195 protein-coding genes, 2 tRNA genes and 1 rRNA gene (1 of these 198 only partly in view) are annotated in these 221,195 nt (G+C 72.8%); 101 read left to right on the top strand and 97 right to left on the bottom strand.

The annotated features are described in order from the left end of the window. Positions 1 to 92, top strand: a 5S ribosomal RNA gene (rrf, locus tag ACIQVZ_RS06790); the annotation flags it as partial. Positions 93 to 177: 85 nt separating this feature from the next. Here the strand turns inward: rrf and ACIQVZ_RS06785 are convergent. Both ACIQVZ_RS06785 and ACIQVZ_RS06780 read right to left on the bottom strand, forming a co-directional pair. Beyond that, positions 178 to 630 carry a GNAT family N-acetyltransferase gene (locus tag ACIQVZ_RS06785; protein ID WP_402447703.1) on the bottom strand — a complete coding sequence of 151 codons (453 nt, stop codon included), beginning with the start codon at positions 628 to 630 and terminating at the stop codon, positions 178 to 180. A 100-nt stretch (positions 631 to 730) separates the two neighbouring features. After that, positions 731 to 1,522 carry a VOC family protein gene (locus ACIQVZ_RS06780; RefSeq protein WP_350885413.1) on the bottom strand — a complete coding sequence of 264 codons (792 nt, stop codon included), beginning with the start codon at positions 1,520 to 1,522 and terminating at the stop codon, positions 731 to 733. 206 nt (positions 1,523 to 1,728) lie between these two features. Here ACIQVZ_RS06780 and ACIQVZ_RS06775 point away from each other — a divergent pair, with 206 nt between their 5' ends. The 3 genes from ACIQVZ_RS06775 (at position 1,729) to ACIQVZ_RS06765 (ending at position 6,734) form a co-directional block, all read left to right on the top strand. After that, positions 1,729 to 3,963, top strand: a complete 2,235-nt coding sequence (locus ACIQVZ_RS06775; RefSeq protein WP_350885415.1) for an ATP-dependent RecD-like DNA helicase — start codon at positions 1,729 to 1,731, stop codon at positions 3,961 to 3,963. Positions 3,964 to 4,188: 225 nt separating this feature from the next. Continuing rightward, positions 4,189 to 5,478: a citrate synthase gene (locus ACIQVZ_RS06770; protein WP_350885417.1), complete on the top strand. Its 1,290-nt coding sequence runs from the start codon at positions 4,189 to 4,191 to the stop codon at positions 5,476 to 5,478. Between the two features lie 536 nt (positions 5,479 to 6,014). After that, the gene (locus ACIQVZ_RS06765) at positions 6,015 to 6,734 is read left to right on the top strand and encodes an SDR family oxidoreductase (protein ID WP_350885419.1); all 720 of its coding nucleotides are present in this window, start codon (positions 6,015 to 6,017) and stop codon (positions 6,732 to 6,734) included. Between the two features lie 103 nt (positions 6,735 to 6,837). On the opposite strand, the gene ACIQVZ_RS06760 is transcribed toward ACIQVZ_RS06765, so the two are convergent. The 3 genes from ACIQVZ_RS06760 to ACIQVZ_RS06750 all read right to left on the bottom strand — a co-directional run bounded on the left by ACIQVZ_RS06760 (position 6,838) and on the right by ACIQVZ_RS06750 (position 10,535). Then, positions 6,838 to 9,054 carry a heavy metal translocating P-type ATPase gene (locus tag ACIQVZ_RS06760; RefSeq protein ID WP_402447718.1) on the bottom strand — a complete coding sequence of 739 codons (2,217 nt, stop codon included), beginning with the start codon at positions 9,052 to 9,054 and terminating at the stop codon, positions 6,838 to 6,840. A 176-nt stretch (positions 9,055 to 9,230) separates the two neighbouring features. Continuing rightward, positions 9,231 to 9,560, bottom strand: coding sequence for a heavy-metal-associated domain-containing protein (locus ACIQVZ_RS06755; RefSeq protein WP_402447702.1), 330 nt, complete (start codon positions 9,558 to 9,560; stop codon positions 9,231 to 9,233). A 36-nt stretch (positions 9,561 to 9,596) separates the two neighbouring features. Next, positions 9,597 to 10,535: a PrsW family intramembrane metalloprotease gene (locus ACIQVZ_RS06750; RefSeq protein WP_402447700.1), complete on the bottom strand. Its 939-nt coding sequence runs from the start codon at positions 10,533 to 10,535 to the stop codon at positions 9,597 to 9,599. 160 nt (positions 10,536 to 10,695) lie between these two features. On the opposite strand from ACIQVZ_RS06750, the gene ACIQVZ_RS06745 reads away from it, so the two are divergent. Continuing rightward, complete coding sequence (locus tag ACIQVZ_RS06745; protein ID WP_350885427.1) at positions 10,696 to 11,868, top strand: PP2C family protein-serine/threonine phosphatase; 1,173 nt, start codon at positions 10,696 to 10,698, stop codon at positions 11,866 to 11,868. Positions 11,869 to 11,941: 73 nt separating this feature from the next. On the opposite strand, the gene dhaL is transcribed toward ACIQVZ_RS06745, so the two are convergent. Together dhaL and dhaK are read right to left on the bottom strand one after the other, a co-directional pair. After that, positions 11,942 to 12,592: a dihydroxyacetone kinase subunit DhaL gene (dhaL, locus tag ACIQVZ_RS06740; protein ID WP_402447698.1), complete on the bottom strand. Its 651-nt coding sequence runs from the start codon at positions 12,590 to 12,592 to the stop codon at positions 11,942 to 11,944. A gap of 13 nt (positions 12,593 to 12,605) precedes the next feature. Then, positions 12,606 to 13,601, bottom strand: coding sequence for a dihydroxyacetone kinase subunit DhaK (gene dhaK, locus ACIQVZ_RS06735; protein ID WP_402447697.1), 996 nt, complete (start codon positions 13,599 to 13,601; stop codon positions 12,606 to 12,608). A gap of 157 nt (positions 13,602 to 13,758) precedes the next feature. Between dhaK and dhaM the strand changes: the two genes are divergently transcribed. Further along, a complete protein-coding gene (dhaM, locus tag ACIQVZ_RS06730; RefSeq protein WP_402447695.1) occupies positions 13,759 to 14,151 on the top strand; it encodes a dihydroxyacetone kinase phosphoryl donor subunit DhaM in 393 nt (130 codons plus the stop codon). 122 nt (positions 14,152 to 14,273) lie between these two features. On the opposite strand, the gene ACIQVZ_RS06725 is transcribed toward dhaM, so the two are convergent. Further along, complete coding sequence (locus tag ACIQVZ_RS06725; RefSeq protein ID WP_402447693.1) at positions 14,274 to 15,989, bottom strand: bifunctional 3'-5' exonuclease/DNA polymerase; 1,716 nt, start codon at positions 15,987 to 15,989, stop codon at positions 14,274 to 14,276. Between the two features lie 155 nt (positions 15,990 to 16,144). Here ACIQVZ_RS06725 and ACIQVZ_RS06720 point away from each other — a divergent pair, with 155 nt between their 5' ends. Next, complete coding sequence (locus ACIQVZ_RS06720) at positions 16,145 to 18,169, top strand: M3 family metallopeptidase (protein WP_402447691.1); 2,025 nt, start codon at positions 16,145 to 16,147, stop codon at positions 18,167 to 18,169. A 27-nt stretch (positions 18,170 to 18,196) separates the two neighbouring features. On the opposite strand, the gene ACIQVZ_RS06715 is transcribed toward ACIQVZ_RS06720, so the two are convergent. Next, positions 18,197 to 19,645 carry a cellulase family glycosylhydrolase gene (locus ACIQVZ_RS06715; RefSeq protein ID WP_402447690.1) on the bottom strand — a complete coding sequence of 483 codons (1,449 nt, stop codon included), beginning with the start codon at positions 19,643 to 19,645 and terminating at the stop codon, positions 18,197 to 18,199. A gap of 85 nt (positions 19,646 to 19,730) precedes the next feature. Beyond that, the gene (locus tag ACIQVZ_RS06710) at positions 19,731 to 20,351 is read right to left on the bottom strand and encodes a TetR family transcriptional regulator (RefSeq protein WP_402447688.1); all 621 of its coding nucleotides are present in this window, start codon (positions 20,349 to 20,351) and stop codon (positions 19,731 to 19,733) included. A gap of 127 nt (positions 20,352 to 20,478) precedes the next feature. On the opposite strand from ACIQVZ_RS06710, the gene ACIQVZ_RS06705 reads away from it, so the two are divergent. Then, the gene (locus tag ACIQVZ_RS06705) at positions 20,479 to 21,705 is read left to right on the top strand and encodes an acyl-CoA dehydrogenase family protein (RefSeq protein ID WP_402447687.1); all 1,227 of its coding nucleotides are present in this window, start codon (positions 20,479 to 20,481) and stop codon (positions 21,703 to 21,705) included. Positions 21,706 to 21,739: 34 nt separating this feature from the next. Here ACIQVZ_RS06705 and ACIQVZ_RS06700 read toward each other — a convergent pair whose 3' ends face one another. The 3 genes from ACIQVZ_RS06700 to ACIQVZ_RS06690 all read right to left on the bottom strand — a co-directional run bounded on the left by ACIQVZ_RS06700 (position 21,740) and on the right by ACIQVZ_RS06690 (position 24,052). Next, the gene (locus ACIQVZ_RS06700) at positions 21,740 to 22,342 is read right to left on the bottom strand and encodes a hypothetical protein (protein ID WP_402447685.1); all 603 of its coding nucleotides are present in this window, start codon (positions 22,340 to 22,342) and stop codon (positions 21,740 to 21,742) included. 175 nt (positions 22,343 to 22,517) lie between these two features. Then, complete coding sequence (locus tag ACIQVZ_RS06695) at positions 22,518 to 23,327, bottom strand: enoyl-CoA hydratase/isomerase family protein (protein WP_079135891.1); 810 nt, start codon at positions 23,325 to 23,327, stop codon at positions 22,518 to 22,520. 35 nt (positions 23,328 to 23,362) lie between these two features. Beyond that, positions 23,363 to 24,052, bottom strand: a complete 690-nt coding sequence (locus ACIQVZ_RS06690; protein WP_402447683.1) for a TetR/AcrR family transcriptional regulator — start codon at positions 24,050 to 24,052, stop codon at positions 23,363 to 23,365. A gap of 151 nt (positions 24,053 to 24,203) precedes the next feature. On the opposite strand from ACIQVZ_RS06690, the gene ACIQVZ_RS06685 reads away from it, so the two are divergent. Then, the gene (locus tag ACIQVZ_RS06685) at positions 24,204 to 25,688 is read left to right on the top strand and encodes an MFS transporter (RefSeq protein WP_402447681.1); all 1,485 of its coding nucleotides are present in this window, start codon (positions 24,204 to 24,206) and stop codon (positions 25,686 to 25,688) included. Positions 25,689 to 25,772: 84 nt separating this feature from the next. Here ACIQVZ_RS06685 and ACIQVZ_RS06680 read toward each other — a convergent pair whose 3' ends face one another. Then, the gene (locus ACIQVZ_RS06680; RefSeq protein ID WP_402447679.1) at positions 25,773 to 26,321 is read right to left on the bottom strand and encodes a GNAT family N-acetyltransferase; all 549 of its coding nucleotides are present in this window, start codon (positions 26,319 to 26,321) and stop codon (positions 25,773 to 25,775) included. A 119-nt stretch (positions 26,322 to 26,440) separates the two neighbouring features. Between ACIQVZ_RS06680 and ACIQVZ_RS06675 the strand changes: the two genes are divergently transcribed. Continuing rightward, on the top strand, positions 26,441 to 27,058 hold the full coding sequence (locus tag ACIQVZ_RS06675; protein WP_402447677.1) for a TetR/AcrR family transcriptional regulator: 618 nt from the start codon (positions 26,441 to 26,443) through the stop codon (positions 27,056 to 27,058). Positions 27,059 to 27,336: 278 nt separating this feature from the next. Here ACIQVZ_RS06675 and ACIQVZ_RS06670 read toward each other — a convergent pair. After that, positions 27,337 to 27,412, bottom strand: a tRNA-Arg gene (locus ACIQVZ_RS06670). Positions 27,413 to 28,054: 642 nt separating this feature from the next. On the opposite strand from ACIQVZ_RS06670, the gene ACIQVZ_RS06665 reads away from it, so the two are divergent. The 5 genes from ACIQVZ_RS06665 (at position 28,055) to ACIQVZ_RS06645 (ending at position 33,658) form a co-directional block, all read left to right on the top strand. Continuing rightward, on the top strand, positions 28,055 to 28,654 hold the full coding sequence (locus tag ACIQVZ_RS06665) for a single-stranded DNA-binding protein (RefSeq protein ID WP_402447716.1): 600 nt from the start codon (positions 28,055 to 28,057) through the stop codon (positions 28,652 to 28,654). 353 nt (positions 28,655 to 29,007) lie between these two features. Then, entirely contained in the window at positions 29,008 to 30,501 is a 1,494-nt protein-coding gene (locus ACIQVZ_RS06660) for a Cys-Gln thioester bond-forming surface protein (protein ID WP_402447675.1), read from the top strand. Between the two features lie 213 nt (positions 30,502 to 30,714). Continuing rightward, positions 30,715 to 32,379 carry an energy-dependent translational throttle protein EttA gene (ettA, locus tag ACIQVZ_RS06655; RefSeq protein ID WP_079135893.1) on the top strand — a complete coding sequence of 555 codons (1,665 nt, stop codon included), beginning with the start codon at positions 30,715 to 30,717 and terminating at the stop codon, positions 32,377 to 32,379. A 109-nt stretch (positions 32,380 to 32,488) separates the two neighbouring features. Next, a complete protein-coding gene (locus ACIQVZ_RS06650; RefSeq protein ID WP_063349408.1) occupies positions 32,489 to 32,932 on the top strand; it encodes a thioesterase family protein in 444 nt (147 codons plus the stop codon). A 33-nt stretch (positions 32,933 to 32,965) separates the two neighbouring features. Further along, on the top strand, positions 32,966 to 33,658 hold the full coding sequence (locus tag ACIQVZ_RS06645) for a hypothetical protein (RefSeq protein ID WP_350885458.1): 693 nt from the start codon (positions 32,966 to 32,968) through the stop codon (positions 33,656 to 33,658). 24 nt (positions 33,659 to 33,682) lie between these two features. Here the strand turns inward: ACIQVZ_RS06645 and ACIQVZ_RS06640 are convergent, their stop codons facing one another. The 10 genes from ACIQVZ_RS06640 to ACIQVZ_RS06595 form a co-directional block, all read right to left on the bottom strand. Beyond that, a complete protein-coding gene (locus ACIQVZ_RS06640; protein WP_063351424.1) occupies positions 33,683 to 34,087 on the bottom strand; it encodes a globin in 405 nt (134 codons plus the stop codon). Positions 34,088 to 34,185: 98 nt separating this feature from the next. After that, positions 34,186 to 35,334 carry an ABC transporter permease gene (locus tag ACIQVZ_RS06635; protein ID WP_402447672.1) on the bottom strand — a complete coding sequence of 383 codons (1,149 nt, stop codon included), beginning with the start codon at positions 35,332 to 35,334 and terminating at the stop codon, positions 34,186 to 34,188. Next, positions 35,331 to 36,248 carry an ABC transporter ATP-binding protein gene (locus ACIQVZ_RS06630; RefSeq protein WP_402447670.1) on the bottom strand — a complete coding sequence of 306 codons (918 nt, stop codon included), beginning with the start codon at positions 36,246 to 36,248 and terminating at the stop codon, positions 35,331 to 35,333. Before ACIQVZ_RS06630 ends, ACIQVZ_RS06635 begins: the two co-directional genes overlap by 4 nt. 143 nt (positions 36,249 to 36,391) lie before the next feature. Beyond that, a complete protein-coding gene (locus ACIQVZ_RS06625) occupies positions 36,392 to 37,633 on the bottom strand; it encodes an FHA domain-containing protein (protein WP_402447669.1) in 1,242 nt (413 codons plus the stop codon). Positions 37,634 to 37,706: 73 nt separating this feature from the next. Next, on the bottom strand, positions 37,707 to 39,065 hold the full coding sequence (locus ACIQVZ_RS06620) for a VWA domain-containing protein (protein ID WP_350885466.1): 1,359 nt from the start codon (positions 39,063 to 39,065) through the stop codon (positions 37,707 to 37,709). 121 nt (positions 39,066 to 39,186) lie between these two features. Next, on the bottom strand, positions 39,187 to 40,500 hold the full coding sequence (locus tag ACIQVZ_RS06615) for a protein phosphatase 2C domain-containing protein (protein ID WP_402447668.1): 1,314 nt from the start codon (positions 40,498 to 40,500) through the stop codon (positions 39,187 to 39,189). Positions 40,501 to 40,503: 3 nt separating this feature from the next. Further along, positions 40,504 to 43,119, bottom strand: a complete 2,616-nt coding sequence (locus ACIQVZ_RS06610; RefSeq protein ID WP_402447666.1) for a tetratricopeptide repeat protein — start codon at positions 43,117 to 43,119, stop codon at positions 40,504 to 40,506. Positions 43,120 to 43,124: 5 nt separating this feature from the next. After that, the gene (locus ACIQVZ_RS06605) at positions 43,125 to 44,480 is read right to left on the bottom strand and encodes a hypothetical protein (RefSeq protein WP_350885472.1); all 1,356 of its coding nucleotides are present in this window, start codon (positions 44,478 to 44,480) and stop codon (positions 43,125 to 43,127) included. A 192-nt stretch (positions 44,481 to 44,672) separates the two neighbouring features. After that, a complete protein-coding gene (locus ACIQVZ_RS06600) occupies positions 44,673 to 45,641 on the bottom strand; it encodes a transporter substrate-binding domain-containing protein (RefSeq protein ID WP_402447664.1) in 969 nt (322 codons plus the stop codon). Positions 45,642 to 45,655: 14 nt separating this feature from the next. Continuing rightward, positions 45,656 to 47,140: a hypothetical protein gene (locus ACIQVZ_RS06595; RefSeq protein WP_402447662.1), complete on the bottom strand. Its 1,485-nt coding sequence runs from the start codon at positions 47,138 to 47,140 to the stop codon at positions 45,656 to 45,658. A 372-nt stretch (positions 47,141 to 47,512) separates the two neighbouring features. Between ACIQVZ_RS06595 and ACIQVZ_RS06590 the strand changes: the two genes are divergently transcribed. Beyond that, on the top strand, positions 47,513 to 48,088 hold the full coding sequence (locus ACIQVZ_RS06590; protein WP_350885479.1) for a nucleosidase: 576 nt from the start codon (positions 47,513 to 47,515) through the stop codon (positions 48,086 to 48,088). A gap of 125 nt (positions 48,089 to 48,213) precedes the next feature. Here the strand turns inward: ACIQVZ_RS06590 and ACIQVZ_RS06585 are convergent, their stop codons facing one another. Next, a complete protein-coding gene (locus ACIQVZ_RS06585; protein WP_402447661.1) occupies positions 48,214 to 49,134 on the bottom strand; it encodes a sigma-70 family RNA polymerase sigma factor in 921 nt (306 codons plus the stop codon). A 170-nt stretch (positions 49,135 to 49,304) separates the two neighbouring features. Here ACIQVZ_RS06585 and ACIQVZ_RS06580 point away from each other — a divergent pair, with 170 nt between their 5' ends. The 3 genes from ACIQVZ_RS06580 (at position 49,305) to ACIQVZ_RS06570 (ending at position 51,778) form a co-directional block, all read left to right on the top strand. Beyond that, positions 49,305 to 49,835, top strand: coding sequence for a hypothetical protein (locus tag ACIQVZ_RS06580; protein WP_402447659.1), 531 nt, complete (start codon positions 49,305 to 49,307; stop codon positions 49,833 to 49,835). A 147-nt stretch (positions 49,836 to 49,982) separates the two neighbouring features. Next, positions 49,983 to 50,780, top strand: coding sequence for an SDR family NAD(P)-dependent oxidoreductase (locus tag ACIQVZ_RS06575; RefSeq protein WP_402447657.1), 798 nt, complete (start codon positions 49,983 to 49,985; stop codon positions 50,778 to 50,780). Positions 50,781 to 51,316: 536 nt separating this feature from the next. After that, complete coding sequence (locus tag ACIQVZ_RS06570; protein ID WP_402447655.1) at positions 51,317 to 51,778, top strand: nuclear transport factor 2 family protein; 462 nt, start codon at positions 51,317 to 51,319, stop codon at positions 51,776 to 51,778. A 151-nt stretch (positions 51,779 to 51,929) separates the two neighbouring features. On the opposite strand, the gene ACIQVZ_RS06565 is transcribed toward ACIQVZ_RS06570, so the two are convergent. Both ACIQVZ_RS06565 and ACIQVZ_RS06560 read right to left on the bottom strand, forming a co-directional pair. Continuing rightward, complete coding sequence (locus ACIQVZ_RS06565) at positions 51,930 to 52,502, bottom strand: hypothetical protein (protein ID WP_402447653.1); 573 nt, start codon at positions 52,500 to 52,502, stop codon at positions 51,930 to 51,932. Between the two features lie 13 nt (positions 52,503 to 52,515). Next, entirely contained in the window at positions 52,516 to 52,968 is a 453-nt protein-coding gene (locus ACIQVZ_RS06560) for an ATP-binding protein (protein ID WP_402447652.1), read from the bottom strand. Positions 52,969 to 53,130: 162 nt separating this feature from the next. Here ACIQVZ_RS06560 and ACIQVZ_RS06555 point away from each other — a divergent pair, with 162 nt between their 5' ends. The 7 genes from ACIQVZ_RS06555 to ACIQVZ_RS06525 all read left to right on the top strand — a co-directional run bounded on the left by ACIQVZ_RS06555 (position 53,131) and on the right by ACIQVZ_RS06525 (position 56,840). After that, complete coding sequence (locus ACIQVZ_RS06555) at positions 53,131 to 54,078, top strand: helix-turn-helix domain-containing protein (protein ID WP_402447650.1); 948 nt, start codon at positions 53,131 to 53,133, stop codon at positions 54,076 to 54,078. Continuing rightward, the gene (locus ACIQVZ_RS06550; RefSeq protein ID WP_402447648.1) at positions 54,041 to 54,172 is read left to right on the top strand and encodes a DUF397 domain-containing protein; all 132 of its coding nucleotides are present in this window, start codon (positions 54,041 to 54,043) and stop codon (positions 54,170 to 54,172) included. Before ACIQVZ_RS06555 ends, ACIQVZ_RS06550 begins: the two co-directional genes overlap by 38 nt. Before the next feature lie 12 nt (positions 54,173 to 54,184). Beyond that, entirely contained in the window at positions 54,185 to 54,448 is a 264-nt protein-coding gene (locus ACIQVZ_RS06545; RefSeq protein ID WP_402447646.1) for a DUF397 domain-containing protein, read from the top strand. A 95-nt stretch (positions 54,449 to 54,543) separates the two neighbouring features. Continuing rightward, positions 54,544 to 54,741, top strand: coding sequence for a hypothetical protein (locus ACIQVZ_RS06540; protein ID WP_387816175.1), 198 nt, complete (start codon positions 54,544 to 54,546; stop codon positions 54,739 to 54,741). 6 nt (positions 54,742 to 54,747) lie between these two features. Further along, the gene (locus ACIQVZ_RS06535) at positions 54,748 to 55,155 is read left to right on the top strand and encodes a type II toxin-antitoxin system VapC family toxin (RefSeq protein ID WP_402447644.1); all 408 of its coding nucleotides are present in this window, start codon (positions 54,748 to 54,750) and stop codon (positions 55,153 to 55,155) included. 201 nt (positions 55,156 to 55,356) lie between these two features. Next, entirely contained in the window at positions 55,357 to 56,685 is a 1,329-nt protein-coding gene (locus tag ACIQVZ_RS06530; RefSeq protein ID WP_402447642.1) for a hypothetical protein, read from the top strand. Between the two features lie 71 nt (positions 56,686 to 56,756). Beyond that, positions 56,757 to 56,840: transfer RNA gene (locus ACIQVZ_RS06525), tRNA-Leu, on the top strand. A 430-nt stretch (positions 56,841 to 57,270) separates the two neighbouring features. Here the strand turns inward: ACIQVZ_RS06525 and ACIQVZ_RS06520 are convergent. Continuing rightward, on the bottom strand, positions 57,271 to 57,552 hold the full coding sequence (locus ACIQVZ_RS06520) for a hypothetical protein (protein WP_402447640.1): 282 nt from the start codon (positions 57,550 to 57,552) through the stop codon (positions 57,271 to 57,273). A gap of 369 nt (positions 57,553 to 57,921) precedes the next feature. Between ACIQVZ_RS06520 and ACIQVZ_RS06515 the strand changes: the two genes are divergently transcribed. Then, entirely contained in the window at positions 57,922 to 58,749 is an 828-nt protein-coding gene (locus ACIQVZ_RS06515; RefSeq protein WP_402447638.1) for a glycosyl hydrolase family 18 protein, read from the top strand. A gap of 513 nt (positions 58,750 to 59,262) precedes the next feature. Continuing rightward, positions 59,263 to 60,336 (top strand): hypothetical protein, encoded by a 1,074-nt coding sequence (locus ACIQVZ_RS06510; protein ID WP_402447636.1) that lies wholly within the window; start codon positions 59,263 to 59,265, stop codon positions 60,334 to 60,336. A 234-nt stretch (positions 60,337 to 60,570) separates the two neighbouring features. Here the strand turns inward: ACIQVZ_RS06510 and ACIQVZ_RS06505 are convergent, their stop codons facing one another. After that, on the bottom strand, positions 60,571 to 61,632 hold the full coding sequence (locus tag ACIQVZ_RS06505; RefSeq protein WP_402447634.1) for a CU044_5270 family protein: 1,062 nt from the start codon (positions 61,630 to 61,632) through the stop codon (positions 60,571 to 60,573). A 5-nt stretch (positions 61,633 to 61,637) separates the two neighbouring features. Then, positions 61,638 to 62,270 (bottom strand): RNA polymerase sigma factor, encoded by a 633-nt coding sequence (locus tag ACIQVZ_RS06500; protein WP_402447632.1) that lies wholly within the window; start codon positions 62,268 to 62,270, stop codon positions 61,638 to 61,640. Between the two features lie 393 nt (positions 62,271 to 62,663). Between ACIQVZ_RS06500 and ACIQVZ_RS06495 the strand changes: the two genes are divergently transcribed. After that, complete coding sequence (locus ACIQVZ_RS06495) at positions 62,664 to 63,011, top strand: hypothetical protein (protein WP_402447631.1); 348 nt, start codon at positions 62,664 to 62,666, stop codon at positions 63,009 to 63,011. Between the two features lie 244 nt (positions 63,012 to 63,255). Here ACIQVZ_RS06495 and ACIQVZ_RS06490 read toward each other — a convergent pair whose 3' ends face one another. Then, complete coding sequence (locus tag ACIQVZ_RS06490) at positions 63,256 to 63,855, bottom strand: TetR/AcrR family transcriptional regulator (RefSeq protein ID WP_402447629.1); 600 nt, start codon at positions 63,853 to 63,855, stop codon at positions 63,256 to 63,258. Positions 63,856 to 63,969: 114 nt separating this feature from the next. Here ACIQVZ_RS06490 and ACIQVZ_RS06485 point away from each other — a divergent pair, with 114 nt between their 5' ends. Continuing rightward, complete coding sequence (locus ACIQVZ_RS06485) at positions 63,970 to 65,022, top strand: alpha/beta hydrolase (protein WP_402447628.1); 1,053 nt, start codon at positions 63,970 to 63,972, stop codon at positions 65,020 to 65,022. Between the two features lie 176 nt (positions 65,023 to 65,198). Here the strand turns inward: ACIQVZ_RS06485 and ACIQVZ_RS06480 are convergent, their stop codons facing one another. The 3 genes from ACIQVZ_RS06480 to ACIQVZ_RS06470 all read right to left on the bottom strand — a co-directional run bounded on the left by ACIQVZ_RS06480 (position 65,199) and on the right by ACIQVZ_RS06470 (position 67,386). Further along, entirely contained in the window at positions 65,199 to 65,513 is a 315-nt protein-coding gene (locus ACIQVZ_RS06480) for a hypothetical protein (protein ID WP_402447626.1), read from the bottom strand. A gap of 188 nt (positions 65,514 to 65,701) precedes the next feature. Beyond that, the gene (locus tag ACIQVZ_RS06475; RefSeq protein WP_402447624.1) at positions 65,702 to 65,992 is read right to left on the bottom strand and encodes a hypothetical protein; all 291 of its coding nucleotides are present in this window, start codon (positions 65,990 to 65,992) and stop codon (positions 65,702 to 65,704) included. A gap of 203 nt (positions 65,993 to 66,195) precedes the next feature. Then, positions 66,196 to 67,386 (bottom strand): alpha/beta hydrolase family protein, encoded by a 1,191-nt coding sequence (locus ACIQVZ_RS06470; RefSeq protein ID WP_402447622.1) that lies wholly within the window; start codon positions 67,384 to 67,386, stop codon positions 66,196 to 66,198. A 394-nt stretch (positions 67,387 to 67,780) separates the two neighbouring features. Here ACIQVZ_RS06470 and ACIQVZ_RS06465 point away from each other — a divergent pair, with 394 nt between their 5' ends. The 4 genes from ACIQVZ_RS06465 to ACIQVZ_RS06450 all read left to right on the top strand — a co-directional run bounded on the left by ACIQVZ_RS06465 (position 67,781) and on the right by ACIQVZ_RS06450 (position 71,334). Then, positions 67,781 to 68,254 carry a hypothetical protein gene (locus tag ACIQVZ_RS06465; protein WP_402447620.1) on the top strand — a complete coding sequence of 158 codons (474 nt, stop codon included), beginning with the start codon at positions 67,781 to 67,783 and terminating at the stop codon, positions 68,252 to 68,254. Then, entirely contained in the window at positions 68,251 to 68,604 is a 354-nt protein-coding gene (locus tag ACIQVZ_RS06460) for a hypothetical protein (RefSeq protein ID WP_402447618.1), read from the top strand. The genes ACIQVZ_RS06465 and ACIQVZ_RS06460 overlap by 4 nt, the downstream gene beginning before the upstream one ends. A gap of 242 nt (positions 68,605 to 68,846) precedes the next feature. Then, positions 68,847 to 69,902: an RNA ligase family protein gene (locus ACIQVZ_RS06455; protein ID WP_402447616.1), complete on the top strand. Its 1,056-nt coding sequence runs from the start codon at positions 68,847 to 68,849 to the stop codon at positions 69,900 to 69,902. Positions 69,903 to 70,281: 379 nt separating this feature from the next. Next, the gene (locus ACIQVZ_RS06450) at positions 70,282 to 71,334 is read left to right on the top strand and encodes an alpha/beta hydrolase (protein WP_402447614.1); all 1,053 of its coding nucleotides are present in this window, start codon (positions 70,282 to 70,284) and stop codon (positions 71,332 to 71,334) included. 95 nt (positions 71,335 to 71,429) lie between these two features. On the opposite strand, the gene ACIQVZ_RS06445 is transcribed toward ACIQVZ_RS06450, so the two are convergent. Continuing rightward, on the bottom strand, positions 71,430 to 72,125 hold the full coding sequence (locus ACIQVZ_RS06445) for a tyrosine-protein phosphatase (protein WP_402447611.1): 696 nt from the start codon (positions 72,123 to 72,125) through the stop codon (positions 71,430 to 71,432). Between the two features lie 201 nt (positions 72,126 to 72,326). Here ACIQVZ_RS06445 and ACIQVZ_RS06440 point away from each other — a divergent pair, with 201 nt between their 5' ends. The 3 genes from ACIQVZ_RS06440 (at position 72,327) to ACIQVZ_RS06430 (ending at position 76,258) form a co-directional block, all read left to right on the top strand. Beyond that, entirely contained in the window at positions 72,327 to 73,256 is a 930-nt protein-coding gene (locus ACIQVZ_RS06440) for a diiron oxygenase (RefSeq protein ID WP_402447609.1), read from the top strand. A 94-nt stretch (positions 73,257 to 73,350) separates the two neighbouring features. Beyond that, complete coding sequence (locus tag ACIQVZ_RS06435; RefSeq protein WP_402447607.1) at positions 73,351 to 75,072, top strand: FAD-dependent oxidoreductase; 1,722 nt, start codon at positions 73,351 to 73,353, stop codon at positions 75,070 to 75,072. Between the two features lie 118 nt (positions 75,073 to 75,190). Further along, positions 75,191 to 76,258, top strand: coding sequence for a restriction endonuclease (locus ACIQVZ_RS06430; RefSeq protein ID WP_402447606.1), 1,068 nt, complete (start codon positions 75,191 to 75,193; stop codon positions 76,256 to 76,258). 81 nt (positions 76,259 to 76,339) lie between these two features. On the opposite strand, the gene ACIQVZ_RS06425 is transcribed toward ACIQVZ_RS06430, so the two are convergent. From ACIQVZ_RS06425 to ACIQVZ_RS06405, 5 genes are all read right to left on the bottom strand, one after another. After that, positions 76,340 to 81,181, bottom strand: coding sequence for a DNA repair ATPase (locus ACIQVZ_RS06425; RefSeq protein ID WP_402447604.1), 4,842 nt, complete (start codon positions 81,179 to 81,181; stop codon positions 76,340 to 76,342). A gap of 91 nt (positions 81,182 to 81,272) precedes the next feature. Then, complete coding sequence (locus ACIQVZ_RS06420; protein ID WP_402447602.1) at positions 81,273 to 83,291, bottom strand: flotillin family protein; 2,019 nt, start codon at positions 83,289 to 83,291, stop codon at positions 81,273 to 81,275. Between the two features lie 153 nt (positions 83,292 to 83,444). Continuing rightward, positions 83,445 to 84,173 (bottom strand): hypothetical protein, encoded by a 729-nt coding sequence (locus ACIQVZ_RS06415; protein ID WP_402447600.1) that lies wholly within the window; start codon positions 84,171 to 84,173, stop codon positions 83,445 to 83,447. 155 nt (positions 84,174 to 84,328) lie between these two features. Next, positions 84,329 to 85,444: a helix-turn-helix domain-containing protein gene (locus tag ACIQVZ_RS06410; protein ID WP_350884785.1), complete on the bottom strand. Its 1,116-nt coding sequence runs from the start codon at positions 85,442 to 85,444 to the stop codon at positions 84,329 to 84,331. 99 nt (positions 85,445 to 85,543) lie between these two features. Continuing rightward, positions 85,544 to 86,347, bottom strand: a complete 804-nt coding sequence (locus tag ACIQVZ_RS06405; protein ID WP_402447598.1) for a GntR family transcriptional regulator — start codon at positions 86,345 to 86,347, stop codon at positions 85,544 to 85,546. 242 nt (positions 86,348 to 86,589) lie between these two features. Between ACIQVZ_RS06405 and ACIQVZ_RS06400 the strand changes: the two genes are divergently transcribed. After that, entirely contained in the window at positions 86,590 to 87,357 is a 768-nt protein-coding gene (locus ACIQVZ_RS06400) for a tyrosine-protein phosphatase (protein WP_402447596.1), read from the top strand. 19 nt (positions 87,358 to 87,376) lie between these two features. Here ACIQVZ_RS06400 and ACIQVZ_RS06395 read toward each other — a convergent pair whose 3' ends face one another. After that, positions 87,377 to 88,240 (bottom strand): ABC transporter permease, encoded by an 864-nt coding sequence (locus tag ACIQVZ_RS06395; protein WP_402447594.1) that lies wholly within the window; start codon positions 88,238 to 88,240, stop codon positions 87,377 to 87,379. Next, positions 88,237 to 89,145 carry an ABC transporter ATP-binding protein gene (locus ACIQVZ_RS06390; RefSeq protein ID WP_402447592.1) on the bottom strand — a complete coding sequence of 303 codons (909 nt, stop codon included), beginning with the start codon at positions 89,143 to 89,145 and terminating at the stop codon, positions 88,237 to 88,239. Before ACIQVZ_RS06390 ends, ACIQVZ_RS06395 begins: the two co-directional genes overlap by 4 nt. A gap of 134 nt (positions 89,146 to 89,279) precedes the next feature. Here ACIQVZ_RS06390 and ACIQVZ_RS06385 point away from each other — a divergent pair, with 134 nt between their 5' ends. Further along, complete coding sequence (locus ACIQVZ_RS06385; protein ID WP_402447590.1) at positions 89,280 to 90,455, top strand: sensor histidine kinase; 1,176 nt, start codon at positions 89,280 to 89,282, stop codon at positions 90,453 to 90,455. Beyond that, positions 90,452 to 91,114: a response regulator transcription factor gene (locus ACIQVZ_RS06380; protein WP_350884773.1), complete on the top strand. Its 663-nt coding sequence runs from the start codon at positions 90,452 to 90,454 to the stop codon at positions 91,112 to 91,114. The genes ACIQVZ_RS06385 and ACIQVZ_RS06380 overlap by 4 nt, the downstream gene beginning before the upstream one ends. A gap of 66 nt (positions 91,115 to 91,180) precedes the next feature. Here ACIQVZ_RS06380 and ACIQVZ_RS06375 read toward each other — a convergent pair whose 3' ends face one another. The 8 genes from ACIQVZ_RS06375 to ACIQVZ_RS06340 all read right to left on the bottom strand — a co-directional run bounded on the left by ACIQVZ_RS06375 (position 91,181) and on the right by ACIQVZ_RS06340 (position 100,472). Next, complete coding sequence (locus ACIQVZ_RS06375) at positions 91,181 to 91,756, bottom strand: hypothetical protein (RefSeq protein ID WP_402447588.1); 576 nt, start codon at positions 91,754 to 91,756, stop codon at positions 91,181 to 91,183. 129 nt (positions 91,757 to 91,885) lie between these two features. Next, entirely contained in the window at positions 91,886 to 92,905 is a 1,020-nt protein-coding gene (locus ACIQVZ_RS06370) for a BadF/BadG/BcrA/BcrD ATPase family protein (protein ID WP_350884769.1), read from the bottom strand. Positions 92,906 to 93,058: 153 nt separating this feature from the next. Next, the gene (locus ACIQVZ_RS06365) at positions 93,059 to 94,339 is read right to left on the bottom strand and encodes a 6-phospho-beta-glucosidase (protein WP_350884827.1); all 1,281 of its coding nucleotides are present in this window, start codon (positions 94,337 to 94,339) and stop codon (positions 93,059 to 93,061) included. A gap of 8 nt (positions 94,340 to 94,347) precedes the next feature. Continuing rightward, entirely contained in the window at positions 94,348 to 95,256 is a 909-nt protein-coding gene (locus tag ACIQVZ_RS06360; RefSeq protein ID WP_350884767.1) for a carbohydrate ABC transporter permease, read from the bottom strand. Positions 95,257 to 95,297: 41 nt separating this feature from the next. Continuing rightward, positions 95,298 to 96,296: a sugar ABC transporter permease gene (locus tag ACIQVZ_RS06355; protein ID WP_350884764.1), complete on the bottom strand. Its 999-nt coding sequence runs from the start codon at positions 96,294 to 96,296 to the stop codon at positions 95,298 to 95,300. 23 nt (positions 96,297 to 96,319) lie between these two features. Beyond that, a complete protein-coding gene (locus tag ACIQVZ_RS06350) occupies positions 96,320 to 97,672 on the bottom strand; it encodes an ABC transporter substrate-binding protein (RefSeq protein WP_350884762.1) in 1,353 nt (450 codons plus the stop codon). 195 nt (positions 97,673 to 97,867) lie between these two features. After that, complete coding sequence (locus tag ACIQVZ_RS06345) at positions 97,868 to 99,058, bottom strand: ROK family transcriptional regulator (protein WP_402447585.1); 1,191 nt, start codon at positions 99,056 to 99,058, stop codon at positions 97,868 to 97,870. Between the two features lie 232 nt (positions 99,059 to 99,290). Next, positions 99,291 to 100,472 carry a mechanosensitive ion channel family protein gene (locus tag ACIQVZ_RS06340; protein ID WP_350884739.1) on the bottom strand — a complete coding sequence of 394 codons (1,182 nt, stop codon included), beginning with the start codon at positions 100,470 to 100,472 and terminating at the stop codon, positions 99,291 to 99,293. A gap of 437 nt (positions 100,473 to 100,909) precedes the next feature. On the opposite strand from ACIQVZ_RS06340, the gene ACIQVZ_RS06335 reads away from it, so the two are divergent. After that, positions 100,910 to 101,554 (top strand): HNH endonuclease, encoded by a 645-nt coding sequence (locus ACIQVZ_RS06335; protein WP_350884737.1) that lies wholly within the window; start codon positions 100,910 to 100,912, stop codon positions 101,552 to 101,554. A gap of 111 nt (positions 101,555 to 101,665) precedes the next feature. Here the strand turns inward: ACIQVZ_RS06335 and ACIQVZ_RS06330 are convergent, their stop codons facing one another. Beyond that, positions 101,666 to 105,706, bottom strand: a complete 4,041-nt coding sequence (locus ACIQVZ_RS06330) for a beta-N-acetylglucosaminidase domain-containing protein (RefSeq protein WP_402447582.1) — start codon at positions 105,704 to 105,706, stop codon at positions 101,666 to 101,668. 259 nt (positions 105,707 to 105,965) lie between these two features. Between ACIQVZ_RS06330 and malQ the strand changes: the two genes are divergently transcribed. Together malQ and ACIQVZ_RS06320 are read left to right on the top strand one after the other, a co-directional pair. After that, a complete protein-coding gene (malQ, locus tag ACIQVZ_RS06325; protein ID WP_402447580.1) occupies positions 105,966 to 108,101 on the top strand; it encodes a 4-alpha-glucanotransferase in 2,136 nt (711 codons plus the stop codon). A 106-nt stretch (positions 108,102 to 108,207) separates the two neighbouring features. Further along, complete coding sequence (locus tag ACIQVZ_RS06320; RefSeq protein WP_079135908.1) at positions 108,208 to 108,441, top strand: hypothetical protein; 234 nt, start codon at positions 108,208 to 108,210, stop codon at positions 108,439 to 108,441. A gap of 214 nt (positions 108,442 to 108,655) precedes the next feature. Here the strand turns inward: ACIQVZ_RS06320 and pepN are convergent, their stop codons facing one another. Together pepN and ACIQVZ_RS06310 are read right to left on the bottom strand one after the other, a co-directional pair. Next, positions 108,656 to 111,238 (bottom strand): aminopeptidase N, encoded by a 2,583-nt coding sequence (gene pepN / locus ACIQVZ_RS06315; RefSeq protein WP_350884727.1) that lies wholly within the window; start codon positions 111,236 to 111,238, stop codon positions 108,656 to 108,658. 165 nt (positions 111,239 to 111,403) lie between these two features. Further along, positions 111,404 to 113,143 carry a PQQ-binding-like beta-propeller repeat protein gene (locus tag ACIQVZ_RS06310; protein ID WP_402447578.1) on the bottom strand — a complete coding sequence of 580 codons (1,740 nt, stop codon included), beginning with the start codon at positions 113,141 to 113,143 and terminating at the stop codon, positions 111,404 to 111,406. 406 nt (positions 113,144 to 113,549) lie between these two features. On the opposite strand from ACIQVZ_RS06310, the gene ACIQVZ_RS06305 reads away from it, so the two are divergent. The 3 genes from ACIQVZ_RS06305 to ACIQVZ_RS06295 all read left to right on the top strand — a co-directional run bounded on the left by ACIQVZ_RS06305 (position 113,550) and on the right by ACIQVZ_RS06295 (position 118,548). Beyond that, entirely contained in the window at positions 113,550 to 114,728 is a 1,179-nt protein-coding gene (locus ACIQVZ_RS06305) for an ROK family transcriptional regulator (RefSeq protein ID WP_350884723.1), read from the top strand. 245 nt (positions 114,729 to 114,973) lie between these two features. Next, positions 114,974 to 116,881 carry a 1-deoxy-D-xylulose-5-phosphate synthase gene (dxs, locus tag ACIQVZ_RS06300; protein WP_402447575.1) on the top strand — a complete coding sequence of 636 codons (1,908 nt, stop codon included), beginning with the start codon at positions 114,974 to 114,976 and terminating at the stop codon, positions 116,879 to 116,881. Positions 116,882 to 117,018: 137 nt separating this feature from the next. Continuing rightward, on the top strand, positions 117,019 to 118,548 hold the full coding sequence (locus ACIQVZ_RS06295; RefSeq protein WP_350884718.1) for a glycosyltransferase family 39 protein: 1,530 nt from the start codon (positions 117,019 to 117,021) through the stop codon (positions 118,546 to 118,548). 71 nt (positions 118,549 to 118,619) lie between these two features. Here the strand turns inward: ACIQVZ_RS06295 and ACIQVZ_RS06290 are convergent, their stop codons facing one another. The 5 genes from ACIQVZ_RS06290 to ACIQVZ_RS06270 all read right to left on the bottom strand — a co-directional run bounded on the left by ACIQVZ_RS06290 (position 118,620) and on the right by ACIQVZ_RS06270 (position 125,349). Next, on the bottom strand, positions 118,620 to 120,749 hold the full coding sequence (locus ACIQVZ_RS06290) for a 3-hydroxyacyl-CoA dehydrogenase NAD-binding domain-containing protein (RefSeq protein ID WP_350885863.1): 2,130 nt from the start codon (positions 120,747 to 120,749) through the stop codon (positions 118,620 to 118,622). A gap of 2 nt (positions 120,750 to 120,751) precedes the next feature. Next, positions 120,752 to 121,996, bottom strand: a complete 1,245-nt coding sequence (locus ACIQVZ_RS06285; protein ID WP_350885861.1) for an acetyl-CoA C-acyltransferase — start codon at positions 121,994 to 121,996, stop codon at positions 120,752 to 120,754. A 227-nt stretch (positions 121,997 to 122,223) separates the two neighbouring features. Then, on the bottom strand, positions 122,224 to 123,468 hold the full coding sequence (locus ACIQVZ_RS06280) for a ribonuclease D (RefSeq protein WP_363618748.1): 1,245 nt from the start codon (positions 123,466 to 123,468) through the stop codon (positions 122,224 to 122,226). A 163-nt stretch (positions 123,469 to 123,631) separates the two neighbouring features. Beyond that, a complete protein-coding gene (locus ACIQVZ_RS06275; RefSeq protein WP_063349472.1) occupies positions 123,632 to 124,366 on the bottom strand; it encodes a response regulator transcription factor in 735 nt (244 codons plus the stop codon). Between the two features lie 320 nt (positions 124,367 to 124,686). Beyond that, the gene (locus ACIQVZ_RS06270; protein WP_350885856.1) at positions 124,687 to 125,349 is read right to left on the bottom strand and encodes a DUF3000 domain-containing protein; all 663 of its coding nucleotides are present in this window, start codon (positions 125,347 to 125,349) and stop codon (positions 124,687 to 124,689) included. 146 nt (positions 125,350 to 125,495) lie between these two features. On the opposite strand from ACIQVZ_RS06270, the gene hemE reads away from it, so the two are divergent. Then, the gene (hemE, locus tag ACIQVZ_RS06265) at positions 125,496 to 126,599 is read left to right on the top strand and encodes a uroporphyrinogen decarboxylase (RefSeq protein WP_402447571.1); all 1,104 of its coding nucleotides are present in this window, start codon (positions 125,496 to 125,498) and stop codon (positions 126,597 to 126,599) included. A gap of 55 nt (positions 126,600 to 126,654) precedes the next feature. Here hemE and ACIQVZ_RS06260 read toward each other — a convergent pair whose 3' ends face one another. Next, positions 126,655 to 127,617 (bottom strand): DUF4349 domain-containing protein, encoded by a 963-nt coding sequence (locus ACIQVZ_RS06260; RefSeq protein ID WP_402447569.1) that lies wholly within the window; start codon positions 127,615 to 127,617, stop codon positions 126,655 to 126,657. Between the two features lie 88 nt (positions 127,618 to 127,705). After that, on the bottom strand, positions 127,706 to 128,158 hold the full coding sequence (locus ACIQVZ_RS06255; protein ID WP_402447568.1) for a DUF523 domain-containing protein: 453 nt from the start codon (positions 128,156 to 128,158) through the stop codon (positions 127,706 to 127,708). A 55-nt stretch (positions 128,159 to 128,213) separates the two neighbouring features. Between ACIQVZ_RS06255 and ACIQVZ_RS06250 the strand changes: the two genes are divergently transcribed. The 3 genes from ACIQVZ_RS06250 to hemQ are packed head-to-tail and all read left to right on the top strand — an operon-like array spanning position 128,214 to position 130,976. Then, positions 128,214 to 128,786: a Uma2 family endonuclease gene (locus tag ACIQVZ_RS06250; protein ID WP_402447566.1), complete on the top strand. Its 573-nt coding sequence runs from the start codon at positions 128,214 to 128,216 to the stop codon at positions 128,784 to 128,786. A gap of 34 nt (positions 128,787 to 128,820) precedes the next feature. Then, the gene (hemG, locus tag ACIQVZ_RS06245) at positions 128,821 to 130,254 is read left to right on the top strand and encodes a protoporphyrinogen oxidase (protein WP_402447565.1); all 1,434 of its coding nucleotides are present in this window, start codon (positions 128,821 to 128,823) and stop codon (positions 130,252 to 130,254) included. After that, the gene (hemQ, locus tag ACIQVZ_RS06240; RefSeq protein ID WP_350885846.1) at positions 130,251 to 130,976 is read left to right on the top strand and encodes a hydrogen peroxide-dependent heme synthase; all 726 of its coding nucleotides are present in this window, start codon (positions 130,251 to 130,253) and stop codon (positions 130,974 to 130,976) included. The genes hemG and hemQ overlap by 4 nt, the downstream gene beginning before the upstream one ends. 52 nt (positions 130,977 to 131,028) lie before the next feature. On the opposite strand, the gene ACIQVZ_RS06235 is transcribed toward hemQ, so the two are convergent. The 3 genes from ACIQVZ_RS06235 to ACIQVZ_RS06225 form a co-directional block, all read right to left on the bottom strand. Further along, positions 131,029 to 131,811 carry a TIGR04222 domain-containing membrane protein gene (locus ACIQVZ_RS06235; RefSeq protein ID WP_350885844.1) on the bottom strand — a complete coding sequence of 261 codons (783 nt, stop codon included), beginning with the start codon at positions 131,809 to 131,811 and terminating at the stop codon, positions 131,029 to 131,031. Between the two features lie 69 nt (positions 131,812 to 131,880). Then, entirely contained in the window at positions 131,881 to 132,975 is a 1,095-nt protein-coding gene (locus tag ACIQVZ_RS06230) for a TIGR04222 domain-containing membrane protein (protein ID WP_402447563.1), read from the bottom strand. A 51-nt stretch (positions 132,976 to 133,026) separates the two neighbouring features. Continuing rightward, positions 133,027 to 134,340, bottom strand: coding sequence for a DUF692 domain-containing protein (locus ACIQVZ_RS06225; protein ID WP_402447561.1), 1,314 nt, complete (start codon positions 134,338 to 134,340; stop codon positions 133,027 to 133,029). Between the two features lie 268 nt (positions 134,341 to 134,608). Between ACIQVZ_RS06225 and ACIQVZ_RS06220 the strand changes: the two genes are divergently transcribed. From ACIQVZ_RS06220 to ACIQVZ_RS06185, 8 genes are all read left to right on the top strand, one after another. Next, positions 134,609 to 135,529: a GNAT family N-acetyltransferase gene (locus ACIQVZ_RS06220; RefSeq protein ID WP_350885838.1), complete on the top strand. Its 921-nt coding sequence runs from the start codon at positions 134,609 to 134,611 to the stop codon at positions 135,527 to 135,529. 116 nt (positions 135,530 to 135,645) lie between these two features. After that, the gene (locus tag ACIQVZ_RS06215; RefSeq protein WP_350885836.1) at positions 135,646 to 136,449 is read left to right on the top strand and encodes a hypothetical protein; all 804 of its coding nucleotides are present in this window, start codon (positions 135,646 to 135,648) and stop codon (positions 136,447 to 136,449) included. Between the two features lie 121 nt (positions 136,450 to 136,570). After that, on the top strand, positions 136,571 to 137,584 hold the full coding sequence (locus ACIQVZ_RS06210) for an MBL fold metallo-hydrolase (protein WP_350885834.1): 1,014 nt from the start codon (positions 136,571 to 136,573) through the stop codon (positions 137,582 to 137,584). A gap of 60 nt (positions 137,585 to 137,644) precedes the next feature. Then, positions 137,645 to 139,501 (top strand): ATP-binding protein, encoded by a 1,857-nt coding sequence (locus ACIQVZ_RS06205; RefSeq protein ID WP_402447558.1) that lies wholly within the window; start codon positions 137,645 to 137,647, stop codon positions 139,499 to 139,501. Further along, a complete protein-coding gene (locus tag ACIQVZ_RS06200; protein ID WP_063349487.1) occupies positions 139,498 to 139,929 on the top strand; it encodes a roadblock/LC7 domain-containing protein in 432 nt (143 codons plus the stop codon). Before ACIQVZ_RS06205 ends, ACIQVZ_RS06200 begins: the two co-directional genes overlap by 4 nt. Then, positions 139,926 to 140,279: a DUF742 domain-containing protein gene (locus ACIQVZ_RS06195; RefSeq protein WP_350885830.1), complete on the top strand. Its 354-nt coding sequence runs from the start codon at positions 139,926 to 139,928 to the stop codon at positions 140,277 to 140,279. The genes ACIQVZ_RS06200 and ACIQVZ_RS06195 overlap by 4 nt, the downstream gene beginning before the upstream one ends. 55 nt (positions 140,280 to 140,334) lie before the next feature. Further along, entirely contained in the window at positions 140,335 to 140,970 is a 636-nt protein-coding gene (locus ACIQVZ_RS06190; protein WP_402447715.1) for a GTP-binding protein, read from the top strand. Next, positions 140,967 to 142,157 carry a cytochrome P450 gene (locus ACIQVZ_RS06185; protein ID WP_350885828.1) on the top strand — a complete coding sequence of 397 codons (1,191 nt, stop codon included), beginning with the start codon at positions 140,967 to 140,969 and terminating at the stop codon, positions 142,155 to 142,157. The genes ACIQVZ_RS06190 and ACIQVZ_RS06185 overlap by 4 nt, the downstream gene beginning before the upstream one ends. 141 nt (positions 142,158 to 142,298) lie before the next feature. Here the strand turns inward: ACIQVZ_RS06185 and msrB are convergent, their stop codons facing one another. The 4 genes from msrB to ACIQVZ_RS06165 form a co-directional block, all read right to left on the bottom strand. Further along, on the bottom strand, positions 142,299 to 142,703 hold the full coding sequence (gene msrB / locus ACIQVZ_RS06180) for a peptide-methionine (R)-S-oxide reductase MsrB (RefSeq protein WP_063349491.1): 405 nt from the start codon (positions 142,701 to 142,703) through the stop codon (positions 142,299 to 142,301). Between the two features lie 22 nt (positions 142,704 to 142,725). Continuing rightward, positions 142,726 to 144,156 (bottom strand): UDP-N-acetylmuramate--L-alanine ligase, encoded by a 1,431-nt coding sequence (gene murC / locus ACIQVZ_RS06175; RefSeq protein WP_402447552.1) that lies wholly within the window; start codon positions 144,154 to 144,156, stop codon positions 142,726 to 142,728. A gap of 104 nt (positions 144,157 to 144,260) precedes the next feature. Further along, positions 144,261 to 144,722, bottom strand: a complete 462-nt coding sequence (locus ACIQVZ_RS06170) for an indole-3-glycerol phosphate synthase (protein WP_350885822.1) — start codon at positions 144,720 to 144,722, stop codon at positions 144,261 to 144,263. 66 nt (positions 144,723 to 144,788) lie between these two features. Beyond that, positions 144,789 to 145,556: a pyrimidine reductase family protein gene (locus ACIQVZ_RS06165; RefSeq protein WP_350885820.1), complete on the bottom strand. Its 768-nt coding sequence runs from the start codon at positions 145,554 to 145,556 to the stop codon at positions 144,789 to 144,791. A 102-nt stretch (positions 145,557 to 145,658) separates the two neighbouring features. Here ACIQVZ_RS06165 and zapE point away from each other — a divergent pair, with 102 nt between their 5' ends. The 5 genes from zapE to ACIQVZ_RS06140 all read left to right on the top strand — a co-directional run bounded on the left by zapE (position 145,659) and on the right by ACIQVZ_RS06140 (position 151,406). Further along, positions 145,659 to 146,705, top strand: coding sequence for a cell division protein ZapE (gene zapE, locus ACIQVZ_RS06160; RefSeq protein WP_350885869.1), 1,047 nt, complete (start codon positions 145,659 to 145,661; stop codon positions 146,703 to 146,705). A 159-nt stretch (positions 146,706 to 146,864) separates the two neighbouring features. Next, on the top strand, positions 146,865 to 147,143 hold the full coding sequence (locus ACIQVZ_RS06155; RefSeq protein ID WP_402447550.1) for a helix-turn-helix domain-containing protein: 279 nt from the start codon (positions 146,865 to 146,867) through the stop codon (positions 147,141 to 147,143). Positions 147,144 to 147,186: 43 nt separating this feature from the next. Beyond that, on the top strand, positions 147,187 to 149,280 hold the full coding sequence (gene uvrB / locus ACIQVZ_RS06150) for an excinuclease ABC subunit UvrB (protein WP_350885818.1): 2,094 nt from the start codon (positions 147,187 to 147,189) through the stop codon (positions 149,278 to 149,280). Positions 149,281 to 149,562: 282 nt separating this feature from the next. After that, complete coding sequence (locus ACIQVZ_RS06145; RefSeq protein WP_350885816.1) at positions 149,563 to 150,141, top strand: TerD family protein; 579 nt, start codon at positions 149,563 to 149,565, stop codon at positions 150,139 to 150,141. A 266-nt stretch (positions 150,142 to 150,407) separates the two neighbouring features. Continuing rightward, positions 150,408 to 151,406 (top strand): TerC family protein, encoded by a 999-nt coding sequence (locus tag ACIQVZ_RS06140; protein WP_402447548.1) that lies wholly within the window; start codon positions 150,408 to 150,410, stop codon positions 151,404 to 151,406. A gap of 107 nt (positions 151,407 to 151,513) precedes the next feature. On the opposite strand, the gene ACIQVZ_RS06135 is transcribed toward ACIQVZ_RS06140, so the two are convergent. Together ACIQVZ_RS06135 and ACIQVZ_RS06130 are read right to left on the bottom strand one after the other, a co-directional pair. After that, positions 151,514 to 152,167, bottom strand: a complete 654-nt coding sequence (locus ACIQVZ_RS06135) for an MBL fold metallo-hydrolase (RefSeq protein ID WP_402447547.1) — start codon at positions 152,165 to 152,167, stop codon at positions 151,514 to 151,516. A 48-nt stretch (positions 152,168 to 152,215) separates the two neighbouring features. Further along, positions 152,216 to 152,950, bottom strand: coding sequence for a maleylpyruvate isomerase family mycothiol-dependent enzyme (locus tag ACIQVZ_RS06130; RefSeq protein WP_402447545.1), 735 nt, complete (start codon positions 152,948 to 152,950; stop codon positions 152,216 to 152,218). Positions 152,951 to 153,218: 268 nt separating this feature from the next. Here ACIQVZ_RS06130 and uvrA point away from each other — a divergent pair, with 268 nt between their 5' ends. From uvrA to ACIQVZ_RS06075, 11 genes are all read left to right on the top strand, one after another. Beyond that, a complete protein-coding gene (gene uvrA, locus ACIQVZ_RS06125; protein ID WP_402447543.1) occupies positions 153,219 to 156,128 on the top strand; it encodes an excinuclease ABC subunit UvrA in 2,910 nt (969 codons plus the stop codon). Between the two features lie 111 nt (positions 156,129 to 156,239). Then, positions 156,240 to 156,692: a Rieske (2Fe-2S) protein gene (locus ACIQVZ_RS06120; protein ID WP_350885806.1), complete on the top strand. Its 453-nt coding sequence runs from the start codon at positions 156,240 to 156,242 to the stop codon at positions 156,690 to 156,692. 96 nt (positions 156,693 to 156,788) lie between these two features. Next, a complete protein-coding gene (gene uvrC / locus ACIQVZ_RS06115; RefSeq protein ID WP_402447542.1) occupies positions 156,789 to 158,870 on the top strand; it encodes an excinuclease ABC subunit UvrC in 2,082 nt (693 codons plus the stop codon). A 172-nt stretch (positions 158,871 to 159,042) separates the two neighbouring features. Next, on the top strand, positions 159,043 to 159,873 hold the full coding sequence (rapZ, locus tag ACIQVZ_RS06110) for an RNase adapter RapZ (protein WP_387816332.1): 831 nt from the start codon (positions 159,043 to 159,045) through the stop codon (positions 159,871 to 159,873). 63 nt (positions 159,874 to 159,936) lie between these two features. Beyond that, complete coding sequence (yvcK, locus tag ACIQVZ_RS06105; RefSeq protein WP_350885867.1) at positions 159,937 to 161,034, top strand: uridine diphosphate-N-acetylglucosamine-binding protein YvcK; 1,098 nt, start codon at positions 159,937 to 159,939, stop codon at positions 161,032 to 161,034. Next, positions 161,025 to 162,005, top strand: a complete 981-nt coding sequence (whiA, locus tag ACIQVZ_RS06100) for a DNA-binding protein WhiA (RefSeq protein ID WP_063349505.1) — start codon at positions 161,025 to 161,027, stop codon at positions 162,003 to 162,005. The genes yvcK and whiA overlap by 10 nt, the downstream gene beginning before the upstream one ends. A 300-nt stretch (positions 162,006 to 162,305) precedes the next feature. After that, entirely contained in the window at positions 162,306 to 163,313 is a 1,008-nt protein-coding gene (gene gap, locus ACIQVZ_RS06095; protein ID WP_063349506.1) for a type I glyceraldehyde-3-phosphate dehydrogenase, read from the top strand. 150 nt (positions 163,314 to 163,463) lie between these two features. Next, positions 163,464 to 164,666 (top strand): phosphoglycerate kinase, encoded by a 1,203-nt coding sequence (locus ACIQVZ_RS06090; RefSeq protein ID WP_402447539.1) that lies wholly within the window; start codon positions 163,464 to 163,466, stop codon positions 164,664 to 164,666. A 5-nt stretch (positions 164,667 to 164,671) separates the two neighbouring features. Next, a complete protein-coding gene (gene tpiA, locus ACIQVZ_RS06085) occupies positions 164,672 to 165,457 on the top strand; it encodes a triose-phosphate isomerase (protein ID WP_402447537.1) in 786 nt (261 codons plus the stop codon). Positions 165,458 to 165,543: 86 nt separating this feature from the next. Next, positions 165,544 to 165,780, top strand: coding sequence for a preprotein translocase subunit SecG (secG, locus tag ACIQVZ_RS06080; protein ID WP_063349509.1), 237 nt, complete (start codon positions 165,544 to 165,546; stop codon positions 165,778 to 165,780). Positions 165,781 to 165,985: 205 nt separating this feature from the next. Then, entirely contained in the window at positions 165,986 to 166,273 is a 288-nt protein-coding gene (locus tag ACIQVZ_RS06075) for an RNA polymerase-binding protein RbpA (RefSeq protein WP_063349510.1), read from the top strand. A 68-nt stretch (positions 166,274 to 166,341) separates the two neighbouring features. On the opposite strand, the gene pgl is transcribed toward ACIQVZ_RS06075, so the two are convergent. The 5 genes from pgl to tkt form a co-directional block, all read right to left on the bottom strand. Continuing rightward, entirely contained in the window at positions 166,342 to 167,130 is a 789-nt protein-coding gene (gene pgl / locus ACIQVZ_RS06070) for a 6-phosphogluconolactonase (RefSeq protein WP_402447535.1), read from the bottom strand. Next, positions 167,127 to 168,239 (bottom strand): glucose-6-phosphate dehydrogenase assembly protein OpcA, encoded by a 1,113-nt coding sequence (gene opcA, locus ACIQVZ_RS06065; RefSeq protein ID WP_350885793.1) that lies wholly within the window; start codon positions 168,237 to 168,239, stop codon positions 167,127 to 167,129. The genes pgl and opcA overlap by 4 nt, the downstream gene beginning before the upstream one ends. Continuing rightward, on the bottom strand, positions 168,236 to 169,792 hold the full coding sequence (gene zwf / locus ACIQVZ_RS06060) for a glucose-6-phosphate dehydrogenase (protein ID WP_350885865.1): 1,557 nt from the start codon (positions 169,790 to 169,792) through the stop codon (positions 168,236 to 168,238). Before zwf ends, opcA begins: the two co-directional genes overlap by 4 nt. Positions 169,793 to 169,856: 64 nt before the next feature. Further along, a complete protein-coding gene (gene tal, locus ACIQVZ_RS06055; RefSeq protein ID WP_063349514.1) occupies positions 169,857 to 170,996 on the bottom strand; it encodes a transaldolase in 1,140 nt (379 codons plus the stop codon). Between the two features lie 89 nt (positions 170,997 to 171,085). Further along, positions 171,086 to 173,185, bottom strand: coding sequence for a transketolase (gene tkt, locus ACIQVZ_RS06050; RefSeq protein WP_402447532.1), 2,100 nt, complete (start codon positions 173,183 to 173,185; stop codon positions 171,086 to 171,088). Positions 173,186 to 173,648: 463 nt separating this feature from the next. On the opposite strand from tkt, the gene ACIQVZ_RS06045 reads away from it, so the two are divergent. Further along, positions 173,649 to 174,596, top strand: coding sequence for a heme o synthase (locus tag ACIQVZ_RS06045; RefSeq protein WP_402447530.1), 948 nt, complete (start codon positions 173,649 to 173,651; stop codon positions 174,594 to 174,596). Between the two features lie 54 nt (positions 174,597 to 174,650). On the opposite strand, the gene ACIQVZ_RS06040 is transcribed toward ACIQVZ_RS06045, so the two are convergent. Continuing rightward, the gene (locus ACIQVZ_RS06040) at positions 174,651 to 175,292 is read right to left on the bottom strand and encodes a DUF2461 domain-containing protein (RefSeq protein WP_402447528.1); all 642 of its coding nucleotides are present in this window, start codon (positions 175,290 to 175,292) and stop codon (positions 174,651 to 174,653) included. Positions 175,293 to 175,364: 72 nt separating this feature from the next. Here ACIQVZ_RS06040 and ACIQVZ_RS06035 point away from each other — a divergent pair, with 72 nt between their 5' ends. Beyond that, entirely contained in the window at positions 175,365 to 175,703 is a 339-nt protein-coding gene (locus tag ACIQVZ_RS06035) for a hypothetical protein (RefSeq protein WP_402447527.1), read from the top strand. A 61-nt stretch (positions 175,704 to 175,764) separates the two neighbouring features. On the opposite strand, the gene tgmC is transcribed toward ACIQVZ_RS06035, so the two are convergent. The 6 genes from tgmC to ACIQVZ_RS06005 form a co-directional block, all read right to left on the bottom strand. Beyond that, positions 175,765 to 176,907, bottom strand: coding sequence for an ATP-grasp peptide maturase system methyltransferase (tgmC, locus tag ACIQVZ_RS06030; RefSeq protein WP_402447525.1), 1,143 nt, complete (start codon positions 176,905 to 176,907; stop codon positions 175,765 to 175,767). Next, on the bottom strand, positions 176,904 to 177,878 hold the full coding sequence (tgmB, locus tag ACIQVZ_RS06025; RefSeq protein ID WP_402447524.1) for an ATP-grasp ribosomal peptide maturase: 975 nt from the start codon (positions 177,876 to 177,878) through the stop codon (positions 176,904 to 176,906). The genes tgmC and tgmB overlap by 4 nt, the downstream gene beginning before the upstream one ends. Before the next feature lies 1 nt (position 177,879). Next, positions 177,880 to 178,152 carry a putative ATP-grasp-modified RiPP gene (gene tgmA, locus ACIQVZ_RS06020; protein WP_402447522.1) on the bottom strand — a complete coding sequence of 91 codons (273 nt, stop codon included), beginning with the start codon at positions 178,150 to 178,152 and terminating at the stop codon, positions 177,880 to 177,882. A 115-nt stretch (positions 178,153 to 178,267) separates the two neighbouring features. After that, positions 178,268 to 178,429: a hypothetical protein gene (locus ACIQVZ_RS06015; protein ID WP_402447521.1), complete on the bottom strand. Its 162-nt coding sequence runs from the start codon at positions 178,427 to 178,429 to the stop codon at positions 178,268 to 178,270. After that, a complete protein-coding gene (locus ACIQVZ_RS06010; RefSeq protein WP_402447519.1) occupies positions 178,426 to 178,938 on the bottom strand; it encodes an ATP-binding protein in 513 nt (170 codons plus the stop codon). The genes ACIQVZ_RS06015 and ACIQVZ_RS06010 overlap by 4 nt, the downstream gene beginning before the upstream one ends. Before the next feature lie 105 nt (positions 178,939 to 179,043). After that, positions 179,044 to 179,823 (bottom strand): GntR family transcriptional regulator, encoded by a 780-nt coding sequence (locus tag ACIQVZ_RS06005; protein ID WP_402447518.1) that lies wholly within the window; start codon positions 179,821 to 179,823, stop codon positions 179,044 to 179,046. A 17-nt stretch (positions 179,824 to 179,840) separates the two neighbouring features. Here ACIQVZ_RS06005 and ACIQVZ_RS06000 point away from each other — a divergent pair, with 17 nt between their 5' ends. Further along, positions 179,841 to 180,302 (top strand): NUDIX hydrolase, encoded by a 462-nt coding sequence (locus ACIQVZ_RS06000; RefSeq protein ID WP_402447713.1) that lies wholly within the window; start codon positions 179,841 to 179,843, stop codon positions 180,300 to 180,302. Positions 180,303 to 180,344: 42 nt separating this feature from the next. Here the strand turns inward: ACIQVZ_RS06000 and ACIQVZ_RS05995 are convergent, their stop codons facing one another. Next, complete coding sequence (locus tag ACIQVZ_RS05995; RefSeq protein WP_402447516.1) at positions 180,345 to 181,316, bottom strand: heme A synthase; 972 nt, start codon at positions 181,314 to 181,316, stop codon at positions 180,345 to 180,347. 217 nt (positions 181,317 to 181,533) lie between these two features. Here ACIQVZ_RS05995 and ACIQVZ_RS05990 point away from each other — a divergent pair, with 217 nt between their 5' ends. Both ACIQVZ_RS05990 and ACIQVZ_RS05985 read left to right on the top strand, forming a co-directional pair. Next, positions 181,534 to 182,880: a choice-of-anchor A family protein gene (locus ACIQVZ_RS05990; RefSeq protein ID WP_402447514.1), complete on the top strand. Its 1,347-nt coding sequence runs from the start codon at positions 181,534 to 181,536 to the stop codon at positions 182,878 to 182,880. 301 nt (positions 182,881 to 183,181) lie between these two features. Further along, on the top strand, positions 183,182 to 183,886 hold the full coding sequence (locus tag ACIQVZ_RS05985; protein ID WP_350880463.1) for an LAETG motif-containing sortase-dependent surface protein: 705 nt from the start codon (positions 183,182 to 183,184) through the stop codon (positions 183,884 to 183,886). Positions 183,887 to 183,976: 90 nt separating this feature from the next. Here the strand turns inward: ACIQVZ_RS05985 and ACIQVZ_RS05980 are convergent, their stop codons facing one another. Both ACIQVZ_RS05980 and ACIQVZ_RS05975 read right to left on the bottom strand, forming a co-directional pair. After that, positions 183,977 to 184,696 (bottom strand): ABC transporter permease, encoded by a 720-nt coding sequence (locus ACIQVZ_RS05980; protein ID WP_350880483.1) that lies wholly within the window; start codon positions 184,694 to 184,696, stop codon positions 183,977 to 183,979. Between the two features lie 50 nt (positions 184,697 to 184,746). Then, positions 184,747 to 185,673 (bottom strand): ABC transporter ATP-binding protein, encoded by a 927-nt coding sequence (locus tag ACIQVZ_RS05975; protein WP_402447512.1) that lies wholly within the window; start codon positions 185,671 to 185,673, stop codon positions 184,747 to 184,749. A gap of 164 nt (positions 185,674 to 185,837) precedes the next feature. Here ACIQVZ_RS05975 and ACIQVZ_RS05970 point away from each other — a divergent pair, with 164 nt between their 5' ends. The 8 genes from ACIQVZ_RS05970 to ACIQVZ_RS05935 all read left to right on the top strand — a co-directional run bounded on the left by ACIQVZ_RS05970 (position 185,838) and on the right by ACIQVZ_RS05935 (position 192,622). Then, positions 185,838 to 186,680 carry a MarR family transcriptional regulator gene (locus ACIQVZ_RS05970; RefSeq protein WP_350880459.1) on the top strand — a complete coding sequence of 281 codons (843 nt, stop codon included), beginning with the start codon at positions 185,838 to 185,840 and terminating at the stop codon, positions 186,678 to 186,680. A 9-nt stretch (positions 186,681 to 186,689) separates the two neighbouring features. After that, on the top strand, positions 186,690 to 188,105 hold the full coding sequence (gene sufB, locus ACIQVZ_RS05965) for a Fe-S cluster assembly protein SufB (RefSeq protein ID WP_350880457.1): 1,416 nt from the start codon (positions 186,690 to 186,692) through the stop codon (positions 188,103 to 188,105). A 64-nt stretch (positions 188,106 to 188,169) separates the two neighbouring features. After that, positions 188,170 to 189,402 carry a Fe-S cluster assembly protein SufD gene (gene sufD, locus ACIQVZ_RS05960; RefSeq protein ID WP_387818672.1) on the top strand — a complete coding sequence of 411 codons (1,233 nt, stop codon included), beginning with the start codon at positions 188,170 to 188,172 and terminating at the stop codon, positions 189,400 to 189,402. A gap of 5 nt (positions 189,403 to 189,407) precedes the next feature. After that, positions 189,408 to 189,725, top strand: a complete 318-nt coding sequence (locus ACIQVZ_RS05955; RefSeq protein WP_063349526.1) for a bifunctional 3-phenylpropionate/cinnamic acid dioxygenase ferredoxin subunit — start codon at positions 189,408 to 189,410, stop codon at positions 189,723 to 189,725. 6 nt (positions 189,726 to 189,731) lie between these two features. Beyond that, a complete protein-coding gene (gene sufC / locus ACIQVZ_RS05950) occupies positions 189,732 to 190,496 on the top strand; it encodes a Fe-S cluster assembly ATPase SufC (RefSeq protein WP_402447509.1) in 765 nt (254 codons plus the stop codon). Continuing rightward, positions 190,493 to 191,752, top strand: a complete 1,260-nt coding sequence (locus tag ACIQVZ_RS05945; protein ID WP_350880453.1) for a cysteine desulfurase — start codon at positions 190,493 to 190,495, stop codon at positions 191,750 to 191,752. The genes sufC and ACIQVZ_RS05945 overlap by 4 nt, the downstream gene beginning before the upstream one ends. 16 nt (positions 191,753 to 191,768) lie before the next feature. Beyond that, entirely contained in the window at positions 191,769 to 192,221 is a 453-nt protein-coding gene (gene sufU / locus ACIQVZ_RS05940) for a Fe-S cluster assembly sulfur transfer protein SufU (RefSeq protein ID WP_063349529.1), read from the top strand. 20 nt (positions 192,222 to 192,241) lie between these two features. Next, entirely contained in the window at positions 192,242 to 192,622 is a 381-nt protein-coding gene (locus tag ACIQVZ_RS05935) for a metal-sulfur cluster assembly factor (protein ID WP_350880450.1), read from the top strand. A 345-nt stretch (positions 192,623 to 192,967) separates the two neighbouring features. Here the strand turns inward: ACIQVZ_RS05935 and ACIQVZ_RS05930 are convergent, their stop codons facing one another. Next, entirely contained in the window at positions 192,968 to 194,299 is a 1,332-nt protein-coding gene (locus tag ACIQVZ_RS05930) for an MFS transporter (RefSeq protein ID WP_402447506.1), read from the bottom strand. A 345-nt stretch (positions 194,300 to 194,644) separates the two neighbouring features. On the opposite strand from ACIQVZ_RS05930, the gene ACIQVZ_RS05925 reads away from it, so the two are divergent. Continuing rightward, positions 194,645 to 196,285, top strand: a complete 1,641-nt coding sequence (locus tag ACIQVZ_RS05925) for a hypothetical protein (RefSeq protein WP_402447504.1) — start codon at positions 194,645 to 194,647, stop codon at positions 196,283 to 196,285. A gap of 55 nt (positions 196,286 to 196,340) precedes the next feature. On the opposite strand, the gene ACIQVZ_RS05920 is transcribed toward ACIQVZ_RS05925, so the two are convergent. Then, positions 196,341 to 196,784, bottom strand: a complete 444-nt coding sequence (locus ACIQVZ_RS05920; RefSeq protein WP_063349531.1) for a VOC family protein — start codon at positions 196,782 to 196,784, stop codon at positions 196,341 to 196,343. Between the two features lie 206 nt (positions 196,785 to 196,990). On the opposite strand from ACIQVZ_RS05920, the gene ACIQVZ_RS05915 reads away from it, so the two are divergent. Both ACIQVZ_RS05915 and ACIQVZ_RS05910 read left to right on the top strand, forming a co-directional pair. Beyond that, a complete protein-coding gene (locus tag ACIQVZ_RS05915) occupies positions 196,991 to 198,193 on the top strand; it encodes a hypothetical protein (protein WP_402447502.1) in 1,203 nt (400 codons plus the stop codon). Positions 198,194 to 198,398: 205 nt separating this feature from the next. Next, the gene (locus tag ACIQVZ_RS05910) at positions 198,399 to 199,889 is read left to right on the top strand and encodes an alkaline phosphatase PhoX (RefSeq protein WP_402447500.1); all 1,491 of its coding nucleotides are present in this window, start codon (positions 198,399 to 198,401) and stop codon (positions 199,887 to 199,889) included. A gap of 30 nt (positions 199,890 to 199,919) precedes the next feature. Here ACIQVZ_RS05910 and ACIQVZ_RS05905 read toward each other — a convergent pair whose 3' ends face one another. Continuing rightward, a complete protein-coding gene (locus ACIQVZ_RS05905; protein WP_402447498.1) occupies positions 199,920 to 201,557 on the bottom strand; it encodes a PucR family transcriptional regulator in 1,638 nt (545 codons plus the stop codon). A 142-nt stretch (positions 201,558 to 201,699) separates the two neighbouring features. On the opposite strand from ACIQVZ_RS05905, the gene ACIQVZ_RS05900 reads away from it, so the two are divergent. The 4 genes from ACIQVZ_RS05900 (at position 201,700) to ACIQVZ_RS05885 (ending at position 206,440) form a co-directional block, all read left to right on the top strand. Then, a complete protein-coding gene (locus tag ACIQVZ_RS05900; protein ID WP_350880430.1) occupies positions 201,700 to 202,296 on the top strand; it encodes a PadR family transcriptional regulator in 597 nt (198 codons plus the stop codon). Beyond that, positions 202,293 to 203,558 (top strand): FAD-dependent oxidoreductase, encoded by a 1,266-nt coding sequence (locus ACIQVZ_RS05895; RefSeq protein WP_402447496.1) that lies wholly within the window; start codon positions 202,293 to 202,295, stop codon positions 203,556 to 203,558. Before ACIQVZ_RS05900 ends, ACIQVZ_RS05895 begins: the two co-directional genes overlap by 4 nt. Before the next feature lie 161 nt (positions 203,559 to 203,719). Continuing rightward, on the top strand, positions 203,720 to 205,348 hold the full coding sequence (pruA, locus tag ACIQVZ_RS05890) for an L-glutamate gamma-semialdehyde dehydrogenase (protein WP_350880426.1): 1,629 nt from the start codon (positions 203,720 to 203,722) through the stop codon (positions 205,346 to 205,348). 162 nt (positions 205,349 to 205,510) lie between these two features. After that, positions 205,511 to 206,440, top strand: a complete 930-nt coding sequence (locus ACIQVZ_RS05885; protein WP_350880424.1) for a proline dehydrogenase family protein — start codon at positions 205,511 to 205,513, stop codon at positions 206,438 to 206,440. 79 nt (positions 206,441 to 206,519) lie between these two features. On the opposite strand, the gene ACIQVZ_RS05880 is transcribed toward ACIQVZ_RS05885, so the two are convergent. Then, complete coding sequence (locus ACIQVZ_RS05880; protein ID WP_350880422.1) at positions 206,520 to 207,113, bottom strand: Uma2 family endonuclease; 594 nt, start codon at positions 207,111 to 207,113, stop codon at positions 206,520 to 206,522. Between the two features lie 149 nt (positions 207,114 to 207,262). Here ACIQVZ_RS05880 and ACIQVZ_RS05875 point away from each other — a divergent pair, with 149 nt between their 5' ends. Continuing rightward, entirely contained in the window at positions 207,263 to 207,955 is a 693-nt protein-coding gene (locus tag ACIQVZ_RS05875; RefSeq protein ID WP_350880420.1) for an RraA family protein, read from the top strand. A 9-nt stretch (positions 207,956 to 207,964) separates the two neighbouring features. Here ACIQVZ_RS05875 and ACIQVZ_RS05870 read toward each other — a convergent pair whose 3' ends face one another. The 4 genes from ACIQVZ_RS05870 to ACIQVZ_RS05855 all read right to left on the bottom strand — a co-directional run bounded on the left by ACIQVZ_RS05870 (position 207,965) and on the right by ACIQVZ_RS05855 (position 212,494). After that, positions 207,965 to 208,453 carry a GNAT family N-acetyltransferase gene (locus ACIQVZ_RS05870; protein ID WP_402447493.1) on the bottom strand — a complete coding sequence of 163 codons (489 nt, stop codon included), beginning with the start codon at positions 208,451 to 208,453 and terminating at the stop codon, positions 207,965 to 207,967. An 83-nt stretch (positions 208,454 to 208,536) separates the two neighbouring features. After that, positions 208,537 to 209,499 (bottom strand): SGNH/GDSL hydrolase family protein, encoded by a 963-nt coding sequence (locus ACIQVZ_RS05865; protein ID WP_350880416.1) that lies wholly within the window; start codon positions 209,497 to 209,499, stop codon positions 208,537 to 208,539. A gap of 167 nt (positions 209,500 to 209,666) precedes the next feature. After that, the gene (locus ACIQVZ_RS05860) at positions 209,667 to 210,929 is read right to left on the bottom strand and encodes a TerD family protein (RefSeq protein ID WP_402447712.1); all 1,263 of its coding nucleotides are present in this window, start codon (positions 210,927 to 210,929) and stop codon (positions 209,667 to 209,669) included. Between the two features lie 227 nt (positions 210,930 to 211,156). Beyond that, on the bottom strand, positions 211,157 to 212,494 hold the full coding sequence (locus ACIQVZ_RS05855) for a hypothetical protein (protein ID WP_402447491.1): 1,338 nt from the start codon (positions 212,492 to 212,494) through the stop codon (positions 211,157 to 211,159). A 350-nt stretch (positions 212,495 to 212,844) separates the two neighbouring features. Here ACIQVZ_RS05855 and ACIQVZ_RS05850 point away from each other — a divergent pair, with 350 nt between their 5' ends. Continuing rightward, entirely contained in the window at positions 212,845 to 213,345 is a 501-nt protein-coding gene (locus ACIQVZ_RS05850) for an SsgA family sporulation/cell division regulator (RefSeq protein WP_350880412.1), read from the top strand. Here ACIQVZ_RS05850 and ACIQVZ_RS05845 read toward each other — a convergent pair. The 3 genes from ACIQVZ_RS05845 to ACIQVZ_RS05835 form a co-directional block, all read right to left on the bottom strand. Then, entirely contained in the window at positions 213,264 to 214,787 is a 1,524-nt protein-coding gene (locus ACIQVZ_RS05845; protein ID WP_402447489.1) for a GAF domain-containing protein, read from the bottom strand. The two genes, ACIQVZ_RS05850 and ACIQVZ_RS05845, sit on opposite strands and share 82 nt — an antisense overlap. A gap of 245 nt (positions 214,788 to 215,032) precedes the next feature. Then, positions 215,033 to 216,127, bottom strand: coding sequence for a M56 family metallopeptidase (locus ACIQVZ_RS05840; RefSeq protein WP_402447710.1), 1,095 nt, complete (start codon positions 216,125 to 216,127; stop codon positions 215,033 to 215,035). Continuing rightward, complete coding sequence (locus ACIQVZ_RS05835; protein WP_402447487.1) at positions 216,127 to 216,570, bottom strand: BlaI/MecI/CopY family transcriptional regulator; 444 nt, start codon at positions 216,568 to 216,570, stop codon at positions 216,127 to 216,129. The genes ACIQVZ_RS05840 and ACIQVZ_RS05835 overlap by 1 nt, the downstream gene beginning before the upstream one ends. 115 nt (positions 216,571 to 216,685) lie before the next feature. Between ACIQVZ_RS05835 and ACIQVZ_RS05830 the strand changes: the two genes are divergently transcribed. The 5 genes from ACIQVZ_RS05830 to ACIQVZ_RS05810 all read left to right on the top strand — a co-directional run bounded on the left by ACIQVZ_RS05830 (position 216,686) and on the right by ACIQVZ_RS05810 (position 220,674). Then, positions 216,686 to 217,354: a DedA family protein gene (locus tag ACIQVZ_RS05830; protein ID WP_350880404.1), complete on the top strand. Its 669-nt coding sequence runs from the start codon at positions 216,686 to 216,688 to the stop codon at positions 217,352 to 217,354. Further along, positions 217,351 to 218,022 carry a phosphatase PAP2 family protein gene (locus tag ACIQVZ_RS05825; protein ID WP_350880402.1) on the top strand — a complete coding sequence of 224 codons (672 nt, stop codon included), beginning with the start codon at positions 217,351 to 217,353 and terminating at the stop codon, positions 218,020 to 218,022. Before ACIQVZ_RS05830 ends, ACIQVZ_RS05825 begins: the two co-directional genes overlap by 4 nt. 221 nt (positions 218,023 to 218,243) lie before the next feature. Beyond that, positions 218,244 to 218,759, top strand: a complete 516-nt coding sequence (locus tag ACIQVZ_RS05820) for a pyridoxamine 5'-phosphate oxidase family protein (RefSeq protein ID WP_350880400.1) — start codon at positions 218,244 to 218,246, stop codon at positions 218,757 to 218,759. Between the two features lie 104 nt (positions 218,760 to 218,863). After that, entirely contained in the window at positions 218,864 to 219,985 is a 1,122-nt protein-coding gene (locus tag ACIQVZ_RS05815; RefSeq protein WP_402447486.1) for a TIGR03364 family FAD-dependent oxidoreductase, read from the top strand. A gap of 11 nt (positions 219,986 to 219,996) precedes the next feature. Further along, positions 219,997 to 220,674, top strand: a complete 678-nt coding sequence (locus ACIQVZ_RS05810; protein ID WP_402447484.1) for a phosphonatase-like hydrolase — start codon at positions 219,997 to 219,999, stop codon at positions 220,672 to 220,674. Between the two features lie 87 nt (positions 220,675 to 220,761). On the opposite strand, the gene ACIQVZ_RS05805 is transcribed toward ACIQVZ_RS05810, so the two are convergent. Further along, positions 220,762 to 221,195, bottom strand: the 3' end of a protein-coding gene (locus ACIQVZ_RS05805; RefSeq protein WP_402447483.1) for a hypothetical protein. Its footprint extends 463 nt past the window's final position; 434 of the gene's 897 nt are visible here — the last part of the coding sequence; the start codon falls outside the window, past its right edge; it ends in the stop codon at positions 220,762 to 220,764.

The following is a 221,195-nucleotide window of genomic DNA, read 5'->3' as shown; positions in this document are numbered from 1 at the left end:
CGCCCGGTTACATTCCGAACCCGGAAGCTAAGCCTTACAGCGCCGATGGTACTGCAGGGGGGACCCTGTGGGAGAGTAGGACGCCGCCGAACAATCATTCACAGAGAACCCCCATCCGGGAGACCGGATGGGGGTTCTCTGCATTTCCGGGGTCCGGGGCCTTGGAACTCCGAGGCCTCAGAGTTGGAGCTTGAATCCGACGTGTGACGGGACGAAGCCGAGCTTCTCGTAGAAGCGGTGGGCGTCGGTGCGGGTCGCGTCGGAGGTGAGCTGGACGAGGTCGGCGCCGAGTTCGCGGGAGCGCTCGATCGCCCACTGGATCAGTTCGGTGCCGAGGCCGCTGCCCCGCTCGTCGGTGTGGATGCGGACGGCCTCGATGATCGTCCGGGTGGCGCCCTTCCGGGAGATGCCGGGGATCACGGTCAGCTGCAGGGTGCCGACGGTCCGGCCGGCGCGCTCGGCGGCGACCAGGTGTTGGTGCGGGTCGCCGTCGACGCGGGCGAAGGCGGCACGGTACGGCGTGAGGTCGTCGGGGCTCTCGCGGGTGGCGCCCAGGGCGTCGTCGGCGAGCATGGCCACTAGCGCCGGCAGGTCCTCCGCGGTGGCCCGGCGGATCGTCAGGTCAGTCATGATCAGAGGATAGGCACGCCCTTCGGGGTGGGTTTCCCCGCACCTCCGCCGCCACTGCCCGTAGCACCCCCTCAGGCCCCTTCTCGGGGGTGATTCGCTGTCACTCCCCGGGCTTGGCACTGGTGATGACGGCGAAGACGGCGCCGTGCGGGTCGTGGAACTGGGCGAGGCGGCCCACGCCGTGGACGTCCATGGCGGGGATCCGCACGGTGGCCCCGAGCTTGTCGGCGATGGCGAGGCTGGCGTCCACGTTGGGGACCTCGAAGTAGGGGAGCCAGTGCGAGGTGGTGCCGCGGGCGGTCTGTTCGGGGCCGAGCTGCATGATGCCGCCGTGGGCGTCGTCGCTGCCGGCGCCGGCGGGGGTGAGGACGGTGTAGGAGGTGCCTTCGAGTGGCACGTCCTGCTCCTGCCAGCTGAAGACGGCCTGGTAGAAGGTCTTGGCGCGTTCGGCGTCGACGCTGTAGCACTCGGTCCAGCAGAGGCTGCCCTCCTCGTTGACGACATCCAGGCCGCGGGTGTCGTGCGGCTGCCAGACGGCGAACTCGGCGCCGGTCGGGTCGGTGTAGCCGGCCATCCGGCCGGCGGTGAAGACGTCGAAGGGCGTGAACCGGACGTGCCCGCCGGCCTGTTCGACGAGTTCGGTGGTGCGGTCGGCGTCGAGGGTGGCGAAGTACAGCGTCCAGGCGGGCAGGGAGCCCTCCTCCGCGAGCGGGCCGAGGGCGGCGACCGTCCGGCCGTCGAGCTGGAAGAAGCCGTACCCGCCGGCTTCGGGGCCGGCCGGGTCGAAGGTCCAGCCGAACAGGGCGGTGTAGAAGTCGACGGAGGCCCGGGTGTCGGGACTGCCCAGGTCGAGCCAGTCGGGGGAGCCGGGGCGGAAGGCGGTGTTGAGCATGGGCACTGCTCCTCGGACGGGGCCCGTACGGGCGCGATCGTGCCCCCCTGCCCGTCCCAGCCTGGCACCTCGGCGGGGGCGCTGCACGGCAGGGGCCCGGAGGCGGTCCTGCCGCGGGGGTGGTTCGGTGCGGGTGCGGGCTTGTCGTGGCCGGGCGGTACGGTGCGTAACGGAAGGTCCACCCGTACTGGTCGAAGGGGGTTCCGGTGGCCAGGCAGGCGCAGTCGGGGCAGGAGGCGCCGCGCCAGCTCGCGCAGGTCGAGGGCGTGCTGGAGCGGATCACGTACGCCAACGAGGACACCGGTTACACGGTGGCCCGGGTGGACACCGGCCGGGGGGCGAACGACCTGCTGACGGTGGTGGGCGCGCTGCTGGGAGCGCAGGTGGGGGAGTCGCTGCGGCTGCACGGGCGGTGGGGCTCGCATCCGCAGTACGGGCGGCAGTTCACGGTGGAGAACTACACGACGGTGCTGCCGGCGACGGTGCAGGGCATCCAGCGGTACCTGGGTTCGGGGCTGATCAAGGGGATCGGGCCGCGGTTCGCCGAGCGGATCGTGGAGCGCTTCGGGGTGGACACCCTGGAGGTGATCGAGAACGAGCCGGGCCGGCTGATCGAGGTGCCGGGGCTGGGGCCGAAGCGGACGAAGAAGATCGCGGCGGCCTGGGAGGAGCAGAAGGCCATCAAGGAGGTGATGGTCTTCCTCCAGGGGGTCGGGGTGTCGACCTCGCTCGCGGTGCGGATCTACAAGCAGTACGGGGACGCCTCGATCGGGGTGGTGCGGAACGAGCCGTACCGGCTGGCGTCGGACGTGTGGGGGATCGGCTTCCTGACGGCGGACCGGATCGCCCAGGCGGTGGGGATCCCGCACGACAGCCCGGAGCGGGTGAAGGCGGGGCTGCAGTACGCACTGTCGCAGAGCAGCGACCAGGGGCACTGCTACCTGCCGGAGGAGCGGCTGATCGCCGACGGCGTGAAGCTGCTGCAGGTGGACGTGGGCCTGGTGATCGACTGCCTGGCGGAGCTGGTCGCGGCGGAGGGGGTGGTGCGGGAGTCGGTGCCGGGGGAGGCGGGCGAGGCGATCACCGCGGTGTACCTGGTGCCGTTCCACCGGGCGGAGATCTCGCTGGCCAACCAGCTGCTGCGGTTGCTGCGTTCGGATTCCGACCGGATGCCGTGGTTCGGCGGGGTGGACTGGCCGGTGGCGCTGGAGTGGCTGGCGAAGCGCACCGGGGCCGATCTCGCGCCGGAGCAGGAGCAGGCGGTGCGGCTGGCGCTGACCGAGCGGGTCGCGGTGCTGACGGGTGGTCCGGGCTGCGGTAAGTCGTTCACGGTGAAGTCGATCGTGACGCTGGCGCTGGCCAAGCGGGCGAAGGTGGTGCTGGCGGCGCCGACCGGGCGGGCGGCGAAGCGGCTGGCGGAGCTGACCGGGGCGGAGGCCTCGACGGTGCACCGGCTGCTGGAGCTGAAACCGGGCGGGGACGCCGCGTACGACCGGGACCGGCCGCTGGACGCCGATCTGGTGGTGGTGGACGAGGCCTCGATGCTGGATCTGATCCTGGCGAACAAGCTGGTCAAGGCGGTGCCGCCGGGGGCGCACCTGCTGTTCGTGGGGGACGTGGACCAGCTGCCGTCGGTGGGCGCCGGCGAGGTGTTGCGGGACCTGTTGGCGCAGGGCGGCCCGATCCCGTCGGTGCGGCTGACCAGGATCTTCCGGCAGGCCCAGCAGTCGGGGGTGGTGACGAACGCGCACCGGATCAACGAGGGGAGGCCGCCGCTGACGGACGGTCTGCCGGACTTCTTCCTGTTCGCGGAGGACGACGCGGAGCTGGCGGCCGGCCTGACGGTGGACGTGGTGGCGCGGCGGATCCCGCAGCGGTTCGGCTTCGACCCGCGGCGGGACGTCCAGGTGCTGGCGCCGATGCACCGGGGGCCGGCCGGAGCGGGGAACCTGAACACGTTGCTCCAGGGGGCGGTGACGCCGGCCCGGGAGGGGCTGGCGGAGCGGCGGTTCGGCGGGCGCACGTTCCGGGTGGGGGACAAGGTCACGCAGGTGCGCAACAACTACGACAAGGGGCGCAACGGGGTCTTCAACGGCACAGTGGGAGTGGTGACCGCCCTCAGCGTGGACGACCAGCGGTTGACGGTGCTCACCGACGAGGACGAGGAGGTGCCGTACGACTTCGACGAACTGGACGAGCTGGCCCACGCGTACGCGGTCACGATCCACCGCTCGCAGGGGAGCGAGTACCCAGTGGTGGTGATTCCGGTCACCATGTCCGCTTGGACGATGCTCCAGCGAAACCTGCTCTACACCGCTGTGACCAGGGCAAGGAAACTGGTGGTACTGGTGGGGTCACGGAAGGCGATCGCGCAGGCCGTGCGGACCGTCAGTGCAGGTCGACGGCATGCGGCGCTCGATCATCGACTGGCAACTGGATGATTATCCAACAGGATGGTTGCCTCTAATGTTCTCTTGACGTGAAGAGATTTACGGCAGAGCCTAGGGTGGTGCCGATCTTGTCCGGTTCGTACCGGCTGCGGCAGCAGGTTTTGTAGGGGCGGGCCCTTTCGGGCCACCCCGGGTGCGCGGCTGTCCTCCAGATGGGGGATGGTAGAGACAGTCAGGGCACCTTGGAAGAGGATTCATTTCGTCGGTGAGGAAGACGTGAGCGACAACTCGGTAGTACTGCGGTACCAGGACGGCGAGTACGAGTACCCCGTCGTCGAGAGCACTGCGGGCAACGCCGGCTTCGACATCTCGAAGCTGCTCCCGCAGACCGGCCTGGTCACCCTGGACAACGGCTTCGGTAACACCGCCGCGTACAAGTCCGCGATCACCTTCGTGGACGGTGACAACGGCATCCTGCGGTACCGCGGCTACCCGATCGAGCAGCTCGCAGGGCAGGGCGGCTTCATCGAGACCGCGTACCTCCTGATCAACGGTGAGCTGCCCAACGCGGACCAGCTGGCCGAGTTCAACCGCGAGATCACCCAGCACACCCTGCTGCACGAGGACGTCAAGCGCTTCTTCCAGGGCTTCCCGCGGGACGCCCACCCGATGGCCATGCTGTCCTCGGTGGTCGGCGCGCTCTCCACGTTCTACCCGGAGAGCCACAACCCGTTCGACGCCGGCCAGCGCCACCTGTCGACGGTCCGCCTGCTCGCCAAGCTGCCGACGATCGCCGCCTACGCGTACAAGAAGGCGATGGGCCAGCCCTTCGTCTACCCGCGCAACGACCTGAGCTACGTCGAGAACCTCCTGCGGATGACCTTCGCCGTCCCCGCCGAGGACTACGAGCTCAACCCGGTGATCGTCAACGCCCTGGACAAGCTGCTCATCCTGCACGCGGACCACGAGCAGAACTGCTCGACCTCCACCGTGCGCCTGGTCGGCTCCAGCCACGCCAACCTGTTCGCCTCGATCTCGGCGGGCATCTCGGCGCTCTGGGGCCCGCTGCACGGCGGCGCCAACCAGGCCGTGCTGGAGATGCTGGAGAGCATCCAGAAGGACGGCGGCGACGTCGACGCGTTCATCACGAAGGTGAAGAACAAGGAAGCCGGCGTCAAGCTGATGGGCTTCGGCCACCGCGTCTACAAGGCGTTCGACCCGCGCGCCGCGCAGGTCAAGCTGCTCGCGCACGAGGTCCTCGGCCAGCTCGGCAAGAACGACGAGCTGCTGAACATCGCGCTCAAGCTGGAGGAGCACGCCCTCAAGGACGACTTCTTCATCTCGCGCAGGCTCTACCCGAACGTGGACTTCTACACCGGCCTGATCTACCGCGCCATGGGCTTCCCGACCAGCATGTTCACCGTGCTGTTCGCCCTCGGCCGGCTGCCGGGCTGGATCGCCCACTGGCACGAGATGATCAACGACCCGACCAGCCGGATCGGCCGTCCGCGCCAGATCTACACCGGCGTCGAGATCCGCGACTACGTCGCCCTCGGCGACCGCTGACGCTGCACCCGGAAGGGCCCGGCCGCCAGGTGGCGGCCGGGCCCTTCCGCGTCCCCGTGCGGTCGGCCCGGGTGGGCGCCCGCGCGGGGACGGAACCGTACGGCGCACGACTCCGGGGCCGGGCCGAAGCCGGGGACGGCCGCTCAAAGCGTCCCTGACCCGCCGCAACCCCGGCGTCGTGCGCGAAGGCCGTCAAGGTCGACGACCGTCCCGGGGCCCGCCGGAGCCCCGTCGGCGGCAGTCGGTGGAAGCGCGGGGACGCATTGCCGTTCGTCGCGTCTCCGCCCCTCGGAAAACTGCCGCACTACCAACCTAAGACGTATCAGGGTGCGAGAAGTTACGCCCGGGGGGTGTGAGCTGCCTCTCGCCACGCTCCGTGTGCGCCTCGTGCCGAGCCCATATCACACGTTCCCGCGCGCGCGACGTCACCCTCCCCGCAGTCACGGCAACCGAGCGTGATAGGAATCGTGGCATTCCGGTACGGACCGTCCCGCACCCTCGCAGCGTGGCGGCGGAGCTGGGGAGGGAGTGCGCAGATGGCCAGGAACGTCGTTGTCACCGGCGGTGGCACGGGAATCGGGTACGAAGTCGCGCGGCGGTTCGCCGAGGCGGGCGAACGGGTCGTGATCGTGGGCCGCCGCCGCGCGGTCCTGGAGAAGGCCGCGGCGGACCTCGGGCCGAACGTCACCCCGCTGGTGTGCGACCTCGCCGACCCCGATGCCGTCGAGGCCGCGCTCGCCGAACTGCCCGAGCGGATCGACGTCCTGGTCAACAACGCCGGCAGCCGGGAGACCGTGATCGGCGCCGGGCCGCACGCCCTGCTGGCCCGCTGGCGCGGCGACTTCGAGCGCAACGTGCTGACCGTGGTGCTGCTCACCGAGTCGATCCGGGACCGGCTCACCCCCGGCGCCGGCCGGGTGGTCACCATCAGCTCGATCGCCGCCCTGCGCGGGGCCGGCTCGTTCGGCGCGGCGAAGGCCTCGCTGCACGCCTGGAACCACTTCCTGGCCGCCCAGTTGGGCACCTCCGGGATCACCGCCAACATCGTGGCGCCCGGGACGGTGGCCGGCACCGAGTTCTTCGGCCCCCGGCTGGACGAGGCCGAGGTCTCCCGCCGGGCGGCCCGCACCCTGCTGGGCCGGATCGGGGAGACCGGTGAGGTCGCGGCCGCGGTCCACTTCCTGGCCTCGCCCGAGGCCGGGTTCATCACCGGCGAGATCCTGCACTGCAATGGCGGCGAGCTGCTCGGGCGCTGACGAGCCGGCGCGGTGACGCCGTGACGCCGTGACGCCGTGACGCGTTGACGCGCGGAAGGGGCCGGACCGGGCGGTCCGGCCCCTTCCGCGTCGCGCGGGCGGGTCAGGCGGGCTGGAAGCGGCGCAGGCGCAGGCTGTTGGTGACCACGAAGACCGAGGAGAAGGCCATCGCGGCACCGGCGATCATCGGGTTGAGCAGCCCGGCGGCGGCCAGCGGGATCGCTGCCACGTTGTAGCCGAAGGCCCAGCACAGATTGCCCTTGATGGTGCCGAGCGTGCGGCGGGAGAGCCGGATGGCGTCGGCCGCCGAACGCAGGTCGCCGCGGACCAGGGTGAGGTCGCCGGCCTCGATCGCGGCGTCGGTGCCGGTGCCCATCGCCAGGCCCAGGTCGGCCTGGGCGAGGGCGGCCGCGTCGTTGACGCCGTCGCCGACCATCGCCACGACCCTGCCCTCGGCCTGGAGCCGCTTGACGGTGGCGACCTTGTCCTCGGGCAGGACCTCGGCGACCACGTCCGCGGGGGCGATGCCGACCTCGGCCGCGACGGCCTCGGCGACCGCCCGGTTGTCGCCGGTCAGCAGCACCGGACGCAGGCCCAGCGCGCGCAGCCGGGCGATCGCCTCGGCGCTGGTCGGCTTGACCGCGTCCGCGACCTCCAGGACGGCCCGGGCCTCGCCGTCCCAGCCCACCGCGATCGCGGTCCGCCCGGCCGCCTCGGCCGCGGCCTTGGCGCGGGCCAGGACGGGCGGCAGGTGTTGGGCCCGGTCGGCGAGCAGGGCCTCACGCCCGGCCACCACCGCCCGGCCCTCGACGACGCCCTGCACGCCCCTCCCGGGGAGGTTGCGGAAGTCCTCGACCGGCGGCAGCGCGCCGGTCCGCTCGGCGGCAGCCGTGGCGATGGCGGCGGCGATCGGGTGCTCGGAGGCGTGCTCCAGGGCGCCGGCCAGGCGTAGCGCCTCGGTCTCGTCGACGCCCTCGGCGGTGTGTACGGCGAGCAGGGTCATCCGGCCGGTGGTGACGGTGCCGGTCTTGTCCAGGACGACGGTGTCGACCTTGCGGGTGGTCTCCAGTACCTCGGGGCCCTTGATCAGGATGCCCAGCTGGGCGCCGCGGCCGGTGCCGACCATGAGCGCGGTCGGGGTGGCCAGGCCCAGGGCGCACGGGCAGGCGATGATCAGCACGGCCACGGCGGCGGTGAACGCCTCGGTGGGGCTGTCGGAGGCCAGGAGCCAGCCGACCAGGGTGGCGAGCGCGAGCAGGATGACGACCGGGACGAAGACGGCGGAGATCCGGTCGGCGAGGCGCTGGGCGGCGGCCTTGCCGTTCTGGGCCTCTTCGACCAGCCGGGCCATCCGGGACAGCTGGGTGTCCGCGCCGATCCGGGTGGCCTCGACGACCAGCCGGCCGCCGGCGTTGACGGTGGCGCCGGTGACCTGGTCGCCGACGCCGACCTCGACCGGTACGGACTCGCCGGTGAGCATCGAGGCGTCCACCGCCGATCCGCCCTCGACCACCGTGCCGTCGGTGGCGATCTTCTCGCCCGGCCGGACCACGAACCGGTCGCCCACGGCCAGGCCGCCGACCGGGATCCGGACCTCGGCCCCGCCGCGCAGCACGGTGACGTCCTTCGCGCCGAGGTCGAGCAGGGCGTGCAGGGCGGCCCCGGCCCGGCGCTTGGAGCGGGCCTCCAGGTGGCGGCCGAGCAGGATCAGCACGGTGACGGCGGCGGCCGTCTCCAGGTAGAGGGTGGACGAGGCGTCGGTGTCGCCGATCGCCAGCGAGAAGTCGTGGTGCATGCCGGGCAGGCCCGCGTGGCCCCAGAACAGTGCCCAGAACGACCAGCCGAAGGCGGCCAGGGTGCCGAGCGAGACCAGGGTGTCCATGGTCGCGGCGCCGTGCCTGAGGTTGGTCCAGGCGGCGCGGTGGAACGGCAGGCCGCCGTAGACCACGACCGGGCCGGTGAGGGCGAAGGCGAGCCACTGCCAGTTGGCGAACTGGAGGGCCGGGATCATCGACAGCATGACCACCGGGACGCTGAGGACGGCGCTGATCAGCAGTCGGTCGTACAGCGGGTCGGCGGTGTCGGTACCGGTACCGGCAGCGCTGCCGGCGTCGGCGCCGGTCGGGAGGGCGGGGGCCGGGGGCGGCGGGAGCTCGGCGGTGTAGCCGGTGCGCTCGACGGTGGCGATCAGGTCCTCGACCGTCACCCCGGGGCCGTAGTCGACCCGGGCCTTCTCGGTGGCGAGGTTGACGGTGGCTTCGACGCCGTCCATCCGGTTGAGCTTCTTCTCGATCCGGGTCGCGCAGGAGGCGCAGGTCATGCCGCCGATCGACAGCTCGACCCGGTCCCGGATCCCGGGGGTGCCCTGGACGCCGGGGGCGGTGGTGACCAGTTCGCTTCGCTCGCTCATGCGGATCGGCTCCTCGGCAGCTCCTCGGTGGGGGCGTACGGCGGGGTCCGCTGCCCGGGCCCCGCCGTACGGGCGTGCAGGGAGGCCTAGGCGCTGCGGCCGACCAGTTCGTAGCCGGCCTCGTCGACGGCGCTGCGGACCTGCTCGTCGTCCAGCGGGGCGAGGGAGGAGACCGTCACGGTGCCGGCCCCGGAGTCGGCGGCGACCTCGGTGACGCCGGTGAGGGCGGAGAGCTCCTCGCTGATCGCCTTCTCGCAGTGGCCGCAGCTCATGCCGGTCACGGTGTAGGTGGTGGTGCTGGACATCCGGGCCTCCGGGAGGTGTGGCGCCCCGGGCGTCGGCCCGGGCTCTACTCTGACAACACCATACCCCTCAGGGGTATTTCCGGGAGGGGTGGGTGACGTGGCACGCGTCACGGGCGCGCGCCGGTCGGGCGTATGTGCCGGATCGCCTCAGGCCGGGGAAGCCGGGAGCTGGGCCGGGATCGGCGCGCGCTCGCGCCGGATCAGCAGCCGCAGCCAGAGCAGCCCGCCCAAGGAGACCACGAGCAGCCCGGCCGTGTCGTAGAGGGTGTACAGGTGCACCTGCTCACTGTCGGGGTGGGGCATGTGGCCGAGCTCGAACAGTGCGCGCTGCCAGGAGCTCGCGGTGGTCTTGGCGACCAGCCAGACGGCGATGCCGCTCGTGCTGTCCCAGAGCGCGTGCAGCAGCGATACGCCCAGGTAGGTGACGACGACCGGGGTGGTGAAGCGGAACCGCCCGCCGCGGCGCTCGCTGAACAGCACCCCGCCGATGATCGCCGTCCACAGGATGTGGCCGACCGGTGCGAGCACCCCGCGCAGGATCTCCGTCTCGACCAGGTCCTCGAGCGAAAGCCCCTGGATGCTCAGCACGGCGTTGAACGCGTACCCGGCGCTCTCGAACGCGGCGAACCCCGCGCCGACGGTGGCGCCGAGCACCAGCCCGTGCCGCAGCCCGCTGACCCGCAGCCGGCGGCTCACCATGACCAGGGCGGCCAGCTTGGCCGCCTCCTCGATCAGGCCGACGGTGACGTACATCCAGGCCGAGGGCGAGACCAGGTAGCTCTCCAGCACCGAGGCGCCCAGGACGCCGATGATGCCGCCGATGCCGAAGCAGACGAAGATCCGGTCCGGGCCGAGGTCGCCGGCGTAGCGCTCGTAGGCCCAGATCACCAGGGTGGCCGGGACCAGGAAGCTGCCGAGCAGCACGATCGTCGGGACGAGGTTGCTGTTCCCGGTGAGGAACGTGACGACGACGGTGGCGCCCCAGAGCAGCAGGCCGACGGCGAAGACCTTCAGCCAGTGGTCGGACGTGGCCGTCGTGCGGGCCGGGGCGTCGGAGATGCGGGGGGTGTTGCGGTAGCCGGACACCGGACGGGGCCTCCTCGGGGTAGCCGCTTTGGTCGAACTGTATGACAAATAGGGCATTTGGGGGCGATCGGGGCGCTCGTGCGGCGGGCCGACGGACGCGGTGGACGGAAACGCGGTAGGCGGGCGGGTGGGCGCCGCGAACGTCCTTTATGTTCGGTATGTGTTTCCGACTCGCCGCGCCCAGTCCCCCTCGGCCCCCAGCGCCGCCGGGCTGCCGCCGGACCGGCGGCGTGGCGCCCTGCTGGCCGCCGACCTCCAGGACGTGCCGTTCTGGCGGCGCGCCAGCCCGGCGCTGCTCGCCGTGCTCCTGGTCGCACTCGCTGACCTCCTCTCCGGCAAGGACCGCTACCTGGCACCGTTGATGACCGTCGTCCCGGCCGCCGCCGCGCTCACCCTCAGGCCGGGCGAACTGCTCGCCGTCTGCGCGCTCGGCCTGCTCGCCGTCTTCGGGCTCAGCCACTACGACCAGGTCGACAACATCAACGACGCACGCTTCCTCTACGGTGCGATGGTCAGCTACGTCGTGCTGACGGTCTTCTCCGCCTGGGTCGCCAAGATCCGGATGCGGCGCGCGGCGGCCTTCGCGGCCGTCAGCTCCGTCGCCGAGGCCGCCCAACGGGCCCTGCTGCGGCTGCCCGGCCCGGCCGTCGGGCCGCTGCGGCTGGCCGTCCGGTACGTGTCGGCCGCCGACGCCTCACGGATCGGCGGGGACCTGTACTCGGTGCTGGAGACACCGCACGGCACCCGGGTCGCGGTCGGGGACGTCCGGGGCAAGGGGCTCTCCGCCGTGCAGACCGCGGCCGTGGTGCTGGGCGCGTTCCGGGAGGCCGCGTACGACGAGGCCGGGCTGCGGGGCGTCGCGGCGCGGATCGAGGCCAGCGTCGAGCGGCACGTCCCGGACGGGGAGTTCACCACCGCGCTGTTCGCGGAGTTCCGCACGCCCGGGGTGATGGAACTGCTGCAGTACGGGCACGTCCCGCCGATCCGGGTCGACGGCGACGGGCGGGCGCACGTGCTGGACGCCCCCGACCCCTGGGTGCCGCTCGGCCTCGGACGGCTGGCGACCGGCGAACCGGCCAGCTGGGACCAGCCGTTCGGGGCGGAGGACGTCCTGGTGCTCTGCACGGACGGGGTGGTCGAGGCGCGGCACCGCAAGAGCGGGGAGTTCTACCCGCTGGCGGAGCGGGTCGGGCCGCTGGTGCGGGGCGCCACGCGGTCGGAGGGGGATCTGGAGGCGGCGGTGGGGCGGGTGTACGCGGACCTGCTCGCGCACACGGGCGGGGAACTGCGGGACGACGCCCTGCTGCTGCTGATCGCCAGGACGGACGGCTGAGGGCCGGACGGCCGAGGGTCAGAGGACTCTCTCCTCGCGCGGGCGTCCGCGCGAGGAGAGAGAGGACGGCGTCTCAGGACGCGGTGACGTCGGCGAGGGCGCGGAAGAGCAGGGCGGTGGAGGTGGCGCCCGGGTCCTGGTGGCCGATGCTGCGCTCGCCGAGGTAGGAGGCGCGCCCCTTGCGGGCCTGGAGGGGGATGGTGTCGCGGGCGCCTTGGTCGGCGGCGTCGGCGGCCGCCGACGCCGCCTCGGGGAGGGCGGCCCCGGCGCCGGCCGCGGAGCGGAAGGCGGCGACGGCCGGGGTGTAGGCGTCGACGATGGTCTTGTCCCCGGGCACGGCCTTGCCGAGGGCGCGGACGGCGTCCAGGCCGGCCGCCAGTGCCTCGGCGACGGTGGCCGGGCCGACGGGTTCGGCGGAGCCTGGCGGGGCGGGATCGGGCAGGGCGGCGCCGATGGCGCGGAAGGCCTTGCCGTAGAGCGGGCCGGAGGCGCCGCCGACCTTGGAGATCAGCGTGCTGCCCACCTTGGTGAGCACGGCGCCCGGGCCGGCCGGCTGGAGGCCGTCGAGGGCGGCCAGGGCGGCGGAGAAGCCGCGCCGGAGGTTGCTGCCGTGGTCGCCGTCGCCGATCACCGAGTCCAGCTCGGTGAGCCGGTCCTGCTCCTTCTCGACGGCCGCGGCGATCGCGCGGATCCAGGCCTCGGCGAGGGGGGTGTCGAAGTCCATGGCGTCTCCCGGCTCAGGCCCGCTTGAGGGCGGGGGTGTCGACGGGCGCGTCCCACAGCTCCAGCAGTTGCGGGTCGGCCTTGGTGAGGGTGAGCGAGAAGCCCGCCATGTCCAGACTGGTGACGTAGTTGCCGACCAGGCTGCGGGCCACCGTGATGCCGCGCTCGGCGAGCCGGGCGGCGACCTCGCCGTAGGCGATGTACAGCTCCAGCAGGGGGGTCGCGCCGAGGCCGTTGAGCAGGGCGATCACCTCGTCGCCCGGGGCCAGGTGGTGGTCGGCGAGGACGGTGTCGACCACCTCGGCGGCCAGCGCGCGGGCCGGGCGCAGCTTCTCGCGGCGGCGGCCGGGCTCGCCGTGGATGCCGACGCCGACCTCGATCTCGTCCTCGGGCAGGTCGAAGCCGGGCTTGCCGGCGGCCGGGGTGGTGGCCGCGGTGAGCGCGATGGCGAAGGAGCGGGAGGCGGCGTTGACCCGTTCGCCCAGGGCGGCCACCTCGTCGAGCGGGGCGCCGCGTTCGGCCAGCGCTCCGGTGGCCTTCTCGACCAGGACGGTCGCCCCGGTGCCGCGGCGACCGGCCGTCCAGGTGGAGTCCTCGACCGCGACGTCGTCATCGACCAGGACGGTGCGGACCGCCAGGCCCTCCTCGGCGGCGAGTTCGGCGGCGAGCTCGAAGTTCATCACGTCGCCGGTGTAGTTCTTCACGATGAAGACGACGCCGGCGCCGCTCTCCACGGCCTTGGCGGCGGCCAGCATCTGGTCCGGCACCGGGGAGGTGAAGACCTCGCCGGGACAGGCGGCGTCCAGCATGTCGGGGCCGACGAAGCCGCCGTGCAGCGGCTCGTGGCCGGAGCCGCCGCCGGAGATCACCGCGACCTTGGGCCCGGCCGGGCGGGCGGCCCGGGTGATCACCCGGTTGGGGATGTCCACCGTCAGCTCGGGGTGGGCGGCGGCGACTCCGGCCAACGCGTCCTCCAGGACGCTCTCCGGGGTGTTGATCAGCTTCTTCAACGCTCTTCGCTCCCTTGTGCCGGTCGTCAGCCGTGGACGCTGCTGCCCCGACGCTACGCCAGACGGGGGTGACGGGCACGGGGTGCGACACGCGGGATTCGAGTCACTCTCCCGGAGTAGCGGCGTCGGCCGCGGGGTCGGTCGTAGGGTCGGTCGCATGAGCGAACACGTGGGTATCGTCCTGGTCTCGCACAGCGCCCGACTGGCCTCCGGGCTGCGCGAGCTGCTCGCCGAACTCGCCTCGGGCGGCGTGCGGGTGGTGTGCGCGGCGGGGACGGAGGACGGCGGGCTCGGCACCAGCTACGACCTGATCGCGCGGGCCGTCGCCGAGGCGGACGGCGGGGCGGGCGTGGTCGTGCTGCCGGACCTCGGCAGCTCGGTGCTCACCGCCGTCGCGGTGCTGGAGGACGAGCCGCGCCCGGGCGTGCGGCTGGTGGACGCGCCGTTCGTGGAGGGCGCGGTGGCGGCCGCCGTCACCGCCTCGACCGGGGCGGCGCTGGCGGAGGTGGTCGCGGCGGCCGAGGAGGCCCGCTCGTTCCGGAAGCTGTGAGACCGCGGCTGGGAAGCCGCAGCTGTGAGGTCGTCGTGCTGAGTTGTCGGGGCGAGGCCACAGCTGTGAGGCCACAGCGCCGAGGTCGCGGCGCCGAGGTCGCCGCCGTGACGCCGGGGCGGCTACTTGGCGTCGGCGTAGCAGTCCACCACCGCCGTGGTGAGCGGGAAGCGGACCGGGGTGTCGCCGAACACCAGGCGGCGGGCCTCGTCGGCCGCCTCGGCGACCACGGCGGCCACCTCGTCGGCGAGGTTGGCCGGGGTGTGCACGATCACCTCGTCGTGCTGGAAGAACACCAGGTGCGGGCGCTCCGCCGGGCCGGCCACCGGAAGCTCGCCCAGCCGGCGGCGCAGGGCGGCGAGCAGGGCGAGTGCCCAGTCGGCGGCGCTGGCCTGGATGACGAAGTTGCGGGTGAAGCGGCCGCGGGCGCGGGCCTGCCGGCCGCCGGCCTCGCCGGCCGTGTCGGTGGCCTCGGTGAGGTCGAGGAACTCGGCGGAGGCGGGCGGGCAGACCCGGCCCAGCCGGGAGGCGACCACCCCGCCGTCCTCGCCGGTGCGGGCGGCGGCCTCCACGTAGCCCATCGCGGCGGGGTAGCGGTGGCGCAGGGTGTTCAGCAGCGGGCCGATGTCGCCGCTGGTCTGCCCGTACATGGCGCCGAGCAGGCCGAGCTTGGCCTTGTCGCGGTCGCCCTGGAAGGCGTTGGCGGCCAGCGCTTCGTACAGGTCGCCGCCGGCGGCGGTGCGGGCCAGCCCGGCGTCCTGGGAGAGGGCGGCGAGCACCCGGGGCTCCAGTTGGGCGGCGTCGGCGACGACCAGCAGCCAGCCCGGGTCGGCGACGACGGCGCGGCGCAGGATGCGCGGGATCTGCAGCGCTCCGCCGCCGCGGCTGGCCCAGCGCCCGGAGACCACGCCGCCGACCACGTACTCGGGCCGGAACCGGCCGCCGCGGGCCCAGGCGTCCTGCCAGGCCCAGCCGTGCGCGGCGTGGATCCGGGACAGCTCCTTGTAGCGGATCAGCAGCGCGGCGGCCGGGTGGTCGACGCCCTTGAGCTCCCAGGAGCGGGTGGAGCCGAGCTGGATGCCGTGCTCGGCGAAGGCGCGCAGCACCTGGGTGTGCGAGTCGGGGTTGAACGGACGCCCGCCGAGGGCCCGTTGGAGTTCGGCGGCGAGGTCGGCGAGCAGTCTCGGCTGGGCGCCGGGGACGGTCGGGCGGGGGCCGAGGAGTTCGGTGAGCAGCTGGTCGTGGACGTCGGCGCGCCAGGGCAGCCCGTCGTGCGCCATCTCGGCGGCGACCAGCGCGCCGGCGGACTCGGCGGCGACCAGCAGCCGGAACCGGTGCCGGGCGGCCGGGTCGGCGATCGCGGCGATCCGGCGCTGCTGCTCGGCGTGGACGGCGACGACGGCGGTCAGCGCGTCGGCGCCGGGCGGCAGTTGCAGCCGGTCGGGCGCGAACAGGGTGTCCTGCCCGTCGTCGGCCTCGGCGGAGCCGGGCTCGGGCAGGTCGTCCGGGACGGGCAGGCCGCGCAGCCGGGACCAGGCGGCGCCGAGCGAGCGCGGCGCGCCGAACCGGCCCTCGTGCGCCAGCAGCAGGGCCTCGACCAGGCGCAGGTCGTGGCAGCGGCCGAGCCGGTCGGGCAGCCGGGGCAGCAGCGGCGCGTAGGCGCTGTCGGTGGCGGCCCACACCCAGCGAGGGTGCTCTGCGGCCTCCCGGGCGGCGACGGCGGCGGCGAGGTCGGGGACCTTCTCGGGCGGGCCGAGCGGGGTGCCGGCGTCGTCGAGCGGCTGGAGCCGGCCGCCGGGGCCGTGCGGGTCGGGGGCGAGGGCCGTCCTGGGTGCCACGGGGGCGTCTCCTCTCCGGCGCGCTGTTCTGGCGTGCGGGTACGGGCACGGGTGTGCGGTCGTTCGGGTGTCCGGGCTCGACGTTAACGGGTGGGTACGACAACGGGGGCGGGGGCGCATAGGCAGGGTGGGTGACACCGCGTATGGTCGGCGAAATGACCGAGAACCCGTTCCTCAAGCCCAGCCCCCTGGTCTACGAACTGCCGCCCTTCGCCGAGATCCGGCCGGAGCACTTCCTGCCCGCGTACGAGCGCGGGATGGCGGAGCAGCTGGCCGAGATCGCGGCGATCACCGCGGATCCGCGGCCGCCGACGCCGGACAACACGCTGGTCGCCCTGGAGCGTTCCGGGGAGCTGCTGCGCCGGGTGGACGCGGTGTTCCGCAACCAGTCGTCCTCGGACACCAGCGAGCCGGTCGACGAGGTGGAGACCGCGGTGAGCCCGCTGCTGGCCGCGCACCACGACGCGATCCACCTGGACCGCGCCCTGTTCGCGCGGATCGAGGAGCTGTACAGGCGCCGCGCCGAGCTGGGCCTGGACCCGGAGTCGCTGCGGCTGCTGGAGACCCGGCACACCCGTTTCGTCCGCTCCGGCGCCCGGCTGGGCGAGGCCGAGCAGGCCCGGCTGCGCGAGCTGAACGCCGAACTCGCCGCGCTCGGCACGACGTTCCAGCAGAACGTGAACGCCGCCACCAAGGCCGCCGCGCTGGTCGTGGACGCCGCCGAGGAGCTGGACGGGCTGTCGGCGGACGAGGTCGCCGCCGCTGCGGAGAACGCCCGGGTGCTCGGGTACGAGGGCCGGTTCGTACTGTCCCTGAAGAGCACCTCCGGTCAGCCCGAACTGGCCCGGCTGACCGACCGGTCGGTGCGCGAGCGGCTGCTGAAGGCTTCGCTCGACCGGGGCCTGGCGGACAACGGCCCGCTGGCGATCCGGATGGCCGGGCTGCGCGCCGAGCGGGCCGCGCTGCTGGGGCACCCGAGCCACGCCGCGTACGTGGTGGAGGACGAGACCGCGGGCACGGTGGAGGCGGTGTCCGGGCTGCTGGCCCGGCTGGTGGGTCCGGCGGTGGCCAATGCCCGCCGGGAGGCCGCCGAGCTGGCCAAGCCGGCGGCGGCGGACGGGATCGAGGAGATCGCCGCGCACGACTGGGCGTACTACTCGGAGAAGGTCCGGCAGAGCTCCTACCAGGTGGACGCGGCGGTGCTGCGCCCGTACTTCGAGTTGGAGCGGGTGCTCCGGGACGGCGTGTTCTTCGCGGCGGGGCTGGCGTACGGGCTGACCTTCACCGAGCGGCCGGACCTGACGGCCCACCACCCGGACGCGCGGGTCTTCGAGGTGTTCGAGGAGGACGGCCGTTCGCTGGGCCTGTTCATCGGCGACTTCCACGCCCGGGCGTCCAAGCGCGGCGGTGCCTGGATGGACGAGCTGGTGAGCCAGTCGGGGCTGACCGGCCGGCGGCCGGTGGTGGTCAACAACCTGAACATCGCCCGCCCGGCGCCGGGCGAGCCGGTGCTGCTGGCCTGGGACGAGGTGCGCACGCTCTTCCACGAGTTCGGGCACGCGCTGCACGGGCTGTTCTCGGACGTGCGGTACCCGCTGTTCGCGGGCACCTCGGTGCCCCGGGACTTCGTCGAGTTCCCCTCGCAGGTCAACGAGATGTGGATGGTCCGGCCGGAGGTGCTGGCCAACTACGCGCGCCACCACGTGACCGGGGAGCCGCTGCCGGCCGAGCTGGTCGAGCGGATGGTGGCGGCCGAGGGCTTCGGGGAGGGCTTCCGGACGGTGGAGTACCTCGCGGCGACGCTGCTGGACTGGGCCTGGCACACGGTGCCGCAGGGCCGGGAGATCGCGGACGCCGAGGAGTTCGAGGCACGGGCGCTGGCGGAGGCCGGGATCGCGGTGCCGGCGATCCCGCCGCGCTACCGGACGGCGTACTTCCAGCACGTCTTCGCCAGCGGCTACAGCGCCGGGTACTACGCGTACATCTGGTCGGAGGTGCTGGACGCCGACACCGTGCAGTGGTTCGAGGGCAACGGGCGCGCGGTGCGGGAGAGCGGCGAGCTGTTCCGGCGCGAGCTGCTGGCGCGCGGCTACGGCCGGGACCCGCTGGAGTCCTTCCGCGCGGTGGTCGGCCGGGCGCCGGAGACCGGTCCGCTGCTGGCGCGGCGGGGCCTGGTCTAGCCGTTTCCCGGGTGGCCCCGGTGGCGGTCAGCGCGGTGTGACCGTGACCGTCACCGGGGTGCCCGGGCGGGCGTGCGGGAGGCGGATCCGGACGGTGCCGGCCCGCCCGCCGGCCGGCTGTTCGACGTCGACGCGGGCGGCGGCGGGGGTGGCGGTGACCTCGGCGCCGTGCGGGAACGCCGCCGGGGGCAGGACGAGTTCGCTGTCGTGCCGGGTGCCGTCGGCGCTCCAGCGGACGATGGTGGCGCCGGTGCGCACGTCCGTCCCGGCGACGGCCGCCGGGTACGGGCCGAAGGCGGGCTCGTCGCCGGGGGCGGGGCGCCCGGACGGGTCGAGCGCGCAGTAGCCGCCGGTGCCGCGGCACCAGTACCACATGGTCCAGCCCTCGGCGAAGCCGTCCATCGCGGCGACCTGGCGGCGGACGAGCAGGGTGTTGCCGGGTCTGCGGGAGTCGGGCGGGCCCCATTCGGTGACCAGGACGGGCAGGCGGTGGGCGGCGGGGTAGGCGGTGATCGCGGCGGTGTATCGCTCGACGAAGCCGTCGGCCTGGCCCCAGTCGGCGCCGTTCTCGACCGCGGTGTCGTAGAAGTGCGGTGCGTAGCCGAGCCGGGGCGGGCCGGGGCGCGGGTCGTCGAAGCCGGGCAGCCGGGTGGGCACGCCCTGGCCGACCAGGACGGTGGGTTCGACGAACAGCCAGGCGCGGTGGTCGACCAGGCGCACGGCGGCGATCAGGCGGCGGTACATGTCGGCGAGCCGGCCCTGTTCGAGGGCGGCGGAGGCGGCGGCGAGCACGGCCGGGTCGGTCGGGTCGCCGTCCACGGGGCCGAACGGCTCGTTGAACAGGTCGTAGCCCAGCAGTGAGGGGTGGCCGCGCAGTTCGAGGGCGAGCCGGGTGTAGAAGTCGGCCTGCCAGGCGCGCAGGTCGGGGTCGTCGTAGAGGTGGCGGAAGGCGGCCTGGACGGCGGGCTGGAAGTAGCCGGCGAACCAGTCGTTCGGGTCGGGGGTGAACGGCAGGCCGTCGTCCCGGGTGGCCCAGCGCGGGATGCCGCGGTCGCCGCCGCCGAACGCCGGCCCGTAGACGTCCTGGTGCAGGTCGATCAGGGCGAGCAGGCCGTACCGGTCGGCCCAGCCGAGGAGTCGGCGCAGCCGGTGCAGTTCGGCCTGGTCGAGGCGGCCGCGGACGGGCTCCAGCCTGTTCCAGGAGACCGCGACCCGGATCAGGGTGAAGCCCTGCGCGGCCAGGGACTTGAGGTCGGCCTCGGTGGTCTCGGCGTACTTGTCGAGGTTGAAGCCGCGCAGGTGGAGGCGGCGGCCCTGGGGGTCGGTGAAGGCGGTGCGGCCGTCGGGGCCGGTGGCCGTCGCGGCGGGGAACCGCGCGGGCGGGCCGGTGTGCGCGGCGGCGGGGGTGGCGGGGGCCGCGGTGAGGGCCGTGGCGGCGGCGAGCAGCAGGGCGGCGGCGGTGCGGCGCAGGCGCATCGGGACCTCGTACGGCGCGGGGGTGGGGGCCCGATGATGCCCGCGGTGCCGGGTGTCGCACAAGGGCCTTGCGCGGAAGGGCAGTTCAGTCGGCGTCCGGGGCCGGGGCCGGGGTGGCGGGGGTGGGCCGGTCCGCGGCGGCGGCCAGGCGGCCCCAGAGCAGGTCGGCGAGCGCCTGCACCATGCGGGTGCGTGAGCAGGGTCTGGTCTCCAGCCACCAGTCGCCGGCCGCCAGCACCATGCCGGTGATGCCCCGACCCCAGGCCTCGGCGAGCAGCTCGCGGTCGGCGCCGAGGTCGACCTGGCTCTGCACGGCCCGGGTGATCTCCGCGGCGATCTGCCGCAGCGCGGGGGCGAGCGCGGTGCCGGCGCCGCTCGGGTCGCCCGGTTCGGGGTGGGTGAGCAGCCGGTAGACCTGCGGGCGGGCCTCGATCCCGGCCAGGTAGGTGTCCAGGACGTGTTCGACCCGGTCGCGGCGCTCCAGCGGTTCGGCGAGGGCGGCCCGGACGGCGGCCAGCAGGCCGCTGGTGTGGCGCTCGGTGAGGGCGGTGATCAGGCCGTTCCGGTCGCCGAAGTGGCGGTAGAGGATCGGTTTGGTGATGCCGGCCTCGGCGGCGATGGCGTTCATGCTGGCGGTCGGACCGTCCCGCTGGATGACCCGGTCGGCGGCGTTGAGCAGCTGCTCACGGCGGGGCTCTCGGGACATGTGCTGCTCCTCGGGGTCGGGGTCTGACCGGGCGTTGACACCAGTTACCAATCAGTAGCAGACTCCGACGATGTTACCCGAGGTAACCCCCCTGGTCGGCCGTACCCCTTCTTCGGAGGCAAGCACCATGAGCAGCACGTTCTCGCTGGACCCGGGCGCGGACCAGCTCGCCGTACGCGACTGGCTGCACGGCTTCGCCGCCGACGTCGTCCGCCCCGCCGCGGCCGAGTGGGACGAGCGCGAGGAGACCCCATGGCCGATCATCCAGGAGGCCGCCAAGCTGGGCATCTACTCGCTGGACTTCTACGCCCAGCAGTACTTCGACCCCTCCGGCGTCGGCATCCCGATCGCCATGGAGGAGCTGTTCTGGGGCGACGCGGGCATCGGGCTGTCCATCGTCGGCACCACGCTGGCCGCCGTCGCGGTGCTCGCCAACGGCACCGACGAGCAGATCGGCACCTGGACCCCGCAGATGTTCGGCACCCCGGACGACCTCAAGGTGGCCGCGTTCTGCTCCTCCGAGCCCGACGCCGGCTCCGACGTCTCCGCGCTGCGCACCCGGGCGGTGTACGACGGGGCCAAGGACGAGTGGGTGCTCAACGGCACCAAGACCTGGGCCACCAACGGTGGGATAGCCGCCGTCCACGTCGTCGTCGCCACCGTCGACCCGGAGCTGGGGGCGAAGGGCCAGGCCTCCTTCGTCGTCCCGCCGGGCACCCCCGGACTGAGCCAGGGCCAGAAGTTCAAGAAGCACGGCATCCGTGCCTCGCACACCGCGGAGGTGGTGCTGGACGACGCCCGGGTGCCCGGCAGCTGCCTGCTCGGCGGCAAGGAGAAGCTGGACGAGCGGCTGGCCCGCGCCCGCGAGGGGGTCAAGCGCCCGGGGGGCAGGGGCAACGCGGCGATGGCCACCTTCGAGGCCTCCCGGCCGGCCGTCGGCGCGCAGGCGATCGGCATCGCCCGGGCCGCGTACGAGGTGGCGCTGGACTATGCGAGGACCCGCGAGCAGTTCGGCCGCCCGATCATCGACAACCAGGGCGTGGCCTTCCAGCTCGCCGACATGAAGACCCGGATCGACGCCTCCCGCCTGCTGGTGTGGCGGGCCTCCTGGATGGCCGCCAACAACCAGCCGTTCACCGCGGCCGAGGGCTCGATGTCCAAGCTGTACGCGGGCGAGACGGCCAAGTGGGTCACCGCGCAGGCGATGCAGATCCTCGGCGGCAACGGCTTCACCCGGGAGTACCCGGTGGAGCGGATGCACCGGGACAGCGCGATCTACTCGATCTTCGAGGGGACCAGCGAGATCCAGCGGCTGGTGATCGCGCGGGCGATCTCGGGGATGCCGATCCGCTGAGTCCGCCGAGTCACCGGGTTGGTGGCCGACTGGGCTACCGGGCCGCCCAGAAGGCGAGTCCGGCGGTGAGCGCGCCCACCGCCGCGCCGACGATGGTCTGCGCGGTGGTGTGGTCCCGCAGCACCACCCGGGACCAGCCGATCGCCGCGACCAGCGGGGCGAGCAGCAGCCACAGCGGGCCGAGCGCGATCCCGAGGCAGACCACCGCGCCGGCGGCGACGGCGGTGTGCACGGAGACCTTCCACCAGACGGTGATCACCAGGATCGGGACCAGCGAGGCGAACATCGCCAGCACCATCGCGGTCAGGTCGGCCGGGGCGTCCAGCCAGAGCATCACGGCGAAGCTGGTCGCGACCGAGCCCATGATGAACGGGATGACGGTCAGCCGGCGCTGCCGGTGGCCGACGTGGCGGTCCTCCAGGGTGCCCTTGCGGATGCCGCGCTGGATGAACATGGTCGGGATGACGGCCGCGAACAGGGCCGCGAAGGCCGCCCAGCCGAGGCCCGTCCAGCCGTAGCGGACGACGCCCATCAGCGGGAGCATCGCGATGATGACGTTCTTCGGCTCGACGCCGTCGGTGACCCGGCGGGCCCAGATCGTCCGGCTGGTGGGGGCGGTCGTGGCCTCGGTCGTCATCGGGGTGTGTGCTCCGGGTGCGCGAAGGGGTCGGCGTGAAGGGGGCGTCGGGGCGGGGCGTCGGGGCGTCGGGCGGGAGGCAGGACGGGGGCGTCGGGGCGGCCCGGCGTCAATCGGATGATCGTACGCGAGCCCGTCCGCGCGGACGGGCCCCGGACCTCGGGCCCGGCCCCGGTCAGAACCGCGCCGGACGGCCCTCCAGGAACGCGGCCAGCCCCTCGGGCACGTCCGAGGTCTCCCGGGAGCGGCGCTCCCAGGGCGCCAGCGCCTGCGCCGCCCGCTCCGCCGGGACGGCCAGCGCGGCCTTCACCGCGCCGATGGTCTGGGCCGAACGCCGGGTCAGCAGTCGGGCGAACTCCAGCGCGGCGGCGTCCAGTTCGGCGCCCGGCAGGACACGCTCCGCCAGGCCCAGCGGCAGCGCGTCGCGGCCCGTCACCAACTCGCCGGAGAACAGCAGGTACTTGGCGCGGGCCGGGCCGACCAGCCGGGCCAGCCGTACGGTCGGTACCGCCGGGTAGACCACGCCGAGCTTGGCCGGGGTGATCCCCAGCCGGGCGTCCTCGGCGACGAACCGCAGGTCGCACGCGACGGCCAGCTGGCAGCCGCCGCCCACGCAGGCGCCCTGCACCACGGCGACGGTCGGGTGCGGGAAGGCCGCCAGCGCCTCCTCGGCGGCGACGTTGACCGCGTGGTAGGCGTCCGCGCGCTCCGGATCGCCGTACACCTCGGCGAGTTCGGCGATGTCCGCGCCCGCGCTGAAGGTGCCGCCGGCGCCGGTGACCAGCAGGGCGCGCACCCCCGGCTGCTCGGCGAGGCGCAGTAGCACCTTCGGCAGCGCCTGCCAGATCTCCAGGGTCACCGCGTTGCGCCGGTGCGGTCGGGCGAACTCCAGGACGGCGACGCCGTCCTCGCCGACGTACGCGTGCAGGCCCTCGGCGTGGGCGGGCAGGGCGGAGCGGTCCCGCGTGAGCAGCGGCTGGTCCATGCGCACCTCCGGGCGGTCGTGGTGCGCCCACTCTCTCAGGAGGCGACGGCGCAGTAGTCGCCGAGGCCGCCCTCGACCAGGGCGAAGGCGCGCGCGGCCCGGTCGAGGGCGGCGGGCAGGGCGGCCGCGGCGCGTTCGCCGGCCAGTATCCGGCGCTGGTTCTCGGTGGTCAGGGCCAGTCGGGCGGCGAGCAGTTGGGCGGCGGCGATCTGTGCGGTGAGCTCGTCGTGGGCCGGGTCCTGGGCGAGGAGTTCGGTGGTCAGCAGGCCCTGCGCGTGTCGGCCGAAGCCGGCGGTGGCGCGCACCGCCAGGGCCGGGGTGCGGTGGATCAGCCGGACCACGTCGAGCACGAGCGGTTCGTCGCTCAGCCCGGTGGCCGGGTCGTACTGCTCCAGTGCGGCGAGGTACTGCTCGCGCATCGCCGCCACTGCCGAGACGCCGGGGGCGCGCTCGCGGACCACCCGGGCCGGCTCGTCGAGGTGCTGCTCCATGGGGGCCATGACCAGGTCTTCCTTGGTGGGGAAGTAGTTGAAGACGGTCATCTTGGACACCTCGGCGGCGGCCGCGATCTCGGCCACCGAGACCTGGTCGAAGTCCCGCTCGGCGAACAGCCCGATGGCGGTGCGCCAGATCCGGATGCCGGTCTGGATCTTCTTGCGCTCGCGCAGTGGAAGGGCGTCGAGGTCGCGGTCGTCGTCGGGGCTGAAGCCGGTGTGCGTCGCCATGGTTCGACTGTACCAGGATCAAAGATCGACCAGGATGAAGATTGAGCTCAGCTTAAGAATTGACCAGGTATAAAAAAACTGCCATGGTGAGGACGTGCCGCCGGCCGCACCGGCCCGGCCCGAACTCCACCGACCCTGGGGGGACTTACCGATGGCACCCGCTGCCCTGATGACACCGGCCCAGCGCAACCTGGGCATGCTGCTCTGCCTGGTCACGATCGTGCTGGCCGTGCTCGACATGAACATCGTGTCCGCGGCCACCGTGCCGATCGTCCGGGAGCTCGACCCCGTCCACGGCGTCGACCGACTGCCCTGGCTGGTCAGCTCGTTCGCCCTCGCCGCGACCGCGCTGCTGCCGCTCTACGGCAAGCTCTGCGACCTGTACGGCGCCAAGCGCGTGCTGCTCGGCGCGGTCGCCACCTTCCTGGTCGGCTCGGCGCTCTGCGGGTTCGCGCAGTCGATGGGCCAGCTGATCGCCTTCCGGGCCGTCCAGGGCATCGGCGGCGGCGGGCTGATGAGCGTCACCATGGTGGTCGTCGCCCACCTCAAGGACCCGGCCGAGCGCGGCAGCGGCAAGGGCGGCGCGATGGGCGGGGTCGTCGCGGGCATCGGCATGGCGGTCGGCCCGCTGATCGGGGCGCTGCTCACCGACCACCTCAGCTGGCGCTGGATCTTCTACGTCAACCTGCCGCTCGGCCTGCTCGTCCTGGTCGGCACCGCCCTGGTGATCAAGCTGCCGCCGGCCGTCGGCCGCCGCAGCCTGGACTTCCTCGGTGCCGCCCTCGCCGCCGCCTTCGCGACCGGGCTGCTGCTGGTCACCGAGTGGGGCGGCAAGGACCACGCCTGGACCTCCCCGGTGATCCTCGGGCTCGTCGCCGCCACCCTGGCCGCGCTCGGCCTCTTCGTGTGGCGCCAGGCCACCGCCGCCGAGCCGGTGCTGCCGCTGTCGCTGTTCCGGATCAGCGTGGTGCGCCTCGGCTTCGCGATCCAGGGCCTGGTCGGGATGGCCCTGACCGGCTCGATCGTCTACGTGATGCTCTACCTGCAGATCGCCCGCGGCATCGACCCCACCTCGGCCAGCCTCTATCTGACCCCGATGGCGGGCGGGATGACGGCGGTCGGCCTGCTGGCCGGCCGGCTCACCGCCCGCGGCCACGCGGAGCGCACCTTCCTGGTGGCCGGTGCGGGCTGTGCGGCGATCGCCCTGCTCCTGCTCGGCCTCAGCGGCCCGACCACCGGGCTGTGGGCGGTCTGCGGCGAACTCGTCCTGCTGGGCTTCGGGATGGGTCAGCTGATCGGCCAGCTGGTCACGGTGGTGCAGGAGTCCGTCCCCCGGCACCAGCTCGGCGTCGCGACCACCGGGATCCGCTTCTTCCAGACCCTCGGCAGCGCGCTCGGCGCGGCGCTCTTCGGCACCGTGCTGGCCCGGGCCTTCGCGGACGGCGAGCCCGGACTGCCGCTCGGCGCCGTCCGGACGCTCGGCGGCGCGGCCCGCGAGCACGCGCTGCGCAGCTTCACGGACGCGGTCGACGTGGTGTTCCTGTCGGCCGGCGGTCTGCTGGTGCTGGTCCTGCTGCTCGCGCTGCGGGTGCCCAGGACGGTGGCGGCGGCGGAGCCGCCGGTGCTGGCGGCCTGAGGGCCCGGGGCCCGGGGCGACGGCCCGGGGAGCGGCGGGGTCCGGTGGGACACGGGGGTGTCCACCGGGCCCCGCCGCGTCCGGTCAGGCCCCGGGCGTCCACTCCGGGGCCAGGATCGACCAGATCTGCTTGTCGTGGCGGACCCCGTTGTGCGGGTACCACTCGCGCAGGGTGCCGTCCAGGGTCATGCCGATCCGCTCGGCGACGGCCCGGCTGCGGGCGTTGCCGGCGGAGCACCACCACTCGGCGCGGTGCAGGCCGCGGGTGGTGAAGGCGTAGTCGAGCAGCCGCCGGACGGCGGCGGTGATCAGTCCGCCGCCCTCGCCGGCCGGCTCGGTCCAGGCGCCGATCTCGCAGACGCCGCTCTGGGCGTTGAAGCTCACGAACATCACGCCGCCGACCAGCGTGCCGTCCCGCCAGATGCCGTAGATCCGGCTGGTGTCGGCGGCCTGCTGGTCGGCGTAGCGCTGGAGGGTGGCGCGGGCGGAGTCGAGGTCGGTGGAGCGGGTGGCCCAGGGGATCCACGGGTCGGTGTGGGCGCGGGCGCGGTCGATGTGGGCCAGGAACTCGGCCGCCTGCCACGGCTCCAGCGGGCGCAGTTCGGCGTTCTCGGCGAGCGGTACGGCAAACATGGGCTGGCCTTTCACGGGACACGGGACACGGTTCACGGGTTCACGGGATGCACGTTCACGGGACGCGCGCTGTGCTGGGAACCATACATAACAAACGTTTGGTATGTACGATGATCCCCATGACACCGGCCCGTGGAGACCATGACGCCCGCCGCCTGGAAGTGTCCGAGGGCGTGTGGCGGGTGCTCTCCAGCCGTGGTTTCGAGGGGCTGACCCTGCGTGCCGTGGCCACCGAACTGGGCGCCTCCACCGGCCTGTTGACGCACTACTTCCCCAACAAGCGGGCCCTGCTGAGCCACGCGCTGGACGAACTCGACCGGCGCTCCGGCTCCCGGCCCCGGCGCACCGCCCCCGCCGACGGCACCCCGCCGCCACCCCCCGGACTGGCCCGACTGCGGGCCGCGCTGCTCGACGTCCTGCCACTGGACGGCGCGGCGGTGGCCGGCAACCGGATCTGGGTCGGCTCCTGGGACGTCGCCCTGTCGGACCCAGCGCTCGCGGCCGCGCACGCGGGTCGTTACGCCCGCTCGCGCGAGGCCCTCGCGGCGCACGTCGCGGACGCCCAGCGGCTCGGGGAGCTCCCGGCCGGGGCCGACGCCGCCGCGCTCGCGACCGGCGCGCAGGCCTTCGCGCTCGGCCTGGTGGTGCAGGCGCTGTTCGCCCCGGCGGAGTTCCCGCCCGAGCGGCAGACCGCCCTGCTGGACGCCTACCTGGCCGGGCTCGCCACCGCCGGCTGAGCGGCCGATCGGGTCCGCGACCGAGCGGCTCCCGGCCGGGCGGATTGTCCCCGGGGCGTGATTCGCCCGGAATTCCGGTTGTCCGGGTCTTCTCCCGCATCCGGTCCGCAGTGGCGGCCATCCGGATCGGCCGGTTATCGCAGTGGCCATGACACGGATAGTCACGGGTTAGCTGCGGTGGGTGCGGGGAATCGGGCGGCGTGCGGACGGGATTTCCGGGAGCCCGCGGTGGCCGGGCAATGCGGCCGCCGGCCTGACGGCCTGCGGGAATGCCATGGTGGTGCCCCCAGCAGGATTCGAACCTGCGACCTACCGCTTAGAAGGCGGGTGCTCTATCCGCTGAGCTATGGGGGCGGGGCGGGCTGCGCCCGGGCGGGCGTGACCGTGGCCGGGTCGGGCGACGAGCGCTGGGGGCGCGCGTCTCCGGCCCCGTACCGTGAGGGTGGGGGTGGGGGTAGTGGGCCCTCGCCCTGTCGGGGACAGGATAAGGGTGCCCAGTTCCTCGGCCGAGTGTGACGACACCGCCGTTGGTGTGTCGGTTCGGTGGAGCGGTCCGATAATCGCAGGTGAACGCCGTGAGTGCAGCGGTCTGGGAGTGTTCCGAGCCGGACGTTGTGCAGTCGTTACGGGGCTGCCGCCCCACCCGTTATGGATTCGGCACGGAGAATGTGTCGCCACCGGCGCGGGTGGGGGGCCGTATTCGGCTTCCTCCGGTCGGATGACGTGCGCGGACGGTCGTCCGGCGCTGTTCCGGGGCGTGCCGGTCGGGGGTGACGAGCAGCGGGTTTGTTGTCATGGCCGCGATGAGATGGGCGCGAAGGGGTGCCGAAAGGCCGAAATTCACCCCTGCGAGTGACGTCGGTTTTCCGGGGCATCGAGTTGTCCACAGGATTTCAGAACTCCCTGGCGGGGATTTCCCGCGAAGCACACTCTCAACGCGCACCGGTCGATTCCGTACGGTGCATCGGCGAGAACGGAGAGTGCGCCGTGAACGAGATGCAGGTGACGATCGTCGGCATTGTCGCGACGGAGGTGACCTACGGCGAAACGGGCAGCGGGGTGCCGATGGCCAGGTTCCGGCTCGGCTGCACCGAGCGCCGCTACGACCGGCAGCGCGAGTGCTGGGCGGACGGCGAGACGCAGTGGCTGACGGTGACGGCCTGGCGGGGCCTCGCGGTCAACCTGATCGGTTCGCTCGCCAAGGGGGACCCGGTGCTGGTGTGCGGTCGGCTGCGGCTGCGGGAGTGGGCCGACGGCGAGGTGAAGCGCACCGGGGCCGAGATCGACGCCCGATCGGTCGGACACGACCTCACCCGTGGTACCTCGGCGTTCCGCTGGGCGGCGGGGGTGCGCGGGCAGCCGTCGGGTGCCGCGGGGCCGGCCGGGGCGCAGGCCGGCCCAGGGGTGGTGCCGGGGTGGATCGCCGACGCGCTGGAGGCGCGGAAGGCCTCGGCGGCGGCCTCGGCGCCGCGCCCGCCGGAGCCCCCGCCGCCGGTGCGGCCGGTGTCGGACGGGGCGTCGGAGGCGGAGGTGGGGGAGCGGGGCCGGGTGGCCGAGGGGGAGCGGGGAGGTGGCGAGCAGGCTGCGCTGATCTGACGGGTCGATGACCTTAACTGTCGACAAATATGTTGATCGAGACAGTTGTTGCTCCCGTACGTGCAATCTCGCCCGGATAACGAAAAGTCGCGAGGGGATTCTGGCTGCTCGTCAGCTTGTGTCGAAACTGAGGGGGTTGATAACGATCCAGATACGGAATCGTCCTGATTTCGCATGGGGGTTTCGAGGCCTGCGGGGCTCAATAGGATTCGTCTGGTTCATACCCGCAGCAGCGCCACAGGGGGCGCGCGCGGCACGGCAAGTCGGCGGGCTGTCCATCGGTGCGGCCCGGCCCGGAGGGATCCCAGATGTTCCAGAGGCAGGCGCGGAGTCTCCCCCGCATAACCACTGTCATGCTCACGACCAGCCTGGTGTTGGGCGGGGGCCTGTTCGCGGCCGGTGCGGCGGCCGCGGCGGACACCCCGGGTGCGGGCGTCAAGGCCGTCCTCCAGAACACGATGTTGGGCGAGAAGATCGACGTCGAGGGCAAGGGGACCGTCGACGGCGGCCTGTTCACCCTCAAGACGTCCAACGGCGAGATCCAGACCTACTGCATCGACTTCGACAACCCGGTCTACCTGGACAGCGCCGCGAAGTACCAGGAGTCGGACTGGAAGTCGAGCTCGCTCGGCGGCAAGAACAAGGTCGAGGCGGCCTCCAAGATCCGCTGGATCCTGGAGAACTCCTACCCGCAGGTCAAGGACCTGACGGCGCTCGGCAAGACCGTCGGCGTCGACGGCCTGACCGCCGAGGACGCCGCCGCGGGCACCCAGGCCGCGATCTGGAAGTTCTCGGACAACAAGAACGCCGTCCCGCGCAACGCCAAGGCCAAGAAGCTGCGCGACTACCTGCTCGGCGACGCCAACAAGGGCATCGCCGCCGAGCCCAACCCCTCGTTGACCCTCAACCCGGACTCCGTCTCCGGGAAGTCCGGCAACAAGCTCGGCCCCTTCACCCTCAAGTCCAGCGCCGCCGAGGTGAAGCTCACCGTCACCGGCGACGCCGCCGACAAGGTCAAGGTGGTGGACAAGGACGGCAAGCCGGTCGGCGCCACCCTGACCGGTCCGATCAAGGAGACCCAGCTGTTCCTGGACGTGCCGGCCGGCACCCCGGACGGCTCCGTCGCCCTCGCCGCCGCCGCCGACACCGTCGTGCCCAGCGGCCGGGTCTTCCTCAGCGAGGGCTACGACCCGAAGCGGCACAGCCAGAGCATGATCCTGGCCGGCTCCAGCAAGCTCAGCGTCTCCGCCGGCGCCAAGGCCACCTGGAAGCAGGGCCAGGGCGCGCTGCTCGACAGCACCGCCCAGGTCGAGTGCGAGAACAACGGCGTGCGCGTCACCGTCACCAACGGCGGTGACGAGGCCGCCACCGTCACGGTCAAGCCGGGCAAGCAGCTGACCGTCCAGCCGGGCAAGACCGAGAACGTGCTCGTCCCGGTCGCCGAGAAGGCCGCCTACGACATCAACGTCACCGGCCCGAACGGCTTCGCCAAGGAGTTCAAGGGCGTCCTGGACTGCAAGACCGATGTGACCCCGCCGACCTCCGGCCCGTCGACCCCGGCCGCGAGCGGCACCCCGAGCACCGCCCCGAGCACCGCGCCGACCGGCACCCCGAGTGGCACCCCGAGCCAGGCCGGCACCCCGTCGGCCGGTGCCAGCACCGCCGCCGCCGCGCACCCGACCCCGGCCGCGACCAGCTCCGCCCCGGGCACCGGTGGCCTGGCCCAGACCGGTGCCAGTGACTCGACCCCGATCCTCGCCGCCGTCGCCGGTGGCCTGGTCCTGGCCGGTGGCGCCGCGGTCTTCGTCCTGCGCCGCCGTGGCCGCCACGGTCGCACCGCCGCCTGAACCGCCCCGCAGGCCCGGAGGCGCTGACCTCCTGAGGCCCTGACGGCACCCGGCCCGGCCCCCGCACCCGCTGCGGGGGCCGGGCCTTCGGCGTTCAACCCCGCGCTGCGGATACCCCCGTGGGGCACACCGGGCGTTCGGGGCTCCCGGCCGGGTGCGGCACAATGGAAGGCTGCAAGCCGAATACTCCCGACGACGCCGGAGCGATCTCACGTGGCGGAATACATCTACACGATGCGCAAGGTGCGCAAGGCGCACGGAGACAAGGTCATCCTTGACGACGTGACGCTCAGCTTCCTCCCCGGGGCGAAGATCGGCGTCGTGGGCCCCAACGGCGCGGGCAAGTCCACCGTGCTGAAGATGATGGCCGGCCTGGAGCACCCCTCCAACGGCGACGCCTTCCTCTCGCCCGGTTTCACCGTCGGCATGCTGCTCCAGGAGCCGCCGCTCGACGAGACCAAGACCGTCCTGGAGAACGTCGAGGACGGCGTCAAGGAGATCAAGGGGAAGCTCAACCGCTTCAACGAGATCGCCGAGCTGATGGCGACCGACTACTCGGACGCCCTGCTGGACGAGATGGGCAAGCTCCAGGAGGACCTGGACCACGCCAACGCGTGGGACCTGGAGGCCCAGCTGGAGCAGGCCATGGACGCCCTGGGCTGCCCGCCCGGCGACTGGCCGGTCACCAAGCTCTCCGGTGGCGAGAAGCGCCGCGTGGCGCTCTGCAAGCTGCTGCTGGAGTCCCCCGACCTGCTGCTGCTCGACGAGCCCACCAACCACCTGGACGCCGAGTCGGTGAACTGGCTGGAGCAGCACCTGGCCAAGTACCCGGGCACCGTCGTCGCCGTCACCCACGACCGGTACTTCCTGGACAACGTGGCCGGCTGGATCCTGGAGCTCGACCGCGGCCGCGCCATCGGCTACGAGGGCAACTACTCCACCTACCTGGAGTCCAAGCAGTCCCGCCTCAAGGTCGAGGGCCAGAAGGACGCCAAGCGCGCCAAGCGGCTCCGCGAGGAGCTGGAGTGGGTCCGCTCCAACGCCAAGGGCCGCCAGGCGAAGTCCAAGGCCCGTCTGGCCCGCTACGAGGAGATGGCGGCCGAGGCGGACAAGATGCGGAAGCTGGACTTCGAGGAGATCCAGATCCCGCCGGGCCCGCGTCTGGGCAGCATCGTCATCGAGGTGGAGAACCTCTCCAAGGCCTTCGGCGAGAAGATCCTGATCGACGACCTCAGCTTCACCCTGCCGCGCAACGGCATCGTCGGCATCATCGGCCCCAACGGCGCCGGCAAGACCACGCTGTTCAAGATGCTCCAGGACATGGAGACCCCCGACTCCGGTGTGGTCAAGGTCGGCGAGACCGTCAAGATCAGCTACGTCGACCAGAGCCGCGCCAACATCGACCCGAAGAAGACGCTCTGGGAGGTCGTCTCCGACGGTCTGGACTGGATCAACGTCGGCCAGGTCGAGATGCCGTCCCGCGCCTACGTGTCGGCCTTCGGCTTCAAGGGCCCGGACCAGCAGAAGCCGGCCGGCGTGCTCTCCGGCGGTGAGCGCAACCGCCTGAACCTGGCGCTCACCCTCAAGCAGGGCGGCAACCTGCTGCTCCTCGACGAGCCCACCAACGACCTCGACGTCGAGACGCTCTCCTCGCTGGAGAACGCCCTGCTGGAGTTCCCCGGCTGCGCCGTGGTCATCTCCCACGACCGCTGGTTCCTGGACCGGGTGGCCACCCACATCCTCGCCTACGAGGGCGAGAGCAAGTGGTTCTGGTTCGAGGGCAACTTCGAGTCGTACGAGAAGAACAAGATCGAGCGGCTCGGCGCGGACGCGGCCCGCCCGCACCGGGCCACGTACAAGAAGCTGACCCGCGGCTGACACCCAGCCGTCACGGCGGCCCGGCAGACTGCCCCTCGGGGCGGCCTGCCGGCCGCCGGCCCGCCGCCACCGCACGGCGGCGGGCGACCGGACGTCGAGGAGAACACCTGTGGCCCGCCACATCTACGCCTGCCCGCTGCGCTGGTCCGACATGGACGCGTTCGGCCACGTCAACAACGTGGTCTTCCTTCGCTACCTGGAGGAGGCCCGGATCGACTTCATGTTCACCCAGGCCGCCGAGGCCGGGGCGGGGGAGTTCGCGGGCGGCTCGGTGGTGGCCCGCCACGAGATCGACTACAAGCGCCCGCTGGTGCACCGGCCGGAGCCGGTCACCGTCGAGACCAGGGTGACCCGCATCGGCGGCGCCTCGCTGACCGTGTCCTACGAGATCAAGGACGTCGCCGAGGACGGCACCGAGACGGTGTACGTCCAGGCCTCCACCGTGGTCGTGCCCTACGACCTGGCGGAGGGCCGGCCGCGCCGGATCTCGCCCGTGGAGCGGGAGTTCCTGTCCCGCTTCATGGACGAGGAGCCCGCCGTAGTCGCCGCCTGAGCACCCACCTCCGACGATTCGAGCTGACCCGCGTTGACCATCACCGCCCGCCTCGCCCTCACCGACGCCGGCGAGGCCGCCGACCTCTCCGCTTTCCTGCTGCGCCTGCTGCGCTTCGACAAGGCGGCGGCCGTCCGGTTGCAGGCGGTGGCCCCGGCCGGGGACGACGGCGTGCTGGCGGTCTTCGGGCGGCTGCCGCTGGGCGGTTCGGGCGCGCTGGCGATCCGCACCGCCCGGCTGACCGGGCCGGCCGAGTCGACCGATCTGACGGTCTCGGCGGGCCAACTGCTGGACGGCGTGGACACCGGGACGGGTGCCGTCGCGCTGCCCGCCCCGGTGACCGGACCGGCCTGGGCCGGGCTGCTGCCGCCGCGCACCGGCTGGCGGCCGGTCGGGGCGCCGCCGGCGGCCGAGGTGTACCCGGAACTGATGGCCGGGGTGCGGGAGTTCCGTGAGCGCAGCGAGGCCGTCCCGGCGCACCACCGCGGCCGTGCGGTGCTGGACGCGCTGGCCGACGAGATCTGGTCCCGCCCGGTCTCCGTGCTGCCGGAGCTGCCGCTGCGGGCGGTGCACGCGGCGTACGTGATCGGCTTCCTGAAGCCCGGGGCCCCGCTCACCGTGCACCGGGCGGGCGGCTGGCTGCGGCTGAGTGCCCCGGCCGGCTCGGTGGCGGTCCGGACGGCGGCCGCGCCCGGCGCGGGGCTGGGGCTCAGCCCGCTCCGCTGACCGGGGCCGGCCCGGCCCGGGGGCTCAGCCCGGGGTGTTGATCATCGAGGCGGCGGCGTAGGTGAGGTAGTCCCAGAGCTGCCGCTCGGCCTCGGCGGGCAGGGCCAGGTCGTCCACGGCCGCCCGCATGTTCCTGAGCCAGGCGTCGTGCGCGGCGCGGTCGACCTTGAACGGCACGTGCCGCATCCGCAGCCGGGGGTGGCCGCGCTGCTCGCTGTAGGTGCGCGGGCCGCCCCAGTACTGCATCAGGAACAGGGTCATCCGCTCCTCGGCCGGGCCGAGGTCCTCCTCGGGGTACATCGGCCGGAGCAACTCGTCCTCGGCGATGCCCTGGTAGAACCGGTGGACCAGTCGCCGGAAGGTCGGTTCGCCGCCGACCTGGTCGAAGAAGGTCTCCTCGCTGAACGTTCCTCGCCGGATCTCTTTCACCCGACCATGGTCGCAGACGCCGACGGGGTCGTACACCGGGACCAAAGGCGTACGACCCCGCAGGGCGTGTGTCGGGGCTCAGGCGACCGGGGCGGCGGTCACACGTCCTCCCACTTGAACAGCTTCCAGGCGACGCCGGTCAGCACGGCCGCGAAGAGCAGCAGCCCGCCCATGGTGGGCAGGGCGTCCATGACGCCGCCGCCGCGGGTCAGCACCGACTGGGCGGCCGTCACCAGGTAGCGCAGCGGCATGACCTTGGAGATGGTCTCCAGCCAGCCGGGCGCGCTGTCCAGCGGGATGAACGCGCCGGACAGGAAGGACATCGGCAGCACGATGATCTGCGAGATGCCGTTGGCCGCCTCCTCGGTCTTGGCGACCGAACCGGCCAGCAGGCCGATCGACATGAAGGCGAGCGTCGCGCAGGCCACCAGCGGGATGACCAGCCACCAGTTGCCGGTGAGCTTGAGCCCGAAGAAGTTGGTGGCGACCGTCAGGAAGACGGCGGTCTGGAGGAGCGAGGTCAGCAGCGAGACCAGGATCCTGGAGCTGATGACCGTGCCCGCACTCACCGGGGCCAGCCGCAGCCGGCGCAGCACCTTGCTCTTGCGCCACCCGACCAGGGTCAGTGCGGCACCGAACACCGCGCCGGTGGCGACGGCCCAGCCGAGCAGGCCGGGGGTGAGGAACTGGATCGGCTTGAGCGACTGGTCCTCGACCTGCTGGGCGTCCAGCACGTAGGCCGGCTTCTGGCCGGTGGCGGCCTGGTTGGCGCTCTGGACCACCGAGTTGACGATGCCCTGGAGCGCGCCGGCGCGGACGGTGTCGGCGGCGCTGAAGCGCAGCTCGACCTTGCCGTCCGGGCCCTGCTCGATCATCGCGTCGTAGTCGCCCTTGCGGACCTTCTCCAGGGTGGCGGCCGCGTCGTCGGTCCTGGTGATGGTGAGGACCTTGTCCAGGTCGACCCGGCCCTCGCCCTGGATCGAGTCGAACAGCTTCACCGCGCCGACCTGCGCCACCTTGGCGTGCGGGCTGCCGGAGCCCTTGCCCATGGTGCCGAAGAACACCAGGAACACCAGCGGGAAGAGCAGGATGAAGAAGGTCGCGGTGCGGTCGCGCTTCATGCCGAGCAGCATCGCGCGGGACAGGCTCCAGAACGCGCTGACCCGCTCCCGCTCGACGCTCGCGCCGCCGCTCGACCCGTCGCTCCGGGCGGGGGTCTTCGGCTCGGTGGACGTGCTGGCGGTCATGCGCGGTACTCCCGTCCGGTCAGCTGGAGGAAGACGTCCTCCAGGGTGGCGCCGCGCACTTCGAGGCCGCGCAGCGCGTTCTGCTCGGCCAGGACGCTCAGGACCGGGCCCGGGAGGCGGGTGGAGACGGAGAGCGAGACGCTGTCGTCCTCCAGGGCGGCGACGTCGGCACCGGCCGCGGTGAGCAGGTCACGGGCGCGCTCGGCGGACAGCTGGCCGGACGCGACGCTGATCCGGACGGTGTCGTCGATCTCGCGGATCAGCGTCGCCGGGGCGCCGGTGTGCAGGATCTTCCCGTGGTCCATGATCGAGACCCGGTCGCAGAGCACCTCGGCCTCGTCCAGGTAGTGGGTGGTCAGGACGACCGTGCGGCCCTCGCCGTTGATGTCCCGCAGGAGGTCCCAGAGGTTGCGCCGGGCCTGCGGGTCGAGGCCGGTGGTGGGCTCGTCCAGGAAGACGATCTCCGGGTCGTGGGCCAGCGCGCAGGCGATCGACAGGCGCTGCGCCTGACCGCCCGACATCTGGTCGGTCATGACGTCGGCCTTGTCGGTCAGGCCGACCCGCTCCAGCATCGCGTCGGCCCGCTTGGGGCCGACCCCGTAGAACGACGCGAAGGTGCGGATGGTCTCCCGGGCCGTCAGTTTCCGGAAGAAGGCGGAGGCCTGGAACTGCACGCCGATGCGCGGCAGCAGTTTCGGATTGCGCGGCCAGGGCGCCAGCCCCAGCAGTTCGACCCGGCCCTCGTCCGGCTTGCGGACGCCTTCCAGGATCTCCATCGTGGTGGTCTTCCCGGCGCCGTTGGGCCCCAGGATTCCATAGAATTCGCCGGCCTCGACGGTGAGGGACACCCCGTCGACGGCCTGTACGTCCCCGTACCGCTGACGGATGCCGTCGGCGGATATAGCTGCAGTCATGTGGCCTGAGCCTAGGGCTTGCGGAGGTCCCTGTGCACGCCCGGGGCGACGAATTTGTGGATCGTTTGAGGATCCGGGAACAAACCGGGCCGGGCGGAGGTTGAATTCCGCCCGGCCCGGCCGGAGTTGTCGCTGACGGTCTTTCAGGCGCGGTGCACCGTGATCGTCGTCCAGGCGCCGATGTGGATCCGGTCGCCGTCGTTCAGCGGCACGGCGGTGTGCGGGGCGATCGGCTCCGCGCCGCCGTTCACGGTGGTGCCGTTGGTCGAGTCCTGGTCCACCAGGACCCAGCTGCCGTCCGCCTGTTCGGCGAGCATCGCGTGCTGGTGCGAGGCGCCCGGGTCCTCCGGCGGCACCGACAGGTCGATCTCCGGCACGGTGCCGCGGTGCTGGCTGCGCCGCCCGATCCGCAGTTGGCCGCGGCCGGTCAGCGGGATGCGCCGCTCGGGGCAGTACGGCGGGAAGAACAGGCCGGCCGCCTCGGGGCCGCTGCGGGCCATCATCTCGGTGAAGTACTCGCGGTCGGCGGAGACCACCGCGATCCAGTTGGCCCGGAGCGGCTCCGCGGGGGCGGCCGCCGGCTGCTGCTGGGGCTGCTGCTGGTGCGGCGGGGCGAGGTGGAACGAGGTGCCGAAGTCGCCGCCGCGGTTGTTCGGGCCGGGGGGCTCGGCGTACACCGGGCCGGAGTCCTCGCGGACGGGGGCCTCGGGGAACGCGCCCTCCGGCGTGGGCCCCTCCGGCCCGTTGGCGGGCAGGGAGGGAGGGTAACCGTAGGTGTGCGCGGGCGCGGCGGCCTGCTGCGGGTGCCGGGTGTGCTGCGGCTGTGGCTGCTGCGGGAGGGGCGGTTGGCCGTATGGCGGCTGTCCGTACGGCGGCTGGGCGGCCGGCGCGCCGCCGTACGCCGCCGGGATGTTCAGCGGCGGCTGGGCCGGGCCGCCGTGCGCCGGGCCGCCGACGGGCGGCGGCTGGCGGCGCGAGGGGGTGGAGAGCTCGTAGTCGTACCCGCACTCCTCGCAGAACCGTCCGGTCTGCGGGCTGCGGCAGATCGGGCAGACCGTCAGGCCCTCGGTCAGGTTGGGGTAGCCCTGGGCCGGTGGCGGCGGCATCGCGCCGGGCTGCGGCGGGACGTTCCCCGACGGCACCGGCGGAGGCGGCAGCGGCGCGCCGTAGGGCGTACCGCGGTGGTCCGGGTGCTGGGGCTGCTCGAACGAGCCTGGCGCCCCGGGCGCCGGGTGGGAGCCGTACGCCCCCGGGTGGGTCCCGTGGGCCCCGTGGGCTCCCGGGTGGGCTCCGGGCGGCGTCGGGGCCGGCGGAGTCATCGGGAAGCCGCAGACGTCGCACCAGTCCTCGGCCTGCGACTCGTGGCCCCTCGGGCAGATCGGCATCAGTTCCCCCTCACATCGAGCCGGCTTGGGGCGGCGTCGCACCGGGTCGTCGGCCCGGTCACGTCTTCAGCGGTCACTTCTTCACACGCACCGTCTTGGTCGACCGGGTCTCAAGGGTCATCGAGTCGGCCTCGCTCACGTTCTTACGGAACCGAACCGTACCCTCCTTCGGGTCCACCACGTCCACCACCTTCTGCAGCAGTTTGTAGGTGCCCTCGTTGCCGGTCGCGTGCGCGATCCGGACGGCGGCGCCCAGCTTGGAGGTGGCGGTGTCGACGTCCCCGGCCCGGTGGGCCTCCAGACCCTCCTGGATGGAGGAGGCCAGCTCGGCCTGCCCGGTGTAGTGGGCGACCTGCGGGCTGATCCGGGTGGAGGACGCCAGGTCGTCGGTCCACACCGCCTTGACCAGGCCCTGGGAGAGCACCTCGGGGGTGCCGCTGCCGACCTGCGGGGGCAGCACCAGGCTGATCCGGGCGGCGAGCATCTCGTTGCCGATGGAGGCGGCCGGGACCTCGACGCAGACGTGGTAGTCGCGGCTCTCGTCGCCCCAGGAGCCGGTGGGGTAGTCGCCGGCCCGGGGGCCGGCCTCGGCGCGCCGGGCGCTGAGGTCCTCGACCGCGGGGGCGACCTGTTTGACGAACTTGACCGCGGCGTTGGCCGGGGTCCAGATCCGCAGCGCGACGTCGGCGACCTGCTTGCCCATGGCGCCGGTCATCATCGAGCGGAAGTCCTCGGCCAGGCCGGAGGGTTCGGCGACGATGTCGACGGTGCCGAGCAGCGCCGAGGAGATCTTGCGCAGTTCGTCGATCCGCCAGTCGGTGCCGACGCCGCGGCAGTCGGCGGTGAAGTGGCCGGTGACCCGCTCGACGGCGCGTTCCAGGTCGACGGCCGACTCGTGCTCGTTGTTGCCGTCGGTGAGCAGGACGGCGTGCCGGATGGCGATGTCGCGGCGGGTCAGGAAGAGCTTGTCGGCCTTGGCCAGCCAGGTGCCCATCGCGGTGCCGCCGGCGGCGGTGAGGCGGCGCAGGGACTCCTTGGCGTGGCCGCGGGTGGTGGCGGAGGCGGTGGCGAGGGTGCCGTCGCCGGGGTAGATGTCGCGGGCCTCGTGGGTGCCGGCGACGACGGCGAAGGCGGTGCCGTCGCGCAGCGCGTCGATGGCGGCGGCGGTGGCCTCCCGGGCACCGTTGATCTTGGTCTTGGGGTAGTCCATCGAGCCCGAGCAGTCCACCAGGATCACCACGGCCGCGGCGGTGTCGGCGCTCTGCGGGCCGCCCGCGTCGGCGATGCCGAGCGGGCGGCCGCCGGAGGTGCCGCCGCCGGTCGCGGTGACCGTGACGATGGCGTTGACCTCGCGGGCGCCGTCGGCAAGGTACTCGTTCTGGAAGATCTCCACGTCGAACCTGGGCAGGTTCGGCTTCGCCAGTGTTGCCATGGGCCGGTGGCTCCCGTCGGAAGGGTCGTCGGTACGGATCGGTCGGTGGGGGCGGCCGCGTCGGGGGCGGGCCGGCGGGCCGGGTGACCGCCGGGGTTGACCCCGGGCGGGCGGCGTCCGGTCAGGCCGTCGGCGGGTGCGGCGGCTGCGGGGGGACGGTGGGTGCGGCGGGAGTGGCGGGCGGTGCCGGCGGGGCGGCGGGGGGCAGCGGTGCGGCGGGGGAGCCGATCACCGGGAGGTCCGGCAGGGTCGGCTCGTAGTCCTCGTCCTCCTCGGCGGCGCGCCTGGCACCCGCCGCGGTGATCAGCGGCAGGTCGAGCGCGGTGGCGGTCCGGGGGTCCTCCTCGTCCTCGCCCTCGCTCCGGTCCTCGGCACCGGCGCCCGCGGCCGGCGGGTCGATCGGCAGGACGGCGACGGTGATGTTGTCGTGGCCGCCGGCGGCGACCGCGAACTTCACCAGGGTCTGCGCCGCCGCGAGCGGTTCGGCGCGGGCGTCCGGCCGGACGAAGTACGCCAGGTCGGTGGCGGCCTCGGCGTAGTTCCACAGCCCGTCGGTGCAGATCAGCAGCACCCCGGGGACGTGCGGCGTGAAGTCGAGGGTGTGCGGGACGACCTCCTCGGCGTCGGCGCCGAGCCACCCGGTGATCGCGTGGGCGCGCGGGTCGGCGTACGCCTCGGCCTCGCTCATCAGCCCGGCCTCGACCATCCGGGCCGCCCAGGAGTCGTCCTGGGTGAGCCGGAAGGGCTCGGCGCCGGCGCGGTCGTCCGGGATCCAGTAGGCGCGGGTGTCGCCGACCCAGCCGATGGTGATCCGGCCGCCGGAGGCTATGGCGCTGACGTAGGTGCAGGCGGGCGCGTTGAGGTCGGGCCGGGCGGGCCCGGGGCCGGTCTGGGCGAGGTCGGCGACGGCCCCGGCGGCGTCGGCGATGGCCTGGCGCATGGCGGCGGTGGGTGCGCGGCCCGCCTCCAGGGCGCTCAGCAGCGACTCGGAGGCGGCGTCGACGGCGGTCTCGGAGGCCTCGTCCGGCCGGTCGGAGGAGGAGACGCCGTCGCAGACCACGGCGACCACGACGGGCTCGCCGCCGGGCAGCGAGGTGGCGGCGATGGTGAAGGAGTCCTCGTTGCGGTGGTGGCGCAGGCCGCGGTCACTGACCCCGGCGACGCCCGCGAGGGACTTCTCCATGTGGTCGCGCGGGCGTGGCTGGGCGCCGCCGCACGCCTCGCAGTAGCCGTCCGCGGTGACCTGCGGCAGCCCGCAGTGCGCGCAGACCGGCCCGTGCTGGGGCGGGGCGCCCTCGGCCCGGGCGGTGGCCCAGTTCGCGGGCATCGCGCCCGGGGCGGTCCGGCCGTCCCGGCTGGCGCCGCAGGCGCCGCAGTAGGCGTCCTCCGGCTCCAGCGGTTCGGAACAGCTCGGGCACACGGTCTGCTGCGGCATCGGCTACACCCACGTCCTGGGGCGGGCGCGGTTGGCCCGCTCCACCATCTCGATCCTGGTCTCGGCCCGGTCGGCCAACCGGGCGAGTACCCGGTAGGACTGTTCCAGGGCGAAGCGCAGTTCCCGCTCCACCGCAGGTCGTCCCAGCACCGTGGTGCCGCCGCCCTGCTGGGCGCCGGTCGAGCCCGCGGTGACCCAGCCGAGGGCGGCGCCGAGCAGTTCGACGGCCAGTTCCTCGCGGCGGCGGTCGTCCAGGCGCAGCGCGGTCAGCTGGTCGGAGCTGGCGCCGAGGTCGGCGGCGAGCGGGTCGGTGGCGGGCCGTTCGCGCAGCCGGGCGCGGACGGCCGCGATCCGGGCGGCGGTGTACTGGTTGGAGGTGGCCGGGACGGACTCCAGGACGCGGACGGCACCGGGCCGGTCGTCCTCGGCCAGCCGGACCCGGGCGAGCCCGAAGGCGGCACTGAGGTAGGCCGGGTCGGTGGTCCAGACCAGTCGGTAGAACTCGGCGGCGTCGCCGCCGTCGCCGAGGAGTTCGGCGCAGATGGCGAGGGCCAGCTTGGGGGCGGCCTCGCCGGGGAAGGCGTCGTAGACCGCGTCGAAGGCTTCGGCGGCGGCGCGCAGCCCGGCCTCGTCGGGTGAAGCCGGGCCGTCCGGGCCGTCCGGGCCGCCCGCGGCGCCGACCAGGGCGACCGAGCTGCCGGGGACGTCCGAGCCGTCCGGGCCGTCCGGCCCGTGTGCGGCGCCGACCAGGGCGACCAGGCCGCGGTACCAGACGACCCGCCAGTCGTCCGGGTACTCCCGCTCCAGGGCGTCGAGGGCTTCCTCGGCGGCGGCGCGGCGGCCGAGTTCGAGGTGGGCGCGCAGTTCGCGCAGCCGCCGTTCGATGGAGAGGGCGGGCGCGCCGGCCAGGGCGGCGAGCGCCTCCTCGGGGTCGGTGGCGAGCAGGGTGGCGAGGAAGCCGGCGTTGGGGTCGCCGGGGTCGACGCGCGGGACGGGCAGCGCGAGGGCGGCGGCGGCCGGGTCGAGGGCGGTCACCAGGAGCTGTCCGGGCTGCTCGGTGGGCATGACCAACTCGGTGTCCACGACGCGTAGTTCGGGGCCGAAGAGGGTGGACAGGGCGGGTCGGGCCCGGCCGTCCTGGAGGGCGAGGATCTCGCGCAGCACGCCGGTGAGCTGGTCGGCCATCTCGTCGGCGGAGGAGAACCGGCGGGCCGGGTCCGGGTCGGTGGCGCGGACCAGGAAGCGGTAGTACGACTCGTAGCGGGCGAAGACCTCGACGTCCTCGGGGCCGGGCAGGGTGTCCCGGTAGGTGGTGCTGTAGCCCTGGAAGTCGAAGGTGAGCACCGCGAGGGTGCGGGCCACGGTGTAGAGGTCGGAGGCGGGGGAGGGGCCGTGGGTGGCGATCTCCGGGGCCTGGTAGCCGACGGTGCCGTAGATCGGGCCGTCGTGGTCGAGGCGGCAGACGGCGCCCATGTCGATGATCTTGAGTGCGTCGCCGCTCTGGATCACGTTGTCGATCTTGAAGTCGCAGTAGATCAGGCCCCGGCCGTGCAGGTACCCGAGCGCGGGCAGCGCCTCCAGCGCGTACGCGATCGCCTGCTCGACGGGCAGCGGCTCGCGCCGGCCGTCCGGGGTGCGGCGGTCGTTGGCGATGTCCTTGAGCGACTTGCCGCCGACGTACTCCATCACGATGTAGCCGTCGGTGGAGCCGGAGCCGAGGTCCAGGTGCTCGGCGAAGTTGATGATCCGGACGATGTTCGGGTGGTCCACCTCGGCCAGGAAGCGGCGCTCGGCGACGGCCACGGCGAGCGCGTCCTCGTCACCGGTGTCCAGCAGGCCCTTCAGGACCACCCACTTGTCGTTGACCCGCCGGTCGATCGCCAGGTAGATCCAGCCGAGGCCGCCGTGCGCCAGGCAGCCCACCACCTCGTACTGCCCGCCGACCAGGTCGCCGCGCCGCAGCTTGGGCGTGAACGAGTACGGCGTGCCGCACTTGGTGCAGAAGCCGTCCGGGCGGCCCGGCCGGCCGTTCTTCTCCCGGCCCACCGGGGTCTCGCACTTGGAGCAGAACCGCTTGCGCTCCGGGACCTCCGGGTTCTCCAGCACCGCCAGCGACGGGTCGGCCGTCTCGACGGTCGGCACCGTCACCAGGCCGGCGCCCAGCCGGTTGCGGGTGCCCGCGCTGACGCTGCCGCGAGTGCTGCGCACCGAGACCGAGCGGCTGCTGCCGGTGCGGGTCGAGCGGTGCGAGCGGGAGCGGCCGGACATCGAGCGGGCCGAGCCGGTGCGGGTCGAGCGGATCGAGCCGCTGCGCGCCGAGTCGCTGGAGACCCGGGAGGACGGGACGTAGGGCTGGGTGACGCCGGTGTCGCCGCCGGGCGGGGTGAGGCCGCACTCGTCGCAGTAGCCGTCGGCGTCGATGGTGCCGGAGCAGTCCCTCGGGCAGGGCGCGCCGGGGCCGGCGGCCGGCGCCCCGGCGGCCCCGGAAGCCTTGGCGGACACCGCGGCCGAGGCCACGGTGCCGCCGCCCGCCGGGGCGAGCCCGCACTCGTCGCAGTAGCCGTCCGCGTCGATCCTGCCGTTGCCGGAGCACTCCGGCCGTACGCACGTCCCGCCCATCAACCTCAGCCCCCCTGGACCTGTCCGTCGACCGGCGTCTGGCCGGTCGTCTCCTGTGCGGCCTCGGCCTGGGCCGGCCGCAGCGACTGCTGGAAGCGGGCCACCGCGGCGGCCGCCGCCCGCAGGTCGCAGGGCGCGCTCCACAGCAGCCAGCGCGCCTTCTCGTACCGCTCGATCACTTCCGGGTCCTCGGAGACCCGCAGCCGGGCGGCCATCGCCTTGTACGCGTCCAGCCGGCCGCGCAGTTCGGCGCGGACGGCCAGCGGCTGGGTCACCTCGGTGAGCGACTGCCGGGCCCGGGCCAGCTCCTTGGCGGCGGCGTCCTCCAGCGTGTCCAGCAGCGGCGCCAGCCGGCCCCACTGCCCGCCCTGGCGCAACTCCAGCGCCGTCACGATCCGTTCGCGCAGCGCCGAGGCCGGACCGGGCACCGCCGGGACGTCGCTGGAGGCTATCTTCGCCAGCACCTCGCCACGTGCCCGGCGGGCCTCGGCCAGGGTGGCGTCGGCCCGCTGGAGCAGGTCGCCGACGCCCTGAAGGCGCTCCTCGGCGTCGTCGCGCAGCCGCAGCAGGTTCTCCAGTTCCACCCGGACGCCGTCCAGCGCCCGCCCGGCCCGGTCGAACCGCTCGGTGTCCACCACCCCGGCGGGGGTGGCGAAGGCGCCGCCCTCCGGCACGGTGCCGCGCTGGGCGGGCACCCGGGCCGGGCGCCACAGCGCCAGCGGGTCCTCGCGCACCTCGGCGCGCAGCCCGGTGAGGTCGGCGTCCAGCCCGGCCAGGTCGTCGGCGAGCGGGTGGCTTCCGGCCCGCACGCCGAGCGAGGCGGCGAGGTTGCCCACCCGGTGGAGTTCGGCCAGCAGCAGGTCGATCCGGGCCGGCAGCGCCGACCAGACCGCGTCGGCGGCGCTGACCACCTCCAGCACGGTGGCGTACCAGGAGTTCATCCGGGTCATCAGCGCGTCCAGGCTGACCCGCTCGACCAGCCGGGCGGGCGCGCCGAGCAGCTGCGGGCCGTCCGGCAGCGCGCCGCCGGGGACGGTCACCGCGTCGCCGGTGAGCAGTTCGCTCAGCTCGGCGAGTTCGGGCGCGCCGGGCTTGGCCTTGCGGGCCCGTACCGCGCGCGCCGAGGCCAGTGCCTCCGCGTAGCGGTCGAACAGAGCCCAGAGCAGCGGCAGGCCCTTCCCGGCGACGGACCAGCGCTCCAGCGTGCGCCCGGCCAGTTCGGCGCCGTCGAGCAGCCGCAGGCCCGGATGGTCCTGGAGGGCGAGCAGCGCCGACTCGACCGCGTCCCGCTCCGCGCCGAGGCGCGCCAGCGCGCGGTCCACCTCCTCCCGGCTCAGTACCGGGCCAGCCGAAGCCGCCAACGCCGTGTCCTTCCTTCCTCGCGTGCGATCCCGACGTACCTGACGTGCGATCCCACGACATCCCCCGTGCCCACCACCGGTCTCCCCGTGGTGATCGTCCCGAACCCTAGCCGGTGGCCGTTCGGGCGGAGCGGGCGGTGGGCGTCAAGACCGCGTCAGCGGCCCGCCGGCGCCCGTGCGCCGCCCGGTGCGTCAGCGGGCCGGCCAGTACAGGCCGGGGTCCTTGGAGTTCTCGGGCAGGTAGGGCTGGACCCACTGCTCGAACGACTTCTGCCAGCGCTTGTCCGCGTAGTAGTCGGAGATCACCTGGTTGACCCGGGCGGTGAGGTCGGTGCTGTTCTGGCGCATCGCGACACCGATCGTCTCCGGCTGTTCGAAGCCGTCCACCACCTTCACCGTCTGGTCCTGCGCGGCCTGGCCGACCGCCAGTTCGTCGTCGGTCATGGTGGCGTCGACCTTGCCGAGCTGCATGCGGACCAGGCAGTCGAGCTGGTTGGTCACCAGGACGAGCTGCTTGGCGGTCTTCTTCGCGTTCAGCACGTCCTTGGCCACCGAGCCGTCCGCGGCGCAGACCGTCTTGCCGCTGATCGCCTCGTCGAGGTTCTTGGCGGTGGACGACCGGGGCACCAGGACCCGCTGCTTGATGTTGAAGTACGACCGGGAGAAGGCGACCTTCTTCAGGTTGGCGCAGCTGACCGTCATGGTGCGCACGATCAGGTCGACCTGGTTGCCCGTGAGGGCGTCGATCCGGCCGGCGGTCGACACCGGCTTGAGCACCACCTTGGCCGGGTTGTCCATGATGGCCGCGCCGATCGCCCTCGCGAGGTCGATGTCGAAGCCTTCGAGCTCACCGGTGTTCGGGTTGCGGGCGCCCCAGCGGTAGCTGTTCTGGTCCACGCCGATGATCAGGGTGCCCTTGGCCTTGATGGCCTTCACCGCCGTGCCGTCCACGGTGCTCGGCGGCACGGTACTGGTCAGGTCGCAGGACTCGGCCTGTTCCCGCCCGGCCTGTTCCTGCCCGGTCGACCGGACGGCCTGCGGTGCGCCCGTGGCGGCCGCGGGCACGGCGCCGGACGGCCCGCCCCCGCCGAGCACGGCCGCGCCGGCGGCCAGCAGCGCCAGCGCGGCGGCCGGCCTGGTGCGTACGGATCTCCTGCGCATGTGTCCGTTCCCCTCTACCGGTACTCGGCCAGTCGCCGGCCCAGGCCGCGCAGTGCGGCGGCCGCGGCCGCCACGCCGAGCAGCGCGGCCGCGAGGGCGGCGAGCCGGAGGTCGCCCTCGGCGCCCTTGGCGGAGCGCTCGAAGTGCTCCTGTTCGGTGGTGGCGGCCAGGTCGAGCGCCCCGTCGGTGGCCTTGAAGGCGCCGTCCGCGGTGTTCGCCTCGGCGGCCGGGTCCGCCGTCACGGTCGCCTGCAGCGCGCCCTGGTAGTCGGCCTGCTGGGTCTCCAGGGTGTGGGCCGCGTCGTGCCGGGCGCGCCACGTCTCGTACTGCCGGTCGGCGTCGCCGATCTGCTTCCGGGCGTCCGCGGGGGCCAGGTCGAGGGCCTGGCGCAGCGAGCCGGAGTGCTGCTCCATCGGGACGTTCGCGGGCTCGCTCCCGGCGAGCTGCTGGGTGATCGTCGTCCACTGGTCCGCGTACGCGGTGGTGGAGCCGCGGGCGACGAGGTTCAGGTTCTCCGCCAGTCGGGCGGAAAGCACCTGCACCCGGGCGGTGTTGAGCGCCCGCAGCGGCTGCGCGCCCTGCTTCCAGCTCTGCTGGAGCGCGGCGTTGGTGGTCAGGCCGGTGACGGCCAGCCAGAGCGCCCCGGCCAGGACGGCTGCGGTGGCCCCGAGCAGGCCGGGGTTGAACACCCGGTTGGTGCGGCGGAACAGCGTCACCTGCACCCAGACCAGAGCGCCGAGGGTGAGCACCCCCAGGCCGTACGCGGCCCACGGGCTGGACTTCGCCTCGGCGTAGTCCTTGTCCAGCTCGTCGTTCTCGATGGCGGTCAGCTCGGCGGCGCGCTGCAGCAGGGTGCCCTGCATCTGCTCGGAGGCGTACCGCAGGTAAGCGCCGCCGAGCGGCAGGCCCAGCCGGTTGTTCGCCCGAGCGGTCTCCACCAGGCCGGCGTAGACGGGGAGTTGCTTGTTCAGCTCGGTGAGCTTCTGGTACGCGGGGGAGTCGATGGTGGTCTGCGCGGCGGCCTTGGCGATCAGGCCGGTGGCCGAGGCCAGATCGTTCTCGTAGTCGCCGCGCACGGTCTTCGTCTCCTCCCCGGCGAGCAGGAAGCCGGTGGCCGCGGTGGTGTCGGCGTGGGCCAGCAGGCGGTGGATGTCGGCCGCGTCCTTGCTCAGCGGCTGGCTGTGCCGGACCACCCGGTTGGCGGCCTCCGCCTTGGTCTCCAACTGCCAGGCGGTCAGCGCGCCGAAGGCCACGGTCAGCACGGCGAGCACCGCCCCGGCCAGCTGCAGCCGGCCCGGCGCCGTCCGGGTGGCGTCCGTCAGCCGGGCCCGCAGGCGGGACAGGCCGCGCGGCGCGGGCCCGGCAGGCGGCCGCCGGGCCGGCGTGGCGCCGGGTCCGGACACCGGGACGCCCGGCACGGCCGGTGCCGTGCCCGGCGGGCCGCTCGGCCGTGCCGGGACCACGGCGCCCGGTGCGCCGTTACCTACTGGTGTTGCCACCCGCCTCATCCTCCCCAGGGGTCGGGCCCGCTGTCCGGGGCCCGGCCGATGCCAGCAGTATGGCCGTGACTCCCCGTGGCCACACCCGAATTGCGCCGATCTTGAGCTTGCCCCGCACGCGCCGCGCACGGTTCCGGCACGCCTCCGGGGCCCCGCCTCCCGGCGGCCGGCGGTGAACCGTCCGACGCGGGATGCACCCTATGCGGTTCCTCGGACAGGCCGGAGGGGTGAGGTCCGGTTGCCGCGTCGGCACGCGGGGAGCCGAGGACGGACCCCCGGTCCGGCGGCGGGGGCGATCCCGCCGTGACGCCACCGGCCCCGGCGCGGTCGGTGCACCCGGTTTCGGCGGACACCCTCCGTACGATGGGAAGCATGCGCCTGCTTGGAACGATCACACCCGACCGCCCGCTGCTCGTCGTCGCCGTGCGCGAGGAAGCCGCCCACCTCGACGACCGGCTGCCCGTCCTGCTCACCGGAATAGGGAAGATCAACGCCACCGCCGCGCTGGCCACCGTCCTCGCCCAGGGCGAGAAGCCGTCCGAGGTGATCAACCTCGGCACGGCCGGCGCGCTGCGCCCCGGCTGGGAGGGCACCCACCACGTCGTCCAGGTCATCCAGCACGACCTCGACACCCCGGCCCTGCTGGCGCTCACCGGCCGCAGCTACGGAGCCCCGCTGGTGGTCGGCAAGGGCGACGGGCCGGTGCTGGCCACCGGCGACCTCTTCGTCTCCGACCCGGCGGCCCGCGACCGGCTCGCCGAGCACGCCGACCTGGTCGACATGGAGGGCTACGCCGTCGCCGCCGTCGCGCACCGCTTCGGGGTGCCGGTGCGCCTGGTCAAGCACGTCAGCGACGAGGCCGGCGAGGGCGCGAGCCACACCTGGCGCGAGTCGGTCGACGGGTGCGCCCGCCACCTCGCCGACTGGGTCGCCGCGCAGGGCTGGTGACGGCGCGTCCCGAGGACGCGCGGCGTCGACCGGCGTCGACCGGCGCGGGCGGCGCGGGCGGGTGAGAGGGCGGTCGGCCTCCCTCTCGCCCGCCAGGTTCAGCAGCGGAACCTCGCCCGCTACGTTCAGTCGCGGAACGCCGAGAGGTCCAGCGCCGCAAGCCGCTCCGGATCGGTGAGCACCTCGATCGCCGCGATCGCGCCGTCCACCACGGTGAACGCCATGACCGACAGCGGCCGTCCGCCCTCGCCGATCGCCACCGCGCCCGCGGCGCCGTTGACCAGCGCCGGGCGGGCGAACGGCGACAGCCCACCCCACAGCACCGGCTGGTCGGCCACCGCGGCCGCGCCCGCCAGCACCACCGGGTGCCCGGCCCGCACCTCGCCGCCGTCCGAGCGCAGCACCACGCCCGGGGCGAGCGCGGCCACCAGAGCGCCCAGGTCGCCGGCGCGGGCGGCCGCGAAGAAACCGTCCACGGCGGCCCGCTGGCGGCCCGGGTCCGGGTCGGGCGCCGGCGCCTGGTCCTGAACCCGGCGGCGGGCCCGGTCGGCCAGTTGGCGGGTCCCGGCCGCCGTCCGCTCGATCAGCGGGGCGATCTCGGCGAACGGCACCGTGAACAGGTCGTGCAGCACGAAGGCGATCCGTTCGGCCGGGGCCAGTGACTCCAGCACCACCATCAGCGCCAGGCCCACCGAGTCCCCGAGCAGTACCTCCTGCCCGGGATCGGCCGCCCCCTCGCGCCGCAGCAGCGGGTCCGGGATGCGCGCCGGGCCCGGCGCACCCGCCTCGGCCTCCGGCGGTTCCTCGCGGCGCAGTTCCCGGCCGCGCAGCAGGTTGAGGCAGACCCGCGAGACGACCGTGGTCAGCCAGCCGGGGAGGTTCTGCACGTCGGAGGCGTCGGTGCGGTCGTAGCGCAGCCAGGCCTCGTGGACGGCGTCCTCGGCCTCGCTCACCGAGCCGAGCATCCGGTACGCCACGGCCCGCAGCCGGGGCTGCTGCGCCTCGAACAGTGCGGCCCGCTCGTCCGGAGGTAATTTCTCGTCCACCGTGTCACATTCCTTCGCCGCTGGGGGTCAGAGCAACAGGAGCCACCCAACAACGGCTGCGCGGTAGAGATCAACTCCCCACCCGGGGCGAGTCGGAGGCGAGCGGCGGCGAACACCCCCGAGAGCGCCCGGCGGGGTGAGTGTCACCGGGGCGACCTAGGGTGGCGGCCATGCCGACGACCCCGCTGCTCGACGCGATCCGCGCCAACCCCGCCGCCCTCGACTACCTGGCCTGGCCGGGCGATCTGAGCCTCGACCACTACCCGCACGCCGAGGAGGTGGTGCTCGCCTCCGGGGAAGCACTGGAGCCGGTGGCCAAGGACGGCGCGGGCGGCACCTTCTTCCTGTGCGGGGAGGGCGGCGAGGAGCGTCCCGTCCTGTACGCCGACTCGGAGGGCGGCGCGGCGGTGCTGGCCGTCGGGCTGCCGGAGCTGGTCCGGCTGCTGCTGGCCGTGCCGTGGTGGCGGGACTGCCCGGGGCTGACGGTGGAGGAGAGCGCGCAGGCCGCCGAGGAGTACCTGGAGGACGAGCCCGGCCTGTACGCGGAGCGGGACGCGGCCGCCGCCGCGCTCGGCCTCGAAGTGCCCGGCGTGGCGGTGGCGTTGGCCCGGCTGCGGGAGGTCGCGGTCGGGCTCGGGCCTGCGTACGTGCTGCTCAACGTCGAGGAGGGCGGCGCCTACGAGCCGCTGTTCCAGGCCTGAGCGGGTGGTCGAGGGGGGTGGTCGTGCGGGCGGGCGGCATCAGCTCTCCGGCGTCGGGCATACATGAAGGGTTGTCCGGCATCGGGTCGTGACGGCGGGAGACCGGCCCCGGATCCGACCGGGGGCGGCACGAGGAAAGAGGCGATCGTGGGCGAACTGGACGGCAGGACCGCACTGGTGACGGGCGGATCGCGCGGCATCGGCCGGGCGGTGGCGCAGCGGCTCGCCGCCGACGGGGCGCTGGTCGCGGTCCACTACGGAGGCAACGAGGCGGCCGCCGCGGAGACCGTGGAGCTGATCGCCAAGGCCGGCGGTCGGGCGTTCGCGGTGCGGGCCCGGTTCGGCGAGAGCGGTGCGCTGGACCAGCTGTTCGAGGGCCTCGCCGCCGGGCTGGCGGAGCACGGCGAGCCCGGTGAGGACGGCGGGGCCGGCCTGGACATCCTGGTCAACAACGCGGGCATCCACCTGGCCGGGTCGATCGGGCAGCTCACGGAGGAGGAGTTCGACCGGTTGATGGCGATCAACGTCCGCACACCGGTCTTCGTGATCCAGCGGGCGATTCCGCTGCTGCGGGACGGCGGGCGGATCGTCAACATGGCCTCGGCGGCCGCCCGGATCGGCTCCCCGGTGCAGATCGGCTACACCGTCAGCAAGGCGGCGCTGGTGGCCCTCGCCGCACCGCTCGCCAACGAGCTCGGCCGGCGCGGGATCACCGTGAACACCGTCAACCCCGGTGTGATCCTCACCGACATGACGTCCCCGTGGACGGGCGTCCCCGAAGCGATGGCCGGGCTCGAAGCGATCACCGCGCTCGGCCGGATCGGCCAGCCGGAGGACGTCGCCGACGTGGTGGGCTTCCTGGCGGGCCCGCAGGGCCGCTGGGTGACCGGCCAGACCATCGACGCCTCCGGCGGCACCTACCTCGGCCCGATCCCGCCCGCGTGATCCCCGCCTGATCCCCGCGTGATCCCCACGTGATCCCTTGGGCGCCGAGAGATCGGCGGGGTGGCAGCCCTCAGCGCCGCCACCCCGTTCGCTTCTCGGCACGGAAGGTGGGGTTCATTGAGCCAAACCCCACCTTGGGGTGATGTGTTGACGTGGCATCAGAACGCCGGTGAGGGCTGAAGGGCCGGATCGAGGACGGGCGCCCGGTGCTCGTCGGGTGCGGTGACGATCACGTAGCCCTCCTGACCGGGGACTCGGGGGATCAGGGCGCTGCGGCAGCCGAGGCTGTGGTGGATCTAGACGGGGAAGGGCTCGCCGTCGAGGTGGATCTCGCCGACGCTGATGGATTCGGGGTCCCATCCATCGCGTTCCTCCGATCCCGCCGTCGACCTTCACGTAAGGTGCGATCAAGCTGGCCTCCAAGTCGGCTGTCACAAGCGGATCTTGGAGGCCGTGGCCACATCCGCACGCCCGAAGTCCCGGCCCATCGCTCGACAGAGCTCGGCCGCGTGGTGACCGAACGGAGCCCAAGCGCCATGCCGGATACCACCCCCGCCAGCCCCGGCCCTCGTGAGGTCCTGGCCCGCTACCAGCGGGCGATGCTCGACAAGTCAGCGGACGACCTGGCCGATCTCTACACCGTCGACGCCGTCCACGAGTTCCCGTTCCTCTCCCCCGGTATGCCGGCGCGCTACCAGGGACGCGAAGAGGTCCGCGCGGGCTACCGGGCGGCCTGGGGCGCCAGCCCGGCGCAACCGCAGGAGATCCGCGAAGTCGCCGTACACGAGAGCACCGACCCCGAGGTGATCACCGTCGAGCAGGTCGTCACCGGGACCGTGACCACGACCGGCCGGACCTTCAGCATTCCCGGCCTCCTGGTGATCCGGGTCCGCAACGGCCGGATCGTGCACGCCCGCGACTACATGGACGGGCTCGGTGTGGCGCACGCCATGGGTCGACTGGCCGCCGTGGTCGCGAGCCTCGGCGATCGCCACTGAAACCCTGAGTGCGGACTTGATCGCCTGGGGTTCGCCGGTGATCGCCTTGAGGACGAGGTGCCGCAGCGGAGCCAGGGCGACGACGCCGGAGGCCAGGTAGCCGGGCGCGGTGTCGGGGGTGCCGTCAGTCGGGTGGGCCGACTTCCTGCGCCTACGGGTGGGTTTCGCGGGCGGCCTGGGCTTGGGCTTGGGTACGGCAGTGGGTGAGGGCGGGTTTGAGGCGGGGGTCGGGAGTGGGGCGGGCTGTGAGGAGTTCGCCGGCGGTGACGAGGCTGGTCCAGTAGTGGGCGGGGTCGCCGGTGGTGGGGCGGGGGTGGGTGGCGGCGAGGGAGAGGTAGGCGGCGGTGAGGTTCCCGGTGGTGAACCAGCGGGTGAGGCCGTGTTGGTGGCCGGCGCGGATGCCGCCGAGGGCGTCGATGGCGGCCAGGAAGAGGTCGATGACGGCGAGGTCGCGGTCGTCGGGGGTCTTGGGGACGTCGAAGACGCCGAGGGCTTCGAGGAGTTCGCCGGTGTCGGCCTCGGAGCCGGGGCGGGGGCTGGCGAGGAGGGCGTCGAAGCAGTCGTCGAGGCGGCGCTGGGTGTCGGCGGCGGGGATGCCGAGGGCGATGCAGACGGCGCGGGCGGAGCGCAGCGGTTGGCCGGTGCGGCGGGCGAGGGTGGCGTAGGCGTCGGCGGGGGTGGATCCCGTGTCGAAGAGGTGCCGGGCGGTGAGGGGGAGTCGCATGGTGGGTGCCTGTTCAGACGGTGAGGAGGGTGGAGGAGGGCGCGGGGGCGGGGGCGATCAGGGCCCAGACGAATTTGCCGATGCCGCCGGCGCGGGGGCAGCAGCCCCACTTCTCGGCGAGTTCGTTGACGAGCAGGACGCCGCGTCCGTGTTCGTCGTCGGGGGTGGGGGTGTGGAGGGAGGGGCGGCCGGTGCCGGCGTCGTGGACTTTGAGTCGGAGGCGGTGGTCGGGGGTGAGGGAGAAGCGGATTTCGATGAGGCGGTCGGCGGGGGCGTCGGTGTGCTGGACGGCGTTGGCGAAGAGTTCGCCGAGGAGGAGTTCGGCGGTGTCGGAGTAGCGGTCGCCGCTGGGGAGCGCAGCGAGGTAGGCGCGGAGCAACTGCCGTGCGACGGGCGTGGATTCCGTACGGGAGTCCAGGCGGGCGGCGAACGTGCGGGGGCGGTGGGCGGCGCAGGTTTTGAGCATGGCGAGGCACCTCAAGGGGGCGGATGGGGGAGCGCGAGGGTAGTGCGCAATCACGCTGTGCATGCGAATGATTGCGTTCTGGCGCCAATCATCGAGGTTCCAGAGGTACGGTGATGGCCGAAATTGGGTGCCAGGGGCACGTGGTGCGTGAGGGGGCCGGTTGTGGCACATCGTCGGTTCAAGAGGGAGTTGACGGCCAGTTCGGCCGAGTTGTTTGGCGAGGAACTGCGGTTCTACCGTGAGCTGGCCAGCTACACCCAGGAGGAGTTGGGCAAGCTGCTGCACTGCAGCCGGACGAACATCACCCGGTACGAGACCGGTCAGCGCCGCATGCCGCCGGAACTGGTGGAGAAGGCCGATGAACTGCTCAACACGGGCGGTGCGCTGAAGCGGATCTGGGGGAGGGTGGACTGGAATGCGCAGGTCGAACATCCAGATTGGTTTCAGACCCATGTCGACATGGAGTCCGAGGCGGTGGCTGAGAGGATCTTCCAACTGGCCGTGATTCACGGATTGTTGCAGTGTCGTGCATACGCGGAGGCCGTGTTTGCCATCAGCGACGCGGCTGGACAGCCCAAGGTGATCGAGGAGCGGACGGCGGCTCGACTGGCGAGGCAGAAGCGGTTCCTGGATCCAGATGGGCCGCTTCTGCAGGTGATCCTGGATGAGAGCGCCATTCGGACAGTCTTTGGCGGACCAGGGGTTATGCGCCGTCAGATGCAACACCTGCTGACTGTTTCGCGACTTCCCAATGTGATCATTCACGTCGCGCCATTCGGGCGTCGGCAGGCCATCATCGACAAGTCCATGGTGATGTTGGAGATGCCTGACGGACGGACCTGTGTGTACTCCGAGAGTCTCGACCGCGGGCATGGCAATGATGATCCGGCGATCGTGGCGGCGCATCGGCGCAGCTATGATCTGGCTCACGGGGCGGCACTGCCAGTAGCCGACTCGCTCGTGCTGATCGCTGATGCACTGAAAGGGTTCAAGGATGACGAGGATCGAGCTCGACGCGACTGTCTGGCGCAAGAGCAGCTACAGCGGAGGCAACGGGGGCGACTGCATCGAGGTGGCCCCCGGATTCCCCGGCCTCGTCCCCGTGCGTGACTCCAAGGACCCGCAGGGCCCGGCCCTGGTTTTCCCGGCCTCCGCTTGGGAAGCCTTCGTGGCGGCCGTCCGTGAGGGCGACTTTCCGGTGTAAGCCCCCGAGGAGTTGGCTGTGTTGACCTGGCGCAAGAGCAGCTACAGCGGCCCGGACGGCGGCGACTGCATCGAGGTGGCCCTCGCTTGGCGCAAGAGCAGCTACAGCGGGGACAACGGCGGCAACTGCATCGAGGTGGCCCCCGGGTTCCTTCCCGACGCCGTCCCGGTGCGTGACTCCAAGGACCCGCACGGCCCGGTCCTCGTCTTCCCCGCCACCGCCTGGGACTCCTTCATCGCCGCCGTGCAGGCGGGCGACTTCCCCGCCGATGGCTGATTCGTTGCTATCGGTGCCGACAGCATCACCTGGTGTGATGGGGTTCTATTATGGTTCTCATCGCCCCCTAGTCGATCGCCAACGGGAGGCCACCCATGAGTGCCTCGGAAGTTGAACGTCCGATCTATCCGCCCGTGCGTCCCCGGGTCACGGTGGAGGAGCTGCTGGCTGCCAAGAACACGCAGCCGATCCGCTCCCTTGATGATCTCCAGGCCGACACCTTCGAGTCGGACGAGGAGCTTGACGAGTTTCTGGCGTTCGTCCGCGCCGAGCGCCAGCGGAACGTGGCCTGAAGGAGCATGGTGCAACCCGTCATTCTGGACACCGATGTCGCATCGCTGACCCACAAGCGCAGGCTGGCCGATCCGCTGGCGAGCCGCCTCGTGGGCCGACGCCCGGTGGTTACCTTCGTGACCTTCGGCGAGCTTGCGAAGTGGAGTGAAGTCCGCGACTGGGGCGGGAGGCGCCGCCAGGAACTCGCGGACTGGCTGTCGGGCATCCCTGTTCTCCCCGGCGACGAAGCGGTGGCGGCGACATGGGGGAGGCTGTCGGCGTCCGGCCTGAAGGCCGGATTGCCGCGTCCCGTCAATGACATGTGGATCGCGGCCTGCTGTCTCACCCACGATCTCCCGCTCGCCACGCTGAACCTGAAGGACTATGCGTACTTCAGGGAGGAACACGGTCTTCGCGTCCTCGGAGAGGAGTAGCGCCTCTCTCGTCGTGGGGTTCCTGTTGGTCCCTTCGCCGTCGTCCGGGCCGGCGAGCTCCCGTTCTAGCCGGTCATCCCCCGTCGCATCCGAACGATTCCGATCAGTTCCGGTGCGTCGGTGGTGCCTTGAGTAACCAGGCCACTACGGTCCATCACTGTGCGCACATGATCCTGCTCGCATCGACCGAGGCGGTACTCCATGGCACAGGAACCCCGTATCGACGTAGCGCTGACGGCCCTCAGTGAAGGTCAGGGGGAGCCCGGCAAGTCCGAGTTGGCGGAGATCGCCGACTCGCTCACGCCCGGCGTCTGGTTCACCAGCGCGCTGTCGGGCGAGGCCGCCGGTCGCGCCGCCGACGTGACGTGGGAGCTGACCGGCTCGCCGTACGAGGGGCAGACGGCGACCGGGCAGGCGGCGGTCTACTACGCCAACCCGAAGTTCGGCCTGCGGAAGCCCTTCATCTTCGCGGACGGCTTCAACTACGGCCCGAGCGACCTCCCCGGCCTCTTCGCCTACTTCAGCACCGCCGCCGACGGTGGGCCGGGCCTCTTCGACCAACTGCTCAGCCGGGGCTACGACATTGTCCTGGTCGGCTTCACCGAGCGCCACACCCACATCCAGGCCAACGCCGAGGTCGCGATCGCGGCCATCCTCCGGGCCGTCGCCGAACGCAAGGGCGATGAGCGGCTGACCGTCGGCGGGGTGAGCATGGGCGGCATCATCACCCGCTACGCGCTCGCCAAGCTGGAGACGGCGACCGTGGACCACGAGACGGCGACGTACCTCTCTTTCGACTCCCCGCACAACGGCGCCTGGATCCCGCTGATCCTCCAGCAGATGGCCTACTTCTTCGAGGGCTTCACCCCGGCCGGCCCGGACGGCGTCAAGCAGGCCGACCTGATCCGCAGCCCCGCTGCCCAGCAGCTGCTCTGGGCGTGGGTCGAGGACTCGAAGTACGAGGGCCCGGTGGCCACCTCCAGCCAGCTGCGCAAGGAGTTCCTCGCCGACCTCGACCGGGTCGGCAACTTCCCGCAGATCCCGCGCAAGCTCGGCGTCTCCAACGGTCGGCGCGACGGCGTCGGCCTCCCGCTGCCGGCGGGCGAGGTGGCGTTCGACTGGCAGGCCCTGTTCGCCAGCGCCACGGCCCGCTTCCAGCCGAACAAGGGCGAGAAGCAGCCGGTCGGCGGCATGCACCTCGCGCTCACCGTGCGCCGCACCACCACCACCGAGGTCCCGGCGCTGGACGCCGTCCCCGGCGGCACCCTGGACTCCTTCGGCAAGGTCGCGACTGCCCTCAAGGCGAAGATCTCCGAGGAGTACCGCAGCGGCACCTTCGTCCCGGCCGTCAGCGCGGCGGCGCTGGACTTCGACCCGGTGGCGTGGAACATCGACCCGGCCGCCGCGATCACCGAGGACCAGGTGCGGAACGGCCACCTGGACGACGTCAAGTTCGACGACGCCAACACCGAGCACAGCCACGTCTCCCGCGTCCTGGTCGACTGGATCGTCGAGCGCCTCGCCCGCTGACCCTCCCACCCCCTCCGGCCTGGTTCGGAGCACCCCCGCGGATGGGCTAAGCTATTCCACATCACCCAGATGCGCGGGTGGCGGAATAGGCAGACGCGCTGGATTCAGGTTCCAGTGCCCGAAAGGGCGTGGGGGTTCAACTCCCCCCTCGCGCACATAGGTCATCCGACCCAATGCGGCCGGTCGATCCGACAGAATGTCGGGTTGACCGGCCGTTTTGTTGTCCGGAGACGGGGATCCCCTCTCACGGGGTTCGTGACGGGTGTCCCAGGTTGTTGCAGGTCAGGTGGAGTGTGCGGGGTGGGTGTTTCCCACCATTGCCGTCCCGGGGCGTTCGGGCGGTGGTGGCGGAGGCGCTCGTCATGCGGCGCAACCGCCGGTTGGCGTGGACTGGCAGCCTGGATCACCGGCAGGCCTCGGGCGCGTCGCGCGCCGTGGAGAGGTACGTGCTGGGAACTCCCCGGCTCCACCGGACGGGAGTCGTGGGGCCGACCACGTGGGTGCGTCGGCGAGCCGCCGGCTACTTGCCCTTGCTGGAACTGCCGCTCTACGGCTTGATGGCACCAGCGTTCTGTTGCTTGGACATCACCTTGTTCCCGGGTAGCTCGTCTTGATGGCGGTGGTCACGCCGCCGGTCCGGGTCTTCCCGTACGGCGTGGTGAGGACGGCTGTGAAGTAGCCCCACTGCGCGGTGATCTCCTTCGTCGCCTCGGCGACCACCCTGTCGAGGTTCGCCGTCTTCTCCGTGAAGTCGACCTTCGACCGTTTGGCGTCCTCGATGTCCTTGGCCAGTCCTGTCCCGCTGCCGCCGTTCGTGTCGTCTCTGTGGGTGACGCGCGGCGCCGTCGGCGGCTGCGCGAGGCCCACGTTGCCGTTCGGCCTGTACCTGGGCTCGACAGCCTGACCCGCCACACCGGCCGGGCGGCCACCCGAGTGGACCGTCCGGTGGCTGCGGGGGCGGGCTCCCCCGGGTATGAATGAATGGGCAGGAACTACATGAGGCGGAGGTCCGGCCGGCTGAGTCCCGACGCCACGGCCACTTCTCGGGGCCTGCCCCGGTGCCGTGCCAGGAACAGCCGCACCCCGTCCGGTGTCAGCGCCGAATACAGCATCACCTCGGGCTCCCGCAGCCGGCGCCCGGGTCGGGAACGCTCACGGGGGCACTCCCGAACCGCGCTGCCGCCTCACATGCCCGTCCCCACCGCCCCGCACCCCAGCTCTCGCAAGGGACCAGCCATGTCGCCAGTCACCCCGGCCCGCCGCATCGTCGCCTACTACACCAGCCACTCCGACCCGCTCCCGTTGAAAGGGGTCGTCACCGATCTCGACGTGGGAACCTTCCGCATCAAGGACGGCGCCGTCATCATGAACACCACCCTGCCCTCCGATTCCGCGAACGACGAGGTGTGGAAGAACATCGCCGCTCTGCAGAAGGCCGGCATCCGCACCGAGGCGATGCTCGGCGGCTGGGGCGAGGGCACCTTCTCCGCCCTGCACAACGACTTCGACAACGTCTACCCGAAGGTGCGCGACCTGCTCAAGACCTACAAGTTCGACGGGATCGACATCGACATCGAGGAGTCGTTCCCGCTGGCCGACACCGAGCAGCTGATCAAGAAGCTCCGCGCCGACTTCGGCAGCGCCTTCCTCATCACCATGTCACCGGTCGCCTCCGACCTCGCCGGCAACACCTCCTTCTCCGGCGGCTTCAAGTATGCGGACCTGGAGAAGGAACTGGGCAGCCAGATCAGCTGGTACAACGCCCAGTTCTACTGCGGCTGGGGCACCCTGGACGACACCGGCGGCTACGACGCCATCGTGGACAACGGCTTCGATCCCTCCCGGGTCGTGGCCGGAACCATCACCAACCCCAAGAACTGCCCGGACGAGCACGGCTACGTCCAGCCCGACACCCTGCACACCACGCTCGGCAAACTGGCCGCCAAATACCCCGGATTCGCCGGAGTGGCGGGCTGGGAGTACTTCAATGCCGTCAGCGCCAACACCAACGCCGACGACCACGCCTCCTGGTACGCCGCCGCCAGGAAGGCCGTGGGCGCCTGACGCCGCGCGCCACAACCGGGACAGGCCGCCTCAGCCAGTGTCACAGCCCCGCCGTCCCACTTGATCACGGGGCCCGCTACCGCCGGACCGTGCCACCTGCGTCCGGCCCGACGGCCCTGCTCGCCAAGACGGCGCTCAGCGCGGCGACCGGGGGCAGGTAACCCGCCCTCCACCGCACCGAGCCGGCTGGTGGGAGTCGATGGTGTCGACGCCGGGCGCCGTACCGCGCGGCGCGGTCGACGAGATCGGGGCATCTGGCGGGGCCGTGCCGAGACGGCTGCGGTGAACGGCCCATGTTCGAGTCCTCGGCGGTGAAGGCATGGGCCGCACCGCTCCGCCCGACGTCACGGCCGTCGACGGCGTGGCGGAAGACCCCTCCAATGGGGCAATCAGGAAGGCTGTTCGGAGTACTCCTGGGCCATGCTGAGGCAAGGAGGCGACCGGTCACAGGTCTTGGTCGCTTTGGGTTCTCCGTTCGGCACGAACGTCCGTGCCCGTCCTCAGGGAGCAGCCATGAACGCCTCTTCCGCCCCCCGTTTCGCCATGACCCGCCCCGCACGCCACCGCCGGCCGTGGCGCACACGCACAGCTCTCGCCATCACCGCGGCACTGGCCTACATCCCGGCCGTCGCCGCCCCCGCGCACGCCTTCGGCCCTGGTACGCACACAAAGATCACCGAGGGAGCATTGCCCGACTTCCAGGCGAAGTCACTCGAAGCGATGGCCGCAGGCGACCTCGGCGTCAACAAGGAGGCGTGGGGCGCTATCCGGGGCAGCGACAGGGGCGACTACTACCCCAACCAGACCCGCTACCACTGCGATGATGCGGACTACCTCGCTGCGGGCTACCTCAAGGGGGGTCAATACCCGCGCACCAGGCAACAGGCCACCGCCGAGCTCCTCGCCTGCGTCCAGACCGCCGTCGAGGAGTTCCACGCAGCAGTGGCCGCCGCCGACAAACTTGTCGGCTCCAAGGGAAACATCAACACCAAGGAGGTCGACCTCAGCTCCTGGTGCAAGTACAACGACAAACCCGACGGCAAGGAACCCGACCGCGCCAAGTGCGAGGTCTTCGAGCACCTCGGACGCGCCTGGCACGGCATCGAAGACTTCTACTCCCACAGCAACTGGACCGACCACGCCAATCCGAACCAGCCCATCAGCGTGACGAACCCACCCGGGCTGCAGAAGACGGCGCCCGCGCCTTTCTTCACCCTGCGCGCCTACAACAACCAATCCACGGCCACGTGGGAGGCGGAAGCCACCAAGGAGATGGACAAGACCCCGGACCTGGCCACCGGCTGCGCTCACGATGAGTACGAGCACGACGACCAAAAGCACCACAACGACTGCACCGGCCGCATCAACCACTACGACGTCAACGGCAAGGGCGGCCTGAGCAAGGAAGGCTCGCGGGCCGATACCGGCGGCAACGGAAAGCACGCCGAGAGCGTGGCGACCGATGACATCAAGCGTCAGTGGAAGGACTTCCAGGACGAACTCCGCGCCAAGTACCCCCATGGGCGCGGCGAGAAGATGATCTGCGCCCTCACCCACGACGCACCCACCGACGCCACCTGTAAGTGACCCCGCCTGCCTGCAGTGCCAGTGTCCACGGCTCTGACCGACACCTTGGACAACGCCGTGACCTCCGCCCGGTTCCTGCCCTCCACCAGCGCGGACACCGCCGGCAACCGCACGGCCTCCTGCGATCGTGTCGACTCGCCACATCGCTGTGCGGAGCGTGTTCCGGCCCCCTGCGGCTCGCAGGGGGCCGGAACCGTTCGTGCCGGACGGGGCGGGTTCGGCGGGCGGGTGCGGTCAGGCCTGGGCGTTGCCCGGCTGGCGGCCGGGGGCGTCGGCGGCGGCGCGCTTGAGGACGGCGGTGTTCGCGGTGACGGTGCCGGGCTTCACTCCGGAGACCTCGGTGACCTGGACGCTGCGCTCGCCCAGGAAGGTGTAGGAGCCGCGGTCGAAGATGATCTCGTCGCGGGAGCCGGTGGCCGTGTTGGTCCGGGCGATGGCGATGCCGGTGCGCCCGGCGGCGTCCGTGGCGCTGTCGAGGAGGACGACACCGGGGATGCGGGCGGCGGCCTGGTAGAGCGCGGCGGCGAGCTTGCCGGGGACGGCCTGCTCGCGGATCAGGTCGGCGATGGTGACGAACGCCTCCTGGTCCGGCCCGCTGCCGGCTCCCTTGGTCTCGGTGTAGATCTTCTGCAGCAGTTCCTGCGGATCGGTGGGCAGGGTGCGCAGGTAGTCGTAGGAGGGCGCGTTCAGGTGGTTGCCGGTGCCCGACGAGAGTGCCGCGCCGCCTTCCGGGGACTTGCCCTCCTCGGTGAGCCAGCCGGTGCGGCCGTCGGCCGAGTGCCAGATCTGCCGCTGGTGGGGCTTCTCGACCCACACCTTCGACGTGCCGCTGGCGGCGTCGACGGTACCCGTGAGGTGGGAGACGGTGCTCTCGATGTAGACGTACTGCCCCGGGCGCAGGACGACGTCCGGCGCGGACGCGGCGGCCAGCGAGATCCGCTCCACCGCGCCGGCCAGGCCCGCGGTGTCGCCCGCCGAGACCTGGATGACGGGCGCGGCGACGCGCTCACTGCTCGCGGGGGTCGTTCCCGGGCTGCCGAGCGTGGTGGCCGCCACGGTGGCGGCGAGGGCGAGGGCCGCCACCGTGGTGGGCAGCGCGATCAGCAACCGCCGACGCCTCCTGGCCTCGGGGCGGGCCGCCACTGCGGTTTCGGGGGTACGGGTGATCTCACTCATCAGGAACTCCTCGATCTGGCGCTGCCGGCCGAGCGGGACGGCAGGTGCTCCGGCCGCCGGCAGCAGCTGCCTCAGCTCCGTGTCGTCGAGCGGCTGCCGCCGCTGCGGGATGCTGGTCATCTGCTTCACTCCTTGTTCGACCGGGCCGGAACCATCCGGCCACCCTGTACTTGTCCGACTGCCCGCAGAGGTTCCCGGCGAGTTTTCGAGGCCTGCCGCAGTTCCTTGTCGGCCAGGGCGCGCAGCCGGGTCCGGGCCCTGGAGAGCCTGGAGCGCACGGTGCCGACCGGGATGCCGAGGGCCTCGGCGGCCTCGGGGTAGCTGAGGCCCGCCCACACGCACAGCGAGAACACCTCGCGCTCCCCGCGCCGCAGTTTCTCCAACGCCGCCTTGGCGGCCAGCAGTTGATCGCGGTCGGCGAGCCGGCCGACCAACTCGTCGGCGAAGTCCGGGGCGGGTTCGGCGAGCGGCATGCGGGCGAGGGCGGCCGCGTGCCGGCGGGCGGCCCTGGCCCGGTTGCGCAGCACGTTGACGGTGATGCCCATCAACCACGGGCGAGGAGTGGCCCCCTCGTCCCGGAGCTTGCCCCGCAGTCGCCAGGCCTCCAGGAAGACCACCGCCATGACGTCCTCGGCACCGGCGCGGTCCCCGCTCACCCGGACCGCGTGTGCCAGAACCGCGTGCGAGTGCTCCTGGAACAACTGCCGGAAGGCGTCCGGGTCCCCGGCTCTGATCCGTTCGTGCAGCGAATAGTCCACACCTCTGGTTGTCCGGCCGCCGCGGGGCGGTTCCGGTGACCTGTGTCACAGGTGTGGTCCCGCTGTGCCGCGCATGAACGGCTGTGACCCCGAATGGCCGTGAGCCTGAATGGCCGTGAACCCGAATGGCCGTGAACCCGAATGGCCGTGAGCCTGAATGGCCGTGAACCCGAACGGCCGTGAACCTGAACGGCCCCGGCGACACCCGCCGCCGGACCCCGGCCCCCGCCCCGGCCCACCGGCTGCCGCGCTCCACGGCCGGCCGGTGGCGCTCCCCGTGCGGTGGCGCGCGACGAGTGCGGCGCCGATCCTGCGAACGGGATACGGGATTCCGTCGCTGTCCCGGGCGCCCTCGTCATTCCTCCCATCGACCAGCAGGCCAGGAGGCCCAGCATGTTTTCGTTCTCCGTCCACCGCCAGGCCCGGCGGGCCGTCGTCGTCACCGGGGCCGCCGTCGTGGCGGGCGCCGCGATGCTCTCCCTCGCCACCGTCCCCGCCCACGCCGCCACGCCCTCCTACACCTGCGACAACGTGACCGGCGTCGGCGCCCTGGGGACGGGGCAGCTCAACTGCGTCGCGTCCGGCGGGGCTCCCGCTTCCGGGCTCATCACCACGGCCTTCACCATCGTGCGCCGCTCCGACCAGGTCACCCTCTCCTGCGTCCCGGTCGCCGGCCTGGCGGGCGAGGCCGTCTCCAGCGACCTGATCACCGGCCTGTCCTGTACCGAGTCGCAGGGGTAGTTGCAGCTATCGTCCCCGACGGCCTTCGATCGGATCACCTGCTCGAACGACGGTCATGCGATCGGGTCGAAGGCCGTCGGGTCGAGGGCCGTCGCTTCACGCTTCTGCGACACGTTCACCGCCTCGGCGGAAGCGACCCAGCTGACGTTCTATCCGGAACCGCGAACGCGGACCCGGCCGCCACGAGATCATGGAACCCGGTCCGTGCCGCGGTGATCAAAGCCGGACAGTCGGGGGGATTCCCCTAGCGAACGCCCCTCAGGCCGTTCAGCACCATGTCCGTCAAGCGCTCCGGCAGATCCGGCTCGATCGGGCGGTGCCCGAGCAGGCGGCGGGTCTGGAGCGGGGCGCAGAGCAGTTCCAGTGCCAGGGCCGTGTCGGTGTCCGTCGGGAGTTCCCCGCGTTCGACGGCCCGGCTGACGATGACGCCGGCCTGATCGAGGCGGGACTGCCAGAAGGTCTGCCAGGCCTCGGCGAGGTCGGGGTCGTCGGAGCTGAGTGCGGCCGCCCGGGCGACGGAGCGGCCGGTCGGGGTGGCGAGGTACTCGGCCAGCGCGCGGGCGAAGGCGGCCAGGTCGGTGCGGACGGTTCCGGTGTCGGGGACGGGGATGCCTTCGTTGCTGCCGGTGAGCATGGCGTCCAGTACGAGCTTCTCCCGGCTTCCCCAACGCCGGTACACCGTCGTCTCGTTGACCCCCGCGCGGGCCGCGACCCCGGCGATGCTGAGCCGGTCGATGCCCTCTTCGGCCAGCACCTCCGTGGCGGCCGCCAGAACGGCCTGGCGGACGCGCGCGGCACGGCCGCCCGGGCGGCGGCGGATCGGATCCGGCTCTTCTTCGGTCATGTGTCGATCACCTCGGCCACCACATTAACGCAAGGGCGCTTGCATTAGGCGCCGCTCGGGCGCATAGTCGCTAATGCAAGTGTTCCGGCTTTAAGTGCAGCAGGAGGCACCACCATGTCCTTCACCTGGCCCCTGGACCCGCAGGACCTGTTCGTCGAGCGCTACCCGCAGATGACCCTCGGCCTCCCCGCCGACGAGGTGGACGCCGTCCGCGCCGCCGTCACCGAGATGTGGCCCGACCGGCCCGGCAGCTGGGTGTACGAGTGGTCCGCCCTCGCCGCCCGGCACGCAGAGGCCGGGCGCCACCGCCTGGCCGCGCAGGCCTACGGCTGGGCCAAGTTCCCCTCGCTCGCCGACGACCCGAAGCGCACCGCGCTCGCCCGCCAGGTCGGGCAGTACGTCCTCGCGGCCCCCGGCTTCCCGGTGCAGTTCGAGCGCCGCATGCTCACCGTCCCGTACCGGGGCGGCGACGACACCCTGCCGATCCACCTGATGGCCGCCCCCGGCCTGCCCGCCGACGCGCCGGTCGTGCTGGCCAGCGGCGGCGTGGACTCCTGGAAGACCGACCTGCACGGCATGTGGGAGCAGCTCGCGTTCACCCTGCCGGCGCGGCTGCTGCTGTTCGACCTCCCCGGCACCGGCGAGACCGCCCACCTGCCGATGACCCCGGACGGCGGGGCCGAGGTGATCGCCGGACTGGTCTCCTTCGCCCGCGCGGCCGGCAACGGGAAGGTCGGCCACTTCGGCATCTCGATGGGCGGCTACTACTCCGCCCGGACCGGACTGACGGGGGCGGTGGACGCCTCCGTGGTGCTTGGCGGCCCGGTGGAGCGCTCCTTCGCCCCCGGCCGCGGCTTCGCCTTCGGCATGGACGGCATCGTCGGCAACGCCCTGGGCTTCGACGCCATGCCGAGCGGGGCCGAGCTCGAAAAGGCCTTCGCGGCATTCGACCTGCGCCCGCTGCTGGACCAGGACGCCAACGGGCCGATGCTGGTGGTCAACGGCACCGAGGACGTCCACGTCCCACTGGACGACACCCTGGTGTTCCAGGGCCGCCGGGACACCCGGGTCGAACTGATCCCGGACACCGGCCACTGCGCCATCTCGCGCTTCGGCGAGGCGATGGCCGTGATCGTGCCTTGGCTGAAGGACACCCTGGCCGGTTGATCCGGCGCTCGGGCGGATCCGGTTGATCCGGCGATCGGGTGGATCGCTGCTGGTCAAAGGATTGTGCCGGTTCGCCGCACATGAACGGCCGGTCGACTCGACAGTCGACCGGCCGTTTCTGGTGCCACAGCAGCGACTGGGTGTCGATTGCACCGACACCCGTCACCGACCGCCGATCAGGCGGGGATGGGGCGGCAGTTCTGGCCGTTCATCCACAGGGTGCCCTCGGCCCAGCCGGTCTGACACTGGTACGCCGCGCGCGTCGTCCGGTCCATGACGATGAAGTTCTCCAGCGGCCCCCAGGTGGTGCTGTCGCAGGAGCGGCCGAACACGTTCGGAGGCTCGCTGCTCACCTCCTCGCACCGGATCACTTCGCCGACCCGCTTGCCGGGGGTGCCGTGCATGCCCCGGTCGGCCGCGCCGGCGGCGCCGACACCGCTCAGGCTCAGGGCGGCGGTGGCCATGCCGGCGACGAAGAGCAGTCGTTTCATGAGGGGACCTCCTTGGTGGGGGTGGGACTCCGCAGACAGTTCCCCTGCGATCCACCTGCGTATCGGCCCATTCGCATGAACACGTCATACCGTCGCCGTCCTGGTGGCGACGGGAGCGAACCGAAGAGGCCGGTCGACCCGACATCACGTCGGATCGGCCGGCCTCGTTGCTTGTCCGTCCGGAAGGGTCAGTCGATTTTCACGCTCGCGCCGAATTCGTACGTCCCGCTCTCGCCCGGCGCTACTACAGCGATGACGGACCCCGCGCAGCCCGGCTGGTCGTAGACCCGGGCGGGCCGGTCGGTGCGGTTCTCGACGATGAAGGGCCAGATGTCGCTGCCGTAGCAGCCCGAGGGGTTGTTGTAGGACTTGAAGCCGACCCGGAGCTGACCGGTGGCCGCCTGGGCCGAGCCGGGCACCGCCACTGCCACCACCGCGGCCAGGGCCACCGCGCCGAGGGCCTTGCTGATCCGTCGCATGTCGTCACTCCAGAAGGTCCGGGGAGCCGCCGCGAATGGCGGCTGCGCCGGGAGGACTGCCCCGATTCGCCGCAGGTCACGGCCCTGCGGCGGCCGAATCACCTAATCGAGTGCCCCGGACCGCCGCGCGGTTGGCGGCCTACTCGCTGCTTGGCGAACTGCTTGGCGAACTGCTTGGCGAACTTGGCGAACTATTTGACGAACTACTTGGCGAAGCGGACCTCCGGGAAGGCCGTCGAGGGGCCGTCCAGCAGTCGGCTCGGGCGGTTGAGCAGGTGCCGGTCGAAGAACGCGCCGAGGTACGCCCGGGTCGCGGCGAGTGCGCGGTCGCCCTTGATGGTGCCGTACTGCTCCGGGGTGGTGTCGGGCGGCAGCTGGTCACGGACGCCGAGGGAGTCCACCAGCCAGTGCATGTCGCAGAACGACAGGTGGCCGGCCTCCGGCAGGTCCAGCCAGCGCTTCCAGCCGGTCAGGTGCTGCCAGGTCTCGTCCCAGTTGGCCGTTGCGGGCCTGCCGGCGTGCCGCTGGGCGCCGAGCAGCAGCACCGGGCGGGAGAGGCCGTCGGCCGGCAGCGGAGCGAAGAAGTCGCCGTCCAGGTTCGCGGCGGCGCGGATCCGCCGGTCCTCGCTCATCGCCTCGACGGCACTCGCGCCGCCGATCGAATGGCCGGCCGCGCCGATCCGGGAGCGGTCGACCTGCAACCCGCGGACCAGCCCGGGCCCGGGCGCGGTCAGCCGGTCGATCAGGAAGCTGATGTCCTTCGCCCGGCTGCGGGTGACCTCGGCCGCCCGCTGGTCGTCCACGTGATCGCAGATCAGGCAGGTCTCCACCCTGCCGTCGGGGAACTGCACGACCGTCTCGTAGGTGTGGTCCAGCGCGGCCACCACGTAGCCCCGGGCCGCGAGGTCCTCGGCGAGGGCGGTGAGCGAGGTGCGGCTGTAGCCGTAACCGGGGGAGAGCACCACCACGGGGTGCCGCCCGGGCGCGGGCACCGTACGGGCCTTCACGCCCGTCCCGACCTCGCTGAGAGCCGGGGTGCCGAACAGCGCGGACGACACCTCGGGGGAGACGTACGGCAGTTGCTCCCCGTGCCCCCCGCGCGCGGGCTGCGCCGGGTACCAGAGGGTGGCCATCAGTTCGCGGCTGGCGGCGTCCGCCCGCCAGGGGTCGTGCCGGGCCTTGTCCACCAAGTGGACGGACGTGGCACCGATCGCCCGTCGCGTCGTCGGCGCGGGCACCTGCGGTACCTGTGGCACCTCGGCCGCCGCACTCAACGAGAGCGTTCCGACCGTCGGGGAAGCCGCCAGCGCGGCCTGCGGACCGGCCAGCGAAACCAGGACGGCAATGGGCACGGCGAGCAGAACAGCAGTCCGCCACCGAGAAGTTGTCGACATACCGCCACGCTAGGCCCGCCCCCACCCCCACCGCGTCCTGCCCGCGACGTAACCCCCTCCACCCCAGGTCGCACCCGCCGCGCCGACCGAACCCCCCGCCCGGACGAACCCGCCTCCACCTGCCCGCCCTTGCGCAAGTCGATCGCCTTTGCGCAGAGTTGAACGCCCCCGACGGACCGCCCCCTCCCGCGCCGCTTCCAGGCTCCTACGTCTTCACCCGGCCCGACGGCAACCCGATCGAGGGAGCCGCGCTCACCCGGCACTTCAACACCCCCCTCCGCCGGGCCACCCTTCGTCGCATCCGCCTCCACGACCTCCGCCACTCGGCAGCGCCCAAAGGGTGAGCCGTCACGCCGCCTACCCGGCGACCGACATCCGAGCTACTGTGGATGTCATGACTGCGGCCTATGAGGATGTGCCCTTCAGCGAGCTGCTCCACCATCCCGCCGCGACCACGCGCCGGCTCGACGCCGTCCGTGCGCTGCGGCTACGCAGACGCGACGCGGGGGACCTCGCCCTGATGCGCGTCGACCAGATGGAGCGGGACGCGACCGTCGTGGACTTCACCTCCCGCCTGCTCGCCGGGCTGGTAAGGACCGAGAACATCGCCGCCCTGCGCCAGGCACTGCCCGAAGCCCTCCCGTGGAGCACCTTCCTCCCCGCCGAGGACGTCGACACCCTGCTCGCCGAGCTGGTCGACACGGCGCGCGGCGCGGTGGCCCTGGACAACCTCGCCCCGATCGCGCTCCTGCTCGCCCAGTGGCGGCACAGCGCCGAGATCTACGCGGACCCCGCCCTGTACGCCATCCTCACCCGTGAGCCCGAAGGCGACCTCGGACCCGCCCCCGCCCCCGGGGCGGCTGAATGAGCCCGAAGCGCGGAGACCGGGCCGCGCCGCCCCCGACCGGCGGCGAGTACGACCTCCGGTTCGCAAACGCCGAGGCCGCCGACGGCTGGGAACACCTGAGCCGCCAGGCGGCGGGCAACTTGCGCCGCGCCTTCGAGAAGATCCGCGCCACTCCCCGCGCCGCCGACAACCCCGACCGTCAGCACCGGCTCAAGGGCAAGCTCGGTACCGCCACCTTCAAGGGACAAACCCCGGAGCGCTGGCAGTACGAAGTCACCGGCGGCGGACGCATCTGGTACCTGCTCGACGACGCCAACCGCACAGCCTGGATCACCTACGCGGGTACCGGCCACCCCAAGGCTACGGACTGACGTGCCGGTGGGTGGTGGGCCGGGCTGCAGGCCAACCAGCAGTGGAGCCTCAACTACGAGCAGCACGCGCCCTGATGGCACTCGCCCCGGGGCGAGCTGAACCGATCTGGGGAACGTGAACAGCCTGTGGTGGCCCATCTGGCGCGGGCGCTCCGCGACGGCGGGGGGCTGCTCGTAGCGGGGGTTGTGGAGAGGTGAAACTCCGTTGTCCGCGGGTGGGGCTCGCGGCGATGATCTCTGGTGTGGCTGACATCAGGTTCGAAGGCTCCGCGTTGCGGCCGTACCCCAAGATCTCGGCGAGGGGGCGGCTCTCCGCGTCCGGGAACCGGGAGTGGGTTGCCGTGGAGAAGGTGCACGGGGCGCACTTCGCGGTGGTCTGCGAGGGGGGTGCGGTCCGTCCGGCCAAGCGGCGGGAGCTCCTGGGCGAGGACGCGTTGGACGGCTTCTTCGGCGTCAGCCGGGTCTGGCCGGCGCTGGCGGTGGCGGCGGCCCGGTTCGCCTCGGCGGTGCGCGAGGCGGCGGGCGGGGGCGCGGGCGCTGTGGTGACCGTCTACGGTGAACTGGCCGGCGGGTGCTACCCGCACCCCGATGTGCCCGCCGTTGCCGGAGTCGAGCCCGTGCAGACCGGCGTCTGGTACGCGCCGGGGCTGGAGTGGCTGCTCTTCGATGCCACCGTCGACACCGCCGAGGGCCGGTTCTGGATCTCCGACCGTGCTCTGCGAGACGCCGCGGCCACCGCCGGTCTCGCCTGCGCCCCCGCGATCGGGCGCGGCGCGCTCACCGTGCTCCAGGAACTGCCGGCCGCCTTCCCCACCCTGGTCCCCGCGCTCCTCGGGCTCCCCGAACTCGCCGACAACCTCGCCGAGGGCTACGTCCTCAAACCCGCCGGCACCTGGCGGGAGACGGGCCCCGAGGGGGTCGGCGCGCGTCCGGTGGTGAAGGTGAAACAGCAGGCCTTCGCCGAGGACGAGCGCTACGACGGCGCCCGCCCGTACCTGCCGCCGCCGCAGGGTGCGGCCGGGGTTCCGGCCTGGCTCCTGGTCCAGGCTGCGGCACTCCTCACCCCCGCCCGCGCGGCGGCCGCCGTCAGCAAGCTCGGTCCGCGCGCGCCCGAGGACGTCGTGGCGGCGGAGCTCACCCGGGACGTGGCGGAGGAACTCGCCGAGGCGGTGGGGGGATTGGACGGTGACGTCCTGCGCGCGCTGGAAGCCGCTCTCGGGCCCGGAGCGCGTTCCCTGGCGGCGTTCGACGCCGAGGACCGGCGCTCGCCGGCGAGCCGGTCCGGGCTGAGGGGCTGAGGGGCTGAAGGGCTGAAGGGCCTGAGCGGTCGGGCTGGTCAGGCTGGTCGGGCGCGGAAAGGTTCCTGAAGGGCGTGGATGTGGGAGGGGCGTTCGGGAAGAATATGTCGGTCGGTCTACTGATTTTGCGACGAGCTGGTGCGCGCACAGGAAGTCGGCCTGGTCGACTTTCTGTGCGGATGGAGGCGGTGGAAGTGGCGGCGATGGAGAAGGTGTAGACCGGTCTACATATTTCTTCCTGGAGAGGGCACCTGCAGTCAAGGGTGGGTGAAGGGGGCGTCGAGGGGGGCTTCCGCCTGGGGTGGGCCGGGCCCATCATGGGCTCCCGGTCCGAGCCCCCGGTCGAGGGCTCCGGGTGAGGCTCCAGGAGGCAGCAGAGATGGCGATTCCCTTCCCTGTCCGGATCCAGTCCGCCGTCGTCCGGGGCGCGTACGCGCTGCCGGAGGGGCTGCGGCGGGCGATCGCGGGCGCGCCGGTGGTGCGGGACGGTCAAGTGCTCTCGCTGGACGCGCAGTTGATCCTCAAGTTGCAGCGCCTGTCGAAGGCCGCCTTGGTGCTGCCCGCCGGGGTCGGGCCGTCGAGGGAGGCGATGGAGCACGCGCGGTACCTGGTGGGCGGGGCGACGATCCAGCCGGTGGCCGTCCGGAACGTCGGAATCCCGCAGGAGTACGGCGAGTTGGCGGCCACGCTGTACACGCCGGGCGGGCTGGCGGCGGGTTCCGGGCTGCTGGTGTACCTGCACGGCGGGGGCTGGGTGGTCGGCAGTCGGGCCAGCCACGACCACGTGGTGCGGTTCCTGGCGCAGCGGGCGCAGGTGCGGGTGCTGTCGGTGGAGTACCGGCGCGCGCCCGAGCACGCGTTCCCGGCGGCTGCGGACGACGCGCTGGCCGCGTTCGACTTCGCGTACGCCAAGGCGGCCGACCTGGGCGCGGATCCGGAGCGGATCGCGATCGGCGGCGACAGCGCGGGCGGGAACCTGGCGGCCGTCACCACACAGGCGGCGGTGCGGCGGGGCGGCCCGGCGCCGGTGTTCCAGTTGCTGCTGTACCCGGCGGTCGACGCCTCCGTCCGGCGGCCCTCGCGCGACCTGTTCGCCGACGGTTTCTTCCTGACCAGCGCGGACATGGACTGGTTCCTGGACCGCTACGCGCCCGGGCCGGCCGACCGGACGGATGCGCGCCTGTCGCCCCTGCTCGCCGCAGACCTGTCCGGGCTTCCGCCCACCTACGTCGGCACCGCGGGCTTCGACCCGCTGCGGGACGAGGGCGAGGCCTACGCCGAGGCGCTGAAGGCGGCCGGGGTGACGGTGCGCCTGAGCCGGCAGCCGGACCTCATCCACGGCTACGCCAGCTACCTCGGCATCGGCCGCCGCTTCCGGGAGGCGACGGCGGAGGCGGCCGACGCGCTGCGGCAGGCGCTGGGCGCCGCGTAGCGCGCAACCAGGGGCGGTACGGCGCGGAGGCGCTCGGCGCAGGACCGGGCGGGGGCTCGTTCGGAGGACTCGACGGCCCCTGCCCGGCTGCTCGTTCAGGCCGGGATCCGCCGCGCCGCGGCGAGCTCCGAGGCCCGCGCGCCGTGCGCCAGGAGGTACTCCGCCACCGATCCGTGCTGACTCCGGATCGACAGCAGCGCGCGCTGCAGATGCACTTCGCGTACGGGCAGGGCGTTGTGCGCGGCCCCGGCCGGGGGCGGGTCGGTGAGGCCCAGTTCGTCGTTCGAGCGCAGGAAGTCCTGGAGGACCTCCGCCTCGGAGGCGCCCAGCAGCGTCTGCAGGACGGCGACGACGACTCCCGTGCGGTCCTTGCCCGAGGCGCAGTGGACCAGGACCGGCGCGGCCTCACCCCCGCCGGCGAGCAGGCGGCGCAGGACGGCCACCGCCGCCGCGCCGGCGCGCTCGGCCATCAGTGGGTACAGCTCCAACTGATCGGCGGGCCAACGTCGTTCGATGAAGACCGGTGCGTGCAGGTACCGGCCGTCGACGAGGTCGACGGCATCCGGGCGCTCCGCCACCTCCGGGTCGCTGCGCAGGTCGACGACCGTCCGCAGGCCGAGGCGCCGCAGCGTGTCCGCGCCCTCCGTCGAGAGGCCGTGCAGGCCGTGCAGGGCGGCGGAGCGGTACAGCACGCCGCGCGGCAGGGAGCCGACGCCGCCGGCGTCGCGGAAGTTCCGTACGCCGGTGGAGGCGACGCGCTCCGGACCCGCCCCGGGCTGGTTGGTGATCACGCCTCACTGTATCCGGGGGTGGGGTGCGGAGAGGGTGGAGGGGGCGGCCGGGGGAGGTCACGGACCCGAAGGGGTACGGGAGTTGTGGCGCGCGCCCGTCCGCTGCTGCGCAGGGGGTTCTCGGCGGCGGGCTCTTATTGTACTGTCCGTCTAATAAGCGGGTGAGCGGGCACCCGTAGGGGCAGGCAACTGGAGGCAGCCATGGCTCTCACCAACGCGGCGGCAGGGCAGGCGGCGGGTGCGCACGGCCACACCGCGGCCGACGACGACGTCTCGAAGCGACTGCTGGAGTCCGCCGCGACCCTCTCCTACGACCCCTCGACCGAGATCGACTGGGACGCACCGCTCCCAGCCGACCACTACGGCCTCAACCCGGAGTGGAGCACCCTCTACGGCACCCGCCTGTGGGACGAGATGACCGAGCAGCAGCGGGTCACCCTCACCCGGCACGAGGTCTGCTCGATCATGAACACCGGGATATGGTTCGAGATGATCCTCCAGCAGATGGTGCTGCGCGATCAGTACCTGAAGAACCCCGCCAACGCCGAGTTCCAGTTCGCGCTCACCGAGATCGCCGACGAGTGCCGCCACTCGATCATGTTCGCCCGCGCCTGCGAGAAGATGGGCGTCCCCGCGTACCGGCCGAACAAGGTCATCGCCCAGGCCGGGCGCGCGTTCAAGGCCCTGGCGAAGGGCGAACTCGCCTACGGCGGAATCCTGGTGGCCGAAGAGGTGCTCGACGTCATGCAGCGCGACTGGATGCGCGGCGAGAACGTCCTGGAGATCGTCCGCGGCACCTCCCGGATCCACGTCGTCGAGGAGTCGCGGCACATGAAGTTCGCCCGGCAGGAGATCCGCGAACGGGTGCGCCACGCCGGCCCCGCCCGCCGCCGCACCTCGGCCACCGGCATCGCCGTCGGCGCGTACGTCATCGTCTCCAGCATGGTGCACCCCGGCGTCTACCGGGCCGCCGGGCTCGACACCCAGCGGGCGATCGCCGAAGTGCGGGCCAACGAGCACCGCAAGGCGATGATGCGCACCAGTTCCCGGCACCTGATCGCGTTCCTCGCCGAGACGGGACTGCTCACCAGCCGCTCGGCCGCCATCTACCGGCGCATCCACATGCTCTGACGGCACATCAAAAACGGCAGGTCAAGAGCGACACGTCAACAAAGGCTCCGACTCCCGCACTTCACCACCTGTAGCGAGGGACCCCACCCCGGCCATGGCCTACGCGATCACCCGGACCTGCTGCAACGACGCCTCGTGCGTGTCCGTCTGCCCGGTCAACTGCATCCACCCGACCCCGGACGAACCGGAGTTCGGCACCACCGACATGCTGTACATCGACCCGGCGGCCTGCATCGACTGCGGCGCCTGCGCGGACGCCTGCCCCGTGGACGCGGTGTTCCCCGTCGACCGGCTGCGCGGGCCCGACACCGTGTTCGGCGACCTCAACCGCGACTGGTACCGCGACCACCCCAACGACCACGCCTGGGGTGCGCCCGCCTTCCCGCGCAGCCTGCCCGACGGGATCGGCACGCTGCGCGTCGCCATCGTCGGCACCGGCCCGTCCGCCGGGTACACCGCGCAGGAACTGCTGCGCAGCACCGGCGCCGAGATCACCATGATCGACCGGCTGCCCGTCACCGGCGGCCTGCTGCGGCACGGGGTCGCGCCCGACCACCAGTCCACCAAGCGCATCGCGGACAGCTTCGCCGGCGTCTTCCACGACCCCCGGCTGCGGATGCACCTCAACGTGGACATCGGTACCGACCTCACCCACGAGGAACTCGCCGCCCACCACCACGCCGTCGTGTACGCCGTCGGCGCGGCCGCCGACCGGCGGCTCGGCATCCCCGGCGAGGACCTGCCGGGCAGCCTGCCCGCGACCACCTTCGTCGGCTGGTACAACGCCCAACCGACCGTGCCCGCCGACGCGGTGGAGCTGTCCGGGCCCGGCGCCGAACGGGTGGTCGTCATCGGCAACGGCAACGTCGCCGTCGACATCGCGCGCATCCTGCTCACCGACCCCGACCGGCTCGCCACCACCGACATCGCCGACCACGCCCTCGCCGCACTGCGTCGCAGCCGGGTGCGGGAGGTCGTGCTGCTCGCCCGTCGCGGGCCCGCCCAAGCGGCCTGGACCAAGGCGGAGTTCCTGGCGCTGCGGCAACTGCCGGGCGTCGAGGTGGTGGTCGAGGACCACCCGGAGGTGCGGGCGGCGATCGAGGAGGCGGCCGGGACGACCGCGTCGGACGCGCGGGCCGCGCTGCTCGCCGGGCTGCCGCTGGTGCCGTTCGACGGGGGCGCCGAGCCGGCGTCGGGCCGGCGGATCGTGCTGCGCTTCCTGTCCGCGCCGACCGCGCTCACCGCGCTCACCGCGCTCACCCCGCCCGGCGGGCCCGGCACGTCTGCCGGGAGCGGGCGGGTGACGGGCCTGACCGTCGCGCGGACCACCCTCGCGGGCGACCAGGCAGTCGAGCCGACCGGGGAGACGGACACGCTGCTGGCCGGCCTGGTGGTGCGCTCCATAGGGCACCGGGGCGTACCGGTGCCCGGGCTGCCCTTCGATGAGCGGACGGCGACGGTCGCGCACCGGGGCGGGCGGGTCGTGGACCCGGTGACGGGGCGGCCGCTGCCCGGGACGTACGTGGTGGGGTGGGCCAAGCGCGGGCCGTCCGGCGGGATCGGCGCCAACCGGGCGTGCGCCCGCGAGACCGTGGACGCGCTCCTGGACGACGCGGCGGCCCACGCGCTGGCCGCCCCGGCGGCGAGCCGCGCGGACTTCGACCGCCTCGTCCGCCACCGCCGCCCGGACGCCGTCGGGCTCAAGGGACTGCGGGCGGTGGAGCGGGCGGAGCGCGCCCGGGGCGAGGCCGAGGGCCGCCCCCGCGTCAAGCTCGCCACCGTCCCCGCCCTGCTGGCGGCCGCCCGCCGACGGTAGGCGGGCAGCGGGTTGACGCTGGTCGGCACTGGTCGGCACTGGCCCGCACTGGTCGGCGCCGCTCGCAGTGTCGGACCCGTTGCCTAGGCTGCCCCTGGTGGTTCACGGGAGGGGCGGTATGTACGAGTACGAGGACGACGAGCGCGGCGACCTGCGGTGGTTCGTGGACCAGGCGGTCGAGGCCCTGGAACGGTGGCTCTCGTACGAGCGGGACCGCGACCGGTTCGGCGACCGGTACCGCAGTGAGTCGATGGTGCTCGTCCGGCACACCGTCGGCGCGAAGGGGCTCCGGCGCTCGCTCCGCGACACCGTCGATCTGATCGAGACGGTGGTCGACACCGTGGACCTGATCGAGCGGGCGATCCTGCGGGCCGAGGAGCTCAGCCTCTTTCCGGCGCCCCCGGACCTGGACCGGTGGTTGGGATCGCTGGCGCTGCGGATCCACGGGTGGCAGCGCGACCTGTGCGGCCTGCGGAGGACTCTCGGCGATCTTGAGCGCCACTACTGGGCTGGACGCCTGGACGAGGCGGCGGCGGAGAGCGGTGGCGAGGCCGCGCCCCGGTGGGACGCGGACGGCCTCGGCCTCGGTGAGATCGACCGGCAGGCGCGGGCCGTCGCCGTCGAGGTGGTCGCGAAGGTCGGCCGCCGCCAGTGGCACATGGACGAGGGCGGGACGGCGGACGGAAGGACGTTCGACGAGCGGATGCTCGACGAGAGGATGTCCACCGAGGCGTTCTCCAAGCGCAGCACGATCACCCTGGGGCAGATCGACGACGGTCACTTCACGACCTTCGAGCACACCGTCGCGGCGCTGCTGGAACGGGACGGGTTCACCGTCACGCGGGTGCAGGGCGGCGCCGGCGACATGGGCGGCGACGTCCTCGGGGTCACCGACCTGAACGTCCCGTTCATGGTGCAGTGCAAGCACTCCGGTGACCCGAGGGCGACGGTCGGCCAGCCGGTCGTGCAGCACGCGCTCGGCGGCGCCAGGGCGGTGTTCCAGGCCGGGATCATCCTCATCGTGACGAACCGCGGGTTCTCGAAGCCGGCGCGGGAGTTCGCCGCCCTGCCGACGGTGGGCGCGACCTTGATCGACCGCGAGATGCTGGTGTCCTGGGCGGAGCAGCGGACCCCGCTGGCCAAGGTGTTGGCCCCCCAGCGCGACGCCGAGGCGTCGGCCCCGTAGCGCGGTGTCGAGGTGCCGACCACGTAGCGCGGCGCAGAGGAGCCGAACCGACCCCTGACACGGGGAACGCCGCCGGGCCCGTCACCCCCGCCGGGTGCGCTTGAGCTCCTCCCAGCGGGTGGCCTGGGCGGGGGTGAGGCGGCCTCGGAGTTCGGCCAGCTTCAGCAGCTGTGCTTCGGCGTCGGCGCCGAGGGGCTGTGCTTCGGCGCGGTAGTGGTCGGTGAGGAGGGCGTCGAGTTCGGGGCGGGTGAGCGCCGGGTCGAGGCGCTGGGCGAGTTTGGCCATGGTGCGGTAGGAGCCCTGGAGGAGGAACGGGGGTTCGGTGCGGGTGCGGTCGTCCTGGGCGGCGGAGGCCAGGTAGGCGCGGTTGACGGCGAGGACGGTGCCGCGCAGGTGGAGCAGTCCGGCGAGGACGGCGGTCATCCGGTCGGTCTCGGCGGCGGGCCAGGCGCCCGCGAGGGTGCCGCCCGGGGTGCCGGTGGCGCGGGCCAGCAGGGTGTCCAGGTCGGCGCGGTCGGCGGTGGCGAGCGGGGCCAGGTGCGGGTTGGCGGGCAGCGCGTTCTCGACGAAGCTGAGCGCGAAGAGGTCCTCGCGCCCGGCGATGACGTCGCCGAGGTTCCAGACGTCGGCGCGGTTGGCGAGCATGTCGGGCAGCCGGAAGAGGCGGCCGGACTCGGTGTACGGGTTGGCGGCCATGACGACGGCGAAGCGCTTGCCGCGCAGGTCCCACTCGCGGGCCTCGCCGTCCCACACCCCGTCGATCCGGCGCTGGGCGTCGCAGAGCGGGATGAAGCGCTGGAGGAGCTCGGGCGAGGTGTGCTGGACGTCGTCGAGGTAGAGCAGCACGTTGTCGCCCGCGTGCAGGGCGAAGTTGAGCTTCTCGATCTCGCGGCGGGAGGTGGCGTCGGGGGCCTCGGCGGGGTCGAGGGAGGTGACCCGGTGGCCGAGCGCGGGGCCGCTGACGGTGACCAGCAGCAGGCCGAGCCGTTCGGCGAGGTACTCGACGAGGGTGGTCTTGCCGTAGCCGGGCGGGGAGACCAGGAGTAGCAGGCCGCTGCGGTCGACCGGTCCGCCGGTGTCGGCGGTGCCGAGCTGTTTGGCGAGGTTGTCGCCGACCAGCGGCAGGTAGACCTGGTCGATGAGCTGGTTGCGGACGAAGCCGTTGAGCGGGGCCGGCCGGTACTGGTCGAGGCGTAGCCGGGTGTGCTCGGCGGCCAGCAGATCGGCGCGCAGCCGCTGGTAGGCGCGGTATCCGGGGGCCTCGGTGGCGGCGAACTCGGCGACGCGGGCAAGGAGTTCGTCGAGGCGCAGGTCGAGCGCGCCGCCCGGGAGCCGGGGGTGGTCGCCGAGCAGGCCGGTGAGGCGGGTGGTGGCGGCGCCTTCGGCGGGCCGGCGTGGCAGGGACGGGCAGAGGAGCGCGGCGGTGGCCTCGGCGAGGTCTCCGGGGTCGGCGTCGACGGCGCTCGACTCCAGCCAGGCCTGGGCGAGTTGGCGCCTGGCGGGCAGCAGGGCGGGTTCGGCGGGCAGTGCGGCCAGCGCTTCGGTGAGGCCGGCGGACTCGGGTGCGGCGTGGAACTTGTCGAGCAGCGCGGCGGCCCCCGGCGCATACGCGAAGGTGGGTGTGGCGGCGGCGAGTTCGGCCACCAGGTACGGGCCGGCGGGCTGCGGGTGCGAGGTGAACTCCGTGACGGCGGAGCTCAGTTCACCGGCCAGGGAGTCCAGGGCGGTCAGGGCCGCCGGTGCGGCCGAAGCCGGTGCGCCGCCGAAGGCCTGCCGGGCGAGGGTGAGAGCGAGGGCGAGCGAGCGGGCCCGGGTGTGCCAGACCAGCCGCTGCCGCTCGTCGGCGCCGTGCGCCCAGTACAGCTGCGCGGCCGCCCGGGCGGCCGCCGGGTGGCGCAACAGGCCGGCTTCGGCGTGGAGTTCGAGCAGGGCACGAAGCAGCAGCGCCGCGTCGTGGTCGTGGACGCCGCGCTGGTAGCCCTCGTCCGGGCGCTGTTCGGCGGCGCGGCGGACGAACTCCAGCAGGTCGCCCTCGGTGCGCAGGGTGTCACGCAGGGCGTCCAGCCCGTCCGGTTCGGCGGCCAGCAGCAGGCTGGCGGCGAGGTATTCGGACCGGTAGAGCGCGGGGGTCTCGGAGGGCAGCGGCCGGCTCCAGTAGCGCTCGGTGGCGGCGAACGCCGGGTCGGCGACGGGGGAGCGGTAGTCGGTGCCGGTGAGGGTGAAGGCGGGGCGGCCGCGCCAGGGGACGAGGGTGAGTTCGGGCCGCTGGGTGGTGACGGCGAACAGGTGGCGGCCCAGTCGCAGGGTGCCGGGGCCGTCGCCGGCGAGTTCGGCGCGGTCGCGTCGGGCCCGGTGGGCGCGGCTGCGGGCGGCGCGCAGCCGTCCGGTCAGCTCCTCGGCCCGGACGCGGTCGCCGAGCGCGGTCAACTGGGCGGCGAGGTCGCGGAGTTTGACGGCGGTCGGGTCGGCGGCGAGGGCGGCGTCGATCTCGGCCGCGGTGTCGAGGGCGGTGAGCCGCCGGTGCAGGGTGTCGAGGATGCGTTCGGCGGAGGCGGCGATCCGGTCGGCGCGGCGGGCCCGCTCCTCCAGCAGGTGCTGGCGGCGGGCGGTGAGGGCGTCGTGGATTCCGGTGCGCCGGTCGGCGAGTTGTTCGCCCAGCGCCGGGTCGGCGTCGGCGAAGCGGGTCTCCAACTGCTCGATCCGCAGCAGGAGCCGGCCGAGCTGTTCGTCGCAGGCCTCGGGGGTGTCGGCGGCGGCGAGCGCGGCGGTGGTGGCCTGGGCGAGCAGGGCGGTTTCGGCGGCGAACTCGGCGGCGGCCTCGCGGGTGCGCAGGTCGCGGCGGCGGACGGTGAGGGCGGCGCGGGCGCGGTTCAGCAGCCCGAGGACGTCGGCGAGCCGGTCGAGGATGGCGGTGCGGGTGGTGGCGTCGGCCAGGTCGAGGGTGCCGACGAGCTCCGAGACGGTCTGCAACGCCTCGCTCTGCTCGGAGATCCGGAGGTCCAGCGGCTCGGCTTCGGCGGCGGTGGTGAGGGCGGCGCAGCGGTCGGCGAGTTCGCCGGCGCGCCGGCGGTGCGGGGCGAAGGCCTCGGGCTCGGCGAGGTGTCCGACGGCGCGGGCGGCGGCTTCGGCCAGGCCTTCGGCGAGGTGGGCGGCGAGCGCGTCGATCCGGGCGGGGTCGGCGCGCGGCAGGTCGCGCAGCGCCTCGATCCGGCCCTGGGCGCGGCGCAGCCCGGCGAGCCGGTCGACCCATTCGGCGGCGTCGGCGAGGGTCTCGCCGCGGGCGGTGCGCAGCAGGCCTTCGACGTGCTCGGCGGCCTGTTCGGTCTGCCGGGCGGCGTGCGCGGTGAGTTCGGCGACGGCCTCGTACTCGGCGATGACCTGCCGGGCGGTGTCGCGGATCTCGGCGAGCGGGGCGGCGAGGTCGCCGAGCCCGGGCTGGCCCAGCCAGTGGTGCCGGTCGGCGGTGCGGGTGCAGGCGGCGAGGACGGCCTGGTGGCCGGCCGGGGTGTCGGCGCCGGCGGCGGCGAGCCGGGCCAGGGAGAGGCAGTCGGCGAGGCCGCGGACGAGGTCGGCGTTGCCGATCCGGGCGAGCGGGCCGGTCCCGGGCGGCTGCGCGGCCGCGTGGCGCTCACTGGTGAACGGGGTCTGCCACAGCTGGACGGGGTGCAGCCGGGTGGGCCCGTCCTCGGCCGGGCGGAGGGCGATCAGGGTGCCGTCGGCGAGCAGCGCGTAGCCCTGGCAGGGCAGCGGGGCGGCGGCCTCCTGGCGGACGCTGTTGTACGGCTGGAGCAGGGCGCGGCCGTCGGCGGGGGAGCGGAACTCGTACAGCACGTCCTCGCCGTTGGGCGAGACGAGGGTGCGCTCGTAGGCCAGGCCGTCCACCGGCTGGTCGTAGCTGCGCACGGTGCCGTCGGTGAGGTGGCAGCCGCCGGGGAAGGCCACGCCCTGGTCGGCGGGCAGCCGCAGGCAGGCCTGGCCGAGCGCGTCGATCCGGGTGACCCGGCCGGTGGGCAGGTGGCAGACCAGGTGCCGGACGGTCTCCTCCTGGTACGGGCGCACGCGCACCAGCAGCAGGGTGCCGAGCCGGGCGTGGGCGATCTGGGCGTCGGCGAGGGTCTGCAGGGCCTCGGCGAGGGGTTCGCGGTGCAGCTCGCGGCCGTCGGGGGTGCTGACGGTCAGCCGGCCGCCGTCGATGCCGAGCCGGAGTTCGCCGCCGAGGTCGGCGCGCGGCGGGCTGCCGGCGGCGGCGGGCAGCTGGTCGTCCCGGGTGAGGGCGGTCCAGGTGAGCTGCTGGCCGTCGGCGGCGGTGTGGTCGCGTTCGCCGCGCCCGTCCTGGTAGGCGGGGTGCCCGTCGTCGGCGAGGTCGTCGACGGGGCGCCAGCGCAGCACCCGGACGTCGGCGGCGGCGGGGCCGGTGCGGAAGACGGCGAGCAGGCGGCCGCCGACGGGGCGCAGCCGTTCCAGCCGGGCGTCGCGGAAGTAGCGGTGCAGGTCGGCGAGGTCCTGGCGAAGGCGCGGGTCGTCCAGCAGGGTGCCCTCGGCGGGGGCGGGGGTGAGGTCGGGGTGGTGGACGCTCAGGACTTCCCCGAGCGGCCCGGCACCCGGGGAGCCCTCGGCCGGGGCGCCGGCGGAACCGGAGACGGAGACGGTGGAAGCGGTGACGGCGGTGTCGGGCGCGCTGCCCGGGCGGGTGCCGAGCAGCAGCAGCCCGCCGACGGCGGTGAGGTCCTGCGGGAGGCAGGCCCGGCCGGTGGTGAGCCGGCCGGTGCCGACCAGCCGCAGTTCCCCGCCGCCGAACTCCTCGACCCGGCGGGCGTTCAACGCCTGCGCGCGGTCGGCGAGTTCGGCGGCGGACCGGGCGAGCCGGCCGCGCAGGACCTCGTAGGTGCCGGCGTCGAGCCGGGCGTCGAGGGCGTCCACCACGTCAGTTCCTCAACTACTCAGTTTCTGAACTGCTCAGTTTCTCAACTGCTCAGGAGATCGGGTACTCGGGCGACTCGCGCGACTCAGGCGCTCACTTGGAGCCGTTGACCGAAGCCAGCGCCCCGATCGAGGTCTCGGCGATCCCCAACTTCTGTGCCGAGGTGAGCAGTTGCCGCAGCTGCCCGGCCTGCTCGCCGCCTCCGGCGCCGATCATCCGCATCAGCAGCGCGGACACCGTCAGGTTCTGCACGTCCGCCGTGGACACCGAGGACAGCACCCGGGTGAGGTCCTCGGTGAAGCTGGCGCTGCCGTCGAGCCAGGGCCCGGCCAGGGCCTGGGCGGTCTGCGAGTGCCCGACGAAGGCGTCGACGCTCTTGGCGGCCGTCACCGACTGCACCAGGCGGTCGAAGAACACCCCGTCCCCGCCGACGATGTCGATCTTCGCCTTCTCCAACCCGGTCGCGACCAGCGCGGCCTGCGCCTCGGCGATCTGCCGCTGGGTGTCCAGCCCGGCCAGCCGGACGTCCTTCTCGGCGGCCAGCCGCAGCCGGTACTCCTCGTGCCCGCGCGAGGCCTCGTCCAGCTTCGCCATCGCCGCGGCCTTCTCGGTGAGGCCCTCGGCCTCGGCCTTCAGCTTGGCGCCGATCTCCAGCGCGGCGGCCTTCGCCTTCTCGGCCTGGACGGCGGCCTCGGCGCGGCCGACCTTCTCCACCGCCGCGGCCTCCTGCTCGCGCACCTGCACCTGGGCCAGCCCCTCGGCGGCGGCCTCCGCCCGGATGCCCTCGGCCATCCGGATCTTGGCGGTGGCGTCCAGTTCGGCGGCCTGCTGCCGGGCCTCGGCCAGCACCAGCGACTCGCGGGCCTTGTGCGAGGCGGCCTGCTCGGCGGCCTCGGCGGCCTTGATGTCCTTGACGAGCTTCTCCTGCGCCTGCGCCTCGGCCTGGATGATCACCGCGCGGCGGGTGCGCTCGGCGTCCTCGGTGGCGCGCAGCGTCTTGACGGCCTCCTCCTGCTCGGCGACGGTCCGCTCGACCGCCACCCGTTCGCGGACCACGTCGGCGACCTCCCGCCGGCGGGACTCGACCTCCTTCTGCTTGGCCATGGTGGCGAGTTCGGTCTCCCGGTCGCGGCCGATGACCTCCAGCAGGCGGTCCTTCTCGATCCGCTCGTTCTCCACCGCGATCACCCGCTCGCGGTTCTTCTGCGCCACCGCGACCTCGCGGGCCTGGTTCTCGCGCTGCACGCCGAGCAGTTCCTCGGTCCGGAGGAAGGCGGTCTGGGCGTTCAGCCGCTCCTCCTCCTGGACCCGGGCGATCACCGCGTCCTCCGTGGCGCGCAGGGTCTCGATCTCGCGGCGCTGGCGGATCTCGGCGTCGGCCTGGCGGCGCTGGAGTTCGAGGACGGCCTCCCGGGCGTCCACGTTCTGCCGGGTGATCTCCTTCTCCTCGGTGCGCTGGTACTCGTTGGTGCGCACGTGCTCGATCGCCGTCAGCTCGGTGATCTTGCGGATGCCCTGGGCGTCGAGGATGTTGTCGGAGTCCAGCTGGTTCATCGGGGTCTGTTCGAGGTGGTCGATGGCCGCGTCCTCAAGGGTGTAGCCGTTGAGGTCGGTGCCGATGACCGCGATGATCTGGTCCCGGAACTCGTGCCGGTGGGTGTAGAGGTCGGTGAAGTCGAGCTGCTTGCCGACGGTCTTCAGCGCCTCGGCGAACTTGGCCGCGAAGAACTCCTGGATCGCGGACGGGTCGCTGGCGCGGGCGGTGCCGATGGCCTGCGCGACCTTGATGACGTCCTCGACGGTCTTGTTCACCCGCACGAAGAAGGAGATCCGGATGTCCGCCCGGATGTTGTCCCGGCAGATCAGCCCGTCCCGGCCGGCGCGGTGGATCTCCACCGTCTTCACCGAGATGTCCATCAACTCGGCCTTGTGCAGCACCGGGAGGACGATCGCGCCGGTGAAGGTGACGTCCACCTTCTTGGTACGGGAGACGATCAGCGCCTTGCCCTGCTCGACCTTCTGGAACAAGCGGCCCACGAACAGCAGCATGGCGAGCACGATGAGCAGTACGACGGCGACGAGAATGCCGAAACCCACGGCGATGGTGTCCATCACGGAGTCCTTTGACGAGATGACGAGATGGTGCGAAGTCGAGCAGATGAAAGCAGATGAAAGCGGATGAAAGCGGATGGGAACGGAACAGCAGAACAAGCAGTACAAGCAGAACAAAGGGGATGAAGGGAGGAGAGGGGACGCCCGGGGGAGTCAGCCGCCCGGTAGCGCCGGGTCGAACGGCGCCACCAGGAAGTGCTCGCCGTCGGCGTCGTAGTCGAAGATCAGGGCGGTGCGGCCGGCCGCCAACCCGGGCTCTTCGGTGAGCGTGCGGACCTGGACGGTCGCGGTGGAGCCGTCCTCGGCGGTGACCTCCGCCTGCCCGAAGTCGGCCGTCACCCGGCCGGTGCGGATCACGCAGACGCGGCCGACGAAGTCCCCCCGGGTCGCCGGGCGGTCTTCGGGGAACAGCCGGGACAGCGGCCGGACCAGCAGCCGGGTGCCAGCCCAGGAGGCGACCAGCGCGACGGCGAACACGCCGCCGCGCGCCGGTGCCCCCGAGGTGAGGACGGTGCCGGCCAGGCTGACGAACCAGGCGAGCGCGACCAGCAGCGACACCGCCACCGTCACGGGCACCCCGCCCAGCCCCAGCGCGTCCAGCACGCCTCCGTGGTGGTGGGCGCCCCCGCCGTCGGCGCCGTGCCCGTCCTGGGCGGCCCCGTGTCCCCCGTGGGCCGTGTGCCCCCCGGCACCGTGCCCCAGGTCGCCCGCGTGACCGGCATGGCCGACGTGACCGGCATGCCCGACGCCGTGTCCCCCGTGCAGGGCGTCGAAGCCCAGGCCGCCGACCAGCATCAGCAGCCAGTACCCGACGACCACCACCAGCGCGAAGCTGAAGAGCGCCGTCGGAAAAGCCAGCGCGGCCGCGACGAATCCCCCCACCCCGGCCACGCTCCCCCGCTGTTCCCACGGCACCGCACCTCGGCGCCATGGAGATCGTGACAGCGGAGGGGCCGTTCGCACATTGCCAGGATCCGGCAATCTTTACGGCCCTTTGACACCCTGGAACGCACTGCCGGGGGCGTTTGGCCAGGCGCCTACAGCGGCTGCTCCGGCCAGTTCAGCAGCCGGGCGCCCATCGCCGCCGTCTCCAGGGTGAACCGCTGCAGGGCGTCCGACGGGTCGTAGCCGGTCAGCGCCTTGATCCGCTCCAGCCGGTAGCCGAGCGTGCGCACGCTCAGCCCCAGCCGCCGGGCCGCCTCCGCGTTCACGTACGCGGCCTCCGCCTGCACCGCGATGGTGTCCAGCAGGGGGCGGGCGCCGCCGCGCGCCTCGGTCAGCGGGCCCAGCACGCTGCGCACCAGGTCGGCCATCGCCGCCCGGTCGCGCATCAACACGGGGAAGACCAGCAGTTCCTCGGCCTTCAGCTGCTGCGCCGGCAGGTCCAGCCGGTCCGCGTAGTCCAGCGCGCCCAGCGCCTCCTCGTAGCTGCGCAGCACCCCGCTGGCCCCCGAATGCCGGCGCCCGGTGGCCACCCGCAGCACCGGGCGGTAGCCGGGGCCGGGGCGCAGCGCCAGGTCGGCGAAGGCCTCCAGGACGGCGCGTTCGGTGTCCGGGACGATGCACACCAGCCGGCCGTCCTTGCCGGCGAGCAGGACGTCCCGCTCGCCGAACCGCCCGACCAGCTCCCGTTCCACCCGGTTCACCAGCGGGTGGACGTCCGCGTACGGCGTGTCGCCGACGGCCACCGCCACCGCGTACGCGCCCGCCAGCCGGAGCCCGAATCGCTCCGCGCGCTCCGCCAGCAGGCCCAGGTCGCTGCGGCCGTACAGCAGGTCGTCGATGAACTCGCGCCGCGCGGACTCCTGCTGGCGGACCGCCATGCGCTGCGCGCGCTCGTGCCCCTCGCCGAGCGCGGCCAGTGCGGCCTCGGTCGCCGCGAGCACGGCGTCGCCGGTCCGGCGCAGTTCGCCGACACCGCCCGCCGCGGTGATGCCCGGCAGCGTCTGCCAGGCCCGCCGGGTGGCCGCCAGGCAGTGCGCGACGACGTCGCGCAGCCCGTACCCGGCCTCGGCACAGTGCTCGCCGAGCGTGCGCAGGCACTCCAGTTCGTCCCGGCGCAGCAGCCTCCCGGTGCGGGAGGCGTCGGCGAGCAGCCCGAGGTAGGCCTCGGCGAGTTCGGTGGGTATGTCGTGTTCGGTCCCCTCGGACACCGCGGTACTCCGCCCCCCGTGACGCGTGATGATCCGGCGCGGAACTTTAGCAGGATCGATACGGCGCCGAACGGTGCGGGGTGGGCGGCTGACCTGGCGCTATCGCGGTCCGGGCGGCGGATCGGCCGCAGGGCCGGACGGTCCTTCCGGCCTGGGCTCGCGGAAGTTCAGGACGAAGCGCGCGCTGCTGCCGTCGATCCGCCGCCGGACGTACAGCGCCGGGGCGCCGTCCGGGGTGCAGCTGACCCCCTCGCGGACCAGCAGAGGGGTGCCCGGCGGGACGCCCAGCAACTCGGCGTCGGCCAGGTCCGCGCCGATCGCGCCGAACGCCCGCCAGTCGTACTCCAGCTCCACCCCGGCCGCGCGGGCCAGGTCCAGCACCAGGTTCCCGGGCCGGCCGGGCCGCACCAGGGCCTCCGGCAGCGGGCCGAACGGCACCCAGTAGCTGCACACCGCCCGGGCCTGGCCGCCGAGCCGGATCACCGTGTCCACCCGGGACAGCTCGGCCGGCGCCCGGCCCAGCTGCCGGGCCGCCTCCTCGTCCTCCACCGACCCGGCCGCCGGCGGGGTGCCCAGCACGAACTCGCCGTCGCCGGTGTCGGGGAGTGCGGCGTGCACGCTGCCCAGGTCGAAGCGCTGGCTGCGCGGATCCACCGCGATCGAGACGCGGACGGCCGGCGGGCGGACGAACGTGCCCACGCCCCGCCGGATCTCCACCACGGCGGCCCGCTCCAGCTCCGCCACCGCCTGCCGGACGGTCAGCCGGTTCACCCCGAACTCGGCGCTCAGCTCGGGCTCGCTCGGCAGCCGGGCGCCCGCCGGGTACGCGCCGGCGTCGATCCGTTCCTGGAGCCGCCGGGCCAGCCGTCGGTAGAGCGGGGTGCTGGGAGGGTTCGTCGCCACACGCCCGATCCTACGAACCCCGGGCCCGCCGCCGCCCGCAGCCTGCCCACGGCCGGGCCCACCGCCCGCCCACCCCGTCCCCTCGCTCCGGTCGACGGGACCGGTCGGCGGGGGTGGGATGGAGGGGTGCGGGCGACCGTGGTTTGCCCCGCACCCCGGGGAGGGACTAGACATCTAGATGTCTTGATGCACATCTGGATGTCCGGTCCCTCCCCCCACGGCCCCACCGAAAGGCCCCGCGCATGTCCCTGGTCAACTTCCGCGACTCCGCCGTCCTCGGCGACCCCGAGGGCCTGCGGATCCGCCCCGGCGTGCTGTACCGCTCCGCCCAGCCGTTCCCGGCCGCCGACGAGGCCACCGTCGCCCAGCTGCGCGCCTGCGACATCCGCACCATCGTCGACCTGCGCGACACCCGCGAGACCGACCCCGCCGACTGGGCCGCCGCCGAGGCCGCCGGGATAGCCGTCGTCGCCGCCCCGGTGAACCCCACCGGCGACGGCCTCGCCGCCCGGATGCGCACCATGGCCACCGCCGCCGACCTCGGCGACTACTACGTGCTGCTGGCCGAGTCCGCGCCCGAGGCCGTCACCGCCGCCGTCGAGGCCGCCGCCCGCCCGGGCGCCGTCCTCCTGCACTGCGCCGCCGGCAAGGACCGCACCGGCCTGCTGACCGCCCTGCTGCTGGACCTCCTCGGCGTGCCCGCCGAGCGGATCGTCGCCGACTACGCCCGCACCGCCGACGCCCTGCCGCAGATCTTCGCCGGCCTCTCCGAGCGCCACCGCACCGCGCTCAACGCCCGCGGCGCCCGGGTCACCGACTCCGAGGGCCGCGAACTCGCCATCCCCGCCCCGCTCCTCGACGCCCCGGCGGAGGCCATGGCCGTCTTCCTCGACCGCGTCCGCACCCGCCACGGCGGCGCCGAGGCCTTCCTCCCCGCCTGCGGCGTCCCCGCCGCCACCCTCGGCGCCTTCCGCGCCAAGGCGGGCGCCGCGGCGGCCTCGGCCGTCTGACACCCGGCTTGCGTCGGGCTCAGACGTCCCGCCGCCGCATCAGGACCACCGTCGCCGTCAGCGCGACGGCCGCCCAGGCGCCCAGGGTGATCCAGGAGTCGAGCACGCTCGGCGCGTACTTGCCCATCGTCGTCGAGGAGTCGGGGTTGATCGTCAGCCTCCCCTCGGCGGCGAGCGGCAGGTGGTTGCCGATCTCCTTCAGCCAGCGGTAGCGGTCGCCGCCGAACAGCATCGGCACGATGAACAGCAGCATGACCAGCGAGACGATCGAAGCGGTGGCGTGCCGCAGCAGGGCGCCGAGGGCCATCCCGATCAGCGCGCAGACGGGCACGAGCGCCGCGTAGCCGAGGACGGCCCGCAGGCAGCCCTCGTCGGTGATGGAGAGCCCGACGTGCCGGGAGGCCAGCATGGCGTTGCTACCGAAGAAGGACACCGCGGACACCACCGCCCCGGCGAGCGAGGTGAGGCCGGCGATCAGCACCACCTTGGCCACGGCCACGCCCCGCCGGTCGGGCACGGCGGCGAAGGTGGTGCGGATCATGCCGGTGGTGTACTCGCCGAACACGGTGATCGCGCCGAGGCTGCCGGCCGCGACGGCCATCAGGGCGCCGGAGATGCTGCTGAGGCCGTGGTACAGCGGGTCGTACCGGTACGGCGGGAAGCCGGGCACCGGCGGGCGGGGGTGGTCGATGTAGGTCAGGTCGGTGTGGACGGCGTTCAGGTTGACCACGATCGCGGCCAGCGAGGCCAGCGCCAGCACCCAGTACGTGGACCGCAGCGAACGCAGTTTGATCCACTCGGCGGCGAGCAGGTCGCCGAACCGGGGCCGCGGCTCGGCCGGGCGGGTGCGGGGGCGGGCGGGGGCGAGGGCGGCGGTACTCATCGGGCATCTCCTGCCAGGTATTCGACGCTGTCGGCGGTCAGCGACATGAACGCCGACTCCAGGGACGAGGTGCGGGTGGCGAGCTCGTGCAGCACCAGGCCGTGCCGCAGGGCGAGTTCGCCGATCCGGGCGGCGGGCAGCCCGGTCACCACCGCCCCGTCCGGCTCCTGCCGCACGGCCGCCCCTTCGGCCCGCAACACCTCGGCGAGCGAGGGCAGTTCGGGCGTCCGGACGGCCACGCTGGTGACGGCGTCGCGGGCGGAGAACTCCGCCAGGCTCTCGTCCGCGATCAGCCGGCCCCGGCCGATCACCACCAGCCGGTCGGCGGTGTGCTCCATCTCGGCCATCATGTGGCTGGAGACGAAGACCGTCCGCCCCTCCCCGGCGAGGCGGCGGAACAGGCCGCGCACCCACAGCACGCCCTCCGGGTCGAGGCCGTTGAGCGGCTCGTCGAACAGCAGCACCGGCGGGTCGCCGAGCAGCGCGCCGGCGATGCCGAGCCGCTGCTTCATGCCCAGCGAGTAGCCGCCGATCCGGCGCCCGGCGGCCTTGCCGAGGCCGACCTCGGCGAGCACCTCGTCCACCCGCCGGAGCGGGATGCGGTTGCCGCGGGCGAGCGCCGACAGGTGGGCCCGGGCGCTGCGCCCGCCGTGCACGTCCTGGGCGTCGAGCAGGGCGCCGACGTGGCGCAGTCCGCGCGGCCGGTCCGCGAAGGGCACGCCGTCCACGGTGACGGACCCCTCGGTCGGGGTGTGCAGCCCCAGGATCATCCGCAGCGTGGTGGACTTGCCGGCGCCGTTGGGGCCGAGGAAACCGGTGACGGTGCCCGGCCGGACGGTGAAGGTCAACTGGTCGACGGCCGTGGTGGCGCCGTACCGCTTGGTCAGTCGCTCGATCTCGATCACGGAGGCAACGGTGCCGTCCGGGGCCCCGGCCGGGCATCGGGCCGCGGGCCACAACCGGCGGCCGCCGCACTGGCCCGGGGGATTACGCCCGCGGGCCGATGTGCCGCCGCAGGGGCCGCCGCTACCATCGGGCGATGATCACCAACCCTCGTCCGCCCCTGTTCAGGCGCGTGCCGCCGGGCGTCTGGGTGGCGGCGTTCTGGGTGGCCGTCATCACGTTCCGCGGCTTCCAGCGCAGCGACGAGCTGGCCCACCTGTTCCGCTACAACGGCAACTTCGAGGACATGCCGTTGCTGGTCACCGCGGCGGTCACGACCCTGATGGCGTCGCTGCTGGTCCGCCTCCCGCTGCTGGCGGTGGCGATCCCGCTGGCCGCGTGCGCGTTCACGATCGGCATGCGAATCCAGGAGACGGCCGTGGTGCAACTGCTGCTCGCCGAGGCGGCGATCGGCTACTGCACGGCCACCCGCTCCCGGGCCGTGTCGCTGTGCGCCGCCGCGATGCCGGTCGCCCTGGTGGCCGCCCTGGCGGTCTGGCGGGTGGCGAACGACTACCACACCGACTTCGTCGCCCAGGCCGCGTTCGCCTCGACCGCCGCGATCGCCTGGCTGGTCGGCAACACCGTCCGGCAGAACCGCGTGCACGCCGAGGCGCTGCGCAGCCGCGCCACCGAGCAGGCGATCACCGCCGAACGGCTGCGGATCGCCCGCGAGTTGCACGACATGGTCGCCCACAGCATCGGCATCATCGCGATCCAGGCCGGGATGGGCAGCCGGGTCATGGACACCCAGCCCGTCGAGACCCGCAACGCGCTGAACGCCATCGAGGCGACCAGCCGGGAGACCCTGGCCGGGCTGCGCCGGATGCTCGGCGCGCTGCGCCAGGGCGAACCGGAGTCCGCGCCGATGGAGGTCGCACCGGGGCTGGGCGAGTTGGACCGACTGGTCGAGCAGACGGCCGGCGCGGGCGTGCGGGTCGCGCTCACCCGCCTCGGCGAGCCCCGCCCGCTGCCGCCCGAGGTGGACCTCGCCGCCTACCGCATCGTGCAGGAGGCGGTCACCAACGTGGTCCGGCACTCCGGCACCCAGGACTGCCTGGTCACCGTCGACTACGGCCCCGAGGAGGTCGCCGTCACCGTCGTCGACCTCGGCGCCGGCGCCGCCGGGCCGTCCGCCGGCTCCGGTTACGGCATCGCCGGCATGCGCGAGCGGGTCGGCCTGCTGCACGGCGAGTTCAGCGCCGGCCCGCGCCCCGCGGGCGGCTTCCAGGTCGCCGCCCGACTGCCGCTCCCCGTGGAGGTCTCCCCGTGATCCGTGTCGTCCTGGTCGACGACCAGCCGCTCATCCGCACCGGTCTGCGCGTGCTCATCGCCGACACCCCGGACCTGGAGGTCGTCGGCGAGGCCGGCAACGGCGCCGAGGCGGTGGAACTCGTCGGCCGGCTGCGCCCCGACGTCGCCGTGATGGACATCCGGATGCCCGGCATGGACGGCATCGAGGCCACCCGCCGGATCACCGCCGACCCCGGCCTGCCGACCCACGTCCTCGTCCTCACCACCTTCGACGACGACGACTACGTGTACGGCGCGCTGCGGGCCGGGGCGGCCGGCTTCCTGGTCAAGGACCTCGCCCTGGAGACCATCCTCGACGGCGTCCGGGTGGTCGCCGCCGGGGACGCCCTGATCGCGCCGAGCATCACCCGCCGGCTGATCGGCGAGTTCGCCGCCCGCCCGCAGCCCGCCGCCGCCCGGTCCGGCCGGGCGACGGTCGACGGCATCACCGAGCGCGAGCGCGAGGTGCTGACGCTGGTCGGCCGCGGGCTGTCCAACGGCGAGATCGCCGAGGAGCTGACCATCAGCGTGGCCACCGCCAAGGCGCACGTGGCCCGGCTGTTCACCAAGCTGGACGCCCGGGACCGGGTCCACCTGGTCATCCAGGCCTACGAGTTCGGCCTCGTCGCCCCGTCCTGAGCCCAGCCGGTCCACGGCCGGTCCACGGCCGGATCAGGGCCGGATCAGGGCCGGATCAGGGCCGGATCAGGATTCGACCAGCTCCCCGATCCGCATGATCCGCCCGTGCGAGTCCAGCACCACGTCGTACACGTTGCCGTAGCACCTGTACGGCGGATCGGGTTCGTGCTCGGCCAGGCAGTCCTCCAGGTGCCCGAGCACGTCCTCCAGCCGGACGGTTCTGGTCGGGTTCTCGTTCGGGCGGTCGACGAGCGTGGCCTCGACCCCGGCGGTCGCGAAGCCGTAGCGGGCCGGTGTCCCCGTCCCCTCGTAGCGGGCCTCGTCGCAGGAGTAGCGGGCGGGCTGGGCGGTGACGTCGCCGTCGTCGGTGGCGAGGACCACCAGGACGGTGTGTCCGGGGCGTTCGGTCGGGGTCGGGGTGGCGCAGTCGGCGGTGGGGGCGGGGGAGCTGTCCATGCTGGGCTCGGGGTCGGCGAGGTCGTCGTCCAGCAGGTCGTCCTCGTCGTCGTACGCCCCGTCGGCGAGGGCGGCGGCGGAGGCGGCGGCGACGGTGGGCGCGGAGTCGGCGGGAGTGCAGGCGGCGAGGGCGGCTGCGGCGGTGCAGCAGAGCAGCGCGGCGAGGAGGGTTCGGGGCACGGCCATGGCACTAGTCTCCCCGGACAGCGGCGGAACTCGTCACTCAGGTACACGACTGGTGCACGGGCTGTGGTTCCCGCCGCCGCCGGATGTGCGGATCCGGCGGCGGCGGGAGTCTTGGGGGCGGCGTAACGGTCAGGCGGCGACGGGCCGTTGCGCCTCGTACGCCTCGCGCAGCCGGGCCTGGGCCGCGGGGCCCGCCCCGAGGTGGTCGAGTCCGAGCAGCGCCGCGCCCAGGACGGGCGGCGCGACGACGACCCGCGGTTCGGCGAGCGGCGCGGCCTCGGCCAGACGGGCGGTCAGGTTGTCGAGCAGCAGCGGCTGCCGGGAGGCGAGCACGCCGCCGCCGAGCACCAGCGGGGTGGGCGCGTCGAGCAGTTCCAGCCGCCGCAGGGCGACGACGGCGAGGCGGACGATCTCGTCGGCCTGGCGGTCGACCAGCCCCAGGGCGACCTCGTCGCCCTGCTCCGCGACGGCGAACAGCACCCGGACGATCTCGTGCAGCCGGCTGGTCGGCAGGTGCCCGAGGTGGACGGCCTCGGCGACGGCGCCGGCGCTGGGCAGGCCGAAGTGCTCGGCGATGGCGCGGGAGAGCCCGGTGGGGCCGCCGCGGCCGTCCTCGTGGCGGACGGCGTGCCACATGCTGGTGACGGCCAGGCCCCCGCCGCCGCCCCAGTCGCCGGTGAGCTCACCGAGGGCGGGGAAGCGGGCGGTGCGGCCGTCGGGCAGCAGGCCCACGCAGTTGATGCCGGCGCCGCAGACGACGGCGACGCCGCGCGGGCCGTCGGTGCCGGCCCGCAGCAGGCCGAAGGTGTCGTTGACGACGGTGTTGCTGGCGCCCCAGGGGTGGGATTCCAGCGCGGCGCGCAGGGCCTCCTCCTCGACGGGCAGGTCGGCGTTGGCCAGGCAGGCGCTGACGTGGCTGGTGAGGACGCCGCTCCAGGCGGGGTGGCCGGCCGCGGCGGCGGCCTGCTCGACGAGCGGGGCGAGGCCGGCGACGGCGGCGGCGCCGCCGATCTTCTGGGGTGCGAAGCCGCCGCCGCGGGCGGTGCCGCGGACGGTGCCGTCGGCGCCGATCAGGGCGACGTCGGTCTTGGAGTTGCCGGCGTCGATGGCGAGGACGCCTGGCAGGGTCGGTTCGGGCTGGTGGGTCATCAGGTCCCCGCGGCTCGTACGTGGCCCGGCCGTGGCGTTGTCCCCGGCCGGGGGTGATCGGTCTCCTCGCAGTGCCCGGCCCGCGACACCCTCATATCGCGGGCCGGGCCGCTTTCCGGACGGGGCCCGGGTGCGAAGCCGGGCCCCGGGCCGTCAGGCCCAGGCGAGGTGCTCGCGGTTGTGGGCGAGCAGCCGGTCGGTGAGCTGGTCGGCGAGTTCGAGCTGGCCGACCAGCGGGTGGGCGAGCAGGGCGTCGAAGACCCGGTCGCGGCCGCCGTGCAGGGCGGCGTCGAGGGCGAGGTGCTCGTACGCGGTGACGGCGGCGATGAGGCCGGCGTACAGCGGCTCGACGGGCCGCTGGGGGAGCGGCCGGACGCCGTTCGCGTCGACCTCGGCCGGGACCTCGATGACGGCGTCGTCGGGCAGGAACGGCAGCACGCCGTTGTTCGGCGCGTTGACGACCTGCACGGACGTCCCGCCGCCGGTGCCGAGCAGCGCGGCGATCAGCTGGACCGCCGCCTCGGAGTAGAACGCGCCGCCGCGCTGGCCGAGGAGTTCCGGCTTGGTGTCGAGGGCCGGGTCGGCGTACATCTCCAGCAGTTGCCGCTCGATCTCGGCGACCTGGGCGGCCCGCGAGCCCTGCACCTTGAGTTCCTCGACGACGGCGTCGTGCTGGTAGAAGTAGCGCAGGTAGTAGGACGGCACGACGCCGAGCCGCTCGATGACGGGCTGCGGCAGGTGCAGGTCCTCGGCGATCGCCTTGCCGTGCGCGGCGAGCAGCTCCGGCAGCACCTCCCGGCCGGTCGCCGATCCCGGGGCGTCGAGCAGGGTGACGCCGCGCTCCCAGGTGAGGTGGTTGAGGCCGACGTGGTCGAGCCGGACCAGCTCCGGGTCGACGCCGAGGTGGGTCGCGAACTTGCGCTGGAAGCCGATGGCGACGTTGCACAGGCCGACGGCCTTGTGGCCGGCGTTGCGCAGCGCGCGGGTGACGATGCCGACGGGGTTGGTGAAGTCGACGATCCAGGCGTCCGGGTTGGCGCGCCGGACCTTCTCGGCGATGTCGAGGACGACCGGGACGGTGCGCAGCGCCTTGGCGAGGCCGCCGGCACCGGTGGTCTCCTGGCCGACGCAGCCGCACTCCAGCGGCCAGGTCTCGTCCCGGTTGCGGGCGGCCTGCCCGCCGACGCGCAGTTGCAGCAGCACGGCGTCGGCGTCGGCGACACCGGCCTCGACGTCGACGGTGGTGGTGACGACGGCGCCGTGCCCCTGCTTGGCGAAGATCCGCCGGGCGAGCCCGCCGATCAGCTCCAGCCGGTCGGCGGCCGGGTCGATGAGCACCAGCTCGCCGATCGGCAGGGTGTCGCGGAGCCGGGCGAAGCCGTCGATCAGCTCCGGGGTGTACGTCGAACCGCCGCCGACGATTGCCAACTTCAGTGCGGACATCAGCCCTTGACCCCTGTCAGTGTCACGCCTTCGATGAAGGCCTTCTGTGCGAAGAAGAAGAGGACGATCACCGGTGCCATCACGAGGAGGGTGGCGGCCATGGTGAGGTTCCAGTTGGTGTGGTGGGCGCCCTTGAACGACTCCAGGCCGTACGAGAGCGTCCAGGCCTCGTGGTTGTTGCTGGCGTAGATCTGCGGGCCGAAGTAGTCGTTCCAGCAGTAGAAGAACTGGAACAGGGCGACGGCGGCGATGGCCGGCTTGGCCATCGGCAGCACGACCTTCAGCAGGGTGCGCAGGTCGCCGCAGCCGTCGATCCTGGCGGCCTCGATGTACTCCTTGGGGATGGTCAGCAGGAACTGACGCAGCAGGAAGATCGAGAACGCGTCGCCGAAGGCCATCGGGATGATGAGCGGCCAGAGCGAGCCGCCGAGGCCGAGCTGCTTGGCCCAGAACAGGTACATCGGGATGATGGTGACCTGCGGCGGGAGCATCATCATGGCGATGACGGCCATCAGCGCCAGGTTGCGGCCCCGGAAGCGGAACTTGGCGAGCGCGTAGGCGACCGGCAGGCTGGAGACGATGGTCAGCACGGTGCCGAGGCCCGCGTAGAGCAGGGTGTTGCGCCACCAGGTGAGGAAGCCGGGGGTGTCCCAGACCTTGCCGTAGTTGCCCCACTGCCAGGAGGTGGGCCAGTAGTCGGTGGTGAGCGCCTGCTGGTCGGTCATCACCGAGGTGAGGAAGGCGAAGACGAACGGCAGCAGGAAGAACAGGGCGGCGGCGATGGCCAGCGAGTGCACGGCCACCCAGTTGAGCATCGCGCGGCGGCGGGCCGCCCGGGCGGCCGGGCCGGAGGCGCGGGAGGTGCCGGCCGGGGCGGGCGCCTTGGTGAGTGTGGAGCTGAGAGTCATGTTCGGGTCCTCATCGGTCCGCTGGGTCCGCAGCACACGGACTAGTCGTCGCTCGCCATGAAGCCGGACTTGCGGCGGAGCAGGAGCGAGGTGACGGCCATCGAGATGGCGAACAGCACCAGGGCGACGACGCACGCCGCGCCGTAGTTGAAGCGCTGGAAGCCGAGGTTGTAGACCATCTGCGGCAGGGTCCAGGTGGAGCCCTGCGGGAAGCCGGGCTCGAACTGCTGGCCGGAGTTGCCCGCGATGCCGCCGGCGACCTTCCCGGCGACGATCGCCTGGGTGTAGTACTGCATGGTCTGGATGACGCCGGTGACCACGGCGAACATGATGATCGGCGAGATGTTCGGCAGCGTGACGTACCGGAACCGCTGGAAGGGGCCGGCGCCGTCCAGTTCGGCGGCCTCGTACTGCTCCTTGGGGACGTCGAGCAGCGAGGCCATGAAGATGACCATCAGGTCGCCGATGCCCCACATGGCGAGCATGGTGAGCGCGGGCTTGGACCAGTCGGCGCTGGCGAACCAGCCGGGCTGCGGGAGGCCGATCTCACCGAGGAAGTGGTTGACCGGGCCGGTGCCGGGGTTGAGCAGGAACGCGAAGGCGACGGTGGCGGCCACCGGCGGTGCCAGGTACGGCAGGTAGAACGCGGTGCGGAAGAAGCCGACGCCGGTCTTGACCTTGGTGATGAGCAGGCCGATGCCGAGGCCGAAGGCGACCCGCAGGCTCACCATGATGAAGACCAGCCACACGGTGTTGCGCAGGCCCTGCCAGAACGCCGGGAGGTCGTTGAAGACGTAGTCCCAGTTCTTCAGGCCGCTGAAGGAGGGGGCGCCGAAGCCGTTGTACTTGGTGAAGGAGAAGTAGACGGTGGAGATCAGCGGGTACAGGAAGAAGACGCCGAAGCCGATCAGCCAGGGGGAGAGGAAGGCGAGGTTGCGGGCCGCCTCCCGGCGGCGCTTCCGGCGCAGCAGGTGCTGCGTGGAGGGCGCCGCCGGGTCGGTCGATCCGGTGCCCTTGCGGGTGCCGAACGCGAGTGACATGGGAGCTCCGTGGACCGTTTCCGCTACTTCGCCTGGGCGATGGCGGCGTCGATCTCCTTGGCGGTGGCCGCGAGGCCGGCCGAGAGATCGGGCTGCTTGCCGGACTCGTAGTCGTAGCCGAGGTTCTGCAGGGAGGAGATGAAGCCGCTGCCGTTGACGGCCGCCGGGGTGGTGCCCGAGTACTGGTTCTTGGCGACGTCGATGAAGGTCTTGAAGTTCGGGTCGCTCGTCAGCTTCGGCGAGTTGAGCGCGTCGAAGGTGCTGGGCACGTTGTGGATCGCGTTGGCGAAGCTGACCACCGCGTCGGTGTCGGTGGTCAGGTACTTGACCAGCTCCCAGGCCGCGGCCTGCTTCTTGCTGCTGCTGGCGATGCCGACGATGGTGCCGGTCTGGTAGCCGCGGCCGTAGGTGTCGGCCTGGTCGTCCGGGACGGGGAACGCGGCGGTGGCCCAGTCGAAGTCGGGCTTGGTGTCGGCGAGGGCGGCGGTGCGCCACTCGCCGTCGATGGCCATCGCGACCTGGCCGGTGAGGAAGGGGTTCTTGGCGCTGAACTCCTCGCCGAAGGTGGCGCGGTACTTCTCCAGCTTGGTGTAGCCGCCGAGCTGGTCGACCATGCCCTTCTGCCACTTGAGCATCGCGGCGACCTTCGGGTCGGTGGCGATGTTCGACTTGCCGTCGGCGCCGAAGTAGGTCGGGCCGTACTGGCCCAGGAAGTGCTCGGTGGTCGACTCGTAGCCGTGGTACAGCGGCATGAAGCCGAGCTGCTTGTAGCCGTCGCCGTCCGCGAGGGTCAGCTTCTTGGCGTCCTCGGCGAACTCGCTGAAGGTCTTCGGCGGGTTGGCGATGCCCGCGTCGGCGAAGGCCTTCTTGTTGTAGTAGAGGCCGTAGGCGTCGCCGAGCAGCGGCAGCGAGCACTGGTTGCCCTGGAACTGCGTGTAGTTGAGCATCGCGGCCGGGAAGGTCTTGACCGGGTCGATGCCGCTCTTCTGCAGCAGCGGCTTGAGGTCGGTGAACGCCTTGGTCGAACAGAACATGCCGACGTTGTTGGTGGAGAAGGAGGAGACCACGTCCGGCGCGTCGTCGCCGCCGGCCCGCAGGGCCTGGTTGACCTTGTCGTCCGCGATGTTGTCCACGGCCTTGACGTGGATGTTGGGGTGGGCCTTCTCGAAGGCGGCGATGTTGTCGTTGATCGCCTTCACCTCGTTGTCCTGGCTCCAGCCGTGCCAGAAGGTGATGGTGACGTCCTTGCCGCTGGCCGAGTCGTCGCCGCTGCTCTCGCTGCTGCCGGTGCAGGCGGTGGCGAGCAGGGCCAGGACGGCGGTGCCGGTGACGGCGGCGATCGTGCGACGGCCTCTGCGGGAGGTGGTGGAGTGCACTTCGAGGTCCTCCTGGGGGTGCGCGGGCAGGCGTCATTGCCTCGGGGCCCGCGTTCGGGGGTTGGGAGAGGTGGGTGCAGGGTGCGTGCGGGGTGACGGGCGACCGGGGAGCGTCGGCGGGTGGGCGTCGGTGAACGTCGGTGGGTGGCTGTCAGTGGGTGGCTGTCAGTGGGGCGGCTGTCAGTTGGGCGGCTGTCAGTGGGTGGAGAAGACCGCCTCGCGGGCGTCCGCCAGCGCGCGTTGCAGGGCGCCGAGCAGGACGGGCGAGCCGGACAGGGCACTGCTGCGGACCTCGGGCCGGGCGATGGAGAGCCTGGCCAGTTCGTCCTCGACGAGGGCGCGCAGGCGTTCGCCGCCCGCGGTGGGCACCGCGCCGGAGAGGACCACCAGCTGGGGGTCGACGACGGCGACGATCGCGGCCAGTCCGACGGCGAGCCGGCCGGCCAGTTCGACGAGGAAGGCGTCGCCGGCGCCCGGGGTCTCCAGGGCCTTGGCGATCGAGTCCTCGGCGGTGGGCGCGCCGAGCCCGTGCTCGCGGGCCAGGACCCGGACGGCGGGTGTGCCGACCAGTTCCTGGAACCCGCCGAACTTGCGGCGGCGCACGTCCCGCGCGACCGGTGAGCCGGGCACCGGCATGTAGCCGACCTCCCCGGCGCCGCCGGTGAAGCCGCGGTGCAGCCGGCCGGCGATGACGATCGCGGCGCCGGTGCCCGCACCGGCCCAGAGCAGGACGAAGTCCTCGGAGCCCCGCGCCGCGCCGGAGGCCTGTTCGGCGACGGCGGCGAGGTTCACGTCGTTCTCGATCGACACGGGCGCGCCGATCGCCTCGGACAGCTCCTCGACCAGCCGCGGCGAGTGCCAGCCGGGCAGGTGGGAGGCGTAGCGCAGCTTGCCGGTGACCGGGTCGGGGGCGCCGCCGACGCCGATCGCGGCGGTGCGCAGGCTGCCCGCGGCCAGTCCGGCGGCGCGGACGGTCTCGGCGACGGCGGCGGCGACCTTGGCGACGGTCTCGGCGGCCGGCACGCCCTTGGTCGGCACGGCGTGTTCGGCCAGCGTGGAGCCGGTGATGTCGGCGACGGCGACCCTGATCTCGCTGTTGGTGACGTCCAGCCCGGCGACGTGGCCGGCGGCCGGATTCACCTCGTACAGCTGCGCGTTGGGGCCGGGGCCGCCGGCGGTGGTGCCGACCGGCAGGACCAGCCCGGCCGCCTCCAGGCGGGCCAGCAGCTGGGAGGCGGTGGGCTTGGAGAGGCCGGTCAGGGTGCCGATCTGGGTGCGGGAGAGCGGGCCGTTCTCCAGCAGCAGTTCGAGGGCGGCGCGGTCGTTGATGGCGCGCAGCAGGCTGGGGGTGCCGGCGAGGGGGGCCTTGGCGGTGGTCTTGGTCACGCGCGAAATCCTCCTCTTCCGGCTGGTGGGGGGAGCGACGAGGGTGAACCCGCCGGTTCGGGGAGCCGAACTGTTAGGAAAGTTTCCAGTCGCTTGGGAAGGACCGTACGGGCCCCGTCAGCGGGGTGTCAATGGTCCGCGGCCCGGAGGATGCCGAAGCGTTACCGGGCAGCACGAAGCCCCGTTCCCAAGGGTCTTGGGAACGGGGCTTCGTGCTGCCGGGCCTGGGGGCCTACGGCTTGGCGAGGTCGTCGGCCGGCCTCGGCGCCGGTATCGGCTCGGTCGCCCGGTACCGGGGCGAGGTCGGGTCGGACAGTGCGGACGGCGGTGCCGGTTCGGTCGCGGGGGAGATCACCACCCCGGTGGCCGGGGCCGCCGTCGCCGCGGCGGCCACCGGCTCGGCCTCCTCCTTGACCTTGATCCCGGCCTGGTCGAAGGCCGTCTTCAGGCGCTGGCGCAGCGCCCGGGACACCGCCGGCGCCTTGCCCGGCGCGGTGCGCGCCTCGATCCGCACCATCACCGAGTCCGCCGCGACCGACTCCACGCCCAGGACGGACACCGGCGCCCAGACCAGTTCGTCGTACGGCGACTCCTTGGACAGCGCCTCGGCCGTCTCCTGGATCAGGTCCTCGACCCGCAGCAGGTCCTCCTTGTACCCGACCTGCACGTCCACCGAGGCGGTCGACCAGCCCTGGCTCATGTTGGCGATCCGCTTCACCTCGCCGTTGCGGATGTACCAGATCTCGCCGTTGGCCCCGCGCAGCTTGGTCACCCGCAGCCCGACCTCCAGCACCGTGCCGGCGGCCACCCCGGTGTCGATCTCGTCGCCGACGCCGTACTGGTCCTCCATGATCATGAAGACCCCGGAGAGGAAGTCCGTCACCAGGTTGCGGGCGCCGAAACCGATCGCCACACCGGCCACACCGGCGCTGGCCAGCAGCGGCGCCAGGTTCACGCCCAGCGCGGACAGCACCATCAGCGCGGCCGTGCCCAGGATGGAGAACGACGCCACGCTGCGCAGCACCGAGCCGATCGCCTCCGACCGCTGCTGGCGCCGCTCCGGGTTCACCACCCCGGTGTTGGCCAGCAGCCCGCCGAGCCGGCTCTCCTCGTGGTGGTCGTGCGAGCGCGCCATCCGCGTGATCAGCTGGGTGATCAGCTTGCGCACCACGGCGCGCAGCACCAGGGCCAGCAGCACGATGAAGACGATCCGCACCCCGCCGGCCAGCCAGCCCTGCCAGTGCGTGTCGAACCAGCTGGCGGCCTGCTTGGTGGTGTCGCTGACCTCCTGCGCGCTGGTCGGGATTCTCAGGTCCAGCTGCGGCAGCTGCGGCGCGGTCGGGCTCGGCGCCGGTGTCGGAGTGGAGAGCGTCGAGGACGCGTCGGCGATACCGGTGGCGCCGGAGCGGAACACGTGCGGGCCTTCCTGCAAGGGGGGGGTGGCGGGCCCGCGCCGCGGCACGCGGCCCGCGGACCGTCCGCCTCAGCCTAACCGGCGCCGAACACCCGACCGGACACGCCGAAGGGCGTACGAAGCAACACGAACGCCCCGTCAGCGCACCGGTGCGCTCCCCCGGACGACGGGGGCGGCCGCTGCTCCGACCGGCCGAGCGCTCCCCCGGGAGGGCCACGGGCGGCACCCCGAGGGCACCCGGGTGCAACCCGACCTTCCCCAGGGCATACCGGCTATGACAGAAGCCACACCCGAAGTTCACACCAGGTCCGTTACACAGGAGTGGTGGCGCCGTACAAAGGCGTAAGGCGACACTGGGGGAGATCGCGCACCAGTTGTGCGATCCAACCGCTCGTCCCGGCGCGAGCCACGCGCCGCAGGCGTCCAAGGAGGCATCCGTGCCGCATGTCCTGGTCCTCAACGCGTCCTACGAGCCACTCGGCGTCGTATCGATGCGCCGCGCACTCATCCTCGTCCTCAACCACAAGGCGGTCAGCCTGGAGGACTCGGAAGTCACTCTGCACAGCGCCACCAGCGCCCTTCCGGCGCCGTCCGTCGTCCGCCTGACCCGCTTCGTCCGGGTCCCGTTCTGCGGGCCCGTCCCGCTCACCCGCCGGGCGCTGTTCGCCCGTGACCACGGCCGCTGCGTCTACTGCGGGGCCGCCGCCACCAGCGTCGACCACGTCATCCCGCGCAGCCGGGGCGGCCAGCACCGGTGGGACAACGTGGTGGCGGCCTGCCGCCGCTGCAACCACACCAAGGCCGACCGCCACCTCACCGAACTCGGCTGGCGGATGAAGCGCCCACCGGCCCCGCCCAGCGGCCTCGCCTGGCGGATCATCGGCACCGGCATCAAGGACCCGCGCTGGCGCCCCTACCTGGAGCCGTACGGCGGCTCCGACCAGCTGCGCGCCCCGCAGTGGGGCGAGTACGAGCACCTCGACCATACCGAGCAGGGCCTCCCCGTCCCGCTCGGGCGGGCGCACTCGGCCCACTCCGCCCCCGTCCACCGCGGTGAGCAGCCCGAACCGCTCTCCGCCTGACCCCGCTCCACAAGGGCCAGCCCGTCATACCGTCGGTACGCCTCATGGGCCGCCGCGCCCCCCACCGGGGAGCACGGCGGCCCGCCGCGTTGTCCGGTGGGGGCGCGGCGGCTACTGCTTCGGCGGCGCTGTCCCGCCCGTCGTCCCACCTGTCGTACCGCCCGTCGTACCGCCCGTCGTACCGCCCGGAGTCCCGCCCGCCGGGGGCGTGGCCAGGGCGCTCGGAGCGGTCGGGGCCGTCGGCGGGGCCGTGGGCGCGGTGGTGGCGCCGCCGCCCGGCTGGGCCGGGGGGACGGTCGGCGGCTGCGCCGGGGCGGGCGGGGTGACGGCGTACAGCTCGACGCCCCACAGCGAGTAGCCGTACTTGTTGGCCCGGGCCACGCCCTGCACCCGGAGGAACCGGGCGCCCGGCGCGTCGAAGCGCACGGTCTCGTCGCCGCCCTTGCCGTTGTCCACCGTCGCCGCGTCGGTCCAGGTGGTGCCGTCCGCCGAGACCTGGAGCCGGTAGGCGGCGGCGTACGCGGCCTGCCAGTGCAGCACCGCCGCGCCCAGGTGGGTCGCCTGCGGCAGTTCCAGCTGCACCCAGGCGTCGTCCTTGGCGGGGGAGGACCAGCGGGTCTTCGGGTCACCGTCGGTGACCGCCGAGGCGGGGAAGTCCGGCGTCTCGTCGCCCGAGGAGGTGGCCTTCGCGCGGAGCGCCAGGTCCGGACCGCTGGTCGGCGGCACCACGTGCACCTGGAGCACCTGCTTCACGGTGGTGGCGCCGGCCACGAACTGCACCGGCACCTGGTACGTCCCGAACGGCGTCCCGGGAGCGGCGCTGACCAGCAGCGGCACGCCGATGCGGCCGCCGCGCGGCACGGTCACCCCGGCCGCCGGGGTCACGGTCAGTCCCTTGGCCTCGGGCGGCACCTCGGTGTGCAGCTCGCCGCTGGTCCCCTCGGGCCGGCCGGCCTCGACGGTGGCCCGGACCTGGGCGGGCGCGGCGGCGCCGGTCACCACGTCCAGGGTCGGGTCGGACAGGCTGAGCCGGGCCGCCGGGACGTCCGCGTACCAGGGGATCACCTGGTTGACCACCGGCGGGTCGCCGCCCGGCTTCCAGGTCAGCCGGAACGCGTCGGCGGCCTGCCCGCCGGCCGGCAGCTCGTTGTAGCCGGGCTGCACGGTGCCGATGTCCGTCCAGCCGCCGTCCGAGCGGCGCACCGAGACGGTGGCGGTGGCGTGCACGCCGGGGTCGGTGAGCACGGTGAGCCGGTCGAGCGGGCGGGCGGCGCCCAGTTCGACGGTGAGCGGCTCGTCCTGCGCGGTGGGCGGCTTGGCGGCCCGGTACGCGGTGTCCGGGTTGCCGTCCAGCACCGCGGACGCCGAGGAGCCGGGCAGCGCGGCGGGTCCGCCGGTGACGCTGGCGGGGGCGTCGTCGGGCGCGGTGACGCTGAACTCGCGCACCGCGACGGCGGTCTTCTGGGCGGCGGTGGCCCGCAGCCGCACGGCCCGCACCACCGAGCCGGCCGGCAGCTTGGCGCTGACCGACTTCTGGTTCTTGACCACGGCGAGCTGCTTCCAGCCGCCCTCGCCGGTGCTGTACTCCAGCACGCCGTCGTGGAGGTAGTCGTCGACCGCGCTCCGGCCGTCCGGCCCGTTGCCCCAGGAGCCCATCAGCACGGTGACGGCGCCGACCGGGCGCCCGCCACCGAGGTCGACGCCGACCGCGTCGCCGGGCTGCGGGGGAGCGGAGCTCCAGTAGAACGTGTCGGCCGCGCCGTCGGTCATCAGCGCCGGCAGGTGGTCGTGCGCGGTGCCCATGGTGGTGGTCGGGGTGATCCCGCCGCCGGCCACCCCGGCCCAGTTGTCGGCGGCCCCGACGGCCCGCTCCAGGAACGGGTCGAGCACGCCCGCGCCGATCGTGGCCGGGCTCTGCGCGAGCTGCTCGCGCAGCCGGTTGAGCTCCACCCGGGCCTTCCAGGCGGCCGCGCCGTCGCCGCCGTGCTGGGCCAGCAGCATGTCCAGCGCGGACTGCCCGGCCAGCCCGTAGTCGTGCAGAGGGGCGAGCCAGGGCGCGGCCTCGGCGGCGAGCTGGGCGGTGGCCTGGGTGCCGGTGAGGGTCTGCTGGGCGGTGGCCATCGCGGCGAAGGCGTCCCGCAGGGGCGCGGCGGCCTCTATCAGCTTGGCGAGGTCCGACGCGGTGCCCGAGGTGGGCTCGGCGGCGGCCCAGAACCGGTCGAGCAGCGGCGTCAGGTAGCCGGACTCCTGCTTGGACAGCGGCGAGGAGGAGCTGTTGCCGGCCAGCGCGGTGACCGCGGACAGGGCGGTGCCGGCGGGCGTGCCGCCGGCGCCGGTCGGGCCGGCGAGCGAGCGCACCGCGGCCTGCCAGGAGTCCTCCGGCCGGTAGCCGGCCGGGTTCCAGGCGAAGTCGCCGGCCGTGGCGAGGGCGATCCGGGAGGCCACCGGCTGCTGCATGGCACCGGTGAGCATCACCGCCGAGCGGGTGGCCACCTCCGGTTCGCGCCCGGTGTAGGCACCGAGGAAGAGCCGGTCCGGGCTGGCGTCGTTGACCGGGTAGTTGTCCATGGTGACCAGCGGGTGGCCGTACAGGTCGCCGGTCTCGGCGGCCTGGGCGCCGGTGATCTTCTCCGGGATCACCCCGCCCCCGCTCCAGGCCACCTGCACGCCGTCCGGCAGCGCCGCGGCCAGCGCCTTGCGGTACGGCGTGACGCCCTGCTTGTGGTACTCGGTGGGCACCACGGACAGCGGCGCCAGGCCCGGGTTGCGCGCGATCAGCCGGTCCCGCACCTTGGTCACCAGCGCGGCCTGCGCCTTGGCGGCCGCGGCCGGGCCGGTGCCGTAGGTGCCGCGGTCGTCGCCGCAGTGCCACTCGTCGTAGCTGACATCCAGGAACTGGAGCTGGAAGGCGGTGAAGCCGAGCTTGCGCAGCCCGTCCAGCTTGGCCACCAGCGCGTTCACGTCCTTGCCGGAGCTGAAGCAGAGGGACTGCCCCGGGTCGATCGCGTAGCCGAGCGTGACGTGGTTGCGCCGGGCCGCGGCGCCCAGTTCGCGCAGCTCGTCGGCCTGGGCGGCGGGGTAGGCATCGCGCCAGCGGGAGAGCCGGAACGGGTCGTCACCGGGGGCGTAGAGGTAGAAGTTCTGCTTGGAGCGGGCGAGGAACTCCACCTGGTCGAGCTGCTGCTGCGCGGTCCACGGGCTGCCGTAGAACGCCTCCGCGGTGCCGCGCACCGGCGCGCCGCTCGGCCAGTCCCGCAGCGTGATCCCGGGCAGGCCCAGCCCGGCGGCGCCCGGCGCCTGCCCCTGCCCGGCCGGGACGGCGGCGAGCAGCTGGCGCAGGCTCTGCGCGGCGTAGAAGGTGCCCGTCGCGTCCGCGCCCGCCAGCACCACCGCGCCGTACGTCCCGCCGCCCCTGGCCGGCAGCTGACCGGCCGACAGCACGTACCCGCCGGCCGGCATGCCCGCGGTCGAGGGGGCGGCGCCGTCCTTGCCACCGGCCGCGGCGGACAGCGCGCGCAGCGCCCGGTCCGTCCCGCCGTCGGCGGCCTCGGCCGGTCCGCCGACGTACACCACCAGCGACCCGGCGGCCGGCGCGTCGACGTCCGGCTGCGGGGTGACGGTCGTCGCCCCGGCGATCTCCAGCACCTCCCGGACGGCGTCCAACGCCCCGAGGTCCGCGTCCGGCGCCGGCACCAGCGTCACCGCGGCCGGCACCGCGACCGGCTTGCCGGCCACCGTCTGCTCCTGCGGCCGCGGGAACACCTGCGGGTTCGTCATGCTCCCCAGCGGCGTCTGCGGCGCGCTGCTCACCACGTCCGGCCCCGCCGACGCCGCGTACGCCGCCGACGGCATCGGCCCGGCCAGCAGTCCGCCGACCACCGCCGCCGCCGCGACCCCCGCCGCGATCTGCAGGGTCCGCCGCCCCGGCCGCCCCGCCGCCCGCCGGGCCCGCTCCGCCCGCCCCGACGCCAGCAGCGGTTCCGTCCCCTTGAGGCCGGCGATCAGCCGATCCGCCGCCCTGGGCGCCAGTTGACGGCACGTCCGCGCCGTGGCCCGCCGCGCCGCCAGCGCCGCCGGGTGGTACAGCACCTCCCGCAACGCCGCACTCCGCTCCAACCGCTGCCGCAGCCGCCGCCCGGCCACAACGGACACTCGGGCTTCCACAGGAGCCTCCTCGCCAGGCCTGGACCACATCGCCGCAACCCCACCAGCTACCCAACCCGGTGTCAACGCGGCCGCCCGCTATACCCGGTCTGCCCCGGTTCGAGAATTCGGTCCGGGGCCGCGGCAGCGCCCGGCCGACAGGCCGATCCACCCGCGCGGTCGTGTCGCGCAGCGTCGTCGGGCCGTCACCCGGGTAGGACTGTGGTCGTCCTGACCAGGCGTTGCCGAGACATCGCAGGAGCCGCGAGTGGCCGCTTATCTCGACCGTGACGGAGCCGACGGGCTGAGGGTGCCGAGCCAGGACGCGCCGCCGCCACCGCCCGAACTGGTGGCGCTGGCGCAGGCGTACGGGGTGGACACCCGGAACCCCGGGCCGGGGGGTGTGACCGTGGGGGCGCGCACGCTGGTCGCGGTGCTGGCGGCCCTGGGGGTGGCGGCGGGGACGCCGGAGCAGGCGCGCGAGGCGCTGGAGCGTCACCGGGCCGCGCAGCAGGCCAGGTTGCTGCCGCCCTGCGTGGTGGTCCGTCGAGGGCGGCGGACGGCGCTGGACGTGCCGGCCGACGCGCGGCTGCACGTGGAGCTGGAGGACGGCGGGGTGTGGGAGCTGCCGCGCGGCCACTCGCACTGGCTGCCGCCGGACCTGCCGCTCGGGCGGCACGTGCTCAGGGCGGAGTGCGGCGAGGGCAAGGCCCAGGCGGCGCTGATCGTCGCACCGGAGAAGCTGCCCCCGCTGCCCGGCTACAGCTGGGGCTTCCTCGCCCAGCTGTACTCCGTCCTGTCCGACCGCTCCTGGGGCATGGGCGACCTCGGCGACCTCGCCGAGCTGGCCCAGTGGGCGGGCGCCGGCCTCGGTGCGGGCTTCGTCCAGATCAACCCGCTGCACCAGGCGTTGCCCGCCGCCCCGGCCGCCCCGACCGACCCGTCCCCGTACCGCCCCTCCTCCCGCCGCTTCGCCGATCCGGTGCACTTGCGGGTCGAGGCCGTCCCCGAGTACGCCTATCTGACGGGTGACCAGCGCGCCGAGGCGGAGGAGCTGGGCCGCCGGGCCGCCCGGCTGCGCGACGAGGTGCTGGGGCACGACGGCCTGATCGACCGGGACGCCGTCTGGGCGCTCAAGCGCGAGGCGCTGGAACTGCTGCACGAGGTGCCGCGCGGCCCAGGCCGCCAGGCCGCGTACGAGGCCTACCAGCGCCGCGAGGGCGACTGGCTGCGCCGGAACGCACTGTGGAACGCGCTCGCCGAGGTGCACGGCGCCGACTGGCACGGCTGGCCGAAGGGGCTGCGTCACCCGGACGGCCCACAGGTGGGGCGCGCCTCCCGGGAGCTCGCCGACCGGGTCGAGTTCCACCGCTGGCTCGCCTGGCAGGTCGACCAGCAGCTCGCGGAGGCCCAGGGCGCGGCCCGGCAGGCCGGCATGCCGGTCGGCCTGATCCACGACCTGGCCGTCGGCGTCCACCCGGACGGCGCGGACGCCTGGGCGCTCCAGGACGTGCTGGCCGGCGGCATCTCCGTCGGCGCCCCGCCGGACGCCTTCAACGCCCACGGCCAGGACTGGGGCCTGCCGCCCTGGCGCCCGGACGCGCTGGCGGCGGCCGGCTACACCCCGTACGCGGAGCTGCTGCGTACGGCGGCCCGGCACGCGGGCGCGGTCCGGATCGACCACGTGATGGGCCTGTTCCGGCTCTGGTGGGTGCCGGACGGCCACCCGCCGACCGAGGGCGCGTACGTCCGCTACGACGCCGAGGCGATGCTCGGCGTGCTGGCCCTGGAGGCGCACCGGGCCGGGACGGCGGTGATCGGCGAGGACCTGGGCACGGTGGAGCCGGGCGTCCGGGAGGAGCTGGCGGCGCGCGGGATCCTCGGCACCTCCGTGCTCTGGTTCGAGCGGGACTGGCAGGGGGCGGGGGGGATCCTCGCCCCGGACCGCTGGCGCCCGGGCTGCCTGGCCACCCTCACCACCCACGACCTGCCGAGCACCGCCGCCCGGCTCTCCGGCGAGCACGTCGAGCTGCGGCACCGGCTCGGGCTGCTGGCCCGTCCGCTGGGCGAGGAGCAGGAGGAGGCGGTGGCCGAGCTGGCGGACTGGCGGGCCGAGCTGACCGCGCGCGGGCTGCTCGCGCCGGGCGAGCCGCTGTCGATGCCGGTGCTGTACCGCTTCCTGCGCGCGACCCCGGCGGAGCTGGTCGGCGTCTGGCTGCCGGACCTGGTCGGCGATCCGCGCCCGCAGAACCTGCCCGGCACCTGGGACCAGTACCCGAACTGGCGCCTGCCGGTCGCCGACGGCGCCGGTGACCCGGTCACCCTCGACCGGCTGGCCGCCGCCCCGGCCGCCCGCCTGCTCGCCCACCTGCTGGCCCCGCCCGGCGCCCACCCCGCCGTCTGACCCCGCCGTGCGGCCCCGCCGCCTGATCCCGGCACCGCGGACGGCCCCCTTCCGGAAGGCCGACCCCGGCGCGCGGGGGGTCATAAGCGGCGGGTAAGTTGGAAACGTGGACAAGAGGAACGCTTTGCGAGCCGGCGCGGTCTCCGCAACGGTCACGCTGATGATGCTGCTGTCGTCGCCCGCCATGGCCCTCACCAGGGACGACGGCGACGACCCGGGTCCTGGCCTGAGCGTCGGCCAGACCATCGGCCTGTACGTGCTGATCCCGATCGCCGCCTTCGTGATCATCGCCGCCCTCGCGGGCCTGCCGTACGGCAAGGGCAAGGGCAAGAAGAAGTAACCACCGCGTCCACCAGGACCTGCACGACCCCGAAGGGGCACCGGAGATCTCCGGTGCCCCTTCAGGCGTTTCCAGCACCTTGACGGCGCCCGACGGCGCCCGACGGCGCCCAACGGCGCCCAACGGCGCCCGACCGGGGCCCAACGGCGCCCGACGGCGCCCAACGGCGCCCGACCGGGGCCCCGACCGGGACCCCGCCGGGCGCCTCGGCAGGTCAGCGGCCGGCGCCCGCCGCCCGGTCGACCGCCTGGGCCTTGAGCGCGCGCTCGATCCCGGCCCGGGCCTCGACGACCTGGCGCCGCAGCGCCGGTGCGGGCTCGGCCTCGGCCAGCCACGCGTCGGTCGCGTCCACGGTGGCCTGCGTGACCTGCAGCGCCGGGTACAGCCCGCCGATGATCTGCTGCGAGATCTCGTGGCTGCGGGTCTCCCAGACCTCCTTGACGGCGGCGAAGTACTTGGCCGCGTACGGCGCGAGCAGTTCCTGCTGGTCGGACTGCTGGAAGCCCGCGATGGTCGCTTCCTGGACGTAGTTGGTGAGGGTGTCCGACTCGACGACGGCGGTCCAGGCCTCGGCCTTGGCCTCGGCGGTGGGCCGGGCGGCGCGGCAGGTGGCGGCGTGCTCCTGGCCGGCCGCGGTGTTGTCGCGGGCCAGCTCGGCCGTCACGGCGGCCTCGTCGGCGCGCCCGGTGGCGCAGAGCCGGGTGAGCAGGGTCCAGCGCAGCTCGGTGTCGACGGCGAGGCCCTTGATCTCGGCGGTGCCGTCGAGCAGGCCGGCGAGCAGGCCGAGCTGCCCGTCGGTGCGGGCGACGGAGGCGAGGGTGCGGGCCCAGGAGAGCTGGTGGTCGCTGCCGGGCTCGGCGGCGCGCAGGTGCTCCTCGGCGGCGGCGGCCCACTGGGCGAGGCCCTGCTCGCGCCAGTCGGGGTCGGTGTAGGCGTCGAGGGCGAGCCGCACCTGGCGCTGCACGGACTGCACGACGCCGATGTCGCTCTCCCGCCCGATGCCGGAGAGGGCGAGCGCCAGGTAGTCGCGGGCGGCGAGTTCGCCGTCGCGGGTCATGTCCCAGGCGGAGGCCCAGCACAGGGCGCGCGGCAGCGACTCGGTGAAGCCGCCGAGGTGCTCGGTGACGACGGCCATCGAGTCCTCGTCGAGCCGGATCTTGGCGTACGAGAGGTCGTCGTCGTTGAGCAGCACGACGGCCGGGCGGTGCCGGCCGACGAGCTCGGGCACCTCGGTGCGCGGGCCGTCGACGTCGAGCTCGATCCGGTCGGTGCGCACCAGCGCGCCGTCGGCGAGCTCGTACAGGCCGATGGCGATGCGGTGCGGGCGCAGCACGGCCTCGCCCTTGGCGCCGGCGGGCAGCGCGGGGGCCTCCTGGAGGACGGCGAAGGACTCGATCTCGCCGTCGGTGTTCAGCGTGATGGCGGGCCGCAGCACGTTGATGCCGGCGGTCTCCAGCCAGGCCTGGGACCAGGTCCGCAGGTCGCGGCCGCTGGCCTCCTCCAGCGCCCCGAGCAGGTCGGTGAGCCGGGTGTTGCCCCAGGCGTGGCGCTTGAAGTAGGCCTGCACGCCCTGGAAGAAGGCGTCCTGGCCGACGTACGCCACCAGCTGCTTGAGCACCGAGGCGCCCTTGGCGTAGGTGATGCCGTCGAAGTTGACCTGGACGTCCTCCAGGTCGTTGATGTCCGCCATGATCGGGTGGGTGGAGGGCAGTTGGTCCTGCCGGTAGGCCCAGGTCTTCATCTGGTTGGCGAACGTGGTCCAGGAGTGCGGCCACTTGGAGCCGGGGGCCTCGGCCTGGCAGACGGCCTCGGCGAAGGTGGCGAAGGACTCGTTGAGCCAGAGGTCGTTCCACCACTCCATGGTGACGAGGTCGCCGAACCACATGTGGGCGAGCTCGTGCAGGATCGTCGCCGCGCGGGCCTCGTAGGCGGCGTCGGTGACCTTGGAGCGGAACACGTACTGGTCGCGCAGGGTGACGGCGCCCGCGTTCTCCATCGCGCCGGCGTTGAACTCCGGGACGAACAGCTGGTCGTACTTGGCGAACGGGTAGGGGAAGTCGAACTTCTCCTGGAAGTAGTCGAAGCCCTGCTTGGTGACGGCGAAGATGTCCTCGGCGTCCAGGAACTCGCGCAGCGAGGGGCGGCAGTAGACGCCCAGCGGCACCTTCTGGTCGCCGTTCTCGTAGGTGTCGAAGACCCCGACGTACGGGCCGGCGACGAGCGCGGTGATGTAGCTGGAGATCCGGCCGGTGGGCTCGAACGTCCAGACCTGCGAGGCGCCCTCGCCGACCGGGGTCGGGGTGGGCGAGTTGGAGACCACGACCCAGCCGGTGGGGGCGGTCACGGTGAACGCGAACGCGGCCTTCAGGTCGGGCTGTTCGAAGGAGGCGAAGACGCGGCGGGCGTCCGGCACCTCGAACTGGGTGTACAGGTAGGTCTCGCCGTCGACCGGGTCGACGAACCGGTGCAGGCCCTCACCGGTGTTGGTGTAGGCGCAGTTGGCGACGACGCGCAGCTCGTTCTCGGCGGCCAGGTTCGGCAGCGGGATCCGGCTGTCGGCGAAGCTCTCCGGGTCGAGCGGCGCGCCGTTGAGGGTGATCTCCTCGACGCTCGGCGCGACGAGGTCGATGAACGTGTCCGCGCCGGGGGTCGTGGCCGTGAACCGGACCACGGTGGTGGACCGGAAGGTGCCTCCTTCGCGGGCCGAACTCAGGTCGAGCTCGATGTCGTACGCGTCCACGTGGAGGAGGTCGGCCCGGGTGCGGGCCTCCTCGCGGGTCAGGTTGGTGCCGGGCACTCGCTGCACTCCTTCGTCAGGCTGATGGGGCGAATCCTCCCATGACCCAACGGACGGGCTCCCGGAAAAATCGCAGGCGGGGCGGGTTCGGGCAGATCGCCCGTTCCCGCCCCGCCAGGACGAGCCCCGAGGGCCCGTGTCCGAGGAGTGCTCAGCGCCCCGCCGTCACTTCTTCCACTTGGTCAGCGGCGCGTCGGAGCTGCCGCGGCGGAAGGCGTACACGGCTCCGCCGTCGGTGGAGATGACGTACTCGGACATGCTCATCCCGATGTCGAGGCCGTTGGGCATGGCCATGGTGCCGAGGTCGGTCATCGAGCCGTCGGCCGGCGAGAGCGTCACCAGCCGGGCGGGCTTGTTGTAGCCCTGGCTGACGATGGCGCGGACCTTGCCGTCCTTGTCGGTGCCGGACACCAGCCGGATGTCCTGGCTGGACGTGGCGCTGGCGGCGGACCAGATCCGCTTGCCGGTGGTCAGGTCGTACGCGTTGACGGCCGACTTGGCGCCGGTGATCTGGGCGTACAGGGTGGTGCCGCTGACCACGTTCTGGCTGTAGGCGTCGGACTGGCCGGACAGCCGCAGGCTGTCCGCGCCGGGCTCCTTGACCGACATCTGGGTGCCGGGCTTGTTGCTCTTGTCGAACGGCAGGATGTAGTCGCCGTTCGGGCCGCTGCTCATCAGCAGCACCAGCGGCTGGTCCTGGACGACCTTGTCGATCCGCTCGATGCTGCCGGTGAGGGTGATCGGCGTGCTGGCGGCCTTGCCGCTGTCGGCGTCCACGATGACCAGCTGCGACTTCGGGCCGGAGCCGCCGTAGCAGCGGTCGCTGACGGCGATCTGGCTGCCGGCCGCGCGGCCGTAGAGGCTGCAGTTCTTGTCGCGCGGCTGGAACTGCCAGGCGGCCGAGCCGTTGTCGATGTTCAGGCCGCCGACCACGTTGCCGCCGATGGCGACCACCTTGTCGGTGACGCTGAGCGTCGGCGAGGACATCCGGTCGGTGGAGACCTTGACGCTCCAGAGCAGCTTGCCCTGGCTGACGTCGACGGCGCCGATGGTGGAGCAGTCGCTGTCACCGGTGTTGAAGGAGACGGCGGCGATGTTCTTCGAGTTGGCCGAGTAGGAGGCGGTGCACACCTCCTTGCTGCCGTCCGGGACCGGGATGTTCCAGGCCTCCTTGCCGTCGGAGGTGTTGAACGCCCGGATGCCGGTGCTGTCGGCGCGCACCGCGACCTTGTCGCCGCCCCAGATGCCGAGCAGCTGCGAGCCGCTGTCCGCGTTGGCGGCCTTGGGGGCGTTCCAGGCGATGTTGTAGCCGGCCCCGCCGGTGTTGCCACCGCTGGTGCTGCCGCCGGTGCTGTCGGCGGTCGGGGCGTTGGTGACGGTGCCTCCGGAAGTGGCGCCGCCGGACGCGGTGGTGCCGCCGGAGCCGGCGTTCGGCGTGGGGTCGGGGTCGTTGCCCTTGAGGAGCACGACCAGCCCGGCGACGATGGCGATCGCCAGGACGCCGCCGATGATCCCGCCCCACAGCATCACGGGGTTGCGCTGCTTGGGCGCGGGGGGCAGCGGCGCACCCGGGTAGTACCCGGGCTGCTGCTGCGGGTATCCGTAGCCGGCGCCGTAGGCCTGCCCGCCGTCCGGCGCACCGTAGGCGCCACCGGGCATCGGGTCGTACGGGCCGACCGGCGCACCGGGCGGTGGCGGCGGGGCCTGGCCGGGGAAGCCGGCCGCGGTGGGCGCGTACGGCTGGTAGCCGGCACCGGCGGCGGGCGGCTGGACGGGCGGCTGGTAGCCGGCACCGGCGGCGGGCGGCTGGAGGGGCGGCTGCGCGGGCGGAGCCGGCGGCTGGGCCGGCGGCGGCCCGGCGGGCGAGGCCGGGCCCGGGATCGCCGCGCCGTCGAGCTGTGTCACCTGGTCCGCCACGGCGGCCGGGTCCACGCCACCGGGCGGGCGCCCGAACGAGACGCCCCGATTGTCCTGCGGGCCGCTGCCCGGCGCTTCGCCTGCCCCCGGCGTAGGGTGATCCCCTGCCATCTGATTCCCCGTCATTTCTGGAAGCGTCCCCCTGCCGATACCGCCCCGCGGTCCGGGGGGACGCGTGAGCTAGGGCACCATGCTAGTGGCGGGTGTTTTTCGGTCGAACCCAGGACTCCGCAGGCCCGTTTCCGTCCGTTCCCCCGCCGCTTGCGGGCCAGCCGCCACCGGCCCCCGTCGTACCGCCCGGCCCGATCAGCGCCGATCCGCGGCACAGGCCCTACCCTTCAGGAGTTGAAGGGGACGTCCCGGCGGAGGGGTCCCCGCCCTGGGAGGGTGGATCATGTCGACGGACACACCGGGCTCGCAGTCGTCCTTGCACCGGGCGAACCTGGAGCGGGTGCTGCGCGCGGTGCGGACGGCCGGTTCGCTGACCCAGGCCGAGATCGCCCGCGGCACCGGCCTGTCCGCGGCCACCGTCTCCAACATCGTGCGGGAGTTGAAGGAGAGCGGCACCGTCGTGGTCGCCGACACCTCCTCCGGTGGCCGGCGGGCGCGCAGCGTCTCGCTCAGCGGGGACGCGGGCATCGTGGTGGGCATCGACTTCGGCCACACCCACCTGCGGGTCGCGGTCGGCAACCTCGCGCACCGGGTGCTCGCCGAGGAGAGCGCCCCGATCGACGTGGACGTCTCCGCCGCGCAGGGCTTCGACCGGGCCGAGGCGATGGTGGAACGGCTGCTCCGGCAGGCCGGGTTCCGCCCGGAGAAGGTGATCGGCGTCGGCCTCGGTGTGCCCGGCCCGATCGATGTGGAGACCGGCGCGCTGGGTTCCACCGCGATCCTGCCCGGCTGGACGGGCATCGCCCCGGGCCGGGAGCTGGCCGAGCGGCTCGGCATGCCGGTGCACGTGGACAACGATGCCAACCTGGGCGCGCTCGGCGAACTGGTCTGGGGGGCCGGGCGGGGGCTGAGCGACCTCGCGTACATCAAGGTCGCCAGCGGGGTCGGCGCCGGACTGGTGGTCAACGGCCAGATCTACCGGGGGCCGGGCGGTACCGCCGGTGAGATCGGGCACATCACCCTGGACGAGGCCGGGCCGGTCTGCCGCTGCGGCAACCGCGGCTGCCTGGAGACCTTCGTGGGCTCCCGCTACCTGCTCTCCCTGCTGACCCCGACCCTCGGTCCGGACCTCGATCTTCCCCGGGTGGTCGAGCTGGCCCATCAGGGTGACCTCGGCTGCCGCCGGGTGATCGCCGACGCCGGCCGGCAGATCGGCACCGGCGTCGCCACCCTGTGCAACCTGCTCAATCCGCGCCGGGTGATCCTCGGCGGCGACCTCGCCGAGGCCGGTGAGCTGGTGCTCTCCCCGATCCGCGACTCGGTGGCCCGCTACGCCATCCCGAGCGCCGCCCGCCAGCTCTCGGTGGTCCCCGGCACGCTGGGCGGCCGGGCCGAGGTGCTCGGCGCGCTGGCCCTGGTGATGAGCGAGATGGGGGAGTCCGGGGCGCTGGGGCGCGGCTGAGCCGCCGCGGCCCGGATCGCTCCCGAACATCCATTCGTCAATCCAGGGTGACGCGCGACCCCCGGGCCGACCTCCGGGAATGGCGGTAACGGGTCGGTGGCACCGGGCGCGCCGCTCGGTGTCCGGCAAGCGGACATTAGACTCGACCGGTCGGCACCGGCCGCGACCGCCGGCCCGCCGCCAGACCGGGCAGCGACGCCCGTCGGACCGCCCGCGGTCCGCGAACACTGAACGAGGAGGAACGGGTGGCCCTGCTGACCCGCATTCGGGGACCGCGTGATCTCGACCGGCTCACGCCGGGACAGCTGGCCGCACTGGCCCAGGAGATCCGGACCTTCCTGGTGACCGAGGTCGCCAAGACGGGCGGCCACCTCGGCCCCAACCTCGGCGTGGTGGAGCTCACGATCGCGCTGCACCGGGTCTTCGACTCGCCGCGCGACCGCATCCTCTTCGACACCGGCCACCAGAGCTACGTCCACAAGCTGCTCACCGGCCGCCAGGACTTCTCGATGCTGCGGATGAAGGGCGGCCTGTCCGGCTACCCGTCCCGCGCCGAGTCCGAGCACGACGTGATCGAGAACTCGCACGCCTCCACCGTGCTCTCCTACGCCGACGGCCTGGCCAAGGCCAACAAGATCCTCGGCAAGCCGGACCCGGTCGTCGCGGTCATCGGCGACGGCGCGCTCACCGGCGGCATGGCCTGGGAGGCGCTCAACAACATCGCCGACGCCAAGGACCGCCCGCTGGTCATCGTCGTCAACGACAACGAGCGCTCCTACTCGCCGACCATCGGAGGCCTGGCCAACCACCTCGCCACCCTGCGCACCACCCAGGGCTACGAGCGCTTCCTCTCCTGGGGCAAGGACGCGCTGCAGCGCACCCCGGTGGTCGGCCAGCAGCTGTTCGAGACGCTGCACGGCGCCAAGAAGGGCCTCAAGGACTTCATCGCCCCGCAGGGCATGTTCGAGGACCTCGGCATCAAGTACATCGGCCCGATCGACGGCCACGACCTGACCGCCCTGGAGTCCGCGCTGACCAAGGCGCGCGGCTTCGGCGGCCCGGTGATCGTGCACTGCCTCACCGAGAAGGGCCGCGGCTACCACGCCGCGGAGAACAACGACGAGGACCGCTTCCACGCGGTCGGCAAGATCCACCCGGAGACCGGCCTGCCGATCAAGAACGCCGGCGGCCGGAGCTGGACCTCGGTCTTCGCCGAGGAGATGGTCGCGCTCGGCCACGAGCGGGAGGACATCGTCGGCATCACCGCCGCCATGCTCCACCCGGTCGGCCTCGCGCCCTTCGCCGAGGCCTTCCCGGACCGCATCTTCGACGTCGGCATCGCCGAGCAGCACGCCGTCACCAGCGCCGCCGGCCTGGCGACCAACGGGCTGCACCCGGTCTTCGCGGTCTACGCGACCTTCCTGAACCGGGCCTTCGACCAGGTCCTGATGGACGTCGCCCTGCACAGGCTGGGCGTCACCTTCGTGCTCGACCGGGCCGGCGTCACCGGCGACGACGGCGCCTCGCACAACGGCATGTGGGACATGTCGATGCTGCAGATCGTCCCGACCCTGCGGCTGGCCGCCCCGCGCGACGCCGACCAGGTCCGCGCCCAGCTGCGCGAGGCCGTCGAGGTCAAGGACGCCCCGACCGTGGTCCGCTACTCCAAGGGCACCGTCGGCCCGGCCGTCCCGGCGGTCGGCCGGATCGGCGGCATGGACGTGCTGCGCGCCGCCGAGGAGCCGGGCGGCACGCACCGCGCGGACGTACTGGTGGTCTCGGTCGGCGCGATGGCCGCCACCAGCCTGGAGGTCGCGGACCTGCTGGCCGCCCAGGGCATCACCGCCACCGTGGTGGACCCGCGCTGGGTCAAGCCGGTGGACGCCGCCCTGCCGGGCCTGGCGGCCGAGCACCGGGTGGTCGTCACGATCGAGGACAACGGCCGGGTGGGCGGTGTCGGCGCCGCGGTGGCGCAGGCGCTGCGCGACGCGGACGTGGATCTGCCGGTGCGCGACTTCGGGATTCCGCAGGAGTTCCTGGACCACGCGAGCCGGAACGAGATCCTGGCCGAGATCGGCCTGAACGCCCCGGACATCGCCCGAAAGGTGACGGCCCTGGTCGCCAGCCTGGACGCGGCTCGGGTCGAGGCCTGAGAACGGGCCCGGAACACGTTCCACCGACGACTGTTCGTCGTAACTCCGTAACAGTTCGTCACGAAACAAGCTGACAATCGCACCTAAGGGCGGGACCGGCGCCGTCCGCGCCGATCCCGCCCGGTAGGTTGTCATCCGTGCCCACCCCCACCCGCCTCCGCCTCGCCGGACTGGCCGAGCGCCTGCCCGAGCGCGTCCGTACCCATGTGCAGACCGGGTACTGGACGAGGCTGGTGCCGGTGCTCGCGCTGGTCGCGCTGCTCACCCACATCCCGTCCTTCGCCCGGCCCGTCTGGAGCCCCGACGAGGGGTTCCTGGCCACCCAGGCCCGGATGCTGGCCGACGGCGGAGTGCTGTACGACACCGTGGTGGACCGCAAGCCGCCGCTGCTCCCCTGGCTCTACCAGGCCTGCTTCACGATCTTCGGCTCCGCCTCGCTGTGGCCGCTGCGCACCCTGGCGGTGGGCGCCCACCTGGTCACCGCGATCCTGCTGGCGTCCATCGCCCGCGGCCGCTGGGGCAACCGGGCCGGGGCCGGCGCGGGGCTGCTCTACCTGCTGGTCTCCATCGGGCTCTCTCCGGAGGACACCCAGGCGGCGACCTTCGAGGTCTTCATGCTGCCCGCCATGGTGGCCGCGTTCCGGTACGCCGAGCGCCGCCGCTGGCTGGCCGCGGGCATCGCGGTGGCGCTCTGCTCGCTGACCAAGCAGACCGGCGGCGCGGTGCTGCTGCCGGTGCTCTGGATGCTGTTCCAGGACGCCCGCCGTCGCGGGGTGCGCTGGCCGCCGGCCCTGTTCAAGATCGGCTTCGGCTTCATCCTGCCGATAGCGCTGGTCGCGGTCATCCTGACCAAGCCCAAGGGCTTCCTGTTCTGGGTGGTCACCGGCAGCGGGGACTACGCCTCCTTCGGCGGCGCCTGGCTCCAGATGATCGGCCGCGCGCTCGGCAACTCGGCCATTCTGGTCGCGGCCGGGCTGGGCTTCCTGCTCCCGGTCGGGCGCCGGCTCTGGCTCAGGTACCGCCACCGGCCGCTGCCCGTCGCCGGGGAGGAGCACGGCTCCACCGGCGACCTGTGGGTCTGGCTGGCCTCCTCGGTCGTCGCGGTCAGCGTGGGCTTCCACTTCTTCGGCCACTACTACCTTCAGCTGATCCCCCCGCTGGTGCTGCTGGGCACCGGGGCGGTGGCCACCTCGGCGGTCCGCTGGAAGCCCGTCCTGGTGTACACCACGGTCGCCTCGACGGTCTTCTGGGCACTGGCCCTGGCCTGGCCGGGGGAGCGGCTCAACCGCACCACCGAGGTCGCCACCGCGGTCGCCGCCCAGACCACCCCCAAGGACACCGTCCTGGTCTGGGGCATGCACCCCGAGCTGTACTGGCTGGCCGACCGCAAGCCCGCCACCCGCTACCTGACCGCCGGCTTCCTGACCAACTACAGCGGCGGCAAGGACGGCAACGCCAACGTGGGCGAGCAGTTCAGCGTCAGCAACGCCTGGCAGACCTTCGACAAGGAGCTCGCCGACAACCTGCCCGAGGTCGTGGTGGACGACTCCGGCATCGCCCCGTACCAGCCGGTGCTGGTCCCGCGGATCGAGAACCTGCTGGACACCCACTACGAGATGGTCGGCGTCTTCGCCGACACCGTGGTCTACCGCCTCAAGAAGGGCTGACCGCCCCCGCACGCCGGAGCCCCGGTGACCGTCCAGGTCACCGGGGCTCCGGCGTGCGGTGGCGCTGCGCGTTACGCGGGTACCGAGGCCACGCCGGGGGCGAGGAAGCGCTTGCCGTTCACCCGCTCCGAGACGCCCTCACGGTCCAGGTACGGGGTGATCCCGCCCAGGTGGAAGGGCCAGCCGGCGCCGGTGATCATGCAGAGGTCGATGTCCTGCGCCTCGGCGACGACACCCTCCTCCAGCATCAGGCCGATCTCCTGGGCCACGGCCTCCAGGGAGCGGTTCAGGACCTGCTCCTCGGTCAGCACGGTGTCGCCGAAGGACAGCAGCTCCAGCACCTCGGGGTCGAGGACCTGCTTGCCGTCCACCCAGGTGTAGAAGCCGCGCTTGCCGGCCTTGACCACCTTGCCGAGGTTCTCGGAGACGGCGAACCGCTCCGGGAACGCGCCGTGCAGGGTCTCCGAGACGTGCAGCGCGATGGCCGGGCCGACCAGCTCCAGCAGCACGATCGGGGACATCGGCAGGCCGAGCGGCTCGACGCCCTTCTCGACGGTGGCGATCGGGGTGCCCTCGTCGATGATGGTCTGGATCTCGCCCATGAAGCGGGTCAGGATCCGGTTCACCACGAACGCCGGGGCGTCCTTGACCAGCACCGAGGTCTTCTTCAGCTTCTTCGAGACGCCGAAGGCGGTGGCCAGCGAGGCGTCGTCGGTCTGCTCGCCGCGGACGATCTCCAGCAGCGGCAGGATCGCGACCGGGTTGAAGAAGTGGAAGCCGACGACCCGCTCGGGGTGCTTCAGCTTCGAGGCCATCTCGGTGACCGACAGCGAGGAGGTGTTGGTCGCCAGCACGCAGGTCGGCGAGACCACGTTCTCCAGGTCCGCGAAGACGGTCTGCTTGACGCCCATCTCCTCGAACACGGCCTCGATCACGAAGTCCGCGTCGCCGAAGGCGGCGGCCTTGTCGAGCGAGCCGCTGACCAGGCCCTTGAGCCGGTTGGCCTTGTCCTGGCCGATCCGGCCCTTGCCGAGCAGCTTGTCGATCTCGGCGTGGACGTAGCCGACGCCCTTGTCGACGCGCTCCTGGTCGATGTCGGTGAGGACCACCGGCACCTCCAGACGGCGGGCGAACAGCAGCGCCAGCTGCGAGGCCATCAGGCCGGCGCCGACGACGCCGACCTTGTCGACCTGGCGGGCCAGCGACTTGTCCGGCGCGCCGACCGGGCGCTTGGCCCGGCGCTGCACCAGGTTGAAGGCGTAGATGCCGCTGCGCAGCTCGCCGCTCATGATGAGGTCGGCCAGGGCCGCGTCCTCGGCGTCGAAGCCCGCCTGGAGGTCGGAGTCCTTGACCTGCTGGATGATGTCCAGCGCCTTGTAGGCGGCCGGCGCGGCGCCGTGCACCTTGGCGTCGGCGACCAGGCGGCCCCAGGCGACGGCGTCGTCCCAGGCCTTGCCGCGGTCGATCTCCTCGCGCTCGACGACGACGTCGCCCTTGAGGACCTTGGCGGCCCACAGCAGCGACTGCTCCAGGAAGTCGGCCGGCTCGAAGATCGCGTCGGCGATCCCCAGCTCGAACACGTCCTTGCCCTTGAGCTGCTTGTTCTGGTTCATCGAGTTCTCGATGACGACCTTGATCGCCTTCGAGGGGCCGATCAGGTTCGGCAGCAGGGTGCAGCCGCCCCAGCCGGGGACGAGGCCCAGGAAGACCTCCGGCAGCGAGAACGCCGGGACGCCCGCGCTGACGGTGCGGTAGGTGGCGTGCAGGCCGACCTCGACGCCGCCGCCCATCGCCGCGCCGTTGTAGAAGGCGAAGGAGGGGACAGGCAGCGCGGCGATCCGCTTGAAGACCTCGTGGCCGCCCTTGCCGATGGCCAGCGCGTCCGCGTGCTCCTTGAGCAGCTCGACGCCCTTGAGGTCGGCGCCGACCGCGAAGATGAACGGCTTGCCGGTGACGGCGACGGCGACGACCTTGCCCTCGGCGGCCTCGGCCTCGACCTGGTCCAGCGCGGCGGACAGCTTCAGCAGCGAGCCCGGGCCGAAGGTGGTCGGCTTGGTGTGGTCGAAGCCGTTGTCCAGGGTGATCAGGGCCAGCTTGCCGGCCTGCAGCGGCAGGTCCAGGTGGCGCACGTGCGCGGTCGTGACGACCTCGCCGGGGAACAGCTCGGCGCCGTGCTGCAGCAGCTCAGTGGTGCTCGTCATGTTCACTTACCACCCTCGAGCTCGGACGACTTTTCCGCTCCGCTCCAGTGCGGGTTCTCCCAGATGACGGTCCCGCCCATGCCGAAGCCGATGCACATCGTGGTGAGGCCGTAGCGGACGTCCGGGCGCTGCTCGAAGCGGCGGGCCAGCTGGTTCATCAGGCGCACGCCGGAGGAGGCCAGCGGGTGGCCGAAGGCGATCGCGCCGCCGTACGGGTTGACCCGCTCGTCGTCGTCCGCGATGCCGTAGTGGTCCAGGAAGGACAGCACCTGGACGGCGAAGGCCTCGTTGACCTCGAAGGCCTGGATGTCGTCGATGGTCAGACCGGCCTTGGCCAGCGCCTTCTCGGTGGCCGGCACCGGGCCGATGCCCATGACCTCGGGCTCCACGCCCGCGAAGGCGTAGGAGACCAGGCGCATCTTGACCGGGAGGCCGAGCTCCTCGGCGACGTCCTCGGCGGCCAGCAGCGAGGCGGTGGCGCCGTCGTTGAGGCCGGCCGAGTTGCCCGCGGTGATGTTGCCGTGCGGGCGGAAGGGGGTCTTCAGTCCGGCCAGGCTCTCCATCGTGGTGCCCGGGCGCATCGGCTCGTCCACGGTGGCCAGGCCCCAGCCGGTCTCGCCGACCTCGGGGTTGGTGTTGCGTATCGAGATCGGCACCAGGTCGGGCTGGATGTCGCCGTTGGCGTACGCCTTGGCGGCCTTCTCCTGCGAGCGTACGGCGTAGGCGTCGCAGCGCTCCTTGGTCAGGTGCGGGAACCGGTCGTGCAGGTTCTCCGCCGTCATGCCCATGAACAGGGCGGACTCGTCGACCAGCTTCTCGGAGACGAAGCGCGGGTTCGGGTCGACGCCCTCGCCCATCGGGTGGCGGCCCATGTGCTCGACGCCGCCGGCCACGACGACGTCGTACGCGCCGAAGGCGATGCCGCCGGCGGTGGCGGTCACGGCCGTGAGCGCACCGGCGCACATGCGGTCGATCGAGTAGCCGGGGACGGACTTGGGCAGGCCGGACAGCAGGGCGGCGGTGCGCCCGATGGTCAGACCCTGGTCGCCGATCTGCGTGGTGGCCGCGATGGCGACCTCGTCGATGCGCTCGACGGGCAGGCTCGGGTTACGGCGCACGAGCTCCCGGATGCACTTGACGACCAGGTCGTCGGCGCGCGTCTCGTGGTAGATGCCCTTCGGGCCGGCCTTGCCGAACGGGGTGCGGACGCCATCGACGAAGACGACGTCCCTCACGGTACGAGGCACGGGGGCTCTCCTCCCAGGGACCAACATTTGAGGTGGGCGGGCTGCCGCCGGTGAAGACCCGAGCGGCGCCGCTTCACCGTCATGCTACCGGTCGGTAACCAACCTGCCCAGGCCTCACGGAGGGTTCACCCCGTGTGTCCCGCGACACGTCCGACCGGCGGAGGAGCCCGAATGCGCCGAAGGGGGCGCCGTCACAAGGACGGCACCCCCTCCGGACCCGCTCCAGGTCAGTCCTGGGCGGCCGCGGCCTCGGCGAACGCGGCGGCCACCACCGGCGCCACCAGGTCGACCTGCCACTGCCGGGCGCCGAGCCGGCGCAGCGCGGCGGCCACGCCCTCGGCGGCCGGATCGGCCGGCGGCTCCCAGGAGACCCGGCGCACCAGGTCCGGGGTGATCAGGTTCTCGGCCGGCAGGTTGTGCCGCTCGGCGAGGTCCGCGACGGCGGCGCGCGCCCCGGACAGCCGGGCGGCGGCCACCGGGTCCTTCTCGGCCCAGGCCCGCGGCGGCGGCGGCCCGTCGTGCGGCGCGGAGGCCGGCGGCAGCTGGTTCTCCGGGACCTCCCGGCCCCGCTGGACGGCCGCCAGCCACTGCTCCAGCTGGCGCCGGTGGACCCGCGGCCCGAAGCCCTGGACGCCCTGCAGCGCGGCGATGTTCAGCGGCATGGCCAGCGCGGCGTTGACGATCGCGGCGTCCGAGAGCACCCGGCCCGGCGAGACGTCGCGCTCCTGCGCCAGCCGGTCCCGGGCCAGCCACAGCTCGCGCACCACGGCCAGCTGGCGGCGCCGGCGGACCTTGTGCAGCTGCGAGGTGCGGCGCCACGGGTCGGTGCGCGGAGCCGGGCGCGGTGCGGCGGCGATCGCCGCGAACTCCTCCAGGGCCCAGCCGAGCTTGCCCTGGGCGTCCAGCTCCTGTTCGAGTGCGTCGCGCAGCTCGACCAGCACCTCGACGTCCAGAGCTGCGTAGCGCAGCCACGGCTCGGGCAGCGGGCGGGTGGACCAGTCGACCGCGGAGTGCTCCTTGGCCAGGCTCAGCCCGAGCACGCTCTCGGTCATCGGCCCGAGGCCGACCCGGGCGAAGCCGGCGATCCGCCCGGCCAGCTCGGTGTCGAACAGCTGCCGGGGTCTCATGCCGACCTCGGCCAGGCAGGGCAGGTCCTGGGTGGCCGCGTGCACCACCCATTCGGTGTCGGCGAGGGCGTCGCCCAGGCCGCTGAGGTCGGGGCAGGCGATCGGGTCGATCAGCGCGCTGCCGGCGCCCGCACGGCGCAGCTGAATGAGGTACGCGCGCTGGCCGTAGCGGTAGCCGGAGGCCCGCTCGGCGTCGACGGCGACCGGTCCGGTGCCCCCGGCGAAGGCGGCGACGGTGGCGGCCAGCGCCTGCTCGTCCGCCACGACGGGCGGGATCCCCTCCTTCGGTTCGAGGAGCGGGACCGGGGCTGCTTCTTCTGGGATGGCTGCTACGGCGTCGGTCACCCACCAAGGGTACGACGGTCCTCGCGGCCGGGAGTGTTGTCGGACTGGTCAGACCGGGTCCGTGACTATGCCACGGGGCCCGGTCGGCGGCCGAGGGGCACGGCCACGGCGGTCGAGGAGGAAACGTTCCTCCTCGACCGCCGTGGCGGGGCCGTCCGGGGACTCAGTGGATGATGCCGGTGCGCAGCGCGACCGCGACCATCCCGGCGCGGTCGCCGGTGCCCAGCTTGCGGGCGATCCGGGCGAGGTGGCTCTTGACGGTCAGCGCGGACAGGCCCATCGCCACCCCGATCGCCTTGTTCGACTGTCCTTCGGCGACCAGCCGCAGCACCTCGACCTCACGGCCCGACAGCTCGCGGTAGGCGGACTGCTGCGTGCCCGGCGCACCGGGCGCGCCGGGGGCTCCATGGGTTCCGTGGGCGCCCGGCGCACCCACGGCGCCCGGCATGCCCGGCATGCCGGGGCGGCGCATCCGCCCGGCCAGCCCGGCGGCGCCGAGCGGCAGGCCCGGGCGGCCTGGCATCGCCACGTTGGTGCGGGTGCCCGTGACGACGTATCCCTTGACGCCGCCGGCCAGCGCGCTGCGGACGGCACCGATGTCGTCGGCGGCGGACAGGGCCAGGCCGTTGGGCCAGCCCGCGGCGCGGGTCTCGGCCAGGATGGTCAGGCCGGAGCCGTCCGGCAGGTGTACGTCGGCGACGCAGATGTCGCGCGGGGTGGAGACCCGGGGGCGGGCCTCGGCGATCGAGGACACTTCGATCACGTCCCGGACGCCGAGCGCCCACAGATGGCGGGTGACGGTGTTTCGGACGCGGGGATCGGCGATGACCACCATGGCGGTGGGCTTGGTCGGCCGGTAGGCGACCACGTTTGCGGGGTGCTCAAGAAGGACCGACACCAGGCCTCCTGCGGGGAGTGGCGGACGGAACCCCGAGGGGGCGGTCGGAGTGTTCCGCGTTCGGAAAGGGTCACAGTCTGCTTCGGCAGCTACCGTGCCCGGCTTTAGCGAAAGATCACGATCTAGTGAGTAACAATACGGACAAATCGCGCATATGAGTGATACGACCCGTCCCGAATTCGCACAAAATCGATCAGATCTGGTGCTGATCGGTCGGTTTCAACCGGTTAATTGACCCAGAGCGGGTTCGAAGTCACACTCCGTCAGCCCTGGGGGTGGCATCGGGCCGGCCGGGGCCGCCCGGCGCGGGGCGCCACTCCTCAGTGCGAACGAGGACGCCGCCGCGCGGGCATCGGGACCACCCCACCGAGTGACGGCACATCGGCCGGCGCCTGCGGGGCCGGCGCGGCCGGCGGCAGGCCCGCGCTGATGCACAGCAGGTCCCCCCAGGCCGCCAGGTGCCGCTCGAACCGGCCGTCGGCCGGCGTCCAGGAGGCCCGGATCTCGATCTCGGTCGAGGACGGGCGGTCCGCCAGCCCGCCGAAGTACTGCGAGGCGCAGTGGCTCACCGTGCCGGACGGCTCCGCGTACCCGGCCCCGTGCGCCTGCAGCGAGTCCAGCAGCCAGGCCCAGCCGACCTCGGAGAGCATCGGGTCGCCGGCCATCTCCGGCTCCAGCTCCGCCCGGGTCATCGTCACCACCCGGAACTCCCCGTTCCAGGCCTCCTGCCCGGCCGGGTCGTACAGCAGCACCAGCCGGCCGTCCGCCAGCTCCTCGTCGTTCACCTCCACCGAGGCGGTCACCGCGAACGCGTACGGGGCCAGCCGGCGCGGGGCCGGCGCGGGGGAGAGCTGGATCTCGGGCCGCAGCCGGGCTCCGTCGAGGGCCTCCACGGCGGCCCGGAACTCGCTCGGAGCCCCCTCCCGACCTGTTCCGCCACCTGCTCCGCCACCCTGCGCGGGGTGCCCGCCGACCGCTGCCATGACCCGAAGACTAGGTCGAAAACCGCGGTTAAGGCCGCAACTTCCGTCCGAGCGGCGTGCCGGAACGGCAAACCCGGCCAGATCTTGGAGGAACCGACGAGACCGGCCGGGAGGAGCGCCCCGAGGCGCATGCGAAGATTTGGACCGTGAGCGAGACTACGGCAGACACCACGGCGGCCACCCCCGACGGCAGGCCCACCCCCGCGCGCCGCGGCGCCGCGTACGACTCCGCGTTCCTGCGCGCCTGCCGGCACGAGCCCGTGCCGCACACCCCGGTGTGGTTCATGCGCCAGGCCGGCCGCTCGCTGCCCGAGTACCTGAAGGTCCGCGAGGGCATCCCCATGCTGGAGTCCTGCATGCGGCCCGAGCTGGTCAAGGAGATCACCCTCCAGCCGGTCCGCCGGCACAAGGTGGACGCGGCGATCTTCTTCAGCGACATCGTGGTGCCGCTCAAGGCCGTCGGCATCGACGTCGAGATCAAGCCCAACGTCGGCCCGGTCATCGCCGACCCGATCCGCACCGCCGAGGACCTCAAGCGGCTGCGCCCGCTGGAGCCCGACGACGTCCCCTACATCACCGAGGCCGTCGGCCTGCTGGTGGACGAACTCGGCGAGACCCCGCTGATCGGCTTCGCCGGCGCCCCCTACACGCTGGCCAGCTACCTGGTCGAGGGCGGCCCGTCCAAGAACCACGAGCACACCAAGGCCATGATGTACGGGCAGCCCGAGCTGTGGGCCGCCCTGGTCGACCGGCTCGCCGACATCACCTCCACCTTCCTGAAGGTGCAGATCGAGGCCGGCGCCTCGGCCGTCCAGCTCTTCGACTCCTGGGTCGGCTCGCTCGCCCCCGACGACTACCGCCGCTCGGTCATGCCGTCCAGCACCAAGGTCTTCGACGCCGTCGCCTCCTACGGCGTGCCGCGGATCCACTTCGGCGTCGGCACCGGCGAACTCCTCGACCTGATGGGCCAGGCCGGCGCGGACATCGTCGGCGTCGACTGGCGGGTGCCGCTGAACGTCGCGGCCGAGCGCGTCGGCCCCGGCAAGGGCCTCCAGGGCAACCTCGACCCGGCCGTGCTGTTCGCCCCCACCAAGGTCGTCGAGACCAAGGCCCGCGAGGTGCTGCACGCCGCCCAGGCCCTCGGCACCAGCGGCCACATCTTCAACCTCGGCCACGGCGTCCTGCCGTCCATGGACCCGGACGCCCTCTCCCGCCTCGTCGCCTTCGTCCACGAGGCCAGCGCCCGCTGACCCCGCGGCGTGCCCCCTCCCGACCGGGCGGGGGCACGCCTGTTTCAGTCGTCGCTCAGTCCTCCGCGGGCCCTTCCCGCGGGCCGGACTCCGGGGGCAGCGCGGCCGCCGGGCGGCGCCGGCGCCGCAACCGGTACACCAGCGCCGCCGGGACGCCCAGCACCAGCAGGAACGGCGCCACCGCCGCGAGCCCCACCGCCAGGGCGCGCACGATCGCCACCAGCACGTGCCAGCCGCCGCCCAGCGCGGCGCCGACGGACGCCCCGAAGCCCTCGCCGCCGCCCTTCGGCGGTCCCGGGGTGGGCGTCGGCGAGGCGTCCGCACGGCGCACGTCCAGCGTGACGGTCGAGAGCGAGGTCTTGCCGGCCAGCTCCTTCTGCTGCTTCTGCAGCGACTCCAGATCGGCCTCCCGGCGGCTCAACTCGGCCTCCAACGTGGTCACCTCGCTCAGCGACTTCGCCTGCCCCATCAGCGCCCGCACCCGCTCCACGCTCGCCTGCTGGGTCTGCACCCGGCTCGCCACGTCCGCGACCTGCTGGGTCAGATCGTCCGCCTGGCTCCTGCGGGACACCACCTGGCCCAGCGCGGTCAGCTGGTCCAGCGTCTGCTGGTAGGCGGCGGAGGGGATCCTCAGCGTCAGCTGGCCGCCCGCCTCGCCCCCCGCCGCGCTTCCCGGCCCGCCCTCCACGGCGCCGGAGACCGACTCGGCGCCGACGTAGCCGCCCGCGGCCGCCGTCAACTCCCGGGCCTTCGCCAGCACCTGGGCGACGTCCCCGGTGCGCAGCGTCAACTGCGCGGTGTACGCGATCAGCCGGTTGTCCGCGACCGGCTGGGCGCTCGCCCCCGCCGGCGGCGCCGTCCCGGCGGCGCTCGGCGCGGCCGCCGGTGCCGCCGGGGCGACGGCGTCCGCCTTCGCCGCCTCCCCCGCCCGGCCCGCACCGCCGGCGCTGCACGCCCCGACCAGCAGCACGCCCGCGGTCGCTACCGCCAGCGCCCCCGCCCCTGCCCGTCTCCCCATTCCGAAGCCCTCCCCAAGTCCGCTGTGAGATCTCCCCATTGGACGAAGGAAAGCCCCGAGCGGACCCCGCCGGAAGGTCGCGACTCGATCACAGCTCGGCAGCGGACCGGACAACCTCGATGCCCGCCCGCCGCAGCAGCGCCGCCGTCACCCCGTCCCCGGGGCGCAGCTCCCCGGTGAACGTCCCGTCGTACACTCGCCCGCAGCCGCAGGACGGGCTGCGCGCCATCAGCACCGCCCGCCGCGCCCCCGCGGCCTCGGCCGCCGCCAGCGCCGCCCGGGCCCCGGCCACGAACTCCGCCGTACAGTCCGCGCCCGTCGCGTCCACCACCCGGGCCCGGCCGTCCAGCACGTCCGCCCCGTCCCCGCCCACGATCTCCGCCGGAGCGCGCGGGGTCGGCAGCCCGCCCGCCCCCTCCGGGCACACCACCACCGCCCGCCCCGCCTCGACCAGCTCCACCACGTCCGGCGAGGTCTTCGCCCGCCCGTCGTACCGGCACGGCACCCCGGCCAGACACGCACTCACCACGATCGGTTCCATAGCACACAGCCTAGGCAGCGGCTCGCAGGGCCTCGGAACTCGCTATCTTGGGAGCATGAGCGAGCTGCCGGACTGGATGTACGCGCCCAGGGACGAGGGCTGGTTCGCCGATGACCTCGACCACCTGCCGCAGGCGCCGCGGCACACCGAACTGATCGATGGAGCACTGGTCTTCATGATGTCTCCGCAGTGCTGGTGGCACGGTGAAGTCGTCGACAACCTGAAGATGGCGCTGATTCCCCAGGTCCCGGAAGGGGTCAGGGTCGGGCGGGAGATGTCGATCAAGCTCGACAGGCGGAACCGTCCCGAGCCGGACGTTCTCGTCGTCAAGGCCAATTTCGAGAGAAAGCGCACGCAGTTCACTCCTGATGAAGTCCTGCTCGTCATCGAGGTCGTCTCGCCTGAGTCCGTGGACCGTGACCGTTTCGTCAAGGTCCGCAAGTATGCCGAGGCCGGGATCCCGCACTACTGGATCGTCGAGGAGGAAGAGGGCGGTCGGCCAGCCGTACACGTCTACGAGCTGGACCAGGCGACCTCGGCGTACGTGCCCGCCGGGATCTTCCGGGAGTCGTTGGAGCGCCCGGTGCCGTTCCCGATCATGATCGACCTGAACGCGCTGGCGGATTGAGGGCCCGGTGTAAAGACCTGCGAGACTGCGAGGCATGTCGGATGCACAGGTCGTCGTCGTCGGTGGTGGGATCGCGGGGCTGGCTGCGGCCGCTTTTCTGAGCGGGGCCGCCGGGGGGCCGGTGCGGGCGCGGGTGACGCTGCTGGAGGCGTCGGAGCGGGTCGGCGGGAAGCTGCGGGGCGGCGAGGTCGGCGGGGTCCGGGTGGACCTGGGGGCCGAGTCGATGCTCGCGCGGCGGCCGGAGGCGGTGGAGCTGGCCCGGGCGGTCGGGCTGGGCGAGGAGTTGGAGCCGCCGACCACCGCGAAGGCCTCGATCTGGACGCGGGGCGCGCTGCGCCCGCTGCCGGGCGGGCAGGTGATGGGCGTCCCGGGCGATCTGGACGCGCTGGCGGCCTCCGGGGTGCTCACCGCCGAGGGGCTGGAGCGGGCCCGGCACGAGGGCGCCACCGAGGTCGGGGACGACGTGGCGATCGGCCGCTACGTCGCCGACCGGCTGGGCCAGGAGGTGGTGGACCGGCTGGTCGAGCCGCTGCTGGGCGGCGTCTACGCCGGGCGGGCCGAGGAGATCTCGCTGCGCGCCGCCGTGCCGCAGCTGCTGGCGATCGCGCGGGGTGGCGGCTCGCTGGTCGACGGGGTGCACGAGCTGGCCTCTCGGCCGAAGGTGGTCGGTACCCCGGTGTTCCAGGGCCTGCGCGGCGGGCTCGGCACCCTGCCGGAGGCCGTCGCGGCCGCCTGCCGGAAGGCGGGCGTGGACCTGCGCACCGGTACGGCGGTGGACGGGCTGCGCCGCACCCCCGAGGGCTGGCGGGTGGTGACCGGCGACGGCGGGGTGCTGCACGCGGACGCCGTGGTGCTGGCCGTCCCGGCACCGGCCGCGGCCCGGCTGCTGCGCGCGGACGCGCCGGCGGCGGCCGCCGAGCTGGACGCCGTCGAGTACGCGGGCATGGCGCTGGTGACCCTGGCGTTCCGCCGGGCCGACCTGGCGGAGCTGCCGACCGGCAGCGGGTTCCTGGTGCCGCCGGTGGACGGGCGGCGGATCAAGGCGTCGACCTTCTCCTCCAACAAGTGGGGCTGGCTGGAGCGTTCCGCCCCGGACGCGTTCCTGCTGCGCACCTCGCTGGGCCGCTACCGCGAGGAGGAGGCGCTGGAGCTGCCGGACGAGGAGCTGGTGGTCCGCTCGCTGGCGGACCTCGGGGAGGCGATCGGCCTCACCGCCCGGCCGTACGACACCGCCGTCTCGCGTTTCCGGGCGGGCCTGCCGCAGTACCCGGTGGGCCACCTGGACCGGGTGGCCCGGATCCGGGCGGCGGCCGCCGGGGTGGGAGGACTGGCGCTGTGCGGCGCCGCGTACGACGGGGTCGGCATTCCGGCCTGCATCGGCTCGGCGGCCGCCGCGGTGGCCGCCCTCGACAAACTGTTGACCCCGGCAACCGGGGAAGGTTCCACGGAGAGGACAATGGGCGCATGACTGAGACCGTTGAGCGGCAGCCGGAGCAGCAGCCCGAGAAGAAGAAGGCGCGCGACCTGAACCAGGTCATCCGCTACACCATGTGGTCGGTGTTCAAGCTCAAGGGCGCGCTGCCCGAGGACCGCACGGCGCTGGCCGCCGAGGTGGACGAGCTGTTCGCCCAGCTGGCCGCGAAGGACGTGACGGTGCGCGGCACGTACGACGTGTCCGGTCTGCGCGCGGACGCCGACCTCATGGTCTGGTGGCACGCCGAGGACTCGGACGACCTGCAGGAGGCGTACAACCGCTTCCGCCGCACCGGCCTGGGCCGCCAGCTGGAGCCGGTCTGGTCCAACATGGCGCTGCACCGCCCCGCCGAGTTCAACAAGTCGCACATCCCGGCGTTCCTCGCCGACGAGCGCGCGCGCGACTACGTCTGCGTGTACCCGTTCGTCCGCTCCTACGAGTGGTACCTGCTGCCGGACGCCGAGCGGCGCGCGATGCTCTCCGAGCACGGCCAGATGGCCCGCGGCTACCCGGACGTGCGGGCCAACACGGTGGCCTCGTTCGCGCTCGGCGACTACGAGTGGCTGCTCGCCTTCGAGGCGGACGAGCTGCACCGCATCGTCGACCTGATGCGCGACCTGCGCCCCTCCCGGGCCCGGCTGCACGTCCGCGAGGAGGTGCCGTTCTTCACGGGCCGCCGCAAGCCGCTCAGCGAGCTGCTCAACGGCCTGGCCTGAGTTCCGCGGGATCGGTGAACGGGGTCCGCTTCGGCGGGCCCCGTTTCGCGTGTCACGTCCGGTGGGGGCGCAGGGCGGCGCGCAGGCGGGGGTCGGGGAGGACGGCGGGGCCGTTCATGGCGACGGCGGTGAGCAGTTCGCGCTCCTCGTCGTCGGCGAGGCCGTGCTGGCGGGCCGGGCGGACCTCGCGCAGCACCTCCTGGCCGACCGGGGACGCCCAGCGGGTGTAGGGGTAGACGTCGACCCGGGCCATCAGCAGGGTGCCCGAGGTGAGCACGAGCGGCAGCGAGAACCAGGCGAGCGGGGCGACGGTGTCACCGCCGGTGAAGCCGGTGAGGGCCAGCGCGGCGGCCAGCAGGAGGAGCGTCAGCAGCAGTGCGTGCCGCACCTGCCGGACCACCAGGACGGTGCTGCGCTGGATGAGGGCCGGGGTGGCCAGGCCGGCCAGCGAGAGCCGGGCGCCGATCTCCAGGACGGTCGGGTGCTCGGCCATCGCCCGGCGCAGCCCGTCGGTGCGGCACTGGCCGTCGGAGCCGACGGTGATGATGACCGCGCGCTCCAGGCGGCTGCGGCCCCGGGGGTCGACCACCGTGGTCCAGCCGGTGTGCGCCAGGTGCAGCCGGCCCCGGCCGGCCATCAGGACGAGGGCGAGTTCGACCACCCGGTCCGGGCCGCCGGCCAGGTAGGCCGTCTCGTACAGCCCGATCCCGACGGCCTCGGGCGGGCGCAGGCCGTCCGCCTCGGCCAGGGCGTCGGCGGTGGCGGTCGTCCGGATGAGCCGGAGACACGAGAGGACCGCCGCGACGCACGCCGGTATCAGGAACAGCAACCACATGGGCTTGTTGTATGCCTGGGCCGACGGCGCGGGGAACGGCTTCCCGGACCGCGATACCGAACTGTGACGTCAGGAGCCGCAGCCGCCGCCACCGCAGCTCGACGAGGACGACCCGCAACCGGAGGAGGACGACCCGCAGCTCGACGAGGAGGAGCCGCAACTGCTGGAGCCGGAGCCGCAGCTGGAGGACGAGGATCCGCAGCTGCCGCTGCTTCCCCCGCAGCCGGAGGAACCGGAGTGGGAGGAGCCGCACCAGGCCGTGGAGCCCCCGCAGGAGGACCCGGACGAGCTGCACGAGCTGGGGGGAAAGCTGCTGGAGGAGCCCGTCGAGGAGGAGGCGGCGTAGGAGCTCGCGGCGGCCGACTTCATCGCCTCGTCCTGGGCGGCCGCGGCCAGCATCGCGGACTGCAGCTCGTCGTCCTCCAGCCCGGCGGCGGCCAGCCCGCCGAGCGCGAGGGCGCCCAGCAGCACGCCGCCGGTCATCTTCGGCGACAGGCCGGCGCTCGGCGTCCACGGCGTGCCGACCTTCATCAGGGAGAGTTGGCGCCGCCCGGCCGGGGTGATCCGGCCCTTGGTCGGCCAGGTGACGAGCAGGCTGAACGCGCCGAAGACCAGGAGCACCACCGGGATCCACGGCGCGGGGCGGTCGGAGCCGGCGCCGCCGTCGTCCAGCACGTGGGCGAGGACGGCCGAGACGGCGACGCCGAGCAGCGCGAGCCAGAGCAGCCGCCGGGCGGTGCGGGCCCGCCGCAGCCGCTCGGGGTGGCGCATCAGGCCGCGGTCGGCGAGCCGGTCGCCGATCTCCTGCACGGCGGCGGAGCGCATCACGGCTCGGCGCAGCGGCGCGAGTTCACGGCTGCGGCCCGGGCCGACGGCGTCCAGGACGGCCTGGTCGACGGCGTCGTACGGCTTGTGCCCGGTGAGGGTGACCAGGCCTGCACGGCTGATCACGGCCCGCTCGGAGAGGTGCATCCGGATCAGGGCGGTGTCGAAGACCCGGCCGGGGCCGCCGGACAGGAAGGCGGTGTCCATCAGCGGCAGGCCGCGGCCCGGCAGACCCTGGACGTGCGGGACGTGGCCGACCCGCCGCTTGGTGCGGGACGCGTACAGCGAGGCCGCCACCAGCAGGACGGCGGGGATGACGAAGTAGGTGTTGTGCCACATGGGCGGGTTCCCCCCGAAGGTGTGCGGTGAAGACGGGTGCCCAGCGCCTGCTCAGTGCCGCAGGGCTCGGCGCAGGCGGGCGAACGCGCCGGGCGGCCGCTCGGCGGCCGGGTGGAGCCACTGCTCCAGGGACCGGCGGTGGTCGGCGGCGAGCGGGCCGCCGTCGGCGAGCGCCCAGGCGGCGAAGGCCCGGGCGTCGGCGCGGTAGCCGCCGGTCTGCGGGTGCCGGCGGGCGTAGTCGAGGAACAGCGGCCCGTACGGCCGGCCGAGCAGGCGGGGCAGTTCGGGGGCCACCTTGGCGACGGTGTCCCGCCGTTTGGTGGCCAGGCCGGTGGACTGGGCGCGGACCTGGTCCGGGTCGAAGCCGGGCGGGACGGGCCCGCCGGCCACCAGGGCGGCGAGCAGGTCCTCCTGGCGCCGCGCCAGCCGGGCGCGGGTGCCGCTCGGGCAGGCGCCCGCCGCGGTCTCCCGGGGTTCGGCGCGGGGGGCCGGTGGGGCCGTCCGCGGGGTGCTCCCCTCCAGCACCCGGCGGATGGCGTCCAGTTCGCCGGCCAGCTCGCTGGGCGGCGGGAAGTCGGCGTCCCGTTCCAGCAGGACGCCGGGTGGTGCGACCCGTGCGCAGAGTTCGGCCAGGACCTCCAGCACCGGTTCGGTGACGGGGTGGGCGTGGGTGTCGTGCCAGACGCCGTCGACCAGGCTGCCGCCGGCGACGTGGACGTAGGCGAGCGCCTCCAGCGGCAGGCGGTCCAGTTCGGCGGCCGGGTCGATGCCGAGGTTGACCCGGTTGGTGTGCAGGTTGGCGACGTCGATCAGCAGCCGGACGCCGGTCCGCTCGACCAGTTCGGCGAGGAACTGCCCCTCGGTCAGCTCGTCGTCGGGCCAGGCCAGCTGGGCGGCGATGTTCTCCAGGGCGAGCGGCACCGGGAGCTGGTCCTGGGCGATCCGGACGTTCTCGGCGATCACCCGCAGCGAGTCCCGGGTGCGGGGGACGGGCAGCAGGTGGCCGGCCTCCAGGCCGCCGGCCCGGACGAACGCCAGGTGCTCGGTGACCAGCGGGGAGCCGAGGGCGAGCGCCGCCTCGGCGAGCTTGGCGAGCCGGGCGGGGTCGGGCAGGTCGGCGCCGCCGAGGCCGAGCGCGACGCCGTGCGGGATGACGGTGACGCCGCGGGCGCGCAGGACCGTCAGGGACTCGGGCAGGTGGTCGGCGCAGATGTTCTCGGCGACCACCTCGACCCAGTCCAGGCCGGGTTGGCGTTCGACGACGGTGTCGATCTCGCTGCGCCAGCCGAGGCCGACGCCGAGGCGGGGTGCGCCGTCCCGCGCCGGGGTGGCGGAGTCGGGCAGGTCCAGGGCAGGGGAGGTCATCGGTTCGCCCCCTTTCGGAGGGCCGGGTGGGGAGGCCGCCCGGTGGTGCGGGCTTCGTCGCCAGGACCGCGCGGCCGTGTTGCTGAGGATGTCCCCGGGTGGGGCGGCTGCCAAGCCCCGCCCGGTCTTCTCAGAGCATTATTTGAGCTTGCCGCTGCGGGGGTGAGGGACTTTGGTCCCGAGCCGGTGCCGTTGCCGCAGGTGAGGCGCATCGGCGAGGGGGAAATCCGAAGGCGCCGGACGGGCAACGGAGCTAGCGTGGGAACCCATGACTTCTTTGACGATCCGTGACTTCCGCCCCGCCGACGCCGAGGCCGTGGCCGCCGCCCACCGGGCCGGGCGCGAGCACCTGGTGATGACCGCAGAGGCCCTGCTCTGGCTGAACGGCCGGCAGAGCCCGGGCGAGCACTTCCGCACCTTCGTCGCCGAGCTGGACGGCCGGGTGGTCGGCGCGGTGCGCTGTGCGGTGGTGCTCGGCACGACGACCACCGGCGTCGGGTACGCCAACGGCAGCGTGCTGCCGCGGTTCCGGCGGCGGGGCGCGGCCACCGCCCTGCTGGCCGCGGCCGAACGGCACCTGGCCGGGCACGGGGTGAGCGAGCTGCACAGCTGGTTGGACGACGAGCCCGCCTCGCTGGCCTTCGCCGCCGCCCGGGGTTACGAGCTCGGGCGCGCGGCGCAGTTCGGCGGACGTGACTTGGCGCTGCCGCTGCCGCCGGCGCCCGTACGGCCGGCCGGCGTCGAGCTGCGCCCGGCCACCGACTGGGCGGCCGACCCGCGCCCGCTGTTCCTGGTCGACGCGGACGCCGCCCGGGACGAGCCCGGCGAGGTGCCGATGGACGCCCTGGAGTACGAGGACTGGCTGCGGGGCGACTGGGCCCGGCCGGACCTGGACCGGGCGCTGACCGTCGTCGCCGTGGTGGACGGCGAACCGGCCGCGTTCAGCATGGCGCAGACCGACGGGGTGGACCGCTACTGGTCCGCGTTCACCGCCTGCCGCCGGGAGTTCCGCGGGCGCGGGCTGAGCAAGCTGGCCAAGCTGGAGTCGCTGCGCCTGGCGGCCGCGGCGGGCTACCGGCGCGCGTACACCTCGAACGACGAGACCAATGCGCCGATGCTCGCGATCAACGCGTGGCTGGGGTACGAGCGGTGCGCGGGGGAACGCAAGGGGATCAAGCGCCTGAAGTGACGCCGGGTGCGGCAATCCTGACGGTCGGAATTGCCGCGAGGGGGGTATTTCCGGCCACGGAGGGGACTTAACCAGGGCACACAGTTCGTGGTCGAGTCTTTCTCCGTGGGGATGATATGGAGATCCTGCTCCAGGTGTTCATCGCATCGGTTCCGGCCGTGATCGGCTTCCTCGCGGCCCGCTCCCTCGCCCGGACCAGACTGTTCCTGCGCTACGGCTTCCTGCGGGCGCTGCTGGCCCCGTACAGCCGGGTGCAGATCATCACGCCGAGCATCGAGGTCGCGGAGTTCGCCTTCACCACGGACGGCTGCCAGCTGACCAGCCGCGGGCCGAAGAACGTGCTGTTCATGCCGATGGCCGAGGCCAGGGCGATAGCGGGGCTCACCGACCTGCTGCGGAAGGTCAACCGGAAGGCGACGATCGAGCTGGTGGTGGCCGGCGCGCAGGATCCGCGGATGCCGACGTTCTCGATCGGGGGCCCGAGCGTCAACTCCTATTCCGGCGGGGTGCTGGACGCGGTGTTCCCGGATTTCGCCATCGAGTACCCGGACGAGGCCCGTGCCCGGTGGGGCGGAATGACCTTCGAGGCGCTGTACAACCCCGCCGGGGAGCTGATCCGCGACCACGGCTTCATCTTCGTGACCCGCACGCCCCGGCAGGCGCCCTGCGTCGTGCTCTGCGGGGTGTTCGCCTTCGGCTCCGCGATGGCGGTGGAGGCGTTGACCGCGGCGAGCCGCAACTCCCCGCTGGCGGCGCTGTTCCGCTCGGGGGAGAAAGGATTCGTCGCGGTGGAGGGGCGGGTGATAGGCCTGGACACCGTCGACGTCACGGTCGAGGTCTGCCGCACCCTGCCCGCGCCCCGGTCCGACGTCCCGTCGGGATTCCGGGGCGAGGTGTCCACGGGTCGTCCCGACGGTTGAGACGATTGGTCTCGACCAGGAGGGGCGAAACCGGACAGCTCGGGAGAGTCTGGGGCAGCAACTCCTCGCGGCCGTACAGGTTTTGCCCCGCTCCTGACACACTTTGGGCATAATCGCGCACATGACGATCAACCGTGCGAACGTGAGCGCGATTGCCGAGGACCTGTACGTGTGGCTCCCCCCGAAGCGGGGCTGGGGCCTGGCCAACTGCGGACTGCTGGCCTCGGCGAAGACCGCGCTCTGGATCGACACCCCCTACGACCCCACCCTGGCCGGGGAGTTCCTCGCCGCCAGCCGCCGCCTGCTGCCGGCCGGGGTCGAGGTCGACCGGGTGATCGTCACCCACGCCAACGGCGACCACCTGTGGGGCGCCGGAGTCGTCCCGGACGCCGAGGTGATCTCCACCCGCGAGGCGCTGGAGCACATCCACTACGAACCCACCCCGCAGCAGCAGCACGCCCTCGTCGTCAACGGCGACCCGGACTCCCCGCTCGGCGGCTACCTCAGGGAGCACTTCGGACGGTTCGACTGGTCCGACACCGACCCCGTGCACCCGGACACCGTCTTCACCGGCGAGCTCGAACTGCGGGTGGGGGAGTACCCGGTGCAGGTGACCGGCCTGCCCGCCGCCCACACCGGCGGCGACCTGATCGTCCACCTCCCGTACCAGCGCGCCGTCTTCACCGGCGACGTGATCTTCGGCTCGACCCCCGAGTACCCCGGCGACCACCCGGTGCACTGGGCCGGCCCGCTGGAGAACGTGATCACCGCCTGCGAGCGGATCCTGGCCACCGGCGCCGAGATCTTCGTCCCCGGCCACGGCCCCGTGCTCGACCGCGACGGCGTCCGCCACCACATCGCCTACCTGACGTACGTCCGGGAGCGCGCGCACGCCCTGCACACCGCCGGGATCCCCGCGCTGGACGCCGCCCGGCGGGTGATAGCCGAGCAGCGCCACCCCGAACTCGGCCTGCCCGAGCGGCTGGTGCTCACCGTCGCCGCCGAGTACCGGCACCTGGACGGCACCGAGGTGCCGAACGTCCTGGAGGCCATGGGCCAGGTCGCCCAGGTGGCCCGCGAACTGGCCGAGGACGCCGCCCGCAGCCCGCGCCCGCGCGCCGCCGCCCGGGGCTGACCGCCACCGGCCCCGGCAGCAGCCGACCAGCCGGACCCCCAGAGGACTCCGAGGACTTCGATGACGCAGATCGCGCTGATCGCCCTGGCGCTGGTCGCCGCCGCGACGGCGGGCGTGCTCGCCCGCGGCCGGGCCCGGGCCCTCACCCGGGCGGTCGCCGCCGAGACCGCCCGCGGCCACGGCGAGGAACGCGCCCGCGCCGCCGAAGGCCGGCTGGCCCGCGCCGAGCAGCAACTGCGCGACGCGCAGGAGGCCGCCCGGCGCGCCACCGAGGAGACCCACCACGCCGAGAGCCGCTACCGGGCCGCCGAGGAGCGCACCCGGGAGGCCGAGAGCCGCGCCCGCGCCGCCGAGGACGTCACCCGGGAGACCGACCAGCGGGCCGCCGCCGCGAGCACCCGGGCCGCGGCGGCCGAACAGCGGCTCACCGCCGCCGAGGAGCGCACCGCCGCCGTGCTCGCCGAGATCGGCCACCTCGCCCAGGAACGGGTCGCCGCCACCGCCGTCCGGCTCAGCCACGCCAACGCCCCGCTGGTCGGCCCGCTGGACGGGAAGGCCATCGGCCCCGAGGCCGTCCGGGCGCTGCAGTCCGTCCTGGACGCCGCCTCCGCCGCCCTCACGGACGAGCGCGAACGCGTCGACGCCGCCGCCCGCGCCGCCATGCGCGGCGCCACCTCCCGGATCCAGACCCTGCTCTACCAGATCCAGAGCCTGGTCCAGCAGCTCCAGCACGACAACGACGATCCCCGGCTGCTGGAGGTCGACTTCCGCAACGAGGTCGCGCTGCGCCGGATCCAGACCGTCGCCGTGCTCTGCGAAGCCTGGCCCGGCCTGGCCCGCACCGACTCGCCGCTCGCCGAAGTGGTGGTCGGCGCGCTCTCCCGGGTGCCCGGCTACGCCCGGATCAAGGTCGCCAACCACCTGCGCGAGCAGCGGCTCGCCGTGGTCGCCCGGGCCGCCGAGCCGCTGGCCATCACCGTCGCCGAACTCCTCGCCAACGCCTCCGCCTACTCGCACCCGGAGACCGACATCCCGGTCACCGTCCAGCAGGGCGGCCGCGGCGCGCTGGTGATCATCGACGACAGCGGCATCGGCATGGACGATGACCAGCTGCGCCGGGCCCGCCGACTGCTGGCCGGCCCGCCCGACGTCCTGCTCACCGAACTCGGCAACCCGCCCAAGACCGGCTTCGCGGTGATCGGCAAACTGGCCCGCCAGTACGGCTTCTCCTGCCACATCGAGCCCTCGCCGTACGGCGGGATGCGCACCATCCTGCGCATCCCGGCCGCGCTGGTGACCGTCGTCGACGACGAGCAGCCGCTGTCGGTGCTCACCCCGCTGCCGCTGCGGGCCGGCGCGGGCCCGGCCCCCGCGCCCACCGTCCAGGCCGTCCCGCCGATGCGGGACGCCGACGAGGACGACGGGCCGCCCCCGCTCGCCGACCGGCACAACCAGCCGGGCCCGCACCCCGCGCCCGTCATCCACGCGGTGCCCGACGCGCCGCCCGGCCCCGCCGACCCGGTCGACGACGGCACCGGCCTGCCCAGCAGGCGACGCCGCCGGCCGGTCACCGCCGACGGCCCCGGCGCACCCGAGCCCGCCGCCCGGCCGTCCGCCGCACCGGCCGAGCCGCCCGCCCGGGCCCCCGAGCGGACGCCCGAGCGCGCCGCCGCCCACTGGCAGGCGCTCCAGGAGGGCACCGACTCCGGCCGCGCCGCCGTGGCGCAGGCCGCCCGCGAGACCAGCGCGACGGGCGGGACCAGCACGACCGCTGAGACCGGCACGACCGGCGGGACCGGCCCGACCGCTGAGACCGGCACGACCGGCGGGACCGGCCCGACCGCGGCCGCCCGCGACGCCGCTGCCCGCACCACCGTCCGCCTGACCGCCCCGACCCCCGAAGGAGCCGAGCAGTGACCAGCACGCCCAGCCCGACCACCACCGACGAGATCTCGTGGGTGCTGACCCCGCTGCTGGAACTGCCGGGGGTGCTGCACGCGGTCATCGCCACCGGTGACGGCCTCGTCGAGGGAGCCTCGGACGGGCTCGACCGCGCCTCCGCCGAGCGGGTCGCCGCGATGACCGCCACCGTGCACGCCGCCGCCCGAGCGTTCACCAGCGCCTTCACCGACACCGAACGGCCCCGGCTGGCCCAGACCGTCGTCGAGTCCGACCTCGGCTACGCCGTCGTCGTCCCGGCCGGGGAGAACACCTCGCTCGCCGTGTTCACCTCCCCGGAGGCCCAACTCGGCAATGTGGCCTACCAGATGCAGGTACAGGTCGCCGCCCTGGGCCGTGCCCTCGCGAGTCCGACCCGGCAGCAGGACACCACCGTCCGATCATGACCGCCGTACCCCGCAGGCGGATGGTGCCCGCCTACCTGGCCACCGGCGGACGCAGCCGCCCCGGCACCGCCGGCTTCGACCGGCTCACCGTGCTGTTCGCGGACCGCGTCGAACCGCCCCGTGAGCTGGAACCCGAACACCAGCGGCTCTGGGAACTGCTGCGCCCCGGCGCGCTGACCGTGGTGGAGGCCGCCGCGCACCTGCGCCTGCCGGTCAGCGCCACCGTCTTCCTCGCGGCCGACCTGGTCGAGGCGGGCTGCCTGCGCGCCCGCGCGCCGATCCCGCGCGCCCAGCAGACCGACCGCTCCATCGTCGAGAGGCTCCTCGTTGGACTCCGTGCGCTCCGGTAGCCCGGCCGACCGGCCGAGCCGGGTGGGCTACCTGCCCGACCGGGACCAGACGCTGATGAAGCTGGTGGTGGCCGGCCCGTTCGGGGTCGGCAAGACGACGCTCATCCGCACCCTCTCCGAGATCGCCACCCTGCACACCGAGGAGGCGATGACCGAGACCGGACGGCCGGTGGACGACCTGGCCGGCCTGCCCGAGAAGGCCACCACCACGGTCGCCGTCGACTTCGGCCGGCTGACCCTGCCCGGCAACCTCGTGCTCTACATGTTCGGCACCCCCGGCCAGCGCCGCTTCTTCCCGCTCTGGCAGGACATCGCCCGCGGCGCCCTCGGCGCGCTGGTGCTCGCCGACACCCGCCGGCTCGCCGACTCCTTCGAGATCATGGACATGGTCGAGGAGCAGGGCCTGCCCTACGCCGTCGCCGTCAACTGCTTCCCGGACGCGCCGGTCCACTCGATCGAGGTGCTGCGCGCCCACCTGGACCTGCACCCCACCACCCCGCTGCTGCTCTGTGACGCCCGCGAGCGCGGGGCCAGCCTGGACGCGCTGATCGCGCTGGCCGAGCACGTCCTCGACGGCCTGCCCACCGCCCCCGCGGACGCCGCCGAACCCGCCGTTCCGGCAGCGACCGTCCCTGCCGCCCCTGCCGTCCCTGCCGTCCCTGCCGCCCCTGCCGCCGAGGAGCGCCCGTGACCACCGACACCCGCCCGACCCCGATCTACGGCCCGGTCTTCGCCGCCGACCCGCAGCTGGTCTACGACCGGCTGCGCCGCTACGGCGCGGTCGCCCCGGTGGAGATCGCGCCCGGCGTCGAGGCCCTGCTGGTCACCGACTACCAGGCCGCCCTGGACCTGCTGCGCGACACCGACACCTTCTCCAAGGACTCCCGTGCCTGGCAGCGCACCGTCGCCCCCGACAACCCGCTGCTGCCGGTGCTCGGCTACCGCCCGACCGCCCTGTTCAGCGACGGCGAGGTGCACGCCCGCTACCGCGCGGTGATCACCGACGGCCTCGCCCTGCTCGAACCGCACCGGCTCCAGCGCCGGGTCGCCGAGGTCGCCCACCAACTGGTCGACCGCTTCGAGGCGGCCGGCACCGCCGACCTGATCGCCGAGTACGCCCGCCAGCTGCCGGCCTTCGTCCTCACCACCTGGTTCGGCGTGCCCGAGGAGCACAGCGCCCGGCTGGTCGCCGGGATCGCCGGGATGATCGAGTCCACCGAGAAGGCCGTCGTCGCGTACGGGGACCTCGTCGCGGTGGTCACCGCCATGGTCGCCGAGCGGCGCGAGCGGCCCCGGCACGACCTCACCTCCTGGTTCGTCACCCACCCGGCCGGGCTGGAGGACGACGAGGTGATCCGGCAGATCACCCTCACCATGATCGCCGGACACGAGCCGACCACCAACCTGATCGGCAACGCCCTGCTGCGCCTGCTCACCGACGCCCGCTACGCCGGCTCCCTCATCGGCGGCGCGATGACCGCCTACCAGGCGATCGACGAGGTGCTCTGGCACGAGCCGCCCCTGGCCAACCTCTCCGCCCACTACCCGCGCTACGACATCACCTTCCACGGCCGGGAGATCCCGGCCGGCACCCTGGTGCTGGTCTCCTACGCGGCCGCCAACTCGCAGGCCGCGCCGCCCACCGACGGCACCGAGCTGCGCAGCGGCGAGAGCGCCCACCTGGCCTGGGCGGCCGGCCCGCACGGCTGCCCGGCCCGCGACCCGGCGCTGCTGATCGCGATCACCGCGATCGAGCAGCTGACCAGCCGGCTCAGCGACCTGGAACTGGCCATGCCGGCCGATGACCTGCTCTGGCGCCCCGGCCCGTTCCACCGGGCCCTGGTCCACCTCCCGGTCCGCTTCGCCCCGACGGCCTGAGCCCCGACAGACTGAGCCCCGACGGCCCGAACCCTGCTGGCCTGAGCCCCGACGGCCCGAGCCCCGGCGGCCCGGCACGCGCGAGGGCCCGGGTGTCCGTCCGTACGGAGACCCGGGCCCTCGCGGTGCGACCGGCCGACGCTACTCGGCCGGCTTCAGCGTCAGCGAGACGCTGTTGATGCAGTACCGCTGGTCGGTCGGCGTGCCGTAGCCCTCGCCCTCGAAGACGTGGCCCAGGTGCCCGCCGCAGCGGGCGCACCGCACCTCGACCCGGCGCATGCCGAGCGTGGTGTCCTCGATGTACTGGACCCGGTCCCCGGCCAGCGGCGCGTAGTACGACGGCCAGCCGCAGTGGCTGTCGAACTTGGTCTCGGAGCTGAACAGCTCCGCGCCGCAGGCCCGGCAGCCGTAGACGCCGACGGTCTTGGTGTCGGTGTACTCACCGGTGAACGGGCGCTCGGTGCCGGCCTCGCGGAGTACGTGGTACTCCTCGGGGCTCAGCTCGTCCCGCCACTCGGCCTCGGTCTTCTCGATCTCGTAGCTCATCACGGCTCCCGGTCGGGGTACGTCAGACGTTGGAGGCAACGTTCGAGAGGTGCTGCACGCTTCCCCGGATCTCGTCCAGGATGGCGGGGCCCAGGTTGGTGACGTCGCCGGCGCCCATGGTGAGCAGCAGGTCGCCGGGGCGGGCCAGGCCGGCCAGCACGGCGGGGGCGGCGGCGAAGGAGTGCTCGGCGGTGACGTCGGCGCCGGCCCGGTGGGCGGCGTCGATGATCAGCTCGCTGGTCACGCCGGGGATCGGGTCCTCGCGGGCCGGGTAGATGTCCAGCACCACCGAGGCGTCGGCCAGCGCCAGGGCCTGGCCCATCTCCTCGGCGAGCTGCTGGGTGCGGCTGAACAGGTGCGGCTGGAAGACCACCAGCACCCGGCCCTCGCCCTCCAGGCCCTCCCGGATCGCCTCCAGGTCGGCGGTCATCTCGGTGGGGTGGTGGGCGTAGGAGTCGATCACCTGGACGCCGCCGGCCTCGCCCTTGAGCTGGAGGCGGCGCCGCACGCCGGTGTAGGCGCCGAGGGCCTTGGCCAGGTCGGCGGCCGGGACGCCCAGCGCGACGCCGGCGGCCAGCGCGGCGACCGCGTTGTGCGCGTAGTGCCGGCCGGGCACCGAGACGGTGAAGGACAGCTCGGCGCCGTCCAGCTCGACGGTGACCTCGCTGGTCATGCCGCGGGCGACCACCGAGCGGACCCGGACGTCGGCGTCCTCGGCGGCGCCGACGGTCACCACGGTGAGGCCCTCGCGGCCGGCCACCCGGGCGGTCAGCTCGCGGGCGCCGTCGTGGTCGGCGGAGACCACCAGGGTGCCGCCGGGGGTGATCCGGCCGACGAAGGTCTCGAAGGACTCGTAGATCTCCTCGATCGAGGCGTAGTTGGCGTGGTGGTCCAGCTCCACGTTGAGCACGATCGCCACCTCGGGCGCGTACTTGTGGAAGCTGCGGTCGCTCTCGTCGGCCTCGGCGACGAAGATCTCGCCGGCGCCGTGGTGGGCGTTGGAGCCGGGCGTGTCGAGGTCGCCGCCGATCGCGTAGGACGGGTCCAGACCCAGTTCGCCGAGGGCGACGGCGAGCATGCTGGTGGTGGTGGTCTTGCCGTGGGTGCCGGCCACCGCCAGCGCCCGGCGGCCGCCCATCAGGGCGGCCAGCGCGTCGGAGCGGTGCACCACCGGGATGCCGCGCTCGTGGGCGGCGACCAGCTCCGGGTTGTCGGCGCGGATCGCGCTGGAGACCACCACGCTGCTGGTGCCGTCCGGCACGTGCTCGGCGGCGTGGCCGACGTGCACGGTCGCGCCGAGGGCGCGCAGCGCGAGGACGGTCTCGGACTCCTTGGAGTCGCTGCCGGAGACGCTGGCGCCGCGCACCGCGAGGATCTTCGCCAGGCCGGACATCCCGGCGCCGCCGATGCCGATGAAGTGCGGGGCGTGCAGGTCGTGCGCGGCGTCGTTCAAGGCGGGGCTCCGTAGGGCGGGGGCGGAATGGTCGGGCGGACGGGATGGCGAATCGTCCTCGCGGGCGGACCGCAAGGACGATTCTGCACCACCGGCCGGGATCCCTAGGAGTCGCTGGCGAACAGCCGCAGCACCGGGACCCCCACCTTGTGCCGGGCCTGGGAGGCCCAGTCGCGGTGGAAGAACTCCTCCACGAAGTGCGGGGAGGTGAGCACCACCACCTCGTCCGCGCGGTGCTCCTCGACCGCCGCCCGCAGCCGGTCCAGGGGCTTCTCCTCGACCAGCTCGCCGACCGCCTCGGCCCCGGCGGCGCGCAGGTGGCGCAGGCTGTGTTCGAGCGACTCGGAGGCCACCGTCGGCCCGGACTCGGACTCGTCGTGCTCGTGCACCACCTTGTCGAGGTGGCCGAGCGCCACGTCGTCCAGCGCCCGCAGCAGCTCGTCCTGCTTGCCGCGCGGCTGCATTAGGACGACGAAGGAGACCTTCTCGTCGCTGTGGAGCGTGGTGACGAGTTCCACGTCCGCGTCGGAGAGAGCCTTTTCGATCATCAGTACCGTCTTGAACACGTGAGTCCCTTCCAGTGGCCGGCCCCCGGGCCCCGGCATCGCATTAACGGGATCACGACCCGTCGGTCACGGGGTCGGCGGACGCAGGTAGCGGGTGAAGAGGAATCCTTTCTGCTCGATCAATGAGACCAGCCGCATCCGCTGCACGTCAGGCATTTCCGCATCGCGGATGATGCGCGGCGCGTCGCCGCCCGTGATCAGCGGAGCCAGCGACAGGCACAACTCGTCCAGCAGACCGGCCGCCGCCAGCTGCCCCAGCAGCCGCGGGCCGCCCTCGCTCAGCAACCGCGTCCAGCCCCGCTCCGCCAGCGCCGACACGCCCGCCCGCAGGTCCACCGACCCCTCCCCGGCGAGCACCAGGTCGGCCACCTCGGCGACCGCCCGGCGCCGCTCCTCGGGCGCGTCCGCGGTGGTGATCACCACCGTCCTGACCAGCGGGGCGGTGAACAGCGGCGCGGTCAGGTCCAGGGTCAGCGAGCGGCTCACGATCGCGATCGCCGGAGCCGGGGCCTGCCCGGCCGCCGCCCGCGCCGCCGCGAACTCGGCCCGGGCCCGGGCCGGCCGGTAGCCCTCCGCGCGGACCGTCTCCGCGCCCACCAGCACCACGTCCGACAGCGCGCGCAGCACACCGAAGATCCGCTTGTCGGCGTCCCCGGACAGGCCCTCCGAGAGGCCCTCCAACCTCGCCCCGCCGTCCAGCCCGGCCACCATGTTGGCGCGCAGCCAGGGCCGCCCCCGATTCACCTGGTCGGGGTAGGCGTAGACGGCGGCGAGCGACTCCAGCGAGGCCGGGTCGGCGACCGGCTCGCCCAGCGGGCTGATCAACTGTTGCATGCCCTCAGTCTTCCACCGGCCGCCGTCCCGAGGGGCTCCGCACCAGGCGTACCCTCTACTAACGTGCCAGCAGCCCCCCGCCCCGACACCGCGACCGAGTCCATAGCCGCCGCGAGCGCGGCCGGCTCCCCGATCGCGCTCGCCGACCGCCGCCCCGTCGTGCCCGCCGAGCGGCTGGTCGCCGAGATGGTCCCGCCGCCCCGGTTCTCCGACGTGAGCTTCGGAACGTACATTCCGGACCCGAACCAGCCCAGCCAGTACGAGGCCGTCCAGGTCCTGGAGCAGTTCGCCACCACCCTCGGCGGGGGAAACGGTTCCGCACCCAAGCGCAGCTGGTTCCGCCGCTCCGCCCCGGCGCCCACCGGCCCGGCCGGCGTGTACCTCGACGGCGGCTACGGCGTCGGCAAGACCCACCTGCTCGCCTCGCTCTGGCACGCGGCCCCGGGCCCCAAGGCCTTCGGCACCTTCGTCGAGCTGACCAACCTGGTCGGTGCGCTCGGCTTCCAGCAGGCCGTCCGGACCCTCTCCGGGCACACGCTGCTGTGCATCGACGAGTTCGAGCTCGACGACCCGGGCGACACCGTCCTGGTCTCCACGCTGCTCGGTCGCCTCGTCGACAACGGCGTCAAGCTCTGCGCCACCTCGAACACCCTGCCGGAGAAGCTCGGCGAGGGCCGCTTCGCCGCCGCCGACTTCCTGCGCGAGATCCAGGGCCTGTCCGCGCACTTCCGCCCGATGCGGATCGACGGCCAGGACTACCGCCACCGCGGCCTCCCGGACGCCCCGCCGCCCTACCCCGACGCGGCCGTCGACGCCGTCGCCGCCCGCACCCCCGGCGCCTCCCTCGACGACTTCGACACCCTCCTCGCCCACCTCTCCGCCGTCCACCCCAGCCGCTACGGCGCGCTGCTCGACGACGTCACCGCCGTCTGCCTGCGCGGCGTCCGCCAGGTCGACGACCAGTCCACCGCCCTGCGCCTGGTCGTCCTCGCCGACCGCATGTACGACCGCGAGCTCCCCATCACCGCCTCCGGCCTCCCCTTCGACCAGGTCTTCCCCGACGACATGCTCCGCGGCGGCTACCGCAAGAAGTACCTCCGCGCCATCTCCCGCCTGGTGGCCCTCGCCCGCGACAGCGCGAAGACCTGACCCCGTAACCCCCGCCCCGGCCGGGCGTTGCTCCCTGGCGGAGCAGAGGGGGGACGCATGGCCGGTGGCGGGTGAGGCCGAGCATCTGCCCGCCGCCGACCACGACGTCTACGACCGGGAGGAGCAGCGGTGAGCAGCGGTTATCACACGCGGTGGGTCGTGCCGCCGGAGCATCGGGAGAGCGAGCAGTACCGGGCGGCCGGGCGGCGGATGGCGCTGGCCGAGGCCGTGTACGCCCGCCGCTCCGCTCTCGGCTGGACGCTCGCCGAACTCGCGGAGCGGTCCGGGCTGGACGAGGCGACGGTCGAGAGCATCGAGGAGAGCGGCGTCGATCCGACCCTGCCGCTGATCGAACGCCTCGCCGCCGCCTTCGACTCGGTCGTCCGCATCGACCCGGCCCACGAGCCCGCCATGAGGTTCGAGGGGTACGCGGCCTGAGGGAGCCGCACCGCTTGTCGGTGGTGGGTCGTACGGTGGACTCGTGCGACCCATCACGAGTATTGAGCGGTCAGTGGCGCCCTTCGAGGTCGTCAGTCCCTTCCAGCCGAACGGGGACCAGCCGGCGGCGATCGCCGATCTGGAGCGGCGGATCAAGGGTGGGGAGAAGGACGTCGTCCTGCTCGGTGCCACCGGTACCGGGAAGTCGGCCACCACGGCCTGGATGATCGAGCGGCTGCAGCGGCCCACCCTGGTGATGGCGCCGAACAAGACGCTGGCCGCCCAGCTGGCGAACGAGTTCCGCGAGCTGCTGCCGAACAACGCGGTCGAGTACTTCGTCTCGTACTACGACTACTACCAACCCGAGGCGTACGTCCCGCAGACGGACACCTACATCGAGAAGGACTCCTCGATCAACGAGGAGGTCGAGCGGCTGCGGCACTCGGCGACCAACTCGCTGCTGACCAGGCGGGACGTGATCGTGGTCGCGTCGGTGTCCTGCATCTACGGCCTCGGCACCCCGCAGGAGTACGTGGACCGGATGGTCCCGCTCAAGGTCGGCGAGGAGATCGACCGGGACGTCCTGCTGCGCCGCTTCGTGGACATCCAGTACGCCCGCAACGACGTGGCGTTCACCCGGGGCACCTTCCGGGTCCGCGGCGACACCATCGAGATCTTCCCGGTCTACGAGGAGCTGGCCGTCCGGATCGAGATGTTCGGCGACGAGATCGAGGCGCTGTACACCCTGCACCCGCTGACCGGCGAGATCATCAGCCAGGACGAGTCGGTGTACGTCTTCCCCGCCTCGCACTACGTGGCCGGCCCGGAGCGCATGGAGCGGGCGATCACCGGCATCGAGAAGGAGTTGGAGGAGACGCTCGCCCGGCAGGAGAAGCAGGGCAAGCTGCTGGAGGCCCAGCGGCTGCGTATGCGCACCACCTACGACATCGAGATGCTGCGCCAGATCGGCACCTGCTCGGGCGTCGAGAACTACTCGATGCACTTCGACGGCCGCGAGCCCGGCTCCCCGCCGAACACCCTGCTCGACTACTTCCCGGAGGACTTCCTCCTGGTCATCGACGAGTCGCACGTCACCGTCCCGCAGATCGGCGCGATGTACGAGGGCGACGCCTCGCGCAAGCGCACCCTGGTGGAGCACGGCTTCCGGCTGCCCTCCGCGATGGACAACCGCCCGCTGAAGTGGGAGGAGTTCCTGGGGCGGATCGGCCAGACGGTGTACCTGTCGGCGACGCCCGGCCCGTACGAGCTGTCCCGCGGCGACGGCCAGGTCGAGCAGATCATCCGCCCGACCGGTCTGATCGACCCGGAGGTGATCGTCAAGCCGACCGAGGGCCAGATCGACGACCTGGTGCACGAGGTCCGCAAGCGGGTGGAGCGGGACGAGCGCGTCCTGGTGACCACGCTGACCAAGAAGATGGCCGAGGACCTCACCGACTACATGCTCGGGCTGGACATCCGGGTCCGGTACCTGCACAGCGACGTGGACACCCTGCGCCGGGTGGAGCTGCTGCGCGAGCTGCGCGCGGGCAGGTACGACGTGCTGGTCGGCATCAACCTGCTGCGCGAGGGCCTGGACCTGCCGGAGGTGTCTCTGGTCGCGATCCTGGACGCGGACAAGGAGGGCTTCCTGCGCTCCGGCACCTCGCTGATCCAGACGATCGGGCGCGCCGCCCGAAACGTCTCGGGCCAGGTGCACATGTACGCGGACCGGATCACCCCGTCGATGGAGAAGGCGATCGACGAGACCAACCGCCGGCGGGTGGTGCAGCAGGCGTACAACAAGAAGCACGGGATCGACCCGCAGCCGCTGCGGAAGAAGATCGGCGACATCCTGGACACCCTCGCCCGCGAGGACGTGGACACCGACGAGCTGCTGTCCACCGGCTACCGCGGGGCCGCCGGGAAGGGCAAGGCCCCGGTGCCGGCCCTGGGCATGGAGCGCAAGCAGGGCGAGAGCCTGCCGGCCGCCGAGCTGGCGGAGCTGATCCAGTCGATGACGGACCGGATGCACGCGGCCGCCGCCGACCTCCAGTTCGAGGTCGCGGCCCGGCTGCGCGACGAGGTGAAGGAGCTGAAGCGGGAGCTGCGCCAGATGCGGGAGGCCGGCGTGGCCTGAGCGGGGTCCGAGGGGGCCGGCGGGGGCCTGAGGCGGGTCGAGGCGGCCGTCGGGCCGGGCCGGTGTGACACCGGTCAAGCCCGGCGGCGTCTCAGCCTTGCCACAATGCGGCGACCGCCGGGAGGCGCGGGGTGCCGCAGGCCCTAGGCTGGCCTGCGGCATCGACCTCGGGACGGGGTGGTGCGACAGCAACAGGGGGCCTCAGCCGGGGGACGGCACGGGGTGTTCCACCGTGGCGCCGCGCGGGGAGCGACCGCGTGGCCAGGTAGAGAGGGCAACGCCGTGTCGGTGAACCTTGCCAAGGGACAGCGGGTCAGTCTCCAGAAGGGGCCGGGCGGCGCGTTGACCGTGGTCCGGATGGGGCTCGGCTGGCAGGCCGCGCCGAAGCGGGGCCTGTTCGGCAGCCGTACCAGGACGATCGACCTGGACGCGTCGGCGCTCCTGTACGCCGAGAAGACACCGTCCGACGTGGTGTTCTTCCAGCACCTGGAGAGTACGGACGGCTCCGTCCGGCACACCGGGGACAATCTGGAGGGCGGCTCGGGCACGGAGGACGACGAGGCGATCCTGGTGGACCTGCTGCACGTGCCGGCGCACATCACCCAGGTGGTGTTCACGGTGAGCTCGTACACCGGGCAGACCTTCGCGGAGGTGCGGGGCGCGCACTGCCGGCTGGTGGACGAGACCACGGGCGAGGAGCTGGCCCGGTACGAGCTGGCCGGGGGAGGGCCGCACACCGGGCAGATCATGGCGAAGGTGTTCCGGGACGGGGCCGGTGGCTGGGAGATGCAGGCGATCGGTGCGCCGGCCAAGGGGCGGACCTTCCAGGACCTGCTGCCGGCGATCGAGCCGTACCTCTGACGGCACCTCCGGCGGCATCTCCGACGGGCGCCGAGGACGGCGTCCCTGATGGTTCTTTACCTTCTTTACCTTTCTTTGGGCTTCCTGTTACTCTCGATGGCAGCGGAGGGGAGTATTCCCCCGCAGTCGTCCCCGTCATCACGGGCGCCCACGAGTGGCGCCCCGGGGCGCTGGTCCGTGCGGATGCCCCGAGAGCGGGCCCGACGGGCGGAAGAGACCTCCGGCAGTGACGATGACTGTCTCGCCTACCTGCCGGAGGAGCAGTAGTGGACGTTTCCGTAGCCATGTGGGTCACCACGATCGGTGTGCTGATCGCACTGATCGTGGCGGACTTCTTCATCGGAGGGCGCAAGCCGCACGAGGTCTCGATCAAGGAGGCCGGGGTCTGGACCGCGGTCTGGATCGTGCTGGCGCTGATCTTCGGCGGGTTCCTCTGGTGGCACTCCGGCGCGCAGCCGGCCGGTGAGTTCTTCGCCGGTTACATCACCGAGAAGTCGCTCAGTGTCGACAACCTGTTCGTCTTCATCCTGATCATGGGCAAGTTCGCGGTGCCGAGGATCTACCAGCAGCGCGTGCTGATGTTCGGTGTGATCATCGCGCTGGTGCTGCGGGCGGTCTTCATCGCCGGTGGCGCGGCGCTGGTCACCCAGTTCTCCTGGGTGTTCTTCATCTTCGGCGCCTTCCTGATCTGGACCGCCTGGAAGCTGATCAAGGAGGCCCGGGCCGGCGAGGAGGAGGACGAGTTCGAGGAGAACCGCCTGCTCAAGTCGATCGAGCGGCGCTTCCCGTCCACCGACACGTACCACGGCACCAAGCTGTTTGTGAGGGAGAAGAGCAGCATCCGGGAGAACGGCCGCCGGCTGATGACCCCGATGCTGATCGTGATGCTGGCGATCGGCACCACGGACGTGCTGTTCGCGCTGGACTCCATCCCGGCGATCTTCGGCCTCACCCAGGACCCGTACATCGTCTTCACCGCCAACGCCTTCGCCCTGATGGGCCTGCGCCAGCTGTACTTCCTGATCGGCGGCCTGCTGAAGAAGCTGGTCCACCTGTCGTACGGCCTGTCGGTGATCCTCGGCTTCATCGGCGTGAAGCTGGTGCTGCACGCGGCGCACGAGGCCGGCGCGAACGTGCCGGAGATCGGCATCCCGCTCTCGCTGGGCGTCATCGTGGTCGTGCTGGCCGTCACCACCGTGACCAGCCTGATCGCCTCGAAGAAGCAGGAGCGGGCCGAGCGCGAGGCCCAGAAGCTGGACGCCTGACCCCCGTGTGACGGCCGAGGCCCCCGCGACCCGCAAGGGTCGTGGGGGCCTCGTCGTGCCCGGTGCCCGGTGCTCGGCGCTTGGTGCCCGGTGCCCGGAGGCCGAGGTCACCAGCCGCGCTCGCGCCACTCGTCGAGGTGCGGGCGCTCGGCGCCGAGGGTGGTGTCGTTGCCGTGGCCGGGGTAGACCCAGGCCTCGTCCGGGAGGACGTCGAAGATCTTCTCGTTGACGTCCCGGAAGAGGCTCGTGAAGGCCTGCGCATCGCCCCAGGTGTTGCCGACGCCGCCCGGGAAGAGGCAGTCGCCGGTGAAGACGTGCGGGTGGCCCTGCGGGTCGTCGTAGATCAGCACGATCGCGCCCGGGGTGTGTCCGACCAGGTGCCGGACGGTGAGTTCCACGTCGCCGACCCGCAGCTTGTCGCCGTCCGCGAGCAGCAGCTCGGTGGGCACGTCGACGCCCTCGGCGTCGTGCGCGCCGGCGGCGGTGCGGGCCCCCGTCACGGCGACCACCTCGGCGAGCGCGGCCCAGTGGTCGTGGTGCCGGTGGGTGGTGACCACGGTGGCCAGCTCGTCACCGACGGTCTCCAGCAGCACCGGGGCGTCGGCGGCCGCGTCGATCAGCAACTGCTCGTCGGTGGCCCGGCAGCGCAGCAGGTAGGCGTTGTTGTCGTACGGGCCGACGGCCACCTTGGTGATGATGAGGTGCGCCAGCTCCCGCACGTCCGGCGGCCCGCCGACCTTGACCGCTCCGTGGTACGTCATCCGTCCGCTCCTCGTCCGGTGAAGGGGTTCAGGATCATCTTCGCGCCGTCAGCCCAGCGGGGGAAGCTGGGGGAGGGCGGTGTCGGGGGTGGTCCGGAGGCCGGCGCCGGCGGAGCGGCCGGAGAGCCAGGCGAGCAGGGAGCGGAGGGGGCCCCGGACGGTGAGGACGGGCTCGCCGGTGCCGATCAGGCCGATGTCCCCGGTGTCCTCGGCGACGAGCTCGACGCCGGGCAGGGCGGTGCCGCGCAGCTTGTTGGCGATCTTGTGGAACTCGGTGACGGCGAAGAGCTCCGGCCAGTGCGCGGGGGTGTGGCCGGCGTCCAGGTCGACGTGGTGGTACTCGACCTCGGCGAGGCGCTTCCACGGGAGGTCGTGGGCGGGGAAGACGTAGCCGGTGCGGTGGCGGACCTCGACCGTCCAGGCTTCGGCGGGCAGCAGCGCGGCGGCCGCGGCGAAGCGCTCGCGGGAGTCGCGCAGGTCGGCGAGCTGGACGTCCACCGGGCGGGGCGCGCCCTCCTCGATCTGCCGGTCGCGGGCCTCGGTGCTGGCGTACTGCGGGATGTCGGTGCCGGTGCGGGCGCCGTCCAGCAGGTTGACCAGCGAGTCGGCGTTGCGGGCGAGGTGCGCCAGCACGTGACCGCGGGTCCAGCCGGGCAGGGCGGAGGGCTCGGCGACGGCCTCGGGCTTCAGCTCGGCGACGGTGTTCAGCAGGTGCCGGGTGCTCTCCTCGACCAGGGCCAGGTACTGCGCGGCGGCCTCGGCGGCGGTCTGCGGGTCGGTCATCGGATCGGCCTTCTGTGGGAGACGGCGCGTTGCCCGCGGGGGGCTCCGCTCGTTGACCAGCCGACGCTATCGCCGAATCCGACCGCTGAGCAGGGCCTTTTTCGGTCCGGGTACGGAGGGTCCGGAGGGCGCTCTCACTCGTTCGGGTGGACTCCACTGGACACGGTCGATATTCGAACGTCTGAGCTAGTAGGCTGGCTGCCGCATCCTGGAAGAAGCACACATCTCCCCGCAAGTCCCTTCGCCCCGGAGAAAGGCGCCAGAAGCAGTGGCCGACCGCCTCATCGTCCGCGGTGCTCGCGAGCACAACCTCAAGAACGTCTCGCTCGACCTGCCCCGCGACTCCCTCATCGTCTTCACGGGCCTCTCCGGCTCCGGCAAGTCCTCGCTCGCCTTCGACACGATCTTCGCCGAGGGCCAGCGCCGCTACGTCGAGTCGCTGTCCTCCTACGCCCGCCAGTTCCTCGGGCAGATGGACAAGCCCGATGTGGACTTCATCGAAGGCCTCTCCCCGGCCGTCTCGATCGATCAGAAGTCCACCAACCGCAACCCCCGTTCGACCGTCGGCACGATCACCGAGGTCTACGACTACCTGCGCCTGCTGTTCGCCCGGATCGGCAAGCCGCACTGCCCGCACTGCGGCCGCCCGATCGCCAAGCAGTCGCCGCAGGCGATCGTCGACAAGGTGCTGGAGCTCGCCGAGGGCACCCGGTTCCAGGTGCTCAGCCCGGTGGTGCGCGAGCGCAAGGGCGAGTTCGTCGACCTCTTCGCCGACCTCCAGTCCAAGGGCTACTCGCGCGCCCGGGTGGACGGCGAGACGATCCAGCTCGCCGAGCCGCCGAAGCTCAAGAAGCAGGAGAAGCACACCGTCGAGGTGGTCATCGACCGCCTGACCGTCAAGGAGAGCGCCAAACGGCGGCTCACCGACTCGGTGGAGACGGCCCTGCGGCTGTCCGGCGGCATGGTCGTGCTCGACTTCGTCGACCTCGCGGAGGACGACCCGGAGCGCGAGCGGATGTACTCCGAGCACCTCTACTGCCCGTACGACGACGTGTCGTTCGAGGAGCTGGAGCCGCGCTCGTTCTCCTTCAACTCGCCGTTCGGCGCCTGCCCGGACTGCTCGGGCCTGGGCAACCGGATGGAGGTCGACCCGGAGCTGGTCGTCCCGGACCCGGAGCGCTCGCTGGAGGAGGGCGCGATCCACCCGTGGTCGGCGGGCCACGCCAAGGAGTACTTCCAGCGGCTGATCGACGCGCTCGCCGGGGAGCTCGGCTTCCGCACCGACATCCCGTGGGCCGGGCTGCCGGCCCGCGCCAAGAAGGCGCTGCTGTACGGGCACAAGCACCAGGTGCAGGTCAGCTACCGCAACCGCTTCGGGCGCGAGCGCTCGTACAGCACCGGCTTCGAGGGCGCCGTTCCGTTCATCCAGCGCCGGCACACCGAGGCGGAGAGCGACAGCAGCCGCGAGCGCTTCGAGGGCTACATGCGCGAGGTGCCCTGCCCGACGTGCGAGGGCACCCGGCTCAAGCCGGTGGTGCTCGCGGTCACCGTCGAGGAGAAGTCGATCGCCGACGTCTCGGCGATGTCGATCAGCGACTGCGCCGAGTTCCTGGGCGCGATGAAGCTGAACGACCGGGACAAGCAGATCGCCGAGCGCGTCCTGAAGGAGGTCAACGAGCGGCTGCGCTTCCTGGTCGACGTCGGCCTGGACTACCTCTCGCTGAACCGCGCGGCCGGCACCCTGTCCGGCGGCGAGGCCCAGCGCATCCGGCTGGCCACCCAGATCGGCTCCGGCCTGGTCGGCGTGCTGTACGTGCTGGACGAGCCGTCCATCGGCCTGCACCAGCGGGACAACCACCGGCTGATCGAGACGCTGGTGCGGCTGCGCGACATCGGCAACACGCTGATCGTGGTCGAGCACGACGAGGACACCATCAAGACGGCGGACTGGGTGGTCGACATCGGCCCGGGCGCCGGCGAGCACGGCGGCAAGGTGGTGCACTCCGGCTCGTTGAAGGGGCTGCTGTCCAACAAGGAGTCGCTGACCGGCCAGTACCTCTCCGGCAAGCGGTCCATCCCGATCCCGGCGGGCCGCCGCGACCGGGACAAGAAGCGCCAGCTGACCGTCCACGGCGCCCGCGAGCACAACCTCAAGGACGTCACGGTCGGCTTCCCGCTCGGCACCTTCACCGCGATCACCGGCGTCTCCGGCTCCGGCAAGTCGACGCTGGTCAACGACATCCTCTACACCCACCTCGCCCGGGAGCTGAACGGCGCCCGCAGCGTGCCCGGCCGGCACACCCGGATCACCGGCACCGACCTGGTGGACAAGGTGGTGCACGTCGACCAGTCGCCGATCGGGCGCACCCCGCGCTCCAATCCGGCCACCTACACCGGGGTGTTCGACCACGTGCGCCGGCTCTTCGCGGAGACGCAGGAGGCGAAGGTCCGCGGCTACCTGCCCGGCCGGTTCTCCTTCAACGTCAAGGGCGGCCGCTGCGAGAACTGCTCGGGCGACGGCACCATCAAGATCGAGATGAACTTCCTGCCGGACGTCTACGTCCCGTGCGAGGTCTGCCACGGCGCCCGGTACAACCGGGAGACGCTGGAGGTCCACTACAAGGGCAAGTCCATCTCCGAGGTGCTGGACATGCCGATCGAGGAGGCGCTGGCCTTCTTCGAGGCCGTCCCGGCGATCGCCCGGCACCTCAGGACGCTCAACGACGTCGGCCTCGGCTACGTCCGGCTCGGCCAGTCCGCGCCGACGCTCTCCGGCGGCGAGGCGCAGCGCGTCAAGCTCGCCTCCGAGCTGCAGAAGCGCTCGACCGGGCGGACGGTCTACGTGCTGGACGAGCCCACCACCGGCCTGCACTTCGAGGACATCAGCAAGCTGATCAAGGTGCTCAGCGGGCTGGTGGAGAAGGGCAACACGGTGATCGTCATCGAGCACAACCTCGATGTGATCAAGACCGCGGACTGGGTCGTCGACATGGGCCCCGAGGGCGGTTCCGGCGGCGGCATGGTGGTCGCCGAGGGCACCCCGGAGCAGATCGCCGCCGTCCCGGAGAGCCACACCGGCAAGTTCCTCCGGGACATCCTTCCGGGCGAGTTCGCGGACGCCCCGGTCGCCTCGGTGAAGAAGGCGCCGCGCAAGCGCGCCGCCGCGGCGAAGAAGTAGCGAAGAGGGAGAAGCGGCCCCGCTCCGCCGCCCCGCCCCCGGGGCGGCGGAGCGGGTGCCGCATAGACTTCCGTGGTCCCTCGTAGGAAGCCGAACCGCAGGAGCGCACCGATGTCAGAGGCCCCCGAGACCAGCCCCGCCACCTCCCGCCGCACCGTGCTCTGCGGTGCCGCCGCCGTACTGGCGGCCGGCGGCACCGTGGCGGTCGCCGGCTGCGGTTCCTCCTCGGGCTCCTCGGGCTCCTCCGGCGCCGGCAGCGCGGCCAAGAGCCCGGTGGACCTCGGCCCGGCCTCGGCGGTGCCGGAGGGCGGCGGCAAGGTCTTCCGCAACCAGAAGATCGTCGTGACCCAGCCGACCGCGGGGGAGTACAAGGCCTTCAGCGCCGTCTGCACCCACGCCGGCTGCGTCGTCGACCAGGTGAAGAGCCAGCAGATCCAGTGCCCCTGCCACGGCAGCCGGTTCGCCATCGCCGACGGCGCCGTCCAGGACGGCCCGGCCCCCAGGCCGCTGCCCGCCTACGCCGTCACGGTCGACGGCGGGAACCTCAAGGTGACCCCGAGCTGAACCAGTTGATCTCCGCCAAGTCGATCTCCGCCAAGTCGATCCCCGCCCAGTTGATCTCCCCTTCGCGGCCCCGGCTCCACTCGGTACGGTGGACCCATGGCTGACCCGAGCACCTACCGCCCGGCGCCGGGCGCGATCCCGACCTCACCGGGCGTCTACAAGTTCCGTGACGCCCACGGGCGGGTCATCTACGTCGGCAAGGCCAAGAGCCTGCGGCCGCGCCTGTCGTCCTACTTCCAGGACCTGGCCGGCCTGCACCCGCGCACCGCGACCATGGTCACCACCGCCGCCTCGGTGGAGTGGACGGTGGTGGCCACCGAGGTCGAGGCGCTCCAGCTGGAGTACTCCTGGATCAAGGAGTTCGACCCGCGGTTCAACGTCAAGTACCGCGACGACAAGAGCTATCCGGAACTCGCCGTCACCCTCAACGAGGAGTACCCGCGGGTCCAGGTGATGCGCGGGGCGCACAAGAAGGGCGTGCGCTACTTCGGCCCGTACGGGCACGCCTGGGCGATCCGCGAGACGGTCGACCTGCTGCTGCGCGTCTTCCCCGTCCGCACCTGCTCCAACGGCGTGTTCAAGCGCGCCCGGCAGGTCGGCCGGCCCTGCCTGCTCGGCTACATCGGCAAGTGCGCCGCGCCCTGCGTCGGCAAGGTCTCGCCGGACGAACACCGGGCGCTGGCCGAGGACTTCTGCGACTTCATGGCCGGGCGCACCGGCAACTACCTGCGCCGGCTGGAAGAGCAGATGCGGGAGGCCGCCGAGGAGATGGAGTACGAGAAGGCGGCCCGGCTGCGGGACGACATCGGCGCCCTCAAGCGCGCGATGGAGAAGAACGCCATCGTCCTCGCCGATGCCACCGACGCCGACCTGCTGGCCGTCGCCGAGGACGAACTGGAGGCCGCCGTCCAGATCTTCCACGTCCGCGGCGGCCGGGTGCGCGGCCAGCGCGGCTGGGTCACCGACAAGGTCGAGGACGTCGACACCGCCGGCCTGGTCGAGCACGCCCTCCAGCAGCTCTACGGCGGCGCCGGCGGCCCGGACGAGCGCAACGAGTCCGTCCCGCGCGAGGTGCTCGTCCCCGCGCTGCCCGAGCCGGCCGGCCCGGTCCGGGACTGGCTGAGCGGCCTGCGCGGCAGCCAGGTCGACCTGCGGATCCCGCAACGCGGCGACAAGAAGGACCTGATGGCCACCGTGCAGCGCAACGCCCAGCAGGCGCTGGCACTGCACAAGACCAAGCGCGCCTCCGACCTCACCACCCGCAGCCGCGCCCTCCAGGAGATCGCCGACGCGCTGGAGCTGGACTCGGTGCCGCTGCGCATCGAGTGCTTCGACATCTCCCACCTCCAGGGCGAGGACGTGGTCGCCTCGATGGTCGTCTTCGAGGACGGCCTCGCCCGCAAGAGCGAGTACCGGCGCTTCCAGATCAAGGGGTTCGAGGGCCAGGACGACGTCCGCTCGATGCACGAGGTGATCGGCCGGCGCTTCCGCCGCTACCTCCAGGAGCGTGAGCAGACCGGCGAGTGGGTCGTCCCCGAGGCCGACGACCCTGGCGCCGCCGCCGACGGCACCGGGGCCCCGGCCGGCCCGATCGACCCGGAGACGGGCCGCCCGCGCCGCTTCGCCTACCCGCCCCAACTGCTGGTCGTCGACGGCGGCCAGCCGCAGGTCGCCGCCGCCAAGCGCGCCCTGGACGAACTCGGCATCGACGACGTCGCGCTGTGCGGCCTGGCCAAGCGGCTGGAGGAGGTCTGGCTGCCCGGCGAGGACGACCCGGTCGTGCTGCCGCGTTCCAGCGAGGGCCTCTACCTGCTCCAGCGGGTCCGCGACGAGGCCCACCGCTTCGCGATCAGCTACCAGCGCAGCAAGCGTTCCAAGCGACTCACCGCCGGGGAACTGGACTCCGTCCCGGGCCTCGGCGAGACTCGCCGCCAGGCGCTGCTCAAGCACTTCGGCTCGCTGAAGAGGCTTCGGGCCGCCACCGTCGACGAACTCTGCGCCGTACCCGGCATCGGACGCCGCACGGCGGAGACTGTTGCGGCGGCGTTGTCCTCCCGTACACCCGTCGCACCAGCGGTGAACACCGCTACCGGCGAGATCATCGAGGACGGGGCCGAACCGGCCGCCGAGCCGGTGGCCGCAGCATCCCAGACCGCACCATCCCAGGAGACGCCATGACGGTCGACGCCGACCGTCAGACGGCGCGCCCAGCCCCCGCCCGCCTGTCCGGGCAGGGGAAGGGCGGCCGCGCCGTGCGCGTTCTCCCCAGCAGAAAGACCGAGAGCGGGGAACCGAAGTGACCGTGTCAGACGTGGCCGAGAACGCGCCGGAGCTGGTGATCATCTCCGGTATGTCCGGAGCCGGCCGCTCCACCGCCGCGAAGTGCCTGGAGGACCTGGGCTGGTTCGTGGTGGACAACCTGCCACCGGCCCTGATCCCGACCATGGTCGACCTGGGCGCCCGCTCCCAGGGCAACGTCGCCCGGATCGGCGTGGTCGTGGACGTCCGGGGCCGCCAGTTCTTCGACGACCTGCTCACCTCGCTCGACGAGTTGGAGAAGCGCGGAGTCCGGCTCAGCGTGGTCTTCCTGGACTCCTCCGACGACGCGCTGGTCCGCCGCTTCGAGAGCGTGCGCCGCCCGCACCCGCTGCAGGCCGACGGCCGGATCGTCGACGGCATCGCCCAGGAGCGCGACCTGCTGCGCGACCTGCGCGGCGAGGCCGACCTGGTGATCGACACCTCCAACCTCAACGTGCACCAGCTGCGCGCCAAGCTGGACGCCCAGTTCGCCGACCACGACGAGCCCGAGCTGCGCGCCACCGTGATGTCCTTCGGCTTCAAGTACGGCCTGCCGGTCGACGCCGACCTGGTGGTGGACTGCCGCTTCCTGCCCAACCCGCACTGGGTGCCCGAGCTGCGCGCCCGCACCGGCACCGACGCGGACGTCGCCGACTACGTGTTCCAGCAGCCTGGCGCCAACGAGTTCCTGGACGGCTACGCCGAGCTCCTGCGCATCATCACCGAGGGGTACCGCCGGGAGGGGAAGCGCTACATGACGCTTGCCGTAGGCTGCACCGGTGGCAAGCACCGCAGCGTCGCGATGTCCGAGCGCCTGACCAAGCGTCTCATCGCCGACGGAGTGGAGACGGTGCTCGTCCACCGTGACATGGGACGGGAGTGACCGCCGCCTCCTAGCCGGGCCGCCGGCGGGGCCGGCGGCCGCGGCGAGGAACGCGAGGTGAGTGTGGCGGGATATGTGCCCGGGCGGCAGCCGCAGAACAGGAGTGCCGACCGGGCGGGTGGCCCGGCCCGGCCGCCGGTCCCGAGCCGGCCGCGCAGCAGCCCCGCCCGGGCCAACCCGGCCCCCCGGATCACCGCGCTCGGCGGCGGCCAGGGCCTGTCCGCCTCGCTCTCCGCGCTGCGCCGGCTCACCAGCGACCTGACCGCCGTGGTCACCGTCGCCGACGACGGCGGCTCCAGCGGCCGGCTCCGCACCGAGCTGGGCGTGCTGCCCCCCGGCGACCTGCGCAAGGCGCTGGCCGCGCTGTGCGGGGACGACGACTGGGGGCGCACCTGGTCCGAGGTGATCCAGCAGCGCTTCACCGGCACCGGTGAGCTGGGCGGCCACGCGGTCGGCAACCTGCTGATCGTCGCGCTCTGGGAGAAGCTCGGTGACCCGGTGGCCGCCCTGGACTGGGTCGGCCGGCTGCTGAACGTCCAGGGCCGGGTGCTGCCGATGTCGGCGGTGCCGCTGGACATCGAGGCGACCGTGCGCGGCCACGACCCGGAACGCCCCGGCGAGCTGTCGGCCGTCCGCGGCCAGGCCAGCGTCGCGGTCACGCCCGGCACCGTGCAGTCGATCCGGCTGCTGCCGGACGGGCCGCCGGCCGTCCCGGAGGCGGTCACGGCCGTCCGGGAGGCGGACTGGGTGGTGCTCGGGCCCGGTTCCTGGTTCACCAGCGTGCTGCCGCACCTGCTGGTGCCGGAGCTGGCCAAGGCGCTCACCGAGACCCGCGCCCGCCGCCTGCTCACCCTGAACCTGGCCCCCCAGCCCGGCGAGACCGAGGGCTTCACCCCGCAGCGCCACCTGGAGGTCATCGCCGACCACGCCCCGGGCCTCGCGGTGGATGCGATCCTGGTGGACGAGCGCGCCGTCACCGGCGGCGCCTTCGGCCAGGCGGATCTGGCCGGTCTGGAGAAGGCCGCCGAGCGGATGGGCGCCGCCCTGGTCCTGGGCCGGGTGGCCCGCACCGACGGCACCCCGCGACACGACCCGGAGCTGTTGGCCGCCGCGTACGACCGGATTTTCCGGACACATGGAAGGATCGGGCCATGGCGATGACTCCAGCGGTGAAGGACGAGATCAGCCGGCTCCCGGTCACCAGGGCCTGCTGCCGCAAGGCGGAGGTGTCGGCGATCCTGCGGTTCGCGGGCGGGCTGCACATCGTGAGCGGCCGGATCGTGATCGAGGCGGAGCTGGACACCGGCGCGGCGGCGCGGCGGCTGCGCAAGGACCTGCTGGAGATCTTCGGACACTCCTCCGACCTCGTGGTGATGGCCCCCGGCGGGCTGCGGCGCGGCAGCCGCTTCGTCGTCCGGGTGGTCAAGGACGGCGAACTGCTCGCGCGCCAGACCGGCCTCGTGGACGGCCGGGGCCGGCCGATCCGGGGGCTGCCCCCGGCGGTCGTCTCCGGGGCCACCTGCGATGCCGAGGCGGCCTGGCGCGGGGCCTTCCTGGCGCACGGCTCGCTCACCGAGCCGGGCCGCTCCTCCTCGCTGGAGATCACCTGCCCCGGCTCCGAGGCCGCCCTCGCCCTGGTCGGCGCGGCCCGCCGGCTCGGCATCCCGGCCAAGGCCCGCGAGGTGCGCGGCGTGGACCGGGTCGTGATCCGCGACGGCGACGCGATCGGCGCGCTGCTGACCCGGCTCGGCGCGCACGAGTCGGTGCTCGCCTGGGAGGAGCGCCGGATGCGGCGCGAGGTCCGGGCCACCGCCAACCGCCTGGCGAACTTCGACGACGCCAACCTGCGCCGCTCGGCCCGCGCCGCGGTGGCGGCCGGCGCCCGGGTGGCGCGGGCGCTGGAGATCCTCGGCGAGGAGGTGCCCGAGCATCTGGCCGCGGCCGGCCAGCTGCGGATGCAGCACAAGCAGGCCTCGTTGGAGGAACTGGGCGCGCTCGCCGACCCGCCGCTGACCAAGGACGCGGTGGCCGGCCGGATCCGCCGCCTGCTGGCGATGGCGGACAAGCGCGCCTCGGAGCTCGGCCTGCCGAGCACCGAGGCCAACCTCACCGACGAGATGGCGATGAACTGACCGCCGCACCGAGTGGCTGTTCCGCGGCCGGTGTCCGGATTCCGGGCACCGGCCGCCGCCGTGTCCGGAGGCGATACCCGGACGCGCCCGGTGTGCGCAAATTGGTAGAGACCACTGACCAGGACCAACTGCCCTGACGGCCAAGGACGGTCGGCCTGTTTTCGCGCCACGCCAGGTCGTCGCACGTGGCGCGATGTGCCCTCCCAGGCCTGGGAGGGGTAGGGTCATAGGCGGTCGGGGACTTCCCAAATCTCACCCCCGTCGGCTTAGCTCCGGCGTACCTAACGAGGAGATCGGTTCGTGACGATCCGGGTAGGCATCAACGGATTCGGCCGCATCGGCCGCAACTTCTTCCGCGCGGTCAAGGCGCAGGGCGCGGACATCGAGATCGTCGGTGTCAACGACCTCACTGACACGAAGACCCTGGCTCACCTGCTCAAGTACGACACCACCCTGGGCACCTTCCCGGGCGAGGTCTCGCACACCGAGGACAGCATCACCGTCGACGGCAAGACCTTCCAGGTCAGCGCCGAGCGTGACCCCGCCAACCTGCCGTGGGCCGCCCTGGGCGCCGACATCGTCGTCGAGTCCACCGGCATCTTCACCAAGGCCGAGGCCGCGAAGAAGCACCTCGCCGCCGGCGCCAAGAAGGTCATCATCTCGGCGCCCGCGAGCGACGAGGACGTCACCATCGTCCTCGGCGTCAACGAGGACAAGTACGACGCCGCCAACCACTCGATCATCTCCAACGCCTCCTGCACCACGAACTGCGTGGCGCCGATGGCCAAGGTGCTGCACGAGAACTTCGGCATCGTCAAGGGCCTGATGACGACCGTCCACGCGTTCACCAACGACCAGGTGACCCTGGACTTCCCGCACAAGGACCTGCGCCGCGCCCGTGCCGCGTCGCAGAACATCATCCCGACCTCGACCGGTGCCGCCAAGGCGACCGCCCTGGTCCTGCCGGAGCTGAAGGGCAAGCTGGACGGCACCTCGCTGCGCGTCCCGGTCCCGACCGGCTCCATCACCGACCTGGTCGTCACCCTGGAGCGCGAGGTGACCAAGGACGAGGTCAACGCCGCCTTCCAGAAGGCCTCGCAGGAGGGCCCGCTCAAGGGCATCCTGACCTACACCGAGGACCCGATCGTCTCCTCGGACATCGTCAACGACCCGGCCTCCTGCATCTTCGACTCCCAGCTCACCATGGTCCAGGGCAACCAGGTCAAGGTGCTCGGCTGGTACGACAACGAGTGGGGCTACTCGAACCGCCTCGTCAACCTGACCTCCCTCGTCGGCGGCCAGCTCTGACGCAGCGGGAGCTGACGTGATGTAGGGGCGAGGGCCCGGCTGGCGCACTGTGCCGACCGGGCCCTCGCTCTGCGCACCAGGACTTCCCAGGCGGCCCCTGCGCCGTGCCGCCTCTGCGCATCAACCATCTCCCCAGGAGAGCCAATCCCCGTGAAGACCATCGAAGACCTCGACGTCGCCGGCAAGCGCGTGTTCGTCCGTGCCGACCTGAACGTCCCGCTGGACGGCACCACGATCACCGACGACGGCCGGATCCGTGCCGTCGCCCCGACCATCGCCAAGCTCGTCGAGCGCGGCGCCCGGGTCGTCGTCGCCTCCCACCTCGGCCGCCCGAAGGGTGCGCCGGACCCGAAGTTCTCGCTGGCCCCGGCGGCCGTGCGCCTCGGCGAGATCCTCGGCAAGAACGTCGCCTTCGCCACCGACACCGTGGGCGAGAGCGCCGAGTCCACCGTGGCCGCCCTGGACGACGGCGAGGTCGCGCTGCTGGAGAACCTGCGCTTCAACGCCGGCGAGACCAGCAAGGACGACGCCGAGCGCAAGGCCTTCGCCGAGCAGCTGGCCGCCCTCGCGGACCTGTACGTCGGCGACGGCTTCGGCGCCGTGCACCGCAAGCACGCCTCGGTCTACGACCTGCCCGGCCTGCTGCCGCACGCGGCCGGCGACCTGATCGCCACCGAGGTCGGTGTGCTCAAGAAGCTCACCGAGGAGGTCGCGCGCCCGTACGTGGTCGTGCTCGGCGGCGCCAAGGTCTCCGACAAGCTCGGCGTGATCGACAACCTGCTGAAGAAGGCCGACCGGATCCTGATCGGCGGCGGCATGGCGTACACCTTCCTCAAGGCCAAGGGCCACGAGGTCGGCATCTCGCTGCTGCAGGAGGACCAGATCCCGGTCGTCCTGGACTACCTGAAGCGTGCCGAGGAGACGGGCGTCGAGTTCGTCCTGCCGGTGGACGTCCTGGTGTCGGCGGAGTTCCCCGACCTCAAGACCAAGGCCCCGGCCAACCCCGAGCTCGTCGCCGCGGACGCGATCCCGGCCGACCAGGAGGGCCTGGACATCGGCCCGAAGACCCGCGAGCTGTACGCGGCGAAGCTGGCCGACGCGGGCACCGTGTTCTGGAACGGCCCGATGGGCGTCTTCGAGCACCCGGACTACGCGAACGGCACCAAGGCCGTGGCCCAGGCGCTGCTGGACAGCGACGCGTTCACCGTGGTCGGTGGCGGCGACTCCGCCGCGGCCGTCCGCATCCTGGGCTTCGACGAGAACGCATTCGGACACATCTCGACCGGCGGTGGCGCCAGCCTCGAGTACCTGGAGGGCAAGACCCTCCCCGGTCTCGCCGCCCTGGAAGGCTGAAAGCAATGACTGAGCGTCTCCCGCTGATGGCGGGCAACTGGAAGATGAACCTCAACCACCTTGAGGCCATCCAGCACACCCAGAAGCTGGCCTTCGCGCTGGCCGACAAGGACTACGAGGCCGTCGAGGTCGCCGTCCTGGTGCCGTTCACCGACCTGCGTTCGGTGCAGACCCTGGTCGACGGCGACAAGCTGAAGATCAAGTACGGCTCGCAGGACGTCTCGCAGCACGACTCCGGTGCCTACACCGGCGAGGTCTCCGGCCCGATGCTGGCCAAGCTGAAGTGCACCTTCGCGGTGATCGGCCACTCGGAGCGCCGCCAGTACCACGGTGAGGACGAGGCGATCGTCAACGCCAAGGTCAAGGCCGCCTACCGGGCCGGGATCACCCCGATCCTGTGCATCGGCGAGCCGCTGGACGTCCGCAAGGCCGGCACCCACGTCGAGCACACCCTCGCCCAGCTGGACGGCGCCCTGGCGGACGTCCCGGCCCACCAGGCCGAGTCCATCGTGGTCGCCTACGAGCCGGTCTGGGCGATCGGCACCGGCGAGGTGGCCACCCCGGAGGACGCGCAGGAGGTCTGCGCCGCCATCCGCAAGCGGATCGCCGAGCTGTACGACGCCGAGCTGGCCGACAAGGTCCGCGTGCTGTACGGCGGTTCGGTGAAGTCGTCGAGCGCGGCCGGCCTGATGGCCAAGCCCGACATCGACGGCGGCCTGATCGGCGGTGCCTCGCTGGACGCCGACGAGTTCGTCAAGATCGTGCGCTACCGTGAGCAGGCAGTAGGCTAACGCCGCTGCAGCAACGTAGGCTTTGGGGCCGGACCGCCGTCGCGGTCCGGCCCCGTCGCCGAAGATACGAGAGAGTTGGTCCCGTCGTGGTTCTCGGGTTCTCGATTGCCCTGATCATCTTCAGTCTGCTGATGATCCTGCTGGTGCTGCTGCACAAGGGGAAGGGCGGCGGCCTGTCGGACATGTTCGGTGGCGGCGCGATGTCCACCGGCGGCGGCTCGGCGGTGGCCGAGCGCAACCTGGACCGCATCACGATCGTGGTCGGTCTCGCCTGGTTCGCCTGCATCATCGTGCTGGGCCTGGTGCTGAAGTACAAGAGCTGACGTAACCCTGACGCCCCGTCGCCCGAGCGCCTATCCTGGGACGGTCGGGGGCGGAGGCGATGGCGGTGGACGCTTAACTCCTGCTTACACTAGGACGACTTTCGCCACCGACGCGCACCGCGGAGGGTCGGCGCACCAGCACGCAGGGAGTCAGACCGTGGCAAGTGGCAACGCCATCCGTGGCAGCAGGGTCGGAGCGGGCCCGATGGGCGAGGCGGAGCGCGGCGAGTCCGCCCCGCGCAACCGGATCACCTTCTGGTGTGCCAACAAGCACGAGACCCGGCCGAGCTTCGCCGCCGAGGCCGTCATCCCGGACACCTGGGACTGCCCGCGGTGCGGTTTCCCGGCCGGGCAGGACGAGCACAACCCGCCCGCGCCCTCGCGCAACGAGCCGTACAAGACCCACCTCGCCTACGTCCGCGAGCGGCGCACCGACGCCGACGGCGAGGCGATCCTGGCCGAGGCGCTGGCCAAGCTGCGCGGCGAGATCTGACCCGGACGACAGACAGCGAAGGGCGCCACCGTCGAGGACGGTGGCGCCCTTGTGCGTTGCCGGGCCCGTTACGCCGAGGCCGGCGGGTACAGCTGGGGCGGGATCTGCTCCGCCGCGGCCCGGTCCAGCAGCCACAGGGTGCGGCTGCGGCCGTACGCGCCGGAGGCGGGCGCCTGGAGCTCGCCGGGGCCGGACAGGGCCATCGCGACCGCGTCCGCCTTGTCCGCGCCGGCCGCCAGCAGCCAGACCTCGCGGGCCGCCCGGATCGCCGGGAGGGTGAGCGAGACCCGGGTCGGCGGGGGCTTGGGGGCCCCGCGCACGCCGATCACGGTCAGCTCGCTCTCCCGCACGCCCGGGTGCTCGGGGAAGAGCGAGGCGACGTGGGTGTCCGGGCCGACGCCGAGCAGCAGCACGTCGAAGGCCGGGACGCCGAGCCGGTCGCCCGGGCCGGAGGCCTTCGCCAGCTCCTCCGCGTAGCGGGCGGCGGCGGCCTCCACGTCCGAGCCGTCCACACCGTCCGAGGCGGGCATCTCGTGCACCCGCGCCGGGTCGAGCGGGACGGAGTCCAGCAGTTCGGCGCGGGCCTGGACGGCGTTGCGGTCCGGGTCCCCGGCGGGGACGAAGCGCTCGTCGCCCCACCAGAGGTCCAGCCGCGCCCAGTCGACCGCGTCGCGCGCCGGGGAGGCGGCGATCGCGGCCAGCAGGGCGTTGCCGTTGCGCCCGCCGGTGAGCACCACCGAGGCGGTGCCGCGGGCGGCCTGGGCGTCCACGATCCGGGTGATCAGCCGGGCCGCGGCCGCCTGGGCCATCAGCTCCTTGTCCCGGTGGACGACCAGCTGCGGGGTCGCGTTGGTCATGCGCTCCCCTTGGCGGCGCGTTTGGCGGGCTTCTTGGCGGGAGCCTTCTCGGCGGCCTCGGGCACGTCCTCGGACGCGCCCTCGGACGCGACCTTGGCGGTCACCCGGGCGGGGTTGGCCACCGCGGCCTCGGCGACCGCCGCGCGGGCGACCCGCTCGGCCGCCGCCGTCTCGGCGGTGTCCGGCTCGCGCAGCCGGTCGACGGGCGTGCGCACGGCCGTCGCGTAGATGTCGTCCGGGTCGAGCCGGCGCAGTTCCTCGGCGATCAGCTCCGAGGTCTCGCGCCGCTTGAGCGCCACCTGGCGGTCGGGGGAGCCGACCATGGAGAGCGTGCCCATCAGGCCGTCGGGGCGGTCCAGGGTGATGTCGCCGTCCTTGGTGCGCAGGTGCACCGCGGTGATGCCGGGGCCGCCGGTGACGACCCGCTCGACCGGCACGTGCAGCCGGTTGTGCAGCCAGAGGCCGAGCAGTTCGACGCTGGGGTTGTAGGACTCGCCCTCGACCACCGCGGAGGTGATCGTGACCGGCCGCTGGTCCAGCGCGGCGGCCAGCATCGAGCGCCAGCCGGTGATCCGGGTCCAGGCCAGGTCGGTGTCGCCCGGGGTGTAGCTCTGGGCCCGCTGGGCGAGCTGGCCCACCGGGGACTCGGCGGTGACGGCGTCGGTGATCCGGCGCTGGGCGAGCGCGCCCAGCGGGTCCTGCGCCGGGTGCAGCGGCGCGTTGTCGGGCCACCAGACGACGACCGGGGCGTCCGGGAGCAGCAGCGGCAGGACCACCGACTGGGCGTGCGCGGCGAGTTCGCCGTGCATGCGCAGGATGACCGTCTCTCCCGAGCCGGCGTCGGTGCCGACCAGGATCTCGGCGTCCAGCCGGGTCTCGGCGCGGGCCCGGGGCGAACGCCCGGCGCGCTTGATCACCGCGAGGGTGCGCGAGGGGTGCTCGCGGGAGGCGTCGTTGGCGGCCTTGAGGGCGTCGTACGCGCTGCCCTCGTCGGTCACGATCACCAGGGTGAGCACCATGCCGGCGGCGGTGGAGCCACTGGCCCGGCGCGCCTCCATCAGCGCGGCGTTGATCTTGCTGGACGTCGTGTTGGTGAGGTCGATCTTCATGGCCGGCGCCAGCTCCTGCCGTCTCGTGCGAGCATCTCGTCCGCCTCGGCCGGGCCCCAGGTCCCCGCGGAGTACTGGGCGGGCTTGCCGTGGGTGTCCCAGTACTTCTCGATCGGGTCGAGGATCTGCCAGGAGAGCTCGACCTCCTGGTGACGCGGGAACAGGTTGGCGTCGCCGAGCAGCACGTCGAGGATGAGCCGCTCGTACGCCTCCGGGCTGGACTCGGTGAAGGACTCGCCGTAGGCGAAGTCCATCGTGACGTCCCGGACCTCGAAGGAGGTGCCCGGCACCTTGGAGCCGAACCGCACCGTCACGCCCTCGTCCGGCTGGACCCGGATGACCAGGGCGTTCTGCCCCAGCTCCTCGGTCGCGTAGGAGTCGAACGGCAGGTACGGGGCGCGCTGGAAGACCACCGCGATCTCGGTGACCCGGCGGCCCAGCCGCTTGCCGGTGCGCAGGTAGAACGGGACGCCCGCCCAGCGGCGGTTGTTGATCTCCAGCTTGATCGCGGCGTAGGTGTCGGTCTTGGAGTCCGGGTCGATGCCGTCCTCGTCCAGGTAGCCGACCACCTCCTCGCCGCCCTGCCAGCCGGCCGCGTACTGGCCGCGCACGGTGTGTCGGCCGAGGTCGGCCGGGAGCTTGACGGCGCTGAGCACCTTGAGCTTCTCGGCCACCAGCGCCTTCGGGTGGAAGGACGCCGGCTCCTCGATGGCGGTGAGCGCCATCAGCTGGAGCAGGTGGTTCTGGATGACGTCGCGGGCGGAGCCGATGCCGTCGTAGTAGCCGGCCCGGCCGCCGATGCCGATGTCCTCGGCCATGGTGATCTGCACGTGGTCGACGTACGACCGGTTCCAGATCGGCTCGAACATCTGGTTGGCGAAGCGCAGCGCCAGGATGTTCTGGACCGTCTCCTTGCCCAGGTAGTGGTCGATCCGGAAGACCTCGTCCCGGGGGAAGACCTCGTGGACGATCCGGTTCAGCTCCTGGGCGCTCTCCAGGTCGTGGCCGAAGGGCTTCTCGATGACCGCGCGGCGCCACGAGCCCTGCGGGGGGTCGGCCAGGCCGTGCTTCTTGAGCTGCTGGACGACGGTCGGGAAGAACTTCGGCGGGACGGACAGGTAGAAGGCGAAGTTGCCGCCGGTGCCCTGCGCCTTGTCCAGCTCGTCGATGGTCTCGCGGAGCTTGTCGAAGGCGTCGTCGTCGTCGAAGGTGCCGTGGACGAAGCGCATGCCCTTGGCGAGCTGCTGCCAGACCTCCTCCCGGAACGGGGTGCGGGCGTGCTCCTTGACCGCGTCGTGGACCTCCTTGGCGAAGTCCTCGTCGTCCCACTCGCGCCGGGCGAAGCCGACGAGAGAGAAGCCCGGCGGCAGCAGACCGCGGTTGGCCAGGTCGTAGATGGCCGGCATGAGCTTCTTGCGGGACAGGTCGCCGGTGACTCCGAAGATGACCAGACCGGACGGCCCCGCGATGCGCGGGAGCCGTCGGTCGGCCGGGTCACGAAGCGGGTTGACGGGGGCCGGCGGGAGATCGTCCGCGTCCGACTCCGAGGTCAACTCGGGGAAATCAGTGCTCACTTGTTGGGCTCCGCTTTCGTGCGCTGGCTGTGTGAGCGAACGGTCACTTCTCGCCGGCGAAGGAGGCGAGCGAGGCGGTGACGGTGTCGAGCAGCTCGTTCCAGGACTGCTCGAACTTCTCCACGCCCTCGTCCTCCAGCACCTGGACCACGTCGTCGTAGTCCACGCCGGCGGCGGCGATGGCGTCCATCACGGCCTTGGCGTCGGCGTAGTTGGGGACGATGGTGCCGCCGGTGACCACACCGTGGTCGGCGGTGGCCTCCAGGGTGGCCTCGGGCATGGTGTTGACCGTGCCGGGGGCGACCAGCTCGGTGACGTACAGGGTGTCCGGCAGGGCCGGGTCCTTGACACCGGTGGACGCCCACAGCGGGCGCTGCGGCTTGGCGCCGGCGGCCTCCAGCGAGCGCCAGCGGGCGCTGCCGGCGGACTTGCCGTCGACCGAGCCGAAGACCTCCTCGTACGCCTGGTAGGCGAGGCGGGCGTTGGCCAGGGCGGCCTTGGAGCGCAGGTCCCGGGCGTCGCCGCCGATCTTCTCCAGGCGCTTGTCGATCTCGGTGTCCACGCGGGAGACGAAGAAGGAGGCGACCGACTCGATCTGGGAGAGGTCCAGGCCCTTGGCCTTGGCGGCCTCCAGACCGGTCAGGTAGGCGTCGATGACGGCCTTGTAGCGCTCCAGCGAGAAGATCAGCGTGACGTTGACGCTGATGCCACGGCCGATCACCTCGGCGATCGCGGGCAGGCCGGCCTTGGTGGCGGGGATCTTGATGAAGACGTTCGGGCGGTCGACCAGCCACCACAGCTGCTTGGCCTCGGCCACGGTGGCCGCGGTCTCGTGCGCCAGGCGCGGGTCGACCTCGATGGAGACCCGGCCGTCGCGGCCGTTGGAGGCGTCGTAGACCGGGCGCAGCACGTCGGCCGCGTCGCGCACGTCCGAGGTGGTGATCATGCGGACGGCCTCGTCGGTGGTGACCTTGCGGACGGCGAGGTCGCGCAGCTGGCCGTCGTAGGAGTCGTCGCCGCCGCCGATGGCCTTCTGGAAGATGGTCGGGTTGGTGGTCACGCCCACCACGTGCTTGTTCTGCACCAGCTCGGCGAGGTTGCCGGTGTTCAGCCGCTTGCGGCTGAGGTCGTCCAGCCAGATCGCCACGCCTTCGTCGCTGAGGCGCTTCAGTGCGTCAGTCATGGTGCTTCAGTCCTTTTTGTTCTGCTTCGTGGGGTAGTCAGAGGGGGCCGTGCGCCCGCGTGCGGGCGGGCGCACGGCCCAGGGGGGCGTCAGCGGTTGACGGCCTCAAGGGAACGGAGGGCGTTGTGGGCCTCGGCCACCACGCGCTCGGCGGTCAGGCCGAACTCCTCGTAGAGCACCTTGTAGTCGGCGGAGGCGCCGAAGTGCTCCAGCGAGATGATCCGGCCGTGGTCGCCGACCAGCTCGCGCCAGCCCTGGCCGATGCCGGCCTCGACCGACACCCGGGCCTTGACCGACGGCGGCAGCACACTGTCACGGTAGGCCTGGTCCTGCTCCTGGAACCACTCGAAGGACGGCACCGAGACCACCCGGGTGGCGATGCCCTCGGCCTCGAGCACCTCGCGGGCCTTGACGGCCAGCTGGACCTCGGAGCCGGTGCCCAGCAGGATCACCTGCGGGTCGCCGCTGGAGGCCTCGGCCAGGATGTAGCCGCCCTTCGCGGTGCCCTCGGCGGAGCCGAAGACCTCGCGGTCGAAGGTCGGGACGTTCTGGCGGGTGAGCGCCAGGCCGACCGGGCCGGGGTGGGTGGTCTGGCGCTCGATGACGGTGCGCCAGGCGACGGCCGTCTCGTTGGCGTCGGCCGGGCGGACCATGGCCAGGCCCGGGATGGCGCGCAGCGAGGCCATGTGCTCCACCGGCTGGTGGGTCGGGCCGTCCTCGCCGAGGCCGATCGAGTCGTGCGTCCAGACGTAGGTGACCGGCAGCTTCATCAGCGCGGCCAGGCGCACGGCCGGGCGCATGTAGTCGGCGAAGACCAGGAAGGTGCCGCCGTACACGCGGGTCTTGCCGTGCAGGGCGATGCCGTTCATGGTCGAGCCCATGGCGTGCTCGCGGATGCCGAAGTGGATCGTCCGGCCGTACGGGCCGGCGCTCTTCAGCGGGTTGCCGTCGGGGAGGAACGAGCTGTCCTCGTCGATGGTGGTGAGGTTGGACTCGGCGAGGTCGGCCGAGCCGCCCCACAGCTCCGGGATGACCGCGCCGATCGCCTTGAGGGTCTCGCCGGAGGCCTTGCGGGTGGCGACGTCCTTGCCGGCCGGGAAGACCGGGACGGTCTTCTTCCAGCCCTCGGGCAGCTCGCCGGCCTGGATGCGGTCGAACTCGGCGGCGCGCTGCGGGTCGGCGGCGCGCCAGGCCTCCAGGGACTGCTCCCACTCGGCGTGGGCGGCCTTGCCGCGCTTGATGACCTCGCGGGCGTGCTCGATCACCTTGTCGGAGACCTCGAAGGTCTTCTCCGGGTCGAAGCCCAGGACCTTCTTGGTGGCGGCGATCTCGGCGGCGCCGAGCGCGGAGCCGTGCGCCTTGGCGGTGTTCTGGGCGTCCGGGGCCGGCCAGGCGATGATCGTGCGCATCGCGATGATCGACGGACGGGTGGTCTCGGCCTTGGCCGCGGCCAGCGCGTCGGCCAGGACGGCCACGTCGATGTCGCCGTTGGCCTTCGGGGCGACCCGCTGGACGTGCCAGCCGTACGCCTCGTAGCGCTTGAGGACGTCCTCGGAGAAGGCGGTCTCGGTGTCGCCCTCGATCGAGATGTGGTTGTCGTCGTACAGGGCGACCAGGTTGCCCAGCTTCTGGTGACCGGCCAGCGAGGAGGCCTCGGCGGAGATGCCCTCCTGCAGGTCGCCGTCGGAGACGATGGCCCAGATGGTGTGGTCGAAGGGGGACTCGCCGGCGGCGGCGTCCGGGTCGAACAGGCCGCGCTCGTAGCGGGCGGCCATCGCCATGCCCACCGCGTTGGCGATGCCCTGGCCCAGCGGGCCGGTGGTGGTCTCCACGCCCGCGGTGTGGCCGTGCTCCGGGTGGCCCGGGGTGCGGCTGCCCGCGACGCGGAAGGCCTTGAGGTCGTCCAGCTCCAGGCCGTAGCCCGACAGGTACAGCTGGGTGTAGAGGGTCATGCTCGTGTGCCCGGGGGACAGCACGAACCGGTCGCGGCCGACCCACGCGGGGTCGGTCGGGTCGTGGCGCAGGAAACGCTGGAAGATCAGGTACGCCGCGGGGGCCAGCGACATGGCCGTCCCGGGGTGTCCGTTGCCGACCTTCTGGACGGCGTCCATGGCCAGGACCCGCGCTGTGTCAACCGTGCGCTCATCCAGTTCGGACCACTCGAATGCGTTCGTCGGCGTCGTGCTCACCCTGTCTCAGGGCTCCTTCCGTTGTGAAGAGTGACCCCGTGAAAGGGGACCGGGTCGGCCACGGCGCTGTGGTCTCGACGCTGGGTGGTGCCGGTCACGGAGGGTAGATCCCGCTTCTGCGTGCGAGCCTACCGTCCGGCCCGGGGCTCACCCTCCGTGCTGGGACAACCAGGAAATCCGGATGGTGATTCCCACCAGGGCGGTCTGCCTGATTTTGTCCCAGGCTCTCCTGTTTTACGGCACCCTGCCGCCCCGGTGGTCAGGACGGGTTGCGGCGGCGCGCCGCAACGGCTTCGTGGCTTCACCCGGTCGGTTCACCCGGGGGTGTGCCATCGGCCTCGCCGGGGGACCCCGGAGCCGGATGGGATATATGGAGCGTCTAAGGTGGCGTGGTACGCGCAGAGCGGACGATTCGGGACCCTTCGTTCCTGTGGACGCCTGCGAGGATTCATCTTCAGTTGGGGTGTTAGTGACCGCCGTCGAAACCCGTCCCGCCGGGGTCACCGGGGCGACTCCTGCGCACCGGCCCATCGGGGCCCGTGTCGGCGCCTTCGTCGCATTGACCAAGCCACGGATCATCGAACTGCTGCTGATGAGCACGGTGCCGGTGATGTTCCTCGCCCAGCAGGGCGTCCCGAACATGCTGCTGGTGCTGAAGGTCGTGATCGGTGGCTACCTCTCGGCGGGCGGCGCCAACGCGCTCAACATGTACATCGACCGCGACATCGACGCGGTGATGTCCCGCACCGAGCGCCGGCCGATCGTCACCGGGATGGTGTCGCCGCGCGAGGCGCTGGTGTTCGGCATCGCCCTCGCGGTCGTCTCGACGCTGCTGCTGGGCTTCGGCGTCAACTGGCTCTCCTCCGGACTGGCGCTCGGCGCGCTGCTGTTCTACGTGTTCGTCTACACGCTGGGGCTCAAGCGGCGCACCTCGCAGAACATCGTCTGGGGCGGCATCGCCGGCTGCATGCCGGTGCTGATCGGCTGGTCCTCCGTCACCAACTCGGTGTCCTGGGCGGCGGTCGCGCTGTTCCTGGTGGTGTTCTTCTGGACGCCGCCGCACACCTGGGTGCTCTCGATGAAGGTGCGCGAGGACTACGAGCGGGCCGGCGTGCCGATGCTGCCGGTGGTCAAGGGCAACGTCGAGGTCGGCAAGCAGGTCGTCGCCTACTCCTGGGTGATGGTGGCGACGTCGCTGGCGGTGTGGCCGCTGGGGCACATGAGCTGGCTGTACCCCGTCACCGCGGTGCTGCTCGGCGGGTTCTGGCTGCGCGAGGCGCACGCGCTGTACGGCCGGGCCAAGGCCGGGGTGGTGGGCGCGAAGCTGAAGGAGATGCGGCTGTTCCACTGGTCGATCACCTACCTGTCGCTGCTGTTCGTGGTGTGCGCGATCGACCCGTTCGTGAAGTAGGGCCTGTCCGACGTCGAAGAGCCCCGGTCCGGTGGACCGGGGCTCTTCGCGTTCTCACCGGGACGGCAGCTCGGACGGGCCGACGTGGTCGTCCAGCCAGTCCCGGAGCGGCTGGGAGGCGCGCAGGAAGGCGGTGATCCGGGTGCGGGCGCCGCGGGTGCCGAGCCACTTCGCGGGCGCCCACTCCTGCCAGGCGACCAGGCCCTTGTGGCGCAGCAGCTCGATCCTGGGGTGGTCCTTGGGGAAGCCGCGCGGAGCGGTCCTGAGGGAGTCCTGGCCGTGCACCCGGGGGCCGTCCTGCTCCACCGCGGCGATCACCCGCTCCAGTTCGGCGCCGCTGACGTCCTCGGCGACGGCGGCGCGGTAGCGGTCCAGCTGGTCGGGGGCGAGCTGGTACATCCCGTTGCCGCAGGCCAGGCCGTCGGCGGAGAGCTGGACGTAGCCGCCGGTCTCCAGGTGGGCGCCGATGTGCGTCTTGTACGGAGACTTGTCGGCGCTGAACCGGACGTCGCGGTTGGGACGGAAGATCCTCCCGGGCCCGAACTCCGGCTCCAGCTCGGCGAGCAGCAGCTCCATCGGGGACCGTACGTCGTTGTCGTACTGCTCCTTGTGGGCCTGCCAGAAGGTCTTGGAATTGTCGGCTTCGAGGTGCTCGTAGAAGTCGAGCGCCTCGGCCGGCCAGCCGGAGAAGGTCACGCCTCCAGTATGTGGCCCGGTGCACAGGGCGCTCCCGTCGCCAGCTCGACTACCGGTGGGTAGCATGCGGGCATGAGCAGCGCAGAGACCGCCACCGCCACCGCGCCGGACGCCCGTACCGAGCGCCGCGCCAAGCGCATCGCCAAGCACCTCAGCAGCTTCGCCCGCCAGCACGGGGGCGGCGCCGACGCGGTCGTCGAGTACGTCGGCGCCGTGGCCACCCGGATCGTCGTGGTGGGCGTGGACGGCGCCTGGGGCGACCAGGTGGCCCCGAGCTACGCCGTCGGCCGCCGGGCCGCCGAACTGGCCGGGCTGACCCTGCACGACGACTTCGAGGGCGAGCTGGCCCTCAAGGTGAAGACCGGCCCGTACGAGTGGAAGCGGATGGCGGGCATCCAGCTCGGCGGCTGATCACTTCGGCGCGCGCGGCGAACGGCCCGGCTCCCCTGGTGGGGGAGCCGGGCCGGTGTCGTCAGACGGGCAGGTTCCAGCCCGGACCGTGCTCGTGGCCGATCCAGACGCGTTGGCCCGTGCCCGAGACGGTGATCCCGAAGGCCTCCTGGTGTGGTTCGCCGACCCGTTGCCAGGCTTCGACGGCGCTTTCGACCTGGTCCCAGAGCCGGAGCGGGCCGCGTTGGATCACGGTCCAGCCGCCGTCCGGGGCAGGTACGGTCCGGGCCTGTGAGCCGGTGGCCACGTCGGAGAGGATCTGATGTCCGCCGGCTCCCATCCGTTCGGCGGAGGGCGCTGCGAGCTGTGCCACCCAGCTGCCGGTCCAGGTGCCGATGATCTCGGGGTCGATCCGGGTCGGGCGTTCGTCTCCGGGGAGCAGGCACAGGCTCTGGCGGGGCGGCCGGTCGTGGGGGCGGGCCATCATGAAACTGGTGTAGCCGGGCAGGAAGCGGCCGGTGGCTTCTCCGGGGCCGGTCACGACCAGCAGGGCGAGACCGAAGCCGAAGGACCAGCCGGACAGGGTGACCAGGATCCGGCCGCCGGGCTTCACCTGGTGCAGCCACGGGGGTGGGACGTAGCGGACCGCGCAGGTGGCGATCAGCCGGTCATAGTCGCTGCTGCCAGGATCGCCGAGAAGTCCGTCGCCGATGATCAGTCGGGGCGCGTAGCCCACTGCTGTGATGGCTGCCGCTGCGGCCGTGCCCACTGCCGGGTCGTACTCGATGCTGGTGATGTCGGCGTCCCCGAGGCGGTGTGCGCCGAGGGCAGTGGAGTAGCCGGTTCCGGTGCCGATCTCCAGCACCCGGTGGCCGGGCTCGGCGCCGAGTTGGTGCCACATGCGCAGGACGAGAGACGGCAGGGTGGACGAGGAGGACGGGGTGCCGGTCGTGGTCCCATCGGGCACGTCCTCGGGGCGGGTCCGTCCGTCGAGTTGGGTGACCAGCGTTTCGTTGGTGTAGACGTGCTCCAGCCACCCGGGCTCGTGCTTGTGCATGGGGCGGTAGGCGGTCGGGTTGCTTCCCGGAACCGGTACGAAGAACGATCCGACGAACAGCTCTCGGGGGACCGTCCTGGCGGCGTCCTCCCACGCCGGGTCGGTGATCTTGTCATCCCCGGTCAGGCTGTCCACCAGGGCTGCGCGGAGCCGCGCCGTTGTGTTCATGCGTCGGGACCTCTCTCCAACTGGTCGGCAATGGCGTGGGCGATCGCCGCCGTGGTCCCGGCGGGCTGCCACGCCCATTGGCCGTTGGGGTTGCACTCCAGGAAACTCCAGTCACCGTGGGCGGTCACGGCGAAGTCGAACGCGCCGAAGGTCAAGCGGAGTTCGGCGAGGTAGGCGGTGATCGAGAGGGCGACCGGTTCGGGTACCCCGATCGGTGTACACGTCATCAGGTCCTGTCGGTGGCGCCAGTCGAGATCCGGGCTGTCGATCCGGATCGCGAACAGTCTGTCGCCAACGACGGTGACCCGTGCGTCGAAGGCCTTGTCCACCTTGGCCTGGAACATGTGCGGGCAGACGGAGACGGCGTCGGTGATCCCGGCCGGGTCGACCTCGTGGACCCACACCGTCTGCGCGACGCCGTCCCCGGTGCGGAAGCGGCTGTCCCACAGCGGTTTGTAGACGGCTCCACCGGGTCGGTCGGTACAGAACCGACGTGCTTCGGCGGGATCGGTGGTGATGACCGTCTCCGGGACCAGGAACCCCGCACGGCTCGCCACGGCGAGCTGGGCGGGCTTGTACTCCGCGTTGCGGATGTGCCACGGGTGATTCACGTAGTGGGCGCCGGGGAGCGATGCGAGGATCCCGCCGAAACCCCAGAACGCTTGTGCGCCGGCGAACTTCGCCGTGTGATCGGCCAGTTCCGGCGGCGCATCGTAGGGTGAGGGGCGGCGGACCCAGACCGATCGCACCCGGGTGAGGTCGAGTTGCCGGCTTGAGGTGCGGAGGGTGCCCCGCTGCTCGCCGATGCCGTAGCGGGCAGTCAGCGGGGCACCTCCTGGTAGGTCGACTCCGGGATCGACCCGGACGACCGGCACCCTGCGCTCGGCCAGGATGCGGAGCACTGCGTCGGCTGTCACGTCGTAGGTGTTGGTCAGCACCAGGACGGTGGCCCGGTGTCGATCCGGTGTCATGTCAGCCCGTTCCCTGGTCCTGATCGTTCGCGGGCATGCTGTCCATGTCGGTGGGCGCGTTCTGCTGCCCGCTCTGGCCGTCGCCGCCGCCCGTGCTCGTGGGCGTGCTGGTCTCGGTGCTGGTGCCGTGCGCACCCAGCTCGACGGTGCGGCCGTGCTCGTCCACGAACACGGCGACCTGCGTCTCGGGGTCGATCACGGGCGTGAGGGCGGGGATCGGGCTGGACTCGGGGTACGGCTCCATGCGGGTGGTACCCCACGGTGCGGTGGTCATCCGGACTGTTCCTCCTCGGGCGTGGTGGTTGAGGGCGAGAACAGCAACTCGGCAGGCCTGCCGAGTTGCTGGGTGAGCCCGGCCGCGCCGCCGGGGAGGCGGCGCGGCCGGGAACTCAGTGGGATCGGTTGATCAGCACCAGGGCCGCGGCGATGACGTGCAGTCCGGCAGCGGCGGACACCCCGTAGGCGGCCCAGACCCGGGTGGGGTCGGGGACGGATGGGTGCGGCGGCGCGTCGTCGGAGTCGTAAGCGTCCTCCGGTGGTCGCGGGTTCACCGGGGGATCGGCGCGGGCGCCGCGAGGTCGGCGTGGACGACCTTTCCGAAGGGGAGGGGGGTGACGCCCCAGCGGCCGCGGGTGAGCCGGTGGACCATCGTCAGGCCCCGGCCGGACGTGGCGTCCGGCCCGGCCTGGACCATCACAGGCATCGAGCGGGAACCGTCACCGACGAGGATGCGGACGATCCGGTCGGTCGGACGGCGGATGCCGACGAGCATCCGGGTCTGGCAGCCGGTTTTGAAGGAGTTGGTGACCAACTCGCTGACGATTACGGCGGCGTCGTCCACCAAGTTGCCCAGACCCCATTCCCGCAGCGTCGCCGCGACGAACCGGCGGGCCACCGCCACCGACTCCGGCAGGTAGGGCAGCGACAGCTCCGCTGCCGTCGACACCGACATCGAGTTGGTGTCGGGAGTCGCGCGACGCTCCGTCGAAGCGTGCTGCACGGGAACTTCCAGGATGTCGGCCTCGAACACGACCATCTCCTCTAAATGAGGTGTTTCCATGCACTCATGTACATGAGTGACGAGTAGAAGAGTGCCCGACTCCTGTACATGAGTCAACCCGTCGCGAGAGTAATCTCGCGACGGGTCGAGGGAGTTGATCGCTAGTCAGTCACGCGCGGGAAAGCGATAGTCGAGAACGAACTGGTCGGCCGCCATGACGGTGTCGCACACCTCCACCGTGCGGCCATCCGCAGTGATGGCATCGCGAACGAGATGGATCACCGGCGCACCGGGGCTCAGGGTGAGCGCTTTGGCCTCCGGCTTGGTCGCGAGTCTGGCCCGTACGGACTCGGTGAACTCGGCGAGGAAGTGGCCGTGTTCTTCGAGGCGGGCGTAGATGCCGCCGCCACCGGGGTTCTCGGCGAAAATCTCAGGGATGTCCTTGACCACGTCCCATGGCAGGTATGACGTGGCCTCCTCGGTGGGCACCCCATCTCGGAAGTACCGGCGTTTGCGGGCCAGTACCTGGGTACCGGCGGGAAGTCTCAAGCGATCGGCGATCTCGGGAGGTGCTGCTGTGGGGCCCACGAACAGCACGGTCACGGACGGGATGCCGCCGGAGGTTTCTGCCTCTGCGAGGTATGCGGCCTTGCCGGCGTTGCGATGGGCACGGCGGAATCGGTCCGCAGACTTGCGCTGAACCGGCGGGCGGGCGCGGACGAACGAACCTCGACCGTGGTGGGTCTCGATGAGCTGAGTCGTTCGGAGCTCGGCGATGGCCTTGCGGACTGTTCCGGACGCTACTCCGTATCGCTGCATGAGCTCGGCCTCGCTGGGCACGGTCGCGCCGGGAGCGAGAGCGCCCGACTTGATCTGTGCGGCGATGTCAGCCGCGATTTGCAGGTACTTCGCTGTGGCCGACGAGGCCACCTCACCACTCGCCATAGTCCTTCAGGGCTCCTATTCTCCTGCACATGAGTAACAGCGCCGGGAAGTCCCAGTCAACGTCGCTCCACTCTGTGTCCGTCGCGGGGGTGGTGGTACGCGAGGACGGTCGGGTGCTGGCGATTCGTCGGGCTGACAACGGGACTTGGGAACCGCCGGGCGGCGTACTGGAGCTGGACGAGGCCATCGAGGACGGCGTGCGACGCGAGGTCTACGAGGAGACCGGCGTCAAGGTCGGCGTGGAGCGGCTGACCGGCGTGTACAAGAACGTGAGCCGAGGGATCGTCGCCCTCGTCTTCCGCTGTCGACCGGAGGGCGGCGGAGAGCGGCTCTCGGACGAGTCGGTCGAGGTCGACTGGCTCACCCCGGCCGAGGTCGCCGACCGCATGGCCAAGGTCTATGCCGTACGCGTCCTGGATGCGCTTCGGGACGACATGGCACCGAGTGTCCGGACCCACGACGGCCGTCGCTTGCTGTGACGTCGAAGGCCCCCATCCGAGGACGGGGGCCTTCGACGACGCTCAGACGGTGGCGGGTTGCGGGGTCTGGGCGGGCAACTGTTCGGGGGCCGCTGCGGGCTCGCGGGTGCGCAGGGCGAGGGGGATGCGGAGGGCGGCGATCCACGTCAGCGTCGCGCCGAGCATGTGGAGGCCGACCATCAGCTCGGGGGCGTCGGTGAAGTACTGGATGAAGCCCAGCAGGCCCTGCAGAAGGAGCACCGCGAGGAGTTCCTTGGTGCGGGCCTTGGCCGCGGGCGGGGCCTTCACGGCTGCGAGGACGAAGATCAGCGCGATGGTGAGGCCGACCGAGACGAAGGCGAGGTCGGCGTGGAACTGGGCCAGCCGGTCGTAGTCGATCGGGATCCGGGGGACGATCTTGTTGTCCTGCGGGGTGCCCGGGTGGTGGCCGGCGCCGGTGACCAGGGTGCCGGCCGCCACCAGCAGGCCGACGACCAGGACCAGCACGTAGGAGAGCTGGTGGATCGGGCGGGCCACGCTGAGCTTCGGGGCTCCGTCGCCCTCCTTCGACCGCTCCCACATCAGCAGCGCGACCCACACCAGCGCCATCGCGGCGATCATGTGCAGCGCGACGGTGTAGGGGTTCAGGCCGGTCAGCACGGTGATGCCGCCGAGGACGGCGTTGCTCATCACCAGCCAGAACTGCGCCCAGCCGAGCCTGGTCATGCTGTGCCGCCACGGGCGGTGGCAGCGGGCGGCCAGGATGGCCCAGCCGACGGCCGCGCTCAGCACGTAGGTGAGCATCCGGTTGGTGAACTCGACGACGCCGTGGAAGCCCATCTCGGCGGTCGGGGTCAGGCTGTCGGCGGTGCAGCGGGGCCACGTCGTACAGCCGAGGCCGGAGGCGGTGAGGCGGACGGCGCCGCCGGTGACGACGATCACCACGCTCATCACCAGCGCGGCGAACGCGGCGCGCCGGACCATCACGGCGGACGGCTGCCAGCGGTCGGCGAGCAGGGAGAAGGGATTAGGCACGGGGTCAATCGTAGGCGGCCTTACAGCCGATCTTGGGGCGGGGCGCGAGCGTGGCCCGGGCGCGGGGGCTACCCAGGATCGGGTGGGTGCAAACCGGACTCTTCGGTCAAGGCGGTCATTGGTCTTGACCAATCACCTGTGAGGCCGAAAGAGTGCGGATTGGTCCATACCTATTTCGGACCTCTCCCACTCCTCCCGCACAAGCGGAGACCTGCACATGCGCATACCCACGTCCGCCGCCGCGCTCGCAGTCGGCGGCTCGCTCGCACTGGCTGGCCTGATCGCCCCCGCCGCCGCCCACGCCGCCGACCCCGGCCAGGAGTGCCGAAGCCTCGGGGTCGCCAACCTCTACGGCGAGTTCATCGAGGGTGACGACACCCACACCCCCGACGCCGAGGGCGCCGTCGCCGTCGGCGGCAACGCGAACTTCACCGGCGGCTTCTCGGTCGGCCAGGAGCTCACCGCCGCCGAGGTCGAGGCCCTGCCCGGCAAGAACGCGCTGGTCGTCGCCGGCAAGATCACCGGCAACAACACCCAGGTGATGAAGGGCAACGGCGTCTACGGCTCGAAGGCCGACGGCGCCGTCGTCCAGGCCCACCAGGGCGCCACCGCCCAGGGCGCCTCACCGATCGACTTCAAGGCCGAGTTCGCCAAGCTGCGCGCCGCCTCCACCGCGCTGGCCGCCGCGCCGCAGACCGCCGGCGCCACCGTCCAGGCCGACGGTGCCAAGCTCACGTTCACCGGCGGCGACGCGAAGTACAACAGCTTCACCGTCGACGCCGCGAAGCTCCAGGGCGCCAAGGACGTCTTCCTCAAGGTGCCGGCCGGCTCGGTGACTGTCATCACCGTGACCGGCGGCTCGTACGACATGGCGGCCGCCGGGACCACCGGCTTCCACCTGTGGGACGAGGCCAAGGCGTCCTTCGTCCTGGACGACAAGCTGCAGAGCGCGGCCGGCGGGGCGATCCGCGCCAAGCTGCTGTGGAACTTCCCCACCGCGACCAAGGTGGTCAAGAACAGCAAGGCCGCCTGGGCCGGCACCGTGCTGGCGCCCAACGCCGCCTTCGACCTCGGCAGTGGCGGCCCGGTCAACGGTTCGGTCATCGCCGCCTCGCTGACCGGCAAGGACGGGGCGGAGACGCACCACTACCCGTTCGCCGGCTGCCTGCCCGGCGTCGTCGTCCCGACGCCGTCCACCACGCCCACCGCGCCCACCGTGCCGCCGGTGGTGCCGAGCGGGACGCCGTCGGCCTCCACCACGCCCGGGACGCCCGGCACCTCGGCCACCCCCGGGACCTCGGCGAGCCCCTCGGCCACGCCCTCCGCCCCGGTGAGCGGCAAGCCGAGCGCGGGTGCCCCGGCCAGTCCGTCGGCCACCGCCTCGGCGGGTGTGCCGGCCGCCTCGGCCTCGGCGAGCCCGTCGGCCCAGGCGGACGCGGGCGGCAACCTCGCGCACACCGGCTCCGGGCCCGTCGTGCCGCTGGCGATCGCCGGCGCGGTGGTGCTCGCGGCCGGTGGCGCGATCGTGGTCGTCACCCGGCGTCGGGCGGCGAAGAAGGCCTGATCATTTCGCCGCTCGACCGGTGCTGCGCCCTCGGTGATTGAACCTGATCACCGAGGGCGCACGTATTTCAGTCAGGTGACGAAGTTCATTCAAGTTTGCCGAATCCGCGTTCCGCGAGGTGGCAGCTGTGATGGGCTGGTCATACACATCAGACGACGGACCAACAGACGAAATTCGGTCGTACGGCGGGGTGTGGAGAGGTGCGGGAGTGCCGGTAGAGTCCCCCGGACAGTCGTAGCGGGCCACCGCGAAACCTTCAACACGCCTGCTGCGCAAGACCGTTCTGAGGGGAACAGCGTAAATGGCGCGACAGCAGCGGCACATGCGGATCGGCGCGGCGGCACTCGCCGGGACGGCAGCGGCCGGAATTCTCCTGCCTCTGGCGCTGGCAACCAACGCCTCGGCGCACGTGCCGAGTTGGTCGGTGACCTGCGACAAGATCGTGATCGATCTGATCAACTACAGCCCGAAGCCCGACGTGAAGAACACCGTCAGCCTCACCATCGACGGCGAGAAGGTCCTGGACGCCAAGGCCTTCCCCGCGGAGTTCCACGGCACCTTCCCGGTGAAGGACCACACAGCCCCCGTCAAGGCGAACCTCGTGGTGAACACGACGGAGACGCCCAACGAAAAGGGCTGGAACATCAACGAGACCAAGACGATCGAGCCGTGCCACACGCCGACTCCGACGCCGACTCCCACGCCCACCAAGACCCCGACCCCGACTCCCACCCCGACCCCGTCGCAGACCACGACTCCGACGCCGACTCCCACCCCCACGCCCACCACCACCCCGACCCCGTCGGCCTCGCCCACCGCGAGCAAGACCGCGACCCCGGTCCCGACCGCGACTCCGGTCCCGACGCCCACCACCAGTGGCCCGGCGCTCGCCCAGACCGGTAGCAACGACGCCACCCCGATGATCGCGGCGGCCGGCGGCGGCGTGCTGCTGGTCGGTGGCGCGCTCGTCCTGCTGGCCCGCAAGCGTCGCGGCAGCCAGAGCTGACGTTCCGTCGGTGACGTGGGACCGCCCCCCGGCCGAAGCGGCCGGGGGGCGGTCCCAGTTTCGGTGTGCTTCCCGCGCGGGGGTCGGGGGCTACTCCCAGCGGAAGAAGCGGGCCGCGGCGGCCAGGCCGAGGACGGCCCAGCCGGCCAGGATGCCGAGGTCGGACCAAGGCACCCCGGCGCCGTGCTGGAGGACCGACCGCAGGCCGTCCGAGAGCGCGGAGATCGGCAGCAGCTCCAGCACCGACCGCACGGCCGAGGGGAACCTGCTCAGCGGCACGATCACCCCGCCGGCCAGCAGCAGCAGGATGAACACCAGGTTGGCGGCGGCCAGCGTGGCCTCCGCCTTGAGCGTGCCGGCCATCAGCAGGCCCAGGCCGGAGAAGGCCGCGGTGCCGAGCACCAGCAGCGCGACGACCGACAGGGGGTCGCCCTGCGGGGACCAGCCGAGCGCCAGCGCGATCACCGACAGCAGCGCGACCTGCAGCGCCTCGGTGACCAGGACACAGCCGGTCTTGGCGGTCAGCAGTGCCCAGCGCGGGAGCGGGCTGGCGCCGAGCCGCTTCAGCACGCCGTAGCGGCGCTCGAAGCCGGTGGCGATGGCCTGCCCGGTGAAGGCGGTGGACATCACGGCCAGCGCGAGCAGGCCGGGGGCCAGGAAGTCGACCCGCTTGCCGGGCCCGTCCACCGCGACGATGTCCACGGCCGAGAACAGCACCAGCAGCACGGTCGGGATGACCACGGTGAGCAGCAGCTGTTCGCCGTTGCGCAGCAGCATCCTGGTCTCGAAGGCGGTCTGGGCGAGCAGCATCCGGCCGACCGGGGCCGCGCCGGGCTTGGGGGAGTAGTCGGTGGTCGTACTCACGAGCGAAGGTCCCGTCCGGTCAGGTCGAGGAAGACGTCTTCGAGGCTGCGGCGCTGGACGGACAGCCGTTCGGGCAGGACGCCGGAGGCCGCGCACCAGCCGGTGACGGTGGCCACCAGCTGCGGGTCGACGGGCGCCTCGACGCGGTAGCTGCCGGGGGCGGTCTCGGCGGCGGTGGCGCCCTCGGGCAGTTCCTTGAGCAGCGGGCCGAGGTCGAGCCCGGGCGGGCCGTCGAAGCGCAGGGCGTTCTCGGCGCCGCCGCGGCACAGCTCCTCGGGGCTTCCGGTGGCGATCACCCGGCCGCGGTCGATGACGGCGACCTGGTCGGCGAGCTGTTCGGCCTCGTCCATGTGGTGGGTGGTGACGACCACGGTGACGCCGTCCCGGCGCAGGTCGCGGACCAGCTCCCAGGTGGCGCGCCGGGCCTGCGGGTCGAGCCCGGCGGTGGGCTCGTCCAGGAAGACCAGCTCGGGGCGGCCGACCACGGCCATGGCCAGGGCGAGCCGCTGCTGCTGGCCGCCGGACAGGCGCCGGTAGGCGGTGCGGCCGCAGGAGCCGAGGCCGAGCTGTTCGACCAGCGCGTCGACGTCCAGCGGGTGGGCGTGCAGCGCGGCGGTGTGACGCAGCATCTCGACGGCGCGCGCGCCCGCGTACACGCCGCCCGACTGGAGCATGACGCCGATCCGGGGGCGCAGCGCGGCGCTCTGCGCGACCGGGTCGAGGCCGAGGACGCGGACGGTGCCGGCGTCGGGGCGGCGGTAGCCCTCGCAGGTCTCGATGGTGGTGGTCTTGCCGGCGCCGTTGGGGCCGAGGACGGCGGTGATCGCGCCGCGTGCGATGGTGAGGTCGAGGCCGTCCACCGCGGGCTTGTCGCCGTAGTGCTTGACCAGCCCGGCGATCTTCACCGCGGGTTCGGAGTGCATACGGGCGAGTGTAAGAGGCCCCGACGCCGGGCCCGGACGGCGCCCTCGGTGATCGTTTTCGCAGGTCAGGTAAGGCTTACCTGCGTGACAGATGACACGAGTGAGGCCTGCATCACGGCTTGTCCTGTCGGAAGTAATTACGCAACACTGGTGTTGTGAAAAACATGCGCGAGCACGCCACGCCCCAGGAGGCCGAGTCGGCCCCCGGGTGCGACGTGCCCGTGACGGCGGCCGAGGTGCTGCTGGAGGGCCACCGCGCCACCCGGGACCGGGTCGCCCGGTCGATCCTCGACCACGGCCCCTCCTCCGCCGCCGACCTGGCGACCCGGCTCGGCCTCACCGCCGCCGCCGTCCGCCGCCACCTGGACGGACTGGCCGCCGCCGGCCTGGTCGAGTCCCGCGAGCAGCGGGTCTACGGCAGCCGTGGCCGGGGCCGTCCGGCCAAGGTCTTCGCCCTCACCGACGGCGGCCGGGACGCCTTCTACCAGGCGTACGACCAGCTCGCCGCCGACGCGCTGCGCTGGATCTCCGACTCGGTCGGCGGCGGCAAGGCGGGCGAGGAGGCGGTCGCCGCCTTCGCCCGGGCCCGGTTCGGCAAGCAGGGCGAGCGGTACCTGGAGCTCCTGCGGCTGGCCGAGGCGGGAGAGCGCACCGAGGCGCTCGCCCAGGCGCTGAGCGCGGACGGGTACGCTGCCACGGTGCGGCGGGTCCCGCCGGCCGTGGCGAAGGCCCCGGCGGGCGCCCAGCTCTGCCAGCACCACTGCCCGGTCGCGCACATCGCCGAGCAGTTCCCGCAGCTCTGCGAGGCGGAGACCGAGGTCTTCTCCCAGCTGCTGGGCACCCATGTGCAACGGCTGGCCACCATCGCCCACGGCGACGGGGTCTGCACCACCTATGTGCCGGCACCCGGTGCCGCATCGTCGCCTGCCCGGCGTTCCGCGGGCCGCGGCTCCGATGCAGTGCCGACTGCCGGTACGTCCACCGAAGATTCAGCGTCCGCGCGTTAGGAAGCTCGCATGACTGACACCGTTTCGCACCCCGAGCTCGAGGGCCTGGGCACCTACGAGTACGGCTGGGCCGACCCGGACACCGCCGGTGCCGCGGCCAAGCGCGGGCTCAGCGAGGACGTCGTCCGCGACATCTCCGCGAAGAAGAACGAGTCCGAGTGGATGCTGAACCTGCGTCTCAAGGGCCTGAAGCTGTTCGGCAAGAAGCCCATGCCGACCTGGGGCTCCGACCTCTCCGGCATCGACTTCGACAACATCAAGTACTTCGTCCGCTCCACCGAGAAGCAGGCCGAGTCCTGGGAGGACCTGCCCGCGGACATCAAGGCCACCTACGACCGGCTGGGCATCCCGGAGGCCGAGAAGCAGCGCCTCGTCGCCGGTGTCGCCGCCCAGTACGAGTCCGAGGTCGTCTACCACCAGATCCGCGAGGACCTGGAGGAGCAGGGCGTCCTCTTCCTGGACACCGACACCGCACTGCGCGAGCACCCGGAGATCTTCAAGGAGTACTTCGGCACCGTCATCCCGGCCGGCGACAACAAGTTCGCCGCGCTGAACACGGCGGTGTGGTCCGGCGGCTCGTTCATCTACGTGCCCAAGGGCGTCCACGTCGACATCCCGCTCCAGGCCTACTTCCGGATCAACACCGAGAACATGGGCCAGTTCGAGCGGACGCTGATCATCGTCGACGAGGACGCGTACGTCCACTACGTCGAGGGCTGCACCGCGCCGATCTACTCCTCCGACTCGCTGCACTCCGCGGTCGTGGAGATCATCGTCAAGAAGGGCGGCCGCTGCCGCTACACGACCATCCAGAACTGGTCGAACAACGTCTACAACCTGGTCACCAAGCGCGCCGTGGCGTACGAGGGCGCGACCATGGAGTGGGTCGACGGCAACATCGGCTCCAAGGTCACCATGAAGTACCCGGCCGTCTACCTGATGGGCGAGCACGCCAAGGGCGAGACCCTGTCGATCGCCTTCGCGGGCGAGGGCCAGCACCAGGACGCCGGCGCCAAGATGGTGCACATGGCGCCGAACACCTCCTCGAACATCGTCTCCAAGTCGGTGGCGCGCGGCGGCGGCCGGACCTCCTACCGCGGTCTGATCGAGATCGGCGAGGGCTCCAAGGGCGCCAAGTCCAACGTGCTGTGCGACGCGCTGCTGGTGGACACCGTCTCCCGCTCGGACACCTACCCGTACGTGGACGTCCGCGAGGACGACGTGTCCATGGGCCACGAGGCGACGGTCTCCAAGGTCAGCGAGGACCAGCTGTTCTACCTGATGAGCCGGGGCATGACCGAGTTCGAGGCGATGGCGATGATCGTCCGCGGCTTCGTCGAGCCGATCGCGCGCGAGCTGCCGATGGAGTACGCGCTGGAGCTCAACCGGCTGATCGAGCTGCAGATGGAGGGTGCGGTCGGCTGACGTCCAGCCGCTGACCGCCCACCGACTTTTCGAGCTTTTCGAGGAAGAGAGCACTACGACAGCCATGGCTGACGTCAACACCACCACCGGCTCCACCACCGCCGGGTCGATCGAGGTCGGCACCGCCGGCGCCGGCGCCCAGCTCGCCGGCCCCGGCACCGGCCGCGCCACCGTCCAGCAGCCGATCGACGCCCGGGTCGCCGTCAAGCCCTCGTTCGAGGTCGGCGACTTCCCCGTGCCCACCGGCCGCGAGGAGGACTGGCGGTTCACCCCGATGCACCGCCTGGGCGGCCTGCACGACGGCACCGCCGCCGAGGCGGTCAAGGGCGAGGACAAGGTCGAGCTGAGCCTGCCGGACGGCGTCACCGCCGAGACCGTCGGCCGCGACGACGCCCGCCTGGGCAAGGCCGGCAAGCCCGTCGACCGGGTCGCCGCGCAGGCGTTCAGCGCCTTCGAGCAGGCGCTCGTGGTCACCGTCCCCCAGGACGCGGTGCTCACCGGGCCGGTCAAGATCGACGTGCACGGCGAGGGCGGCACCCGCTTCGCCCACGTGGTGGTCGACGTCAAGCCGTTCGCCGAGGCCGTCGTGGTGATCAACCACACCGGTACCGGCACCCGGGCCGCCAACGTCGAGCTGCTCGTCGGCGACGGCGCCAAGCTCACCTTCGTCTCCGTCCAGGACTGGGACCGCAACGCCGTCCACGTCGCCCAGCAGACCGCGCTGGTCGGCCGGGACGCCTCGCTGAAGTCCGTGGTCGTCACCTTCGGCGGCGACGTCGTCCGGATCCACCCGCGGGTCAACTACGCCGCGCCCGGCGGTGAGGCCGAGCTGTTCGGCCTCTACTTCGCCGACGCCGGCCAGCACCTGGAGCACCGTCTGGTCATCGACCACGACACCCCGCACTGCCGCTCCAACGTGGTCTACAAGGGCGCGCTGCAGGGCCAGGACGCCCACGCCGTCTGGGTCGGCGACGTGCTGATCCGCGCCGCCGCCGAGGGCACCGACACCTACGAGCTCAACCGCAACCTGGTGCTCACCGACGGTGCCCGGGTCGACTCGATCCCCAACCTGGAGATCGAGACCGGCGAGATCGTCGGCGCCGGCCACGCCTCCGCGACCGGCCGCTTCGACGACGAGCAGCTGTTCTACCTGCGGTCCCGCGGCATCCCGGCCGACGAGGCCCGCCGCCTGGTGGTCCGCGGCTTCTTCGCCGAACTCGTCCAGCAGATCGGCGTCGCCGAGATCCAGGACCAGCTGATGGAGAAGATCGAGGCCGAGCTGGAAGCGGCGGTCTGATCCAGATGACCTTCCTCCGTGCCTGCGCGCTGAGCGACCTCCAGGAGGACGTGCCCAAGCGCGTGGACCTCAACGGCGTGCCGGTCTCCGTCGTCCGCACCGACGAGGGGGTGTTCGCGATCAACGACACCTGCTCGCACGCGAACGTCTCGCTCTCCGAGGGCGAGGTCGAGGACTGCATGATCGAGTGCTGGCTGCACGGTTCCAGCTTCGACCTGCGCACCGGCAAGCCCTCCGGCCTGCCCGCCACCAAGCCGGTCGCTGTCTACCCCGTAAAGATCGAAGGGGACGATGTGCTCGTCTCCGTCAACCAGGAGTCCTGAGTACCCATGGCAACGCTTGAAATCCGCGACCTGCACGTCTCCGTCGAGGCCGAGAACGGCCCGCGCGAGATCCTCAAGGGCGTCGACCTGACCGTGAAGCAGGGCGAGACCCACGCGATCATGGGTCCGAACGGCTCCGGCAAGTCCACCCTGGCCTACTCGCTCGCCGGCCACCCCAAGTACACCGTCACCGGCGGCTCGGTGCTGCTGGACGGCGAGGACGTCCTGGAGATGTCCGTCGACGAGCGCGCCAAGGCCGGCGTCTTCCTGGCCATGCAGTACCCGGTCGAGGTCCCGGGCGTCTCGGTGAGCAACTTCCTGCGCACCGCCGCCACCGCCGTCCGCGGCGAGGCCCCCAAGCTGCGTCTGTGGGTGAAGGAGGTCAAGGAGGCGATGGCCGCCCTGCAGATGGACCCGGCCTTCGCCGAGCGCAACGTCAACGAGGGCTTCTCCGGCGGCGAGAAGAAGCGCCACGAGATCCTCCAGCTGGAGCTCCTCAAGCCGAAGATCGCGATCCTCGACGAGACCGACTCCGGCCTGGACGTCGACGCGCTGCGGGTCGTCTCCGAGGGCATCAACCGGGTCCGCTCGACCGGCGAGGTCGGCACCCTGCTGGTGACCCACTACACCCGCATCCTGCGGTACATCAAGCCCGACTACGTCCACGTCTTCGCGGGCGGCCGCATCGTCGAGTCCGGCGGTGCCGAGCTGGCCGACAAGCTGGAGAACGAGGGCTACGAGGCATATGTGAAGGGGGGCGCGTCCGCGTGACGCATCCGTTCACGGGTCTGCTCGACACCGACGCGATCCGCAAGGACTTCCCCATCCTGCAGCGCGTGCTGCACGAGGAGAAGCCGCTCGTCTACCTGGACAACGCGGCCACCTCGCAGAAGCCGCGCCAGGTGCTGGAAGCCCTGACCGCCTACTACGAGCGGCACAACGCCAACGTCCACCGCGGCGTGCACGTGCTCGCCGAAGAGGCCACGGCGCTCTACGAGGGCGCGCGGGACAAGGTCGCGGCCTTCGTCAACGCGCCCAGCCGCAACGAGGTGATCTTCACCAAGAACGCCTCCGAGTCGCTCAACCTCGTTGCCAACATGCTCGGTTGGGCCGACGAGCCGTACCGGGTGGATGCCGACTCCGAGATCGTCATCACGGAGATGGAGCACCACTCCAACATCGTTCCGTGGCAGCTGCTGTCGCAGCGCACCGGCGCGAAGCTGAAGTGGTTCGGGCTCACCGACGAGGGCCGGCTCGACCTCTCCGACATCGACGAGCTGATCACCGAGAAGACCAAGGTGGTCTCCTTCACCCTGGTCTCCAACCTGCTCGGCACCGTCAACCCGGTCGAGACGATCGTCCGCAAGGCCCAGTCGGTCGGCGCGCTGGTCGTCATCGACGCCTCGCAGGCCGCCCCGCACATGGTGCTGGACGTCCAGGCGCTGGAAGCCGACTTCGTCGCCTTCACCGGTCACAAGATGCTCGCCCCGACCGGCATCGGCGTGCTCTGGGGCCGCCAGGAGCTGCTGGAGGACCTCCCGCCGTTCCTCGGCGGCGGCGAGATGATCGAGACCGTCACCATGGGCTCGTCCACCTACGCCCCGGCGCCGCACAAGTTCGAGGCCGGCACCCCGCCGATCGCCCAGGCGGTCGGGCTCGGCGCGGCCATCGACTACCTGTCGGACATCGGCATGGAGAAGATCGCCGCGCACGAGCACGCGATCACCGCGTACGCGGTCGAGCGCCTGCTGGAGGTCCCGGACCTGCGGATCATCGGCCCGCGCACGGCCGTCGACCGCGGCGCCGCGATCTCCTTCACCCTCGGCGACATCCACCCGCACGACGTGGGCCAGGTGCTGGACGAGCAGGGCATCGCCGTGCGCGTCGGCCACCACTGCGCGCGGCCGGTCTGCCTGCGGTACGGAATTCCGGCGACCACGCGGGCGTCGTTCTACCTGTACTCGACGCCGGGCGAGGTCGACGCACTGATCGACGGCCTGCACCACGTCCGGAACTTCTTCGGCTGACGGGACAGGGCAGGACATGAAGCTCGACTCGATGTACCAGGACATCATCCTGGACCACTACCGCAACCCCCACGGCAAGGGGCTGCGGGACGGCGACGCCGAGGTGCACCACGTCAACCCGACCTGCGGTGACGAGATCACCCTGCGGGTGCGGCTCGACGGCTCGACGGTCGCCGACGTCTCGTACGAGTCCCAGGGCTGCTCGATCAGCCAGGCCAGCGCCTCGGTGCTGAACGACCTGGTCGTGGGCAAGACCGTCGGCGAGGCGCAGACCGTCCAGGAGGCCTTCCTGGAGCTGATGCAGAGCAAGGGCCAGGGCGAGGGAGACGAGGAGGTGCTGGAGGACGCGGTCGCGTTCGCCGGCGTCTCCAAGTACCCCGCCCGGGTCAAGTGCGCCCTGCTCAGCTGGATGGCCTGGAAGGACGCCACCGCCCAGGCGCTCGCCCAGCACCCCGCCGTGAACGACTGATCCGCAGAGGAGGACAGACCATGAGTGACGAAACCCCCTCCGCTGCGGAGGACCAGCCGAACGGCGTCGTCATCGTCGGCACCACCGCCGGCACCGTGTCCGTGGAGGACCTGACCGAGGCCCTGATGGACGTCGTCGACCCCGAACTGGGCATCGACGTCGTCAACCTGGGCCTGATCTACGGCATCCACATCGACGAGTCCGACGTGGCCACCATCGACATGACGCTCACCTCGGCGGCCTGCCCGCTGACCGACGTCATCGAGGACCAGGCCAAGACCGCCACCGACGGCCTGGTCCAGGACCTGCGCATCAACTGGGTCTGGATGCCGCCGTGGGGCCCCGACAAGATCACCGACGACGGCCGCGACCAGCTCCGCGCCCTGGGCTTCAACGTCTGACGGACGGCCTTTTCGTCAACCTGCTGCCGCGCAAACCTCGGGTTTGCGCGGCAGCGGTGTATCCGCGTCTCAGCAGGCGGTGGTCGCTCCAGGGCGAGAGCAGGGAAGGGGCGCCCCGGCCGTCGAAAGAGCGGTGCGGGCGCGCGCGGCACCCCTGGCCGTCACCGAAGCCCAGCCGAGCGCCAGCCGGAGACACTCGAACTCGGCGCCGCAGGCACCGCAGCCGTGTGCGCTGTCGAGATCAACACCGATGACTGGACGGCCTGGTCCGCGTAGGCCGGGGTGAGAATGCCGCTGCCCGGGACGGATCCCCGTCCCGGGCAGCGGCGTTCTTCGTACGTGGGGTCAGGCCGGCTTGGGTTTGCGGGCGACGGCGATGGCCAGGGTCGCACAGAGGGCGGCGGCGACGGCGGCGAACCCGCTGACGGCGGGGAGGAGGCCGTAGTGCTGGACCAGGGCGCCGACGATCACGATGGGGAGGGAGCTGCCGAGGTAGACGATGATCCACAGGGAGCTCAGTTCGGAGCCTCGGCGTTCCGGGTTCATCGCGGCGACGGCGGTGGTGAACAGGGAGCGGAAGGACACGCCCTGGCAGATGCCGCCGAGGACGCTGCCGATGAACAGCAGCGCCGGGGTCTCGGTGTACTGGGCGGCGACGACCAGGGCGAGGCCGGCGGCCAGGCCGGCCATGCCGAGGGCGATGACCAGGCGGTCGGAGGTGGGCGGGACGAGGAGCTGGGCCAGTGCGGACGAGCCGAGCAGCAGGGCTGCCACGATCGCGCCGGTCAGGTGCGAGGAGGTGTGCAGCAGCTTGGCCGAGAAGGCCGGGGCGAGCGCCAGGTAGACGCCGAACACCGCGTACGAGATGAAGCCGGCCGAGGCGGCGAGCAGGAACTCGCGGCGGCCGGTGCGGGGCAGGGCGAGCCGGCGCGGGCGCAGGTGGGCCGGGGTGGTGATGCGGGGCGGGGTGGCCGGCGGGCGGTTGCGGCCGGGCATCCGCGGGTGGACGAGGGCCAGTGGCACGCAGAGCGCCAGCAGGGCGATGGCGTGCAGCAGGAAGGGCGTCAGCAGCGGGTCCGCGCCGTTGGCGAGCAGGGCGCCGACCACCGGGCCGAGCGCGACGCCGCCGGCGGAACAGGCCAGGGTGAGTTTGGCGGCGAGCGTCGGGTGGTCGGGCAGCAGGTCGCCGAGGGCGGCCCCGGCGGCGCCGGTGGAGAGGCCGACGGCGATGCCCTGGACGGCCCGGCCGACGGCGAGCTGCCAGAAGCTACCCGAGGTGGCGAACACGACGTCGCCGGCGGCGGCCAGGGCGACGGCGGGCAGGATCAGGGCGCGGCGGCCGAGGTGGTCGGACCAGTGGCCGACCACGGCGAGCACGGGGACCAGCGCGAACACGTAGATCGTGAAGAGGATCGTGGTGTCGAGCGGGCCGAGGCCGAGGCGCTGCTGGAGGAGCGGGTAGATCGGCGTCGCCAGGTTGGCACCGATCAGCATCAGCAGCAGGGCGGCGGCGACGAGGCCGACGCGGACACCGCGCAGCGCGTTCCAGCGGCTGACCGCGGCGAGCTGGAGCTGGGCGCGGGGCGCGAGCTCCAGGGGAAGCAGGGCCTCCGAGAGTCGGCGTCCGTCGAGCTGCGCGGTGCGCAGGCCGGAGCCGGCGGGGGAGAGGTCCGCCATGTAAGGGATCTCCTGTGGCAGGGCACCACCGGGTCGGCGGGGTGTGCCGGCGCGCCCGTCCTGAGGCGCTGTGGTGGTGGCCGCGGTGCGGGGCTCCCTGGTGGAGCGGGTGAGCTGAGTGGGCCCCTCCTGCCCGGTGTCGGGCGGGGAGGGCGAAGGGCTTCATTGCCCGGTGGCCCGCGCGGGGTGTGCACGGTGCCAATGCGAAGGATAAAGGGTGGGCGCACGGTTGCGGCGCGCGCCCCTTGAGGCCGGGCATCGGGGGTGCCCGGCCTATACGCTGAGGTGGTGGATCGGGACGCTGAGCTGATAGGCGGACCGCTGGCTGAGGGAGAACGCGCAACGATGGCCGGACGACGTCGGAAGAACGCCGGGGCTTCGCCGGGGGAGAGTGCGGCCGAGCCGGTTCTGCCCGCCGACCTGGAGCTCCAGGACCTTTACGGGGCGTTCGCCGCGCACGGGCTGGACGACGAGGACCTGGACGACGCGGCGGTCCTGGTACCGCCGGTGAAGCTGCCCGCCGAGGAGGAGCTGGCCGCCCTGGCGAAGGCCGTGCCGATGTTCGGGTACGCGCTGGCGCTGGCCCGCTGGGCCGCCCCGCACCGGGTGGTGGACGAGTTCGGCGACCTGGTGGAGGAGGACCGGGCGCCGGCGGCGCAGCTGCTGGGCCTGGCCCCCGCCGAGGGGGAGGTGCCGGAGGAGGCGGAGGTCGAGGCGATGCGGGCCTGGTCGCTGGCCTGCGACCTGGACCTGGTGGAGATCGGGACGACGGCGGCCGGTGAGCACGTCGCCGTGCCGGGCCCGGATCTGGAGCCCGCCGAGGAGGGTGACCCGGAGACCGTCCTGGAGCTGTGGCTGACGGCCGCCGGGATCGTCCGGGAGCTGGCCGTGGAGGCCGACTCGCTGCCGGAGGAGGAGGCCGAGCGGGCCGCCGAGGGCGGGAAGGCCGGGGAGGCTGAGGAGGAGGGCGAGGACGCCCTGAGCGAGGTCGAGGAGGCCCGGGACGCCGCCGCCGAGCTGCTGGACGAGGCGTTGCAGGTGCTGTACGAGACCACCGCCTTCGCCGATCCGGGCAACGAGACCGTGCCGCTGGGTGTGCTGGCCGCGCTGCTGGTGGTGCCGGAGGGCGAGGAGCCGAGCGAGGAGCTGCTGGGCGACATCACCGATGTGATGGTCGCACTGGACCCGATGCTGGGCGACCTGGCCGAGCTGGGCCTGCTGGAGTACCGGCCGATCGACCCGGAGCTGTTCGACGAGGAGGAGGGCCCGGAGGGCGAGGAGCCCGCCCTCGTCGGCGAGGCGCCGCTGGACGAGGAGGAGTCGGCGCGCTTCGGGCTCGTCCGGCTCACCCCGCTCGGCCAGTACGGCATCCGGCAGTGGCTGCTGGAGGACGGCTATGACGCGCCGCTGGTCGGCGAGCTGGCCCAGGGCGACGCGGTCGAACTGCTGCGCGCGGTGTGCGAGGCCGCCAACGTGCTGCCGGAGGAGGAGCTGCGGGTCTGGATCACCGGCCGGGAGCCGGTGGCGGCGGCGCGCGAGCTGCTGGCGGCGGCGCGCGGCGACGACGCGTACGCCCCGATGCGGCGGATGCTCGGCGTCTCGGCGCTGAACATGCTGGGCACGGCCGCCGAGCCGGCCGTGCGCGACGTGCTGGACGACCCCGAGCTGGGCGGCGCCGCCCGGGCCTGGCTGACCTCGAAGGGAGCGACGGACGTGCCGGTGCCGGAGCGGACGATGGCGCTGTGGACGGTGGTCGACACCTTCGCCGCCCAGCTGCTGGACAGCGGCGGCGACGCCGAGCTGCTGCGCGAGCTGATCGCGGACCTGCCGGTGACCGGCAACCCGGCGTCCTACTTCGGCGAGCTCTGGCGGGTCGACCACCCGTACACGGCGGACGTCCTGGAGGCCGTCGGGGAGTTGCACCTGGACCGGGCGGTGGCCAAGGAGGCGCGCAAGGCGGCCTTCAAGGCGCGGTCCAAGGGCTGACGGGACGACGGGGGGCTTCGACGCTCCGGCGTCGAGGGGTTGACGGGCCGTCGGGTCAGGGGAGATCCAGGGAGCCGTCCTCGGCGAAGGGGAAGAACGGGTTGTGGGCCAGCTCCCAGAGGTGGCCGTCCGGGTCCTCGAAGTAGCCGGAGTAGCCGCCCCAGCTGGTCGGGACCGGCGGCTTGACCACCACGGCGCCGGCCTCGACGGCCGTCTTCAACGCGGCGTCCACCAGCGCGGGGGACTCCAGGTTCACCGCGAGGGTGACGCCGCGGAAGGCGGGCTCGCCGGTGGCGGGCACGCCCGCGTCGGCGGCCAGCTCCTCGGTGGGGAAGAGGCCGAGCGCCGAGTCGGCGGTGCGGAACCAGACGATCTCCGGGCTGGAGGCGGAGGACCGCCGCCAGCCCAGGTCTTCGTAGAAGCGGGCGCTGCGGTCGAGGTCGGAGACCCCGAGGGTGACGATGCTGATCCGGGCCGGGAAGCTGCTGTCTGCTGTCATGCCGCCAGGGTAGGGAGGGCGGCTGACAACCGCGCGTCCTGACACGGCCCGTGCCGGTCGGCGGCCGGGCGTCCCGACACGGCCCGTGCCCGTTGGCGGCCGGGCGTCCCGACGCGGCCTGCGCCGGTGCCCGGCACCCGAGCTGATGACCCGGCAGGTCCCGGGCACTAAGGTGGCGTCGGCGGTGCGGGCGCGAGGACTCGGGGGTGCGGCACAGGATGATGCGGGAGAGCGGCGGCAGGCCCCCGGAGTGGAACGTCGGGCGGGCAGACCATTCGGGCGTCCGGGACGCGAGGAGCAAGGAGGAGCGTCTCGCCGCGGTGGAGGACTTCTCCCGCCGCACGGTGGCCGCGGCCGACTTCCCGGTGTACGGCGTCGTCGCGGGGCTGTCGTGCGGGGGCGGCGCGACGGGCGGTTGGGGCGAGGCGCTGGCCGCCTTCGAGACCTCCGGCGGCGAACTCGCGTGGGTCGAGGTGCAGTCCGGCGACTGGAGCTCGGTGGCCGGCCCGTACGTCAGCGTGCGCACCTACCGGCCGGGCGCGGAGCACGGCGAGGACCTGCCTGAGCTGGAGGACGTGGTCGAGGACGAGCGGGACCGGGTCTACGACCACCTGGGGGTCGACGAGGGCGACGGGCCGGGCCGGGTGCGGGCGCTGCGCGAGTGGATCACCGTGGACGGCGAGCCGTACCCGGTGGAGGTGCACGAGGACCGGCCGGTGCTCTGGCCGGGCGCGTCGGCCGCCGACGGGGTCGCACCGGTCTGGGCCGGGCGGCTGCGGATCGGCGGGCTGACCGTGACGGTGTGCGGGCGTGGGGTGCCGCCCGGCGGCGTGGAGCTCGGCGGGATCGCGGACTTCGAGCCGTACCTGCGCGGCCGGGCCGAGCTGCTGGGCGAGTTGGCCGCCCGGCGGGCCCGGCAGGTCCCGGTGGAGGAACGTGAACTGCCGCCCGCCGTCGGGCTGGAGGCGCACCGGGAGCTGATCGCGCTGAGCGTCGCCGCGTCCGCCGCCGTCGAGGCGCAGGTCCGGGCCGGGCGGACGCCGCGGCGCCCGCGCGGGGACGCCTACGAGGTGCGCTGGGAGGTGGCGGTGCGCCAGCAGATGCGGCTCGCCACCGAGACCCGGGAGGAGGCGGTGACGGCGCTGACCGCGATGGTCAACCACCTCAACCGGCTTGCCCGGCACACGCATTGGCTGATCGGCACGCCGGAGGGCGGGGCGGCCGTCGAGGAGGTCGTCCGGTACACGGTGTTCGCCAGCGAGGTGGCGAGCCTGCCGGCGCAGCGGGCCTGGGAGCAGCTCTGGCGGGAGCGGCGGGGCGGCGGGCCGGAGGTCTGGGAGGAGCACCGGCTCGCCGAGCAGCTGTGGCTGTCGGCCTGGGAGCAGTGGCGGACGGCGCGGTCGGGGTGACCCTCGGCAGGGCGGCGTAAGGCAAAGCGGAGGTCATGTGTCGGTCATCGGTTGGCAAATGGCCGCCTGGGCGTGAGGTGGGCGTCATGCCGGGTTCATCCCCGCGGCGGAGTCTGCTGGGCGTCGACGCCCCGTCTCGACGCCCCGCCCGCCGGGCACCGGGCCCGCCCCCGGTCCGGCGGCCGATTCCTCAGGAGTTGCTGCCATGTCGCTGTCCCGCCGGGACTTCGTCAACCGTTCCACCCTCGTCGGGGCCGGCGTGCTGATCGCCGGCAGCGCGGAGGCGCTGGCCAGCGCGCCGGGCGCGATCGCCGCCCCGGCCGGCGGCGAGCTGCCGGCCGCGTCCGCGGCGGGTGACACCGGTGCCGTGCGCGCCGCCGTCGGCTACGGCCCGCTGGTGCAGGACCCGGCCGGGCTGCTGTCGCTGCCCAAGGGCTTCTCGTACAAGGTCGTCAACCGCGCCGGTGTCACCCGGCTGCGCACCGGCGAGTTCACCCCGAGCAACCACGACGGCACCTCCGCCTTCGAGGACGAGCGCGGCGGCAACCTGCTGGTCGTCAACCACGAGCTGTCCGGTTCCCGCGCCAAATGGCCGTACCCGGTGCCGCTGACCGAGGGCCACGTCTACGACCCGGGCGCGGCCGGCGGCTGCACCATCGTGCACGCCAAGCGGAACGGCTCGGTCGAGCAGTGGGTCGGCATCGCCGGCACCTCCACCAACTGCGCGGGCGGCGTGACCCCGTGGGGCACCTGGCTGTCCGGCGAGGAGACCGAGGACAAGGCCGGGAAGAACGGCTTCACCAAGGACCACGGGTACATCTTCGAGGTCGACCCGTTCGACGACGACTACAACCGCGACCCGCAGCCGGTGAAGGCCTTCGGCCGGTACGCGCACGAGGCCGTCGTGGTGGACCCGAAGCGCGGCCACGTCTACCTGACCGAGGACGCCTCGAACCCCAACGGCCTGCTGTTCCGCTGGACTCCGCCGGCCGGCTTCAAGCACGGCCGCTACAAGCTGCGCGCGCTGGCCGCCGACGCGGGCGTGCTGGAGGCCTTCAAGGTCTTCGACTCCCAGGGCAAGTTCGTCGACGACCTCTCCCGCGCCACCAAGGTCGGCACCACCTACGGCGCGGACTGGGTCAAGGTTCAGGACCGCGACGCCAGGACCGTCTCGGTCCGCAAGCAGTTCAAGGACGGCGAGGTCACCCGCGCCCGCAAGCTGGAGGGCATGTGGTGGGGTGACGGCGGCTTCTACTTCGTCTCCAGCTTCGCCCGCTCGGAGAGCCCGGTGCAGCACGACGGCCAGGTCTGGTTCTACAACCCGACCCGCCGCACCATCACCCTGAAGGTGCTGCTCGGCGTCAACACCGACGTCTGGGGCGACCACGACAACTTCGACGGCCCGGACAACATCACCGTCTCGCCGTACGGCGGCATCGTGATCGCCGAGGACGGCGAGGGCGTGTCGCACCTGTTCGGCGCCACCGAGGACGGGCTGACCTACTCCGTCGCCCGCAACGAGCTGAACATCGGCACCGCCGAGAACCCGGAGTTCAGCGAGTTCACCGGGGTGACCTTCTCGGACGACGGCAAGACCCTCTTCGCCAACATCCAGACCCCGGGCATCCAACTGGCCATCACCGGCCCGTGGCACCGGCTGAACGAGCACAAGCGCGGCCAGGGCTACGGCGAGTGACGTAGCGCGCGTCGAGGGGGCTGCCCGCGGTCATTCGTCCGCGGGCAGCCTCAGTTGCAGCATCGCCAGCAGGCGCTGCTGCGGCTGGGAGAGGTCGATGCCGGTCAACTGCTCGGCGCGGCGCACCCGGTAGCGCAGGGTGTTGGGGTGGATGTGCAGGGCGTCCGCGGCGACCCGGACCTCGCCGAGCGCGTCCAGCCAGGCCAGCACCGACTCGGCGAGCCGGGTGCCGTGCCGGCGGTCGTACGCGGCGAGCGCGGTGAGCCGGGGGTCGCGCAGGCCGGAGCGCTCCTGGAGCAGTGCGAGCATCTCGCTGACCAGCACCTCGGCCTGGACGTCGATCAGCGCTGCCACGTCGAGGTCCACCCCGCCGCGGCCCATCGCGTCCAGGATGCGGTCCGCCTGCGCGCGGGAGTCCGGCACCTGGGCCAGGCCGTCCACGGTCGAGCCGATCGCGGCGCGCAGCGGGACGCCGAGGTGCTCCCGGGCGGCCGCCACCACCTCGTCCGCCCAGCCGCGCACGGTGGCCATCGGCAGGCCGGGCGGGAGTTCGGGCAGCAGCACGTACACCCGGGACTCGATCGGGGCGAGCAGCGCGGTGCGGTGCCGGGCGGCGGTGTGCACCGAGATCAGGCCGGTGACGTCGGAGCGGTGCAGCGCCTCGGTGGTGTGCGCGCTGTAGGCGAGCACGGTGGCCGGGCGCCGCAGGTCCAGCCCCAGGTGGGTGGCGAGCGACTGCGGGCCGGTGGAGCCCTCCAGCAGGCCGGTGAGCAGCGTCCGGGTGAGCCGCGTGTCGGCGGACAACTCGCGTCGTCGGCGCACCAGTTGGGCGGCGGCCACCCGGGCGGCGCCGACCAGGGACTGATCGGCGAGCGGCGCCAGCGGCTGCGCACCCTCCTGCACCCAGATGGTGCCGAGCGGCTGCGCCCCGGCTCGGATGCCGATCGCCAGGCGGCGGCGCAGGCCGAGTTCGGGGTGCGGTTCGACCGCGATCGGGGCGTCCGAGGTGCGCAGGTGCTGGAAGATGCCCCACTCGCGGAGCTTGGACAGGTACGGCTCGGGGCCCTGCCAGCCGAGGATGGAGAGCCGGCGTAGGTCGTCGACCTCGTCCGAGTCGGAGGAGCGGGAGTACGCCAGCACCCGGCTGGAGGTGTCCTCGATCGACACGATGCCGTTGGTGAGCACGGCGACGGTCTGGGCGAGGGAGAAGAGGTCGCCCGCGTTGGGTTCGGGGGCGCCGGGGGTGTCCGGGGCGTCCGGGCCGGCGATGATCGCGCGGGCCAGCGAGTCGAGGTGCTCCCAGCGGGTCTCGCGGCGGACCGAGAGCAGGGCGACGCCCGCCTCGGTGGCGGCCTCGCGCAGTGCGTCCGCCTGGCCGGGGCCGTCCAGTTTGACCGCGACCGCCGCGGCGCCGGCCCGTCCGGCGGCGCGCAGGGCGGGGAGGGCGGCGCGGCCGCGGGCGCCGATCGCGAGGACGAGTTCGCCGGGGGCGGCGGTCGGCGGGTCCTCCGGGTCGAGGATCGCGACGTCGCGGACCGGGACGTCCAGGCCCTGCGGGGCGGCCTGGAGTTCGACCAGGGGTTCGCCGAGGGACATCAGCAGCTGGCGGAGCGGGAGGCCGGAGGTGGGCGGCGGGCCGGAGGTGGCGGGGAGGCCGGGGGTCGTCATCGGGCCTCCTTCATCCGCTCGGACAATGCCGTGTGGTTGATTTTAGCCGGGCGGACAGAGTCGTGGCCCGGCTTTCGTAAATAGTTGACTCTGACTATTCAGAAGTGGATAGTCAGTACTGACCAAGAGATGAGGACGTCTCGTGGCGAAGCGACGCAAGGTGTCGAACCCGCTGGCCCTGGCGGTCCTGGCCGAACTCGTGGCCGGGCCGATGCACCCGTACGAGATGGGGCGCCGGCTCAAGGAGCACGGCAAGGACCGCAACATCAAGTACAACCGCAGCTCGCTGTACATGGTCGTGGAGCAGCTGCGGAAGGCCGGGTTCGTCGCCGAACAGGAGACCGTCCGCGACACCCAGCGACCGGAGCGCACCGTCTACGCCGTCACCCCCGAGGGCCGGGCGGAGCTCACCGACTGGATGCGCGAACTCGTCGCCGAACCGCAGCACGAGTACCCCGCGTTCGGGGTCGCGCTGTCGCTGCTCATGGTGGTCCCGCCGGCCGAGGCCGTGGAACTGCTGGAACAGCGGCGGGCCGCGCTGGCCGCCGAGGTGGCGGGCATCCGGGCGGCCCTGCGGAAGGCCTCGGACGACGGCGTGGACTGGATCTTCCTGATCGAGGAGGAACACCGGGTCGGCGCGCTGGAGGCCGAGGGCCGCTTCGTCGAGCACCTCGTCGGTCGACTCAAGGAGCCGGAGTTCATCCGGACCTGGCACGAGACCTTCGGGAGTCTGGAATGAGTACGAGCAACGGGGAGAAGAGGGCCCTCGTCATCGGCGGCGGGATCGCCGGGCCGGTGACGGCACTGGCCCTGCGCAGGGCCGGCGTCGAAGCCGTCGTCTTCGAGGCCTACGAGTCCTCCGCCGAGGGCATCGGCGGCACCTTCATGATCGCCCCCAACGGGCTCGACGCCCTGGCGACCGTCGGGCTCGGGGCGGAGGTCGGCGCCATCGGGCAGCCCATCGGCCCGATGCTGATCGAGGACGGCCGGGGCGGCGTGCTGGCCGAGTTCGCCGGCCTCCCGGACCTGCCGCCCGGCCGGGTCATGCGCCGCGCCGAACTGTACGAGGTGCTCCAGCGGCGGCTGCGCGAGAGCGGCATCGAAGTCCGCCACGGCAAACGGCTGGTCGGCGCCGAGGAGGGCGCCGACGGCATCACCGCCCGCTTCGCCGACGGCGACACCGCCACCGGCGACCTGCTGATCGGCACCGACGGCACCCGCTCCACCGTCCGCACCCTGATCGACCCGGACGCCCCCGGCGCGCGGTACACCGGCCTGCTCGGCGTCGGCGGCTACAGCCCGTACCGGCTGCCGGGCCGGGCCGGACGCGGCGAGACCATGCACTTCGCCAACGGCGCCCGCGCCTTCTTCGGCTACTGGGGACTGCCGGACGGCGCCGGGACGGCCTGGTTCAGCAACATCCCGCAGCCCGAACAGCTGACCGCCGAGCAGGCCCGCGCCGTCAGCCCGGAGCAGTGGCTGCGCCGGGTCCGGGACCTGCACGCCGACGACCTGCCCGCCCGGGACGTGCTGCGCGAAGCCGCCGCCGACACCGTCGAGGTCTTCCCGCGGCTGGAGATCATGCCGTCCGTCCCGCACTGGTACCGCGGCCGGATGGTGCTGGTCGGCGACAGCGCGCACGCCCCCTCCAACAGCTCCGGCCAGGGCGTCTCGCTGGCCGTCGAGAGCGCCGTCGAACTCGCCCGCTGCCTGCGGGACCTGCCCGACCACACCGCCGCCTTCGCCGCCTACGAGGCGCTGCGCCGGCCCCGGGTCGAGAAGATCGCGGCCGACGCGGCGCGCACCAACAACCAGAAGTCCTCCGGGCCGGTCGGCCGGGCGCTGTTCCGGCTGCTCGCGCCGATCGCGATGCGGACCTTCCTGAGCCCGGAGAAGATGCTCCGCCCGGTGCACGGCCACCGGATCGACTGGGACCGGCCGGTGCTCCCGGTGGCCTCCGGCGCGACGGGCCGTCAACGGCGCGCCGTGACCGCGCCGTGACTGCGCCGTGACCCCTTCGTCGGGCCGGACAACGCCGTACGGGGGAATTTAGCCTTCCGGCCAATCAAGTGGCCCCAGGGGCAGGAATAGCGTTCGTGCTGTGGCCGACGTGCGACCCGCGTCGGCATCCCCCCGCATCAACGAAGGAGAGCGTGCGCTCTATGGACGCTGTGACCCAGGTCCCCGCGCCGGTGAACGAGCCGGTCCACAGCTACGCCCCGGGCAGCCCGGAACGGGCCCGTCTGGAGGCCAAGCTGAAGGAGCTGGGCGGCCAGGAGCCGGTCCAGCTGACCATGACGATCAACGGTGAGCGCCGCATGGGCGGCGGCACCGAGATCCACGTCGTCCAGCCGCACAACCACGCGGCGAGGCTCGGCACCCTGCGCAACGCCACCCAGGCCGACGCGCAGGAGGCCATCGACACTGCCCTGGCCGCGGCCCCGGCCTGGCAGGCGCTCTCCTTCGACTCCCGCGCCGCGATCTTCCTCAAGGCCGCCGACCTGCTGGCCGGCCCCTGGCGCGAGACCCTGGCCGCCGCCACCATGCTCGGCCAGTCCAAGACCGCCCAGCAGGCCGAGATCGACACGCCCTGCGAGCTGGTCGACTTCCTGCGCTTCAACGTGCACTTCGCCCGCCAGATCATGGCCGAGCAGCCGATCTCCTCGGACGGCGTGTGGAACCGCAGCGACCACCGCCCGCTCGAGGGCTTCGTCTACGCGATCACCCCGTTCAACTTCACCGCGATCGCCGGCAACCTGCCGACCGCGCCCGCGCTGATGGGCAACGTGGTGCTCTGGAAGCCGTCCCCGACCCAGCAGTACTCCGCGCACCTGCTGATGCAGCTGCTGGAGGAGGCCGGCCTGCCCAAGGGCGTCATCAACATGGTGACCGGCGACGGCCTGGACGTCTCCGCCGTGGCGCTCAAGCACCCGGCGCTGGCCGGCATCCACTTCACCGGCTCCACCGCCACCTTCCAGCACCTGTGGCGCTCCGTCGGCGAGAACATCGCCGGCTACCGCACCTACCCGCGGATCGTCGGCGAGACCGGCGGCAAGGACTTCCTGGTCGCCCACCCGTCCGCCGACCCGGCCGTGCTGAAGACCGCGATGACCCGCGGCGCCTTCGAGTTCCAGGGCCAGAAGTGTTCGGCGCTCTCCCGCGCCTACGTCCCGGCCTCGATCTGGGCCGGCCTCAAGGACGAGTTCGCGGCCGAGGTCGAGGGCCTCACCATGGGCGACGTCACCGACCTGGCGAACTTCATGTCCGCCGTCATCGACGACCGCGCCTTCGCCAAGAACAAGGCCGCCATCGACCGCGCCCAGGCCGACCCCGCGGTCGAGGTCCTGGCCGGCGGTACGTACGACGACTCGGTCGGCTACTTCGTCCGCCCGACCGTCCTGGTCTGTGAGGACCCGGCGTCCGAGTACTTCCGCGAGGAGTACTTCGGCCCGATCCTCGCCGTGCACGTCTACCAGGACGACAAGTACGACGAGATGCTGGCCCAGATGGAGTCGGCCTCCGCCTACGGCCTGACCGGCGCGATCATCGCCCAGGACCGCGCGGCCGCCCAGGACGCCATGCACAAGCTGCGCTTCGCGGCCGGCAACTTCTACATCAACGACAAGCCGACCGGCGCCGTCGTCGGCCAGCAGCCCTTCGGCGGCGGCCGGGCCTCCGGCACCAACGACAAGGCCGGTGCCAAGCAGAACCTGGCGCGGTGGACCTCGACCCGCTCGGTCAAGGAGACCTTCGTCCCGCCGACGGACTACCGCTACCCGCACATGGGCTGAGTGCCCCTCCCGACCGCTCCGGTCGCCCGACCACTCGGTCACCCGCGACGCCCGGCCCCGCAGCCGGGCGCCGCCCGCCGGGGCGGCGGTGCCACGTACCCGCCGCCCGCCGCCCCGGCCCCCCTTCTGCCACCCTTAGAAGCACCAGCTCCAGGAGTCACGATGCTCCGTTCCGCCCTTCTCGCGGCCTCCCGGTCGCCGCAGGTCCGCACCGTGGTCGAGAAGTTCCCGCCGACCCACGCGATAGTCGAGCGCTTCGTCGCCGGTGACGTCCTCGACGACGCCGTCACCGCCACCGACGACCTGATCGCCACCGGCCGCAAGGTCACCCTGGACCACCTCGGCGAGGACACCAAGGACGCCGCCCAGGCCGCCGGCACCGCCGAGGCCTACGAGCACCTGCTCACGGCGCTCAAGGAGACCGGCCTCGCGGCCAGCGCCGAGGTGTCGGTCAAGCTGTCGGCCGTCGGCCAGTTCCTCCCGGTGGACGGCGAGAAGATCGCGCTGGAGAACGCCCGCCGCATCTGCGAGGCCGCCGCCGACGCCGGCACCACGGTGACCCTCGACATGGAGGACCACACCACCACCGACTCCACCCTCGCCATCGCGCGCGAGCTGCGGGCCGACTTCCCCTGGCTGGGCGTCGTGCTCCAGGCCTACCTGCGCCGCACCGAGGCCGACTGCCGCGAGTTCTCCGGCCCCGGCTCGCGCGTGCGCCTGTGCAAGGGCGCCTACAAGGAGCCCGAGTCGGTCGCCTTCCAGGGCAAGCACGAGGTCGACCTCGCGTACGTCCGCGCGCTCAAGGTCCTGATGGCCGGCGAGGGCTACCCGATGATCGCCTCGCACGACCCCAACATGATCAAGATCGCCGGCCAGCTCGCCCAGTGGAACGGCCGCAAGCGCGACTCCTTCGAGTACCAGATGCTGTTCGGCATCCGCCCCGAGGAGCAGCTGCGCCTCGCCGGCGAGGGCAACACCATGCGCGTGTACCTGCCCTACGGCCAGGAGTGGTACGGCTACTTCATGCGCCGCCTCGCCGAGCGCCCGGCCAACCTCACCTTCTTCCTGCGCGCCATGGCCACCCGCGGCTGACCCGCGCGCACCCGCACGACGACGGCCCGCACCCCCGGTGGAAGGGGGGTGCGGGTCGTTTGTCGCGTTCCCGGGACTTCTAGAGGAAGTCCTTGGTGTCCAACTCGAACTCGAACGGGGCGGGGAGGGCGAGTGATTCGCCGAAGGCTGCCAGGTGCACCTCGGTGTACTCGTCGCGGTGGGGATTGCTGAAGAGGTTGACCTGGGCCCGCTCGCGGTCGATCAGGAGGTACAGCGGGATCGCGGCGCGGGCGTAGCAATGGCGTTTGGCGATGCGGTCCTGGTCGGGCTTGCTGGAGGTCACCTCCGCGACCATCGCGACGCCGTCGGGCTCCATCCAGGGTGGTGCGTCGCGGAAGAGGCGGAGTTCCCTTGGAGCGAAGGTCGTGTCCGGAATGACGTGGTTCTTCGGGCAGAGACCACCGCTCACCAGGCGGAGGCCCTTATGGCCCGATGCCTGCATGTGGACCTGGGACTTTGCTTTCACCTGGTCGATCAGCAGGTCGATGTAGTCCTCGTGGTTGCCGTCCGGCGGTGGTGCCACGATGATCTCTCCCTCGATGAGCTCGGCTCGGAAGCCTTCGGGGGAGTGCAGGCTCAGGAAGCTCTCCAGCAGGATGTCAGCCTGCGATGGGGAGTCCGTGATCGGTTGCTCAGGCGCCACAGCACTCATGATGCCCCTCCTTCAGATGTGCGGCACGCTGTTCGGTGCTCGACGGAGTTGTGCCGTGCACGGTTTGTTTTCACTCGATGGTGTGAGTTTGAGGCCCGGCATAGGATCTCGATGCTGATGAACTGGGGCTTTGACAGGAGGAGTTGGGGATGCTGAAGGAGTTCGCGGGGCTGTCGACGCCGTTGGTGGCGGACGCGTGTGTGCGGCTGGGGGTGGGGCTCAGGGCGGCGCCGGTGGGGGTGGCGGCGGTGGCGGCCGGGGGGCGGGTCGCGGGGCGGGTGCTGCCGGTGCGGCACTACGGGAGCGTGGACGTGTTCCTGGAGGCGTACGGGGCCGCCCGGGACGGTGACGTGCTGGTGATCGACAACGGCGGGCGGACCGACGAGGCCTGCATCGGGGACCTCGCGGTGCTGGAGGCACGGGCCGCCGGGATCGCCGGGATCGTGGTGTGGGGGCTGCACCGGGACACCCCCGAACTGGTGGAGATCGGGCTGCCGGTGTTCAGCTACGGCGCGCTGCCGCTGGGGCCGGTGCGGCTGGACGGGCGGGAGCCGGAGGCGCTGGTGACGGCGCGGGTCGGGCCGCACCTGGTGAGCGCCGGGGACGTGGTGTTCGGCGACGCGGACGGGGTGCTGTTCGTCCCGGCCGACCGGGCCGGGGAGGTGCTGGAGACGGCCGCCGCGATCGCCGGGACCGAGCGCGCGCAGGCCGGGCGGATCGCCTCCGGTGACACGCTGCGCCGGCAGACCGCCTTCGACGAGTACCTGGAGCGCCGCGCGGCCGACCCGTCGTACAGCTTCCGGCAGCACCTGCGGCGGGTCGGCGGGGCGATCGAGGAGTAGCGAACTCCCTTACAGCGGACGGTGCATGACGTGCAGGCCGACGTAGCCGTCGACGGGGTGGTGGAAGGCTTCGGGGACGGTGCCGACGATGTCGAAGCCGAGGGACCGGTAGAGCTTCACGGCGCGGTGGTTGTTGGCGACCACGGCGTTGAACTGCATGGCGCGGTAGCCGTTGGCGCGGGCCCAGTCGAGGGTGTACTCGACCAGGGCCCGCCCGATGCCGCGGCCGTGGTGCGCCGGGTCGACCAGGTAGCTGGCGCTGGCCACGTGCGCGCCGTTGCCGGGGCGGTTGCGGGTCATGTTGGCGGTGCCGACGACCGTACCGGCCGCGTCCACCGCGACCACCGTGCGATGGGGTGCGGCGAGCATCCACCACTCCCGGCCGAGGTCGGAGGAGAGGTCGAGGGGGTAGGGGAACGTCTCACCGGCGGCGATGACGGTGTGGAAGAAGGGCCAGACGGCAGGCCAGTCCTCGGGGGTGGCTTCGCGGATGAGCATCCGGTCAGCATGATCCGCGACGGGAGGGCCTGCCACTGGTTTTCGATCGGTTCTCGATGCGCGGGCGGTTCCGGTGCGGCCGGTCAGGTCAGGACGGCGTCCTCGACCAGGGCGGCCGCGTGGGCCTGGCCCTTGGCGTTGGGGTGCACCAGGGCGTACTGCAGCGGGATGATGCTGGTCAGCACGCCGTCCAGCCAGTGGTCCTGGTCGCACACGCTGTGGCCGGTGGTGGAGGGGTAGAGGTCGACGAAGGTGTCGCCGCGGGCGGCGGTCCGCTGGGCGATGACCGCGTTGAGCGGCTCCAGGATGGCCGTCCGTGCCCAGGCGAGGTCGCCGGTGGTGAAGGTGGCGAACTGCTCCAGGTTGCCGTAGGTGCAGCGGGTGGCGTCCTCGGGGACGAGGTGAGGGTAGCCGACGGTCAGCAGCCGCGCGGACGGGGCCTTGGCGTGCAGGGCGCCGAGCATCTGGTCGAAGTCGCCGCGCAGTTGGTCGAAGCGGCCGGGCAGGCTCGCGTCGAACTTGTCCTTGCAGGGCGTGCCCTGGCCGAGGACCGCGGCGCCGAGTTCGATGCAGCTCTTGAGGATCTCGGCGAAGCCGAGGGTGTTGCCGCCGATCTCGACGGTGATCACGTCGGCGCCCGGGGAGACGGCGTCGATCTGCGGCGGGACCGGTGGGAAGGGGGCACCGGGGTTGGTCCCGAACGGTGGGAGCGGGCGTCCGGGCGGGGCCTCCTTGGTCTGGTAGACGTCCTTGACGTCGGCGCCGGCACAGCTGACGTTGCGCAGTTCGACCAGCGGGCCGAGGCCGCGGCGGATCAGCTCGGGGTAGGAGCCGGTGGTGCGGGCGCAGCCGTCGCGGGGTTCGGTCTCGTCACCGGCGGCCTCGACGAAGCCGGCCGTGTAGGAGTCGCCGAGCGCGGCCCAGGCGAGCGTCCGGACGCGTCCGGACGGCTCGGCGGCGGCCTGGGCGGCGGACGGGGTGATCAGGCCGGCGGTGAGCGCGACGGCGGTGCCGGCGACGGCGAGGCGGGACAGGAAGCGTGGCACGGTCTCTCCCTCAACGAGTGCGCGGGAGAGCGCGATTCACCCCCCTAGAGGTAAATCGAGTCGGTGGGTGGACGACTTGATCCCTCAGGAGGGTGAATTCGCGTGTGCGGCCATGACGTTGGGCCGATCGGCCCCGGGCGTCAGGGTGGGGCGGGGGCGAGACGGTTTCAGAGCAGGGCGGCGGACGGGTCGACCATCGCCCGGGCGGTCTTGGCGTCGACGTACTCGCCGAGCGCGGTCATCACCCACTCGCCGGACGACTGTCGGACCAGCTTGCACATCACCACGCCCGTGTGCGGCTCGGAGTGGGTGAGGTCGAAGCGGACCAGCTCCTCTTCCGTCCGGGCGTCCAGCAGGCGGCAGTAGGCGTTCTTGACCTCGGTGAACCGCTGGCCGGAGAACGAGTTGACGACGAAGACCAGGCCGGTGACCTCGGCCGGGAGGCCGTCCAGGTGGACGGTGATCGACTCGTCGTCACCGGCTCCGCCGCCGGTGAGGTTGTCGCCGGAGTGGGCGATCGCGCCCTTGAAGACGGTCAGCTTCATGAACCAGGCCGTTTCCAGCTTCTTGCGCCGGGCGTCGAAGGCGAGGCAGGAGGCGTCCAGGTCGACGCTGCGGCCGCGGCCGGCGGGCTCCCAGCCGAGCGCCATCCGGACCGAGGAGAGGAACGGGCGGCCGTTCTTCACCAGGGAGACCGAACTGCCCTTGACCAGGCTGACCCGGCCCTTGTCCAGGGTGACCTTGGTGGGGGCGGACGGGGCCGGCGGGGCGACCGGGGGCGCCGGGGGCACGGGCGGGGTGGCGGCGAGGGCGATCCGCGGGTCGACGGGGGGAGCCGGGGGAGCAGGCGGAGCCGGGTGGGCGGCCGGAGGGGTGGGCGGGGCCGCGGGGGGAGTGGCAGGGGCGGGGGCCTGGGCGGCCGGGGACGCGGCCGGGGAGTCGTCGACGGAGACGCCGAAGTCGGTGGCGATGCCCGCCAGGCCGTTGGCGTAGCCCTGGCCGACCGCGCGCACCTTCCAGACGCCGCCGCGCTGGTAGACCTCGACCACGATGAGCGCGGTCTCCCGGCCGAGCTGCGGCGGGGTGAAGGTGACCAGGGCCTGCCCGGTGTCGGCGTCGCGGACGGTGGCGGTCGGCTCCATCCCGGCGAAGGTGGAGGACTGGTCGGCGGGGCTGGCGGTCACCACGATCTTGGTGATGCCGGCCGGGACGGCCAGGGTGTCGACGGTGATCGCGTCCGGCGCTCCGGCGGCGGCCGGGCGGTGGCTGACGCCGGGGCCGTGCGGGGCGTTGAAGAAGACGAAGTCGTCGTCCGAGCGCACCTTTCCGGCGTCGGTCAGCAGCAGGCCGGAGACGTCCAGCGCCTTGGGCGCGGTGACCTCGACAGTCACCCGCGCGGCGGTCAGCGGGGCGTTGCCGCCTTGGGTCAGGACGGTGGACACGGTCTCCTCCTCGGGTGCGGAACGGCGGCCGGCCGGGGCCGCTGGGACCGCCGGGCCGGGTGCTGCCCACAGTAACGAACGGGCGCGTCGGGATGAGCCCGTCCGGGGCGGTGACCTGTCGGATCGTCGGACGGTATGGCCGGGCTGCGGGGTTGGGCGGCGGACCCCGGCGAGGGCGGGGAGGTGGCAAGGTGGCGGGGCGGCGCGGCCGGAGGTCAGCGGGGCGCGAAGGCCGTCGGCGTGCCGGGGCGCGGCGGGAGCCCGGGTGCCTCGGGCGCGGCCGGCTGCGGTGCGACCGGCTGTGGTGCGACCGGCTGTGGTGTGACTGGGCCGAAGGAGCCGAGCGCGGCGACCGCCCGGGGCCGGTCGATGCCGAAGGCGGCGGCGCTCCAGCTCTCCGCCGCAGCGGCCTTGCGGACCGGGCCGGACGAAGCGGGCCGACCGGACGGGAGGGATGCGCCGGACGGGAGGGAGGGGCCGGACGGGCCGGTGGGCCCCGAGGGTTCGGCGGCGGGGCGGGTGCCGCGCACGCCGAAGGCGTAGTGGCCGGGCGGGACGTCGATGCCGGCCGGGGTGGTGAAGCGGTAGACCAGGGTGCCGCGCTCCTGCTGGGCGGTGACGACCGCGCCGGGCAGGTCGGTCCAGGCAGCGCCGCTGCCGGGGGCCAACTCGCCCGGTGCGAGCCGGAATTCGGCCTGAAATGCGGTGAGCGCCTCGGTGGCGGTGAGGTCGAGCTGGTGCCGGAGGCCGTCCCGGCCGAGCGGTGTGACCATGGCGACGCCGGTCAGGGCCTGGTCGGTGTCCGGGTCGGTGTCCGGGTCGGGGGTGCCGGCGGTCGGGCCGCCGGTGCCCGGGGTGGCCGCGCCGGGCGGCGGCGGTGCGGGCTGGGCCGGGGCGGCCGGGCGGGGTCCGGGAGCGTGCGGCGTGGTCGGCGAGGGGGCGGGCGAAGAGGGGGCGGCCGGCTGCTCGGCGGCGGGCGCGACGGGCTGGGCCGACGGCGAGGGCGCGGCGGCGTCGGCCGGCGTGGCGGGCTCGCCGGTGCCGGCCGGCCGGGTGCCGGGGCCGTGGTCGGCCATGGGTTCGGCCGCGGCCTGCCCACCGGTGGGCTCCGGGAGTGCCGGCCGGGTGCCGGGCGCGCTGGGCGAGGCGGCTCCGGCGGTCGGGCCCTCCGCCGTCCCCGGGTGGTGTGCCGAGGGGCTCGGTGCGGGCGGTCGGCCGGTGGCCGGGAGGTCGGCGGGGTTCGGCGTGGTGGGGTTCGGTGCGGTCGGGGCCCGGTCGGCGGCGACCTCGGCCTGGTCGCCCGCGGCGGGGGTGGGCGGCGGGGTGGAGCCGACGCGCGCGACCCCGGCCCGTCGGCCCACGCCCTGCTGCTCGTTGAGCAGGAGGGTGGTGGCGATGCTGATGCCGACGACGGTGGACATCGCCATCGCGGCACCGGAGAAGCGCAGGGTGGGCAGCCGGAACCGGCCGCCGAACGGGCGTGGCCGCCCGTGCCGGCCGTGCCGTTCGGGTTCGTGCCGAACGTCCCGCGCAGTGTCCTCGCGCGCAGCCACCGGACCCCTCCCTCCCCGAAGTCGCCGTCACGGTCGCGGTATTCTCCCATGCGCCGCCACCGGGCCGGCATCGGCCGCCCGGGGTCGGTCGGCAGGGGTCCGGGTCGGGTCCGGGTGGTACCCGCGCCGGGAGGGGGAGAGCGTACCAGCGGCTCGTCGCGACCTGGACGGTTTTGATCCATTTCGTGGACACCCGTTCGACAGGCGGAAGTTGACGATCCGTCTGATAAGACGGTGGTGGCTGCCGGGCCGCCCGGACGGGGATTAATGCAACCTCCTTGCAACCCTTGCCCGCCCGGCCGGAAGTGGCTCAGGCTGAGGTCATCCCACGCCGTCCCGGAGAGACCGTCATGCCGCCCGACCCGCTGTCCGCAGCCTCCAGTGCACCCCTCGCCGCCACCCCCACGGGCGGCGATGGGGACGGCTCCACCGCCGCTCCGGCGGCGGTGGAGGAGGTGCTGATGCTGCGGATCTCGTTGGGCGAGGAGGTGGTCGGCGAGGTGCGCACCCGGTTCCGCTTCGAGGCCGCGCGCCCGTACGAGGTGCTGCTGACCTTCCACCTGGGGCGGCCGGACGAGGCCGACTGGGTGTTCTCGCGCGAGCTGCTGTGCGACGGCTTGCAGGCGCTGAGCGGCCAGGGCGACGTCAAGCTGTGGCCGGCGTACTGCCCGTGCCACGGCTCGACGCTGCACCTGGCGCTCGAATCGCCGCACGGCAGCGCCCTGCTGGAGGCTTCCAAGCCCCGGGTGCAGGCGTGGCTGGACCGTACCTACGCGCTGGTCTCCGCCGAGGTGGAGCGCGCCTGCGGCCCGACCGACGCCCAGCTGGCCGCGCTGCTCGCCGGCGGCTGAGGCCCGGTCGGGGCACCGGCGGGCCCGCGCGGCGGCGGGACGGGCGCCGCGCCCGGCAGCCGGACCGTCCCCGTGGCCAGCCCGGCCCGCAGCCGCCGGACGGCCGGGGCCGAGGAGGCCGGCAGCAGGTCGTACGGGTCGTCCGGCCCGTCCACCGTGACCAGCACCGACTCGGCGATGCGGTACGGCCGGTGGGCCAGCAGGCCGCCCAGGTAGCGGCGCAGCCGGGACAGCTCGGCGCGGACCGTCACCGTCCGGCCCGGGTCGCCGAACAGCGCCTCCGCGAGCTGCGCGGCCGTGCTGCCCTCGCGTCCGGTGGCGAGCAGGAGCAGCAGTTCGGCGTGGCGCGGGCTGAGCGGGTGCGACCAGCTGCCGGCCGCGCCCCGGACGGTCAGCTCCGGGCGGTCCTGGCGGCGCAGGTCGAGCCGGAGCCGGGCGCCCTCGGCCTGCTCGGCCTGTTCGGCCGTCACCGTGCCGGAGGCGTCCGCCTCGGGCGGCCGGACCGGTCGCACCAGCCAGCCGTCCGCGAGCGGCTCCAGCGCGCACTCGCCGAGGCCCGGCACCCAGTGCACGGCGGCGGTTCCCCAGCCGCCGACCGGCACCCGCAGCCGGCCGGGCGGCGGCAGCCCGGCCGCGGCGGCGGTCCACCCGGCGGAGTCCACCACCAGGGCCGGGCCGGCCACCCGGGCGAGCATCGGGGCGGCCAGGGTGCGCAGTTGGTGCAGCGCCTCCAGCCGGTGGGCGCGCAGCTCGGTCTCGGCGAGCCGGGCGGCGGTGGCGGTGAGCTGCAGCAGGTACGGGCGGACGTTGCGGGCCGGGCCGCTGAGGTTGATCGCGCCGACCAGCCGCCCGGTGCCCGGGTCGTGCACGGGGGCGGCCACACAGGTCCAGGAGTGGTGGCTGCGCAGGTAGTGCTCGGCGGAGTGGACGTGCATCGGGCGCTGGGCGCGCAGTGCGACGGCGATGCCGTTGGTGCCGACGCTCTCCTCGATCCAGCGGGCACCGGTGAGGAAGCCGATCCGGTCGGCGCTGCGGCGCAGGGCGCGCTCGCCCTCCTGCCAGAGCACGTGGCCGTCGGCGTCGGCGATGGCGAGGAGCAGCGGAGTCTGGCCGACCGGCTGGAGCAGGGTGTCGCGCAGCGCCGGCAGGACCGCGTCCAGGCCGCTGGTGCGGCGGCGCTGCTCGATCTCGGCGGGGCCGAGGTGGACGGCGGCGGCACCGGCGTCGGGGTCGAGCCCGAGGCGGCGCAGCCGGGCCCAGGAGTCGCCGATCTCGGGGCGGGGTTCGAGCAGGCCGGGGGAGCCGGGCTCGGGGTAGGGGGGCTGGGCGAGTTCGCGGGCGGCGGCTTCGGCGAGAGTGCGGTCGTGGATCCTGGCCAGCTCGGCCGTGCTCGGCGCGGTGCGGCGTTCTGGTCGTCGGGACTGCCGTCCGGTCTGCCGCACTCGCGTTGCTCCTCGCCGCCGTTCGAGGCCGCGCCGGGGTCGACGCGCTGACGAAAGCGTACGGGGGCGGTGAGTGTCTGGGGACGGGGTCTGCCAACTCGGCATACCGGACGGTATGACCGTGGACATGCCGAGGTGTGATGACTAGGCCCTGTCCGGCCGAGCGGGGTCCCGGTGCGGGTCTGCTGCGGGTCGGGTGTGACTCCGATGCCGGCCTGGTGTGGGTTCGGCTGGCCGTGCCGCGGTCAGCGGTCCGCGCCGGTGCCGCGCTGGGCCGCCTCGACGGTGTGGTGCAGGTCGGCGGTGGCCTCCAGGGAGGCGGCGGTGCTCAGCGCCAGGCAGGCGGCCAGCGCGATCGCGACCGCGCGCAGGCGGGTGCCGGTGGTGGTGGCCGCCGGGCGGGGCTGGAGCAGGGCGGCGACCCGGCGCGGGACCGGCCCGGAGTGGGCGGCGGGGACGAGCCGGGGCCGGGCCGGCCACGGGGAGCGGCTGGCGGCCAGGGCGGCCCGGCCGACCGCGCGGGCGGTCACGGCGCGGTCGCCGACCCGGGCGGCCGCCACCTCGTCGGCCCAGCGCTCCAGGTGGTACCCGAGGGGCGCGCGCAGCGGCCGCAGCGCCGGGTGGAGGTCGGCGGCGTGCTCGGCGAGGGCGAGGAAGAGGTGGTGGCGGGCGGCCAGGTGGGCGCGCTCGTGGGCGAGCAGGGCGGCCCGCTCGGGCCCGGTGAGGATGCGCAGCATGCCGGAGGTGACCACGATCCGGCCGGGCTCGCCGGGCCGGCCGGGGAGGGGCAGGCGCCCCGGCAGGGCGAAGGCGTCGGCGCGCTCGTCGTCGAGGACGGCGAGCGGGTGCTCGCCCGGCTGGAGCAGGGCGCGGGCGCCGGCCAGGACGGCCTGCGGGGTGCGTGCCCGGCGCATGGTGACGTGACCGGGGCGCGGGTCCGGATGCCGGTCCTCGACCGGCGCGGGGCAGGGCGGTGCGGGGCAGGCCGGGAGGGCGGACCGGGCCTCGCGCAGTTCCACCTGGTGGCGGCGGGCGGTGCGGACGGCCCGGGCGGTCAGCGCGGCGAGCACCAGACCGGCCGCGGCGGCCGCCGCCGGCGCGTCGGGTGCGGCGGCGGTGAGCCAGGGCAGCGACAGGTGGCCGACAGCGGCGACCGGCGGTAGCTGGAGCAGCCCGGCGGCGGCGAGCAGGCCGAGCGAGCAGAGGGTGCCGCCGGCCAGTACGGCGGACGTCCCGGCGAGCATCCAGGCGGCGGCCCGGGGCGGCAGCGCGTCGGCGAGGCGGCGGGCCAGCGGGGCGGCCAGGAACGGCAGCAGCAGCGGGGCCCAGACGGCGATCATCACGAGCCGGCCGCCCCGGGGGTGCCGGGGGCGGGGGTGGGGCCGGGGCCCGAGGAGGAGGAGTCGAGCCCCGGCGCGCCGTCGCCGAGCAGGTCGCGCAGCAGCTGCTCGTCCTCGGCGGAGAGGTCGGAGACGAAGCGGGCGAGCACGGTGGAGCGGTCGGCCTCGCGGCCGAGCTCGGTGTGCATCCGGCGGGCGGCGAGGCCCGCGGTGTCGTGGACGGTCGGGGTGTAGGCGTAGGCGCGGCCGGCCCGGGTGCGCTCCACGGTTCCCTTGTCGTGGAGGCGGGCCAGGATCGTGGCGATGGTGGTGCGGGCGAGGTCCCCGCCGAGTGCCGACTGGACGTCCTGCGGGGTCATCGGCTGCCGGGCCGACCAGAGCGCGGCCAGCACCTCGGCCTCCAGCTCCCCGGCGGGCCGGCGGGCGGACGGTACGTCGGACATGGCGGCGCTTCCTCCAGGTTTCGTCTACAGTCATGTAGACCGTCTACGTCACTGTAGACGGTCGGGGCGGGTTCCGCTGTGAACCGCCCCCCAACGTACGGGAGGTCCGCCAGCCTTGCTCCAGTTCCTCGCCGATCCGGCCGCTCACCTCGCGGTGAACCCGCTGGACGCGTCCTCGCTGCTCGCCGCCTTCGGCGCACTCGGCATCGCCGTCGTGCTCTTCGCCGAGACCGGCCTGCTGGTGGGCTTCTTCCTGCCCGGAGACTCGCTGCTGTTCACCGCCGGCCTGCTGTGCGTGCCCGGTGCCACCAGCGGCCCGCAGCTGGAGCTCTACCAGGTGCTGCCCGCCGCCCTGGTCGGCGCGCTGGCCGGCGCCCAGGTCGGCTACCTGATCGGCAGGCGCGGCGGCCGCGCGCTGCTGCGCCGCACCGAGCGCAGGAGCCTGCTGGAGGGCGTCGAGCGGGCCGAGGAACTGCTGGGCAAGTACGGCCACGGCAAGGCGATCGTGCTGGCCCGCTTCATCCCGGTGGTCCGAACGGTGCTGAACCCGCTCTGCGGCGTGCTCGAGGTGCCGGCCCGTTCGTTCACGTTCTGGCAGGTGACCGGCGGCGCCGTCTGGACCGTCGGCGTGGTGCTCGCCGGGTACGGGCTCGGATCGTCGATCCCCAGCATCGACAGATATCTGCTCCCGATCATCGGTCTGGTAGTAGTTGTCTCCGTGCTCCCCATTGTTCTCGAACTGTTCCGCGCCCGTAAGGCGCACCGTCACGGAGGTGACAAGTGACGTCCTCCCGGGCTCTCGCCGTCTACGACGGCAGCGGCATCGACGGCAGCCTCTACACCCGGGTGAACGGGTGGGCGCAAGCTGCTCCGCACTGGCTGGACGAGCTGATCAAGGTCTGGTCGGCGCTCGGCCTCGGCCTGTTCGCGGTCTTCATGCTCTACGCCTGGTGGCGGGCGCGCGGCGCCGACTCGGCCGTGATGGCCAAGGTGCTCGCCTCGCCGGTGATCGTGGTCGTCGCGTACGGCGTCAACTCGGTGCTCAAGGGCATGGTCGAAGAAGTCCGGCCGTGCGCCCAGATCCCCGGCAGCATCTCGCTGGAGACCTGCCCCGGCGCCGGTGACTGGTCCTTCCCCAGCAACCACACGGTGATCGCCTTCGCCGCCGCCACCGCACTCTGGTTCGCCGACCGGCGGCTCGGCTGGATCGCCGGGATCTTCGCGGTGCTGATGGGCGCCTCCCGGGTCTGGGTCGGCGTGCACTATCCGCACGACGTGGCCGTCGGCGCGCTGGTCGGCCTCCTGGTCGCGGTGGTGCTGGCGCCGCTCGCCGGCCGCTGCGGGCCGCTGGTGGACCGGATGCGGACGGGTGCGCTGCGCCCGCTGCTCGGCCCGGGCGCGGTGCCGGTGACGGGCGGCCGCCACGCCGCGTACGGGACGCGGCAGCACTGAACGGCGGCTGCCGGCAGCACTGTCGACGGGTGCCCGTGGCATTGGCGGCGAGACCCGACAGCGCTGATTCCGTAGCCTCCCCGTAGCCCGTCCGACCCTTGTCTGGCCGGGGTGGCGGGTAGAGCATGTGAGCCGGGCGTGGGGCCCCTTCGCGGGGAACCCGCCCGGCTCAGTCGTGCCGGGGCGCGGGAGCGCCGGGCGTGCCAGCGGAGGGAGTGCCAATGCCGTACCGACTCGACATCACGCAGGGGGACTGGCCGGGCGAGTCGCCGCACAAGGGCGTCGAGGGACTGCTCGCCGAGGCCATGGTGCTCACCCTCGCCACCGCCGGCCACGAGCACGGCCCGCACGCCAACCTGGCCTTCTTCGCGTACGACGACGACCTCGTCCTGTACTTCGTCAGCGAGCGCTCCACCCGGCACAGCCACCACCTCGCCGAGGAGGCCCGGGCCGCCGCCACCGTCTTCCTGCCGCCGCCGGTCTTCGGCGAGCAACTGCGCGGCCTGCAACTGGCCGGCGGCGCGAGCGAGGCCTGGGGGCGGCAGGCCGAGGCGGCGCTGGCCGCCTACCAGGGGCGGTACCCGTCCTTCGCGCAGGACGAGCAGGTGCGGCGGCAGTTCCTCACCGGGGGCGGGGCGGCGGCGCTGTACCGGTTCCAGGTGGAGGAGCTGACGGCGGTGGACGAGCCGAACTTCGGGCGGCGCAACTACCTGCGGGCGCGGGTGCTACGGCCGTAGGCCCTGTCGGGACGGCAGGGTTGTCTGTACAACTTTTCGGGTGATTCATCTGCGGGACGCTACCGGGACGCCCCCAGGACACCTGGGCGCACCAGCCTGGCCGCATGAGAGTCATCGTCGTAGGAGCAGGCGTGCTCGGCACCATGCACGCCTGGCAGGCCGTCGAACGCGGCCACGAGGTCGTCCACCTGGAACGCGAGACCGAGGCGCGCGGCGCCTCCGTGCGCAACTTCGGCCTGGTCTGGGTCAGCGGCCGCGCACAGGGCGAGGAACTGGACACCGCGCTGCGCGCCCGCGAACTGTGGGAAGGCATCGGCGCCCGCGTCCCCGACCTCGGCTTCCGCGCCAACGGATCGCTCACCGCGATCCGCACCCAGGCCGAACTCGCCGTCGCCGAACAGGCACTCACCCTGCCCGACGCCGCCGCCCGCGGCTACCGGCTGCTCGACGCCGACCAGACCAGGGCCGCCAACCCCGCCCTGCGCGGCGAACTCCTCGGCGCCCTGTGGTGCGAGCGCGACGCCGCCGTCGAACCCCGCACCGCCCAGCCCGCGCTGCGCGCCGCCCTCCAGGCCACCGGCCGCTACACCTTCCTGCCCGGCCGCGAGGTCCGCGACGTGATCGGCGAGAACGCCGTCCGCGACGACCACGGCGACATCCACACCGGTGACCTCGTCATCCTCTGCACCGGCGCCTGGCTCGGCGGCCTCGTCCGCGAACTCGCCCCCTCGCTGCCCGTGCGCAAGGTCCGGCTGCAGATGATGCAGACCGACCCGCTCGGCGAGACCCTCACCACCTCCGTCGCCGACGGCGACAGCTTCCGCTACTACCCGGCCTTCGCCGGAACCGCCCTGGACCGCCTCCGCGACACCCAGCCGCAGACCGACGTCGCCGCCGAACACAAGATGCAGCTGCTCATGGTCCAGCGGCGCGACGGCGGCCTCACCATCGGCGACACCCACGAGTACGACCAGCCGTTCGGCTTCGACGTCGTCGAGGACCCGTACGACCACCTGGTCGGCGTGGCCGAGGACCTGCTCGGCCGCCCCCTGCCGCGCGTCCGCCGCCGCTGGGCCGGGGTGTACGCGCAGTGCGTCGACACCACCCGGGTCGTCCACCGCGAACGACTCCGCGACGGCGTCTGGCTCGTCACCGGCCCCGGCGGCCGCGGCATGACCTGCTCCCCGGCCATCGCCGAAACCACCGCCGAACTCGCAAACCTGTAAGGGTAGTTGACATGTCTTCCTTTGACATCCGCCTGGTCGTCCTCGACATGGCCGGCACCACCGTGGCCGACGACGGCCTCGTCGAACAGGCCTTCACCGCCGCCGCCCGGACGCTCGGCGTCGAGGCCGGCAGCCCGGGCTTCGGCCCCATGCTGGAACACGTCCGCGCCACCATGGGCGAATCCAAGATCTCCGTCTTCCGGCACCTCTTCGGGGACGAGGACAAGGCCCAGCGGGCCAACACCGCCTTCGAGGCCGCCTACCACGACCTCGTCGACGCCGGACACTGCGCCGCCCTGCCCGGCGCCGCCGAAGCCATCGCCGAACTGCGCGGCCAGGGCCGGAAGGTCGTCCTCACCACCGGCTTCTCCCGGGCCACCCAGGACCGCATCCTCACCGCCCTCGGCTGGCAGTCCGTCGCCGACCTCACCCTCAGCCCCGCCGAGGCCGGCCGCGGCCGCCCCTACCCGGACCTCGCGCTCACCGCGCTGCTGCGGACCGGAGTCGAGTCGGTGCGGCAGATCGCCGTCGCCGGAGACACCGGCTACGACATGCTGACCGGCGTACGGGCCGGAGCGTCCGTCGTCGCCGGCGTGCTCACCGGCGCCCACGACGAGGCCCGGCTGCGCGCCGACGGGGCGACGCACGTGCTCGGCTCGGTGGCGGAACTGCCGGAGCTGCTGGGCTGACCCGATCCCACCGGTGAGCAGGAAGTCGGCCCGGCCGACTTCCTGCTCACCGGTTCACGGGTTCCAGTGCGCGTGCCGGGCCGTCGGTCAGAGGAACAGGGCGAGCGCGGTGAAGACGAGACCGACCGCGAGGAGGACCAGGCCCTGGGGTTGCTTCCGGTCCTCGTCGCGGACGAGCGAGCCGAAGGCCGCCAACCCGGCGAGGGGATAGGGGATCGCGACCATCAGGGCCAGGCCGAGACGGTTCTGGACGAGCAGGAAGCACAGGAGCCAGGGCACCGAGACCGCCGTCGCCGCCGCGGTGAGCGGCAGCCCGTCGAGTCGGCGCACGCGCTCGCGCCACGGTCCGGCTGGGCGAGGGTCCCGGGGCGGCTTGCGGCTGTCGTGGGCGAACCACAGCAGGAACAGGGCGATGACCGCGTTGATTCCGATCGCGCTCCACAGGGATGCCGGGGAATCGGCCTCCCCGGGCAGCTTGGGGGCGACCCGGCCGGCCGGGTCCATCCGGACGGTGACGTGGT

Source organism: Kitasatospora sp. NPDC098663, from assembly GCF_044760075.1.
GTDB lineage: Bacteria > Actinomycetota > Actinomycetes > Streptomycetales > Streptomycetaceae > Kitasatospora.
This window is presented reverse-complemented; position numbering and strand designations above follow the sequence as displayed.

Coding starts and splice junctions, on each gene's coding strand:
- ACIQVZ_RS06355 (WP_350884764.1), bottom strand. CDS start 96,296: ATGTCACTCGCGTTCGGCACCCGCAAGGGCACCGGATCGACCGACCCG.
- ACIQVZ_RS06385 (WP_402447590.1), top strand. CDS start 89,280: ATGATCACCAACCCTCGTCCGCCCCTGTTCAGGCGCGTGCCGCCGGGC.
- ACIQVZ_RS05985 (WP_350880463.1), top strand. CDS start 183,182: ATGGCGCGACAGCAGCGGCACATGCGGATCGGCGCGGCGGCACTCGCC.
- ACIQVZ_RS05980 (WP_350880483.1), bottom strand. CDS start 184,696: ATGCTGCTCGCCCAGACCGCCTTCGAGACCAGGATGCTGCTGCGCAAC.
- ACIQVZ_RS06695 (WP_079135891.1), bottom strand. CDS start 23,327: ATGGACCAGCCGCTGCTCACGCGGGACCGCTCCGCCCTGCCCGCCCAC.
- ACIQVZ_RS05955 (WP_063349526.1), top strand. CDS start 189,408: ATGACCTTCCTCCGTGCCTGCGCGCTGAGCGACCTCCAGGAGGACGTG.
- ACIQVZ_RS06210 (WP_350885834.1), top strand. CDS start 136,571: ATGACGATCAACCGTGCGAACGTGAGCGCGATTGCCGAGGACCTGTAC.
- ACIQVZ_RS06610 (WP_402447666.1), bottom strand. CDS start 43,119: ATGGGCGGGACGTGCGTACGGCCGGAGTGCTCCGGCAACGGCAGGATC.
- ACIQVZ_RS06195 (WP_350885830.1), top strand. CDS start 139,926: ATGACCGCCGTACCCCGCAGGCGGATGGTGCCCGCCTACCTGGCCACC.
- ACIQVZ_RS06440 (WP_402447609.1), top strand. CDS start 72,327: ATGGCTCTCACCAACGCGGCGGCAGGGCAGGCGGCGGGTGCGCACGGC.
- ACIQVZ_RS06420 (WP_402447602.1), bottom strand. CDS start 83,291: ATGGACACCATCGCCGTGGGTTTCGGCATTCTCGTCGCCGTCGTACTG.
- ACIQVZ_RS06705 (WP_402447687.1), top strand. CDS start 20,479: ATGAGCAGCACGTTCTCGCTGGACCCGGGCGCGGACCAGCTCGCCGTA.
- hemQ (WP_350885846.1), top strand. CDS start 130,251: ATGACTGAGACCGTTGAGCGGCAGCCGGAGCAGCAGCCCGAGAAGAAG.
- pruA (WP_350880426.1), top strand. CDS start 203,720: ATGGACGCTGTGACCCAGGTCCCCGCGCCGGTGAACGAGCCGGTCCAC.
- ACIQVZ_RS05930 (WP_402447506.1), bottom strand. CDS start 194,299: ATGGCGGACCTCTCCCCCGCCGGCTCCGGCCTGCGCACCGCGCAGCTC.
- ACIQVZ_RS06515 (WP_402447638.1), top strand. CDS start 57,922: ATGTCGCCAGTCACCCCGGCCCGCCGCATCGTCGCCTACTACACCAGC.
- ACIQVZ_RS05835 (WP_402447487.1), bottom strand. CDS start 216,570: ATGTCCGACGTACCGTCCGCCCGCCGGCCCGCCGGGGAGCTGGAGGCC.
- ACIQVZ_RS05870 (WP_402447493.1), bottom strand. CDS start 208,453: ATGCTCATCCGCGAAGCCACCCCCGAGGACTGGCCTGCCGTCTGGCCC.
- ACIQVZ_RS06535 (WP_402447644.1), top strand. CDS start 54,748: ATGGTGCAACCCGTCATTCTGGACACCGATGTCGCATCGCTGACCCAC.
- ACIQVZ_RS06235 (WP_350885844.1), bottom strand. CDS start 131,811: ATGTGGTTGCTGTTCCTGATACCGGCGTGCGTCGCGGCGGTCCTCTCG.
- ACIQVZ_RS06435 (WP_402447607.1), top strand. CDS start 73,351: ATGGCCTACGCGATCACCCGGACCTGCTGCAACGACGCCTCGTGCGTG.
- ACIQVZ_RS06760 (WP_402447718.1), bottom strand. CDS start 9,054: ATGACCTGCGCCTCCTGCGCGACCCGGATCGAGAAGAAGCTCAACCGG.
- uvrC (WP_402447542.1), top strand. CDS start 156,789: ATGGCTGACCCGAGCACCTACCGCCCGGCGCCGGGCGCGATCCCGACC.
- ACIQVZ_RS06430 (WP_402447606.1), top strand. CDS start 75,191: ATGTACGAGTACGAGGACGACGAGCGCGGCGACCTGCGGTGGTTCGTG.
- ACIQVZ_RS06765 (WP_350885419.1), top strand. CDS start 6,015: ATGGCCAGGAACGTCGTTGTCACCGGCGGTGGCACGGGAATCGGGTAC.
- ACIQVZ_RS06450 (WP_402447614.1), top strand. CDS start 70,282: ATGGCGATTCCCTTCCCTGTCCGGATCCAGTCCGCCGTCGTCCGGGGC.
- ACIQVZ_RS05875 (WP_350880420.1), top strand. CDS start 207,263: ATGCTGAAGGAGTTCGCGGGGCTGTCGACGCCGTTGGTGGCGGACGCG.
- ACIQVZ_RS06220 (WP_350885838.1), top strand. CDS start 134,609: ATGACTTCTTTGACGATCCGTGACTTCCGCCCCGCCGACGCCGAGGCC.
- ACIQVZ_RS06370 (WP_350884769.1), bottom strand. CDS start 92,905: ATGACCCACCAGCCCGAACCGACCCTGCCAGGCGTCCTCGCCATCGAC.
- ACIQVZ_RS06270 (WP_350885856.1), bottom strand. CDS start 125,349: ATGGCAGCGGTCGGCGGGCACCCCGCGCAGGGTGGCGGAGCAGGTGGC.
- opcA (WP_350885793.1), bottom strand. CDS start 168,239: ATGAAGATCGACCTCACCAACACGACGTCCAGCAAGATCAACGCCGCG.
- ACIQVZ_RS06205 (WP_402447558.1), top strand. CDS start 137,645: ATGACGCAGATCGCGCTGATCGCCCTGGCGCTGGTCGCCGCCGCGACG.
- ACIQVZ_RS05810 (WP_402447484.1), top strand. CDS start 219,997: ATGTCTTCCTTTGACATCCGCCTGGTCGTCCTCGACATGGCCGGCACC.
- ACIQVZ_RS06660 (WP_402447675.1), top strand. CDS start 29,008: ATGCTCACGACCAGCCTGGTGTTGGGCGGGGGCCTGTTCGCGGCCGGT.
- ACIQVZ_RS06510 (WP_402447636.1), top strand. CDS start 59,263: ATGAACGCCTCTTCCGCCCCCCGTTTCGCCATGACCCGCCCCGCACGC.
- ACIQVZ_RS06215 (WP_350885836.1), top strand. CDS start 135,646: ATGGAGATCCTGCTCCAGGTGTTCATCGCATCGGTTCCGGCCGTGATC.
- ACIQVZ_RS06780 (WP_350885413.1), bottom strand. CDS start 1,522: ATGCTCAACACCGCCTTCCGCCCCGGCTCCCCCGACTGGCTCGACCTG.
- whiA (WP_063349505.1), top strand. CDS start 161,025: ATGGCGATGACTCCAGCGGTGAAGGACGAGATCAGCCGGCTCCCGGTC.
- ACIQVZ_RS06480 (WP_402447626.1), bottom strand. CDS start 65,513: ATGAAACGACTGCTCTTCGTCGCCGGCATGGCCACCGCCGCCCTGAGC.
- ACIQVZ_RS06565 (WP_402447653.1), bottom strand. CDS start 52,502: ATGCGACTCCCCCTCACCGCCCGGCACCTCTTCGACACGGGATCCACC.
- ACIQVZ_RS05820 (WP_350880400.1), top strand. CDS start 218,244: ATGCCGTACCGACTCGACATCACGCAGGGGGACTGGCCGGGCGAGTCG.
- ACIQVZ_RS05935 (WP_350880450.1), top strand. CDS start 192,242: ATGAGTGACGAAACCCCCTCCGCTGCGGAGGACCAGCCGAACGGCGTC.
- ACIQVZ_RS05920 (WP_063349531.1), bottom strand. CDS start 196,784: ATGACAGCAGACAGCAGCTTCCCGGCCCGGATCAGCATCGTCACCCTC.
- ACIQVZ_RS05880 (WP_350880422.1), bottom strand. CDS start 207,113: ATGAGTGCTGTGGCGCCTGAGCAACCGATCACGGACTCCCCATCGCAG.
- ACIQVZ_RS06035 (WP_402447527.1), top strand. CDS start 175,365: ATGAGCAGCGCAGAGACCGCCACCGCCACCGCGCCGGACGCCCGTACC.
- ACIQVZ_RS06720 (WP_402447691.1), top strand. CDS start 16,145: ATGACCGAGAACCCGTTCCTCAAGCCCAGCCCCCTGGTCTACGAACTG.
- ACIQVZ_RS05970 (WP_350880459.1), top strand. CDS start 185,838: ATGCGCGAGCACGCCACGCCCCAGGAGGCCGAGTCGGCCCCCGGGTGC.
- ACIQVZ_RS06255 (WP_402447568.1), bottom strand. CDS start 128,158: ATGGAACCGATCGTGGTGAGTGCGTGTCTGGCCGGGGTGCCGTGCCGG.
- ACIQVZ_RS06665 (WP_402447716.1), top strand. CDS start 28,055: ATGCAGGTGACGATCGTCGGCATTGTCGCGACGGAGGTGACCTACGGC.
- ACIQVZ_RS06485 (WP_402447628.1), top strand. CDS start 63,970: ATGTCCTTCACCTGGCCCCTGGACCCGCAGGACCTGTTCGTCGAGCGC.
- ACIQVZ_RS06395 (WP_402447594.1), bottom strand. CDS start 88,240: ATGAGTACCGCCGCCCTCGCCCCCGCCCGCCCCCGCACCCGCCCGGCC.
- ACIQVZ_RS06290 (WP_350885863.1), bottom strand. CDS start 120,749: ATGACGAGCACCACTGAGCTGCTGCAGCACGGCGCCGAGCTGTTCCCC.
- hemG (WP_402447565.1), top strand. CDS start 128,821: ATGTCGGATGCACAGGTCGTCGTCGTCGGTGGTGGGATCGCGGGGCTG.
- ACIQVZ_RS06630 (WP_402447670.1), bottom strand. CDS start 36,248: ATGACTGCAGCTATATCCGCCGACGGCATCCGTCAGCGGTACGGGGAC.
- ACIQVZ_RS06590 (WP_350885479.1), top strand. CDS start 47,513: ATGCGCCTGCTTGGAACGATCACACCCGACCGCCCGCTGCTCGTCGTC.
- ACIQVZ_RS06075 (WP_063349510.1), top strand. CDS start 165,986: ATGGGCGAGGCGGAGCGCGGCGAGTCCGCCCCGCGCAACCGGATCACC.
- ACIQVZ_RS06620 (WP_350885466.1), bottom strand. CDS start 39,065: ATGGCAACACTGGCGAAGCCGAACCTGCCCAGGTTCGACGTGGAGATC.
- ACIQVZ_RS05850 (WP_350880412.1), top strand. CDS start 212,845: ATGCCGCCCGACCCGCTGTCCGCAGCCTCCAGTGCACCCCTCGCCGCC.
- ACIQVZ_RS06560 (WP_402447652.1), bottom strand. CDS start 52,968: ATGCTCAAAACCTGCGCCGCCCACCGCCCCCGCACGTTCGCCGCCCGC.
- ACIQVZ_RS06465 (WP_402447620.1), top strand. CDS start 67,781: ATGACTGCGGCCTATGAGGATGTGCCCTTCAGCGAGCTGCTCCACCAT.
- ACIQVZ_RS06400 (WP_402447596.1), top strand. CDS start 86,590: ATGTCCCTGGTCAACTTCCGCGACTCCGCCGTCCTCGGCGACCCCGAG.
- tal (WP_063349514.1), bottom strand. CDS start 170,996: ATGACTGACGCACTGAAGCGCCTCAGCGACGAAGGCGTGGCGATCTGG.
- ACIQVZ_RS06540 (WP_387816175.1), top strand. CDS start 54,544: ATGAGTGCCTCGGAAGTTGAACGTCCGATCTATCCGCCCGTGCGTCCC.
- ACIQVZ_RS06685 (WP_402447681.1), top strand. CDS start 24,204: ATGGCACCCGCTGCCCTGATGACACCGGCCCAGCGCAACCTGGGCATG.
- msrB (WP_063349491.1), bottom strand. CDS start 142,703: ATGAGCTACGAGATCGAGAAGACCGAGGCCGAGTGGCGGGACGAGCTG.
- ACIQVZ_RS06680 (WP_402447679.1), bottom strand. CDS start 26,321: ATGTTTGCCGTACCGCTCGCCGAGAACGCCGAACTGCGCCCGCTGGAG.
- rapZ (WP_387816332.1), top strand. CDS start 159,043: ATGTCCGGAGCCGGCCGCTCCACCGCCGCGAAGTGCCTGGAGGACCTG.
- ACIQVZ_RS05840 (WP_402447710.1), bottom strand. CDS start 216,127: ATGATCGCCGTCTGGGCCCCGCTGCTGCTGCCGTTCCTGGCCGCCCCG.
- ACIQVZ_RS05895 (WP_402447496.1), top strand. CDS start 202,293: ATGAGTACGAGCAACGGGGAGAAGAGGGCCCTCGTCATCGGCGGCGGG.
- ACIQVZ_RS06460 (WP_402447618.1), top strand. CDS start 68,251: ATGAGCCCGAAGCGCGGAGACCGGGCCGCGCCGCCCCCGACCGGCGGC.
- ACIQVZ_RS06165 (WP_350885820.1), bottom strand. CDS start 145,556: ATGCAACAGTTGATCAGCCCGCTGGGCGAGCCGGTCGCCGACCCGGCC.
- ACIQVZ_RS06475 (WP_402447624.1), bottom strand. CDS start 65,992: ATGCGACGGATCAGCAAGGCCCTCGGCGCGGTGGCCCTGGCCGCGGTG.
- ACIQVZ_RS06700 (WP_402447685.1), bottom strand. CDS start 22,342: ATGACGACCGAGGCCACGACCGCCCCCACCAGCCGGACGATCTGGGCC.
- ACIQVZ_RS06120 (WP_350885806.1), top strand. CDS start 156,240: ATGTCAGAGGCCCCCGAGACCAGCCCCGCCACCTCCCGCCGCACCGTG.
- dhaM (WP_402447695.1), top strand. CDS start 13,759: ATGAGCGAACACGTGGGTATCGTCCTGGTCTCGCACAGCGCCCGACTG.
- ACIQVZ_RS05905 (WP_402447498.1), bottom strand. CDS start 201,557: ATGACGACCCCCGGCCTCCCCGCCACCTCCGGCCCGCCGCCCACCTCC.
- ACIQVZ_RS06225 (WP_402447561.1), bottom strand. CDS start 134,340: ATGACCTCCCCTGCCCTGGACCTGCCCGACTCCGCCACCCCGGCGCGG.
- ACIQVZ_RS06615 (WP_402447668.1), bottom strand. CDS start 40,500: ATGCCGCAGCAGACCGTGTGCCCGAGCTGTTCCGAACCGCTGGAGCCG.
- ACIQVZ_RS06250 (WP_402447566.1), top strand. CDS start 128,214: ATGAGCGAGCTGCCGGACTGGATGTACGCGCCCAGGGACGAGGGCTGG.
- ACIQVZ_RS06530 (WP_402447642.1), top strand. CDS start 55,357: ATGGCACAGGAACCCCGTATCGACGTAGCGCTGACGGCCCTCAGTGAA.
- ACIQVZ_RS06710 (WP_402447688.1), bottom strand. CDS start 20,351: ATGTCCCGAGAGCCCCGCCGTGAGCAGCTGCTCAACGCCGCCGACCGG.
- ACIQVZ_RS05815 (WP_402447486.1), top strand. CDS start 218,864: ATGAGAGTCATCGTCGTAGGAGCAGGCGTGCTCGGCACCATGCACGCC.
- tgmB (WP_402447524.1), bottom strand. CDS start 177,878: ATGACACCGGATCGACACCGGGCCACCGTCCTGGTGCTGACCAACACC.
- sufD (WP_387818672.1), top strand. CDS start 188,170: ATGGCTGACGTCAACACCACCACCGGCTCCACCACCGCCGGGTCGATC.
- ACIQVZ_RS06690 (WP_402447683.1), bottom strand. CDS start 24,052: ATGGCGACGCACACCGGCTTCAGCCCCGACGACGACCGCGACCTCGAC.
- ACIQVZ_RS06190 (WP_402447715.1), top strand. CDS start 140,335: ATGAAGCTGGTGGTGGCCGGCCCGTTCGGGGTCGGCAAGACGACGCTC.
- ACIQVZ_RS05975 (WP_402447512.1), bottom strand. CDS start 185,673: ATGCACTCCGAACCCGCGGTGAAGATCGCCGGGCTGGTCAAGCACTAC.
- ACIQVZ_RS06675 (WP_402447677.1), top strand. CDS start 26,441: ATGACACCGGCCCGTGGAGACCATGACGCCCGCCGCCTGGAAGTGTCC.
- ACIQVZ_RS06570 (WP_402447655.1), top strand. CDS start 51,317: ATGCCGGATACCACCCCCGCCAGCCCCGGCCCTCGTGAGGTCCTGGCC.
- tpiA (WP_402447537.1), top strand. CDS start 164,672: ATGACTGAGCGTCTCCCGCTGATGGCGGGCAACTGGAAGATGAACCTC.
- ACIQVZ_RS06470 (WP_402447622.1), bottom strand. CDS start 67,386: ATGTCGACAACTTCTCGGTGGCGGACTGCTGTTCTGCTCGCCGTGCCC.
- ACIQVZ_RS06230 (WP_402447563.1), bottom strand. CDS start 132,975: ATGTGGCACAACACCTACTTCGTCATCCCCGCCGTCCTGCTGGTGGCG.
- ACIQVZ_RS06130 (WP_402447545.1), bottom strand. CDS start 152,950: ATGACCGACCCGCAGACCGCCGCCGAGGCCGCCGCGCAGTACCTGGCC.
- ACIQVZ_RS06005 (WP_402447518.1), bottom strand. CDS start 179,823: ATGGCGAGTGGTGAGGTGGCCTCGTCGGCCACAGCGAAGTACCTGCAA.
- ACIQVZ_RS06010 (WP_402447519.1), bottom strand. CDS start 178,938: ATGGAAACACCTCATTTAGAGGAGATGGTCGTGTTCGAGGCCGACATC.
- ACIQVZ_RS06600 (WP_402447664.1), bottom strand. CDS start 45,641: ATGCGCAGGAGATCCGTACGCACCAGGCCGGCCGCCGCGCTGGCGCTG.
- ACIQVZ_RS06715 (WP_402447690.1), bottom strand. CDS start 19,645: ATGCGCCTGCGCCGCACCGCCGCCGCCCTGCTGCTCGCCGCCGCCACG.
- sufC (WP_402447509.1), top strand. CDS start 189,732: ATGGCAACGCTTGAAATCCGCGACCTGCACGTCTCCGTCGAGGCCGAG.
- ACIQVZ_RS06785 (WP_402447703.1), bottom strand. CDS start 630: ATGACTGACCTGACGATCCGCCGGGCCACCGCGGAGGACCTGCCGGCG.
- ACIQVZ_RS06135 (WP_402447547.1), bottom strand. CDS start 152,167: ATGACGTACCACGGAGCGGTCAAGGTCGGCGGGCCGCCGGACGTGCGG.
- ACIQVZ_RS06495 (WP_402447631.1), top strand. CDS start 62,664: ATGTTTTCGTTCTCCGTCCACCGCCAGGCCCGGCGGGCCGTCGTCGTC.
- tgmA (WP_402447522.1), bottom strand. CDS start 178,152: ATGACCACCGCACCGTGGGGTACCACCCGCATGGAGCCGTACCCCGAG.
- sufU (WP_063349529.1), top strand. CDS start 191,769: ATGAAGCTCGACTCGATGTACCAGGACATCATCCTGGACCACTACCGC.
- ACIQVZ_RS06580 (WP_402447659.1), top strand. CDS start 49,305: ATGCCGACGACCCCGCTGCTCGACGCGATCCGCGCCAACCCCGCCGCC.
- pgl (WP_402447535.1), bottom strand. CDS start 167,130: ATGACCAACGCGACCCCGCAGCTGGTCGTCCACCGGGACAAGGAGCTG.
- ACIQVZ_RS06505 (WP_402447634.1), bottom strand. CDS start 61,632: ATGACCAGCATCCCGCAGCGGCGGCAGCCGCTCGACGACACGGAGCTG.
- ACIQVZ_RS06490 (WP_402447629.1), bottom strand. CDS start 63,855: ATGACCGAAGAAGAGCCGGATCCGATCCGCCGCCGCCCGGGCGGCCGT.
- ACIQVZ_RS06305 (WP_350884723.1), top strand. CDS start 113,550: ATGTCGACGGACACACCGGGCTCGCAGTCGTCCTTGCACCGGGCGAAC.
- ACIQVZ_RS05910 (WP_402447500.1), top strand. CDS start 198,399: ATGTCGCTGTCCCGCCGGGACTTCGTCAACCGTTCCACCCTCGTCGGG.
- ACIQVZ_RS06260 (WP_402447569.1), bottom strand. CDS start 127,617: ATGGGGAGACGGGCAGGGGCGGGGGCGCTGGCGGTAGCGACCGCGGGC.
- ACIQVZ_RS05925 (WP_402447504.1), top strand. CDS start 194,645: ATGGCCGGACGACGTCGGAAGAACGCCGGGGCTTCGCCGGGGGAGAGT.
- ACIQVZ_RS05885 (WP_350880424.1), top strand. CDS start 205,511: ATGCTCCGTTCCGCCCTTCTCGCGGCCTCCCGGTCGCCGCAGGTCCGC.
- sufB (WP_350880457.1), top strand. CDS start 186,690: ATGACTGACACCGTTTCGCACCCCGAGCTCGAGGGCCTGGGCACCTAC.
- tgmC (WP_402447525.1), bottom strand. CDS start 176,907: ATGAACACAACGGCGCGGCTCCGCGCAGCCCTGGTGGACAGCCTGACC.
- ACIQVZ_RS06375 (WP_402447588.1), bottom strand. CDS start 91,756: ATGGCCGTGCCCCGAACCCTCCTCGCCGCGCTGCTCTGCTGCACCGCC.
- dhaL (WP_402447698.1), bottom strand. CDS start 12,592: ATGGACTTCGACACCCCCCTCGCCGAGGCCTGGATCCGCGCGATCGCC.
- ACIQVZ_RS06625 (WP_402447669.1), bottom strand. CDS start 37,633: ATGCCGATCTGCCCGAGGGGCCACGAGTCGCAGGCCGAGGACTGGTGC.
- ACIQVZ_RS05990 (WP_402447514.1), top strand. CDS start 181,534: ATGCGCATACCCACGTCCGCCGCCGCGCTCGCAGTCGGCGGCTCGCTC.
- ACIQVZ_RS06635 (WP_402447672.1), bottom strand. CDS start 35,334: ATGACCGCCAGCACGTCCACCGAGCCGAAGACCCCCGCCCGGAGCGAC.
- ACIQVZ_RS06360 (WP_350884767.1), bottom strand. CDS start 95,256: ATGACTCTCAGCTCCACACTCACCAAGGCGCCCGCCCCGGCCGGCACC.